Source organism: Paraburkholderia youngii (genome assembly GCF_013366925.1).
Lineage (GTDB): Bacteria > Pseudomonadota > Gammaproteobacteria > Burkholderiales > Burkholderiaceae > Paraburkholderia > Paraburkholderia youngii.
This window is the reverse complement of record NZ_JAALDK010000001.1, coordinates 6,643,131-6,823,646: the sequence shown is the minus strand read 5'-3', so window position 1 is coordinate 6,823,646 and position 180,516 is coordinate 6,643,131. Positions and strand designations below refer to the sequence as shown.

The window sequence follows — 180,516 nt, the reverse complement described above, 5'->3', positions numbered from 1 at the left end:
CGGGTTGGGCTCAACCCGGCGCCACAGCCAATCGGGAAGAAGCGTAAAGGATTCGTGTGTTTGGGGTTGTGTTGTTGCTGGCACAACACTGATCTCAAACTGCATGTCTTCATCCCCTTCGGGGATCGGACACCCGTAAGCGCTAAAGCGCTAACGGGTGTCGAGACACACCTGTTATAGGATCAAGCCTTACGGGCAATTAGTATCAGTTAGCTCAGTACATTACTGTACGTGCACACCTGACCTATCAACGTCCTGGTCTTGAACGACCCTTCAAGGGGCTCGAAGCCCCGGGGATATCTCATCTTAAGGCGAGTTTCCCGCTTAGATGCTTTCAGCGGTTATCTCTTCCGAACATAGCTACCCGGCGATGCCACTGGCGTGACAACCGGTACACCAGAGGTTCGTCCACTCCGGTCCTCTCGTACTAGGAGCAGCCCCCTTCAAATATCCAGCGCCCACGGCGAGATAGGGGACCAAACTGTCTCACGACGTTTTAAACCCAGCTCACGTACCTCTTTAAATGGCGAACAGCCATACCCTTGGGACCGGCTACAGCCCCGGGGATGAGATGAGCCGACATCGAGGTGCCAAACACCGCCGTCGATATGAACTCTTGGGCGGTATCAGCCTGTTATCCCCAGAGTACCTTTTATCCGTTGAGCGATGGCCCTTCCATACAGAACCACCGGATCACTATGACCTGCTTTCGCACCTGTTCGACTTGTCAGTCTCACAGTCAAGCACGCTTATGCCATTGCACTATCAGCACGATTTCCGACCGTACCTAGCGTACCTTCGTACTCCTCCGTTACACTTTGGGAGGAGACCGCCCCAGTCAAACTGCCTACCATGCACTGTCCCCGATCCGGATCACGGACCAAGGTTAGAACCTCAAACAGATCAGGGTGGTATTTCAAGGACGGCTCCACGCAAACTGGCGTTCACGCTTCACAGCCTCCCACCTATCCTACACAGACCGGTTCAAAGTCCAATGCAAAGCTACAGTAAAGGTTCATGGGGTCTTTCCGTCTAGCCGCGGGGAGATTGCATCATCACAAACACTTCAACTTCGCTGAGTCTCGGGAGGAGACAGTGTGGCCATCGTTACGCCATTCGTGCAGGTCGGAACTTACCCGACAAGGAATTTCGCTACCTTAGGACCGTTATAGTTACGGCCGCCGTTTACCGGGACTTCAATCAGGAGCTTGCACCCCATCATTTAATCTTCCGGCACCGGGCAGGGCGTCACACCCTATACGTCCACTTTCGTGTTTGCAGAGTGCTGTGTTTTTATTAAACAGTCGCAGCCACCAGTTTATTGCAACCCCTTCACCCTCCTGGCGCAGGCCAGTCAAGCTACCAGGGCGTACCTTATCCCGAAGTTACGGTACCAATTTGCCGAGTTCCTTCTCCCGAGTTCTCTCAAGCGCCTTAGAATACTCATCTCGCCCACCTGTGTCGGTTTGCGGTACGGTCACTGTGAAACTGAAGCTTAGAGGCTTTTCCTGGAACCCCTTCCAGTTGCTTCGCTTCCGAAGAAGCTCGCGCCACACCCTTGAGTCCTGTGCCCGGATTTGCCAAGGCACCCTCTCCAATGCAGCGACCGGGACTTCCAACACCCGGACAACCTTCCGCGATCCGTCCCCCCATCGCATTTCACAATGGTGCAGAAATATTAATCTGCTTCCCATCAGCTACGCATTTCTGCCTCGCCTTAGGGGGCCGACTCACCCTACGCCGATGAACGTTGCGTAGGAAACCTGGAGCTTACGGCGAGGGGGCCTTTCACCCCCTTTTATCGCTACTCATGTCAGCATTCGCACTTCCGATACCTCCAGCACACTTTCCAGTGCACCTTCGCAGGCTTACGGAACGCTCTCCTACCATGCACATAAATGTGCATCCGCAGCTTCGGTATATGGCTTAGCCCCGTTACATCTTCCGCGCAGGACGACTCGATCAGTGAGCTATTACGCTTTCTTTAAAGGGTGGCTGCTTCTAAGCCAACCTCCTGACTGTTTTAGCCTTCCCACTTCGTTTCCCACTTAGCCATATTTGGGGACCTTAGCTGGCGGTCTGGGTTGTTTCCCTCTTGACACCGGACGTTAGCACCCGATGTCTGTCTCCCGTGATTGCACTCTTCGGTATTCGGAGTTTGCTATGGCGTAGTAATCCGCAATGGACCCCACAACCATGACAGTGCTCTACCCCCGAAGGTGAGACACGAGGCACTACCTAAATAGTTTTCGGAGAGAACCAGCTATTTCCAGGTTTGTTTAGCCTTTCACCCCTATCCACAGCTCATCCCCTAACTTTTCAACGTTAGTGGGTTCGGTCCTCCAGCACGTGTTACCGTGCCTTCAACCTGGCCATGGATAGATCACCTGGTTTCGGGTCTACACCCAGCGACTGGACGCCCTGTTCGGACTCGCTTTCGCTACGCCTGCCCTAATCGGTTAAGCTCGCCACTGAATGTAAGTCGCTGACCCATTATACAAAAGGTACGCCGTCACCCCTTACGAGGCTCCGACTGTTTGTATGCATGCGGTTTCAGGATCTGTTTCACTCCCCCTCCCGGGGTTCTTTTCGCCTTTCCCTCACGGTACTGGTTCACTATCGGTCGATCACGAGTATTTAGCCTTGGAGGATGGTCCCCCCATCTTCAGACAGGATTTCACGTGTCCCGCCCTACTTCTCGTACACCCAGTTCTTTCCCGCTGTTTTCGTCTACAGGGCTATCACCTGCTATGGCCGCACTTTCCAGAGCGTTCGACTAACAATGAGAATAAAGAGTACAGGCTGATCCCATTTCGCTCGCCACTACTTTGGGAATCTCGGTTGATTTCTTTTCCTGCGGTTACTTAGATGTTTCAGTTCACCGCGTTCGCTTCACGTAGCCTATGGATTCAGCTACGGATACTCCATTAGGAGTGGGTTTCCCCATTCGGACATCTCCGGATCAAAGCTCGTTTGCCAGCTCCCCGGAGCTTTTCGCAGGCTACCGCGTCCTTCATCGCCTGTGATCGCCAAGGCATCCACCACATGCACTTGTTCGCTTGACCCTATAACGGGTGTGTCTCTCACCACCTTCACTGGGAAGGCAGCGTTTTTCACACACGCTACAGGTTGAGTATTCGTGTTGCGCCGTATTCCAAAGCGATCTCTCGATCACCTTTAAAATACATCGATACAATCACAACCCTGATTCACCTACTCACGCACCCATCTCCAGGTACGCTTTCGTGAATCTCTTTACTACTTCTTCCTGATTGTTAAAGAACGACAGCCGATATAAAGCCTGTGCCTCATACCGCGCTGACTGGCTCAATCGCCAATGCGCAACGCTCTGCCTTCATGCAGAACCCTGCGCATTGAGGATTGGTGGAGGATGACGGGATCGAACCGACGACCCCCTGCTTGCAAAGCAGGTGCTCTCCCAGCTGAGCTAATCCCCCGGTCATACCCTACTCAAGGGTGTCCCAGTCAGCACCACAGACAAAGATGGTGGGTCTGGATGGATTCGAACCATCGACCCCCGCCTTATCAAGACGGTGCTCTAACCGACTGAGCTACAGACCCCTGAGTCTGTCTGCGTTGCTTCTCTAAACCACAGCCGATAAGCGTGAGCGCTTGCGCAGCAATGCAAGCTCTGGAAAGGAGGTGATCCAGCCGCACCTTCCGATACGGCTACCTTGTTACGACTTCACCCCAGTCATGAATCCTACCGTGGTGACCGTCCTCCTTGCGGTTAGACTAGCCACTTCTGGTAAAACCCACTCCCATGGTGTGACGGGCGGTGTGTACAAGACCCGGGAACGTATTCACCGCGGCATGCTGATCCGCGATTACTAGCGATTCCAGCTTCACGCACTCGAGTTGCAGAGTGCGATCCGGACTACGATCGGTTTTCTGGGATTGGCTCCACCTCGCGGCTTGGCAACCCTCTGTTCCGACCATTGTATGACGTGTGAAGCCCTACCCATAAGGGCCATGAGGACTTGACGTCATCCCCACCTTCCTCCGGTTTGTCACCGGCAGTCTCCCTGGAGTGCTCTTGCGTAGCAACTAGGGACAAGGGTTGCGCTCGTTGCGGGACTTAACCCAACATCTCACGACACGAGCTGACGACAGCCATGCAGCACCTGTGTGATGGCTCCCTTTCGGGCACTCCCGCCTCTCAGCAGGATTCCATCCATGTCAAGGGTAGGTAAGGTTTTTCGCGTTGCATCGAATTAATCCACATCATCCACCGCTTGTGCGGGTCCCCGTCAATTCCTTTGAGTTTTAATCTTGCGACCGTACTCCCGAGGCGGTCAACTTCACGCGTTAGCTACGTTACCAAGCCAATGAAGGCCCGACAACCAGTTGACATCGTTTAGGGCGTGGACTACCGAGGTATCTAATCCTGTTTGCTCCCCACGCTTTCGTGCATGAGCGTCAGTATTGGCCCAGGGGGCTGCCTTCGCCATCGGTGTTCCTCCACATCTCTACGCATTTCACTGCTACACGTGGAATTCCACCCCCCTCTGCCATACTCCAGCGCTGCAGTCACCAATGCAGTTCCCAGGTTAAGCCCGGGGATTTCACATCGGTCTTACAGCACCGCCTGCGCACGCTTTACGCCCAGTAATTCCGATTAACGCTCGCACCCTACGTATTACCGCGGCTGCTGGCACGTAGTTAGCCGGTGCTTATTCTTCCGGTACCGTCATCCCTCACGGATATTAGCCACGAGGTTTTTCTTTCCGGACAAAAAGTGCTTTACAACCCGAAGGCCTTCTTCACACACGCGGCATTGCTGGATCAGGCTTGCGCCCATTGTCCAAAAATTCCCCACTGCTGCCTCCCGTAGGAGTCTGGGCCGTGTCTCAGTCCCAGTGTGGCTGGTCGTCCTCTCAGACCAGCTACAGATCGTCGGCTTGGTAGGCCTTTACCCCACCAACTACCTAATCTGCCATCGGCCGCCCCTTGAGCGCGAGGTCTTGCGATCCCCCGCTTTCCTCCACAGAGCGTATGCGGTATTAATCCGGCTTTCGCCGGGCTATCCCCCACTCCAGGACACGTTCCGATGTATTACTCACCCGTTCGCCACTCGCCACCAGACCGAAGTCCGTGCTGCCGTTCGACTTGCATGTGTAAGGCATGCCGCCAGCGTTCAATCTGAGCCAGGATCAAACTCTTCAGTTCAAACCTGTTACTGTTTTCGGTTCCGCAGTTTCCTGCTTATGAACCGGTCGCTCACTCAACGTACTGACGATGATCAATCCGTCTTTCGACGGATAAACCTTCCTCTAATACTGTGTGAGGCTTCTGATACTTTTGCCTTGCAGCAGATCCATACGGATCCGCCGCCGCATTCCGCATCAAGCGCCCACACTTATCGGCTGTTAGTTTTTAAAGATCGATCCGCCCAACCCGCAGCGCCTGAACTACCACCACCCGGCACTGCTTCGTTTGCGTCGCTGCGTCTGCAGCAGAGAAACGAGATTATGGAGAACTTTCACCGGATCGTCAACAGGTTTTTATCACTTGCTTAACCTGCCCACGCCGCTGAAGCCCTCGCCAACAAAGGCTTCCCGCCTCTCCGCGCCCCGGCGTCCGGAGCACGAAAGAGCGGAATTCTAGTCGCCGCCATCGCGACTTGCAAGCGATATTTTGACAAATGTATTAACGATGTTTGAAAACCGGTTTGCGCTTTTCTACGAACGCGGCCATGCCCTCCTTCTGGTCTTCGGTAGCGAAGAGCGAATGGAACAGGCGGCGCTCGAAATGCACGCCCTCCGCGAGCGTCGTTTCATAGGCTCGATTGACCGATTCCTTGACCATCAGCACCGCCGGCAGGGGGAATTCCGCAATGGTGGCAGCCGCGCCAACCGCTTCGTCAAGCAACGATGCAGCCGGGATCACGCGCGAAACGAGTCCGGCGCGCTCCGCTTCGGCGGCATCCATGAAACGGGCGGTCAAACAAAGGTCCATCGCCTTTGATTTTGACACCGCCCGCGGCAAGCGCTGCGTGCCGCCCGCGCCCGGCATGATCCCGAGCTTGATTTCCGGCTGACCGAACTTCGCCGTGTCGGCGGCGAAAATGATGTCGCACATCATCGCCAGTTCGCAGCCGCCGCCGAGCGCGAAGCCCGCCACCGCGGCAATGATCGGCTTACGAATCGAGCGAACCGTTTCCCAGTTGCGAGTAATGTAGTCACCCTTGTAGACATCCATATAGGTGTAAGACGCCATCATGCCGATATCCGCACCGGCCGCGAACGCCTTCTCGCTGCCCGTTACGACGATTGCGCCAATCGACTCGTCGCCGTCGAATTCGCGCAACGCAGCGCCCAGTTCGTCCATCAGCGCGTCGTTCAGTGCATTTAGAGCCTTCGGACGATTGAGAGTAACCAGTCCGACCCGCCCTCGCGTCTCAACCAGAATGTTTTCGTAAGCCATGCCACCTCCATAAGGGTTAATCGCACGCGAAAAACGCTTCGCGCATAGTTCGTAGTGATGCTACCATTCCCCAACCAACCGGTCGGTCAATTATTTGACAGGTTTTCCCCCAACGTACAGCCGAGCCCCTTTGCCATGACACATCCGCTATTCACCAAGCACGAAGACACGCTGCACAAAGCGCTCGCCGCGCTCGAAACGCGCGGCTACTGGAGCCCGTTCGCCGAGATGCCCAGTCCGAAAGTGTACGGGGAAACAGCCAACGCGGACGGCGAAGCCGCGTTCAAGGCGCATCTAGACAAGACGTTCGACCTGGACCAACCGTCGACCGGAGAGACCGTCGGCGCGGAAGTTTCGCCGTTCGGGTTCCCGCTCGGCGTGCGTTACCCGAAAGCCGATCCGAACGCGCTTATCGCCGCATCCACGGCGGCGCAACGCGAGTGGCGCGCGGCCGGCCCGCAGACATGGATCGGCGTGAGCCTGGAAATCCTCGCCCGTCTGAATCGAGCCAGCTTCGAACTCGGCTACAGCGTGATGCACACGACCGGCCAGGCGTTCATGATGGCCTTCCAGGCGGGCGGTCCGCACGCACAGGATCGCGCGCTCGAAGCGGTCGCGTATGCCTGGGATCAACTGCGCCGGATTCCCGCCGACGCGCATTGGGAAAAACCGCAAGGCAAAAACCCTCCGCTCGCGATGCACAAGCGCTACACCGTCGTGCCGCGCGGCATCGGCCTCGTGCTCGGCTGCTGCACATTCCCGACGTGGAACGGCTATCCGGGCCTGTTCGCCGATCTGGCCACCGGCAACACGGTAATCGTCAAGCCGCATCCGGGCGCAATCCTGCCGCTCGCGCTGACCGTGCGCATCGCGCGTGACGTGCTGCGCGAAGCGGGCTTCGATTCGAACGTCGTCACGCTGCTGGCTACCGAGCCGAACGACGGCGCCCTCGTTCAGCAACTGGCACAGCGCCCGGAGATCAAGCTGATCGACTTCACGGGCAGCACCCAGAACGGCACCTGGCTCGAGCGCAATGCGCACCAGGCGCAGGTCTACACCGAGAAAGCCGGAGTCAACCAGATCGTTATCGACTCGGTCGACGACATCAAGGCGGCCGCCCGCAACATCGCGTTCTCGCTGGCGCTGTACTCGGGCCAGATGTGCACCGCGCCGCAAAATATCTATGTGCCGCGCGGCGGCGTTCGCACCGCAGATGGCACGCTCAGCTTTGACGAGGTCGCCCAGGCGCTTGCCGGTGCGGTGCAAAAGCTCGTCGCCGATCCGGCCCGCGCAGTCGAATTGCTCGGCGCGATCCAGAACGAAGGTGTCATGCAGCGCATCGACGAAGCCGCCAAACTTGGCCGCGTTCTCGTCGCGAGCCAAACGCTCGAGCATCCGGCGTTTGCGGGCGCTCGCGTGCGCACTCCGCTCGTACTGCAACTCGACGCCGCGACCGATCATGCCCAGTTCACGAAAGAATGGTTCGGGCCGATCTCGTTCGTCATCGCGACGGACGCGACCGCGCAGTCGCTCGACCTCGCTGGCGAGATTGCCGCCGAGCACGGCGCGCTGACGCTGGCGGTCTACAGCACGGACGACGCGGTGCTCGAAGCCGCGCACGAAGCGTCGATTCGCGGCGGTGTTGCGCTGTCGATCAACCTGACCGGCGGTGTGTTCGTCAACCAGTCCGCGGCTTTTTCGGACTTCCACGGCACCGGCGCCAACCCGGCCGCCAATGCCGCGCTGGCCGATGCCGCTTTCGTCGCGAACCGCTTCCGTGTCGTTCAAAGCCGCGTTCATGTTGAACCGAAAACGCCGCCGGCGGTAGCTGGCTGAACGGCATAAGACACGGCTTCAACGCTACGCACGACTTCGTCCTATGCCGTTCGGCGGATGGACTGGGTCGTGCGCTCCGACTAGCATCAGACATCGGGTCGGCATCACGCGCCGACGCTAGCCGAGCCACCGTGCCCATCGGCCAAAGAGAGTTTGAGGAGACACCCCATGTCATATGAAGCGATCCGGCTGGACATCGACTCATCGAGCCACGTCGCCACCATCACGCTGAACCGCCCGGACAAGCTCAACAGCTTCACGCGTGTGATGCATCAGGAACTCGGCGCGGCGCTCGACCAGGTCGAAAGCTCCGGTGCCCGTGCGCTCGTGTTCACCGGCGCAGGCCGCGGCTTCTGCGCCGGCCAGGATCTCGCCGACCTCGATTTCACGCCCGGCGCGATGACCGACCTCGGCGCCGTGATCGATGAATTCTTCAATCCGCTGATCCGCCGTCTGCAGGCGCTGCCGTTTCCGGTGATCGCGGCGGTCAACGGCACGGCCGCCGGCGCGGGCGCCAATCTGGCGTTCGCGTGCGACCTGGTGCTCGCGGCTCGCTCCGCGAGTTTCATCCAGGCATTCGTGAAGATCGGCCTCGTGCCGGATTCGGGCGGCACGTGGTTCCTGCCGCAGCGCGTTGGCATGGCCCGCGCGCTCGGCCTCGCAATCACCGGCGACAAGCTCAGCGCCGAAAAAGCCGAAAGCTGGGGCTTGATCTGGCAAGTGCTCGACGACGCAGAACTGGCGCCGGCAGCGACAAAACTCGCGGCCCAGCTCGCCCAGCAACCGACGCGCGCGATCGCCGCGATCAAGCAGGCGATGCGTGCCGGCACGACGCAAACGCTCGACCAGCAACTCAATCTCGAGCGCGATCTGCAGCGCGAACTAGGCGCCTCGCATGATTATGCGGAAGGCGTGCAGGCATTTATCGAAAAACGCGCGCCGCGCTTCGAGGGACGTTGAGATGCCCACACAAACCACCTCGCCCGACCAAATGACGGCAGACGAACTCGCCCGCGCGACAGCCGCCGCGATGTACGAAAACGACGCCTGCAGTCGCGCGCTCGGGCTCGAGATTCTCGAAGTGCGCCCCGGCTATGCGCGGCTGCGCATGGCGGTGCGCGACGACTTCCTGAACGGGCATCAGATCTGCCACGGCGGCCTGATCTTCACACTCGCCGATTCGACCTTCGCGTTCGCCTGTAACACCTACAACATCAACACAGTCGCCGCCGGCTGCTCGATAGAGTATCTGCGGCCGGTCCACGGCGGCGACGTGCTGAGCGCCGAAGCGGTCGAACAGACATTGAGCGGGCGCACTGGAATCTACGATATTCGCGTGACAAATCGCGCCGGCGAGACTGTCGCAATGTTTCGCGGCAAGTCGGCGCAAATCAAGGGTAACCTGATTCCCACCGGCGACTAACGATTGGCGGCGGCCAGCCAGAAGCGCCCACGCGGGCAATTGTCCACGTGGCGCTCTGGCGCCGATGCGTCACATATCGGACCCAGATACTGAGGCAGCAAGGAGACATTCGATGAGCACCGCTCTTCCGCTCGATCCGATCGAGACCGCCAGCCGCGACGAGCTCGCCGCGCTCCAACTTGAACGGCTCAAATGGTCGCTCACCCATGCGTATGAAAATTCGTCGGTGTATCGGCGCAAGTTCGACGAAGCCGGCGTTCATCCGGGCGACGTTAGGTCGCTCGCGGACATCGCTCGGTTTCCGTTCACGACGAAAAAGGATTTGCGCGACAACTACCCGTTCGGAATGTTCGCAGTGCCCCAAGAGCAGATTTCGCGAATCCATGCGTCGTCTGGAACGACCGGCAAACCGACTGTCGTCGGCTATACGGCGCGCGACATCGACACGTGGGCGAATCTCGTCGCCCGTTCGGTACGCGCCGCCGGCGCGAAGCGCGGCGACAAGGTGCACGTGAGCTACGGCTACGGCCTCTTCACGGGCGGCCTCGGCGCGCATTACGGCGCCGAGCGCGCGGGGCTCACCGTGATTCCGTTCGGCGGTGGCCAGACCGAAAAGCAGGTGCAGCTGATCCAGGATTTCCGGCCGGACATCATCATGGTGACGCCGAGCTACATGCTGTCGATCGCCGACGAATTCGAACGCCAGGGTATCGACCCGGCCAGATGCTCATTGCGCATCGGCATCTTCGGCGCTGAGCCGTGGACCAACGACATGCGCGAGGCGATCGAAAAACGTATGGGCATCGACGCGGTCGACATCTACGGTCTTTCCGAAGTGATGGGCCCGGGCGTCGCCTCGGAGTGCGTCGAAACCAAAGACGGTCCGACGATCTGGGAGGACCATTTCTATCCCGAGATCATCGACCCCGAAACGGGCGAGGTGCTGCCCGATGGCGAGCTCGGCGAGCTCGTGTTCACGTCGCTGACGAAAGAAGCGCTGCCGATCATCCGCTACCGCACGCGCGATCTCACGCGCCTGCTGCCGGGCACCGCCCGCACGATGCGGCGTATGGAAAAGATCACGGGCCGCTCGGACGACATGATGATCGTGCGCGGTGTCAACGTGTTCCCGACCCAGATCGAAGAACTATTGCTCAAGCAGCGCGCGCTGGCGCCGCACTATCAGATCGTGCTGACGAAGGAAGGGCCACTCGATGTGTTGACGCTGAACGTCGAACCGTGCCCCGAAAGCGCGCCGGATACCGCGGCGCTAACCGCCGCGAAAAACGCGCTGGCTTACGACATCAAGGCGCTGATTGGCGTGAGCGCGGTGGTGAACGTGCTGCCGGTGAATGGAATCGAGCGCTCGGTGGGCAAGGCGCGGCGCGTGATAGACAAGCGCAAGTCGGGCCTGTAAGTCGGGCAAGATGCAACGGGCAACGACGCGGAGCGTACGAGCCCAACGAAAAACGGCGTCACGCACGGATTCTGATCCACACGTGACGCCGATTTCAACGACATCTATTTGAGGCTTCGCGGTAGCCTCAAACCCGCCTTGCGAAAACTGCTGCTACTCAAACGGCAGTCACGCATCCGTCTCCGCCCCCCGCCTCACGAATTTGGCAGCAGCAACCACATCCGGCCGCCCTGCTTCATCTTGCCAGCCAGATCACCGGCATCGTCGCCGAGGCCCCAGAAGTAGTCGGCGCGCACGCCGCCTTTGATCGCGGTACCAGTATCCTGCGCGAACACGAGACGGTTCATTGGCGAATTCGTCAGCGGCCGCGTGGTCTGCAGGAACACCGGCGTGCCGAGCGGAATCGCGCTCGGATCGACCGCAATCGAGCGCTCCGGCGTCAACGGCACGCCGAGCGCGCCGATCGGACCGTCTGCGCCGCCGCTCGGCACACTTTCGGCCGACGGCATCTCGCGGAAAAACACGAAGCGCGGATTGGTGTCGAGCAGGCCATCGACGCGCGTCGGATTCGCGCGGGCCCATGCCTTGATGCCCTGCATCGTCGCCTGCGCCGGCGTGATCTCGCCATGATCGAGGAGCCAGCGCCCGATCGACTTGTACGGCTGATTGTTGGTCCCGCCAAAGCCGACGCGCATCACGCTGCTGTCTTCCATCACGATGCGCCCGGAGCCTTGCACCTGCAGAAAGAACGCTTCGATCGGATCGTCGACCCACACGAGTTCGTTGCCGCTGAGCGCGCCCGAGCGTTCGAGCTGGGCGCGAGCCGGCAACGGCGCCCCCGCGCGATAGCCGGCGGGCCAGCGGTACAGCGCGGTCTGATACACGCCGTGCCGCGTGCGCGAGCCCCGCAGCAGGGGCTCGTAATAACCGGTGACCAGACCGTCGAGCGTGCCGTCGCTATTCGCGAGTTGGAACGGCGTGAAGTAGGCTTCGAAGAAGGCGCGCGCGCTGGTGACGTCGAGATCGTCGATTTGCGCGGCCGCCGCGCACGCACGCGACCAGTTCGGCTGACGCGCGAGCCTCGTGCAGTTTTGCCGCAATGCGGCGGTCGCGCCGATCAGCGAGTCGTCCTGCCAGCCCGGCACCTGTTGCCATGCAACCGCGGTCAGGCGCGCCGACGCGATCTGGCCGGGGATGATCGCCGCACCGCTCGGCGGTGAAGGCCGGATCGCGCCGCCGCCACCGCAGGAGGCAAGCAACACTGCAACCGACAACGCTCCGAGCCACGCGCCGGCCCTGCGGACAAAACACATACAATGTTCGTTCTTGATGGAAACCGCCATGTCTGATCTGTTCGACGAATACCCGATGCTCATCTTCGCGCTGGAATCGCTGGTCGCGCTATTCCTGCTCGTCTTTATCGTTGTGTGGACGTCGTCCGGCAAGAAAAAAGCGCGACGTGCCAACTCGGCGGAACGGTCCGAACAGCAAAAGCCGCATTGACCTTGACCTGCGGGCTGCACGCAGAACCGCGCAACCCCTCGTGCATCGAGTGCTCGCCCGAGCGCTCATCCAACCTGCCACTCAACTGCCCGCTGCTCCGCGCGCCCACACGAACTCATTAATGACCGCGCAGGACCGCGCCGGTTCAATGCAACGTTCGCGGCATGCGCAATACGAACTCCGGCACCGGCGCCTCGAAGCGCTCGCCATCCTCCGCCACGCAGAAATAATCGCCGCGCATCGTGCCGACCGGCGTCGCGATCACTGCCCAACTCGTGTATTCGAAATGCTCGCCCGGTTTGAGCAGCGGCTGATGACCGACCACGCCCAGGCCTTTGACTTCCTGCACGGTGTTTTCGCTGTCGGTGATGATCCAGTGACGCGCGATCAACTGTGCAGGCACCTGGCCGGTGTTACGGATGGTCAACGTGTAGGCAAAGGCGTACTGGCGACGCTCCGGGTCCGATTCTTCGGGCAGGTATTGCACCTGCGCCGACACGCTGAATTCGTACTGGCTCATCCTGATTCCGATCTGATCAAACTGGCTGTGAAAAATCGTGGGAGGCCCCGAACGCCAATGGTCTGCCGGTGCAGCGGCGATGCGGCGCTCATGGAGTGGCATTCTGCTTGATGCGCGGCATGGCCGCAACCAGACACGTCTTCCGACCAGGAGTGTCTAAGACGTTGGGAAAGGATGCTGGCCGCGCCGCCTTTCGATGCCATTGTTGCGCCGGCACTTTGCGACGTTTCATCGCGCGATTCCGCCACGCCAACCACGGCCAGCGCGCCGGTCCGCACGCGCAAAAACGGTAAAATGGCGCTTTCCCGCTTGCATCCGCCTCCCGTCATGACGCAATTTCGCATCGCCCCCAGCATTCTCTCCGCCGATTTCGCCCGTCTGGGTGAAGAGGTCCGCAACGTCGTCGCGGCCGGCGCCGACTGGATCCACTTCGACGTGATGGACAACCACTACGTGCCGAACCTGACCATCGGCCCGCTCGTTTGCGAAGCGATCCGCCCCCACGTCGACGTGCCGATCGACGTGCACCTGATGGTGCGCCCGGTCGACCGCATCGTGCCGGACTTCGCGAAAGCCGGCGCGAACCTGATCAGTTTTCACCCGGAAGCGTCGGATCACATCGACCGCACGCTGTCGCTGATCCGCGATCACGGCTGCAAGGCCGGCCTCGTGTTCAATCCGGCGACGTCGCTGAACTATCTCGATCATGTGATGGACAAGGTCGACCTCGTGCTGATCATGTCGGTGAATCCGGGCTTTGGCGGCCAGTCGTTCATCCCCGAGGCGCTCAACAAGCTGCGCGAAGCGCGCAAGCGCATCGACGCGTACAGCGAGCGCACCGGCCGAGAGATCCATCTCGAAGTGGACGGCGGCGTGAAGGTCGACAACATCGCGGAAATCGCGGCGGCCGGCGCGGACACGTTCGTGGCCGGCTCGGCGATCTTCGGCCAGCCCGATCACAAGGTCGTGATCGACAAGATGCGCGCCGCCCTCGCCACCGTCCAGTGCTGACCCGACGATGACTGCTCCGTACCCCGCCCCGTCCTTCGCCGGCCCGCGCCTCGAAGCCGCGATCATCGACCTCGACGGCACGATGATCGACACCGCCGACGACTTCACCGCCGGCCTGAACGGCATGCTCGCTCAGCTCGACGCGGAGGAAACGACGCGCGAGGAAGTGGTCGGCTATGTCGGCAAGGGTTCGGAGCATCTGATCCGCAGCGTGCTCGCCCCGCGCTTCGAAACCGAACACGCGCAAGAGCGCTTCGACGAAGCGCTCGCGATCTATCAGGCCGAGTACGCGAAGATCAACGGCGTGCACACGCGGCTTTATCCGGACGTTGAAGCCGGTCTGCGCGCGCTGCGCGACGCGGGCCTGAAGCTCGCCTGCGTGACCAACAAGCCGCACCGCTTCGCGCTCGAGTTGCTGCAGCAATACGGACTCGCGCAGTATTTCAGTGTCGTGCTCGGCGGCGACAGTCTCGCGAAAAAGAAACCGGACCCGCTGCCGATGCTGACCGCCGCCGCTCAACTCGGCGTCGAACCGAGCGCCACGGTCGCAATCGGCGACTCGGAAAACGACGCACTGGCGGGCCGCGCGGCCGGTATGGCGACGCTGACCGTGCCCTACGGCTACAACCACGGCCAAGCTATACAAACAATAAAATCCGATGGTATAGTTGCCTCGCTGCTCGACGCCGCCAGGGCGATCGCAGCGCACCAATCCACGACTTAACAGTCCTTCATCTTCATGTTTCTGAATAAAAAACGGAGTCTGATTAGCATCGACCGGGGAGCCTGGCCCTGGCGTCGCTGGTCGCGCTAACCTCGCCTGAGGTACGCTGAAGCTTGTCTTCGGCAACCGTTTTTTACTTCGTTGCGCTTACGCGCCATTTCCATCGTTTTGCATTTGCGCTGCTGCATCGGCTGATTGGGCCTGCGCGTACCCGCAAGGTACGGTCGCTCACCCGCACCGCTCGCACGCGCCGATGGAAGACCCGCGCCGGTCGGTATCATCGTGTCGAGAACGTCGACCCACGCCCTGACCGGAGGCGCTTCGCCCCGCTTTGCCCGACGCTTGCTGCCGCCGGACCACCGTACAGGATCGGAACATGACCGAACTCGAATTCCAGTCCCTCGCCAACGAGGGTTTCAACCGCATCCCGCTGATCGCCGAAGCGCTCGCCGACCTCGAAACGCCGCTGTCGCTGTACCTGAAGCTCGCGCAGACCGAGCGCAACGGCGCAAACTCGTTCCTGCTGGAATCGGTGGTCGGCGGCGAACGCTTCGGGCGTTATTCGTTCATCGGGCTGCCGGCGCGCACTCTCGTGCGCACGCGCAACGGCGTGTCGGAAGTGGTGCGCGACGGCAAGGTCGTCGAAACGCACGACGGCGATCCGCTCGCCTTCATCCAGCAGTTCCAGGCGCGCTTCAAGGTCGCGCAACGCCCGGGGCTGCCGCGCTTCACGGGCGGTCTCGCCGGCTACTTCGGCTATGACGCGGTGCGCTACATCGAGAAGAAGCTCGCGCACAGCGCGCCGAAAGACGATCTGAACCTGCCCGACATTCAGTTGCTGCTGACCGAGGAAGTCGCCGTCATCGACAACCTCGCGGGCAAGCTCTATCTGGTGGTCTACGCGGACCCGACCCAGGCCGAGGCCTATACGAAAGCGAAGCACCGTCTGCGCGAACTGCGCCAGCGGCTGCGCGTCACCGTCGAGCCGCCCGTCGTGTCGGCTAGTGTGCGCACCGAGATCTACCGCGAGTTCGCGAAAGACGATTACCTGGCCGCCGTGCGCAAGGCCAAGGAATACATCGCCGCCGGCGAACTGATGCAGGTGCAGGTCGGCCAGCGCCTGACCAAGCCGTACCGCGACAATCCACTGTCGCTGTATCGCGCGCTGCGCTCGCTGAATCCGTCGCCGTATATGTATTACTACAACTTCGGCGACTTCCACGTGGTCGGCGCGTCGCCGGAAATCCTGGTGCGCCAGGAAAAGCGCGGCGAGGACCGTATCGTCACGATCCGCCCGCTCGCTGGCACGCGTCCGCGCGGCAACACGCCCGAGCGCGACGCCGCGCTCGCGACCGAACTGCTGAACGATCCGAAGGAAATCGCCGAGCACGTGATGCTGATCGATCTCGCGCGCAACGACGTCGGCCGCATCGCGCAGATCGGCTCGGTCGTCGTGACCGACAAGATGGTGATCGAAAAATACTCGCACGTGCAGCACATCGTCAGCTCGGTCGAAGGCAAGCTCAAGAGCGACATGACCAATTTCGACGTGCTGCGCGCCACCTTCCCGGCCGGCACGCTGTCGGGCGCGCCGAAGGTCCGCGCGATGGAGCTGATCGACGAGCTCGAACCCATCAAGCGCGGCGTCTACGGCGGGGCGGTCGGTTATCTGTCGTTCACCGGCGAGATGGATCTGGCCATCACGATCCGCACCGGCGTGATCGCGAACGGCAATCTGTATGTGCAGGCGGCCGCGGGCGTGGTCGCCGATTCAGTGCCGGAATCCGAATGGCAAGAGACCGAGAACAAGGCGCGTGCGGTGCTGCGCGCTGCCGAGCAGGTCCAGGACGGCCTCGATAGCGACTTCTGACCGGAGACACACCATGCTGCTCATGATCGACAACTACGACTCGTTCACCTACAACCTGGTGCAGTACTTCGGCGAACTCGGCGAAGACGTGCGCACCTACCGCAACGACGAAATCACACTCGATGAAATCGCCAGGCTGAATCCCGAGCGCATCTGCCTGTCGCCGGGTCCGAGCAATCCGCAACACGCGGGCATCACGCTCGACGTGCTGCGCGAATTCTCCGGCAAGACGCCGATTCTCGGCGTGTGCCTCGGCCACCAGGCGATCGGCGAGGCATTCGGCGGCCGCGTCGTGCGCGCGCAAACCATCATGCACGGCAAGGTCAGTACGATCGAAACCGACTGCAAGGGCGTGTTCGCGGACCTGCCGAAGCATTTCACGGTGACGCGCTATCACTCGCTCGCGATCGAACGCGAATCGCTGCCCGACTGCCTCGAAGTATCGGCATGGACCGAAGACGGCGAAATCATGGGCGTGCGCCACAAGGAACTCGCCGTGGAAGGCGTGCAGTTCCACCCGGAATCGATCCTCTCCGAACACGGCCACGCGCTGCTCGAAAACTTCGTCAAGCAATCAAAGCTCGCCGTCGGCGGCAAGGCTGCGCATCATCCGGCTTCCCGCAATGCCTGACCAGAAGAGAGACGAGATCATGTCCATTACGCCCCAGGAAGCCCTGCAGCGGACCATCGAGCACCGCGAGATTTTCCACGACGAAATGCTGCACCTGATGCGCCTGATCATGCGCGGTGAGCTGTCACCGGTGATGTCGGCGGCGATCATCACCGGTCTGCGCGTCAAAAAAGAGACCATCGGCGAAATCACCGCGGCCGCCACGGTGATGCGTGAATTTGCGCGGCACGTCGACGTGCAGGACAACTCGAACTTCGTCGACATCGTCGGCACCGGCGGCGACGGCGCGCACACGTTCAACATTTCCACCGCGACGATGTTCGTATCGGCCGCGGCCGGCGCGAAGGTCGCGAAGCACGGCAATCGCGGCGTATCGAGCAAGTCGGGCAGCGCGGACGTGCTCGAGGCGCTCGGCGTCAATATCGATCTGCAGCCGGAGCAGGTCGCCGAATCGATTGCGGAAACGGGCATGGGCTTCATGTTCGCGCCGAACCATCATCCGGCGATGAAAAACGTCGCGCCGGTACGCCGCGAGCTCGGCATCCGCACGATCTTCAATATCCTCGGGCCGCTCACCAATCCAGCCGGCGCGCCGAATCAGCTGATGGGCGTGTTCCACCCCGACCTCGTCGGCATTCAGGTACGCGTGATGCAGCGCCTCGGCGCCAGGCACGTGCTCGTCGTGTACGGGATGGACGGCATGGACGAAGTGTCGCTCGGCGGCGCCACGCTGGTCGGCGAGTTGCGCGACGGCGAAATCCGCGAGTACGAAATCCATCCGGAAGACTTCGGCATGCAGATGGTGTCGAATCGCACGCTGAAGGTGGCCGACGCGAACGAGTCGAAGGTCATGCTGCTCGACGCGCTCGACAACAAGCCCGGCGTCGCGCGCGAGATCGTCACGCTGAACGCCGGCACAGCGCTCTATTCGGCGAACGTCGCGGCCACGATCGCGGACGGCATCGTGCTCGCGCGCGAAGCGATCGCGAGCGGCAAGGCTCGCGCGAAGGTCGACGAACTGGTGCGCTTCACCCAGCAATTCAAGCAGTAATCACGTAGCGAGACATTTATGAGCGACATCCTCGACCGCATCATCGCGGTCAAACGCGAAGAAATCCGGGCGGCCGAACAAAGCGTGCCGCTCGAAGAACTGCGGCTCGAAGCGTCGTCGCGCGACCTGCGCGACTTCGTCGGCGCAATCCGCGCCAAGCACACGGCGGGTCTCGCCGCGGTGATCTCCGAAGTGAAGAAGGCAAGCCCGTCGAAGGGCGTGCTGCGCGAGCACTTCGTGCCGGCCGACATCGCGCGTTCGTATGAAAAGCACGGCGCGGCGTGTCTGTCCGTGCTGACCGACGTGCAGTTCTTTCAGGGCAGCGTCGCCTATCTGCAGCAAGCGCGCGCCGCGTGCCAGTTGCCGGTGATCCGCAAGGACTTCATCGTCGATCCGTACCAGGTCGTCGAAGCGCGCGCGATGGGCGCCGACGCGATCCTGCTGATCGCCGCCGCGCTCGAAACCGCCGAGATGCAGGACCTCGAGGCGCTCGCGCATTCGCTCGGTCTCGCGGTGCTCGTCGAAGTGCACGACAGCGATGAACTCAAAGAAGCGCTGACGCTGAAGACGCCGCTGATCGGCATCAACAACCGCAATCTGCGCACCTTCGAGACCTCGCTCGACACGACGCTCGGCATGCTCGACGCGATTCCCGACGACCGCATCGTCGTGACCGAATCGGGCATCCTGTCGCGCGATGACGTCGAGCGCATGCGCGCGCGCAACGTGCATACGTTCCTCGTCGGCGAGGCGTTCATGCGCGCGGACGAGCCGGGCGTGGAGCTTGCGCGGATGTTTTTCTGAGCACGGCGCTCGCGTAAGCAAGGACACGCATCATGAGCATGGAACGCGAAATCAAGCTGGCACTGCCGGCTTCGCAGGTGCAGGCGGCGACGCAGTGGTTCGCCGCTCGCGCCGGCAGGAAAGGACGCGCGATCAAGCTCGTGAACATTTACTTCGACACGCCGCAGTTGACGCTCGCGTCATCGAAGAGCGCGCTGCGTCTGCGTCAGACGCCGGACGGCTGGCTGCAGACCTTCAAGACGGTCGGCACGGCGACCAACGGCCTCCATAGCCGGCACGAATGGGAAATGCCGGTCGCCGGCGCGAAACTCGAAATCGATTCGTTGCTGAACGCTTGCGACGAACCCGCCGCCGCGGACGCTCTGAGACAGGCCGCGCCTGCGCTGATCGAGCTGTTCCACACCAATTTCACCCGCACGCTCTGGCTGCTCGACACCGACGGCGCTCAGATCGAGGCAGCGATCGATCAGGGCGACGTGCTCGCCGAAGTCGACGATCAAGCGCGCCGCGCGCCGATCTCGGAGATCGAACTCGAACTGAAGTCGGGCGACGAAGCGGCGCTTCACACGCTCGCCGCCGAACTCGGCAAACGGATTGCCGGCCTCGCGCCGGATGACATCAGCAAGGCGCAGCGCGGCTATCGGTTGCGCGCGGGGTAAGCGCGGGATGGGCGCGGAATCGCCGCGGGTTGACGAAACCCGCGGCGCCTCATGCGCTCGCTTGCCGCAACTTGAGCTAGCCAGCGTTTGCTGCGACACTTCCCCGCCATGACCTCCGCTACCCGTACCCGCTCCAGTTCGCCGCAGGCATCGTTGTTCGACGATGCCGCGCCAGCTCCCGCCGCAGCGTCGGCCGACCCCACCACCGCCGCCCCGCCCACGCTCGAAGCCCAATTCGCCGCGCTGCCGGCGGCTTGGCGTGCGCATTTGAAACCCTTCATCGACAGCGACACCTACGCGCCGCTGTGCCGCTTCGTCGACGGCGAGCGTGCCGCCGGCAAAACCATCTATCCGGCCGACGTGTTCCGCGCGCTGCGCCTGACGAGTCCCGACGAAGTGAAAGTCGTGATCCTCGGCCAGGACCCGTACCACGGCGAAGACCGCGGCACACCGCAGGCGCACGGTCTCGCGTTTTCGGTCGCGCCGCACGTGCGGCCGCCGCCGTCGTTGCGCAACATCTTCAAGGAAATCGGCGCGAGTCTCGGTCATGCAACGCCGCAGCACGGGTGCCTCGACAGCTGGGCCAGACAGGGCGTGTTGCTGCTGAACACGGTGCTGACCGTCGAGCGCGACAGCGCCGCGAGCCACGCGAAACGCGGCTGGGAAAAATGCACGGACACGCTGATCCACGAACTGGCTACGCGGCATCAGAATCTCGTGTTCATGCTGTGGGGCGCGCATGCGCAGGCCAAGCGCGCGCTGCTCGGCGGCAAGTCGCACTATGTGCTGGAGGCGCCGCATCCGTCGCCGTTGTCCGCGCATCGCGGCTTTCTCGGTTGCGGTCATTTCGCGAAGGCGAACGAATATCTAATGCAGCACGGCCGCGAGCCGATCGACTGGCGTCTGCCGGACGACGCGCAAATGCTTGCGTGACGGCGTCGCCGTCGGAAGATGTCGATACCAAGCGAAAACGCCACGGAGGGTGAACCCATCCGTGGCGTTTTTTATTTCACCGCTTGCGCCGCATCGAAGCGGCGCAATGCGGCACGACGAAGCCGCTTAAACCGCGGCGATCGCTTCGCGTGCCGAGCTCAGCGCGGCGGTCGCGGCGTCCGGGCCCATGTTCAGGCCTTCGGCGTAGATGAAGTTCACGTCGGTCATGCCGAGGAAGCCGAGGAAGCTCTTCAGATACGGCGTCTGGCTATCGTTCGGCGTGCCGAGATACTTGCCGCCGCGTGCCGACACGACGTACACCTTCTTGCCCTTCACGAGGCCCTCCGGGCCGTTCGCGGTGTATTGGAACGTGATGCCCGCCCGCGCGATGAAGTCGAAGTACGTCTTCAGTTGCGACGAGATGCCAAAGTTGTACATCGGCGCGCCGATCACGATGACGTCGGCGGCTTGCAGTTCGGCGATCAGCGCTTCGCTGCGCGCGGCGATGGCGGCTTGTTCCGGCGTGCGCTGCTCGGCCGGCGTGAAAAACGCGCCGAGCACGGCGTCGTCGAGGTGCGGCAGCGGTTCGGCTTGCAAGTTACGGACGACGACTTGCGCGCCCGGATTCGACTGTTGCAGCTTTTCGGTCAGTTCGTTGACGAGAAGCGTCGAGTTCGCGCCTTGCGAACGGGCTGCCGAGTTGATTTGCAGGATCGTGGTCATGGTTGACTCCAGTAGGGGCGCGCAGTGTTGCGCGAGTGGAGCCATTGTGTTTTTTTATCGAGCGGCGAAAAAGCCGTCCGGCGGCGACGGATTGTTGCATGGGTAGAACAATCCACCGCCCTCCTCCGCCGATTGGCGACGAGACGAGCGACGATCGATGGACCACCCGGTGCGGCCCATCGCCACGCCGTTCACTTCGTCAGCCAGCGCTCGAGGGCTTTGCGCGCGGCGGGACGGTGATCGCTGACCGTGAGCTTGTAGCGCGCCACTTCGGGACCGTCGAGCTTCACCTGCGTAACCCGCAGCTCATCGCGGCGGAACGCGTGCACCTCGACTTTCGCGCCCGGCTGGTAGCGCGCCAGCAGCGCATCGATATTCCCGCCGGTCACGCGCAGGCCATCGAGCGCGATCAGCACGTCGCCAGCGGAAAGGCCGGCTTTCTGCGCGGCACTGCCCTCGTGCACCGTCGCGAGCGCGCAGTCCGCGCCGCCGCGCAGCCGCACGCCGAGCGACGGCTTGCCGTTCTTGTCGACGTCCGGCGCGAGCGTCACGCCGAACGGCGCGAGCAACGCGTCGAGCGGCAGATCGCGCGTGCCGCGCACGCCCTCGGCGAACAGTTCGGCTAGTTCCGCGCCGCTCGCTTCCGCAAAAATCGCCTCGATCTCGCTTTCGTCGACGCCGACCGGCTTGCCGCGATAAAAATCACGGCCAAAGCGCTTCCAGAGCAGACGCATCACGTCGTCGAGCGATTTCTGATTGCCGGTTTGCGCGCGGATCGTCAGATCGAACGCGAGCGCGATCAGCGAGCCCTTCGTGTAATAGCTGACGATCGCGTTCGGCGCGTTCTCGTCCTGCCGGTAGTACTTGACCCATGCGTCGAACGAGCTTTCGGCGACGCTCTGCTTCAGGCGCCCGCTGCCGCGCTGCACGCCGCCGATCACCTTGCCGAGAAGGCCGAAATAGTCGTCCTGCGAGATCACGCCGCTGCGCACGAGAATCAGGTCGTCGTAATACGACGTGAAGCCCTCGAACAGCCACAGCAGCGACGTGTAGTTTTCGACGCCGAGGTCATACGGCGCGAACACGGCCGGCTTGATCCGCTTCACGTTCCACGTGTGGAAATACTCGTGGCTGCACAGACCGAGATAAGTCCGGTAGCCCTCGCTCATCGCATCGCGGCCCTGCACCGGCAGATCGGTGCGATTGCAGATCAGCGCGGTCGATGCGCGATGCTCGAGACCGCCGTAACCGTCGGTGACGGCCTGCGTCATGAACACGTAGCGCTCGACCGGCGCCTTCTTCGATTTCGGTTCGAACAGTGCAATCTGCGCCTCGCAGATGCGCTTCAGGTCGCGGCACAACCGCTCCATGTCGAGCCCGATCACTCGGCCGCCGATCACGACGTCGTGCGGTACGCCGTGCGACTTGAACGTGGCGAGCGCGAACTCGCCGAGCGTCACCGGATGGTCGACCAGTTCGTCGTAGTTCTGCGCGCGGTACTCGCCGAAGCCGTAGCGCCGGGTGCCGCGCGCTTCCGGCAGCGCGGTCGCGACGCGCCAGTCGCGATACGCGGCGCCCTGCGGCTTCTGGATATCGACCACGCACTGCGCGTCTTCATGGCCGAGCGGCGACAGGAACACGCTCGTGCCGTTGAAAAAGCCGATGGTGTCGTCCAGATGCGCGGCGCGCACCGACATGTCCCATGCGTACACCTCGTAGCGCAGCGTCAACGCTCCCTTGACCGGCGCGGCCTGCCACGTGTGCTTATCGACCTTCTCGACGCGCACCTTGCGGCCCGCGTCGTTGACCGCGCGCAGCGTCACGATGTTGCGCGCGAACTCGCGCACCATGTAGCTGCCCGGAATCCACACCGGCAGCATGAAACGCTGGCCGGCCGGATCGGGATCGGCGACGGTCACGGTGACTTCGAACAGGTGGGCGGCGGGGCTACTCGGAACGATGGTGTAGCGGATCGGCTTCATCGGCGGCGTTTGGGAATGTCAGGAGAGTGAGGCGAAGAAGTTCGGGGCTTGATGCGAAAGGAGGCGCTGCGTGCGCCTCCTTTCGTTTGAACGTTGCATCCTGTTGCGCGCCTGAGGCGTGCGGGGTGCTGCGTGCAGCGCGCGGCTCAGTGCACCGCCGACAGTTCCTTGTCGAGCCGGTCGGCGGGCACGGCGCCCGGCAGTCGGCGGCCATCGGCGAGGAACACCGTCGGCGTGCCCTCGACGTTCATCGAACGGCCGAGCGCGAGGTTCTTGTCGATCGCGGCGGTGTCGCAGGTGGCGGCGGCGGTCGGCGCCTGACGGTCCTGCATCCACGATTCCCACGCCTTCGCGCGATCGGCCGAGCACCAGATCGACTTCGACTTGGCCGTCGAATCCGGCGACAGCACCGGGTACAGAAAGGTGTAGACCGTCACGTTGTCGATCGACTGCAGCGTTTTTTCGAGCTGCTTGCAGTACGGGCAGTTCGGATCGGAGAACACCGCGATCTTGCGCGCGCCGTTGCCGCGCACGACCTTCACCGCGTCGCCGAACGGCAGGGTCGCGAAGTCGATGCGGTTGGTTTCCGACAGGCGTGCCTCGGTCAGATTCTTGCGCGTCTTCGAGTCCACCATGTCGCCGAGCATCAGGTAGTCGCCGCTCGCATCGCTGTAAATGATCTGCGTGCCGAGGTTCACTTCGTACAGGCCCGCGATCGGCGTCTTCGACACGCCCTTGATCGTCACGTCGGACAGACGGTTTTGCAGGGTGGCTTTGAGCTTGTCGGTGGTCTGGTCGGCCTGCGCCGAGCAGCCGAGCGTGACGGCAGCGATCGCGAGGGCGGCGGCGGCGATGCGGAAAGTCTTTTTCATGCTGGAGTCCTGGGGGTCATTCGCGCACCTGCGCGTTCGTTACGTTCCGGCCGCGCGCTTTGGCCGCCTATCGGTTCGATCAGGCTCGATCAGGTTCGATCGGGTTCGGATAAGGGCCGGATAGGGGCGGATCGCAGCGCGTCGATCCGGTCATGATACCTGTCCCGGGCGCCCGTGACCGGCCATCGGCTATCCGCGCGACGCTTCGTTGCGGTTTACCCCAGCGCGGCCGACACGAGCCAGCGCTTGATGAATGGCTGCGCGCCGACGAACGCCATGCCGGTATTGCGCACGGCGCGCGCGAGCGGACCGGGCACCGAAAACAGTTTCTGCAGGCCGTCGGTGGCGATCATCAGCGTGCGGATGTCTTCGCGGCGCGCGCGTTCGTAGCGACGCAGCAGCACCATGTCGCCGAGATCGCGAAACGACTCCTTGCCGCCGATCGTGTTCGCGAGCGCGGCGACGTCGCGCAAGCCGAGGTTCATGCCCTGCCCTGCCAGCGGGTGGATCAGATGCGCGGCATCACCGACCAGCGCGACACGCGGCGCGACCAGCCGGTCGACGGTTTGCAGCGCGAGCGGGAAGCCCTGCGCGGGCGTGACACACTCGAGCGCGCCGAACTGTTCACCGCTCACGTGCTCGACTTCGGCGGCGAGCCGCTCGGGATCGAGCGCGAGCAATTGCTCGGCGTGTTCGGTGCGGGCCGACCAGACCAGCGACAGGTGGCCGTCCGGCATCGGCAGCAACGCGATGATCTCGCCGTCGCGGAACCACTGATACGCGGTTTCGCCGTGCGGTTTCGCTGCCTTGAAATTGGCGACCACGCCGATCTGCCGGTAGTCGCGGCGTACCATCCTCGAGCCGATCTGCGCGCGCACCCACGAGTGCGCGCCGTCCGCGCCGACTACCAGGTCCGCTTCGAGCACGTTGCCGTTCGCGAGGCCGATGCTCGCGCTGTCGACGGAGAAATCGAGTGCCTGCGCGCGCGTGTCGATCCATGTGAGGTTCGGCTGGAAGCGCAGCGCGGCATCGAGCGCGCGCTCGATCACCGACGACTCGACGATCCACGCAAGCTGCGGCACCGATGCCTGAAACGCGGAGAAATGCAGTTCGGCGTGCGCGTCGCCGTAGACGCGCATGTCGTAGACGGGACCGAGCCGTGAGTGATCGAGCGCCTGCCAGACCCGCAGCCGTTCGAGCAAGTCCTGCGAACTCGACGACAACGCATAGACGCGCGAGTCGAAGGCAGCACCCGCCGGCAGCGCCGCGCAAGGCTGCGCGAGCAGTGCGACGCGCAGTCCGGCTTGCGTGAGCGCGAGCGCCGCGGTCTTGCCGACGAGCCCGCCGCCGATCACGGCGGCATCAAAGGTCTGGTGGTGTGCGTTCATGCGCGCATTATAGCCGCGGGGGGTGCGGGGGACGGATCGACGGGCGCGGGCATTTGGGCTCCATGCGCGGGCCCCTGATGGGTCGTGCTAACGCGTCGCGGCGCTCGCGGCGAGCGCCGCGTTCGCCTCGCGCATGCGCATGAAATCGCGATCGGACGAGAGGTTGCGCCATGCGGCCGCCTCGAGCTCGGCCTTGCGATCGCGCTGATCGCTGCGCACCGCGCAGTCGGGGAACAGGCGGTCGAACACGCTCCACAACGAGTCGTAGTCGTTCTTGTCAGCGAACCGTGCGATGTCGGCGCGATCTGCGTGCGACAGGTGGGTCGACAAACAGTCGATCGTCTGACGGTCCGTGGTTGCCTGGGCTTCGTCGAAATCCGGCGCGACCCATGCCGCGACCACGCCCACCACGATCGCGGCGGCGACGCCAATTCCGACCCATCTCATCATTCGCACGCTGGTCCTCCGGAAATGGAGCTCTGCCGGCTTTGAACTGACGATTCTACCGTGGCGATGCGCGAATGCGCCGCCCGGTCCGCGCGGGCGAACGGGTTACAATTGCGCTTTCCGTGAAAACTCGCACTCAATCGTCGAGCCAACGCCCCGATTCGGTGACTTGTCCGCTCCGCTGAGCCTGCCGCGCCCCTTCTAACGCGAAGGCTTTCCGAATTCGCGCGCAGCGTCGAGCGCATCACGCAACCTACTGATTCACTGAAGGATTTCCATGAGCCTCCAATGCGGCATCGTCGGCCTGCCTAACGTCGGCAAGTCCACCCTGTTCAACGCACTCACGAAGGCGGGCATCTCCGCTGAGAACTATCCGTTCTGCACGATCGAGCCGAACGTCGGCATCGTCGAGGTGCCGGACACCCGTCTGAAGGCGCTTGCCGAAATCGTCAAGCCGGAACGCATCCTGCCGGCGGTGGTCGAGTTCGTCGACATCGCGGGTCTGGTGGCCGGCGCGAGCAAGGGCGAAGGCCTCGGCAACCAGTTCCTCGCGAACATCCGCGAAACCGATGCGATCACACACGTCGTGCGCTGCTTCGAGGACGACAACGTGATTCACGTCGCGAACAAGGTCGATCCGCTGTCGGACATCGAGGTGATCAACACCGAACTCGCGCTTGCCGACCTCGGCACCGTCGAAAAGGCGCTCGCGCGCTACTCCAAGGCGGCCAAGTCCGGCAACGACAAGGAAGCCGTGAAGAACGCGGCGGTGCTGGAGAAGGTCCGCGCCCAACTCAACCAGGCGAAGCCGGTCCGCGCGCTCGATCTGAGCGACGAAGAAAAGGCCACGCTCAAGCCTTTCTGCCTGATCACCGCGAAGCCGACCATGTATGTCGCCAACGTGAAGGAAAACGGCTTCGAGAACAATCCGCACCTCGACGCGGTCACGAAGTTCGCGGCCGCGGAAGGCTCGCCGGTCGTGGCCGTGTGCGCGGCGGTCGAAGCGGACATCGCCGACCTCGACGAAGCCGACATGGAAGTATTCCTCGCCGACATGGGCATGGAAGAGCCGGGCCTGAACCGCGTGATCCGGGCGGGCTACAAACTGCTCGGCCTGCACACCTACTTCACGGCCGGCGTGAAGGAAGTGCGCGCGTGGACGATCCACATCGGCGATACGGCGCCGAAGGCGGCCGGCGCGATCCACACGGACTTCGAGCGCGGCTTCATCCGCGCGCAGACGATCAGCTTCGCCGACTACATCACCTACAAGGGTGAACAAGGCGCGAAGGAAGCCGGCAAGATGCGCGCGGAAGGCAAGGAGTACGTCGTGCACGATGGCGACGTGATGAACTTCCTGTTCAACGTGTAAGAGCGAAGCGGCGCACACTGCGCTGCCCGAGTAAGGCCCGCGACCCCTCAGGGGTTGCGGGCTTTTTTGTTTGCGCGCTACGACTTGCGCAACGCGTCAAATATCAAACATGGTAATGGTCGCGGAACACACTATCCGGCACCTCGCCATGCTCTGCATGGCCCGCGATCTTCCCGAACCACCGCCCATTTGTTTCCTTTCCATAACAGCCGATGCTAAATTTCGGCTTCCGGCGCGCCGTCATGCACGGTCCGCGCCACCCGGCATCCGACGCCGGAATGTCATCGAACACAAATAGAATCGCGCGATTCGCGTCCGCGCCCTTATGAACAGGAGATAAATCGATGAATTACAAGCCGCTGTTCCGCTCACTTTCCGTCGCCGCTGTATTGAGCATAGGCGTCAGCCAGGCGGCTCACGCCGCGACCGAAATCCAGTTCTGGCATGCCATGGAAGCCGCACTGGGTGAACGTCTGAACGACATCGCGAACGACTTCAACAAATCGCAGAGCGACTACAAGATCGTGCCCGTGTTCAAGGGCACCTACGACCAGACCCTCGCCGCCGGCATCGCCGCCTATCGCAGCGGCAACGCGCCGGCGATCCTGCAGGTCTACGAAGTCGGCACCGCAACGATGATGCAGGCGAAGAAAGCCATCGTCCCGGTCACGCAGGTCTTCAAGGACGCGGGCGTGCCGCTCGATCAGAAGGCCTTCGTGCCGACCATCGCCAGCTATTACAGCGACTCGAAAACCGGTGAGCTGATCTCGATGCCGTTCAACAGCTCGACGCCGGTGCTGTACTACAACAAGGATGCGTTCAGGAAGGCCGGCCTCGATCCGAACCAGCCGCCGAAGACCTGGGCCGAGTTGCACGCCGATGCGCAGAAGCTGAAGGCCTCGGGCATGTCGTGCGGCTATTCGTCGGGCTGGCAGAGCTGGATTCAGCTCGAGAACTACAGCGCGTGGCATGCGGCGCCGTTTGCGTCGCGTAACAACGGCTTCGACGGCATGGACGCGCAGGTCGAATTCAACAAGCCGCTTCAGGTCGCGCACATCCAGTTCCTGCAGGGCATGGCGAAGGACGGCACGTTCACCTACGTCGGCCGCAAGGACGAGGCGATGTCGAAGTTCTATAGCGGCGACTGCGGCATCATCACGAACTCGTCGGGCTCGCTCGCGACGATCAAGAAATACGCGAAGTTCAGCTTCGCCACCGGCATGATGCCGTACGACGACAGCGTGAAGGGCGCGCCGCAGAACGCGATCATCGGCGGAGCGAGCCTGTGGGTGCTGTCGGGCAAGGACCCGGCCGTCTACAAGGGCGTCGCAAAGTTCCTCGCGTATCTGGCCACGCCGCCGGTCGCCGCGAAGTGGCATCAGGACACCGGCTATCTGCCGATCACGACCGCCGCATATGATCTGACGCGCCAGCAGGGGTTCTACGACAAGAACCCGGGCAGCGACACCGCGATCCGCCAGATGCTGAACAAGCCGCCGCTGCCGTACACGAAGGGTCTGCGTCTGGGCAACATGCCACAGATTCGCACCGTGATCGACGAAGAACTCGAGCAGGTGTGGGCGGAAAAGAAGACGCCGCAACAGGCGCTCGATTCGTCCGTCTCGCGCGGCGACGAACTGCTGCGCCGCTTCGAAAAGGCCGGTAGCTAAGCATCGCCCTCTGGCAGGGTTCCGGCGCTCTTGCGCCGGACCCCGAAGTCGTTGCAACACATCTCTAGAATCCCGATGGATAAGCGCTCTTACTTCGGCACCAGCGCGCTGCCCTACCTGCTCGTCGCGCCGCAGCTGATCATCACGCTGGTGTTCTTCCTGTGGCCGGCCGGCGTCGCGCTCTGGCAATCGACGCAAACTCAGGACGCGTTCGGCACGTCGAGCGAGTTCGTCGGACTCGCGAACTTCAAGCAGCTGTTCGCCGATCCTTTATATCTCGCGTCGTTCAACACGACGATCGTGTTCTGCACGCTCGTCACCGTGTCGGGCCTCGTGATCTCGCTGTTGCTGGCGGTCTGTGCGGACCGCGTGACGCGCGGCGCGAAGGCCTATCAAACGTTGCTGATCTGGCCGTACGCGGTCGCGCCCGCGATCGCCGCGGTGCTGTGGTCGTTCCTGTTCAACCCGAGCATCGGCCTCGTCACGTACGCGCTCGCGAAATACGGCGTCGTGTGGAATCACGCGCTGAACCCCGGTCAGGCGATGTTCCTCGTCGTGCTCGCGTCGGTCTGGCAGCAGATCAGCTATAACTTCCTGTTTTTCTACGCGGGGCTGCAGGCGATTCCGCGCTCGCTGATCGAGGCGGCCGCGATCGACGGCGCCGGTCCGGCGCGGCGCTTCTTCGGCATCGCGCTGCCGCTGCTGTCGCCTACCACGTTCTTTCTGCTGGTGATCAACATCACCTACGCGTTCTTCGACACCTTCCCGGTGATCGACGCGGCGACCGGCGGCGGACCGGGCCAGGCAACCCGCACGCTGATCTACAAGATCTTCGCCGAAGGCTTCCAGGGGCTCGACATCGGCAGCTCCGGCGCGCAGTCGGTCGTGCTGATGATCATCGTCGTCGCGCTGACCGTCGTGCAATTCCGCTTCATCGAACGCAGGGTTCAATACTCATGATCGAGAACCGACGCGGTTTCGACCTGTTCTGTCACGCGGTGCTGATCATCGGCGTCGCGCTGGTGGTGTTTCCGGTGTACGTCGCGTTCTGCGCGGCGACGATGAGCGATCACGAGGTGTTCACAGTGCCGCTGTCGCTCGTGCCCAGCACGCACCTGTTCGAAAACATCGTCACGATCTGGACGCAGGGCACCGGCAACGCGGCGGCGCCGTTCAACCGCATGCTGCTCAACAGCCTCGTGATGGCGCTCGTGATCGCGGTGGGCAAGATCGCCGTGTCGATGATCTCCGCGTACGCGATCGTCTACTTCCGCTTTCCGTTTCGCACGGCCGCGTTCTGGCTCATTTTCATCACGCTGATGCTGCCGGTCGAAGTGCGGATTTTTCCGACCGTGCAGGTGGTGTCGTCGATGCATCTGAGCAATACGTACACCGGTTTGACGCTGCCGCTGATCGCGTCGGCGACCGCGACGTTCCTGTTCCGCCAGTTCTTCAAGACGCTGCCCGACGAGCTGATGGAAGCCGCGCGCATCGACGGCGCGGGCGCGCTGCGCTTTTTCTGGGACGTCGTGCTGCCGCTGTCCCGGACCACGATGGCCGCCCTCTTCGTAATCACGTTCATCTACGGCTGGAACCAGTATCTGTGGCCGATCCTGATCACGAGCCAGCAGTCGCTGACCACCGCGGTGATCGGCATCAGGGGAATGATCGCCTCGGGCGATACCGCGACCGAATGGCATCTGGTGATGACGGCCACGCTGCTCGCGATGCTGCCGCCGCTCGCCGTGGTGCTGACGATGCAGCGCTGGTTCGTGCGCGGCCTCGTGGACTCGGAAAAGTGATCCGGTATGGCGGACTGCGACAAGCACTCAAAATCAAAGGCTAGAACCGCATGGCTGCACTGACTCTGCAAAGCGTTAAGAAAACCTACGACGGCAAACAGTTCGTATTGCACGGCATCGACGTCGACATCGCCGCCGGCGAATTCGTCGTGATGGTCGGCCCGTCCGGCTGCGGCAAATCGACGTTGCTGCGGATGGTCGCCGGCCTCGAGCGCATCTCCGACGGCAGCATCTCGATCGCCGGCAAGGTCGTCAACGACTTGGAGCCGAAGGATCGCAACATCGCGATGGTGTTCCAGAACTACGCGCTGTATCCGCATATGAGCGTGGCCGAGAACATGGGTTACGCGCTGAAGATCGCGGGCGTCGATCGCGCGCAGATCGCGAAACGCGTCGAAGCCGCCGCGCAGATTCTCGAACTCGGCGCGCTGCTGCAGCGCAAGCCGCGCGAACTGTCGGGCGGACAGCGCCAGCGCGTCGCGATGGGCCGCGCGATCGTGCGCGAACCGGCGGTGTTTCTGTTCGACGAACCGCTGTCGAATCTCGACGCGCGTCTGCGCGTGCAGATGCGCCTCGAAATCCAGCGCCTGCATGCGCGCCTGAAGACCACGAGCCTGTACGTTACGCACGACCAGATCGAAGCGATGACGCTGGCGCAACGCGTGATCGTGATGAACAAGGGCCACGCCGAGCAGATCGGCGCGCCGACCGAAGTCTACGAGCGGCCGGCGACGGTGTTCGTCGCGAGCTTCATCGGCTCGCCGGGGATGAACCTGCTCGAAGGCCGGATTTCGGACGACGGCTCGACCTTCGACGTCGCCGGCAACGGCCCGAAGCTGCCGCTCGCGGGCGTGCCGTCGATCGGCCGCGAAGTCGCGACGGGCCGCGAATGGACGCTCGGCATTCGCCCCGAGCATCTGAGCCCCGGCACGGCCGATGCGACGCTCACCGTCGATTCCTGCGAGATTCTCGGCGCGGACAATCTCGCCCACGGCCGCTGGGGCAAGCACGACGTGACCGCGCGACTGCCGCACGCTCATCGTCCGGCGGCGGGCGAGACGCTGCAACTCGCGCTGCCCGCACGACATCTGCACTTCTTCGATCCGGTGACGGGACGGCGCGCGAACTGACACCGCGGCTGAACGCCGCCGCCTGCTCCGGCACGGCGGCGTCGCGCAACGGCTCCGAAGATCGGCGACACGGTGCGCGCAAATAGCGCACCACCCGGTGCGTGAAGCGGCCCGCCAGCGGTCCGCCCTGCCGCCCGGCCCCCGCCGGGCGAAGTACAATGCCACCTGAACCACATGCCGCGCGTGGCAGCGTCGTCGAATCCGACGCCGCGCCGGCCGGCGCCGGGTGTTCCGCCCGGCCCTCACACCGATTACCCATTCAACCCCGACTGCCCGCCCGCACGCGGCCGGCATCGTCAACGTCTACTGCAAGCAAATGGCCCAATACGTTTTCACCATGAACCGGGTCGGCAAAATCGTGCCGCCCAAGCGCCAGATCCTCAAAGACATTTCGCTATCGTTCTTCCCCGGCGCGAAGATCGGCCTGCTCGGTCTGAACGGCTCGGGCAAGTCGACGCTGATTCGCATCATGGCCGGTGTGGACACGGAGATCGAAGGCGAAGCCACGCCGATGCCGAATCTGAACATCGGCTATCTGCCGCAGGAGCCGCAACTGGATCCGCAGAAAACCGTGCGTGAAGCGGTCGAGGAAGGCCTCGGCGACGTGTTCAACGCCCAGAAGAAGCTCGACGAGATCTACGCGGCCTACGCGGAGCCGGACGCCGACTTCGACGCTCTCGCGGCCGAGCAGGCGAAGTACGAAGCGATCCTCGCGACGACCGACGGTAGCGCCGAGCAGCAGATCGAAATCGCCGCCGACGCACTGCGCCTGCCGGCGTGGGACGCGAAGATCGAGCATCTGTCGGGTGGCGAAAAGCGCCGCGTCGCGCTGTGCAAGCTGCTGCTGCAAAAGCCCGACATGCTGCTGCTCGACGAGCCGACCAACCACCTCGACGCGGAATCGGTCGAATGGCTCGAGCAGTTCCTGACGCGCTTCCCGGGTACCGTGGTCGCCGTCACGCACGATCGCTACTTCCTCGACAACGCCGCCGAGTGGATTCTCGAACTCGACCGCGGTCACGGCATTCCGTGGAAGGGCAACTACAGCAGCTGGCTCGATCAGAAGGAAGAGCGCCTGAAGCAGGAAGAAGCGTCGGAGTCGGCGCGCCAAAAGGCGATCAAGAAGGAGCTCGAGTGGGTGCGCCAGAACCCGAAGGGCCGTCAGGCGAAGTCGAAGGCGCGTATCGCGCGCTTCGAGGAACTGAACAGCCAGGACTACCAGAAGCGCAACGAAACGCAGGAAATCTTCATTCCGGTCGGCGACCGCCTCGGCAATGAAGTGATCGAGTTCAAGAACGTCAGCAAGTCGTACGGCGATCGTCTGCTGCTCGATAACGTCAGCTTCAAGATTCCGGCCGGCGCGATCGTCGGCATCATCGGTCCGAACGGCGCCGGCAAGTCGACGCTGTTCCGGATGCTGACCGGCCGCGAACAACCGGATTCGGGCGAGATCGTGCAGGGCCCGACCGTCAAGCTCGCTTACGTGGACCAGAGCCGCGAAGCGCTCGCAGCCAACAAGACGGTGTTCGAGGAAATCTCGGGCGGCGCCGACGTGCTGACTGTCGGCAAGTACGAAACGCCGTCGCGCGCGTATATCGGCCGCTTCAACTTCAAGGGCGGCGACCAGCAGAAGATCGTCGGCAATCTGTCCGGCGGCGAGCGCGGTCGTCTGCATCTGGCGAAGACGCTGATCGCGGGCGGCAACGTGCTTCTGCTCGACGAACCGTCGAACGACCTCGACGTCGAAACGCTGCGCGCGCTCGAAGACGCGCTGCTCGAATTCGCGGGTTCGGTGCTCGTGATCTCGCACGATCGCTGGTTCCTCGACCGTATCGCGACGCATATTCTCGCGTTCGAAGGCGACTCGCAAGTCACGTTCTTCGACGGCAACTACCAGGAATACGAAGCGGACAAGCGCGCGCGTCTCGGCGAGGAAGGCGCGCGCCCGAAGCGTCTGCGCTACAAGCCGATCTCGCGTTAACAGGCGGGGCGCACCGGCCCGTCTGGCGCAATGCCGGACGGGCCCCGGGGCATGCGCGTTGCTATGCGTCACTTGATGGAGGCGCGCGTGACAGTCCCGCGCACACGACAGACGGTCAACACGGCGCCGCGCGACGCGCAGCGCGTTGACGAGGAGACACAGGCATGGCGATGTCGAAGGGCAGGCGCTGGATCGTCGTCGTGGGCGGAACGCTATTGGCGTTGATTCTGATCTTGATCGGCGCGATGCAATTCGCGCAACAGGAAGTCAAGAATCGCGTCAGCGCGGCGCTCGGCCCGCTCGGCAGCGCCGACAGTATCGACGTCGGCCTCACTTCGGTACACCTGACCCACGTCGTGCTGAAAGCGCCGCCAGGCTGGCCGGCGGGCGAACCGCTACGCGCCGACGAAATCACGATCACCCCCGACGTGCGCGATCTGATCGCGCGGCGCATGCATATCCGCGAGGTCGTCGTGCGCGGCTTCGACATGGCCGTGTTACGCACGAAGGACGGCTCGCTGAATCTGCTGCCGAACCTGCGCGAATCGCTGAACCGAGGCGATCATCCGGGCGGCGCCGGCACGGCGGCGTCGATCCCACGCGAAAAACTGGTCGACCATATCCGCTTCGAACACGGCAACTTCCACTTCTACGACATGAGCGTCGGGCCGCCGCCGTTCAAGGTCACGGTCAGCAACGCGAACGCGAGCGTCGACAATCTGCATCTGCCGTCGCTTGCCGAGCCGACCAATGTCAGCGTTCGCGGCTCGCTGAAGGGTCAGGCGCATACCGGCACCGTGACTTTCGACGGTTGGATCAAGATCGCCAGCCGCGATTCGCAGACGACGACCACGCTGCATGGTGTCGACGTCGCGATGCTCGATCCCTATCTGCTGAAGAAGGCCGGCACGCGCGCGCAGGTGACGGGCGGTACGGTCGATCTGTCGATCGAATCGACAGTACGCAACTATCATCTGCACGCACCCGGAACGGTGACGGTCCACAATCTGCAACTCGCCGAAACCGACAATCCGCTCGAGACGTTCATGTCGATTCCGACCCGCGCCGCCGTCGCCGCGCTCAAGACGCATGACGGCAACATCACACTGCATTTCGTGCTCGACGGCGATCTGCGCGATCCGAAGTTCTCGGTACGCGAAGGGATCCTCAAGCGCATCGGCGAGGGGTTTGCAAAGGCGCTGGGGGTCAGCGTCGAAGGTGTCGCGAAGGGTGCGGGGGAGACCGTCAAAGGCCTCGGCAATGCGTTGAAGAATCTGCTGGGACAGTAGCGGTAGCGCTCAGCTCAAACCGGCAAGCCCAACTCGCGCAGCTTCGCTTCCGTTTGCGCGGCGCTCGTGTGATGCACGCCGTGCCAGCCGAGCGCCGTAGCAGTTTCGGCGTTTTTCGCGTTGTCGTCGATGAAGACGAGCTCGGCCGGCTCGACGCCGGGCATCTGCAGCTCGATGCGCCGACGCATCTCGGCGAAGATCGCCGGATCGGGCTTCACGAGCTTCACGCGCCCCGACACGACGATGTCGCGAAAGCGCCGCAGCACCGGATAGTGCTCCCACGCATACGGGAAGGTCTCGGCCGACCAGTTGGTGAGCCCGAAGAGCGGCACCTCGGCCACTTCGAGCTTCTCCATCAGCGCGATGCCGTCGTCGAGCACGCCCGCGACCATTTGATGCCAGCGCTCGTAGAACGCGCGGATCAGCGGTTCGTGATCGGGAAACTGCGCGATCAGCTCGTCGGTGGCTTCGACGATCGGCTGCCCGCCGTCCTGGCGGATCACCCAGTCCATCGAGCAGACGTGCGTGAGGAACCAGCGGCGCTCCGATTCGTCGGGAATCAGCTCGCGGTACAGGTACTCGGGACTCCAGTCGATCAGCACGCCGCCGAAATCGAACACTACTGCCTTGATCGCCATGCACCACGCTCCGTTTGCAAGGTCGCCGCTACGCTCAGATCGGTTGCGTGCGCAGTTCGAGCCACGCCTTGGCGTCGCCCGATACATGCGGCGTGAGGCGCGCGCGCACCGTCTCGTGATACGCGTTGAGCCACGCGCGTTCATCGTCGCGCAGCAGCGCGAGCTCGATGCAGCGCGTGTCGATCGGGCACAGCGTCAGGGTTTCGAATTTCAGGAAGTCGCCGAATTCGGTTTTTTCCGCGGCCACGTTCAGCACAAGGTTTTCGATGCGCACGCCCCACTTCCCCGGCCGATACAGCCCCGGCTCGTTCGACGTGATCATGCCCTCTTCCATCGCGGTCCACGGTTCGGCCGGCGCGTAGTGCGAAATCACCTGCGGGCCTTCGTGCACATTCAGGAAGTAGCCAACCCCGTGACCGGTGCCGTGGCCATAGTCCGCGCCGGCCTGCCAGATCGGCGCGCGCGCGATCGCGTCGAGCATCGGTGAGCGGATACCGCGTGGGAATTGCGCGCGTGACAGCGCGATCATGCCCTTCAGCACGACCGTGAAATCGCGGCGCTGTTCGTTGCTCGGCATGCCGATCGGAACGACGCGCGTGATGTCGGTCGTGCCGCTCAGGTACTGGCCGCCCGAATCGATCAGCAGCAGGCCGTTGCCTTCGATAACCGCATGCGACTCCTCGGTCGCGCGATAGTGCGGCATCGCGCCGTTCGCATTGAAGCCCGCGATCGTCGCGAAGCTCAGCGACACGAAGCCGGGACGGCGCGCGCGGGCGGTCGTCAGACGTTCGTCGATCGTCAGCTCGGTGATGCGCTCGCGACCCAGCGCGCTTTCGAACCAGGCGAAGAATTCGGCGAGGGCCGCGCCGTCCTGCTCCATCGTGTCGCGCACGTGCGCGGCATCGGCGGCGGTTTTGCACGACTTGAGGAACGTGGACGGATTGACCGCCTCGACCACCTTGACCGACGACGGCACCGCCTTCAGCGAACCGTACGTGATGCGGCGCGGGTCGATCAGCAGCGTGCTGCCGGCTGGTAGCGCGGCGAGCGCGTCGGCGGCTTTCGCGTATGGCTCGACGCTGATGCCGTCGCGCGCGAGCACGTCGGCGAGCGCCGGCGACACTTTGCCGTCGGCGATAAAGAGGGACACGCGATCCACGCCGATCAGCGCGTGCGCGACGAACACCGGGTTGTAACTGACGTCGGCGCCGCGCAGGTTCAGCAGCCAGGCGAGGTCGTCGAGCGTCGAGATGAAGTGCCACTGCGCGCCTTTGTCGGCCATCGCGCGACGCACCTGCGCGAGCTTCTCCGCGCGCGCGACGCCCGCTTGCGGCGCAGCGTGCTCGAAGACGGCGTCGGCAGGCAGCGCCGGGCGCTGCGCCCAGATCGCCTCGAACAGGTCGATGTCGGTGCGCAGTTGCACGCCGCGCGCGTTCAGCGCCGCGCCCAACGCACGCGCAGCCGCGACGCCGAGCACCGCGCCATCCACCCCGACCGTGCCGCCGCTCACGACATTCTGCGCGAGCCATTCGAAATGCGGCGTCGTGAGCTGGCCGCCGGTCATCTTCATCAGCTCGACACCGGTGCCGGCGAGCTGCGCGGTTGCCTGCTCCCAGTAGCGACTGTCGGTCCAGACGCCGGCGAAATCGGCGGTGACGATCAGCGTGCCGGCCGAGCCGGTGAAGCCCGACAACCACTGGCGGCCTTGCCAGCGCCCTGGCAGATACTCGGACAGATGCGGATCGGCCGACGGCACGAGGTAAGCGGCGATGCCTTCGCGCGCCATCGCGGCGCGCAGGCTCGCGAGGCGCTCGGGAATGGAGGAGGATTCGGGGAGTCGGGCGTTCATGGAGTTACCTGCAAGGATTCATCGACGGATTGACCGGCGCGAAAAGAGACCGACCGTCACGGCGACGGCGATCAGCGCGACGGCGGTGCATACCGGCCATTCGAGCATGTCGCCGTCATGGAAAAGACCCGTCACGTTGCCGGCCATGCGCGCGACGCTCGCGCCGAGCACGCCGGCCAACAGCGCGGCCCACCAGCGCGCGCGGCTCACCCTGCGCAGCGGGTGCAACCACCAGCCCGCAAGGCCGATCACGGCGCCGAGAACAAGAATGCCTGGCCACCCCATCAGGCGTGGGCTCCGGATTCGGTCCCGAAACAAGGTAAGTTCAATTTCGGATTCGTCTCATAGGACGACGGAGCCGCCAAGGCTAGCATTTTGGCCTCTTTAACTATAGAAGTTCAGCACGGCGCTTTCCGCATAGCGGTTGAGTTTAGGGGTCGGGGTGTACTTAGGCAAGTTATAAGCCTGATGAAAACACCTCACGCTCCGCTCGTTGCCAGGCTGACGCAGCGCCATGCGTATCGCACTTATCGAACCCGACCTGCAACACGCCAAGCTGGTCGACCGGCTCATTTTCGCGGGCGGCCATGTGTGCCTTCACTTCACCACCAGCGCCACCTTCCTGCAGCACGCCACTGATGAATTTTTCGATCTGCTGATCACCGAAAGCTGGGCCGGCGACCATTGCGCCGAAGACGTGATCCCGCGCGCGCGCTCAATTCTGCCAGGTCTGCCCATCATGATGCTGATTGCGGCACCGAGCGAATGCCGGATCGTCGCCGCGCTGCACGCGGGCGCCGACGACTGCCTCAGCAAACCGGTGCGCGGCCCCGAAACGCTTGCGCGAGTCGAGGCGCTGCAACGCCGCGCGGGCCTGCGGCGGCCACCCAAACGTCGGCGCGACGTGATCGGCGGCTATACCTTCGACGCGGCGAATTGCGCCGTGACCTTCCGTGAGATGACCGTCATCCTGACGCCAAAGGAATTCCGCCTCGCGCTGCTGCTGTTCAACAATCTGGCGCGACCGGTGTCGCGCGCGCATATTCTCGAAACCGTTTGGTCGCGCCGGCGCGACGTAAAGTCGCGCACCATCGACACTCACGCGTCGCGCGTGCGCGGCAAGCTGCAACTGCGTCCGGAACTTGGCTACGCGCTGACGCCGGTCTATGGTTACGGTTACCAGCTCGACGCGATTCCGCCGGAGACTCAGACAGGCGAGAGCTGAGGCATGCTGGGTATTCGGCGTGCAAGATGTGAGAATCGTGAAAACGCTATAATATAAGGCTGAACGATAGCTCCCCCAAATGCAGCTTCTAACGATCGGAATCAACCATCACACTGCGCCTGTCGCCTTGCGCGAACGCGTGGCGTTTCCGCTCGAACAGATCAAGCCCGCTCTGGATACGTTCAAAGGCATCTGGCTGGGCCGCATGGCCCCCAACGCGCCCGAAGCGGCAATTCTTTCCACCTGCAACCGCACTGAACTCTACTGCGCGACCGACGACCTCGCAGTACGCGAAGCCTCGGTCCAGTGGCTGTCGAAGTACCACAATCTCCCCATCGATGAACTCGCGCCGCACGTCTACGCGCTGCCGCAGTCCGAAGCCGTGCGGCATGCGTTCCGCGTCGCGTCGGGGCTCGATTCGATGGTGCTCGGCGAGACGCAGATCGTCGGGCAAATGAAGGACGCGGTCCGCACCGCCTCCGAAGCCGGCGCACTCGGCACCTACCTGAATCAGTTATTCCAGCGCACCTTCGCCGTCGCAAAGGAAGTGCGCAGCACTACTGAAATCGGCGCGCAGTCGGTATCGATGGCCGCCGCCGCAGTACGCCTCGCCCAACGCATTTTCGACAAGATCGCGAACCAGCGCGTGCTGTTCATCGGTGCCGGAGAAATGATCGAGCTCTGCGCGACGCATTTCGCCGCACAGCATCCGCGTGAACTCGTCGTCGCGAACCGCACGGCTGAGCGCGGCATGCGGCTCGCCGAGCGCTTCAACGGCCGCGCCATTCCGCTCTCCGAGCTGCCCTCCCGGATGCACGAGTTCGACATCATCGTGTCGTGCACGGCGTCCACGCTGCCGATCATCGGTCTCGGCGCGGTCGAGCGCGCGGTCAAGGCGCGCCGTCATCGGCCGATTTTCATGGTCGACCTCGCGGTGCCGCGCGACATCGAACCCGAAGCCGGCCAGCTCGAAGACGTGTTCCTGTACACCGTCGACGACCTCGGCGCGATCGTCCGCGAAGGCAATGCGTCGCGCCAGGCCGCGGTCGCGCAGGCCGAAGCGATCATCGAAACGCGCGTGCAGAACTTCATGCAGTGGCTCGACGCGCGCAGCATCGTGCCCGTGATCCGCCACATGCACACGCAGGCCGACACGCTGCGCCGCGCGGAAGTCGAACGCGCACAGAAAATGCTCGCGCGCGGCGACGACCCGGCTGCAGTGCTCGAAGCACTGTCGCAGTCGCTCACCAACAAGCTGATCCATGGTCCTACTCACGCGTTGAACCGCGCGAGCAGCGACAACCGTGACAAGCTGATCGAGCTGATGAGCGGATTCTACAAACACCCCGGCTCTTCCGAGCGTTAGCGGCGCAGTGCTCGCCGCACCCCGCGCGCCACCGCCGTGGCTCGCGAAGTGCTTCCGCCCCGGGCATTCGCCCGTTCCTCTCGCCGCATCCTTTCCGGAGTCCGCTCCGCTACCCGCCCGATGAAAACGAGCATGCAACGCAAGCTCGACCAGCTCACCACCCGGCTGGCCGAACTGAACGACCTGTTGAGCCGCGAGGACATCACCGCCAACCTCGACCAATACCGCAAGCTCACGCGCGAACACGCGGAGCTCGGCCCGGTCGTCGAGCATTACGGGCTGTGGCGCCAGGCGCAGAACGACGCAGCCACCGCGCAGGAATTGCTCGCCGACGTGTCGATGCGCGATTTCGCCGAAGAGGAAATCCGCGCGGCGCGCGATCGTATGGAAACGCTCGGCGTCGAACTGCAGAAAATGCTGCTGCCGAAGGACCCGAACGACGAGCGCAACATCTTCCTCGAAATCCGAGCCGGCACCGGCGGCGACGAATCCGCGCTGTTCGCGGGCGATCTGCTGCGCATGTATCTGCGCTATGCCGAGCGCAATCGTTGGCAGGTCGAGATGATGTCGGCGAGCGAATCGGATCTCGGCGGCTATCGCGAAGTCATCGTGCGAATTGCCGGCGATGCCGCGTATTCGAAGCTGAAATTCGAGTCCGGCGGGCATCGCGTGCAGCGCGTGCCGGCCACCGAAACGCAAGGCCGCATCCATACTTCGGCCTGCACGGTCGCGGTGATGCCGGAAGCGGACGAGATCGGCGAGGTCGAGATCAATCCGGCCGATCTGCGTATCGACACGTTCCGCGCGTCGGGCGCGGGCGGCCAGCACATCAACAAGACCGACTCGGCAGTGCGCGTCACGCACTTGCCGACGGGCATCGTCGTCGAATGTCAGGACGACCGTTCGCAGCACAAGAACAAGGACCGCGCGCTGAAAGTGCTCGCAGCGCGCATCAAGGATAAGCAAACGCACGAGCAGCAGACGAAGGAGGCGGCGACGCGTAAGAACCTGATCGGCTCGGGCGACCGCTCGGAGCGCATCCGCACCTACAACTTCCCGCAGGGGCGCCTCACCGATCACCGCATCAACCTGACGCTGTATCGCCTCGACGCGATCATGGACGGCGATCTCGAAGAACTGATCGCGGCGCTCGTCAGCGAGCATCAGGCCGAGCTGTTGGCCTCGCTCGGCGACGCGGACTGACGCCCCGCCAATGACCGACGCTTCCCCAATCCCGCTAGACCCCGCCGCTCTGCCCGCGACGGCCGACGCGCTATTGCGCGCATCGCCATTGCCGCCGCTCGAAGCGCGGATTCTGCTCACCCATGTGCTCGGCTGGCGGCGCACGCAGCTGATCACTCGCGGCGAGGAGCCGCTCGAGCGGGCGAGCGTCGAGCGTTATCGCGCGCTGGAGGCGCGGCGCATGGCCGGCGAGCCGGTCGCGCAACTCGTCGGCGCGCGCGAGTTCTTCGGGCTCGAATTTGAAGTCACGCCGTACGTGCTGATTCCGCGTCCCGAAACCGAGCTGCTGGTGGAGACCGCGCTCGCGGCGATCGAAACCCGGCCGCGCCCACGTGTGCTCGATCTCGGTACCGGAACCGGCGCAATCGCGGTGGCGATCGCGTCGATGCGGCCTGACGCCCAGGTCTGGGCACTCGACCGCTCGGCCGACGCGCTCGTCGTCGCCGCGCGCAACGGCGCGCGCCTGCTCGACGCGAAGCGCCCCGGCGGCGCCGTGACGTTCCTGCACAGCGACTGGTACGCCTCGCTCGACGCCGCGCCGCGCTTCGACGCGATCGTCAGCAATCCGCCGTATATCGCGAGCGGCGACCCGCATCTGGCCGAAGGCGATCTGCGCTTCGAGCCGCGCGGCGCGCTCACCGACGAGGCCGACGGCCTCAGCGCGATCCGCGCGATCGTCGCCGGTGCCCCCGAGCGTCTCGCCGCCGATGGCGCGCTTTGGATCGAACATGGCTACGACCAGGCTGAAGCCGTGCGAGCGTTGCTGAGCACGGGCGGTTTTGCCGAGGTCCGCTCGGAGCGCGATCTCGCCGGTATCGAGCGCATCAGCGGGGGCGTGTTGCGCGCCGCGGCGGCCTGAGGGCGGTCGCCGAGGCTAAAACCCCAAGCGCGACGCGGCTGCGGCCGCCCGTAGCGAAATCCGCTATCATTTCAGCCTATTCCCATCCTTTATCGGAACCGCAAGGTCAGTCATGGATACGCAACAACGCATCAAGCAAATCGTCGACGGCAACAACGTCGTTCTCTTCATGAAGGGCACGGCCCAGTTCCCGATGTGCGGTTTTTCCGGCCGTGCCATCCAGATCCTGAAAGCGTGCGGCGTCGGTGAAATCAAGACCGTCAACGTGCTCGAAGACGACGAAATCCGTCAGGGCATCAAGGTGTTCTCGAACTGGCCGACCATTCCGCAGTTGTACGTGAAGGGCGAATTCATCGGCGGCTCGGACATCATGATGGAGATGTACGAATCGGGCGAACTGCAGCAGCTGTTCGCCGCGGCCTGAGCGCTCTGCGCTTCGTTCGCTTTATCAGGCGCCGCAAGCCATGCAGCAAGCACGCACCGCGGCGCCCCGCCGGCTGATCGTCGCAATTACCGGCGCCACCGGCGCCATCTACGGCATCCGGCTGCTCGAGACGCTGCGGCGGCTCGGCGGCGTCGAGAGCCACCTGCTGATTTCGAGCGCGGGTTGGCTCAACATCCAGCATGAACTCCAGTTGGGCAAAGAAGACGTGCATCCTCTCGCGGATGTCGTCCATTCGGTGCGCGACGTCGGCGCGAGCATCGCGTCCGGCTCGTTCGCGACTGACGGCATGATCGTCGCGCCCTGCTCGATGAAAACGCTCGCGAGCATCGCGCACGGTTTCGCCGACAATCTGATCACCCGCGCCGCCGATGTGACACTGAAGGAGCGTCGCCGCCTCGTGCTGCTGGTGCGCGAAACGCCGTTGAACCTCGCGCATCTGCGCAATATGACTGCCGTCACCGAGATGGGCGGCGTGATCTTCCCACCTCTGCCCGCGTTCTATAACCAGCCTGCTTCGATCGACGAGATGGTCGACCATACGGTCGCACGCGTGCTCGATCTGTTTGCGCTGGGACCGGCGTTGTCGCCGGCATGGCAAGGACTGCGGGACGCGCAGGATTAGCTGCGGCAACGCGAATTAACAACGTTCGCGACACAATCAATTCCCCGCGAGCCCATTTATCAAGCTGGCGTGCGGACCTATATTGGTAGCAACCCAATTTCTCAGTGCCGTGCTGTCACGGCCGCGTTGCTGTCATGAACCGCTTACCTTCGCTTTTCCTGTCCCACGGCTCGCCCACGTTGCCGATCGATCCTTCGATGCCGTCCGCCGAGTTCGGCGCGCTCGGCACCCAATTGCCGCGTCCCGAGGCGATTCTGATGTTGTCGGCGCACTGGGGCACCGCCCAGCCACTCGCCAGCATCGCGACGGCGCCTGAAACCATCCACGATTTTTATGGCTTTCCGCGTCAGCTCTACGAAATCCAATACCCGGCACCGGGCGCACCCGATGTCGCGCGCAGCGCCGCCGCGCTGCTCGGCGCGAGCGGCATCATCGCGGACCTGCAGCCGCACGGGCTCGACCACGGCGCATGGGTGCCGATGCTGCTGATGTTCCCGCAGGCGGACGTGCCGGTCGCGCAACTGTCGATCCAGCCGCACAAGGACGCCGCGCATCATTTCCGCGTCGGCCGAGCGCTGCGCGCGCTGAAAGACGAAGGCGTGATGGTGGTCGGCTCCGGTCAGATCACCCATAACTTGCGCGCCGCCGATTTCTCCGCTCGCCCGGAAGACGCCGATCCGCGCGTGAGCGAATTCACCGACTGGTTCGAAGACAAGCTCGTCGCGCGCGATATCGACGCGCTGCTCGACTATCGCCGCCAGGCGCCGCACGCGGTGCTGATGCATCCGACCGACGAGCATCTGTTGCCGGTGTTCGCCGCTCTCGGCGCCGCCGACGACGACTATTCGCTTGCGATCCAGTCGCTCGGCACCTACCAGCGTTCGCTCGCAATGACCAACTACGTGTTCGGCACCGCCACCGCCTGATCCGCCGCGGAACCAGCCAGCCGCAACGACCAACGAAAAAGCCCGCCTGATCATCGATCAGGCGGGCTTTTTTTCTACCGCGAAGGACCCGCTTCGAGCGACCCCTTCGGTTGCGGCGAACGCTCAGTGCGCGCCGATACCTTCGAGCACTTCGTCGTGCACGAGCCGCTCGTCCAGATACTCCGAACGGTAGCCGCTGTTCACGCCCCAGAAGTAGAACACCAACGAGAAGGCGATCACGACAAGCATGTCCCAGCCGTACGGCAGGATCCCGAAGCCGCCGAACTCCTTGCTGCCGATCAGCGACAGGATCGCCATGATCGGAAGATACGCGACCAGCCACCAGGCTGCCTTCAGGTCACGCCCCCAGCCCTCGAAGCCCTGCTTGGCCTGGAAATAAAAGTACACCGGCAGCGCGACGACCATCAGCAGAATGATTTCGCCGGTCAGCGGCCACTTCGCCCAGTACAGGATCAGCGACGCGCAGACGAACGCGAACGGCGCAATCACCTTCATGCCGGCGATGTGCAGCGGACGCTCGAGATCGGTTGCCGCGCGGCGCAGCGCCATCAGGCTGATCGGGCCGGTCAGGTACGAGATCACGGTCGCGACCGAGATCACCGCCGCGAGCGAGCTCCAGCCGCGGAAGAAGAACAGGAAAATGAACGACACGAACAGGTTGAACCACATCGCCTGACGCGGCACGCCGTAGAACGGATGCACCTGGCCGAAAATTTTCGGCATCGTGTTGTTGCGCTCCATCGCGTAGATCATCCGCGTCGTGGTCGCCATATAGGTCGTACCGGTGCCGCTCGGGCTCACGAACGCGTCGACGTACAGCAGGAACGCCAGCCAGTTCAGGTTCAGCGCAATCGCCAGTTCCGCGAACGGCGAAGCGAAGTTGAAGTGGCTCCAGCCCTTCACCACGTCGGCCGGATTCACAGCGCCGATGTACGCGATCTGCAGCAGCACGTAGATCACGAGCGCGAGCAGGATCGAGCCGATCACCGCGAACGGCACGCTCCTGGCCGGATTGCGCGCTTCACCGGCCAGGTTGACCGGGCTCTGGAAACCGTTGAACGCGAACACGATCCCGCTCGTCGCGACCGCAGTCAGCACCGCCGACCAGCCGTACGGCGCGAACGTGCCCGTCTGGCCGAAGTTCTCGGTGTGGACGCCGGTCATCATCAGACCGACGATCGTCGCGCCCGGAATCAGGAACTTGAAGATCGTGATCGCCGAATTGGCGCGCGCGAACAGCTTGACGCCCCAGTAGTTGAGCAGGAAGTAGATGATCACGAGGCCGGCGGACAACAACAGACCGTTGGTGGTCAATGATCCGTCGACGAAGAGCGCATGCGCCCAAGGATAGGGCCACGTACTCATGTATTGGATCGATGCTTCGGCTTCGATCGGGATCACCGACACGATCGCGATCCAGTTGGCCCACGCGCTGATGAAACCGACCAGCGCGCCGTGCGAGTAGCGCGCATAGCGCACCATCCCGCCAGATTCCGGAAACATCGCGCCGAGTTCCGCGTAGGTCAGTGCAATCGCGAGAATCACGACCGCGCCGATGATCCATGCGCAAATTGCAGCGGGACCGGCAATCTTTGCAGCCTTCCACGCGCCGAACAGCCAGCCGGACCCGATGATCGAACCGAGACCGGTCAGCATCAGCGCGAATGGCCCGATGTTCCGTTGTATAGAACTTTTCACCTCTTCTCCTAAATCAGAACCATGTCGGCACCGCGTGACATCGCTTGTGGCGGTGGCAACGGGGTGACGCGCATGCAAGCGCGTCCAGATGCGGAACAGGTGCAACCGACGCGCGGCGCGTAGTTTAACGGTTGCACCGGGTTGCTGCAGGGAAACCGCCGGCCGACTAAGGGTTCTCCCTAGCAAAAAACCAGCCCGAGGCGCAAGCTTTGTAAGACATCTTTGCAATAATCCAGCAAAGTTTCGTGCAGACTGTTGACCTTGGTCCCAATTCGCCGTATAACGTTCCAGCAGGATTTCAAGTGGCGAGTGAAGTGGTTCTTTCGTAGTTCGCCCATCAACGGTACTCCGGTTGGTCCCATTACCCCCTTCCTTGATTTTCATGCACCCCGGGCTTCGGCCTTATTCACCATTTTTAGGAAAAAGTAATATGGAAACCGGTACCGTCAAGTGGTTCAACGACGCTAAGGGCTTTGGCTTCATCACTCCGGACGGCGGCGGTGAAGATCTGTTCGCGCATTTCTCGGAAATTCGCGTCGATGGCTTCAAGACGCTGCAAGAAAACCAGAAGGTCACGTTTGAAGTGAAGACGGGCCCGAAGGGCAAGCAAGCAGCTAACATCAAGCCGGTGTAAGCTTCTAGCTTCCTTCTGGACGCAAAAAACCCCGCCTTGGCGGGGTTTTTTTATTTATCGGCGGCAAATCCGAATCAATGGATTAAATTTGCCGCATTCGCAATTCGCGGCGGATTATTTTCCGATTATTCGCGATTATCCGAACACGCGTCGGGCATGAATACCGAGGCCGGTCGCCACGCTCGCGAGACGATCGCCGAACACCGCTTTCGCATCCGGAAACGCCGCCGCCAGCGCGCCCGACAGAAACGCGAGGCCGGTCGAGCCGCCGGTGAAATAAATCGCGTCGAGATCGCGCGGTGCGACACCCGCCGCCTGCACCGTATCGCGCGCAGCCTGCACGATGCGTCGCGTTTCATCCTCGCCGGCTTTGACGAGTTGTGCTTCGTCGAAGGCAAGGCGCAGATCCTCTTCCACTTGCTCGAGATCGATCACGGTCTCGCCGCCCGCTGCCACGCCGATCTTCGCCTCTTCCGCGTGCGCCGCGAGCGCGTGCCCAAAACGCTGCTCGACCACGCGCATCAGCCGGTCGTGGTGCTTCGTCTCGGTGAAAAGGTGCCGCATCAGCGCGAGTTCGCTGACGCGCTTCGGCGTGTAGACGGTGTTGATCAGATGCCAGGTCGCGAGATCGAAATAAATCCGGTTCGGGATTTCGCGCCCTTGCGGATCGAGCGATTGGTAACCGAGCTCGCGCAGGATCGTCACGAGTTCGACCCGGCGGTCGAAGTCCGTACCCGCGACGTGCACACCGTGATGCGCGAGCACGTCGTCCTTGCGCTCGACGCGTTTCATCCGCTCCGGCCCCACTCGCACGAGCGAAAAGTCCGACGTACCGCCGCCGATGTCCGCCACAAGCACGAGTCCTTCGGCGCTCAGGTGCGATTCATAATCGAACGCAGCCGCGATCGGTTCATACTGAAAGTGGATGTCGCGCAAGCCGACCGTGCGCGCAGCGGCTTCGAGCTGTTGCTGCGCCATCTGGTCGGCGCGCGGATCGTCGTCGACGAAGAACACCGGGCGGCCCAGCACCGCGCGGTCGATCGCGCCGCCGGCGCTCGCTTCGGCCGCGCGCTTCAGATGGGTCAGAAACGTCGCGATCACGTCGGTGTACTTGATCGCACTGCCATCGCCGAGATCGGTCGTATTTTCGGCGAGTGGCGAGCCGAGAATGCTTTTCATCGAGCGCATCAGCCGGCCGTCGAAACCGTCGATGTAGGCGGCAAGCGCCGCGCGCCCGAATTCGGTGGTGTTTTCGTCGGTATTGAAGAAGACCGCGGTGGGTAGCGTCGTGTACGCGCCTTCGACCGGCGCCAGCTTTAGCTGCGGGCCGCTCGGAATCGCCACGGCCGAATTGGAAGTACCGAAGTCAATCGCGCAATAGTTCATGGCAGGAATGGCCGCTCACGGCTGGCGCGCACAGAAAGGGGAGCGGCTTTGTATCACGAAAACTCCGGCAGCATCAACTGAAGCTGACGGGACCGCGGCAAGATCGCGTGAAATCGTGGCGCGGAACGAATCTTGCTGCGTCCGACCGAATACGCCGCCCCATTTCGCCATCGAGGAGACTTCGCGTCATGAGCGTGCCGCCCACCGCCGCCGTCGATGACTACCACGCCATGCTGATCGAAACCGACCTGCCGTCGCGGCTAGACCGCCTGCCGTGGGGCCGCTTTCACACGCTGATCGTAGTCGCGCTCGGCGTGACGTGGTTGCTCGACGGGCTCGAAGTGACGCTTGCCGGCGCGGTCGCGAGCGCGCTGAAAACCAGCCCGGCGCTGCGCTTTTCGAATGCCGACGTCGGCCTCGCCGGCAGCGCGTACATTGCAGGCGCGGTGCTCGGCGCGCTCGCTTTCGGCTGGCTGACCGACCGACTCGGCCGCCGCAAGCTCTTTTTCATCACGCTGACGCTTTATCTGGCCGCGACCGCGGCAACCGCGCTGTCGTGGAATCTGATGAGCTTCATGCTGTTCCGTTTCCTGACCGGTGCGGGTATCGGCGGCGAATATACGGCGATCAACTCGACGATCCAGGAATTCACGCCGGCACGCGTGCGCGGCTGGACCGACCTCGGTATCAACGGCACTTTCTGGGTTGGCGCGGGGCTCGGCGCCGCGGGCTCGCTGGTGCTGCTCGACCCGCATCTGCTGCCTTCCGACTGGGGCTGGCGCGCGTGCTTTTTCATCGGCGCGGTGCTCGCGCTCGGGATTCTGCCGATGCGCATCTGGATACCCGAAAGCCCCCGCTGGCTGCTCACGCACGGTGACGAGCGCGATGCACGGACGATCGTCGAGGGCATCGAAACGCGTTTTCGCGACGACGGCCACACGCTCGCCGACGACGCCCTCACGCGGCTGCGCCTGCGCGCTCGCGACCATACGCCGTTGCGCGAGGTGTTCCATACGCTGTTCAACTTGCACCGGCGCCGCTCGCTGGTCGGTCTCACGTTGATGACCGCGCAGGCATTCTTTTACAACGCGATCTTTTTCACCTACGCGCTGGTCCTCACCGACTTCTATCACGTGCCGGGCGGCGACATCGGCTGGTATCTGCTGCCTTTCGCGCTCGGCAATTTCCTGGGGCCGCTCGTGCTCGGGCGGCTATTCGACGTGATCGGCCGACGCAAGATGATCGCCGCGACGTACGCGATGTCGGCGATCCTGCTGACGCTGTCGGGTTATCTGTTCGAGCAGCAACTGCTGACCGTCGTCACGCAGACGGTCGCCTGGATGGTGATTTTCTTCTTCGCGTCGGCGGCCGCGAGTTCCGCGTATCTGACCGTCAGCGAATCGTTTCCGCTCGAAATCCGCGCGCTCGCGATTGCCGTTTTCTATGCGTTCGGCACCGCGCTCGGCGGCATCATCGGGCCGGCGTTTTTCGGTCGGCTGATCGACACGCATCAGCGCAGCGAAGTGTTTTCGGGCTACCTGGTGGGCTCGGGGTTGATGCTCGCGGCGGCGCTCGTCGCGGCGATCTGGGGTGTCGACGCGGAGCGCAAGTCGCTCGAGCATGTGGCGGCGCCGCTGTCGAGCGTGACGGATGAAGAGTACGGCGTGCACCGCGCCGATGAAAAACGCGCGGACCGTGCCGCGCGTACCTGACTGCCTGGCGAAGTCACGCGGCAAGCGCCGCGAGTCCGTTGCTCAGAACGCCTTCTTCCAGCCGCCGCCGTACGCGATTTCCGCGAGCGCCACGCGCTGACGCGGCGCCTTCTCGCGTTCGCGCAGGACCGGGTCCAGTTTGTCGACGTCGCCGTAATGGCCAAGCGAGATCATCGCGATCGGCTCGACGTCTTGCGGCAATTCGAAGGTGGTTCGGAACGCGTTCACGTCGAAGCCGCTCATCTGGTGCGCGGCAAGGCCGAGCGCGTGCGCCTGCAGCACCAGCGACATCGCCGCCGCGCCCGCGTCATAGAGCGCGCAGCGATTGACGTCGCCCTTGTTGGTCAAGGTGTGCGCGGTCACCGCAATCAGCACCGGCGCGGACGCATTCCAGCCCTGGTTGAACGGCACCAGCGTGGCGAAAGCCTTCTTGAACGCGACTTCATCGGCGCTGCGATCGAATACGACAAAACGCCAGGGCTGCGCGTTATACGAGGACGGCGCCCAGCGCGCCGCTTCGAGGACGGCGCGCAATTGATCGCGGCTCACCGGCTCGCTCGAATACGCGCGCGGGCTCCAGCGGCCTGCAATCAGCTCGTGAATGGCAACTTCGGTTGAGGCAGGTTTCTTGGCCATGCGCTTCTCTCGGTAGAAATTCATGATCGTCGGGCGGTTGCCCGAGGCCACATAGCATAACGGGCTTTCGATGCGCGCTCCAACTTGCAGCACGGCGCTATGCGCGCTGGCTGAAAAAGCGCGCACGGCCCGTGATGGGGCCGGGCGTCGTTGCATTACTGACGGCGAATCTGCGCGGTCCGCGAAGGCGATTCAGATTGCCTGCGGCGCCGGCACTTTGACCGGACGGTTGATGCGCAGCACGATCACCGCGGCGATCAGGCACAAGCCGCCGGAAATCATCGAGGCGACCGTATAAGTGCCGAGGCTCGCGCGCAGCATGCCCGCGCCGAGCGCCGCGAACGCCGCGCCGAGCTGGTGGCCGGCGACCACCCAGCCGAACACGATCGGCGCCGATTCCTTGCCGTAGACGTCGGTGGCGAGCCGCACGGTCGGCGGCACCGTGGCGATCCAGTCGAGACCGTAGAACACCGCGAACAGCGGCAACCCGAAAAAGTCGATGCCGAACGCGTGCGGCAGATACATCAGCGACAGGCCGCGCAGCCCGTAATACCAGAACAGCAGCACGCGGCTATTGAAGCGATCCGACAGCCAGCCCGACAGCGTGGTGCCGAACAGGTCGAACACGCCCATCGCCGCGAGCAGCGATGCGCCCTGCACTTCGGTCATGCCATAGTCGCCGCACATCGCGATCAGATGGGTGCCGACATAGCCATTGGTGCTCGCGCCGCAAATGAAGAAGCTGAAGAACAGCAGCCAGAAATCGCGCGTTTTGCTCGCCGACGCGAGCGTGCCGAACGCGATCGCAAGCGGGTTCTGCCTGGTGATGCTCGTGGTAATCGGCGCGTCGTGCGCTTCGCCGTATGGGCGCAGCCGCATGTCGGCCGGATGCTCGGGCAGCAGGAACGCGACGAGCGGAATCACGATGGCCGCCGCGAGCGCGACGACCCACACGACCTGGCGCCAGCCGTAATGCTCGGCGACGGCCGCGAGCAGCGGCAGGAACACCAATTGGCCGGTCGCCGAACTGGCGGTCAGGATACCCATCACTAGACCACGGCGCGTAGTGAACCAGCGCGTGACGACGGTCGCCGACAGCGACAGCGCCGCGACCCCGGTCGATCCGCCGACCATCACACCCCAGATCAGCACCATCTGCCACGGATGCGTCATCAGCGACGACAGCGCGACGCCCGCGGCCATCGTGCCGAGCGCGCTCAGCAGCGTCGGACGCACACCGAAGCGCTGCATCGCGGCGGCCGCGAATGGCCCCATCAACCCGTACAGCGCGATGTTCACGGAGATCGCGAGCGAAATCGTCGCGCGGCTCCAGCCGAATTGGTGCTCGAGCGGCACCATCATCACGCTTGGCGTCGCGCGCGTACCGGCCGCCGCGAGCAACACCAGGAACACCACGGCGACGGTCAACCAGCCATAGTGGAAACGTCCGCCTATCAGTCGCGCAGCCCAGTTCATCGGTTCTCCAATCGACGCGGCCGGAGTGGCGGCATCGTTCGTATTGTTACGGCTTCGGTAAATGACTTGTGACAGATCAGTCACAATGGTGTTGCGATGTTAGTTACTGGTCGGTAACATGTCAAGGCGTCAATTTCATTCGGGTGACTTGCCATGTCCAACAGCGAAACTCTCAAGCCCGCCGCTACTCGCTCGCGGCGTGCGCGCGGCGCACAGACCGCGGGGCCGCAGGCGCAACAGCATCTGCTGCGCGCGGCTAGCGAGTTGTTCTATCGCGAGGGCGTGCGCACGGTCGGCGTCGATGCGGTGGTCGAGCGCGCGGGTGTGAACAAAATGAGCCTGTACCGGCAGTTTTCGTCGAAGGACGAGCTGGTGATGGCGTATCTGGAACAGAAGGACGAGCAGTTCTTCGGCTACGTCGAGAAGAGTTTCGCCAAACATCCGGGCGAGCCGGCGAAGCAGCTTCAGCAGTACTTCGACGACCTCGCGGTGCGCGCCTCGGTCGACCATTACCGCGGCTGCCCCTTCGTGAACGTGTCGGTGGAGTTTTCGGATACCGCGCATCCGGCGCGGCAGTTCGTGTTCCGCAACAAGCAGCGCTTGATGGCGCGCCTCGTCGAACTCTCGACGGCGGCCGGCGCCGACGATCCGCAAGCGCTCGCCGATGGGCTCGGCCTGCTGATCGAGGGCGTGTACGCGGCGAGCCAGACTTACGGGCCGGGCTGCGGGCCGATCCTCGCCGCGCCGCGAGTCGCCGCGGAGTTGATTGCGGCCGCTTGCGCAATGAAGCAGGCTCGCTGAGTCAGTCCGTCGGCCGGGTCCTTTAGAATTGCGCGTTTCCCCGTCTCATCCTTCCGCCATGCCGTTGCCCGCCGAATCCCACGATGCCGTTATCGCCACGACCCGTCACTGGCTGACCGAGGCCGTGATCGGCTTGAACCTGTGTCCGTTCGCAAAGGCCGTGCATGTGAAGGAGCAGATTCGCTATGCGGTCAGCGAAGCGGACACGCTCGAAGCGGTACTCACCGACCTGGAAGCCGAACTGCAGACGCTCGTCGCCGCCGACCCCGCCGCCATCGACACGACGCTGCTGATCCTGCCACGTGCGTTCGGCGACTTTCTCGACTTCAACGACTGCCTGTTCTTCGCCGACCGCCTGATCCAGCAACTGGGGCTCGAAGGCGTGATTCAGATCGCGAGCTTTCATCCGCACTACCAGTTCGAAGGCAGCGAGCCCGACGACATCGAAAACTACACGAACCGGGCGCCGTATCCGATCCTGCATCTGCTGCGTGAAGACAGCATCGAGCGAGCCGTGCAGGCCTTTCCCGACGCGGAAGAGATTTACGAGCGCAATCAGGAAACGCTGCGGCGCATTGGCCTCAAAGGCTGGGATGCGTTGATGAAGCGCTAGGTGAAGCGCCCGGCTGCGCCTCAGGCCGGCACGAAAAAACGCGCCTTAAGCGCATCGAGGCCGAGCGTGTCCAGCACTTCGCCGAGCCGCTCAGCCGGCCGGCGCCGCGGCAGATCCTTGTACTGCGCGATGATCAGCTCGTTTTTCATCGAGTGTTCCCAGCCGACCAGCTCGGTCACACTCACCTGATAGCCATGCGCTTCGAGCTGCAGGCAGCGCAGCACGTTCGTGATCTGACTGCCGAATTCGCGCGTGTGCAGCGGATGCCGCCAGATTTCCGTGAGCGCGTTCTTCAGAGCCTTGCCTTTGTTCTGCCGCAGCACGCCGGCCACCTCGGCCTGGCAGCACGGCACGACGACGATGTACTTCGCGTGCTTTTCGAGCGCGAAACGGATTGCGTCGTCGGTCGCGGTATTGCACGCGTGCAGCGCGGTCACGATGTCGATTTCGGCGGGCAACCGCGTCGAGGTAATCGACTCCGCCACCGACAAATTCAAAAACGACATCCCCTTGAAGCCGAGCCGCGCCGCCAGCTCTTCGGACTTCGTCACCAGTTCCTCGCGCGTTTCGATGCCATAAATGTGCGAAGCCCCACCAGCGGCGTCCTGAAACTCCTTGAAAAACAGGTCGTACAGGATAAAACCGAGGTATGACTTGCCCGCGCCGTGATCGACGAGCGTCAGCGAACCCTGCTGGTCCTTCAGGTCCTTGAGCAGCGGCTCGATGAACTGGAACAGGTGGTAGACCTGCTTCAGCTTGCGACGGCTGTCCTGATTCATCTTGCCGTCGCGCGTGAGGATGTGGAGTTCTTTGAGCAGTTCGACGGACTGGTTGGGACGGATTTCGTGGGTTTTGCCGGACATCGTGTGGGTCGCCATCAATTGCAGCGCGAACGTGCGACAGATGACGGAAAAAGAGAAAAGTTACTGCCAGTTTACCCAAACTGCGGCATTCCCAGCGAGCACGCCGCGCGGACCACGCGACATAGGTGCTCTGCTGGGAACACTTCCTGCTCGACAGGCGCCGCGCGGAAGTGTCTCGAGAATGGCTGAAAACAGCTTGCGCGCCGGCTGAGCCCGCGGGTGCAAGCCGTGTCGCCGAAAACAGGAGGCTGTCCGGCCGTGCGACCGGACACGCGGACCGGATGCATGTGGGGAGAGCGGTCCCGCAACGCGGGCCGAACGTTACGTAACCAGCAGCGGCCGGCTTTGCTACCGGTCGCGCGCTCGGAAGATCACCGAAGAGGCGGCAATGGATACGGTACCCAACGGAAATGTCGAACAGAAGTTTCAGGAAATGCTTGCGAAGCTCACCACCGCGCCGGCATGGTCGGAGAAACAGCAACTCGAACTGGAGATGGCTCGCGATATCTCCACGGAAATGCTGCGGCTCGCCGAGGTCATGCGCGACGGCAATGTCGACCTCGAAACTTGCCTGACGATGCTCAAGTACGCCAAGGTGCTCGACTTCGTGATGACGACGCTCGCGTCGCGACGCGACATCAAGCCGCAGACGTTGCGGGTGATCTTCAAGCTCGCCGGGCTCAAGGTCGATGAGGCGTATCCGGGTTAGCGCGTCGGCATGTTGGTTAGGATGGCTTGGTATCGCGTTTCGCGTGTGACCAAAAGACTGCTGCAACACGACCGCGCGCGGGCGGCTAGATGCCGCTCGCGACGCGGGCTTCCACACTCCCCTTGCACGGATATCTCAAGCGCGCGGCGCCTCGGCGGGCGGCGTTCCCTCATGAAATAGCGTCTTCAGCTGCGCGCGCAGCTCCGGCGAATCCGCGTGCTTGTGAACGGTGACGGCATGCTGGACCGCGGCTTCGAGCAGTTCGCTGTCGCTGTCGGCGGACATCGCGACGGTGCAGTTCATTTCGCTCGGAAATTCGCGGCAGTCGATGTATTTGCGGGTCATGACAATCTCCTTGAACCAGACGATCGAGGAAGATGTGTGAAAAGTATAGGTCGCGGGCGGCGCGAGCCAAGCGGTGAACGCAGTTCGACCGCGTTCGACGGCGTTTGCCGCGCGCCGCGCGCGGTGTGACAATAACGCCCTTCGCGCCGCCCGTCCGTTCGATCGCTGGCGGCGCAGCGCCCTTTTCCCCCGCAGATCTGCCGAACCGCATGCCCTCCTCGCTCGATTCCGCCCGCGTCGCCGTAATCGGCGGCGGCCCCGCCGGCCTGATGGCCGCCGAGACGCTTGCCCGGCGCGGCGTGCAAGTCCACGTACATGACGCGATGCCGTCGGTCGGCCGCAAATTCCTGATGGCGGGCAAAGGCGGCATGAACATCACGCATTCGGAAGCGCTGGAGCCGTTTCTCGACCGCTACGGCGCGCGCCGCGACCACATCGCGCCGCTACTCGACGCGTTCGGTCCCGACGCGCTGCGCGCCTGGTTGCGCGAATTGGGTGTCGAGACGTTCGTCGGCAGTTCGGGGCGCGTGTTTCCGTCTGACATGAAGGCCGCGCCAATGCTGCGCGCGTGGCTGCATCGACTGCGCGAAGCGGGCGTGCAGTTCCACATGCGTCACAAGTGGAACGGCTGGGTCTCAGTGTCCGAAGACAACGCTGCGCACGCGCTGCGCTTCGCCACGCCCGACGGTGAGCAGACGGTGAGCTACGACGCGGTCGTGTTCGCGCTCGGCGGCGGCAGTTGGCCGCGGCTCGGCTCCGACGCCGCGTGGGTGCCGCTGATGATGTCGCGCGGCGTGCCGGTGATGCCGTTGCGCCCCGCGAACTGCGGCTTCGACGCGGACTGGAGTCCGTATCTGCGCGAGCGTTTCGCTGGTCAGCCGATCAAGACGATCGCGATTTCCTTCACCGATGTAGACGGAAAAGTCCACAATCGACAAGGTGAAACACTTCTGACCGAATCAGGCCTCGAAGGGAGTCTGATTTATGCGCTGTCGGCGCCGATCCGCGAGCGGATCCTGGCCGACGGCGAGCTCACCATCGCGCTGGATCTCGCGCCAGGCTTGCCGCTCGAGCGGGTCATCGAGGAAGTGACGCGGCCGCGCGGCTCACGCTCGATTGCGAGTCATCTGCATGGGCGGATTGGCATCGGCGGGGTCAAGCTGGCGCTGTTGCACGAGATTCTGTCGAAAGAAGTATTCGCCGATGCGCGCGGTCTCGCCCACGCGATCAAGGCGCTGCCGTTGCGACTGCTGCGCGCGCGACCGATCGACGAAGCGATCAGCACGGCGGGCGGCATCCCGTTCGAGGCGCTGGACGCACATTTGATGATCGACCGGATGCCCGGCGCATTCTGCGCGGGCGAAATGCTCGACTGGGAAGCACCGACCGGCGGTTATCTGCTGACGGCCTGTTTTGCCAGCGGGCTCGTGGCCGGCCGGGGCGCATGCGCGTATCTCGAAGCGCGCCGCGCATCGGCGTGATGCACGCACTCGCCGTCACCGCACCTTGAGCCGCCACAACGACGTGATCTCGGCCGCTCGCGCAACATACAGCGGATCGTTCTGATCACTGGCCTTCGGATGCCGTGGACGAATGTCCTCGCGTCCCACCACACTGAGCCCCGCGTGCTCGATCGCCGCCAGCAGCCATGCGCGCGTGCGCAACCCGAGATGCTCAGCGAAATCCGAAATGATGAGCCAGCCTTCGCCGCCCGGCGTCAGATGATCGGCGAGGCCGTTCAGGAAGCCAAGCAGCATGCGGCTGTCAGGATCATAGACCGCGTATTCGAGCGGCGACGCGGGCCGCGCCGGCACCCACGGCGGATTGCAGACGACGAGCGGCGCCCGACCGTCCGGAAACAGATCGCCCTGCACGATCTCGACCTGCCGGGCGTAGCCCAGGCGTGCGAGATTTTCACGCGCACACGCCAGCGCGCGCTCATCCTGATCCGTGGCGACGATCTTGCGCACGCCGCGTTTGGCCAGCAGCGCGGCCAGCACGCCAGTGCCGGTGCCGATATCGAACGCGAGATCCAGCGACGGCAGCGCGGCGCGCGCGACCAGATCGACGTACTCGCCACGCACCGGTGAGAACACGCCGTAGTGCGGATGAATGCGCTCGCCGAGCGCCGCGATCTCGACACCCTTCTTGCGCCATTCGTGCGCGCCGATCAAACCGAGCAACTCGCGCAACGACACCACCGACGCCTCGCCGGTCGCCGGTCCGTACGCTTCGGTGCAGGCCTGCCGCACGTCGGGCGCGCGGCGCAGGGAAATGCCGTAGTCGGCATCGAGCGGAATCAGAATCATGCCGAGCGTGCGGGCGCGCTGCGACTGCGCCTGCCGATGCAGGTTGAACGCGTCGAGCGGTGTCGCTCCCTGCTTGCGCGCCTTGCGTTCGAGTCGGCGCGTGACCGCCTGCAACAGTTGGCGCGCGTTCTGGAAGTCGCCGTGCCACAACAGCGCGGTGCCTTCGCAGGCGAGGCGGTAGGCCGAATCGGCGGTAGTGCGGTCGTCGGCGACGACGACGCGCTTCGGCGGCGGCACGGCCGCTTCGGAGCGCCAGCGTGCGGTGCGCGGGCCGTCGGCTTCGGGCCAGGTGAGAGTTGCGGGGTTGGTCATGGTGCAATGGAGTCGATGTGACGTCGCCGGCGACGTGGACCGCGGCAGCGGACCGGAACGTCTGTCGGCTGCCCGCCATCCCGGGCGACGCCCGAATAGTACCGTACCGCCGCCGTGCGGCTTCGCGACTCCGCATGGATGGGTGACGATGATCAGGTAAGTTTAGACGCGCCAAATGTAGACAATTAAGTCCATGATCGACAAGGTGAAAGAGTTATCGTGATTTTTGGGCCGTCAGGCGGCGCACCTCAAGGCATGGGCGCACTTCAGCGGGTCAATTGCAGACCCAAAAGTCTACAATCGACAAGGTGAAAGAAATATTGTGATTTTTTGAGCCATTCAGTGACTCACCTCAAACGGGGGCCGCCGAAGTTCGGCGACAAAATACTAAAAAGTCCACGATCGACAAGGTGAACAAGATAGCGTGATGTTTGAGCCATCGAACGCCGCACCTTGGCCCGCGCTGCATTTAGGCCCGCCGATTACAGATTAAAAAGTCTACTATGGACAAGGTGAAAGAGATATCGTGATTTCTGAGCTACCCAGCGGCTCACCTCACACCGCGTCCAACGTCTTTCCGGTATGGGCTAGAGACGAAAAAAGCACCGTCGAAATCCGACCGCGCTCGTGGTGACCCGTGTTGGCTACAGCAAAAAGCGCCGACGCCGGCACGAATGGAACCAACGTTCCGTCGGCGCCGTCGCCCGATCACACGGTCAGCACCGAGTTGTAAGTGATACCCGCGACCTACCGCGTCGTTCAGCGTAATGTCGTTCGTGTTGACCACGAACATCGGTCCCGGCACGATGTGCCGCCTGGCTGGACGCGTCGCCAGCCAATCGCGAAGCGTTGAGCACACTGCTCGCATACGAGACGACCGTGTGGCAATACACGCATGGCGTGCCGGACACGGCATCGGTCCTGCCGGACGGCTACTCGCTCGACGACTTCTGCCTGCGCCCCCCCGGCGAGCACGAGGTCCAGCTCGATCTGTTCCGCGACCATCGCCACAATGTCGCTCTGTACCCGGCGTTTCAGGAGTACTTCCGCACTTACCGACCGCCTCTGCTGGCGGTGCGGGGCAAGACCGACCCGTACTCGTCATCGATCTTGACCTGTCTGAGGCGGATGCCGCTACGGGCATCTCACGCTATGGCACACCCGAGGAAATCGCGGAGCCGATGGCTTTCGTCAAATCGCCGGCAGCACGCAGCACGCTGGACAGGCTCGACGCTGCGGATGGACGGCGGCGAGGTCAAATCGGTCTAGCTCGGCGACTCGACTGCCGAAAAAAGAAAACCCCGCCGAAGCGTGTGCTTCGACGGGGTTTTCAAGCATTTCCAGTTACTGCTGATAAAGCAATCTGGTGCCGGCTGCAGGACTCGAACCCGCCACCTCATGATTACAAGTCAAGCGCTCTACCTGATGAGCTAAGCCGGCATGAGGCCGTGATTCTACTTCATTTCACGATCTTAAGGCGAGCCCTTCCGCCACCTTTCGAGCCATCGTCGTCGGGTTGCGGCTTGTCGTCGGCGTCGCTGGCCTCGGCCGGGTCGACCGGCGCCGTTTCGACGGCGCGCGGCGCCGCCGGCGTGTCCGCTTCGTCCGCGGCATCCGCGCCCGAATCCTGAGCCTCGCCGCCCGCCGATTCGACCGGGAACGCCATACCTTGGCCGTTCTCGCGCGCGTAGATCGCCAGAATATTGGCGACCGGCACTTCGATCTTGTGCGACTTGCCGGAAAAGCGCGCGTTGAACTCGATCCACTCGTTGCCCATCTGCAACTGGCTGGTCGCCTCGAAGCTGATGTTCAACACGATCTCGTTGTCTCGCACGAACTGACGCGGCACGCGCGTCTGATTGTCGACGCGGACCGCGATGTGCGGTGTGTAGCCGTTATCCGTGCACCACTCATAAAGCGCGCGCAGCAGATAAGGCTTCGTGGAAATCTCTTGCATCAACAGTCCTCTTGCGGGCACGGGCGCGCATCGAAGCGATGCGGCGCCCGCACACCAAAGCCAAACTCAACGACGCATCACCTTTTCCGACGGCGTCAGCGCTTCGATATAAGCCGGGCGGCTGAAAATGCGCTCGGCGTACTTCATCAGCGGCGCGGCGTTCTTCGACAGCTCGATACCGTAGTGGTCGAGGCGCCACAAGAGCGGTGCGATCGCGACGTCGAGCATCGAGAACTCTTCGCCGAGCATGTACTTGTTCTTCAGGAAGATCGGCGCGAGTTGCGTCAGGCGATCGCGGATCGCGAGGCGCGCCTTCTCGTGATTCTTCTCCGCTGCCTTGCCCTTCTCGTTTTCGAGCGTGCCGACGTGGACGAACAGCTCTTTCTCGAAGTTGAGCAGGAACAGGCGGGCACGCGCGCGCTGCACCGGATCGGCCGGCATCAGCTGCGGGTGCGGGAAGCGCTCGTCGATGTACTCGTTGATGATGTTCGATTCGTACAGAATCAGGTCCCGTTCGACGAGAATCGGCACCTGACCATACGGATTCATCACGGCGATGTCTTCCGGCTTGTTGAACAGGTCGACGTCGCGGATCTCGAAGTCCATGCCCTTTTCGAACAACACCAGCCGGCAACGCTGGGAGAACGGGCAAGTAGTGCCGGAATACAGAACCATCATGTTTACGTTTCCTCAAAAAGCTGAAGGGCCAGCGCACGGAAAAACCGTTCAGCAGGTCTTTCCTGGCGCCGGCCCCACGCCGTGTAGCGGCGTGATTATTTGATATGTTTCCAGTACGCGGCGTTCAGTCGCCAGGCGAAAAAGCTCAGGATACCGAGGAACAACACCACCCACACGCCAAGTTGCTTGCGGGTTTGCTGCGTCGGTTCGGACATCCATGACAGGTACGACACGAGGTCGGCCACAGCAGAATCATAATCTACCGGCGACATCGTCCCCGGAGTGAGTTGCTGGAAACCGCGGAATTTGTGTACCTTTTCGCCGGTTTTTTCGTCGGTTTCATCGCCGAATTTCGCCGCCCGCTGCCCCTGAAGCTGCCACAGCACGTGAGGCATGCTCACGTTTTCGTACACCAGATTGTTCCAGCCAGTCGGCCGCGTATCGTCGCGGTAAAAACTACGCAGATACGTGTACAGCCAGTCCGTGCCGCGCGCCCGCGCCTCCACCGACAAATCCGGCGGCGTCGCCCCGAACCACGATTTCGCGTCGTCCGGGCGCATCGCCACGGTCATCGTGTTGCCGACCTTGTCGGTGGTGAACAGCAGATTCGCCTGGACTTCGTTCGGCGTGATGCCGAGATCGGTCAGGCGGTTGTAGCGCATCAGGTTCGCGCTGTGGCAATTCAGGCAGTAGTTTACAAACAATTGCGCGCCGCGCTGCAAAGAAGCGAAATTGTTCGTGTTGTCCGGCGCACGATTGAGCGGGAAATTCTCGTCCGCGTGGACCGGAGCGGCCAACATCGCAAGCACGGTCGCGCCGACCAGCGCGCACATCGAAAGCATTTTTTTCATCTTCGTGTTCTCCTGGCTCGCGATTAGTGAGGCTTGAACCGCACCCGTTCCGGCGGCTGCTTGAACTTGCCAAGCCGCGTCCAGAAGGGCATGCCGAGGAAAAACGCGAAGTACACCAGCGCGCAGATCTGGGCGATCAGCGTTGCGGCGGGCGATGGCGGCCGCGTGCCGAGGAAGCCGAGCGTCAGGAACGCGATCACGAAGATCCCGAAGAAAAGCTTGTGGAAGAACGGCCGGTAGCGAATCGACCTGACCGGCGAGCGGTCCAGCCACGGCAGGAAGAACAGCGAAATCACCGCGCTGCCCATCACGACGACGCCCCAGAATTTCGATTCGGTGAACACCATCGCGACGATCACCAGCACCGCGAGCACTGGCAACCCGATCTTCCACCTGCCGCGCGCGCGCACGAGCGCGAGCAGCCCCAGTAGCGCAATGACGATCATCAGGACGATCTTGAATGGATCGGTGGTGGCGCGCAGCATCGCATAAAAAGCGGTAAAGTACCAAACTGGCGCAATTTCCGGCGGGGTCTGCAGCGGATTCGCCGGAACGAAGTTGTTGGCTTCAAGGAAGTACCCGCCCATTTCCGGCCCGAAGAAGATGATGGCCGCGAAAATCAGCAGGAAGATCGCCACGCCCATGAAGTCGTGCACCGAGTAGTACGGGTGGAACGGAATGCCGTCGAGGGGCACGCCATCCGGCCCCTTCTTCGCCTTGATTTCGATGCCGTCCGGGTTGTTCGAGCCGACTTCGTGCAGCGCGACGAGGTGCGCGATCACGAGGCCGACGAGGACCAGCGGAATCGCGATCACGTGGAACGCGAAGAAGCGGTTCAGCGTGACGTCGGACACGACATAGTCGCCGCGAATCCACAACGACAGATCCGGCCCGATGAACGGAATCGCCGAGAACAGGTTCACGATCACCTGCGCGCCCCAGAACGACATCTGGCCCCACGGCAGCAGGTAGCCGAAGAACGCTTCGGCCATCAGGCTCAGGAAGATCAGGCAGCCGAAAATCCACACGAGCTCGCGCGGCTTGCGGTAGGAGCCATACAAAAGCCCGCGAAACATGTGCAAATACACGACGACGAAGAACATCGACGCACCCGTCGAGTGCATGTAGCGGATCAGCCAACCCCACGGCACCTCGCGCATGATGTACTCGACCGACGCGAACGCCATCGTCGCATCGGGCTTGTAGTTCATCGTCAGCCAAATGCCGGTGACGATCTGGTTGACCAGCACCAGCAATGCAAGCGAACCGAAGAAGTACCAGAAGTTGAAGTTCTTCGGCGCGTAGTACTCGGAAACGTGCTTCTTCCACGTGGCAGTCATCGGGAAGCGCTGGTCGATCCAACCAGCCAGCCCGGTCGTCTCTACTTCGTGTTCGCTCGCCATTACGCTTCTCCTTTTTCGTCCTTCCCTATCACAAGGGCCGTCGCCGACGTGAACATGAAGCGTGGGATGTCGAGGTTCTGCGGGGCGGGTTTGTTCTTGAAGACGCGGCCGGCCATGTCGTAGGTCGAGCCGTGGCACGGGCACAGGAAGCCGCCGGGCCAGTCGTCGGGCAGATTGGGCTGCGGGCCTTCCTGGAAGCGCGGCGTCGGCGTGCAGCCCAGATGCGTGCAAACGGCGACGGCAACCAGCAGGTGCTTGTTCTCGGCGCGTGAACGGAATTCGTTGTTGCAGTAGTCCGGCAGCGGCATCGAGAAGGGATTCTGCGTGTGAGGGTCCGCTACCTGGCTATCGGCTTTTTGAACATCGGCGAGCATGCGGTCCGTGCGGTTGATGATCCACACCGGCTTGCCACGCCAGGCGACCGTCATCATGTCGCCGGGCTTCAGACCACTGATATCGACTTCGACCGGGGCACCTGCAGCCTTGGCCTTTTCGGATGGTGCAAACGAACTAACAAAGGGTACGACAACGGCAACACCTCCTATGCCGCCTGCTACGGTCGTCGCTACCAGCCAGTTACGGCGGCTGCCATCGACGCGTTCCTCTTCTTTGTCTCGCATCACACGCCCCACTTCTGAGTTGGATTTTTCCTTCACGTCGCTTCTACCGCCGCTAGTTTGCTCGAATGGAGTCGCCATTTACAAGGGCCGATTGCCAAAAACCGTGCGAAGCCCTTGATAACTCAGGGTTTGTCCGTACCGATCGCAAACTTTTTTGTACCTCCTTTTAAGCGCCTTCTACGGTATTCGCGCCTTTTTCTTCGTTAATGCAATTCGCAATTCAAACGGGATTCGGAATGTCGATAAACAGGTGTTCGATATCGAACGATTCGGACAGATGCTTGCCCACCGCCTGCACGCCGAAACGTTCTGTCGCGTGGTGGCCGGCCGCAAGGAAGGCGACGCCGCTTTCCGCCGCCGTATGCATCACCGACTCCGATACTTCGCCGGTCACGTAGACGTCGACGCCCGCGTTGATCGCCGCGTCGAACATCCCTTGCGCGGCGCCCGTGCACCAGCCGACGCGGCGCAGCTGCATATCGGGATCGCCGAACACGAGCGGCGTGCGGCCCAGCGTTTGCTCGATTTCCGCGGTCAGGTGCGAAAGCGAGATCGGCATTGGCAACGTGGCGAGCCAGCCGAGGTCGTTGTCGCCGAAACGCGCGTCGCTGATCCAGCCCATCTTCTCGCCGATCTGCGCGTTGTTGCCGAATTCGGGATGATCGTCGAGTGGCAGGTGGTAGGCGAACAGGTTCAGGTCGTTGGCGAGCAACAGCTTCAGTCGAGCGTGCTTGCGGCCGGTGATCTGCGGCGCCTCGTTGCGCCAGAAGTAGCCGTGATGGACCAGCACGGCGTCCGCGCCCCAGTCGAGCGCGGCCTCCAGGAAGGCCACCGACGCGGTCACACCGGTCGCGAGTTTGTTGATCCGGCGGCGCCCTTCGACCTGCAGTCCGTTCGGGCAATAGTCCTTGAAGCGCGCGGTTTCAAGGAGATTGTTCAAGTACAATTCAAGTTCAATCCGATCCATATAGACCTCTTGTCTTCAGATGCTTAGACGCTTTTGGCTGTTATTTGCCCAAGCGGTGACGGTGCTGTTGGCGCTGATGTTCATCATTGCGACCCTCAAACCGCAGTGGCTGCAGCGTCAAGGACAATTCGGCAGACAACTCGCCGAACCGATCGTGGCGCTGCGGGAAGTGGCGCCGGGCATCAGCAAAGGCCATGCCGAAACGTCCTATGCCGAAGCGGCGCAAAAGGCCATGCCCGCGGTCGTCAACGTGTTCTCCAGCAAGGATGGCTCGCTGCCGCCCGACCCGCGCGCCAAAGATCCGCTGTTCCGCTACTTCTTCGGCGACAGGAACAATCGCAAGCAGCAGGAGCAGCCTGCCTCGAATCTCGGCTCAGGCGTGATAGTGAGTTCGGAAGGTTACATTCTAACGAACCAGCACGTCGTAGACGGCGCCGATCAGATCGAAGTCGCGCTCGCCGACGGCCGCACCGCCAGCGCGAAGGTCATCGGCATCGACCCCGAGACCGATCTGGCGGTGCTCAAGGTCAACATGAGCAATCTGCCCACCATCACGCTCGGCCGGATGGACCAGACCCGCGTCGGCGACGTCGTGCTCGCGATCGGCAATCCGTTCGGCGTCGGGCAGACCGTGACGATGGGCATCGTCAGCGCACTGGGACGCAACCACCTTGGCATCAATACGTTCGAAAACTTCATCCAGACCGACGCCCCGATCAACCCCGGCAACTCGGGCGGTGCGCTCGTCGACGTGAACGGCAATCTGCTCGGCATCAACACCGCGATCTACTCGCGCTCGGGCGGCTCGCTCGGCATCGGCTTCGCGATTCCGGTGTCGACCGCGCGCAGCGTGCTCGAGAGCATCATCACGACCGGTACAGTCACGCGCGGTTGGATCGGTGTCGAACCGCAGGACGTGACGCCGGAAATCGCCGAGTCGTTCGGGCTCGATCAGAAGTCAGGCGCGATCGTCGCCGGGGTGCTGAAGAGCGGACCGGCCGACCGCGCGGGCATCAAGCCCGGCGACATCCTGACGAGCGTGAACGGCCAGGTGATCACCGATACCACGCGCCTGTTGAACGTGATCGCGCAGATTAAGCCGGGCACGGCGGCAAAAGTGCATCTGGTACGCAAAGGCCATCAGATCGATCTCGACGTGATGATCGGCAAACGCCCGCCGCCGCCGAAACAGCCGGAAGACGAAAACGGCGGCGATCAGCCAGACGACGAAGGTGGTTGAAGTCAAGGCCGCGACTAACGCAACGAAAAAGGGCAGTCCGTGATGGACTGCCCTTTTCATCTGACGCCTGGCACCGACTCACGGCACCTCAATTAGACGGCGGCGGACTCGCATCCTCGACGACCACCGGCTGCTTGCCGACGATCAACCGCGCCGCGACGATGCCGGCTTCGTACAGCAGAATCAGCGGAACCGCGAGGATCAGCTGCGAAAACACGTCCGGCGGCGTCACGACGGCCGACACCACGAACGCGCCGACGATCACATACGGCCGGATCTCCTTCAGCTTCTTCAGGGTCACAACGTTCATCCGCACCAACAGGACGACGACGATCGGCACCTCGAACGTGACACCGAACGCGATGAACATCGTGAGCACGAAGCTCAGGTAATTGTCGATATCGGTTGTCATTTCCGCGCCGAGCGGCGCGTTGTAGTGCGCCATCACGCGGAAGATGGTTGGAAACACGACGAAATACGCGAACGCCATGCCGCACAGGAACAGCGTATAGCTGCTCGCCACGAGCGGCGCCACCAGCTTCTTCTCGTGCTGATAGAGTCCCGGCGCGACGAACGCCCAGATCTGGTACAGCACGACCGGCAGCGCGATCACGAAAGCGACCAGCATCGTCACCTTCATCGGCACGAAGAACGAGCCGGTGACGTCGGTGACGATCATCTTGCCGTCCTTCGGCAGATTCATCATCAGCGGCCGCGCGAGCAGTTTGAAGATGTCCGGCGCCCAGTACACGAGCCCGATAAACACGACGATGACGGCGAGCCCCGCACGGATGATGCGGTCACGTAGTTCGACGAGGTGGGAAATGAAGGTCTCTTCAGTGCCTTCGTTCTGGGATTGCTGGGGGTCGCTCACACCGGCCCTCGGTTAGGGATTGTCGATCTGAACATCAGAAAAACCGCGTCGGACGACGCAGGTTGGCAGGTGTGTGCCGCGCAACGCGCGCGGCGCCCGACTGCACGCGCGTGCGGCGCAGGCTCGCTCGCTTGTACCAGGTGGGGGTGGCGCTTTGCTGGACGCGCCAGTTCTTGCGTTTGGGCGCGGCGGCCGGTGTACTGACCGGCCACGAGGTAACACCGGTGCTGCCGCTGACGCCGCTGCCGGCGTCTTCGAGCGCGCCGCCGGCGATACTCGGCGACACCGACGTACCGCTCTTCCATGCCTCGTTCAGTTCATTCTCGTGCTTGCGCAGATTGTCCTGAACCGCCGTTTCGACGTTGCTCGCGGCCTTCTCGAAATCGGTCTTCATGCGCCGCAGTTCGTCGAGCTCGATTTCGCGCGTGACTTCGGCCTTCACGTCGTTGACGTACCGCTGTGCGCGGCCGAATAGCGCGCCGGCCGTGCGGGCGACACGCGGCAGGCGCTCAGGCCCGAGGACGACCAGCGCGACGACGCCGATCAGCGCCATCTTGGTTAGACCGAGGTCCAGCATGAAGTGAAATGTCCGTCAGAAACGCGGGAACGGCGCAAACGCCGCGGCTTAGCGGTAATCGCCCGATTGCTGCGTCTTTTCTTTCGCTTCGACGTCCACCGCGCCGTTGCGCGGCAACTCGCGCTGCTGCTGTTGCGCGTCGGCCGACGGCGATTCGGCTTCCTTCATGCCTTCCTTGAAGCCCTTCACCGCGCCGCCCAGATCGCTGCCGATGTTGCGCAGCTTCTTCGTGCCGAACACGAGCGCGACGATCAACAGAACGATCAACCAATGCCAAATACTCAACGAACCCATGACTACTCTCCTTAACCCCGACGCCGCATCTCGATGCGGCAAATTTGCCTAATCTGAAGCGCACGCGCTTCGTTTGCCTCTATCTCTACGTTACCGCAGGTCGCACCACCTCGCTCGCAAAGTGCGCCGCAATCTGAACCGCCGTCATTGTGGTCAGGCGATCGCGTCGACGGTATTACACAGCGGTAAAAATAACGGCGGCGCTATTGTCCTCGACCAAAACTCGCGGCGGTGTGCTCTCGCCACGCGGCGCGCATGACCCATGCGCCCGCTCAGCCCATGCGATGCCAGGGGCGCGGTCCCGCGAGAATGTGCGCGTGCAGGTGATACACCTCCTGACCACCGCCCGGACCGGTATTGATTACCGTGCGAAAGCCCGTTTCGCCGCCGCTATACGCGACCCCCAATTGCTCCGCCAGTCGAGCGGCCAACACAAGCATTCTACCAAGCAGAGGCGCGTCGCTTTCCGTGCAGTTCGACAGCGTTGCAATGTGCTTGCGAGGAATCACCAGCACATGCGTTTCGGCCGCCGGACGGATGTCGCGGAAGGCGACGAACTCGTCGTCTTCGTGGACTCTGGTCGAGGGGATTTCGCCAGCGGCGATCTTGCAGAAAAGACAGTTCGGATCGTGACTCATCGTATTCCTGACGCGGTATGACTTAGGCGAGCGAAGCCGCACGCGACGAGGTTCGACCCGAATGCCGGTCCGCGCGTGCGGACGGCCTAGCGTTCAGACCCAGCCGGCCGGATTCGCGAATGGCTTGTTATCGTACAGATACAGCCAGCCTTTGATAATACGGTACAACATCCATATGCTGACCGCCCACAGCACCGGGATGCCGATCACGACGACCAACAGCAATGCGCCGATCGCATAACCGACGAGGCCCATCCAGAACGTGCGAATCTGCCATCCGAAATGCGCTTCGTACGGCGTGCCGGCCACGTCGGCCCGTTTCACGTAGTTGATGATGATCGCGACCAGAACGGTGAGCCCACCGGTCAGCCAATGAACCGCATACAGCGCGTACAGCACGTGCGTGAGCGTGCGCAGGCTGCGCTCCCGCTCAGGTTCCATCGCGTGGCGGTAGACCGGCGGCGGATAGCTTCCTTGCGGCTGTTCCATGCTTGCGTCCTCACGAAGGTGCGGTTACCGCTATATAGGTGCCAGCGCGCGCGACTTCAAGCGGAAATGCCAGATTTCCGCTCCGGCTGCTCAGTCGCCGTTTTCCTCACGCTCGCGGCTCTTGCGCAGCGCCTTTTCCTCGATGCCCGACAGGCCTTCGCGACGCTCGAGTTCGGCGATCACGTCGGCGGGGCTCAGATTGAAATGCGACAACATCACGAGGCAGTGGAACCACAGGTCCGCGACCTCGCCGACCAGCGCCTTCGGCACGCCGCCGTGGCGCGCGTCCTTTGCGGCCAGCACGACTTCGGTGGCTTCTTCGCCGATCTTCTTCAGAATCGCGTCGTCGCCCTTGTGGAACAGACGCGAGACGTACGAGGTGTCTGGATCGCCGCCCTTGCGGCCATCGATCACCGCCGCGAGGCGCAACAGCGTGTCGAGCGTGGAAGCCTCAGCGGGCGACGGGTTTTGCGTGGATTGCGTCATTTGTAGATGTGTTCGGGGTCTTTCAGCACGGGATCGACGGCCTGCCAGTCGCCGTCGTCCACCGAGCCTTCGAATTTCTGGAAAAAGCACGAGTGGCGGCCGGTGTGGCATGCGATGCCCGACACCTGCTCGACTTTCAGCAGCACGACGTCTTCGTCGCAATCGAGCCGCACTTCGTGCACATGCTGCACGTGCCCCGACTCTTCGCCCTTGAACCACAGGCGCTGGCGCGAGCGCGAGAAATATACCGCGCGGCCGGTCTCGACTGTCTTCGCGAGAGCCTCGCGGTTCATCCACGCGAACATCAGCACGTCGTTCGTCGACGCTTCCTGCGCGATCACCGGCACGAGGCCGTTCGCGTCCCACTTGACCTTGTCGAGCCAGTTCACTGCCGAAGGATTCGTCACGTCACAACCTCACCGAAATGCCCTGGTCGGCCATGAAGCGCTTGGCCTCGCCGACCGTGTGTTCGCCATAGTGGAAGATGCTCGCGGCCAGCACCGCGTCCGCGTGACCGCTTTTGATGCCGTCGGCGAGATGCTGCAGATTGCCGACGCCGCCCGAGGCGATCACAGAAACCGGCACCGCGTCCGACACCGCGCGCGTCAGCGCAAGGTCGAAGCCGCTCTTGGTGCCGTCGCGATCCATGCTGGTCAGCAGGATTTCGCCCGCGCCGAGCTCGGCCATCTTGCGCGCCCATTCCACCGCGTCGAGACCGGTGGACTTGCGTCCGCCGTGCGTGAACACTTCCCAGCGCGGCGTTTCGCCGTCGGCAGACACGCGCTTCGCGTCGATCGCGACAACGATGCATTGCGAGCCGTATTTGTCGGTCGCGTCCTTCACGAGCTGCGGATTCGCGACCGCCGACGAGTTCATGCTGATCTTGTCCGCGCCCGCGTTCAGCAGGCGCCGCACGTCTTCGACCGCGCGCACGCCGCCGCCGACCGTCAGCGGAATGAACACCTGCGAGGCGACTGCCTCGATGATCGGCAGGATCAGGTCGCGCTGATCCGAGGTCGCGGTGATATCGAGGAACGTCAGTTCGTCGGCGCCCTGATCGTCGTAACGGCGCGCGATTTCGACCGGGTCGCCCGCGTCGCGCAGTTCGACGAAGTTGACGCCCTTGACCACGCGGCCCGCGGTGACGTCGAGACAAGGGATGATGCGTTTAGCTAGAGCCATGATCGTGCAATTCTGCCAATACCGCTGATGAGGCCGCTCGCTTGCGGGCAAGCGGCACGGTGCCGGCGCGAGCGGTTGCGTCGCGCCGCGAGTGAAGTGCTGGCCGCAGGTCGCCGAGGTTCCGGTTGCGTGATCGTGCGAAGCGCGCTACCCGGCAAGCCGTCGGTCGAGCGAGTGCCGCAAGCCGAGGTGAGTGCCACGCCGGCACACGGCGCAAGCTTCCCGGCAAGCGCGGCCGACGCCGCGCTTAAGCGTCGTCCGCTTCGCGCAGCTTGTCCGCGAGCGTCTGCGCGGCCGCGAAGTCGAGGTCGCCCGAATAGATCGCGCGGCCGCAGATCACGCCTTCGATGCCCTCGCCTTCGACTTCGCACAGCGATTCGATGTCCGCGAGGTTCGACAGACCGCCGCTCGCGATCACCGGAATCTTGACCGCGCGCGCAAGGCGCACCGTCGCTTCGATGTTGATGCCTTGCAGCATGCCGTCGCGGCCGATGTCGGTGTAGATGATCGACTCGCAGCCGTAGTCCTCGAACTTGCGCGCGAGGTCGGCCACTTCGTGACCGGTCAGCTTGCTCCAGCCGTCGGTGGCGACCTTGCCGTCTTTCGCGTCGAGACCGACGATGATGTGGCCGCCGAACGCGGTGCACGCGTCCTGCAGGAAGCCGGGGTTCTTCACCGCCGCGGTGCCGATGATCACGTAGGACAAACCGTCGTCCAGATAGCGCTCGATCGTGTTCAGGTCGCGGATGCCACCGCCGAGCTGAACCGGAATTTCACCGCCCACTTCGTCGATGATCGCCCGGATTGCATCGCCGTTCTTGGGCTTGCCGGCGAACGCGCCATTCAGATCGACGAGATGCAGACGACGCGCGCCGCGGTCGACCCAATGTCGGGCCATTGCCGCCGGTTCCTCGGAGAAAATCGTCGCCTGGTCCATATCGCCCTGTTTGAGGCGTACACACTGACCATCTTTCAGGTCGATGGCGGGAATCAGCAGCATAGCAATCGGGTGTTATCTGGGAGTGGATTGAAGGTCGGCGGCAGCGGCTGGCGGATCAGCCCGCCGCAATACCGTCTCGCTAGTTTAGTACAACTCTTTCGGCGCTCCAGTGGGGCGCCGGTCGGATGCGGGACCGCGGCACCGCGCGACGCACGCGCGGCAACGGGATAAAGAAAGGCGTTCACGGGTTCCAGTGCACGAAGTTGCGGTACACGCGCAAACCCGCCTCGGCGCTCTTTTCGGGGTGAAACTGGGTGGCGAAAATGTTATCCCGCGCTACAGCCGAGGTAAAGGGCACGCCGTAGACCGTCTCGCCCGACGTGTGCGTCGGGTTGTCCGGCACCACGTAGTAGCTGTGCACGAAGTAGAAGAATGCGTTGTCGGCGACGCCGTCCCACAGCGGATGCGGCTGCGCCTGACGCACGCGGTTCCAGCCCATCTGCGGGACCTTGAAGCGCGAGCCGTCGTCCTGCAGGCGGCCTTCGAGCTCGAAGCGCACCACCTTGCCGGGCAACAGACCCAGCCCCGGCGTGTCGCCCTCTGCGCTCCAGTCGAACAGCATCTGCTCGCCGACGCACACGCCCATCAGCGGCTTGCTGCGCGACGCCTCGACGACCGCTTCCTGCAAACCGGACGCGCCGAGACTGCGCATGCAGTCGGGCATCGCGCCCTGGCCGGGCAGCACCACGCGGTCGGCCGCACGGATCGCTTCCGGACGATCGACGATCGCCACGTCCGCTTCCGGCGCCGCTTTGCGCAGTGCCTGGGCAACCGAGCGCAGGTTGCCCATTCCGTAATCCACAATCGCTATCGAAGTTTTCATTTCAAGTTGGGCCGCTCTGCCCTCGATCCATCGATGCCGCCGCGCGGCGTCGAACGACGTGCCGGCAAATGCGGTCCTGCCCGATGAGTCGCGTGAAGGTGAGTGGCCTGAATACGTTGGGGGCGGTGAAACCCTGTGTTAAAGCCTGCTACGGCCGTTCGGTCAGAGACTGCCCTTGGTCGACGGAATCTGTCCGGCCGCACGCTCGTCGAGTTCGACGGCCATGCGCAGCGCGCGCCCGAACGCCTTGAACACCGTTTCGAGCTGGTGGTGAGCGTTGATGCCGCGCAGATTGTCGACATGCAGCGTCACGCCGGCATGGTTCACGAAGCCGCGGAAGAATTCGATCGACAGGTCGACGTCGAACGTGCCGATGCGCGCGCGCGTGAACGGCACGTGGAATTCGAGGCCCGGACGGCCGGAAAAATCGATCACGACGCGCGACAGCGCTTCGTCGAGCGGCACATAGGAATGACCGTAGCGGCGGATGCCCTTGCGATCGCCGATCGCCTTCGCGACGGCCTGGCCGAGCGTGATACCGGTGTCTTCGACCGTGTGGTGGTCGTCGATATGCAGGTCGCCATGCGCTTCGATCTCGAGGTCGAACAGCCCGTGGCGGGCGATCTGGTCGAGCATGTGGTCCAGGAACGGCACACCGGTGGCCAGCTTCTGCTGGCCGGTGCCGTCCAGGTTGATCTTCACACGGATCTGCGTTTCGCTGGTGTTGCGAACGACTTCCGCAAGGCGCATGGCAATTCCTCGAATCTGGCTTAAAAGCGCTAGTAATGTGGGGTGGACTAATGGCGGGCTGCTCAGTGCAGCCGTTAAATGCAGCGGCTCGGTGCCGCCGCTCGATGCGGCGGATTACCGCAACACGAGTTTCAGGCCGGCGAGCAACTGCGCGTTCTCGTTCGGCGAACCGACGGTCAAACGCACGCAGTTGACCAGCAATGGGTGCATTTTACTCACGTTTTTGATCAGAATACGCGCCGTTAGCAGGGTTTCGAACAATACCGACGCATCGGGCACCCGCACGAGCAGGAAGTTGCCCGCGCTGGCGAACACCTGGGCGTCCGGCAGCGCGGCCACCGCCTGCGCGAGCTTCTCGCGTTCGTCGCGCAATTGCGCGGCCTGCGCGTCGAGCACGCCGATGTGGTCGAGCAGGAAATCGGCGGCGGCCTGCGTCAGCACGTTGGTGTTGTACGGCGGGCGCACCTTGTCGAATTCGGTGAGCCACGCGGGCTTGCCGACCAGATAACCGAGGCGGATCCCGGCGAGGCCCAGCTTCGACACCGTGCGCATCACGACGACGTTGTCGAACTGGTCGGCGCGCGGCAGCCAGCTCTTCTGCGCGAACGGCTGATACGCCTCGTCGATCACGACGAGGCTCTTGCCCGCCGCGGCGATGATGCGCTCGATTGCGGCGTCATCGAACAGCGTGCCGGTCGGGTTGTTCGGATACGCGAGATAGATCAGCGCCGGTTCGTGCTCGGCGATCGCCGCGAGCATCGCGTCGGTATCGAGCGTGAAATCGGCTTTCAGCGGCACGCCGACGAATTCGAGATGCGCCAGCTTGGCCGACATCTGATACATGACGAAGCCCGGCACCGGCGCGAGCACCTTCGCGCCCGGCTTCGCGCACGCGACCGACATAATGCTGATGATTTCATCCGAGCCATTGCCAAGCAGCACGTCGCAGCCCGCCGGCACGCCCATCACGTGACGGATGCGCTCGATCAGTTGCTCGGGACGCGGCGCCGGATACCGGTTCAACGCGACGCCGGCCAGACGCTCGCCGAGATGGGCGGCAAGTTCCGGCGGCAGCGGGAACGGGTTTTCCATCGCGTCGAGCTTGATGAAACCGGTGGCGTCCGGAACCGGATAGCTCGTCATTGCGAGCACGTCGCTGCGGATGATGTCTTGAGGTGTCGTCATAGCTTCGGGGCCGGGCCAGGCGAAGACTGCCATGTCGGCGTCGTCGGTGCAGGGCGTTCGGGTTGGTCTCTGTCGTCGTTATTGAACGGGGCGGGTGCTCGATGCGTCGCTTGCGCGGCAGTCTCCGCCCTCGCCGCTTCCGTCTCAGCCGCGTTCGTTGTTGTTCTGCCGCATCCGGAATTCGGCGCTGCGTGCGTGCGCTTGCAGACCTTCGCCATATGCAAGTTCGGCGGCGATTTCGCCGAGCGTCTGCGCGCCCTCCGCGCTGACCTCGATCAGGCTCGAGCGCTTGAAGAAATCATAAACGCCGAGTGGCGACGAGAACCGTGCGGTACGCGACGTCGGCAGCACGTGGTTCGGGCCCGCGCAGTAGTCGCCGAGGCTCTCGCTGGTGTAGCGGCCAAGGAAGATCGCACCCGCGTGGCGGATTTGCTGCGCCCACTGATGCGGCTCCAGCGCCGAAATTTCGAGGTGCTCCGGCGCAATGTCGTTGGCGATCGCGCAGGCCTCGGCCATGTCGCGCACCTTGATCAGCGCGCCGCGGTTTTCGAGCGACGTGCGGATTACCTCGTGGCGCGGCATCGTGGGCAGCAGTTCGTCGATCGCTTCCTGCACACGCGCGATGAACGCGTCGTCCGGGCACAGCAGGATCGACTGCGCGAGCTCGTCGTGCTCGGCCTGCGAGAACAGGTCCATCGCGACCCAGCGCGGATCGGTCGTGCCGTCGCACAGCACGAGAATTTCCGACGGCCCGGCGATCATGTCGATGCCGACCGTGCCGAACACGCGACGCTTCGCCGACGCGACATACGCGTTGCCGGGGCCGCAGATCTTGTCGACCGCGGGCACGGATTGCGTGCCGTACGCGAGCGCGCCCACCGCCTGCGCGCCGCCGATCGTGAACACGCGATCGACGCCGCCCAGCAGTGCCGCCGCGAGCACGAGCGGATTCTTCACACCGTCCGGCGTCGGCACGACCATCACGATTTCGCGCACGCCGGCCACCCGCGCCGGAATCGCGTTCATCAGCACCGACGACGGATACGCCGCCTTGCCGCCCGGCACGTAGATGCCCGCGCGATCGAGCGGCGTGACCTTCTGGCCGAGCACGGTGCCGTCGGCTTCGGTGTATTGCCAGCTATGGCTGCCGCACTCGATCTTCTGCTTCTCGTGGTAGCCGCGCACGCGCGCCGCCGCCGCTTCCAGCGACGCACGCTGCTTCGGCTCGAGACTTTCGAGCGCCGCTTCGAGCTCCGCCATCGGCAGTTCGAGCCCGGCCACGCTTTTCGCATCGATGCGATCGAAGCGCTTCGTGTACTCGAGCACTGCGTCGTCGCCGCGCGCCTTCACGTCGTTCAGAATCTGCGCGACCGAGCGCTCGATGGCCTCGTCTTCGCTCGCCTCGAACGCGAGCACCGCATGCAGCGACTTGTTGAAGTCGCGAGCGGTGGAATCGAGTTTGCGAATCTTGGTAGACATACAGGTATCCGTTTCGGTAAGGCGCTCAGTCGCAGCGTGATCAGAGTGCCATCGTCAGTCAGGCCGCCGGGGCGCCGGCTTGCGACGACGCATTGGCAAACGCGTCGAGAATCGGCCGCAACGCCGCGCGTTTCAGCTTCAGCGCTGCCTGGTTCACCACGAGGCGCGACGAAATCTGCATGATCTCCTCCACCTCCACGAGATTGTTCGCGCGCAGCGTATTGCCCGAGCTGACCAAGTCGACGATCGCGTCGGCGAGGCCGACCAGCGGCGCCAGTTCCATTGAACCGTACAACTTGATCAGATCGACGTGAACGCCCTTGGCGGCAAAATGCTCACGTGCGGTTTCAACGTACTTGGTCGCGACACGCAGACGCGCGCCCTGGCGCACCGCGTTCGCATAATCGAAACCCGCCGCGACCGCGACCGACATCCGGCAACGCGCGATGTCCAGGTCGACCGGCTGATACAGGCCGCTGCCGCCATGCTCGAGCAGCACGTCCTTGCCGGCCACGCCGAAGTCGGCCGCGCCGTACTCGACATAGGTCGGCACGTCGGTCGCTCGCACGATGATCACGCGCAGGTTCGCGTCGGTGGTCGGCAGGATCAGCTTGCGCGAACTCTCGGGATCTTCGGCGACTTCGATGCCGGCCGCCGCGAGCAGCGGCAGCGTTTCCTCGAAGATACGCCCTTTCGACAACGCGAGCGTGAGCGGCGCGCTCACCGCCGGCGACGACGACGTTTGCGGCATCGAACTCATGCCTGGCTCCCGGATACGCGGCGCACCTTCGCACCGATCGCGTTGAGCTTCGCTTCCATGCGGTCGTAGCCGCGATCGAGGTGATAGATACGGTCGATCAGCGTCTCGCCCTCGGCGCGCAGCGCGGCGATCACGAGACTCGCGGACGCGCGCAGATCGGTGGCCATCACCTTCGCGCCGGACAGTTTCTCGACGCCGGTCACGAGCGCTGTGTTGCCGTCGATTGTGATGCTCGCACCGAGGCGGTTCAGCTCCTGCACGTGCATGAAGCGATTTTCGAAGATCGTCTCGACGACCTGCGACGTACCGTCGGCGATCGTGTTGAGCGCCATGAACTGCGCCTGCATGTCGGTCGGGAATGCCGGGTATTCGGAGGTGCGGAACGTGACCGCGCTCGGGCGCTTGTCCATGCGCACGCGCATCCAGTCGTCGCCTTCCTCGACCGTCACGCCCGCTTCGCGCAGCTTTTCGGTGACGGCTTCGAGCAGCAGCGGACGCATCTTGCGCAGCGTGACGTCGCCGCCTGCCGCCGCGACCGCGCACAGGAAGGTGCCCGCTTCGATGCGGTCCGGAATGACCGTGTGCTTCGCACCGTGCAGCTTGTCGACGCCCTGGATCACGAGCCGATCCGTGCCGATGCCTTCGATCTTCGCGCCCATCGCGACGAGCAGATGCGCGAGGTCGACCACTTCGGGTTCACGCGCGGTGTTCTCGATGATCGTTTCGCCTTCCGCGAGCACCGCCGCCATCAACAGGTTCTCGGTACCGGTCACGGTGATCATGTCGGTGACGATGCGCGCGCCCTTCAGACGCTTCGCTCGCGCTTCGATGAAGCCGTGCTCGATCGTGATCTCGGCGCCCATCGCCTGCAAACCCTTGATGTGCTGATCGACCGGACGCGCGCCGATCGCGCAGCCGCCGGGCAGCGACACGCGCGCATGACCGAAGCGCGCGACGAGCGGACCGAGCACGAGGATCGACGCGCGCATCGTCTTCACCATCTCGTACGGCGCGACGAGGTTGTCGACCTTCGACGCGTCGAGCGCGACGCGCCCTTCGCCCGCCTCGATACGCACGCCCATCTGGCCGAGCAGCTTGAGCATCGTGCGCACGTCCTGCAGATCGGGCACGTTCTCCAGATGCACCGGATCGGCGGTCAACAGACCCGCGCACAGGATCGGCAATGCCGCGTTCTTCGCACCCGAGACGACAACTTCACCGGAGAGCGGGTAGCCACCTTCAATGATGAGTTTATCCATGCCTGTCGGTTCCTGATCGGCCCGGTTCGCGCCCGGACCTGCTTTGTCTGTGTTCGGCGCGCCGCTAGCTGCGTCGCGCCCTTCGTGAGTAACTCGCACTAAATTTCCAGATTACGCGTTCTGCCATTCGGCGGGCGTCAGCGTCTTCATGCTGAGCGCGTGGATTTCTTCGCGCATGCGCTCGCCGAGCGCCGCATACACGAGTTGGTGACGTTGGATCAGGCGCTTGCCTTCGAAGCTCGGCGAGACGATCGTCGCAAAGAAATGCTGACCGTCGCCTTCGACTTCGAGATGCTCGCACGCGAGTCCAGCTGCAATGTACTGTTTGACCTGTTCGGGAGTCGGCAACATGAGAGAAGCTCCTCGTCAGTGGCGCAGCTTGTAGCCGGTGGCGAGCATGCGCATCGCCACGACAGCCAGCACCACGAAGAAACCGGCGACGATCGCGAGGCTCGCGAGCGGGTCGATATCCGACACGCCGAAAAAGCCATAGCGAAAGCCGTCGATCATGTAGAAAAACGGATTGAGCCGCGATACTTCGCGCCACCCGGGGGGCAGCGTATGCGTCGAGTAGAACACGCCCGACAGAAAAGTGAGCGGCATGATCAGAAAGTTCTGGAACGCGGCGAGCTGGTCGAATTTTTCGGCCCAGATGCCGGCGATCAGACCCAGCGTGCCGAGGATCGCCGCGCCGAACATCGCGAACACGATGATGTAGAGCGGCGCGGTGAACGCGAGCGGCACGAACCAGATTGTCACGATGAACACACCGAAGCCGACGCACAGCCCGCGCGCCACGGCCGCGAGCACGTAGGCCGCGAACATCTCGTAGTGCGACAGCGGCGGCAGCAGCACGAACACGAGGTTGCCGGTGATCTTCGATTGGATCAGCGACGAAGAACTGTTCGCGAACGCGTTCTGCAGCACGCTCATCATCACGAGACCCGGAATCAGGAAGCTCGTGTATTCGACGCCCGGATAGACCTCGACATGGCCGCGCAGCGCGTGGCCGAAGATGGTCAGATAAAGGAGCGCGGTGATGACCGGCGCGAGCACGGTCTGGAACGATACCTTCCAGAAACGCAACAGTTCTTTATAAAACAGCGTGCTGAATCCACTGTAGCCGCTCATGCGAGCCCCTCGATCACTTCTGGACCGTTCATCACCTGAACGAATACGTCTTCGAGGTCGGCCTTGCGGACCTCGATTTCTTCGAATGTACAACCGGCCCCGCGGCATTGCGCGAGGATGCGCTCGACGTCGTCGTAGCTCGTCAGGCGCAGCAGGTGCTGGCGACCATTGCCGTTGCCCGCGCCGCTTTCCGCCTCGAGCGGACGCAGATCGGCGGGCAGCACGCCCTGCGCGAAGCGCACGAACAGCTGCATGCCGGCGAAGCGCTGCAGCAGCGTGCTGGTGCGATCGAGCGCAACGACCTCGCCTCGGCGCAGCATCGCGATGCGGTCGCACAGCGATTCGGCTTCTTCCAGGTAGTGCGTGGTCAGCACGATCGTGTGGCCTTCGTGATTCAGGCGCGAGATGAACTTCCACAGCGTCTGGCGCAGTTCGACGTCGACGCCCGCGGTCGGCTCGTCGAGCACGATCACCGGCGGACGGTGCACGAGCGCCTGCGCGACCAGCACGCGGCGCTTCATGCCGCCCGACAGCGCGCGCATGTTGGCATCGGCTTTTTCGGTGAGATCGAGATTGGCCATGATCTCGTCGATCCACGCGTCGTTATTGCGCAGACCGTAGTAGCCCGACTGGATGCGCAAGGTTTCGCGCACTGTGAAGAACGGATCGAACACGAGTTCCTGCGGCACCACGCCGAGCGCGCGGCGCGCATTGCGGAAATCGTCGACCACGTCGTGACCGCGCACCGCGATGCTGCCCTCGTCGGCGCGGGCGAGACCCGCGAGTATGCTGATGAGCGTCGTCTTGCCCGCGCCGTTCGGACCGAGCAGTCCGAAGAACTCGCCTTCTTCGACCGTGAGGCTGACGCCCTTGAGCGCCTGCAAGTCCTTGTAGCGCTTCTTGACGTTACGAATTTCTATGGCTGACATGACTATGGGCCGCGTGCGTCGCGGCGCCTGAAGTAGCCCCGATGGAGCCTGGGGACGTGCAAATGCTGGAAGAAACGGAACCGGGGCCGATTAGGGGGCCAGTTCAACGCCCCAAAAAAACGTTTGATTATAGGGCAAAAACTGACACCCCCGGCCTGGCCGGAAGGGGGGAGACGACGCTAGAGGAGCGTCAATGTCGCGCTGACGCAACCATGCTGGAGGCGACAGGAGAGAGAAGCGTATCGACGCCGTAGGCCTGCGCGAGACTGGCGAGACCGGCCGGCAGATTGATGATTTCGAACTTGCCGCCGCGCGCCGCCGCGGCCCGCACCCACGCGAGCAGGACCGCGAGCGCCGACGAATCGAATTGCGTGAGCGGCCCGCAATCGACGCCGCGCGCGCCCGCCGCAATACGTTGCAGACCCGCCGCGAGCGCGGCCTTCGCGCTCTCGTGGGTCAGCGTCGCGCCGCTGTCGAAGCGGTTCGCGACCTGGTTCAGCACGTCGCTCACGACTGCTTGCCCGCGGCGAGTTGCTGATTGCGCTGCGTGAGGAACTGGATCAGTCCGTCCACGCCCTTCTGCTGGATCTGCTCGTTGAACTGCTGCTGATACGCCTGGATCAGCCACGCGCCGAGCACGTTGAGGTCATACACGCGCCAGCCTTGCGCCGTCTTGTACAGGCGATAGTCGAGTTCGATCGGCTGGCCATTGTTCATCACGACCGAGCGCACCACCGTGTCAGTGTCGTCCGGGTTCATGCGGAACGGCTTGAACTGGATCTGCTGGTCGCGCACCTGCGCGAGCGCGCCCGAGTACGTGCGGATCAGCAGCATCTTGAACTGCTCGACCACCTGGTTCTGCTGCTCGGGCGTCGCGGTGCGCCAGTTGCGGCCCATTGCGAGCTGGGTGGTGCGGCGGAAGTCCGTGTACGGCAGGATCTTTTCGTTGACGAGCGCCGTGATGTGGGTGATGTCGCCCTGCTGGATCGACTTGTCGCCGCGAATTGCGTCCATCACCTGCTGGGTGACGGTTTTGATCAGCGCCTCGGGGGAGTTGGTGTCGACGGTTTGCGCCGATGCGCCCGCGCTGATGAATGAAAACAACACGGCAAACAACGGAATCAGGAAGAATTTTTTCATATCGAGCTTTGCCTCAAAAATAGTGCAACGGTGTGAGCGACCTTATCACGCGAGTTTGACGGCAATCCATGCGCAAACTGCGAGAGTCGTATCGATCTGTTACGGCTGCACGTTCAATGCAATCTGAACGACGGGAAGTTGAAGCGCGTGGGCGGCACCAGCTGACCGGCCGGAATCTGCGTTTCAGGGCCGCCTTTCAGGTCGAGCGGCGGGGTTTCGGTGCCCGACGCGGCCTCCGGCGCCGACGCGCCCGGCGGTGCCGACGCGCCTTGCGGTGCCGACGCGCCTTGCGGTGCCGACGCGCCTTGCGGTGTTGCCACGGCCGCGCCGGATGCGGGAGCCGCCTTTGCCGCAGCACCCTGCGTGCCCGCGGCGGCGCCCGCCGCGCCGGTTGCAGCGCCGGCCGGCGCACCTGCCGCCCCTGCGGCCGCGCCCGTCTCGCCTTCGTCGTACTTCGGCAGCGGCGCTTCCTCTTCATAGCTCGGCAGGTCCTGCGGACGCCGGCGGTTATCCGACAGCAGATACTGGCGGCGCTGCAGATACGCATTGCGCACGAACGAGTATTTGTCGAGCGCCGCGCCTTCCAGCAGGTTGCTCGCGCCGAGCAGGTTCGCGCGCGTATTGACGATGTTCAGGCCCCACAGGGCCCAGCTCAGGCCCGGCGGATCGATGTAGCTGATCGGGTTCACGTAGTAGTTGCCGAGCGAGCCGAACGCGTCTCGCACCGTGCTCGGCCCGAACAGCGGCAGCACGAGGTAAGGGCCCGCCGGCACGCCGTAGTGGCCGAGCGTCAGACCGAGGTCGTTGTCGTGCTTGGGCAGCTTCGCGAGCGTCGCGACGTCGAACAGGCCGCCGACGCCGAACAACGTGTTGATCACGATCCGCATGATGTCCGACACGCCGTCCGCGATACGCAACTGCAGCAGATTGTTCGCCGCGATATAGATGTCGCCGATGTTCGAGAAGAAGTTCGTCACGCTGTCGCGCACCGGCTGCGGCGTGACAAACACGTAGCCCTGCGCGACCGGCTTGATCGCGTACTGGTCGACCTTGTCGTTGATGGTGAAGATCGTGCGGTTCAGCCCTTCGAACGGGTCGCCCTTGGTCGGCGTCTGCACGGTCGTGCAACCGGCGAGCAGCGCAGCCGCCACGGCGACCTTGCCGAACTGTAGGACGCGCGCGCCGCTGCGCGGGGTCTGCAGTTTCGTCTGCATCGTTGTTCTCCTTATTGGCCTGACTGGCCGGCAGCGCCGGAGGCCGGCGCGCCCGGCGCCGGTGCGGGGGCGGATGCAGCGGGCTTCGCTGCGCCGGAGTCCGCGGCCTTGCTATACAGGAACTGGCCGATCAGGTTTTCCAGCACGATCGCCGATTGCGTCATCGCGATGGTATCGCCCGCCTTCAGCATTTCCGAGTCGCCGCCCGGCTCGAGCCCGATGTACTGCTCGCCGAGCAGACCCGAGGTCAGGATCTTCGCCGAAGTGTCTCTCGGAAACTCGAATTGCTTGTCGATATCGATCGTGACGAGCGCCTGGTAGGTGTTGCTATCGAAGCCGATCGACGCGACCCGGCCGACCGTCACGCCGGCGCTCTTTACAGGCGCGCGCGGCTTCAGCCCGCCGATGTTGTCGAACTTGAGCTTGACCGGGTAGGTTGCCTGGAACGACAGCGAGCTCATATTGCCGGCCTTCAGCGCAAGAAACAGCAACGCCACGAAACCCAGCACCACGAACAGGCCGACCCAGAAGTCGAGAACATTCTTTTTCATCGTCATCCCAAAGTGAATCCGCCGCGCCGCCGCCGCTTCCCGCCGTGCGCGGCGCATCGTACGCCGCTGGCAGCCGGCACGCTGCGCGGCCTTAGCTGAACATCAGTGCGGTCAACAGGAAGTCGAGCCCGAGCACCGCGAGCGACGCGTACACGACCGTGCGGGTCGTCGCGCGCGACACGCCTTCCGGCGTCGGCTTTGCCTCGTAGCCCTGAAACAGCGCGACGAAGGTCACCGCGAGACCGAACACCACGCTCTTGACGACCCCGGCGCCGACATCGCGCCACACGTCGACGCCACTTTGCATCTGCGACCAGAACGCGCCGGCATCGACGCCGATCAGCAGCACGCCCACCACGTAACCGCCCAGCACACCGACCGCGCTGAAGATCGCCGCGAGGATTGGCATCGAGATAATGCCGGCCCACAGGCGCGGCGCGATCACGACTTTGACCGGATCGACGGCCATCATTTCCATCGCGGTGAGCTGCTCGCCGGCCTTCATCAGGCCAATTTCGGCGGTCAGCGACGTGCCCGCGCGCCCGGCGAACAGCAGCGCGGTCACGACCGGCCCGAGCTCGCGCACCAGCGACAGCGCGACCAGTAACCCGAGCGCCTGCTCGGAGCCATAACGGTTCAGCGTGTAATAGCCCTGCAGCCCGAGCACGAAGCCGACGAACAGTCCCGACACCGCGATGATCACGAGCGAATAATTACCGACGAAGTGGATCTGCTTCGTGACAAGACGCGGACGGCGCAGCAGCGGGAAAATTTCGAGCACGAGCCGCAGGAAGAAGCGCGTCGCGTAGCCGGCGGTGCCGAGCCCGGTGATGACCGAGCGACCGATCGTACTGATCATGACTGGCCTCCGCCGATGCCGAAGTCCGCCGCGAGCGGCGTCTGCGCCGGATAGTGGAATCTGAACGGGCCGTCCGGCGCGCCGTCGATGAACTGCCGCACGGTCGGGTCGGTCGACGCGCGCAGCTCGTCCGGCGTACCTTCGGCGAGCACCCCGCCGCTGGACAGGAAGTACACGTAATCGGCGATCGCGAACGATTCCGGCACATCGTGCGTGACGAGAATCGACGTCGCGCCGAGCGCCTGGTTCAGCGTGCGGATCAGATTTGCGGTGATGCCGAGCGAGATCGGGTCGAGGCCGGCGAACGGTTCGTCGTACATCATCAGTTCGGGATCGAGTGCGATCGCGCGCGCGAGCGCCACGCGCCGCGCCATGCCGCCCGAAATCTCCGACGGCAGCAAATCGCGAGCGCCGCGCAGGCCGACCGCGTTGAGCTTCATCAGCACGAGGTCGCGCAGCAGTTCTTCGGGCAGATCGGTGTGCTCGCGTAGCGAAAAGGCGACGTTCTCGAACACCGACATGTCGGTGAACAGCGCGCCGAACTGGAACAGCATGCCCATCTTGCGGCGCAGCGCGTAAAGGCCTTCGCGCGTCTGCCCGCCAATGTCCTGGCCATGGAACAGCACCTGGCCGCGTTGCGCGCGCACGAGGCCGCCGATCAACCGCAGCACCGTGGTCTTGCCGCAACCCGAGCCGCCCATGACCGCGACGACCTGACCGCGGCGAAAGCGCAGATTCAGATTCGACAGGACGAGCCGGTCGCCGTAACCGAAGTCGACGTCGCGCAGCTCGAGTATGGTCTCGGGGGAGGAAGGCACCAAACTGACAATCCTTTTACACGGAAGGCCGAATTATAGGGCCATCATGCAAAAGCTGCCTTGAGGTGCCCCGTTCCTTGACTATGCCTGACGATTATTGCGTAAACGTGTGTTGCAGCGCAGAAACTGCGGCGGCTGGGTCGGCCGCTTCGGTGACCGCGCGCACCACCGCCGCGCAGCCGACGCCGGTCGCGAGCACCTCCGGCAGCACCTGCAGATCGATCCCGCCGATCGCGACGAGCGGCACCACACCGTCGAGCAGCCGCACATAGCGTGCGAGGCGCCGCAAGCCCTGCGGCGCGGTCGGCATGACCTTGGTCGTGGTCGGGAACACCGCGCCCAATGCAATGTAACTCGGACGAAAATGCAGCGCCTTCAGCATCTCGTAGAAGCCGTGCGTGGACAGGCCCAGACGGATGCCCGCGTCGGCCAGCGCGGACAGATCCGCTGTATGAACGTCTTCCTGGCCGAGGTGCACGCCGTACGCGCCCGCCTCGAGCGCCGCCTGCCAGTGATCGTTGATGAACACCTGCGCGTCGTGCGCGTGGCCGGCGGCCACACAGCGGGCGATCTCGCGCTTCAGTTCGTCGGCGGGTTCGGCCGACTTGCGGCGCAACTGCACCGTCTTCACGCCGTAGCCGACCACCCGTTCGACCCAGTCCGCGGTCGGCAGTACCGGATACAGGCCGAGCTTGTCGGGGCAGCGCGGGAACGCCTTGGCGGGTGCCAGCGGCAGATCGGCAAGGCGCGGAAAGCGGCCGAGGTCGGACGGGAAAGCGTCGTCGGCGCGGGTCTCGTCGCCGTCGCGCCACGCGAGCGCGAGCACCAGCGCGTCGTGCGGATCGAAACCGCAGTCGAGGAACGCGGCCAGCGCGGGAATCCAGTCTTCCGCCAGATGGCCTTCGAGGCCGTATTTCTCACCGCCCAGATGCAGCGTCGCACGGTTTTCCGCAGCGACGATCACGCCCGCGCCCCGCGTCAGCCAGCGCGCGATCTGCTCGCCGTGCTGCTGCGCGTCGGCGATCACGATCAGGTCGCCACCGTTCGGTTCGTCCGGCGCGGTCAGGCAGATGCGCCACGGCGCGTGGGTCGGCGGCCAGTCGCCAAGCCGCGCGCGGATGCGCTCGGCGGCTTCGATGAGTTCGTCGGCCGTCGGCCAGAACAGATCGCGGTCCTTCAGCGTCAACGACTGCGTCATGCCGCACCTCCATCCTGATGCCAGAACGGCATGCCGACCACCGGCGTGCTCGCGTGCGCACTCTCGCGCTCGGCCATCGGGCCCGCGAGATACGCCTGCCGGCCCGCCTCGACGCCCAGCGCGAACGCGCGCGCCATCGCGTCGGGGTGCGTCGCCTGCGACACCGCCGTATTCAGCAGCACGCCGTCGAAGCCCCACTCCATCACCTGGGCCGCATGCGACGGCACGCCGAGCCCGGCATCGACGATCAGCGGCACGTCCGGCAGCCGCTCGCGCAATACGCGCAGCCCGTACGGATTGATCACGCCCTTGCCGGTGCCGATCGGCGCGCCCCACGGCATCAGCGCCTCGCAGCCGGCGTCGAGCAGACGGCGGCCGATCACCAGATCTTCGGTGCAGTACGGCAGCACCTTGAAGCCATCCTTGACGAGCCGCGCGGCGGCTTCGATCAGGCCGACCGGGTCGGGCTGCAGCGTGTAGTCGTCGCCGATCAGTTCGAGCTTGATCCACTCGGTCTCGAAGATTTCGCGCGCCATATGCGCGGTCGTCACCGCTTCACCGACGCTCAGGCAGCCCGCCGTATTCGGCAGCAGCGGCACGCCGTGGCGCTTGAGCAGATCGAAGAAGCCGGCTTCCGCGTTGCCCTCGTTCATCTGACGGCGCAGCGCGACGGTGACCATGCCGGGGCGCGCGGCGTCGATCGAATCGGACAGCGATTGCAGCGACGGGTAGCGCGACGTGCCGAGCAGCACGCGGCTTGCGAAAGTTTGACCGTATAGGGTCAGCGCGTCGGCGCTCTCGTGAGAAGTCATTTGCATCATCCTGGTTTGCCGTCGCGGCTAGAACCGACCGCGTGACGGCAATGGGTTTTCGGCGACGGTTGTTGCATTCGGTAAGCAGCAGGCTGGCGCGAGCGCGCTCAGCCGCCCGCGACCGGCTGCACGACGTCGAGCCGATCGCCCGTTTGCAGCGCGCGCGCCGCATGCTGCGCACGCGCGACGAAATCGCCGTTGAGCGCGACCGCGAACGGCGGACGCGCGCCAAAGGCGGCAAGCGCATCGGCGACAGTCGCGCCCTCGGGCAGCGACAACGGCTTCTGATTGATATGAATGTCCATGGTGTTCGAATACGGTTCAATCGATGGCGCAAGCGGCATCGCGTGCGGCACGTTTGCCGCTACGCTCAGGCCGGCTCATGCGCGAAATGCTGTTGGAACAGCTCGCTCCAGCGTGCGTCGCGCCGCCAGCCGGCGAATGCGTCGGCGTCCCGGACGCGGCCGTCGAGCAGCGCGCTCGCGAAGCGCACGGCTTCGTCGGCGACTTCCGGCGCGATCATAAAGCCGTGCCGATACAGGCCGTTCACGCGCAACGTACGCGCGCCGTCCCAAAGCAGCGCGGGACGGTGATCGGGCAAGGTCGGCCGGCACTGCGAATTCAGCTCGAGGATGCGCGCCTCGCCGAAGCCCGGATGCACCGAGAACGCCGCGCTCAACAACTCGAGCGCCGAACGCACGCTGACGGGCGACATGTCCTCGCCCTCGACCTCGGTCGCGCCGATCACGTAGAGGCCGTTCTGCTTCGGCGCGATATACAGCGGGTAGCGCGGATGCAGCAGCCGCACCGGGCGAGTCAGCTGCAGGTGAGGTGCATGCACCCGCGCAACTTCACCGCGGATGCCGCGCAGCGTCGGCAGCACAGGCTTTGCGCCGAGCCCGCGGCAATCGATCGTGATACCGGCGTCGGGCAGCGACGCGTCGTCAATCGGCGTGTTCCAGTGCGTGTCGACGCCGCGCTCGGCAAGCCCCGCGGCGAGCGCGGACAGCACCTGGCGGTTGTCGAGCTGGCCCTCGCGCGGCAGTAGCCAGCCCTGACTGAAGCGGCCGGCCAACGCGGGTTCGGCGGCGCCGAGCTGCGCGCCCGAAAGCGCGACGAAGCCGCCGTCGAGCAACTCGGCCGGCGCGTTCGCGCGCACGCGGCGCTCGAACAGCGGCGCCTCCGTGCGATCCGCGTGATGCCAGACGACGAGCGTGCCGTTGCGCTGGAAAAACACCGGCTCCGGCAGTTCGGCGAGCACGCGCGGCCAATTTTCGAGCGAACTCGCACCGAGCCGCGTGATCAGCAGCTCGGCGCTGGCGGCTTCTGCCAGCGGCGCGAGCATCGCCGCGGCGACCCACGCGGCAGCTTGCGAGCCGGCGGCATCGCCGCGCTCATAGAGCGCCACGCGATGTCCGTCGCCCGCGAGGCGCCACGCGACCAGCCGGCCGCACAAACCGCCGCCGAGCACGGCGAAATCAGGTCGAGCGGAATGGCTCATCGCGCCCGCTCCGTTTGACAGCGGCGGGCGAAACCAAAGCGGCACGGCACGCCGGAGCCGGCGTGACGAAGAGAAAGATGCATGTCTGAAGAATAGGCGGTCATCGAGTCCTTTCCGTACGGCCAAAAACCGCACGTACCCAGGACGAAACCGGCGGGTGAAGCCGGCCGGTCACGGCGTGTGCATGTGAGCTGCGCTCGCCGCCCGGCGGGGAATGGAAGACGGTTGCTTCCGGAAACTTCCCGCGCCGGTATTACCCGGATCGGGTGCAAAGGGTCTCTCTCAGCCTCGCCGCCCCGGCATGAAAATCATGCCGCCTGTGGGCGAAGCACCCCTGTTTCGTCGCAGGTCATTAGACCATAAAAGGCGCGGCGCCCGCAAACCAGCGGTCCGCCGTCGCTGCCGCGATTTTGATCTGGCACCGTCTAGCGAGATGGCGATGCGAAGCGGCCCGGCGCTCTGGCACAATGCCGTGACCGGTGCCGAAAAAACGCGGCGCGCGCGGCACTCGTGGCCGCATGCGTGGCGGCGGCATCCCGGCGGACGCCGGCCCCGAAAAATTAATTTTCGCTTAAGGGCGTCACGCCAGAATCGGGCGCCCGTCCGGACTCGCGTTCATCGAGCGCGAGGGCGCGATGCCCGGCCAGGTATCGCAGACCCGCCTCAGCCACGGCCTCGCAAAGGGCCGGCTGTCAGCGGGATCGCCCGACATGGGTCAACCAGATCGGACCCGTACGCCGCCGGAATGCACTTCGGGTCAGCACTTCATCAGGACGCTCATGACACCACATACTTCCGCCAGCCCCGCGCTGCCGTCCGACGAAAAGGTCTCCGCCTGGAGCCTGATCAAGCCTTACTGGGTTTCCGAGGAACGAGGCATCGCATGGGCGCTGCTCGTCGCGATCATCGTGATGAACCTGATCGTCGTCTGGATCAACGTGCGCTTGAACCGCTGGAGCGCAGACTTCTACAACGCGCTGCAGCAGAAGAACGTCCACGACTTCCCGCATCTGCTGATGATTTTTACCGGACTCGCGTTCGGCTTCATCATCCTCGCCGTGTATGGACGCTATCTGCGTCAGATGCTCGGCTTCCGCTGGCGCCAATGGCTGACCACCCGCTACCTGAACGAGTGGCTCAACGACAGCGCGTTCTACCGCATCGAGCGCGACCGCCTCGCCGACAACCCCGACCAGCGGATCAGCGACGACCTGCAGTCGTTCGCGACCACCACGCTGTCGCTGACGCTCGATCTGCTGTCGACCGTCGTCACGCTGGTGTCGTTCATCACGATCCTGTGGACGCTCGCGGGCGCGCTGAGTATTTCGCTCGGCGGCATGCCGCTGCATATCCCCGGCTATATGGTTTGGGCCGCCGCGCTGTATGCGGTGGTCGGTTCGCTCGTTATGCAGAAGGTCGGCCATCCGCTCGTGTCGATCAACTATCAGGCGCAGAAAGTCGAGGCGGATTTCCGTTTCGGTCTGATCCGGCTGCGTGAGAACGCCGAGCAGATCGCGTTCTACAACGGCATGGAAACCGAGAAGACGAACGCGCGCACGTTGTTCGGCCGCATCCGCGACAACTGGTGGCAGGTGATGAAGTACACGAAGCGCCTGACCTTCGTGCTGAGCTTCTACGGCCAGATCGCGATCATTTTCCCGATCGTCGTCGCCGCGCCGCGCTACTTCGCGGGCGCGTTCACATTCGGCGTGCTGATGCAGATTTCGAGCGCGTTCGGCACCGTCAGCGATTCGTTCTCGTGGTTCATCAACAGTTATACGAGCCTCGTCGAATGGCGCGCGACCGTGAACCGGTTGCGCGAATTCAAGCGCGTCGTGCATTCGCCGCGTCTGAAGGAATCGGTGTCGCCGGCCACGGAACACGGCGGCATCAATCTGCATTTCGTCGACAGCAACTCCCTTACCACCGACGGCCTCACGCTCGCGCTGCCCAATGGCAACCCGCTGTCGCGCATCCGCGATATCGCGATCCGGCCGGGCTCGCGCTGGCTCGTGCGCGGTCCGTCGGGCGCCGGCAAGAGCACGCTGATGCGCGCGCTCGCGGGCCTGTGGCCGTTCGGAGACGGCTCGATCGACGCGCCGGTCAATGCGCGCATGATGTTCATTCCGCAGGTCAGCTACATGCCGATCGGCACGCTGAAGGCCGCGCTCGCGTATCCGTCGGCGGCGGACACCTATGGCGACGACGAATGCCGCGACGCGCTCATCACCTGCCATCTGTCGGAATACGCAGACCGTCTGCAGGAAACGGGGCATTGGACCCGCGTGCTGTCGCCGGGTGAGCAGCAGCGCTTCGCCGCCGCGCGCGTGCTGCTGCACAAGCCGGACTACCTGTTCCTCGACGAAGCGACCAGCGCGCTCGACGCGGAAAACGAGGCGCGGCTCTATCGACTGTTCACCGAGAGGCTGCCGAAGGCGGCGATCGTCAGCGTCGCGCATCGCGAATCGCTTGCTGCGTTCCATGACGAAACGCTCGACGTCGAGCGTTCGGCCGAAGCGATAGCGGCGTGAGCGACGCGCACAGCGCTCACTTCAATTAAGCGCACGACGCCGCCCCCGCGCGTCGTGCGCAACATCCGGAAAGACACGAGAAGAGTTCGGAAGCATTTGCGAAGCGCGCAAGTTGTTCCGCGCTTTGAAAATGCTCGCGAGCAGCGACGATAGTCGTACGGGCCGCGCCATGCGTCGGCCTTCGTTGACGTTAGTCACGTCTTTGATCGCAACCGCTCTCCGGACTTCTCGCCCATGTCATTCGCTCGCCGTATTTCACCTCTGCTCCCGACTTTGCTCCCGCGCCTCGCGCTCGCCTGCGGCGCGGCGCTGCTCTTCACGAACACCGTCGACGCCGCACAAACGGCCGAACCGAACCAGCCCGCGGATATCTGCGCGGCGCTCATGCACATCGTCGATGCGAGCGATTTCCGGCAACTGCCGAACGAGACCGCCGCGCAACTGCCGGGCGTCTCCCATTCCGACGATTGCCTCGCTACCGCGCACGCGTACGACTGCCACTGGCGCGCGCACTGGCAAGCCGACGGCGTCATCAACGATCCGCTCGAAGAACTCGGCGCCGACATCGCCGCCTGCTTTCCGCGCGTCGTGCACGACGTCAACACACCGGTGCGCCAGCATTTCGTCGTGACCACCGACGCGCGCCGCGTGAACGTCACCGCGAGCGTGCAAGGCCAGAACGAACTGCGACTGCGCGTGACGCGCTGAGCGCGCGGCCGTCGCTGCTTTCGATGACCCAGCGAATCTTGTGACCGGGATCGGGCGCTGGCTCATGACCTCGCCGCCGACCGTGCGCGCGCCAGCCGCAACCAAGCCTTCGCGTCCGGGTCGGGTTGCCTCGCTGATAGCGCGGCGTCGCTGCGCCCTCGCCGCCTTCGCCGCGACGCTGACGCTCACGCTCGACGGCTGCGCATGGACGCTGATCCAGGCCGCCGACGCCACCGGCTCCGTGATCCAGGCCGGCTACGCGATCGCGTCGAACTACTCGTCGCCGACCTTCGTCAACGGCCGGCCCGCCGATGTGCAGCACGTGTGCATCGAAGTGAATCCGACGGTGTCGGTCGGCGATTTCGTGCCGGCGCTGCAGCTCGCGCTCGAGCGGCGCGGCATTCGTTCGGACGTCTACAATCCGGGAACCTCGCCGGCCGGCTGCGAAGCGCGGCTCGTCTACAACGCCGCGATCGACTATGGGCGCCGCTCGTTCAGCGACGAATCCATCCAGTACCTGTCGATCATCGATCTGACACTGATCCAGAGCGGCCGCATTCTCGTCACCGCGCGCTATCAGACCGGCGGCCTGAACACCGACCGCTTCTCGTCTGCCTCGGTGAAGCTCGGCGGGTTGATCGAGCGGATGGTCGTCGATCGGACCGATTTCGCGCGTCAGGAGCAGCAACAGCAGACCCTGCAAACCTCGCAGGCCTTCCCGCCGACCCGCTGAAGACCCGCGGCTGTGCGTTCGCTTGCAGCGCCTTACACGGGAAAGGATTGGAAAGCGGTATGCGCTTTGCGCGGCCCGTGCGCATCACTAAGATGACCTGAATGAACCAGACCATCCTGATCGTCGATGACGATCCCGTCGTACGCGAGCTCGTCAGCGAATATCTGCACGGGCGCGGCTTCAACGTCTCCACCCTCGAAAATGGCTTGGCGTTGCAGCGCAGATTGCAGCAGGAGCGTCCCGCGCTCGTCGTGCTCGACATCATGATGCCGGAGCTCGATGGCATCAGCGCGCTGCGCGCGTTGCGCGTCGCCGGCGACGACATTCCCGTGATTCTGCTGACCGCGCGCGCCGATCCGATCGATCGCGTGATCGGCCTCGAACTCGGCGCCGACGACTATCTCGGCAAGCCGTTCGAACCGAGCGAGCTCGTCGCGCGGATTCGCACGGTGCTGCGGCGTCGCGGCTCGATCGCGCCGGGCGCGCCGGAGCAACGCGCGCCCTATCATTTCGGCCGCTTCGAAGTGAACTTCCCCGCGCGCGAACTGCGCCGCGACGGCGAACGCATCACGCTGCGTTCGAGCGAATTCGCGATGCTGAAGGTGTTCGTCACGCACGCGATGACCGTGCTCACACGTGCGCAGCTGCTCGAGAAACTGCACGGCAATAGCGAAGCGCATCGCAATCGCAGTCTCGACGTATCGATCTGGCGCTTGCGTCGGCTGATCGAAGTGGACCCATCGGAACCGCGCTACGTGCAGACGGTGTGGGGACGCGGCTACGTGTTCGTGCCGGATGGCGAAATCGGCGCCGCCGAACGCGGGCTCGCGCCGCCGCCCGGCTAGCGGCGCGAGTCGATCTGATCGGAGCCAGTCGATGCGATCTGCGCGTCGCGCACTACGCGCAGCGCGCTGACGCGGCTGACGCGGCTGACGGTCAAAACGTCAGCACACTCAGAAACATCCGCTGCAGCCAGCCCATCGTCGTCGCGTCGTTGACCATGCCGAGGCCCGCCTGTTCGATGCGCGCGTTCGCGACCTTGCTCGACGCAACGTAATTGCCTGCTTCGATATCCTTGGGATTGACGATGCCCGACAACCGAAGACGGTCGCGGGTACCGCTCATCGCGATCACCTTCTCGCCCGACACGACGAGATTGCCGCCCGACACGGTGCCGATCACGGTCACGGCGAGCGTGCCCGTCATATCGCTGATGTCGCGCAGATTGCCTTGCCCCTTGTAGTCGGTGCTGGCCGAGCCGATGTTGAACAGTTTCGCGAGCCGCGCGGCGGCGTTCGTCGATTGGTCCGCGGCGGTCGCGGTGATGCTGCTCGCGCGGTTCGCCGATGCGCTCGCGCTGTTGTTGCCGCTATACGATTCGGACAGCCGGATCGTCAGCACGTCGCCGATATGCTGCGCGCGCGGCGTCTCATACAGCAGCAGCGGCGCACCGGCCTGATAGATCGCGCCTTGCGTGTTGACGTTCAGCGGCGCGGACGCGAGCGGCGGCGCCATCGGCGTTTCGACGATCGACCTGGTCTGCGTGCTCGAACAGGCCGCGAGACAGCTCGCGGCGCCGAGCACGAGGGTCAGACGTAGCGTGGTCATGCTGGCTCCGTGGCGAAAGGATGAAATGGAGTTAAAGCGTGGCGGCGCGAGCCAGACGCCATCCGCTTTCGGCGTTGGGTTCGCACCGATAATCAGGCTTGCCAGGCAATCATCAGCCCGCGTCGGCGCCGCTCGCCTGCCACTGCCGCACGACCGCTTTCATCCACGTATCCGAGCCCTTCAGCAGATACGTGAGCGTACCGTTGCGGCTGCCCGGCAGAAAGCACAGCGTGATCGAACTGACCGCGTTCTCCCATACGTACATCGGCATCGCGCCCGGCGCCGCCGCGTTGCGCGTCGCGAGACGCGGCGGCCCATAACGATCCTCGAGCGCGTCGCGCAGATCCTCCGCGGTCAGCTCGTCGATCACGAACGACATCTCGTAGAGACGCAATGCGCCTTGCCCGTCGATGCGCGTGAAGCGCATCACGTGTTCGAGTGCCGGCGCGCCATCGACCACCGCCTGCGAGACCGCCCAGCGCTGATCATCGCGATGCGCCCAGCGGCACGCGACGCTCAGGCTATCGTGCGATTTCAGCCGCATGCCGAGCGCACCTGCCTGCACGTCGGTCTCGCAGATCGGCACGCTGCCGACCGGCGTCGCGCGCACGGCCGAGCCCGCGCGGAATTCGTCGATCGTGATGCCGAGCGCGACGCCGCGAAACGAAAACGGCGCATCCGGCGAGCGCCGCCGCGTGTCGGTGACGACGCTATTCGATGCCGCGCTGGCCGCCTTCGGACTGCGCGCGACAGGCTGCGCATGCGCGGCGCACGACAGCACACCGCCGAGCAGCATCAATGCACCAACCATCCTGGTGAGCATCATGATTCAATCGATCGCGGAAGCACACATGTCGAAAGGCGTCGCCGCCGCATGGCCGACGACCGGCAGCACTTTCAAGGTCGCCGCCGTGACCCGGCATGGCAGCGCCGCGGCGCCGCAGCCGCCGAGCGGCAACAGCAGCGCGCCGGCAACGAGCCACGCCACGATGCGACGCCGATGCTCAGTAGTTCTGGATAACGGCACGCGGACCTCGCCGGTTCACGCGGTCGTGTTGACCAGGTGGCCGATGAGCCCCGTCCCCGGCGCAGGCAGTGCAGGCTGCGCGAGCGCGCTGCTTTGCTGCGATTTCGCCGCTGCACCGGTGGGGCTCGAACTGGTGGACTTCTCCGTGGCTGACGTCTTCGCCAGCGTGGAGAACGGCGTGGAACTGAGGGTGTTGTGGATCGTCATGATGGACCTCGCGAAGGCGCGCATTGCGCGGGTGTCGGTTGAACGCCGCGAGCCGTCATCCGAGGCAGCTGGCCTCGTTCGGCGTGCGGCGCGACTTGCTGCGGAACGAATCATCGCGCCGCGCAGGCGCCGATGATGGGCGAAGCAAAGCATGCTTTCGCGCGGTTGTTACGACCCGTTCCGTGGGCTTGCGAGGGCTTTCGAGTGCTTGCCAGGTGTTGTCATCGCGTGGCGGTCGTGCGGAGAGCAGGATCAGGCAGTGCTAAAGTAGGCGCGGAACCTTCGCTGATCCGCCCCGGCGCAAGCCCGCCAGCGCCACGTGGCGCACAGTAAGCGTTGGTAAGGAAATGCGCGGTCGCGCGTCGGGCGCGCCCGTCTAGAATTTCGCCATGAATCCACAGGTCCTTATCGTCGACGACGATCCGGTCGTACGCGATCTGCTTTGCAAGTTTCTGCAGTCGAACGGCTTCGATGCGTCCGTGCTGCATGACGGCACTCATTTGCAGCGTCGTCTCGAGCGCGAGCGGCCGTCAGTCGTCGTACTCGACATCATGATGCCGAACACCGACGGCCTGCGCGCGCTCACCGCGTTGCGCGCCGCCGGCGACGACATCCCGGTGATCTTCGTGACCGCGCGCGGCACGGTGGCCGATCGCATCGTCGGTCTCTCGCTCGGCGCGGACGACTATCTGACCAAGCCATTCGATCCGCGCGAACTGCTGGTGCGCATCCAGACCGTGCTGCGCCGGCGCGGGCCATCCACCACGAGCGCGCCGGAAGCACGCAAGCGCTATCGCTTCGGTCCGTTCGAACTGGACTTCGCGACGCGCTCGCTGACCCGCGACGACGCCAAGCTGCCGCTGCGCGACAGCGAATTCGCGCTGCTGAAGATCTTCGTCAACAACCCGTACAAGGTGCTGTCGCGCGTGCTGATTCACGATCTCGTGCATCGCGACAACCTCGCGTTCCGCGACCGCAGCCTCGACGTGCCGATCTGGCGCCTGCGCCGCGTGATCGAGGACGACCCGTCGAACCCGTGCTATGTGCAAACGGTGCGCGGCAAGGGCTATGTGTTCGTGCCCGACGCCAATGGCACCCCCTTCGAGGACGGGGCCGCCCCGAGCGCATGAGAAATCCGCTGAACACGCTGTTCGGCAGAATGGCGTTGCTGTCGGCGGCGGTGCTGTTCGCGATTCAGGCGAGCTGGTTCGTGCTGGTGACGAGGCAGCCGCCGCGCCATGAGATCGACGGCTTCGCGCGCGGCATTCTGCTGGTGCTGCAGGCGATCAACGGCGAGCCGATCAAGGGCACCGCGCTCGCGCCGGCGATGCGCGTGCATCTGGTACCCACCTGGAACATGCCGACCAGCGTGCATCTGCGCGAGCCGCACGAGCATATGCTGGTCGAGTTGAGCCGGCATCTGCGCGAGAACCTGCCGGCCGGCACGCAGATCGCCGTCGACGATCTGCGTCCGCCGCAACTGTGGGTGCTGTTTCCGGGCAAGTCGAACTGGGTCGTCGTGCCGGTCGATGTCCCGCCGCCGCCGCGCTTTCTGATCGAATCGGTCTCGATGCTGGCCGCCGGGTTGATCCTGTCGTTGTTCGCGGTTTGGCAGATGCAACGGCCGTTGCTGCGCGTCGCCGATGCGTCGCGCGCATTCGGCTCGGGCGGCCGGCCTGACCCCGTGCCGGTGCAGGGCCCGCGCGAACTGCGCGATCTGATCGGCTCGTTCAACGACATGATGCGGCGCCTGAACGAAGCCGGCGACGACCAGGCGGTGATGCTCGCCGGCGTCGCGCATGATCTGAAGGCGCCGCTCACGCGCCTGAAGCTGCGCGCGAGCGTGCTGGTCGACGAAAACGAGCGTGCCGGCCTGATCCGCGACGTCGATTCGCTGACCAACATCGTCCAGCAGTTCCTCGAATTCGCGGGCCAATCGGCGGACGCCGGACCGTCGGTCGAAGTCGACGAGTTCTTGCGCGAGCAGTTTTCCTCGGGCGATTACGCGGAGGCCGCTGAACCCGCCGAAGCGGCGGACCCCGCCGAAACCCAGCTTTTCGCACTCGACTTGCGCGCTGGCCCCTCGTTCACGCTGCCGCGCACGCTGCTTGACCGGCTCGTGACGAACCTGGTCGACAACGCGCTCGAACACGGCATGCCGCCGGTGGAAATCTCAACCGCGTGCAACGACGGTCATTGGATCATCAGCGTGCGCGACCACGGCCCCGGCATTCCCGACGACCGCATCGCCGCGGCGATGAAGCCGTTCGTGCGGCTCGACGCCGCGCGCGGCGGCGAAGGCCATTGCGGGCTCGGTCTCGCGATCGTCGCGCGGCTTGCGCACCATCGCGGCGGACGCTGCCTCGTGCGCAATCATGCGCAGGGCGGGCTCGACGTTCGGATCGAACTGCCGGTGGACCCGGCGCTGACGTGAGGATGCTCGCAGGTAAGGGGACGCGGACCGGGGCACTTACCTGCCCTTACCGCATCGACTGTCGCGCGGGTCGCGGCCTTATAGTCGCCCGCGGCAACCTCGATGCCGCCCTTCTCCGTCCGCCCGCTCCTCTGGGGCGGACTTTTTTTTTTCGCTATCGGACGGCCGAAGCGCGTCAATGCACGAGCCGATTGCGCAGCGCGTCGACCGTCGCGGTGGAAAGACCGAGGCCTTGCGTTAAATAGTTCGCCATCGTGCCGTAGCTCGCCTGGACCTGGTCGAAGCCCGCCTGCAGATAATTCTCGTCGACGTCGAACAACGGCGCTCTCGCCGCGGCGATGGCCGCGCCTGCCTGCGCGCGCAGCGTGGTAGTTTGCGCAGCGATCGATGGCGCGAGATAGACGTTGCTCAGCAGGTAGTCCTGCATGATCACGTCGAGCGGAACGTTGGCGATGCTGAGCAGCAGCGCCGCGACCCAGCCCGCGCGGTCCTTGCCCGCACTCGAGTGGAATAGCTGCGCGCCCGTGCCGTTGGCGAGCGCGCCGAGCAACGCGCCATAGGCGGCTCGCTGCGGGCCGCCCGTCACATACGCGCGCGCCTGAGCCTGCATGAACGCGACGGCGTCGACGGGCGAATCGACCGGGGGTGTAACGAAGTCGTTCGTGCCGAGCACATTCAGGGCGGAGGATGTCGCGCCGCCCGGCAGCACGTCGGCGGTGCGCGCGATTTCGGCGGGTGTGCGCAGGTCGTAGACCGACACGATGCCTAGCTTGTCGAGCGTCGCCGCGTCCGTGCCGCTCAGCGTCAGCGCATTCGCGCGAAAGAACACGCCGCGCCGCATCTGCTTGCCGTCGACGGTCAGATAGCCGGCACCCGCGCCGCCGACATCGCGGAAATTGCTGACCGACACGAGTCGCGGCGTAGCCGGCTGCTCGGCTTCGAGACTGCCGCCGCACGCGGATAGCAGCGTGCTGCCGAAACCCGCGGCCAGCATCGCACCGGCCGAGCCCCTCAGAAAGCGTCGCCGCGCCGCCGACGTTTCGCCCAGCATGCCGCGCTCCACGGGCACGGTCGTGCTCGTAAGGGCGCGGAAAGGCGAACGGTTTTTCGCGGTGACGGGCATCGGAGGCGACGGATTATAGGAGGATCGAGTGGGCAGCCGGGCTGCAGACGCAGTTTAACGTTGACCAATAAGTTTTGCGTTACATCGTAGCGGTTTGTAAGAGAAAAAGAGGGCCGGGTGCGCGCCAATAAATGCCGCGTGACGCTCGCGCGCTGTCGCAAATGACGCCGACATGACGCACTGCGACGAGGCAAAAGAAAACCGGGCTCCCCCTTTCAGGCGAGCCCGGTTTCTTTCTTACTGCATCGCTTTACCGCTACAGGTGTCCTTCATGGGGCACCTTGTCGTCTCCACGTCTTCCTGCAAATTGAAGACGCTTAACGCGGCAGTTCCGAATGACCCATCAGGAACGCATCGACCGAACGTGCGCACTGACGGCCTTCGCGGATCGCCCATACCACGAGCGACTGGCCGCGACGCATGTCGCCCGCCGTGAACACCTTGTTCACCGACGTGTAATACGCCTTGTCGCCCTCGGTCGTGGCGCGCACATTGCCGCGCGCATCCTTGTCGACGCCGAATGCTTCGAGCACCGGGGAGACCGGCTGCGTAAAGCCCATCGCGAGCAGCACGAGGTCGGCCTTCATTTCGAATTCGGAGTTCGGCACTTCGACCATCTTGCCGTCCTTCCATTCGACGCGCGCGGCGATCAGCTTCTCGACCTTGCCGTTCTTACCTTCGAGGCGCTTGGTCGCAACCGCCCAATCGCGCTCGCAGCCTTCCTCGTGCGACGACGACGTGCGCAGCTTGATCGGCCAGTACGGCCACACGAGCGGCTTGTTCTCTTCTTCCGGCGGCTGCGGCAGGAGTTCGAACTGCGTGACGCTCTTCGCGCCATGACGGTTCGACGTACCCACGCAGTCCGAACCGGTATCGCCACCGCCGATCACGACGACGTGCTTGCCCTTCGCGATCAGCTGGTTCGGCACCTTGTCACCGGCGTTGACCTTGTTCTGCTGCGGCAGGAATTCCATCGCGTAGTACACGCCTTCGAGCTCGCGGCCCGGCACCGGCAGATCGCGCGGCGTTTCCGAACCACCGGCGATCACGACCGCGTCGAACTGCTCATTCAGCTCGGCCGGCGTGATGGTTTCCTTCGCGGTGTTGCCGATGTGCGCCGGCAACGAGTCCGGTTTGCCGATGAACACGTTGGTGCGGAATGTCACGCCTTCGGCTTCCATCTGGCGCATGCGGCGATCGATCTGCCACTTCTCCAGCTTGAAGTCGGGGATGCCATAACGCAGCAGGCCGCCGATGCGGTCGTTCTTCTCGAACACGGTCACGTCATGACCGGCGCGCGCGAGCTGCTGCGCAGCCGCGAGACCCGCGGGGCCCGAGCCGACCACGGCGACCTTCTTGCCGGTCTTGTGCTTCGGCGTTTGCGGCGCGACCCAGCCTTCGGCCCAGGCCTTGTCGATGATCGCGTGCTCGATCGACTTGATGCCGACCGGGTCGTCGTTGATGCCGAGCGTGCACGCCGCTTCGCACGGCGCCGGGCAGATGCGGCCCGTGAACTCGGGGAAGTTGTTGGTCGAATGCAGCACTTCGATCGCGTTCTTCCAGTCCTGACGGAACACCAGGTCGTTGAAGTCCGGGATGATGTTGTTGACCGGGCAGCCGTTGTTGCAGAACGGAATGCCGCAGTCCATGCAACGCGCGCCTTGAATCTTCGCTTCGTCGTCGGTCAGTGCCGCGACGAATTCCTTGTAGTGCTTCACACGCGTGAGCGGAGCCTCGTACGTCTCGTGGCGACGTTCGAACTCGAGAAAACCGGTTGCCTTGCCCATGTGGTTCTCTTCTCTATCTGTATCTAGGGGTAATCTGGACCCGCCGCGCGTCGATCGATCGGAACGCGGCGGGTACGTCTAAATGTGACTTCCGACGGCAGCTCAGGCGGCGAGCACTTCGCTGTTCGCCTTCTTCGCGGCGAGTTCGCCGAGAGCGCGCTTGTATTCGGTCGGGAACACCTTCACGAACTGACGGCGTGCCGCGTCCCAGTTTTCGAGCAGCGCCTTCGCGCGCGGGGAGCCCGTGAACTGGAAGTGACGCTCGATGAGCCCCTTGAGCAGCGCTTCGTCGGTCGTGTCGCGGTGCCATACGCCCTTGTCGACCGTGCGCTCCTGTTCGGCCTGTTGCAGCACCGGGTCGAGCGAAACCATCGACTTGTTGCACTTGCTCGCGAACGTGCCGTCCGGATCGAACACGTACGCGATACCGCCCGACATGCCGGCCGCGAAGTTACGGCCCGTCTCGCCGAGCACGACCACCGTGCCGCCCGTCATGTATTCGCAGCCGTGATCGCCCGTGCCTTCGACGACCGCCGTCGCGCCCGAATTACGCACGCAGAAACGCTCGCCCGCGACACCGCGGAAGAAGGCTTCACCTTCGATCGCGCCGTACATCACCGTGTTACCGCAGATGATGTTCTCTTCCGACTTGCCGCGGAAATCGTTGGTTGGACGGATGATGATGCGGCCGCCCGACAGGCCCTTGCCGACGTAGTCGTTGCCGTCGCCGACCAGATCCAGCGTGATGCCCTTTGCGAGGAACGCGCCGAAGCTCTGACCCGCGGTGCCTTTCAGCTGGATGTGGATCGCGTCGTCCGCGAGACCTTCGTGGCCATACTTCTTCGCGATCGTGCCCGACAGCATCGCGCCGACCGTGCGGTTCACGTTGCGCACCGGCTGGATGAACGACACGTGCTCGCCCTTCTCGATCGCGGCCTTCGCCTTCTCGATCAGCGTGTGGTCGAGTGCGCGGTCGAGGCCGTGATCCTGCACGTCGACGTGCTTGCGCGCGACTTCCGCCGGCACTTGCGGCTGATAGAACACGCGCGAGAAGTCGAGACCCTTCGCCTTCCAGTGCTCGATGCCCTTCTTCGTGTCGAGCAGTTCCGCGCGGCCGATCAGGTCGTCGAACTTGCGGATACCGAGTTGCGCCATGATTTCGCGCGCTTCTTCCGCAACGAAGAAGAAGAAGTTCACGACGTGTTCCGGCTGGCCCTGGAACTTCGCACGCAGTACCGGATCTTGCGTCGCGACGCCGACCGGGCACGTGTTCAGATGGCACTTGCGCATCATGATGCAGCCTTCGACGACGAGCGGCGCCGTCGCGAAGCCGAATTCGTCCGCGCCGAGCAACGCGCCGATCACGACGTCGCGGCCAGTCTTCATCTGACCGTCGGCCTGCACGCGGATACGGCCGCGCAGCCGGTTCAGCACCAGCGTCTGCTGCGTTTCGGCAAGGCCTAGTTCCCACGGCGTGCCCGCATGCTTGATCGACGACAGCGGCGACGCACCCGTGCCACCGTCATGACCGGCGATCACGACGTGATCGGCCTTCGCCTTGGCGACACCGGCGGCAACCGTACCGACACCCGACTCCGACACGAGCTTCACCGAGATGCTCGACGACGCGTTGACGTTCTTCAGATCGTGAATCAGCTGTGCCAGGTCTTCGATCGAGTAGATGTCGTGGTGCGGCGGCGGCGAAATGAGGCCGACGCCCGGCACCGAGTAACGCAGCTTGCCGATGTAGTCCGACACCTTGTGGCCCGGCAGCTGACCGCCTTCGCCCGGCTTCGCACCCTGCGCCATCTTGATCTGGATCTGGTCGGCCGACGCGAGGTACTCCGCCGTGACGCCGAAACGGCCCGACGCGACCTGCTTGATGCGCGAGCGCAGCGAATCGCCTTCCTTGAGCGGGATGTCGACGACCACTTCGTCGCCGATCACGGACTTCATCGAGTCGCCGTTCCTGATCGGAATGCCGCGCAGCTCGTTGCGATAACGGTTCGCGTCTTCACCGCCTTCACCAGTGTTCGACTTGCCGCCGATGCGGTTCATCGCGACGGCGAGCGTAGCGTGCGCTTCGGTGCTGATCGAGCCCATCGACATTGCGCCGGTCGCGAAACGCTTGACGATTTCCTTCGCCGGTTCGACTTCGTCGAGGGGGATCGCCTTGGTCGGATCGAACTTGAACTCGAACAGGCCGCGGAAGGTCATGTGACGCTTGGTCTGATCGTTGATCAGATGCGCGTATTCCTTGTACGTCTGGTACGAGTTGCTGCGCGCCGAATGCTGCAGCTTGGCGATCGCATCCGGCGTCCACATGTGTTCCTCGCCGCGCACGCGGTATGCGTACTCGCCGCCCGCGTCGAGCATGTTCGCGAGAACCGGGTTGTCGCCGAAGGCTTCGCGATGCAGACGGATCGCTTCTTCCGCGACGTCGAACAGACCAATGCCGCCGACCTTCGACGACGTGCCGTGGAAGTACTTCGCCACCAGATCCGACGCAAGACCGACCGCTTCGAAAATCTGCGCGCCGGTGTACGACATATAGGTCGAAATGCCCATCTTCGACATGACCTTCTGCAGGCCCTTGCCGACCGCCTTCGTGAAGTTGTAGACCGCCTTCTCCGCCGACAGGTCGCCCTTCAGGCCGGCCGCGAGCTGGCTCAGCGTTTCCATCGCGAGGTACGGGTGCACGGCTTCCGCGCCATAGCCCGCGAGCAGCGCGAAGTGGTGCGTTTCACGCGCCGAACCGGTTTCGACGACGAGACCCGTGCTCGTGCGCAGACCTTGCTGCACGAGGTGCGTGTGGATCGCGGCGGTGGCGAGCAGCGCCGGAATCGCGACGTTGTCGCGGTCGGTCTTGCGGTCCGACACGATCAGCATGTTGTAGCCGGACTTGACCGCATCGACTGCTTCCGCGCACAGCGAGGCGAGACGCGCTTCGATGCCTTCCTTGCCCCAGGCGACCGGATAGCAGATGTTCAGTTCATAGGAGCTGAACTTGCCGCCGGTGTACTGATCGATCGCGCGGATCTTCGCGATGTCCTTGAAGTCGAGCACCGGCTGCGACACTTCGAGACGCATCGGCGGGTTGATGTTGTTCGTGTCGAGCAGGTTCGGCTTCGGGCCGATGAACGACACGAGCGACATCACCATGTTTTCACGGATCGGGTCGATCGGCGGGTTCGTGACCTGCGCGAACAGCTGCTTGAAGTAGTGGTAGAGCGTCTTGTTCTTGTTGGACATGACCGCCAGCGGCGAGTCGTTGCCCATCGAGCCGACGGCTTCCTCACCCGCTTGCGCCATCGGCGCCATCAGGAACTTCAGGTCTTCCTGGGTGTAGCCGAACGCCTGCTGGCGATCCAGCAGCGCAGCAGCTTCGCGGCGTTCCGTGACGACGTCTTCCGCCTTCGCCTCGATTTCGTCGAGCTTGATGCGCACGGCGTCGATCCAGCTCTTGTACGGCTTGGCGTTGGCGAGGTTGTCCTTCAGTTCCTTGTCGTCGATGATGCGGCCGTGCTCCATGTCGATCAGGAACATCTTGCCCGGCTGCAGACGCCACTTCTTGACGATCTTCGATTCGGGAATAGGCAGCGTGCCGGCTTCCGACGCCATGATGACGAGGTCGTCGTCGGTGACGATGTAGCGCGCCGGACGCAGACCGTTACGGTCGAGCGTCGCGCCGATCTGGCGGCCGTCGGTGAACGCGATCGCGGCGGGGCCGTCCCACGGCTCCATCATCGCGGCGTGGTATTCGTAGAACGCCTTGCGGTTTTCGTCCATCAGCGTGTGCTGTTCCCAGGCTTCCGGGATCATCATCATCATCGCGTGGACGAGCGGATAGCCGGCCATCACCAGCAGTTCGAGACAGTTGTCGAACGATGCGGTGTCCGATTGGCCCGGATAGATCAGCGGCCAGAGCTTCGGCAGATCGTCGCCGAGCACGTGCGAGGCGATCGCGCCGGTGCGCGCGTTCAGCCAGTTGACGTTGCCCTTCACCGTGTTGATTTCGCCGTTGTGGGCGATCATGCGGTACGGGTGTGCCAGTTCCCACGCCGGGAACGTGTTGGTCGAGAAGCGCTGGTGCACAAGGGCGAGCGCCGACACGACACGCTCGTCCTGCAGGTCGCGGTAGTAGACGCCGACCTGACCCGCGAGCAGCAGACCCTTGTAGACGACCGTGCGCGCCGAGCACGAAGGCACGAAGTATTCCTTGCCGTGCTTGAGCTTCAGCGCCTGGATGCGGTGGCTCGCGGTCTTGCGGATGATGTACAGCTTCCGCTCAAGCGCGTCGGTCACCATGATGTCCTTGCCGCGACCGATGAAGATCTGGCGGATCAGCGGCTCGCTCGCCTTCACTGTCGGCGAGATCGGCATCGCGTGGTCGACCGGCACGTCGCGCCAGCCGAGCACGACCTGACCTTCGGCCTTCACCGTGCGCTCGAGCTCCTGTTCGCAGGCGATGCGCGACGCATGCTCCTTCGGCAGGAAGATCATGCCGACGCCGTATTCGCCAGCCGGCGGCAGCGTCACGCCCTGGCGGGCCATCTCTTCGCGATAGAAGCCGTCCGGAATCTGGATCAGGATGCCCGCGCCGTCGCCCATCAGTGGATCGGCGCCGACGGCGCCCCGGTGGTCGAGGTTCTCGAGAATCTTCAAGCCCTGCTGGATGATTTCGTGACTCTTGTGGCCCTTGATATGGGCGACGAAGCCGACGCCGCAAGCGTCGTGCTCGTTTTGCGGGTCGTACAGACCTTGGGCGGCGGGAACCGGGTGAATCGGTTGCTGGTGGTCGTTCATGGGGACACCGTCTGTGAGGAGGCCGGACAGGCCGTTAAACCATTGTTTTTTTGCCGCAGTGCGCTTCGCAACCACGACGGCGCTCTTCTCGCAGCCAGACTGCGCGGGACGAAAAGCGTCGGAAATCGGAATATACGCGACGAATCAAGGAAATAGCAAATAAAACATAGTGATCCGCCCCCGATTACCAAAATGGTGCGTTGCGGCTATTTTTTATTGGTGTCACATCAATTCGGCGCAAAAGAAAACGGCATACGAAATGCCGTCTTCATGCACTCCTTTGATGCAAAAACGCTTTATTCGAATTTAAAACCACTCTATCGGCGGTGCTGGGGTAGCGGGTGTCGCCGCGTCACTGCGTATGCGGCGTCTCGCGCACCTTGCGTGGCCGGCCACGCGGTAGCGGGGACACACGTCGGTTCGCGGCGCGCGCCGCCCATTCCCGGTAAGTGTCGCTGCCGAGTACCCAACCCTTCAACGTGGCTTGCTGGAGCTGACTTGCTTCGCGCTCGTCGAGCGGCTGCTCGCACAGTTCGCGATAAGCACGCTGTCGCTCGAACGGCGTATTGCCGAGAGACCAGTAGAGAGGGTGATCCGTGATCAGGCTGTCGAGGGTAAGGCCGATGTGATGACGATAGCTCGACCAACGATAATCCTCCGCCGCGTTGACCAGCTGCAAGCGCACCGGACACATCTCGACCACCCTGCTCGCCAGCAGGAAGTAACGCTCGCCTTCGATCACCGTGGCCCGGTAACGGCCCTCCCACAAGGTGCCGCGACGGGCATAGCGCCGGTTGAAGTGCGCGACGTAGCGCCGCCCGACAGCCTGCATCGCCTTGGGCAGACTCGACTCCTCGGTGGGCGTGACGAGCAGTTGCACGGCGCCCGGCATCAAGGCATAAGCGTGGATGGAAAGGTGATGGTCCCGGGAAGCCGCCTTCAGACAGTCGATGAAAAGCTCGTAGTCCTGGTCGTCGACGAAGGCGGGCTGCTGATCGAGCCCGCGGAGGATGACGTGCTGCGGCTGGTCGGGGACATAAAGACGTGCAAGCCGTGCCATGCTGGAGTGTCCAATAGTCGCGTTGGTATATACCCGAAGGTCCGAAGATCCGCATGCGCGCAAGGTTCGGCGCCATGCGGCCAAGCCAGAAACCATACGGTGCTTAGGGAGAAAACTCTAACCGCCGCGTATGGTTTGTTTCAAACGTTGTAGTCATAATGAGCGGGCCTTTTTTGGAGGAGCACATATGAAATTAAAACAGGCCGTAACGGGGATGGCAGTGCTTGCCTGCATGAGCACGGCGGCGCACGCACAATCGGCCGGCAGCTTTTACGTCACGACGGGCTGGTTCCATCTGGCGCCCCAATCGAGCAGCGACCCGCTGACCGTAACCAGCATTGGCGGTAGCCCAACCAACATTACCGAAGCCAACACCGGCGCTTCGCTGGGTTCGGCCGACACCATCGGCTTCACCGCCGGATACTTCGTCACTGACCACATCGCCACCGAATTCGTCATTGGCGTCCCGCCTACTTTCGACCTGTCAGGCACGGGTAGCCTCGCGCAGTTCGGCAAGATCGGGCAGGCCAAACAGTGGAGCCCGACTCTGCTGTTCAAGTACTACTTCAACGCGCCGACCGCTGCTTTCCGGCCGTATCTCGGTGTCGGTGTGAGCCGCATCTGGTTCACCGACGAGCACATCACCAACAGCTCATTCCAAGCCAACGTTCTGCATGGTCCGACCAGTGTCTCGACGGATAGTTCGTGGGAACCCGTGTTTAATGCGGGCTTCCATTACTCCTTCAATCAGCACTGGTTCGCCGGCGTGTCGATCTCGTACCTGCCGCTCAGCACGACCGCGAAGCTCAATTCGGCGGCCACCACGCCGGTCGGCACGCTGACCGTGCAATCGCAGACCAAGATCAAGCTGAACCCGATCGTCACCTACGTCAACATCGGTTACCGTTTCTAACGCATCGCGACAGCAGGTGGCTTGAATTAGGGTAGTCGAATTTTCGCGCCCTGGGGAACGCCGTCATCGAGCAGATGACGGCGTTTTTGTTTGGCGTCCCCGTCGCATCGGCATGGCAGTGTCGTCCGGCATCGGCGTTTGTAAATTTGACGCGAATGCGGCGCAACTGCGTGCAATATCTGGCAACGTTACGGCCACACGAAGCGTGTCGCGAGCCGCGCGCTATCACGTTACGGGCGATGCGACGCTTGGCATCGAAGTTGCGTTAGATGGCGTTTCCTAGGCTGCAACGTGATACTGCGTCTGCGCATAGCGTGTCCGCGCGACGATGCGCGGGGCCTTTCAACTCATCGACGGAGCGACCATGACAGCACTTCCAAATACGCGAGACGCCCTCGGCGAATCCTGGACCAGCGCGAGTCGCCGTGCGCGGCGCATCGCTCGCCATAGCCGCCATGCGGCCGAAGATATCGCGGTCGAGTTGCGCACCCTGCTGTCGGAACTCGAATCGACCTTGGCCGACGGCACGCAGGCCGACGCCGTGGCCTTGCGCGGCAAGCTGCGCAAACAGCTGGACGCCGCGCGCGAGCGGCTGAACGACACGCGCGATGCGATGCGCGACCGCGCGGGCGTCGCGATCTCGGACGCCGATCACTATGTGCATGAAAATCCGTGGCAGACGATTGCGATCGTCGGCGGGCTTGCACTGGTGGCGGGAGCGCTGTTCGCGTCGCGTTCGCGATGACGCTGGCTTGCGCGGCTTGAGGGTGCTGGCAAGGAGACGCGACGGCCGCTTCGATGCGGCAAGGTCGAACGTTGCCCTCTTGCCGCGCCTAGCCGCTAACGACTAGTTATCGTCGATCACGAACAGCCGCCGATACTCCTTCAGCGCGTAGCGATCGGTCATCCCCGCGATGTAATGCGCGATCAGACGCGGCTGGCGCGTCGCATCGCTCGATTGATAGTCCGGCGGCAGCAGCCGCGGATCGTCGGTGAACGCGTCGAACAGGCCGACCACGACGCGGCGTGCCTTGTTGGCCATGCGCATCACACGATAGTGGCGGTACATGTTTCTGAACAGAAAGCGTTTGAGCGCCGCGGCCTGCGCGGCGATTGCATCACTGTGCGCGACGAGCGGGGGCGCCGCACGCACGTCGTCGAGTGACGCCGGTGCGTAGCGGGCGAGATTGGCCCGCGTGGTCTCGATCAGATCGACGATCAGCGTATTGATCACGCGCCGCACCGTCTCGTGAATCAGCCGACGTCCTTCGATCTGCGGGTAGTCGCCGCGCGCCGCCTCACAATGCGTCTGCCAGAGCTCCACTTCGGCGAGCTGCTCGAGCGACAGCAGACCGGAGCGCAAACCGTCGTCGACGTCGTGATTGTTGTACGCGATTTCATCGGCGACGTTGGCGATCTGCGCTTCGAGCGACGGTTGACGTCCTTCGAGAAAGCGCTCGCCCAATTCGCCGAGCCGGCGCGCGTTGTCGCGCGAGCAATGCTTGAGGATGCCCTCGCGCGTCTCAAAGCACAGGTTCAGACCGTTGAATGCTCCGTAGTGCTCCTCAAGTTCGTCGACGACCGCGAGACTCTGCAGGTTGTGCTCGAAGCCGCCGTGCTCGCGCATGCATTCGTTCAATGCGTCCTGGCCGGCATGGCCGAACGGTGTATGGCCGAGATCGTGCGCCAGCGAAATCGCTTCGACCAGATCTTCATTGACGCGCAAATTCCGCGCAACCGAGCGCGCGATCTGCGCAACTTCGAGGCTATGGGTGAGGCGCGTGCGAAACAGGTCGCCCTCGTGATTGACGAAGACCTGAGTCTTGTACTCGAGCCGCCGGAACGCGGTGGAGTGGACGATGCGGTCGCGGTCGCGCTGAAATTCGGTGCGCGCGCTCGGCGCGGTTTCCGCATAGCGCCGCCCGCGCGAATGGCTCGAATGCGCCGCGTACGGCGCGAGATGCGCTTCGAGCGCCTGCTGGGTCGGCGCGGGGACGGCGGGTGCGGCGATCGCGGCAGCGGCATCCGCAGCGATGGCCGTGGCGCCGATCGCGCCGTTCCCGGCGCCTGCGCGCGCACTTGTCGAGTCATGCTGGATATCGTCGCTGCGCCTGTCAGTCACCGGGTTCTCCGAAACATGGGCGGCGCCTCGTGACGCGAGTGCGCGAAGCGTGGCTGCAGGGCCGTGCTGAATCTAGACGGCGGCGGCCAGCGTCGCATGCACTTCGGCGTCGGGCGCGCGGGTAATCAGCGTCTCACCGAAACGCTTCAGCAGAATGAACTTGATCGCGCCGCCTTCCGCTTTCTTGTCGATCTGCATCAGCTCGACGTAGCGATCCGTGCCGAGAGCGGGGGCACGCGTGGGCAGATGCGCGGCAAGCACCACGTCGACGAGTCGTTTGCGCGACGCTTCGTCCAGATGGCCGAGGCGCACGGACAGATCGGCCGCCATCACCATTCCGCAGCCGACCGCCTCGCCGTGCAGCCACTCGCCATAACCGAGCCCGGCTTCGATCGCGTGGCCGAACGTATGGCCGAAGTTCAGGATCGCGCGCAGACCGCCTTCGCGCTCGTCCTGCGCCACCACCGACGCCTTGATCTCGCAGGAACGTTTGACCGCCTCGGTCAACGCCGCCGGTTCGCAGCGGTTCAAAGCCTCGATATTGGCCTCGATCCAGGTGAAGAAACCGGCATCGGCGATCGCGCCGGTCTTGATGACTTCGGCGATGCCCGCCGCGAGTTCGCGCTCGGGCAGCGACCGCAATACCCCGATGTCGGCGATCACCGCCTGCGGCTGGTAGAACGCGCCGATCATGTTCTTGCCGAGCGGATGATTGATGCCGGTCTTGCCGCCGACCGACGAATCCACCTGCGACAGCAACGTGGTCGGCACCTGGATGAACGGCACGCCGCGCATGTAGCAGGCGGCGGCAAACCCGGTCATGTCGCCGATCACACCGCCGCCGAGCGCGATCAGCGTGGTCTTGCGGTCCGCGCGCGAGCCGAGCAGCGCGTCGAAGATCAGGTTCAGCGTCTGCAGATTCTTGTGCGCTTCGCCGTCCGGCAGAACGACCGTGGACACCTGCTTGTTCAGCGGCGCGAGCGCCGCGCGCAGCTTGTCGCCGTAAAGCGGATCGACGGTGCTGTTGGTGACGATCGTGACCGAGTTGCCGGCGATATGCGGCTTGAACAGCTCGGTCTGGCCGATCAGGTCGGCACCGATATGAATGGGGTAGGCGCGCTCGCCCAGTTCGACGTTGACGGTAATCATACGGTCCATTATGACGCAGGATGTTTGGCGACGCCGGCCATCTCGAGCTGCATCAGAACCATGTTGACGAGTCCGTTGACCGAAGGCCGGCCGGTTTCGATCACGAAGTGTGCGCATTCGCGGTACAGCGGGTCGCGCACTTCATAGAGCGCTTCGAGGCGAGCCTTGGGGTCTTCCGTTTGCAGCAGCGGACGATTCTTGTCGCGCCGCGTGCGCAGCCACAGGTCATGCGGATTGGCGCGCAGATAGATCACGAGGCCGCGGCTTTTCAGCGCTTCGCGGTTTTCCGGCCGCAGCACCGCGCCGCCGCCGGTCGCGAGCACGATATTGTCGCGCGCGGTCAGCTCCGAGATCACGCTGGCTTCGCGATCGCGAAAGCCCGCTTCGCCCTCGAGCTCGAAGATCACGGGAATGCGCGCGCCCGTGCGCGCCTCGATTTCATGGTCGGAATCGAAGAACGGGCGCTCGAGACGGCGCGCAACCGCCCGACCCACAGTGGTCTTTCCTGCCCCCATGAGCCCTACGAAAAAAACATTGGCGTGTGCGTCCCGCGCTTGCAACGGTGTCCTCTGGCTAATCCGGTGTAGTTCGTGCCGCAGCTTACTGGCAAAGCGGCTGCCTTGTCGAGCCTGCGCGCCGCCGACGGACGGCGGCGCAAGCGTGCCCTATATGCCCTAATTTTCCCGCACCACGCGCGGCGTGATGAAAACCGCCAGTTCACTGCGCGTGTCGCGATGAGTCCGATGGCGGAACAACGCGCCCAGAACCGGTATTTTGCCAAGGATGGGCACCCGCTCGACGTCGTCGCGGTCGTCAGTCTCGTAAATTCCGCCGATCGACACCGTACCACCATCCTCGACCTCGACGCGCGTTTGCACGTGCTTGGTGTTGATCGCGGGCCCGGCGTCGGTCTGCTCGCCGACGCTGTCCTTCGCGACGTCTAGATCCAGCACCACGCGGCCATCCGGCATGATCTGCGGCTCGACCTCCAGTTTGAGCGTCGCGCGGCGAAACTGCACGCCAGATACGCCCTGGCCGACCTTCGCCTGATATGGCAGCTCGGTGCCCTGCTCGACGATCGCCTTCATTCGGTCCGCCGTCACGACCCGCGGGCTCGACACGATTTTCCCATGTCCCTCTGATTCGAGCGCCGAGAGTTCGATATTGAGCAGCCGTGTAGCGTGCGCCGCGAATAGCGTGAGGCCGGCGGTCGCGGCATCGAATCCGGAAATCGGACGGGCCGACAGATCGTACACGGTGCCGTCCGTTCCTCCCGTCAGCCCCCTCGACGTACCATCCGCGCTCGTGCCGGCCAGCGACAGCCGCACCCCGAGATTGCGCGAAAAGCCCTGGTCGCCTTCGACGATCTGCGCCTCGATCAGCACCTGGCGAGTCGGCCGGTCGACGGAGGCGATCAGCGCCGCGATCTGTTCGAGCCGCCCAGCGAGATCGGTGACGAACAGCAGGTTGGTGCGCGGATCGGCAGTGACGGCGCCGCGTTTGGACAGCACGCGCTGGGTGCCGGAACCGGTCAGCAGGCGCCGCACGTCCTCGGCGTGCGCGTAGTGCAGCTCGAAGGTGCGGCTCGCGAGCGGTTCGAGGTCCGCGGCGCGCGCGTGAGCTTCGAAGCGCTGACGTTCGCGCGCGGCGAGTTCGGCGGCGGGCGCGACCCAGATGACGTTGCCGTGGCGCTCCATCGCCAGATTGTTGACGTCGAGCAGCGTGTCGAACGCGGTGCGCCACGGCACCTGATCGAGCCGTATCGACACCGCGCCGCGCACTTTGTCGCTGGCGACGAGGTTCAGGCCGGTGAACTCGGCGAACGCTTTCAGGACTGCGCCGAGTTGCGCTTGCTGGAAGTTCAGCGAAATCGGCTTGTTGCCCGCGGGAAGGCCCGAGTCGGCACCGGCCGCTGCGTCGGCGAGGCGCGGCCGCGGCGGCAGCGGAACCGGCGGGCCCTCGAGACTGGGCGTGCCGGCGCCGTCGTCGCGGGCGGTAACGGCGGGTTGTTTTGGCGACGGTGGCAGGATCTGGCCGTTGGCGGCGTCGTCCGGGGAAGCGTCGGCCGCTATCGCGGCACGCGGGGCAGGCTCGACGGTGTCCGGGTCCGGGGCCGCGCCTGGCGCAGAAACATAGGCGAACGGATTCGCCGCCTGGCCGATGCCGCCGCTCGGCAGCGGCGCTGTCTCGAGGGCGGTATTGGCCGATACGGCTGGATCGTCGAGCGCGGCGTAAGTCGGCAACGGCGGTAGCAACGGTGGCGTCGCTGCCTGTGCGACCCCACCGCCCAGCGTCGCAGCGAAGTAGAGCCCGAAACACAGCCCGCAGACGACACGGACCTCGCGTTCGCCCCGCAACATCGCCACTCTCAATCGCTTGAGTGTGCGCATCATGACGCCTCCGTCTGCATCAGCGTCAGCGTGCGCGTCGCGCCGCCGTTCGCGAGCGTAATGCCTAGCGCGTCGAGCTGCGTGACCCGCTCGACGCCCAGTTGCTGGCCGGCCGCGACAGTCGTCGTGCCGTCTGGCGTGTCGAGCAGGGCGAGCCCGCGGGTACGATCGCGCAGCAAGCCGATAAGCCGCAACTCGGAAACATCGCCCGGCTCGCCGCTCGCGGAGATCTGCGGCTTCGCGAACGGATCGAAAAATACGAGGCCTTCGTCGTCGGCGGCGGCCTCGTCGGCGTCAGCGCTTACGCCGGCGCTCGCAGCCGGGGTCGCGGACGCCGGCCGCAGCGCGTCGTACACCTGCAGCGTCGCGGCCACCGCGAGACCTTTGCCGTCCTGCTTGACGGTCACATCGACGGGAACGATCAGCACCGGCAGTTGCGCTAACCCGTGGAAAAACGCCATCAGGTGGACGAAGTCCGTGCGCGCGGTGAGCTGCAGTTCGCGCTTGCGCTCGACGCCCTCGCCGCTCGCCGCGCCCGGTTCGACCGCGAGCAACAGGACGCCGCTCTGCGTGGCCAGCTCGGAGACGATGCGCACGTCGTCGGCGGAATTCCACTGCACGGCGCTCGACACCGTGGCCGGCATCGCCGCGGCTGCACGGCGCAGCGACGGCAGCTGCGCTAGCGCGTGGCGCGCCTGCGCGAGACGCTGCGTGCCGAGCGCGAGCGCCGCGCGGCTCGCTTCCAGTCCGGCGAGATCGGCCGTGTTCCAGCCGTACGCGCCGAAGGCGAACACCAGCGCGGCGATTGCCGTCGCGACAAGCCAGCGACGGTGCGAGCTCCAAGCCTCGAGCGGCATACGCGCCCGCTTGACCCAGCGTGAAACGAACGCGGCGCCGTACGGTGCACCGCCCGGCTCGAAAAATGTCGTGCTCATCGTGCACCTCCCTTTCGTGCGGCCCGCGACGCGTGCGTCGCTTGGAGCGGCGGTTCGCCCCAGCGCAGGCGCGCATCGAATTCCACTGGTCCGCCAATCGCTGGTTCCGCCGATGCGCCGCCCTTCCCAGTCGGCCGACGTAAATCGCGCATCTCCGCGCCCTGCACGCCGTGAATCGCGCCGAGCCGCTTGAGCCACTCGGCCGACGCGATATGGCCGCTCGAAGTCGCCAGCAATTCGGTCTCGTACTCGCGCTGTCGAAACTGCCGCAACACGATGCGCTCGCCGGGCTCGAAGCTCAGCGCGTCGAGCAGATCGCGCAGATGCGCGAGCGGCCTCGCGAGACTCGCGGCGCGCCCCGCGGCTTCGCGTTGCGCCTGTTCGGCCCGCGACAACTTCGCGTGCTCCGCGAGCGGCGCGGCGAGCGGGGTCAGCGCCTGCTCGACGGCTGCGCGCCGCGCATCCAACCGCGCCGCGGCAAAGCTCTGCCAAGCGGCGACGAGCAGTACGCCCGCGGCACCGACGCACGCCGCCACGGCCCAGTCGCGCATGCAGCGGCGCCGTGCGAGTCGCGCGTTGCGTTGGCGGTACGGCAGCAGATTGAAGCCGCCTAGCCACGGCACAGCGGCACGCTGGTCACACCGATTGGGACTCGCGGCCACGCCAGATGAAAACGACAGAGCGCCCCTCATTCCAGCACCCCACGCAACGCGAGCCCAAACGCGACCGCGCCAGCCGGCTCGTGCAGCAACGCGTCGTCGAGCGGCCGTGCGTGGCTGACGAGCAGCGCGCACTCGAACGGCAGCGCCGAGCAGCCGAGCACGTCGCCAATCTCGGCGAGCGAAAAGCCGACGCCGTCGAGCAGTTCGATTTCGCCGCCGATCAGCGCACAGTCGAACTCCGGCCCCTGCGTGAGATCGCGCAACGCGTCGGCGAGATCGGCATGCTCGGGCGCCGGATAGCGCATCTCGCCGACGTTCGCGCCATCGACGACACTCCAGCCGTACACGCCGTCCGTACCGACCCACACCGCCGCGTACGGTTCGCTCGGGTCGAGTTCGCGACTCGCCGCATGGCGCAGTGCGCGCAATGCGGCGTGCGGTTCGCCATCGATAGCGGACAGCGAAATGCCCGCGGTCGCCGCGCATTCGATCCGCGCTTCCAGATGCTGACGCGAGGTCGCGGCGATCTTCACCGAGCGCTGCGGAGACGGCGTCTCGTCGACGTACCAGTCGACCGCGAGTGCATGACGCTCGAGCCCGGCGATGCGCTCGGCTTCGCCCATCACCGCGGGCGCGAGTCCGGCGAGCGCGACGCCGCCGTCCTCCGCCTCGCAGTCGCTCTGCGCGGCGAGCCGCGCGAGCGGCACTGTCGTCGTGAGCGTGGCCGACGCAGGCACCGCCATCGCGCAGCGCAGCGCGTGCGTCGCGCATACGCGCGGCAAGCCGGCGAACGCATCGCGCAATGCCCGCGAAACGGCCTGCCGATCGACGATCTCGGCGCCCGCCATCACGCCGGCCGCGAGCGGCACCGTGCTGATATGTTCGAGATGCAGCGCACCCCGTGCGCGTTGACTCACCACCACGAGACGCACGTTTTGCGAGCCGACGTCGATGCCGGCGGCGAAACGCTGCCGGCCCTCCCTCACCGCCTGAAGCCATGAATTTCTATAAGCCATACCGCCCTCCCTCTGAACGCGAATAACGAGGGATCATTGTCGGCAGACGCGCGTCCTAACGACATTCAGCCGAATGGCTAACGCGGCTGCGAAGCCGCCCCGAGCGGCATCAAAGCGACTACAGTTGGGACTACAGCGAAGTCGTTCCCGCGCCGCCTGGCATGTGCCGATTGCACGCCATTCGTAAGCCTTCCGAAAGCAGAAAAACCCTGGCGGCTATAATCGCGGGACTGTTTTTCCGGTACTCCTATGCAAGCCACGTCTCCTACGTCTCCGCCGCCCGCGCCGAAAAAGCGCAAACGTCCGTTATGGCTGAAGCTGATCCTCGGCTTTGTCGGCTTGATCGTGGCGGGCATCGTGTCCGTGGCGCTGGTGCTCGGCTATGCGCTCGTCGTCGCGACACCGAACCTGCCGTCACTCGATGCGCTGACCGACTATCAACCCAAGGTGCCGCTGCGAATCTATACGGCCGACCACGTGCTGATCGGCGAATTCGGCGAGGAGCGGCGCGACATCGTGCACATCCAGGACGTGCCCGACAGCCTGAAGAAAGCGATCCTCGCGATCGAGGACGCGCGCTTCTACGAACACGGCGGCGTCGACCTGACCGGCATCGCGCGAGCCGGCATCGTCGCGCTGACCAACGGCCATGCGACTCAAGGCGCGAGCACGATCACGATGCAGGTCGCGCGCAACTTCTTTCTGTCCAGCGAGAAAACCTACACGCGCAAGATCTACGAGATGCTGCTCGCGTACAAGATCGAGTCGAAGCTGAGCAAGGATCAGATTCTCGAGGTGTACATGAATCAGATCTATCTCGGTCAGCGCGCGTACGGATTCGCGAGTGCGGCGCGCGTGTACTTCGGCAAGGACCTAAAGGACCTGACGCTCGCCGAATCGGCGATGCTCGCCGGTCTGCCGAAGGCGCCGTCCGCGTATAACCCGGTCGTCAATCCGAAGCGCGCGAAGGTGCGCCAGGAATACATCCTGCAGCGCATGTACGAACTGCATTACATCACCCCGGAACAGTACGACGAGGCGAGCCGCCAGCGGCTCGTCGTGAAGGGCATGGGCAAGGAGTACAGCGTGCACGCGGAATACGTCGCGGAAATGGTGCGGCAGATGATGTACGCGCAGTACCGCGAGGAAGCCTACACCCGCGGCCTGAACGTCGTGACCACGATCGACTCGGCCGATCAGGACGTCGCCTATCACGCGGTGCGCAAAGGCTTGATGGACTACGAGCGCCGTCACGGCTATCGCGGCCCGGAGGCGTTCATCGATCTGCCGGCCGACGCCGACGAGCGCGAGCAGGCCATCGACGATGCGCTGCTCGAGCATCCCGACAACGGCGAAATCATCGCCGCCGTCGTCACGGCGGCGAGCCCGAAGGAGGTGCAGGCGGCCTTCATCGACGGCAACGTCGCGACGATTCAGGGCGACGGCCTGCGCTATGCGCAGTTCGCGCTCGGCCCGCGCGCGCAGCCGAATCAGCGCATCCGGCCCGGCGCGATCGTGCGGCTCGTGAAGAACGACGAGGGCGACTGGTCGATCACGCAATTGCCGCAGGTGGAAGGCGCGTTCATCTCGGTGGTGCCGCAGGACGGGGCGATCCGTTCGCTGGTCGGCGGCTTCGACTTCAACAAGAACAAGTTCAATCACGTGACGCAGGCGTGGCGTCAGCCGGGCTCGAGCTTCAAGCCGTTCATCTATTCGGCGTCGCTCGAAAAAGGCCTCGGGCCTGCGACGATCATCAACGACGCGCCGCTCTTTTTCAGCGCCGCCGAAACCGGCGGCCAGGCGTGGGAGCCGAAGAACTACGGCGGCGGCTTCGACGGTCCGATGACGATGCGCACCGCGCTGCAGAAGTCGAAGAATCTCGTGTCGATCCGCATCCTGAACCAGATCGGCCCGAAGTACGCGCAGCAATACATCACGCGCTTCGGCTTCGACGCGGATCGCCATCCCGCCTATCTGCCGATGGCGCTCGGCGCGGGCCTCGTGACGCCCCTGCAGATGGCGGGCGCGTTCTCGGTGTTCGCCAACGGCGGCTACCGGATCAATCCTTACCTGATCGCGGAAGTCACCGATCAGCGCGGCGGCGTCGTCGCACAAGCGCAGCCGCTCGTGGCCGGCCGAAACGCGCCGTATGCAATCCAACCGCGCAACGCCTATGTGATGAACAGCCTGCTGCAAAGCGTCGCGCAGCACGGCACCGGCGCGAAGAGCAACGTGCTCAAGCGCACCGATCTCGCCGGCAAGACCGGCACGACCAACGATTCACGCGACGCGTGGTTCGCCGGCTATCAGCACACGCTCACCGCGATCGCGTGGATCGGCTACGACAATCCGCGCAGCCTCGGCGACAAGGAAACCGGCGGCGGCCTCGCGCTGCCGGTGTGGATCGAGTACATGGGTCGCGCGCTGAAGGGTGTGCCAGAGTACAAGATGGCACGCCCCGACGACGTCAGCGAAATCGGCTCGGAGCTTTATTTCGACGATTTCACCCCGGGCCACGGGTTCATCGCAACGGTCGGCGTCAGTCAGGCGACGCTCGACGCCCAGGCGAGCGCCGCGGCCGCCGCGCCGGAACAGGTCGGCGAGCAGGAGAAGCAGGACATCATGAATCTGTTCCGCGGGCACTGAGGCCGCGTCGACGTACTGTTAGAAAGAAAAAACCGCCGCGTTCGTTACGCGGCGGTTTAGCTTTGAGAGCGTCTCGTGCTTCGCGCTCATTGCGCCACGCTCATTGCGCGGCGAACTGCACCGGCTCGCCAGCCTGCTCGGTCGCATACTGCGACAGCGCCGCGAAAAACTCCGAGCCGCTGCGCGTGTCGCGCCATTCGCCGTCGACGAAACGGAAGTGAAAACCACCGGCCTTCGCCGCGATCCAGATCTCGCTCATCGGCGGCTGAAGATTGACGATGATCTTGGTGCGGTTCTCGAATTCGAGCGTCAGAACGTTGCCGCTGCGCTCGAGCTCGATGTCGGCGTCGATGTCGTCGAGCGCGCTCTCGATGGCGGCCAGCACGGCTTCCGCACGGGTCAGGTAATCACTATCGGACATGCTAAACTCCATCGATTATTCATTCAGGGACAGTCATGCGAGTCGTAACTCGGATGCGCGCGGCAGCGCCCGGCCGCGCGATTGTAGCGGTTTTAGCCATTCTCGCAGGTTGTGCGCTCACCGGCTGCGGCCAACGCGGCTCGCTCTATCTGCCAACCGTACCGCCGCTGCCCGCCCCGCCGGCTCACCGCACGCAAACACCGTCGACCGATCAAACGCAACCGGCTAACGGCGCGGCCAACGCGGACTCGATCCCGGACACCTCGGGTACGCCGCTCACGCTCGCCCCCGAAGACCAACTCAAGACGCCGCCCGCTTCGGCGGCATCGGCTCCCGCAGTGCCGCTGCCCGCCTCTGCCGCCCCTTCCGCTCAATAAGACTTTCGCATGACTCGATCCGCATTTGACTACGTCGACGGCGTATTGCACGCCGAAGGCGTGTCCGCCGTTTCCCTCGCCGAGCAGTTCGGCACGCCGCTGTACGTCTATTCGCGCGCCGCGCTCACCGCGGCGTGGAACGCCTATGCGGGCGCCTGCGCCGGGCGTCGCGCGAGCGTGCACGTGGCCGTCAAGGCCAATAGCAATCTGGCGGTGCTGAACGTATTCGCGCGCCTCGGCGCGGGCTTCGACATCGTGTCGGGCGGCGAACTCGCGCGCGTGCTCGCGGCCGGCGGCAAAGCGGAAAACACCGTGTTTTCGGGCGTCGGCAAGCAGGCGAGCGAAATGCGCGACGCGCTCGCGGCGGGCGTCAAATGCTTCAACGTCGAATCGATTCCCGAGCTCGATCGACTCAACGCGGTGGCGGGCGAGATGGGCAAGAAGGCGCCGGTGTCGCTGCGCGTGAATCCCGACGTCGACGCGAAAACGCATCCGTACATTTCCACCGGCCTGAAGACGAACAAGTTCGGCGTCGCGTTCGAGGATGCACGTGCCACTTATCAGGCGGCCGCGGCGATGGCGAATCTCGAGGTGGTCGGCATCGACTGCCATATCGGCTCGCAAATCACCGAAGTCGCGCCTTACCTCGACGCAATCGACAAAGTGCTGGAGCTCGTGGAGCAAATCGAGCAGGACGGCGTGACGATTCGCCATATCGACGTCGGCGGCGGCCTCGGCATCACATACGACGACGAAACGCCGCCGGAAATCGGCGAGTTCGTGCGCACGGTGCTCGATCGCATCGAAGCGCGCGGCCACGGTCACCGCGAAGTCTATTTCGAACCTGGCCGCTCGCTGGTCGGCAACGCGGGCGTGCTGCTCACGCGCCTCGAGTTTCTGAAGCCGGGCGAGGACAAGAACTTCGCGATCGTCGACGCGGCGATGACCGATCTCGCACGCCCCGCGATGTACGACGCGTATCACGCAATCGAGCCGGTCGTGAAGCGCGACGTCCCTGCGCACGTCTATGACGTGGTCGGCCCGGTCTGCGAAAGCGGCGACTGGCTCGGCCGCGAACGGCTGCTCGCGGTCGAGCCCGGCGATCTGCTCGCGATCCGTTCGGCCGGCGCGTATGGCTTCGTGATGAGCTCGAACTACAACACCCGTGCGCGCGCCGCCGAAGTGATGGTGGATGGTACACAAGCGCACGTAGTTCGGGCGCGCGAAGAGATCAGCCAGCTGTTTGCGGGCGAAACGATTCTGCCGGCGTAAACGTCGGGGCTGGCTGCAGAGCCAACGGTAAATGAAGCGCAGCAACAAAAAATGGCGATGCCTCCTCGGCATCGCCATTTTTCTTTGCAGCAACGTGCGTGACGCGAAAGGTTCGCGCAATCACCGTCGGCGCGTTGTCATCCTTCGCTCACGTATCCACACCACCAGCCGCCATCCCAGCAGCGCGATCATCACCGCGCCGTAAATCTTCGGCAGCAGCAGATCGTGCTTGCCCGCCTTCATCCACCAGAAATGCAGGATAGCGAGCGCGCCGATCACGTAGATCGCACGATGCAGCGTCTGCCAGCGACGTCCGAGCTTGCGCACCATCGCGCGCGGCGACGTGACCGCAAGCGCGATCAGCAGCACGAACGCGGCGAAGCCCACCGTGATGAAGGGCCGCTTGCCGATGTCCTTCAGTATCTCCGCCACATCGAACCACTTGTCGAACCACAGGTACGTGGTGAAATGCAGCGTCGCATAGAAGAATGTATAGAGTCCGAGCATCCGACGGAAACGCACGAGCGCGGCGACGCCGGTCAGACGGCGCAGCGGCGTCACCGCTAGCGTGATGCACAGGAACACGAGCGTCCACAGGCCCGTCGAGCGGGTGATGAATTCGATCGGATTCGAACCGAGCCGGTCGGTCAGGCCAAACAGCACGAGGCGTGCGAGCGGATAGAGCGCCGCGACGAAGACCGCGACTTTCGCCGATACGACCCAGCGCGCGCCGCCCGCGGCCCGCGGCTTGGCCGCCGAGATCGGCGCCGTGCGCCGTGTCGCAGGCTCGCTGCGGGTGACAGTTTGCGTGTCGGTTGCCATCGCGCTCGCCTTAGAAGTTCTTCTTCAGGTCCATGCCTTGATAGAGCGATGCGACCTGATCGCCGTAACCGTTGAACATCAGTGTCTTGCGCTTCGGCGTAAAAAAGCCGTCTTCGCCGATACGCCGTTCCGTAGCCTGGCTCCAGCGCGGATGATCGACATTCGGATTCACATTCGAATAAAACCCATATTCGTTCGATGCGTACGTGTTCCAGCTGGTCGGCGGCTGCTTCTCGACGAAACGGATTTTCACGAGCGACTTCGCGCTCTTGAAGCCGTACTTCCACGGCACCACCACGCGCACCGGCGCGCCGTTCTGATTCGGCAGCACCTGGCCGTAGAGGCCCATCGTCAGCAGCGTCAGTGGATGCATCGCTTCGTCCATCCGCAGGCCTTCCGAGTACGGCCACTCGAGTATGGCCTGCGACAACCCGGGCATCTGCGACGGATCGGCGAGCGTGATGAATTGCACGTACTTCGCATTGCCGGTCGGCTCGACGCGTTTAATTAACTCAGAAAGCGAGACGCCGATCCACGGCACCACGATCGACCAGCCTTCGACGCAGCGATGCCGGTACACACGTTCCTCGAGCGGCGCGAGCTTCAGCAGGTCGTCGATGTCATAGACCTTCGGATTCTTGATCTCACCCTCTACGCTCACCTTCCACGGATGCGGCCGCAACGTGCCCGCGCGCTGCGAGGGGTCGGATTTATCGGTGCCGAACTCGTAGAAATTGTTGTAGGTGGTGATGTCCTTGTACGGCGTGATCTTGTCGAGCGCGACGAACCTGGTGTTGGTTTTCGCCGCGAGCTTCTGCGCCTTCGGATCGGGCGACGAGTATGTCGCGAGCGCCTCGCCGCTCACGCCGATCAGGCTGCCGAACGCCATCGCGCCCGCTGCCTGCAGGATGCGTCGGCGGTTCTCGAACACGTGCCGCGGCGCGATTTCGCTGCGCGCGATGTCATCGCCGGTAAGTTGAATCCTATCGCTTCGCTTGATCCACATCGTGCTGCTCCTTGCCGGCCCGCCGCGTCATGCGCGTTGCGGTGCCATATTGATGATCGCCCGTTTGGGGGCGCCTGTCATCCACGGGTACCTGCTCAGCTGCTTGATTGGTGAACACCGGGGCGCGACGAATATTCCGTCCACCATGAAAAAACCGCCGGTGCAAAAGCACACGGCGGTTCTTAGTCGGTTCAGCGCGGCGGATCTTACAGCTTGCCGTAGCTATGCAAGCCCGACAGGAACATGTTCACGCCGAGGAACGCGAAGCTCGTGACCAGCAGGCCCGTCAGCGCCCACCATGCGGCGATAGCGCCGCGCAAGCCCTTCATCAGACGCATGTGCAGCCAGGCCGCGTAGTTCAGCCAGACGATCAGCGCCCACGTCTCCTTCGGGTCCCAGCTCCAGTAGCCGCCCCACGCTTCGGCGGCCCACAGCGCGCCGAGAATCGTCGCGATCGTGAAGAACGCGAAGCCGACCGCGATCGACTTGTACATCACGTCGTCGAGCACGTCGAGCGCCGGCAGACGATCCGCAAGGACGCCGCGTTCCTTCGCCAGATAGGCGACGCCGACCATCGCCGACAGCGCGAAGCTGCCATAGCCGATGAAGTTCGCCGGCACGTGAATCTTCATCCACCAGCTTTGCAGCGCCGGCACGAGCGGCTGGATCTGCTGCGCATCGCGCGAGACCGAGTACCACATCAGGAAGCCGACGGCCGCGCTGATCACGAGCAGCACAAACGCGCCGAGCGCGCGCGTGTTGTAGTGCTGCTCGTAGTACAGATAGAAAAGCGCGGTGATCAGGCTGAACAGCACGAACACTTCATACAGATTCGAAATCGGAATATGGCCGACGTCCGAGCCGATCAGGTACGACTCGTACCAGCGCACCATCATGCCGACGAAACCCATCAGCACCGCCACCCACGTCATCTTCGAGCCGATCGCGGCGCCTGTCGGCGAGCGTGACAGCAGCGCGATCCAGTAGAACACGGTTGCGAAGACGAACAGCGCGCTCATCCACAGGATCGCGGACTGGCTGGAGAGGAAATACTTGAGGAAGAACGCGTTGTCGGCACGGCTCAGATCGCCTTGGTAGATCTGGATCGCAAGCAGCGAAAGAGCGGCGATTGCCACCATCAGCGGACGCACCGGCTTCCAGCGCCAGCCGAGCACCACGAAAACCGGCACTGAGCACACCAGCACCAGTTTGTCGTAGTAGTTCATGAACGGGTAGTAGCGCGACAGCGCAAAGCCGGCGCCCCCGACCAGCGCCAGCGCGAACAGCCAGTCAAAGATACCCTGGCGTTTCAGGAACGGCCGTTCGTCGAATTGCTGGAGTTCGGGCGTGCTGCTCGCAAACGCCTTGTCGGCGCGTGAAGCAGAAGAAGAGGAGGAAACCTGAGTCAAGTCCATGATCTTACCGGGTCGAATCCTGTGAACTTGCCGACGAGGCGGCGGCCTGAGCGGCCGGACGGGCATCGGCTGCTTCGATGAGTTTCGCGCCCAGTGCGGCGCTCACGGCGTCGCGCGTCCGGACGAACTCCTTCTCGAAGTCTAGCGTCTTACGCGCGCTCGACATCGCCATCACGACGTTCGTGCCGTGGTCCGTATCCTTGAGCCAGAACCACAGACGCCGTTCGCGGACGTAGAACATCGAGAAGATGCCCAATACGAGAAGCAGGCTGCCAAGATACACGACTTTTTTGCCGGGCGCGCGCGTCAACTGAAATACCGAAGCTTGCACCTGCTTGAATGAGTCAAGCTGCAAATAGACCGGTGATCCATACAGAAAGCTGTCGGATATCGCATTAAGCGAGCTCTGAATGAAGCGGCTCGTGTCCGCATTGGCCGGCGCGGCGGGCTCGCCGAGCCGCTGGCGCGACAGTTGCCACAAGTCCCACGCGACGCCTTCGAGCATCCGAAGCAGCAGGCCCGCGGCCTTTTCCTGCTCGCCTTTCGGTACCGAGCGGTCGATAAACCCAGCGACTGCCTGGAAGCCGCCGAGCGTTTCGCCGTTCGGCATCTTCATGCTGGCGTCGGCGCCCGCAAAAAGGGTCAGCACGCGCAACGCGCTTTCCTCCAGATGTTGCTGCAGCTCCGCATTCGGGCCCGGCACCGAGCGCTGCGCAAACTGATGAGCGGCGATGGCGCGTTGGCTCGGGTCTTCGAGCGTGGCGCGCAGGTTCATCCATTCCTTGAGCGTGCCGCCGCTGTCGGCGGGAATGCGCAGGTAGCGGAACGGATCGTCGGGATTCAGGCGCATGCCGGCGAGGAACATCTTCTCGCCGTTCACGTCGACGGGCAGCATGTAGTTGTTGTACTCGCGCGCCTGTCCATCCTTGCCGCGAATCTTGTACTGCACCGACGGGCCGACGTTGTGCAGGTCGAACGGCTTCGAGGATTTCGCGCCGGAGCCGAGACGCTCGTCGAACGCTTCCTTCAGCGAGTGCTGCGCAGCGACCCCGCGCGCATCGTTCTGGCCATTGGCGTTGGAGATGTTTTCGACGTTGATCGCGCGGAAGTCGGTGAATTCGACGGTCTGGCCGTCGGCGAGCGGCGTGGCCGAGCTCAACGGCGCGCTGCCGCCGATCGTGCCGCCAAACGGCGCCGGCTTCGCGCTCGGGCCGGACATCGGGAAGGCGGTCATTAGCATCTGCGAGCCGCCGTCCTGGAAACTCGACTGATAAATCGACACGCCGTCGTATTCGAACGGCTTGTTGACCTCGACGCGCGCTGGCACGCGCGCGCCGGTCCTGTGATCGACCACGACGATGTCGCTCGCGAACAGCTTCGGCATGCCGGTCGTGTAGTAATCGACGATGAACTTGTTCAGTTCGATCGAAAACGGCAGGTCCTGAATCAGTGAACCGTTGGGCTGATTCAGGATCGCGGTCGACACGTGCTGCCCCTCGGGCACCCACGCGTAGCCGCGGAACGTCGGGTTCGACTGCGACAGCCGATGCTCGGGCGAAATCTCGCTGATAACGGTGTTCGAGTTGATCGGCGACTTGTCGAACAGCCACATTTGCAGCTTGATCGGCAGATTGCTGTCGAGCAGGCCGCCGAGGCAGATCACGACGATCGCGAGGTGCGCGGAGATGTAGCCGAACTTCGTCAGCGCGCCACGCTTTGCGGCGATCAGCGTCGCGCCGTCCGACTCACGCGTGACGAACTTGTAGCCGAGCTTCGCCGACAGTTTCGCGAGCACTGCCGCGGTCTGCGCGCGCGTGCCGTGCACGGCGAACTCGCCCTTGTGATGGAACGCACGCAGGCTGCCTTCGCGAACCTTGTCCTTCCAGCTCTTCGCATCGGCGAGCATCTTCGGCGCATTGCGGATCACGCAGAGCGACACCGACACCATCAGGAAGCCGAGAATCAGCATGAACCACCACGAGCTGTACACCGTGTAGAGGCTCAGCGCGCGGAAGATGTCCGCCCAGAACGGACCGAACTGGTTGACGTAGTTGGGATACGGATCGTCCTGCGTGAGGACGGTACCGATGATGCTGGCGATCGACAGAATCACGAGCAGCGCAATGGCGAAACGCATCGAGCTCAGGAGCTCGATGGTGCTGCGCATGACGCGATTGCCCGACTTCGACTGCAGACCCGACGTGGTGACGCTCATTCAAACTCCGACTGAACAGCAAAAAAGGGTGAAGGGCTGTCGTAACTACGACACCCTCACCCTTTTCTTGTTTTTCACCGGCCTCGCCGGGCCGGTTGGATTCGCGCGGGCGAACCGCTTAATGCAGACCCGCGATGTAGTCGGCAACCGCCTTGATCTCGTTGTCCGACAAACGCGATGCTATCGCATGCATCGCGTCGCTGTTATTACGAGCGCCCGGACCTTGCGTGAACGCGGTCAGCTGCGTCACCGAGTACTCGGCCCACTGTCCCGACAGGCGCGGATACTGGATCGGAATGCCCTGTCCCGTGGGGCCGTGGCAGGCCGCGCAGGCGGGCACGCCCCGGTCGGCAATCCCACCGCGATAGATCTGCTGCCCCACCGCGACCGTGTTCTTATTGTGCGCATAGCCCGGCTTGGGCGTCTGCGTCGAGAAGTAAGCCGCAACGTTGATCATGTCCTGATCGGAGAGCGCGGCGGCCATGCCTGCCATGATCGCATTATTGCGCGCGGCCTGTTTGGCGCCCGGTTGCGTCTTGAAATCTCGGAGCTGCTTGACGAGATACTCAGGATGCTGGCCCGCCAGCTTCGGATATGCACCGCCGGCACTGTTGCCGTCTGCCCCGTGACAAGACGCGCACACTTGTACCGCGATTGCCTGCCCCCGATTGATGTCCGGCTTTGCCGGATCTGCTGCTCGTGCCTGAATTGCCAAACCTGAAAGACCTGCCGTTACATGAAGCACCATCAGAGTCTTGCACAGTCGATTCATTCGCACACCCTGTCTCGTCTTGTGGGATTTTAGAGGTTCTGCAAAGTACGACGACGGCGACCGAGTGACCGCCAGGAGCTGCCAAGGCACGTGGGGCGGGCTCCCAAGGTTTTCAGTAAACCATCATATTGTACAATAACTCGCTAATCGCTTAGACGCCAGTCGGGCTTGACCCCGTTCCCGCTGCGGGCTCCGCGGCGTCTCCAATCTGGCTTCCACCATGCCCTTCCTGCTCCACGAATCCCGCTTCTATACCACCGTCAATCATCTGCGTGACCTGCCGGCCACCGCGCAGCCCGAGATCGCTTTCGCAGGACGCTCGAACGCAGGCAAGTCGACGGCGATCAACGTGCTCTGCAATCAGAAGCGACTTGCGTTCGCGAGTAAGACGCCTGGCCGCACGCAGCACATCAATTATTTTTCGGTTGGCAAGGCAGATGAACCGGCCGGCTATCTGGTCGACCTGCCGGGCTACGGTTATGCGGAGGTGCCGGGAGCGGCGAAGGCTCACTGGGAAGCGTTGCTGTCCACGTACCTGCAATCGCGCTCGCAACTGCGCGGCATGATCCTGATGATGGATTCGCGGCGCCCACTGACGGAGCTCGATCGACGCATGATCGAGTGGTTCGCGCCGACCGGCAAGCCGATCCACACGCTGCTCACCAAATGCGACAAATTGACGCGTCAGGAAAGCACGAACGCGTTGCGCACCGCGCAGAAGGGATTGGCCGAATATCGAGCCGCCGGCTATCGCGGCGAGTTGACCGCACAACTCTTTTCGGCGCTCAAGCGAACGGGCCTCGACGAAGCGCATGAGCTGATCGAGAGCTGGCTGATCCCCGGCGCGGTGGACGAAGCAGGTGAAAAGCCGGCTGGGGGCTGACTCACTATCGATGCCGGAATCCCTCAGCCCGTGTGACGCGTGATATGCCTTGAATACCCGTATGAGAGCGCATTTCCCGCCACCCATAAAAAAACCCGCCGCTTGAACGGCGGGTCAAACAGCCTAATCGAAAAAACGACAGGCACCCGCTCAGGGAGGAGAAGCGGGGAGGTCAGCGCTAGGCGCCTTGCTCGATCGGTATGATATACCATTGTCTCGAAAAGTTTCCGGGAGCGGAGCCAGGTGCCATTTGTCCACTCCACCTATCCACGATCTTCGATTCGATATGAGCTTCTACCCGCACTACCGTCCGCGCCGCATGCGCCGTGACGACTTCTCGCGCCGCATGATGCGCGAAAACATCCTCACCACGAACGACCTGATTTACCCGGTATTTATCGTCGAGGGCACCAACGTTCGACAAGCGGTGCCGTCGATGCCGGGCGTCGAGCGCGTGTCGGTCGATCTGCTGATGGGCGTCGCGGAGCAGTGCGTCGAACTGGGCGTGCCGGTGCTGTCGCTGTTTCCCGCGATCGAGCCCTCGCTGAAGACGCCCGAAGGCCGCGAAGCGGCCAACCCAGCGGGTCTGATCCCGCGCGCGGTGCGTGAATTGAAGAAGAATTTTCCGGAGCTCGGCGTGCTCACCGATGTCGCGCTCGATCCGTACACGAGCCACGGTCAGGACGGCGTGCTCGACGAAGCCGGCTACGTGATGAACGACGAGACCGTCGAAATCCTCGTCGAGCAGGCGCGTGCGCAGGCGGAAGCCGGCGTCGACATCGTCGCGCCGTCAGACATGATGGACGGCCGCATCGGCGCGATCCGCGAAATGCTCGAGAGCGAGGACCACATCCACACCCGCATCATGGCGTACGCGGCGAAGTACGCTTCGGCGTTCTACGGCCCGTTCCGCGATGCCGTCGGTTCCGCGACGAACCTCGGCAAGAGCAACAAGATGACCTACCAGATGGACCCGGCCAATTCGGACGAGGCGCTGCGCGAAGTGCAGGCCGACATCAACGAAGGCGCGGACATGGTGATGGTCAAGCCGGGCATGCCGTATCTGGACATCGTGCGTCGCGTGAAGGACGAGTTCCAGTTTCCTACCTACGTGTACCAGGTGAGCGGCGAATACGCGATGCTGAAGGCCGCCGCGCAGAACGGCTGGCTCGATCACGACAAGGTCATGATGGAATCGCTGCTGGCATTCAAGCGTGCCGGCGCGGACGGCGTGCTGACGTATTTCGCGCTGGATGCCGCGAAGATCCTGCGATCGCAAAAGTAAATCAACGCGCGGTTTAGCACGCGACTATCGAGACAACAAAAAAGGAGACGAACCTTGGGTTCGCCTCCTTTTTTTGCTGCTCGTTTGCGCCGGAGCGGCCTTTCAACACCCCGCGGCGTTCGATTACACCCCCGACGCACTCGCCCGATCGAGTGTGCGCAGGAATTTATCCGCCGATTCGTAGCCGACCACCCGCAGCACTTCCTTGCCCTCCTGATCGAAGAAAATAATCCCCGGCGGCCCGAACAGGTTGAAGCGCTTGAGCAGCGCCTGATCGTCGGTATTGTTCGCAGTGACGTCGGCGCGCAGCAGATTCATCTGCTTCAGCTTCGCCTGAACGCGCGGGTCGCTGAAGGTGAATTTCTCCATTTCCCTGCAGCTCACGCACCAGTCCGCGTAAAAATCGAGCATGGCAGGCTGTGCGGCCGTTTTGACGGCCTGGTCAAGCTGCTCCGATGAACGAACCGGTGCGAACGTCAAATCGCTTTGCGACGCCGTTGCGACCGCGCTGGAGCCATCTTTCGCGATGCCCGCCTGATTGCCGGCGCGAGCCGCGAGCACCGCCAGCGGGCGCAGCGGGTCCGACGATCCCGCGGCGAGGCCAATTAGAAGCGCGGCCGCCCAGACGGCCATCACGACTCCGACCGCCCGCCCGAATCGGTGCCATATCGAGCCGCCCGCGACCGACCTGGAAAACAGGCCGAGGGCGACCGCCGCGATCAGCAGCCAGAGCGCACTCAACAGCATCGTCGCCGGGCCGCCGAGCACCGGCCAAACGATCCACAGCGCCGCGGCGAGCAGAACCACGCCGAAAAACACTTTTACGCTGTCCATCCACTTGCCCGCGCGCGGCAGCAGCGTGCCCGCGCCGAGGCCAATAATTAGCAGCGGCAGCCCGAGCCCGATACCCATCGAGAAGAGCGCCGCGCCACCGAGCACGGCGTTGCCGGTGTGCGCGATGAACGCGAGCACCGCAAAAAGCGGTGCGGTCATGCACGCGCCGACAACCAGCGCCGACAGCGCGCCCATCACGGCGACCGCGGTAAATTTGCCGCCCGAGCGTCCCGCTGACACGCTCGACATGCGATCGCGCCAGCGCGGCGGCAGTTCGAGATCCACACCGGCGATCAGCAACAGCGCGAAAATCGTCAGAAGGCCGCCGAACGCGCCCAGCACCCACGGATTCTGCAGCCATGCGCCGAGACTCTGCCCGACGAGTGCCGCCGCGACGCCCAGCACCGTGTAGACGAGCGCCATCCCGATTACATACGCGACCGACAGCGCGAAACCACGCCCACGCGTGACGCGCGCCCCCTCACCGATGATGATCGCAGACAGGATCGGAATCATCGGATACGAGCACGGCAGCAGGCTCAGAATTGCGCCCGCAACAAAATAAAGCCCTACGATCGCAAAGAAACCGCCTCGCTGTAGCAGCGTCTGCGCGTAGTCGGCGCTGGTCGCGCGTTCGTACCACGGTTCGTCATCAGTGGCCGCGAATTGGTGCGCGGTTGGACCCGCTGCTGCGCGGCCAGCCGGCTGCAGCGCCTCGCCGCTCACGTGATAAACGCGCTCCATCGGCGGGTAGCAGATGCCAGCGTCGGCGCAGCCCTGCGACGTCACCGCGAGATCGAGCGGTCCGGCGGCCCGCTTCACCGGAATATGAATCGTCACCTCGTTGCGATACGTCTCGACATTCTTGTTGAATGTCTGATCGAACTTCACGTGACCGTCGGGCAGTTGAGGCTCCCCAAGCGTCGCTGTGCCGTTGCGGGTCGCGAAAGCGAAGCGCTCGCGGTACATGTAGTAACCATCCGCAATCTTGTAGGTGACGACGACTTGCCCGGGCTGCTCGGTCGCACTGAACCGGAACGCGACCGACGGGTCGAGGAAGTCGTCCGCGGCGCGCGCGAGGGTGGCGAGTTGCGCGAGGAACACGCAGCCGAGCAGAAAGAATGCGGTGCGCAGCGTAGCGAACGCGCGCCGGTCGAGACCGTTAAACATGAAGAGGGCGTTGGGTTTCAGCAGTGATCCACTGGCCGTAGGCGGCCGAGGCCGTCGCTTGCCATGAGAGGATTTCCGGCGTGTCGTAGGGATGGTGAGCCTGAATGTATTGTTCAAGTTCGAGCGCGCGAGCGGCGCTGGTCTTGAACAACAGCTGGATTTCCTGCGCGGTTTCGATCGCGCCCTGCCAGTGATAGCTCGAATGCACGCTGCCTAACTGCGTGACGCATGCACAAAGGCGCACGGCGAGCGCGCTGGCGGCGAGTTTTTCAGCGACGGCCGCATCCGGCACCGTCGTCAGTACCAAGGTCACTTTCACACTCACACCAGGCTCCGGCGACGCAGGATTTCGATGCCGTTATCCTATCACCTGGCCATGTCGCCTCGCAGAGCGCCCTGCAGCGCGGCCGCGGCATTTGGTCACTGCGACACGGCTTGCCGCATCGATGAAAAATTTGCCGCCAAATCGGCATCGGGGACGGCCATGAGGCCGTACCCCTGCCACACCACCCGGCGTGCGGGTCCGCACCGGGCGGTTCGGGAAGTCGAGGTTATGAGAGGCGTGGCACACCCAGCCGATCGAAGTATCCGAGAGTCAGCTCGCTATTCCGCTATTCAGGAGCTTGTCGCTGTTACGCCACCAGCGGCGACTGTTCGCCGCCACCTGTTGCACCACAGCGGGCGGTGCCCCCAGCGCACGCAGTTCCCCGGTAGATGGTCGGGCCGCGGCGCCATTGCTTAAGCTGGATGACACGCAACCGGTGACGCATCCACTTGTCCAGACCCAGCCAGACTCGTGGCGTTTGCGCCAACCGGAAGTACGCCTTCCAGCCCAGCACATAGGGCCATAACCGTTCCACCACGTCCTTCATGCTGCGCCCGCCGTTACGGCCGGTCAGTTCACGAATGCGGCGTTTGAACGCCAGCAGCGGTTTGGTCGCCACCTTGCGCTTGATGACACCGCTGGACGCTACCCACAGGCTGTAGCCCAGGAACTTGCGACCGAACACACTGGCCACCGCGCTTTTGGTCTCGTTGACCCTCAACCGCAGTCGCCCATACAGACGACGCAGCAGCGCCATTACCCGCTCGCCTGCATGGCGGCTGCGAACGTAGACATTCTCATCGTCGGCATAGCGCGCGAAGCAGTGGCCTTGCCGCTCCAGTTCCTTGTCCACCTCATCGAGCAGCACGTTGACCAGCAATGGCGATAGCGGCCCGCCATGCGGCGTGCCCTGTTCGCGCTGCTGAACCACGCCGCCATCCATGATGCCGCTGTTCAGATACGCCCGGATCAGCCGGATCACCCCGGCGTCCCCGATACGTTTCTGTAGACGGCCAATCAGGATGTCGTGGTTGACCCGGTCGAAGAACTTCTCCAGATCAACGTCCACCACGATTCGCCGGCCCGACTGCACATGCGACTGCGCGGCCAACACCGCGTCGTGCGCACGTCGCCCAGGCCGGAAGCCATTGCTGTGCTCGCTGAAGGTGGAGTCCAGAACCGCTTGCAGCACCTGCAGCAGCGCCTGCTGGATCAGCCGGTCCGTGACCGTCGTGATGCCAGGCTCGCGCTCGCCTCCGTCCGGTTTCGGGATCGTCACCCGCCGTAGCGGACCGGGCCGGTACGTCCCCTTCAGCAACTGTTCACGGATCGCGGGCCACGCCGTCACCAGATGGCGCGACGCCTGGTCATGTCCAGACCGTCCACGCCAGCGGCTCCCCTGTTGGCCCGTACCCGTTTGAACGCCTGCTTCAGGTTCGCTCTCGTCAGCGCCGCCATCAGCAGCGATGACCCTGTCTCCCTGGATTCATGGCGCGGGCAAGAGGCTTCGTCGCTCACGGGCATGGACGCAGCTTCACCGCGTGTGCCTCCCGCTCGCCCCGCTTGCGCGGGCATCTGACGCAATTCCTGTCGCATCGACATGTCACTGGACACTTCTTCCCGTTCGGCCCTTCGTCACCAGCTTCGGTCTCTTCGACCTGTCCTGCGACTACTACGGTCTCTGCTGCCTTCTCGCTCCGGCTCGACGCCGTCGCCCTTTCAGGCATGAGGCGAGATCTCCCCAGGTAACAACGCACTCCTTCATCGCACAACCGCCGTATCTACGCCGCTTCGCCTTGGTCACGAGAGCTTTGTGGTTGTTTGCCCACTCGCCCTGCTTCACAGCGCCTTCTATACGGTTCTTGTTCATCGGCTCGCGATTTACGCTCCTCGCTTCCTCCCCACACCCGGTCGCCTTCATGCAGTTGCGCTTCACTTCATTCGCTGTGACCAGCTTATGGCGGGACTTACACGCGGAGGAGTGCGCCCATGCTGGGCGCACAAACAAAAAAGCCAGGCGATGCGCCTGGCTTTTCGTTCAAACCAAAAAGCTTACTCAGCTTCTTGCACTTCCGTTTCTTCAACTTCCGGACGGTCGAGGAGTTCGACCAGTGCCATCGGCGCGTTATCGCCAACGCGGAAGCCGAACTTCAGCACGCGCAGGTAGCCGCCCGGACGGTTTGCGTAGCGCGGGCCGAGCACGTCGAACAGCTTCGTGACCGAGTCACGGTCGCGCAGGCGGTTGAACGCCAGACGACGGTTTGCCAGCGACGGCTTCTTGCCGAGCGTGATCAGCGGCTCGACGACTTTACGGAGTTCCTTCGCCTTCGGCAGCGTGGTCTTGATGACTTCGTGCTCGATCAGCGAGTTGGACATGTTACGGAGCATTGCCAAACGGTGGCTGCTCGTGCGGTTCAGTTTCCGCAGACCATGACGGTGACGCATGTTAATTCCTTCAGTTCAAAGTTTTGGTCCAGCTCTTCTATCGCACTCGTTCTGCAGCATCGGCAGCAAACAGTGAGCGCACGGGCCGGTAGTTAAAAAAGACAAGACGCGGATTTTAAAGGAAAATCCGCGTCCTTGCCAGTCTAGTGCAGCAGTGCAATCGCGGCTTACCCCCGAGCGAGTTGTCCGCTTACTTGTCGAGACCAGCCGGCGGCCAGTTCTCGAGCTTCATGCCGAGCGTCAGACCGCGCGATGCCAGAACTTCCTTGATCTCGTTCAGCGACTTGCGACCGAGATTCGGAGTCTTGAGCAGCTCGTTCTCGGTACGTTGGATCAGGTCGCCGATGTAGTAGATGTTTTCGGCCTTCAGGCAGTTCGCGGAACGAACCGTCAGCTCGAGATCGTCGACCGGGCGCAGCAGGATCGGATCGATCTGCGGTGCGCGCGACGGCGCTTCCGCCGCTGCTTCGGTACCTTCCAGCGCCGCGAACACCGACAGCTGATCGACCAGAATGCGCGCCGATTGGCGGATCGCTTCTTCCGGCGAAATCACACCGTTGGTTTCGATGTTCATCACGAGCTTGTCGAGGTCGGTGCGCTGCTCGACGCGCGCGCTTTCGACCGCGTAGCTCACGCGACGAACCGGCGAAAACGACGCGTCCAGCACGATTCGGCCGATGATCTTGGCCGACTCTTCACCGTAACGACGCACATTGCCCGGCACATAGCCGCGGCCCTTTTCCACCTTGATCTGCACGTCGAGCTTGCCACCCTTCGACAGATGCGCAATCACGTGATCCGGATTGATGACTTCGCAGTCATGTGCGAGTTCGATATCGCCCGCTGTGACCACGCCTTCGCCTTCCTTGCGCAGCGTAACCGTCACTTCGTCACGGTTATGCAGCTTGAAGACGACGCCCTTCAGGTTCAACAACAGGTTGACCACATCCTCTTGCACACCGTCGAGCGTCGAATACTCATGCACGACGCCTGCAATCGTCACCTCGGTCGGGGCATAGCCGACCATCGACGACAACAGCACGCGCCGAAGCGCGTTACCCAAGGTGTGGCCGTAACCGCGTTCAAACGGTTCCATGACCACTTTCGCGTGGCTCTCGCCAAGCGATTCAACTGCAATGATCTTGGGCTTCAACAAACTGGTTTGCATAGGTTTTCCTTTTCAATACCCTCGGCTCGTTACACCGATAAGGCTGACCGGTAACAACCTGAAAATAAACAGCCGAGACGCCCCCTTGCGCAACGCAATCAGGACGCCCCGGCCGTCAATCCGATTACCGCGAATACAATTCGACGATCAGGCTTTCGTTGATGTCGCCAGCGATGTCGCTGCGTTCCGGCTTCTGCTTGAACGTACCTTCGAACTTCTTCGCGTCGACCGCGACCCAGCTCGGCATGCCGCCTTGTTCAGCGAGCGACAACGCCTCGATGATGCGAGCCTGCTTGCGCTTCTGTTCGCGCACGGCGACGACGTCGCCAGCCTTCACTTGCATCGACGGGATGTTCGTCACGACGCCGTTCACCGTGATCGCCTTGTGGCCAACCAGCTGACGTGCTTCAGCACGCGTCGAGCCGAAGCCCATCCGATACACGACGTTGTCCAGACGCGATTCGAGCAGTTGCAGCAGGTTTTCACCCGTGTTGCCCTTCAGGCGGTCTGCTTCAGCGAAGTAGCGACGGAATTGGCGCTCGAGGACACCGTAGATACGCTTTACTTTTTGCTTCTCGCGCAACTGCGTGCCATAGTCGGACGTACGCGCGCCCGAAGTACGGCCGTGCTGGCCGGGCTTGCTGTCCAGCTTGCACTTGTCAGCGAGCGAGCGGCGCGCGCTCTTCAGGAAGAGGTCAGTGCCTTCACGGCGGGACAGCTTGGCCTTGGGGCCGATATAACGTGCCACGTTGATTCCTTCTGTGATTAATCACGCGAATGCTTCCACTCGCGCTAGTCCGAACCCTTTGGGTCGAACGGTGGGCTTAGTTTATTCAATAACGCGCGCAGCCCGCCGCCGCGCAAGGCGGCAACAGGCGCTCGCAAAACCAGCGTCTTAGATACGACGACGCTTCGGCGGACGGCAGCCGTTATGCGGGACCGGCGTCACGTCGGAGATCGCGGTAATCTTGATGCCAAGACCATGCAACGCGCGCACCGCCGATTCGCGGCCAGGACCGGGGCCCTTGATCCGCACTTCGAGGTTCTTCACGCCGTATTCCATCGCCACTCGGCCAGCCGATTCAGCTGCGACCTGAGCTGCAAACGGGGTCGACTTACGCGAACCCTTGAAGCCCTGACCACCCGACGTTGCCCAGGCAAGCGCGTTGCCTTGACGGTCGGTGATCGTGATGATGGTGTTGTTGAACGACGCGTGAACGTGAACCACGCCCTCGGCGACGTTCTTCTTGACCTTCTTGCGAACGCGTTGCGCCGCGGAGTTGTTCGAAGCCTTAGCCATTACGTTTTCCTGTAACTGTCAGTTCCGCTTACTTCTTCAGCGACTGCGCTGCACGACGCGGACCCTTGCGCGTACGGGCATTCGTACGCGTACGCTGGCCGCGCAGGGGCAGACCCTTACGATGCCGCACGCCACGATAGCAGCCGAGATCCATCAGGCGCTTAATGTTCATCGTCGTTTCACGGCGCAAATCGCCTTCAACGATGAACTTGCCGACTTCTTCACGCAGCTTTTCGAGGTCTGCGTCAGTCAGGTCTTTGACCTTCTTCGAAAATGCCACACCAGCAGCGACGCAAATGTCGCGCGAGCGCGTGCGACCGATACCGTAAATAGCCGTCAGGCCGATTTCAGTATGCTGGTGATTCGGGATGTTAACCCCTGCGATACGAGCCATTGTTTTTCCTCAAACAAAAAGCGCAAGCAAAAGCGCGGCGTTCAGCCTTGACGCTGTTTGTGGCGCGGATCAGAGCTGCAAATCACGCGCACAACGCCTTTGCGCTTGATGATCTTGCAATTGCGGCAAATGCGCTTAACCGATGCCATCACTTTCATGATATTACCCTTTTTTCAAATCACTTCGCCCGGAACACGATCCGCGCACGCGACAGATCGTAAGGCGTCAATTCAACCGTCACCTTGTCGCCCGGCAAGATTCGGATGTAGTGCATCCGCATCTTGCCGGATATGTGTCCCAACACGACATGGCCGTTTTCCAGCTTCACCCTGAAGGTAGCGTTAGGCAGGTTTTCAATTACTTCGCCCTGCATCTGGATCACATCGTCTTTGGCCATAAGTCCTTTCAACGCATCGGGACGCCGCCGCCTTTGAAATTAGCTTTCTTCAGCAGCGATTCATACTGTTGCGACATAACGTACGACTGCACCTGCGCCATGAAATCCATTGTGACGACGACAATGATCAGCAGCGACGTTCCACCAAAATAAAACGGCACGTTCCAGCGCAGCACCAGAAATTCGGGCAGCAGGCAAACGAACACGATGTAGATCGCACCGGCCAGCGTCAGACGCGTAAGGATGCGGTCGATATATCGCGCCGTCTGATCGCCCGGGCGGATGCCAGGGACGAAAGCGCCACTCTTTTTCAGGTTGTCGGCCGTTTCCCTGCTGTTGAACACCAGTGCGGTGTAGAAGAAGCAGAAGAAAACGATCGCCAACGCGTACAGCAACACGTACACGGGTTGACCGGGCTTCAGGGCTTCGGCCACATTGTGCAACGTGTCTGCGAACCAGCTGGTACGCGAACCCGAACTGAACCAGTTCAGGATAGTTGCCGGGAAGAGAATGATCGACGATGCGAAGATCGGCGGAATCACGCCCGACATGTTCAGCTTCAGCGGCAAATGCGAAGACTGGCCGCCGTAAATCTTGTTGCCTACCTGCCGCTTTGCGTAATTCACAAGGATCTTGCGCTGGCCGCGTTCGATGAACACCACCAGATACGTCACAGCAGCAATCAGCGCGACGACGATAATCGCCGAGATGATACTCATCGAGCCGGTTCGCACCAGTTCAAAGAGACCACCGATTGCGTTCGGGAAGCCCGCCGCAATACCGCCGAAAATGATGATCGAGATACCATTGCCGAGCCCGCGCTCCGTGATTTGCTCCCCCAGCCACATCAGGAACATCGTGCCGGTCACAAGCGTCACGACCGTCGTCAACCGGAAAACCATCCCCGGATCGATCACGAGGCCAGGCTGATTTTCCAGCGCCACGGCAATGCCGAACGCCTGAAATGTCGCCAGCACGACCGTAAAGATCCGCGTGTACTGCGTAATCTTCCGCTGACCTGCCTGCCCTTCCTTTTTCAGCGCTTCGAGTTGCGGCGAGACAATCGCCAGTAACTGCATGATGATCGACGCCGAAATGTACGGCATGATCCCCAACGCGAAAATGGTGAACCGCGAAAGTGCGCCACCCGAGAACATGTTAAACATGCCAAGGATGCCGCCCGACTGGCTTTGGAACAACTTCGCCAGTTGGTCCGGGTCGATACCCGGCACCGGAATATGCGCGCCGATGCGGTAGACGACCAGCGCCAGCAGCAGGAATACTGCTCGCCGACGCAGATCGCCAAACTTCGCCGCGCTGCGACCGGGTTTTGCGAGACTCGGGCTGTTAGCCAAGTACCTTCTCCGATGCAAATGCTAGTGACGGCAAATAACTTGCGCGTTACTCGGCAAACGAGCCACCAGCTGCTTCGATAGCAGCACGTGCGCTCTTCGTCGCACCCAGACCCTTCACAACGACCTTGCGCTTGAGCTCGCCGGTCGCGATGATCTTGGCGCTACGGATCAGCTCGCCGACCAGGCCGGCTTGTTTGAGAGCCAGCAGATCGATTTCGTCAACCGGCAGCTTCTCGAGATCCGAGAGACGCACTTCACCGACGAATTCCTTCGTCAGCGAGGTGAAGCCACGCTTCGGCAGGCGACGTTGCAGCGGCATTTGACCGCCTTCGAAGCCAACCTTGTGAAAGCCGCCCGAACGCGACTTCTGACCCTTGTGACCACGGCCAGCGGTCTTGCCGAGGCCGGAGCCGATGCCGCGACCAACGCGACGCTTTGCGTGCTTCGCGCCTTCAGCCGGCTTCAGGTTATTCAATTCCATTATCAACTCCTTGAGTCCTGGTCAGGCGCTTAGCTGATGACCTTAACGAGGTACGAAACCTTGTTGATCATGCCGCGCACAGCCGGCGTATCCTGCAACTCGCTAACCGAGTTGAGTCGGCGCAGGCCCAAGCCACGCACCGTTGCGCGGTGCGATTCACGGGTGCCGATCAGGCTCTTGACGAGCTGGACCTTGACAGTTTTATCAGACATGGTGTCCACCTTTAGCCCAGAATTTCTTCGACGGACTTACCGCGCTTCGCAGCGATGTCGGCCGGCGTGGACTGCTTGCGCAGGCCGTCGAGCGTCGCACGAACGAGGTTATACGGGTTCGTCGAACCGTGGCTCTTGGCCACGACGTTCTGCACGCCCATCACGTCGAACACTGCGCGCATCGGACCGCCAGCGATCACGCCGGTACCGTCCTTCGCCGGAGCGAGGAGAACCGTTGATGCGCCGTGCTTACCATGCACTTCGTGTTGCAGGGTACCGTTCTTCAGCGGCACCTTGAACATGTTGCGGCGAGCCTGTTCCATCGCCTTCTGGACAGCGACCGGCACTTCCTTCGCCTTGCCCTTGCCCATACCGACGCGGCCATCACCGTCGCCAACCACGGTCAGTGCGGCGAAGCCGAGAATACGGCCACCCTTCACGACCTTGGTCACGCGGTTGACCGAGATCATCTTTTCACGAAGGCCGTCGTCGCGTTCGTCAGCCTGAACTTTAGCTTGCATCTTTGCCATGACGAATTCTTCCCTTAGAACTTGAGTCCGGCTTCGCGCGCCGCATCAGCCAGCGCTTTCACGCGGCCGTGGTAACGGAAACCCGAACGGTCGAAGGCGACGGATTCGATGCCGGCAGCCTTAGCCTTTTCTGCAATGCGCTTGCCGATCAGGGTTGCAGCAGCAACGTTGCCGCCCTTGCCCGATTGATCGGCCAGTTGCGCACGCACTTCGGCTTCGAGCGTCGACGCGCTGGCGAGCACCTTGGTGCCGCACGGCGAGAACACTTGCGCATAGATGTGCGTGTTCGTGCGATGCACGGCGAGACGCGCGACCTGCAGCTCAGCGATCTTGATACGCGTCTGACGAGCGCGGCGCAGGCGAGATTGAGTCTTATCCATGATTGCGCACCCTTACTTCTTCTTCGTTTCTTTGAGGATCACAACCTCATCGGCGTAACGCACGCCCTTGCCCTTATAGGGCTCCGGCGGACGGTAGCCGCGCACTTCTGCAGCGACTTGACCGACTTGTTGCTTGTTGATCCCCTTGATCACGATTTCGGTTTGCGACGGGGTTTCTGCCTTGACGCCAGCCGGCATCTGGTGCACCACCGGGTGCGAGAAACCCAACGACAAGTTCAGCTTGTCGCCTTGCGCCTGTGCGCGATAACCGACGCCAACCAGCGTCAGCTTGCGCTCGAAACCCTTCGTCACGCCGTACACCATATTCGCAACCAGTGCGCGCATGGTGCCCGACATCGCATTCGCTTCGCGGCTTCCGTCGACCGGCTCGAACTTCAGCGTGCCGTTGTCGTTAACCACCTTCACGAGACTGTTGGCAGCCTGCGAAATCGTACCCAGCGGACCCTTGACAGTAATGCTGTCGGCGCTCAGGGCCACTTCCGCGCCTTGCAGCGCGATCGGGCTCTTACCTACTCGAGACATGTTTCTCTCCTTTCGGCCTTAAGCGACGTAGCAGATGACTTCGCCGCCAACGCCCGTTGCACGTGCCTTGCGATCCGTCATCACGCCCTTGGGCGTCGACACGATTGCCACGCCGAGGCCATTCATGACCACGGGGATGTCGTTACGGCCGCGGTACACACGCAGACCAGGCTTCGAGACGCGTTCGATGCGCTCGATGACCGGGCGGCCAGCGTAATACTTCAACACGATGTTCAATTCCGACTTCGCACCTTCGGACTTCACTGCGAAATCATCGATATAACCTTCGTCCTTCAGGACCTGCGCAATCGCAACCTTGACTTTCGACGAGGGCATAGTCACCGAAACCTTCTCGACCATCTGCGCATTGCGGATGCGAGTCAGCATATCGGCGATAGGATCACTCATGCTCATTTATGTTTCTCCTATTACCAGCTCGCCTTGGTCAGGCCAGGGATCTCGCCGCGGAACGCGATTTCACGAATCTTGTTACGCGCCAGGCCGAATTTACGGAACGTCCCGCGCGGACGACCGGTAATTGCGCAACGGTTGCGCTTACGGGTCGGGTTAGAGTTGCGCGGCAGTTGCTGCAGTTCCAGACGTGCTGCGTAATGCTCTTCTTCCGACTTGCTCGTGTCGCCAATGATTGCCTTCAGTGCAGCACGCTTGGGAGCGTACTTGGCGGCGAGGCGAGCACGCTTCTTTTCACGTTCGATCAGTGCCAGTTTAGCCACGGTAACCTCAGTTTCTGAACGGGAACTTGAAGCCGGCGAGCAGAGCCTTTGCTTCGTCGTCAGTCTTCGCAGTCGTCGTGATGCTGATGTTCAGCCCACGCAGTGCGTCGATCTTGTCGTAATCGATTTCGGGGAAAATGATCTGCTCTTTCACACCGATGTTGTAGTTGCCGCGACCATCAAACGCCTTACCCGACACGCCACGGAAGTCGCGCACACGGGGGAGCGCAACCGTCACGAAACGGTCGAGGAATTCGTACATTGCCTGGCCACGCAGCGTGACCATGGCGCCGATCGGATAGCCCTGACGGATCTTGAAGCCAGCAATTGCCTTGCGCGCCTTCGTGATCACCGGCTTCTGACCTGCGATCTTCGTCAGATCGCCAACCGCGTTTTCGATGATCTTCTTGTCAGCGACGGCTTCGCCAAGACCCATATTCAGGGTGATCTTGGTGATGCGCGGCACTTCCATCACGGACTTGTAACCGAACTTCTCGATGAGGCCGGGTACAACCTTTTCTTTGTAAAACTCTTGCAAACGAGCCATTTTTTACTCCGCAGCGTCAGGCGCTCAGCACGGCACCGGTCGTCTTCAGGAAACGGACCTTCTTGTCTCCTTCGACCTTGATGCCTACACGCGATGGCTTGCCATTCGCGTCGACCAATGCGACGTTCGAAATTTGCAGCGGCATCGTCTTGGCTTCCACGCCGCCCGTCGTACCCTTCATCGGGTTCGGCTTGACGTGCTTCTTGACGAGATTGATGCCCTCGACGGTCACGGTCTCGCCGTGAACGGCCAGCACAACGCCACGCTTGCCCTTATCTTTGCCGGTGATGACGATAACTTCGTCACCCTTGCGAATCTTGTTCATCGCGACTCCTTACAGCACTTCAGGCGCCAGCGAAACGATCTTCATGAATCGTTCGCTACGCAACTCGCGCGTGACTGGCCCGAAAATACGGGTGCCGATCGGTTCGAGCTTGGTGTTGAGCAACACAGCCGCGTTGCCGTCGAACTTGATCAGCGAGCCGTCCTGGCGGCGCACGCCCTTGGCGGTGCGAACCACCACGGCGTTGTAGATTTCGCCTTTCTTCACGCGCCCGCGCGGCGTTGCCTCTTTGACGGTCACCTTGATGATGTCGCCAATGCTGGCATAACGACGCTTCGAGCCGCCGAGCACCTTGATGCACATGACTTCACGTGCACCCGTGTTGTCGGCCACTTCAAGCCGAGTTTCGGTCTGGATCATGGTTTATCTTTCCCAACTTAATCCGGTCACACCACCATGGTGCTTCCCGGTCAGTCTTGGTCCCGTCAGCCGATCGGCTGCTTGGGTTAGAACAGCAGCGACGGCAAACGAAACCCGCCATCGCAATCCGGTGAATCCTTCGGCACAGGCTGGCGCCCGGACCGCTTCCCCCACCAACTTCGCCCGCGACGGGGCTCCCATAAAGAGGGAAGACCGAGATTATATCAAATAATCCCGGTCTTGCAAGCGAAACTTACTGCGATTTCAACTACTTCTACTGCTTTGCGACATCAGATGACGCGAGCAGCCTCGACCAGGCGAGCCACAACCCAAGCCTTCGTCTTCGAAATCGGACGAGTTTCCTGGATTTCAACGAGGTCGCCCTCGTTGTACGTGTTCGCGTCGTCATGCGCGTGGTACTTCTTCGAACGCACGACGTACTTGCCGTAGATCGGGTGCTTCACGCGGTGCTCGACCAGCACGGTAACCGTCTTGTCCATCTTGTTGCTGACGACCTTGCCGACCAGCGTCCGCTTGAGCGAGGTTTTTACGCTATCGTTCATTTCTGGTTCGCCTTCTCAGTCAGGACGGTCCGCACACGTGCGATGTCGCGACGAACCTTCTTCAGCTGGCTCGTGTTCGTGAGCTGCTGGGTCGCGAGTTGCATGCGCAGGCCGAATTGCGCCTTCAACAGGTCCGACAGCTCCTTGTTGAGCGCGGCCTGATCTTTCTGGTGAAGTTCGGAAGCCTTCATCATTTGCTCCTTAGGCGCCGAGCTGACGCACGATAAACGTCGTCTTCAGCGGCAGCTTCGCTGCAGCCAGACGGAACGCTTCGCGCGCCAGTTCTTCGGTTACGCCGTCCATTTCGTACAGCATCTTGCCCGGTTGAATCTCAGCGACGTAGTACTCTGGGTTACCCTTACCGTTACCCATACGAACTTCCGCCGGCTTGGTCGAGATCGGCTTGTCCGGGAAGATCCGGATCCAGATGCGGCCACCGCGCTTGATGTGACGCGTCATTGCACGACGCGCCGCTTCAATCTGGCGCGCGGTCAGACGGCCACGACCGACAGCCTTCAGGCCGAACTCACCGAACGACACCGCGTTGCCGCGGGTAGCAACGCCGGTGTTACGACCTTTCTGCTCTTTGCGATACTTTCTGCGTTTCGGTTGCAGCATCGTTATTCTCCAGTCTTCCCGTCGCCGCCGGTACCGCCAGCACGACGAGGAGCGCCACGGCGTGCACCTGCCGGGCCACCACCTTCACCATCACGACGCGGACGGCGATCGCCACCCGGACGTGCGTTGCGGCGCGGACGTTTTTCTTCGGCGACTTCTTCGACCACCGGTGCGTCATTGCGGCCGAGCGTATCGCCCTTATAGACCCACACCTTCACGCCGATGATGCCGTACGTCGTCTTTGCTTCCGACGTTGCGTAGTCGATATCTGCACGCAGCGTGTGAAGCGGCACGCGACCTTCGCGGTACCATTCCGTGCGAGCGATTTCGATACCGTTCAGACGGCCTGCGCTCATGATCTTGATGCCTTGAGCACCCAGACGCATCGCGTTCTGCATCGCACGCTTCATCGCGCGACGGAACATGATCCGACGCTCGAGCTGCTGCGTGATCGAATCAGCGATCAGTTGCGCGTCGGTTTCCGGCTTGCGAATTTCTTCGATGTTGACGTGAACCGGAACGCCCATGCGCTTTTGCAGCTCGGACTTCAGCAGTTCGATGTCTTCACCCTTCTTACCGATCACGACACCCGGACGCGAGCTGAAAATCGTGATACGCGCGTTCTTTGCAGGACGCTCGATCACAACGCGGCCGACGGACGCGTTTTTCAGCTTCTTCTTCAGGTACTCACGAACACCGATGTCTTCCTGCAACATCGCCGCGAAATTGTTGTTGTTCGCGTACCAACGCGAAGCCCAATTGCGGCTGACGGCCAAACGGAAGCCAGTCGGATGAATTTTCTGTCCCATCGTATGACCCCTTAATTCCCGACCGTCACAGTGATGTGACAGGATTGCTTCTCGATGCGGTTACCACGGCCCTTGGCGCGCGCGGTAAAACGCTTCAGCGATGCTGCCTTGTCGACGTAGATGCTCGTGATCTTGAGCTCGTCGATATCGGCACCTTCGTTGTGCTCCGCATTCGCGATCGCCGACAGCACGACCTTCTTCACGATTCCCGCAGCCTTCTTCGGCGAGAACGTCAGAACGTTCAGCGCCTTGTCGACCGGCAAACCGCGGATCTGGTCAGCCACAAGGCGCGTTTTTTGCGCCGAGATGCGGGCACCGCGATGAATTGCTTTCACTTCCATCTTGATTGCCCCTTATTTCTTGGCCTTCTTGTCGGCCGCGTGACCCTTGAACGTACGGGTCAGTGCGAACTCGCCAAGCTTGTGGCCGACCATGTTTTCCGTGACATACACCGGAACGTGTTGACGGCCGTTGTGAACGGCGATCGTCAGACCGATGAAGTCCGGCAGGATCGTCGAGCGACGCGACCAGGTCTTGATCGGTTTCTTGTCACGCGATGCTGCAGCCGCCTCAACCTTCTTCAGCAAATGGGCGTCGCAGAACGGACCTTTCTTAATAGAACGTGCCATTGCCTACTCCTTAACGCTTGTGACGGCGCTGGACGATCATGCTCGTCGTGCGCTTGTTGCTGCGGGTGCGATAGCCCTTCGTCGGCGTGCCCCACGGGCTCACCGGATCGCGGCCTGCCGCAGTCTTGCCTTCGCCACCACCGTGCGGGTGGTCGACCGGGTTCATTGCAACGCCACGCACCGTCGGGCGAATGCCGCGCCAGCGGTTCGCGCCCGCCTTACCGATTTGACGGAGGCTGTGCTCTTCGTTGCCCACTTCTCCGATCGTCGCGCGACATTCAACGTGCACGCGGCGGATTTCGCCCGAACGCAGACGAACCTGCGCGTAGACGCCTTCGCGAGCAAGCAGCATCGCCGACGTGCCAGCCGAACGCGCCATTTGCGCGCCCTTGCCCGGCAGCATTTCGATGCAGTGAATCGTCGTACCGACCGGAATGTTGCGGATCGGCAACGTGTTACCTGCGCGGATCGGCGCTTCCGAACCCGACATCAGTTGCTGACCGACGGTGACACCCTTCGGAGCGATGATGTAGCGGCGCTCGCCGTCTGCGTACAGAACCAGCGCGATGTTCGCGCTACGGTTCGGGTCGTACTCAAGACGTTCGACCTTTGCCGGAATACCATCCTTCGTGCGACGGAAGTCGACGACACGATAGTGATGCTTGTGACCACCGCCCTTGTGACGCGTAGTGATGTGACCGTTGTTGTTACGGCCGGCGGTCGACGACTGTGTGTCGAGCAGTGCCGCAAACGGCTTGCCCTTGTGCAGTTCTTTGTTGACCACCTTGACCATCGCGCGGCGGCCCGGCGAAGTCGGCTTAACTTTCACGATTGCCATGATTACTTGGCCTCCGCTTCAAAGTTGATTTCCTGGCCGGGCTTCAGGCAGACGTACGCCTTCTTCACGTCTTTGCGCTTGCCCATGAAGCGGCCAAAGCGCTTGGCTTTGCCCTTCGCGACCAGCACGTTGACGGAGTCGACTTCCACCTTGAACAGCAGCTCGACTGCAGCTTTCACTTCCTGCTTCGTAGCATCCGGCGCGACTTCGAACACAACCTGCTCGTTCTTGTCGGCAACCAGCGTCGCCTTTTCGGAGACCACCGGCGCGAGCAGGACCTGCATCAAACGATGATCGTTCTTGCGAATCTCGCTCATGACAGCAACTCCTCGATCTGGGCGACCGCAGCCTTCGTGATCAGGACTTTCTTGAAGTAGATCAGCGACAGCGGGTCGGCGTAACGCGGCTCGACAACCGCCACGTGGGCGAGATTGCGCGACGCGAGGTACAGGTTTTCGTCAACCGTGTCGGTAATCACCAGCACGGAGTCGAGACCCATCGCCTTGAATTTTTCGGCCAGCAGCTTCGTCTTCGGCGCCTCGAGCGTCAGCTCGTCGACCACCGAGATGCGGCCTTCGCGGGCCAGCTGCGAGAAGATCGAGCAGAGACCTGCGCGATGCATCTTCTTGTTGACCTTGTGCGAAAAGTTTTCTTCCGGCGAATTCGGGAAGATGCGGCCACCGCCGCGCCACAGCGGGCTCGACGACATACCGGCGCGGGCGCGGCCTGTACCCTTCTGGCGCCACGGCTTCTTGGTCGTGTGCTTGACCTGCTCACGATCCTTCTGCGCGCGGTTGCCGCTACGAGCGTTCGCCTGGTACGCAACCACCACCTGGTGAATCAGGGCTTCGTTATAATCGCGGCCGAACACGACGTCCGACGCGCTAACGCCTGCACCTTCCTGACCATTGGCATTCAGGAGCTTAAGTTCCATTATTTCGCTCCTTTCACGGCACGCGTCTTCACGGCCGGCGTAACGAATACCTTGCCACCCTTCGCACCCGGAACGGCGCCCTTGACCAACAGCAGCTTGCGGTCAGCGTCGATACGAGCGATTTCGAGGTTTTGCACCGTTACCTTCTCGTCACCCATGTGACCAGTCATGCGCTTACCCGGGAAAACACGACCCGGATCCTGCGCCATACCGATCGAGCCCGGCACGTTGTGCGAGCGCGAGTTACCGTGCGAGGCACGGCCCGACGAGAAGTTGTAACGCTTGATGGTACCGGCGTAGCCCTTACCGATCGACACGCCTTGCACGTCGACCTTCTGGCCCACTTCGAACAGCTCGGGACCAACCACGGTGCCGTTCGACAACTCGGCGGCCTTGGCGGGGTCGATCTGAAATTCTTTGAGGATTTCACCGGCTTGAACGCCGGCTTTGGCGAGATGACCTGCCAACGGCTTCGTCACGCGCGATGCGCGGCGCGTACCGAAGGTAACCTGCACGGCCGTGTAGCCGTCGGTTTCAACAGTCTTGATCTGCGTCACGCGGTTGTCGGACACGTCCAGCACGGTGACGGGAATCGAATCCCCCTCAGCCGTGAAGATACGGGTCATGCCAACCTTGCGACCTACGAGTCCAAGGCTCATCGTTTTCTCCATTCCCGACTGCGATTGGTCAGGGCTAATTTACAAAATGTCGGCGCCGTTTCGGGCATGAGACCATGCTGCAGCACACCGACTTTTTACGCAAATGCGCGAAAAGCTCACTAGTATAGCGAGCCTTTTCGTTTTCCGCAAGCAATCAAAGACTTAGCGCTGCCCGGATCGCCGGACAAGGGCTGAAGCCTTATTGCAGCTTGATTTCAACGTCGACGCCAGCCGGCAAATCGAGCTTCATAAGCGCATCAACGGTCTTGTCCGTCGGGTCGACGATGTCCATCAGACGCTGGTGCGTGCGGATTTCGAGCTGATCGCGCGACGTCTTGTTGACGTGCGGCGAACGCAAAATGTCGAAGCGTTGAATGCGGGTCGGCAGGGGCACCGGGCCACGAACGATTGCGCCAGTCCGCTTTGCCGTGTCGACGATTTCAGCTGCCGATTGATCGATCAGGCGATAGTCGAAAGCCTTCAGGCGGATGCGGATTTTCTGGTTCTGCATGACAAATTCCTTGGAAAGAGCGAGGCGATATTGCACCGCCGAGTAGAAAAAGAACGTAGGCTCGGGCGCTTGCGGAGAGCGAGCGCCCGAGCCGGGGCGCTACATACTGCTACAGCAATCGGCGATTTTACTCGATGATCTTTGCGACGACACCAGCGCCGACCGTACGGCCACCTTCGCGGATTGCGAAGCGGAGGCCTTCTTCCATCGCGATCGGGTTGATCAGCTTCACCGTAATCGACACGTTGTCGCCCGGCATCACCATTTCCTTGTCCTTCGGCAGCTCGATCGAGCCCGTCACGTCCGTCGTACGGAAGTAGAACTGCGGACGGTAGTTGTTGAAGAACGGCGTGTGACGGCCGCCTTCGTCCTTGCTCAGCACGTACACTTCAGCCGTGAAGTGCGTGTGCGGGTTGATCGAACCCGGCTTGGCCAGAACCTGGCCACGCTCCACGTCTTCACGCTTCGTGCCGCGCAGCAGGATACCAACGTTGTCGCCAGCCTGACCCTGATCGAGCAGCTTGCGGAACATTTCCACGCCCGTGCAGGTCGTCTTGGCCGTTGCACGGATACCGACGATCTCGATTTCCTCGCCGACCTTGATCACGCCACGCTCGACGCGGCCCGTCACCACCGTGCCACGACCCGAGATCGAGAACACGTCTTCCACCGGCATCAGGAACGAACCGTCAACCGCGCGCTCCGGCGTCGGGATGTACGTGTCCAGCGCGTCGGCCAGGTTCATGATCGCCACTTCGCCCAGCTCGCCCTTGTCGCCTTCCAGCGCGAGCTTGGCCGAACCCTTGATGATCGGCGTGTCGTCGCCCGGGAAGTCGTACTTCGACAGAAGTTCGCGAACTTCCATCTCGACGAGCTCCAGCAGCTCAGCGTCGTCCACCATGTCGCACTTGTTCAGGAACACGATGATGTACGGAACGCCAACCTGACGCGCCAGCAGGATGTGCTCACGCGTTTGCGGCATCGGGCCGTCAGCAGCCGAGCACACCAGGATCGCGCCGTCCATCTGCGCCGCACCCGTGATCATGTTCTTCACGTAGTCAGCATGGCCCGGGCAGTCAACGTGTGCGTAGTGGCGGTTAGCCGTTTCGTACTCGACGTGCGCGGTGTTGATGGTAATGCCGCGCGCCTTTTCTTCCGGCGCCGCGTCGATCTGGTCGTACGCCTTCGCTTCGCCGCCAAACTTCTGCGTCAGAACCGTCGTGATCGCTGCCGTCAGCGTGGTCTTGCCGTGGTCAACGTGACCGATCGTGCCCACGTTCACGTGCGGCTTGGTCCGTTCGAATTTACCTTTAGCCATGTTTCTCTTCTTTCAGTAAGTTAATCGTTGAATGACTTTGCCGCGCGATTACTTCGACTTCGCGTTGATGATCGCTTCCGACACGTTGCGCGGAGCTTCAGCGTAGTGCTTGAACTCCATCGTGTACGTTGCACGACCCTGCGTCAGCGAACGCAGCGACGTCGAGTAGCCGAACATTTCCGACAGCGGTACTTCGGCGCGAACGATCTTGCCGCCACCAACCATGTCTTCCATGCCCTGGACGATACCGCGACGGCCCGACAGGTCGCCCATCACGTTGCCCATGTAATCTTCCGGCGTTTCGACTTCCACAGCCATCATCGGTTCGAGGATGACCGGGCTTGCCTTACGCATTGCTTCCTTGAACGCCATCGAACCGGCCATGCGGAACGCATTTTCGTTCGAGTCAACGTCGTGGTACGAACCGAACGTCAGGTGAACCTTCACGTCAACGACCGGGAAGCCCGCCAGCACACCAGCCTTCAGCGTTTCCTGGATACCCTTGTCGACTGCCGGAATGTATTCACGCGGAATCACGCCGCCCTTGATCTCGTCGAGGAACTCGTAACCCTTGCCTTGTTCGTTCGGCTCGAGCGTGATGACTGCGTGACCGTACTGACCGCGGCCGCCCGACTGCTTGACGAACTTGCCGTCAACGTCAGCCGCCGTGCTGCGGATCGTTTCGCGGTAAGCCACCTGCGGCTTGCCGACGGTCGCTTCCACGCCGAATTCACGCTTCATCCGGTCGACCAGAATTTCGAGGTGCAGTTCGCCCATACCCGAAATGATCGTTTGACCCGATTCTTCGTCCGTCTGAACGCGGAACGACGGATCTTCCTGGGCCAGGCGGTTCAGTGCCAGACCCATCTTTTCCTGGTCAGCCTTGGTCTTCGGCTCGACAGCCTGCGAAATTACCGGCTCCGGGAAAATCATGCGTTCGAGCACGATCGGGTTCTGCGGATCGCACAGCGTGTCGCCCGTGGTCGCCTCTTTCAGGCCGACCGCGGCAGCGATGTCGCCGGCGCGCACTTCCTTGATTTCTTCGCGCTGATTCGCGTGCATCTGCAGAATACGACCCAGACGTTCCTTCTTGTCCTTTGTCGCGTTCAGCACCGTGTCGCCCGAATTGACGACACCCGAGTACACACGGAAGAAGATCAGTTGGCCGACGAACGGGTCGGTCATGATCTTGAATGCCAGTGCCGAGAACTTTTCGTCGTCGGCCGCGCGGCGCTCAGCCTTTTCACCGTTTTCCAGTTCGCCGGTAACCGGCGGAATGTCGATCGGCGACGGCAGGAAGTCGAGCACGGCGTCCAGCATGCGCTGCACACCCTTGTTCTTGAATGCGGTGCCGCACAGCATCGGCTGGATTTCGCAAGCGATCGTACGGTCGCGCAGACCCTTGATGATTTCCTCTTCGGTCAGCTCGCCCGACTCGAGGTACTTGTTCATCATGTCTTCGTTCGCTTCAGCCGCGGCCTCGACCATCTTTTCACGCCATTCGTTGCACGTGTCGACGAGTTCTGCCGGGATGTCTTCGTACGAGAACTTGGTGCCTTGGGACGCGTCGTCCCAAATGATCGCCTTCATCTTCATCAGATCGACGACGCCCGTGAAGTTCTCTTCCGCGCCAATAGGCACGACGACCGGAACCGGGTTCGCCTTAAGACGCAGCTTGAGCTGGTCGTAGACCTTGAAGAAGTTCGCGCCGGTACGGTCCATCTTGTTGATGAACGCAAGACGGGGAACCTTGTACTTGTTAGCTTGACGCCACACGGTTTCCGACTGGGGCTGCACACCGCCCACAGCGCAGTACACCATGCACGCGCCATCGAGCACGCGCATCGAGCGCTCGACTTCGATCGTGAAGTCGACGTGACCCGGGGTGTCGATGATGTTGATGCGGTGCTCGGCGCGGTCGCCCGCCATGCCCTTCCAGAATGCCGTGGTAGCAGCGGAAGTAATCGTGATGCCGCGTTCCTGTTCCTGCTCCATCCAGTCCATGGTTGCAGCGCCGTCGTGAACTTCACCAATCTTGTGGTTCACGCCCGTGTAGAACAGAATGCGCTCGGTCGTCGTCGTTTTGCCGGCGTCGATGTGAGCGCTAATACCGATGTTACGGTAGCGCTCGATAGGAGTCTTGCGAGCCACTTTGATCCTCTATTGGGATGGCGCGATGCGAGAGATACCCATCGCGCTGTAACACAAACGGGCGAGGCGCCCTTGAAGCGCACCCGCCCGGAATTTCTTTCCGTTTTTCCACTAAACCCGGGGTCGGGAAAGCTTAGAAACGGAAGTGCGAGAACGCCTTGTTGGCTTCTGCCATCCGGTGAACTTCGTCGCGCTTCTTCATCGCGCCGCCACGGCCTTCGGCCGCTTCGGAGAGTTCACCTGCCAGACGCAGGGCCATCGACTTCTCGCTGCGCTTCTTCGCGGCTTCACGCAGCCAACGCATCGCCAATGCCATACGACGCGACGGGCGCACTTCGACCGGAACCTGATAGTTCGCACCACCAACGCGGCGGCTCTTCACTTCGACCACCGGCTTGACGTTGTTGAGCGCCACCGTGAACACCTCCAGCGGGTCCTTGCCACCCTTGGTCTGGATCTGTTCGAAAGCGCCGTACACGATACGCTCGGCAACCGACTTCTTGCCGGAGAGCATCAGGACGTTCATGAATTTTGCTACATCAACGTTGCCGAACTTCGGATCCGGCAACACTTCCCGCTTGGGGACTTCGCGACGACGCGGCATGTTTCTTCCTTTACCTTTTCAGTTGGAGCTGATTGCAGCCCCGCGGCCACCAACTAACCCGATTCATCCGTAAGACTAACCAGCCTGGTCGGGTGACCACTTACTCGATAGCACCGGCGATTCCGGCACCATCGCTATTACCGCCTTTGCAGGCGACCTGAAACTACGATTGACCGACTAATTACTTGCCAGCCTTGGCACGCTTCGCACCGTACTTCGAGCGAGCCTGCTTACGATCCTTGACGCCCTGGGTATCCAACGAGCCGCGAACCATGTGGTAACGCACACCCGGCAAGTCCTTCACACGGCCGCCGCGAATCAGCACGACCGAGTGTTCCTGCAGGTTGTGGCCTTCACCACCGATATACGAAATGACTTCGAAGCCATTCGTCAGGCGAACTTTGGCGACCTTACGGAGTGCAGAGTTCGGCTTCTTCGGCGTCGTGGTGTACACACGGGTGCACACGCCGCGACGCTGGGGGCAGTCCTGCAAGGCCGGGCTCTTGCTCTTCGTCGTTTCCGACGTGCGGCCTTTGCGAACCAGTTGATTGATGGTTGGCATTGTTTATTCCTGAAATTGAACAAAATCGACGCATCTGTTTCCAGGCAAAGCGGAAACGCCTGCGCATCGAACTTCCGGTTGGCCGACCTACGCACGAACTGAAGCCGCGCGCACGCATCCCAAGAACCGGAACCTAGCATAATATTCCGAAAATACTAAGGGAGTCAACAGGTTGCGATGTTTCGCATCCCTGTCAATCCGGCGAAACAGCCAGATGAGGTCAGTCGGCCGCTACGACGTTTAGCAATTCGTAACCGAAACGGTCAAGTTTACGGGCGCCCATGCCAGGAATCCCACGCAGATCCTCGATCGAATCCGGGCCGAGACGGGCGATTTCCGCAAGCGTCGCGTCGTGGAAAATCACATAAGCCGGCACGCCGTCGCTCTTCGCGGTTTCGGTGCGCCACATGCGTAGACGCTCCCAGCGGGCGCGCTCGCGAGGGCCCATGCCGATGGTCGGATCGGCGCGTTCGCTCGTACGCCCCGCCGATTGACGCGTGCGTGTGGGCTTGACGTAGCGCCGCATCGTCACCTTCTGCTCGCCCTTTAGCACCGGCTTGCTCGCCTCCGTGAGCACGAGCGAACCGAAGCCCTCGTGGTCGACCGTCAGGTAGCCGAATGCGACTAGCTGACGGAAGATCGCGCGCCACTCCGGCTCACCGAGCGCTGCGCCAATACCAAACGTGGTCAGCTTCTCGTGCCCGCGCTGCAGGATTTTCTCGCTGCGGTTGCCGCGCAAAATATCGATCAGGTGTCCGGCGCCAAAATGAAAGCCGCTCGCGCGCTGCGCGCGAAACACGCATGACAGGGCCATCTGAGCCTCGCGCGTCGCATCCCATGTCGGGGGCGGCTCGAGGCAGTTGTCGCAGTTGCCGCACGGTTGGCTCGTTTCGCCGAAGTACGCGAGCAGGCGCACCCGTCGGCAGGTCGCGGTTTCGCACAAACCGAGCAGCGCATCGAGCTTGCCGGTCTGGACGCGCTTGTGGGCGTCATCGGCTTCGGATTCGTCGATCATCTTGCGCTGCTGCACGACGTCGCCGAGCCCGTAGGCCATCCACGCGTTCGACGGCAGCCCGTCCCGGCCCGCGCGGCCGGTCTCCTGGTAGTACCCTTCGACGCTCTTTGGCAAATCCAGATGGGCGACGAACCGCACGTCGGGTTTGTCGATGCCCATGCCGAACGCGATCGTCGCGCACATCACGATGCCTTCCTCGCGCTGGAACATTTCCTGATGCTTCTGGCGCACTTCGAATTCCATGCCGGCGTGGTATGGCAGCGCGCGCATGCCCTTTTCCTTCAGCCACTCGGCGGTCTCCTCGACCTTGCGGCGCGACAGGCAATAGACGACGCCCGCGTCGGTCGTACCGTCGGCCTTCGTATGCTCGGCGCGGATGAAGTCGAGCAGTTGCGTGCGTGCGTTGTCTTTTTCGGCAATGCGATAGCGAATGTTCGGCCGATCGAAACTCGACACGAACACGCGCGCATCCTCGAGCGCGAGACGGTGGATGATTTCGTCGCGCGTGATCGCGTCGGCGGTCGCCGTCAGCGCAATGCGCGGCACATTCGGAAAGCGCTCGTGCAGCACCGACAGCTGGATATATTCGGGCCGGAAATCGTGTCCCCATTGCGACACACAGTGCGCTTCGTCGATCGCGAAAAGACCGATGCGCGTGCGCTCGAGCAGTTCCTGGAAGCGCGACGTCATCAGCCGCTCCGGTGCGACGTAGAGCAGATCGATGTCGCCGTCGCGAAGCGCCCGCTCGGTGGCCATCGCCTCCGCGCTCGACAGCGTCGAGTTCAGGTACGCGGCCCGCACGCCGACTTCGGTCAACGCGGCCACCTGATCCTGCATCAACGCAATCAGCGGGGACACCACGATGCCGGTGCCAAAGCCGTGTTCGCGCCGCACCAGCGACGGAATCTGATAGCACAGCGATTTGCCGCCGCCCGTCGGCATCAGCACGAGGCAATCGCCGCCATCGGCGACATGCTCGACAATTTCGCCCTGCTGCCCTCTGAACGCGGGATAACCAAAGACTTCGTTGAGGATTTCGAGCGGACGGGACATGTATTTGACAGAGACGGCGAAGGGAACGGCACGCAGGCGGTGAGACGAATTTTACCAACGCATTCGCGCCGCGCCCGCGCTTTGCGACAACCTTGGCCATCCGGCCTAGGGATGCGCCGGCGCATGGCACCGATGCACGTGCAAAAAATGAGCAAAAAAAAGCCGCTCAGTCGAAACTGAGCGGCTTTCGTGGCTCGTCAGGCAAGGCGGCTTGCGCCGCCAGCGCTTACTCGCCCGAGTGCTGCTGTTCGGCAGCCGGGGCTTCCGGCGTACCGAATTCGAACGACTCTTCCGCTGCGATCTGATCGAAACGCTCGCGGTCGGCCAGTTCCTTGCTCTTGCGCGCCTTGTGGAACGCGAGACCGGTACCGGCCGGAATCAGACGGCCGACGATCACGTTTTCCTTCAGGCCACGCAGGTCGTCGCGCTTGCCCATGATCGCCGCTTCGGTCAGCACGCGGGTCGTTTCCTGGAACGACGCCGCGGAGATGAACGAATCGGTCGACAGCGACGCCTTCGTGATACCGAGCAGCACGTTTTCGTACGTTGCCGGACGCTTGTCTTCCGCGATCATACGGTCGTTCTCGTCGAGCATGTCCGACCGCTCGACCTGTTCGCCCGGGATGAAACGCGTATCGCCGTTGTCCGTGATCTGCACGCGGCGCAGCATCTGACGCACGATCACTTCGATGTGCTTGTCGTTGATCTTCACGCCTTGCAGACGGTACACGTCCTGCACTTCGTCCACGATGTAACGCGACAGCGCCTCGACGCCCTGCAGACGCAGGATGTCGTGCGGATCCGCCGGTCCGTCGACGATCATTTCGCCCTTGTTGACGACCTGACCATCGTGCACCAGAACCTGCTTTTCCTTCGCGATCAGGAACTCGTGCTGGTTGCCCTCGAGGTCCGTGATAACGAGACGCTGCTTGCCCTTCGTGTCCTTACCGAACGACGTCGTACCCGTGACTTCCGCCAGGATACCTGCATCCTTCGGCGAACGTGCTTCGAACAGTTCCGCCACACGCGGCAGACCACCGGTAATGTCGCGCGTCTTCTGCGATTCGGTCGGGATACGTGCAAGCACTTCACCAACCTGCACCTGCTGACCGTCCTTCACGGTGATCAGCGCGCCGACCTGGAAGCCGATCTGCACCGAGTGCTCGGTGTTCGGGATCTTCACTTCCTCGCCGTTCGCATCAAGCAGCTTGACCTGCGGACGCACCGTCTTGGACGCCTGCGAACCACGACGCTTCACGTCGATCACGACGAGCGTGGACAGCCCCGTCACATCGTCGATCTGCTTCGCGACCGTCACGCCTTCCTCGACGTTCTCGAACTTCACCGTACCACCGTACTCGGTGATGATCGGACGCGTCATCGGATCCCACGTGGCCAGTTGCGTGCCGGCCTTGATCTGCGCGCCGTCGAGCTGCAGCAGCGTGGCGCCGTACGGCACCTTGTGACGCTCGCGCTCGCGGCCGTGATCGTCGGTGATCATCGCTTCGCCCGAACGCGAGATGACGATCTGCTCGCCCTTCGCATTCGTAACGTAGCGCATCGTCGACGTGAAACGCACCGTACCGTTCGACTTCGCTTCGACCGACGAAGCCACCGCCGCACGCGACGCCGCGCCACCGATGTGGAACGTACGCATCGTGAGCTGCGTGCCCGGTTCACCGATCGACTGCGCTGCGATCACGCCGACCGCTTCGCCGACGTTCACCAGCGAGCCGCGGCCGAGGTCGCGCCCGTAGCAGGCCGCGCACAGACCATAACGGGTTTCGCAGGTGAGCGGCGTGCGCACGCGCACTTCGTCGATGCCGAGGCGTTCGATATCTTCGACCGCGTCTTCGTCGAGCAGCGTGCCCGCTTCGAACAGCGTTTCCTGCGATTCCGGGTTGACGATGTCAGCCACCGCCACGCGACCCAGAATACGGTCACGCAGTGCTTCGACCACTTCACCGCCTTCCACGAGCGCCTTCATCGCCACGCCGTTCGACGTGCCGCAATCTTCCTCGACGACGACCAGATCCTGCGTCACGTCGACCAGACGACGCGTCAGGTAACCCGAGTTAGCGGTCTTCAGTGCCGTATCAGCCAGACCCTTACGTGCGCCGTGGGTCGAGATGAAGTACTGCAACACGTTCAGACCTTCGCGGAAGTTCGCCGTAATCGGCGTCTCGATGATCGAGCCGTCCGGCTTCGCCATCAGGCCGCGCATACCAGCCAGCTGACGGATCTGAACCGCGGAACCACGAGCGCCCGAGTCCGCCATCATGTAGATGGAGTTGAACGACTCCTGACGCGTCTGGTTGCCGTCACGGTCCGTGACCGGTTCCGTCGACAGCTGCTCCATCATCGCCTTGCCGACCGCTTCCGACGTCGCCGACCAGATGTCGACCACGTTGTTGTAGCGTTCCTGCGCGGTGACGAGACCCGACATGTACTGACGGTCGTATTCCTTCACCTTCTTCGCGGCGTCGCCGACGATGGTTTCCTTCTGCGGCGGCACGAGCATGTCGTCGACGCAGATCGAAATACCAGCGCGCGTTGCCAGGCGGAAGCCCGACTGCATCAGCTGGTCGGCGAAAATCACCGTCTCACGCAGACCGCACTTGCGGAACGCGGTGTTGATCAGACGCGAGATTTCCTTCTTCTTCAGCGGCTTGTTCAGCACCGAGAACGGCAGACCCGGCGGCAGAATTTCCGACAGGATCGAACGGCCGACCGTGGTTGCGTACAGCGTGATCTTCGGCACGAACGCCGGCGCGCCTTCCGACTTGTCTTCGTTGTGGACCATTTCGGTGATCCGCACGTTGACGCGCGAGGCCAGCTCGACTTCCTTGTTCTCGTACGCGCGCAGCACTTCCGACACGCCCGTGAACGTCAGGCCTTCGCCCTTGCCGTTCACCGCTTCGCGCGTCGCGTAGTACAGGCCGAGCACGATGTCCTGCGACGGCACGATCGACGGATCGCCGTTGGCCGGGAATAGCACGTTGTTCGACGCGAGCATCAGCGTGCGCGCTTCCATCTGCGCTTCGAGCGACAGCGGCACGTGAACGGCCATCTGGTCACCGTCGAAGTCGGCGTTGAACGCCGCGCAGACGAGCGGGTGCAGCTGGATTGCCTTACCTTCGATCAGCACCGGCTCGAAAGCCTGGATGCCGAGACGGTGCAGCGTCGGCGCGCGGTTCAGCATGACCGGATGTTCGCGGATCACCTCTTCGAGGATGTCCCACACCACCGGCGTCTGGTTCTCGACTTCCTTCTTCGCAGCCTTGATGGTGGTAGCGACACCCATCACTTCGAGCTTGTTGAAGATGAACGGCTTGAACAGTTCGAGCGCCATCAGCTTCGGCAGACCGCACTGATGCAGCTTCAGCGTCGGGCCGACCACGATCACCGAACGGCCCGAGTAGTCGACGCGCTTACCGAGCAGGTTTTGACGGAAGCGACCGCCCTTACCCTTGATCATGTCTGCGAGCGACTTCAGCGGACGCTTGTTCGCGCCGGTCATCGCCTTGCCGCGACGGCCGTTGTCGAGCAGCGAGTCGACGGCTTCCTGCAGCATCCGCTTTTCGTTGCGGACGATGATCTCAGGCGCCTTCAGCTCGAGCAGACGCTTCAACCGGTTGTTACGGTTGATCACGCGGCGATACAGGTCATTCAGGTCCGACGTCGCGAAACGGCCGCCGTCGAGCGGCACCAGCGGACGCAGTTCCGGCGGCAGCACCGGCAGCACTTCGAGGACCATCCAGTCCGGCTTGATGCCCGAACGCTGGAATGCCTCGAGCACCTTCAGGCGCTTCGCGTACTTCTTGATCTTCGCTTCCGAGCCGGTGTTGCGCAGCTCCGTGCGCAGCATTTCGACCTGCTCGTCGATGTTGATCGCGCGCAGCAGCTCGCGAATACCTTCCGCGCCCATTTCGGCACGGAATTCGTCGCCGTATTCCTCGACCTTGTTGTAGTAATCCTCTTCGGTCATGATCTGCCGCGCTTTGAGCGGCGTCATGCCCGGATCGATCACCACGTATGCTTCGAAGTACAGCACGCGCTCGATGTCGCGCAGCGTCATGTCGAGCACCATGCCCAGACGCGACGGCAGCGACTTCAGAAACCAGATGTGCGCAACCGGCGAGGCCAGTTCAATGTGGCCCATGCGCTCGCGACGCACCTTCGCAAGCGTCACTTCGACGCCGCACTTCTCGCAGATCACGCCGCGGTGCTTCAGGCGCTTGTACTTGCCGCAAAGGCATTCGTAGTCCTTGATCGGACCGAAAATCTTCGCGCAGAACAGACCATCGCGCTCCGGCTTGAACGTGCGGTAGTTGATGGTTTCCGGCTTTTTGACTTCACCGAACGACCACGAACGGATCTTGTCCGGCGAGGCCAGACCGATCTTGATCGCGTCAAAAACTTCAGGTTGTTGGACTTGCTTGAATAGATCGAGCAAAGCTTTCATCGCTTCTCTCCAGTAGTCCGATTAGTTCCGGTCCAGGTCGATGTCGATACCCAGCGACCGGATTTCCTTCACCAACACGTTGAACGACTCAGGCATGCCGGCATCGATCACGTGATCGCCCTTGACCAGGTTCTCGTAAACCTTGGTCCGGCCCGTCACGTCGTCCGACTTCACCGTCAGCATTTCCTGCAGCACGTACGATGCGCCGTACGCTTCGAGCGCCCACACTTCCATTTCACCGAAACGCTGGCCACCGAACTGCGCCTTACCGCCCAACGGCTGCTGCGTCACGAGCGAGTACGGACCCGTGGAACGCGCGTGCATCTTGTCGTCGACCAGGTGGTGCAGCTTCAGGTAGTGCATGTAGCCGACCGTCACCGTACGTTCGAACATCTCGCCCGTGCGGCCGTCAAACAGACGCACCTGGTTCTTCGACGGCGTCATGCCGAGGTTCTCAGCGATCTCGTCCGGGAACGCCAGATCCAACGCGCGCGACATTTCTTCTTCCGTCGCACCGTCGAACACCGGCGTTGCAAACGGCACACCTTCGCGCAAATTCTTCGCCAGTTCGAGGATTTCGTCGTCGCTAAAGCTGTCCAGCTCTTCGGCGCGGCCCGATTCGTTGTAGATCTTGATCAGGAATTCGCGCAGTTCAGCGATCTTCGCCTGACGCTGCAGCATTTCGCCGATACGCCAGCCGAGACCCTTCGCGGCCCAACCCAGATGCACTTCGAGAACCTGACCCACGTTCATCCGCGACGGCACGCCGAGCGGGTTCAGAACGACGTCAGCCGGACGGCCGTCGGCCATGTACGGCATGTCTTCGATCGGCACGATCTTCGACACGACACCCTTGTTACCGTGACGGCCTGCCATCTTGTCGCCAGGTTGCAGACGGCGCTTCACTGCCAGATACACCTTGACCATCTTCAGCACGCCCGGCGGCAGTTCGTCGCCCTGGGTGAGCTTCTTGCGCTTTTCTTCGAACGCGAGGTCGAACTGGTGACGCTTCTCTTCGATCGAGTTCTTGATCGCTTCGAGCTGGGCCGCTGCTTCTTCATCCGCGAGGCGGATGTCGAACCAGTGGTAGTGGTCCAGATCTTCGAGGTAAGCGCGCTCGATCTTCGTGCCCTTCGCGAGCTTCTTCGGACCGCCGTTCGCAACCTTGCCTTCGAGCATTCGCGCGAGACGCTGGAACGCATCGCCTTCCACGATACGCAGCTGGTCGTTCAGGTCGAGGCGATAGCGCTTCAGTTCATCGTCGATGATCTGTTGGGCGCGCTTGTCGCGCTGGATGCCTTCACGGGTGAACACTTGAACGTCGATCACGGTACCGCTCATGCCCGACGGCACACGCAGCGACGTGTCCTTCACGTCAGATGCCTTCTCACCGAAGATCGCGCGCAGCAGCTTTTCTTCCGGCGTCAGCTGGGTTTCGCCCTTCGGCGTGACCTTGCCGACCAGCACGTCGCCCGCTTCGACTTCCGCGCCGATGTACACGATGCCCGACTCGTCGAGACGGCCAAGCTGCACTTCCGCGAGGTTCGAGATGTCGCGCGTGATTTCTTCCGGTCCGAGCTTCGTGTCGCGAGCAACGACATTCAGTTCTTCGATGTGGATCGACGTGTAACGATCGTCCGCAACCACCTTCTCCGAGATCAGGATCGAGTCTTCGAAGTTGTAGCCGTTCCACGGCATGAACGCGATCAGCATGTTCTGGCCGAGCGCGAGCTCGCCCAGATCGGTTGATGCGCCGTCAGCCAGCACGTCACCTCGCGCAACCTTGTCGCCCATCTTCACGATCGGACGCTGGTTGATGTTCGTGTTCTGGTTCGAACGCGTGTACTTGATCAGGTTGTAAATGTCGACACCGACTTCACCTGCGACCGCTTCGTCGTCGTTCACGCGAATCACGATACGGCCCGCGTCGACGTAATCGACCACACCGCCACGCAGTGCCTGAACCGTCGTGCCCGAGTCGACCGCCACGGTGCGCTCGATGCCCGTACCAACGACCGGCTTTTCCGGACGCAGACACGGCACAGCCTGACGCTGCATGTTCGAGCCCATCAATGCGCGGTTCGCGTCGTCGTGCTCGAGGAACGGAATCAGCGAAGCTGCGACCGACACGATCTGCGACGGTGCCACGTCCATGTACTGGATCCGGTCCGGCGTGACCATCAGCGTTTCGCCAGCTTCACGCGACGACACGAGCTCGTCGGTCAGCGTGCCGTCGTCAGCCACCGCCGCGTTCGCCTGAGCAATCACGTAACGGCCTTCTTCGATCGCAGACAGGTAGTCGATCTGGTCGGTCACCTTGCCGTCCGCAACCTTGCGATACGGCGTTTCGAGGAAGCCGTATTCGTTCAGGTGCGCGTACAGAGCGAGCGAGTTGATCAGACCGATGTTCGGACCTTCCGGCGTTTCGATCGGGCACACGCGGCCGTAGTGGGTCGGATGCACGTCGCGGACTTCGAAGCCGGCGCGCTCACGCGTCAGACCGCCCGGGCCCAGCGCGGAAACACGACGCTTGTGCGTGATTTCCGACAGCGGGTTGGTCTGGTCCATGAACTGCGACAGCTGCGACGAACCGAAGAACTCGCGGATTGCCGACGAAATCGGCTTCGAGTTGATCAGGTCGTGCGGCATCAGGTTTTCGCTTTCGGCCTGGCCGAGGCGTTCCTTCACGGCACGTTCGACACGGACGAGACCCGCGCGGAACTGGTTCTCCGCGAGTTCGCCGACGCAACGCACACGACGGTTGCCGAGGTGGTCGATGTCGTCGACTTCACCCTTGCCGTTGCGCAGCTCGACAAGGATCTTGATCGTCGCGAGGATGTCGTCGTCCTGCAGCGTCATCGGACCGACGATTTCGTCGCGGCCGACCCGGCGATTGAACTTCATACGACCCACCTTCGACAGGTCGTATGCTTCTTCGCTGTAGAACAGACGGTTGAACAGTGCCTCGACCGCTTCTTCGGTCGGCGGCTCGCCCGGGCGCATCATGCGGTAGATCGCAATGCGCGCGGCCATCTTGTCGGCCGTTTCGTCGATACGCAGCGTCGACGAGATATACGGACCCTGGTCCAGATCGTTCGTGTAGAGCGTCTGGATGTCCTTGATCTTCGCCTCACGCAGCTTCTCGAGCACGGACTCGGTGATTTCGTCGTTCGCGTTCGAGATGACTTCGCCGGTATCGCCGTCGATCACGTTCTTCGCGAGCACACGGCCGAGCAGATAGTCTTCCGGCACCGAGATGAACTTGGTCTTCGCGTTATCGAGGTCGCGAATGTGCTTCGCGTTGATCCGCTTGTCCTTCTGGACGATCACGTTGCCGTCGCGGTCCGTGATATCGAAGCGCGCGACTTCACCACGCAGACGCTCCGGCACGAATTCCATCTGCGCGCCTTCCGGCATCAGCGTGAAATTGTCGAACACGAAGAAATTTGCGAGGATCTGTTCGGGCGTCAGGCCGATTGCCTTCAGCAGGATCGTGACCGGCATCTTGCGACGACGGTCGACGCGGAAGTAGAGCACGTCCTTCGGGTCGAATTCGAAGTCGAGCCACGAGCCGCGGTAAGGAATGATACGTGCCGAGAACAGCAGCTTGCCCGAGCTATGCGTCTTGCCTTTGTCGTGTTCGAAGAACACGCCCGGCGAACGGTGCAACTGCGAAACGATTACACGTTCCGTGCCATTGATGACGAACGAACCGGTCGGCGTCATGAGCGGGATTTCGCCCATGTATACTTCCTGTTCCTTCACTTCCTTGACGACCGGCTTGCTCGGCGATTCCTTGTCGAGCAGCACCAGACGCACCTTAGCGCGCAGCGCCGAGCAGTACGTCAGACCGCGCTGCTGGCATTCCTTGATGTTGAATGCCGGCGGCGACAGCATGTAGCTGACGAACTCGAGACGCGCGAAGCCGTTATGCGAAACGATCGGAAAAACGGAAGTAAACGCTGCCTGCAGGCCTTCCGGCTTGCGTTGCGTAGACGACGTATCTGCTTGCAGAAACGTGCTGAATGATTCAAGCTGGGTAGCCAGCAGGAAAGGTACTTGGTGAACGATGGGGCGCTTCGCAAAACTCTTGCGAATGCGCTTCTTCTCGGTGAAGGAATATTGCATACGATCTCCGAATCACGGCGGGCATAGTTGTCGAGGCAGGATACCTTGATGAGACAACCCGAGTGTTCACCGACTGAGACCCGATGGCCGTCCGATGGCTTGAACGAGCCTAGAAGCTTGGTGGTTGGCCGCTACCAACCGCTGGCTGACGGCAGCGGATGCCTGTGTTGCCCGCTGCCCGACCAAACTTGCCTTCTGCAGTCGCTTCAGAAGACAAAGAGAAGCGCCGGTCAATGTTACCGATTGGCGATTTTCTTTGGCTTCTGGGGATTACGCCCTTGCCGGCATACACCTGCAAAAACGCAGCCCCCACAAAGCACAAAAAGGCCGGCGGTGAAAAACCGCCAGCCTTCGCACAGCGCGTTGAAACTTACTTGATTTCAACCTTCGCGCCGGCTTCTTCCAGCTTCTTCTTGGCTTCTTCAGCTGCAGCCTTGGGCACCGCTTCCTTAACGGGCTTCGGTGCGCCGTCGACGAGATCCTTCGCTTCCTTCAGGCCGAGACCCGTCAGTTCGCGAACAGCCTTAATGACGGAAACCTTGTTTGCACCGGTTTCAGCCAGAATGACCGTGAATTCGGTCTGCTCTTCAGCAGCAGCAGCGCCGCCGCCTGCGCCTGCCGGGCCTGCCACTGCAACAGCAGCTGCCGACACGCCAAACTTTTCTTCGAACGCCTTAACCAGCTCGTTCAGTTCCAGAACCGACATCGAGCCTACGGCTTCGAGGATGTCTTCTTTTGCGATTGCCATTTGAAATACTCCTAAATTGAATTCGGATACAGCCAGCGATCAATTACGCTCGACTGAAGTGCATTACGCAGCGGTTTCTTCGCCTTGTTTCTTTTCTGCCAGCGCGGCCAGAGCACGCGCAAAGCCCGAAACAGGTGCCTGCATAACGAACAACAGCTTGGAGAGCAGTTCCTCGCGGCTCGGGATGTTTGCCAGCGCTTGCACGCCAGCCTTGTCCATCACCTTGCCTTCGTAGGAACCAGCCTTGATGACCAACTTGTCATTGCCCTTGCTGAAGTCATTGACGACCTTAGCAGCAGCAATTGCATCTTCCGAGATGCCGTAGATCAGAGGGCCAGTCATCTGCTCTGCCAGCGGAGCAAACGGGGTACCCTCGACGGCGCGACGCGCCAGCGTGTTCTTCAACACGCGAAGGTAAACCTGTTGCTCGCGCGCTTTCGCGCGCAGCTTGGTCAGATCGCCAACCGCGATTCCACGATACTCAGCCAGAACCACGGTCTGAGCTTTCGCGACTTGCGCGGCAACCTCAGCGACGACGGCCTGCTTGCTTTCTTTGTTGAGTGGCACGGTTAACCTCCAGATTCGATACACGCAGCGTGCGCCTTGTGTACCGCGTTCAATAACGGCGTCCGACCAGTCAGGAGTATTTCGACCGTCCTAAGCCCGCATTCCTACGGACATCGGACGGCTTCATCACTACAAAACCTTTTCGGGTTCGCCATCTGCGTTGGCCTTACATTAAGGACTCGCCCGCCTGCTGCGTGCCCGCCAACGGTCTTTGACAACCGGTTGCGCAATGCAGACTGCCACCTCGCAACCGCCCAAAGCCCTTAAAAACCGCCCCGATTCGCACCAGAGCGGCCAAATTCATTACTGTGCAGTGATCGACGTCTGGTCGACGCGAACGCCCACGCCCATCGTGCTCGACAGCGCGACCTTGCGGAGGTACACGCCCTTGCTCGTTGCCGGCTTCGCCTTTTGCAGCGCTTCGATCAGCGCGTTCAGGTTGTTGCGCAGGGCTGCCGGTTCGAACGAAGCACGGCCGATCGTTGCGTGGATGATACCGGCCTTGTCGACACGGAATTGCACCTGACCCGCCTTGGCGTTCTTGACCGCAGTCGCGACGTCCGGGGTTACCGTGCCAACCTTCGGGTTCGGCATCAGGCCGCGCGGCCCCAGGATCTGACCGAGCGTACCGACAATACGCATCGTGTCCGGCGAAGCGATTACGATGTCGAAGTTCAGGTTGCCGGCCTTGACCTGTTCAGCCAGGTCTTCCATACCGACGACGTCAGCACCAGCGGCACGAGCCTGCTCAGCCTTGTCCCCCTGCGCGAACACAGCGACGCGCACCGACTTACCCGTGCCAGCCGGCAACACGACCGACCCACGAACCACTTGATCCGACTTCTTTGCGTCGATGCCGAGTTGCACGGCGACGTCGATCGACTCGTCAAACTTCGCGCTTGCACATTCCTTCACGAGCGACAGAGCATCCTCAATCGGATACAGCTTCTGACGATCCACTTTGGCTGCAAATGCTTGCAGACGCTTCGAAAGCTTAGCCATTTACACGCCCTCCACGGTGATGCCCATCGAGCGGGCGCTACCAGCGATTGTACGAACCGCTGCATCCAGATCAGCAGCCGTCAGATCGGGCATCTTGGTCTTGGCGATATCTTCGGCTTGAGCGCGGGTGATCTTGCCGACCTTGTCGGTGTGCGGCTTGCTCGAACCCTTGTCGAGCTTCGCTGCCTTCTTAATCAGAACCGTTGCCGGCGGCGTCTTCAGAACGAACGTGAAGCTCTTGTCTGCGAATGCCGTGATCACGACAGGAATCGGCAGACCCGGCTCCATTGCTTGAGTCTGCGCGTTGAACGCCTTGCAGAACTCCATGATGTTCAGGCCGCGCTGACCCAGTGCCGGACCAACCGGCGGCGACGGGTTGGCTTTACCTGCAGGAATCTGCAGCTTGATAAAGCCGATAATTTTCTTTGCCATTTCGAGAACCTCTTTGGACCGCCGACCTACTTGCGGACGCTCAGTGAGTAGTAGCGCGTGTTCGCCGACAGTTGGCTAATTACGCTCCTCAACGGCCATTACGCGGACCGTAAGCGCGAAAGACGGAACGCACCCAGCGATGCGCTCCGTAAAACTTGGACTACAACTTTTCGACCTGACCGAATTCCAACTCGACCGGCGTTGCCCGGCCGAAGATCGTAACGGAAACACGGACTCGCGACTTTTCGTAGTTCACTTCTTCGACGCTGCCGTTGAAATCTGTGAACGGGCCTTCTTTTACCCGCACCATCTCGCCTACTTCGAACAGGGTCTTCGGACGCGGCTTCTCCACGCCCTCCTGCATCTGCGACATGATTTTTTCAACTTCCCGAGGGGAAATCGGACTCGGGCGGTTGCGCGCCCCGCCTACAAAACCGGTCACCTTCGCCGTGTTCTTCACGAGGTGCCACGTTTCATCTGTCATTTCCATCTCGACTAAAACGTAGCCGGGGAAAAAACGACGTTCCGTCACTGATTTGTGACCACCCTTTACCTCAACAACTTCTTCTGTGGGAACGAGGATCTGCCCGAACTGATCCTGCATGCCAGCCCGCTCGATGCGCTCCTGGAGCGCTCGCTGCACACTCTTCTCCATACCTGAGTATGCGTGCACCACGTACCAACGCTTGCCACTCGGGGATGCCGGAGTATCACTCATATCATTTCCAACCCAGAATCGCCGAGAAAATCGCCCACTCGATGGATTTATCACAAACCCAGAGAAAGATGGCCATCACGACTACGAAGCCGAACACTACAAGCGTCGTTTGCGTGGCTTCTTTGCGAGTCGGCCAAACGACCTTACGGACTTCTTTATACGAGTCTTTGGCGAAAGCGATGAAACCCTTGCCCGGCGCCGAGAGAAGCCCGACTGCGACACCCGCGATCGCACCAATGGCCAAGGCAGCTCCGCGGATGTACCATTCCTGGCCACTAAGCCAGAAGAACCCCACGAACCCGGCCAAGACCAGCAACACACCGGCGATCAACATCATCTTGTCGCCGGATGTATTTACAGTTTCGACGGAAGGATTCGCCATAACACCTTAACGAAGCGCCACTACGACGCGATAGTTGGCAGGGGCAGAGGGAATCGAACCCCCAACCTTCGGTTTTGGAGACCGACGCTCTGCCAGTTGAGCTATACCCCTAAACCATTTGGGGTTGACGACGCCGCCAACCCCGATACAACCGATTATCGAGAACTGTCTGGCGTTACTCGATGATCTTTGCGACGACACCAGCGCCGACCGTACGGCCACCTTCGCGGATTGCGAAGCGGAGGCCTTCTTCCATCGCGATCGGGTTGATCAGCTTCACCGTAATCGACACGTTGTCGCCCGGCATCACCATTTCCTTGTCCTTCGGCAGCTCGATCGAGCCCGTCACGTCCGTCGTACGGAAGTAGAACTGCGGACGGTAGTTGTTGAAGAACGGCGTGTGACGGCCGCCTTCGTCCTTGCTCAGCACGTACACTTCAGCCGTGAAGTGCGTGTGCGGGTTGATCGAACCCGGCTTGGCCAGAACCTGGCCACGCTCCACGTCTTCACGCTTCGTGCCGCGCAGCAGGATACCAACGTTGTCGCCAGCCTGACCCTGATCGAGCAGCTTGCGGAACATTTCCACGCCCGTGCAGGTCGTCTTGGCCGTTGCACGGATACCGACGATCTCGATTTCCTCGCCGACCTTGATCACGCCACGCTCGACGCGGCCCGTCACCACCGTGCCACGACCCGAGATCGAGAACACGTCTTCCACCGGCATCAGGAACGAACCGTCAACCGCGCGCTCCGGCGTCGGGATGTACGTGTCCAGCGCGTCGGCCAGGTTCATGATCGCCACTTCGCCCAGCTCGCCCTTGTCGCCTTCCAGCGCGAGCTTGGCCGAACCCTTGATGATCGGCGTGTCGTCGCCCGGGAAGTCGTACTTCGACAGAAGTTCGCGAACTTCCATCTCGACGAGCTCCAGCAGCTCAGCGTCGTCCACCATGTCGCACTTGTTCAGGAACACGATGATGTACGGAACGCCAACCTGACGCGCCAGCAGGATGTGCTCACGCGTTTGCGGCATCGGGCCGTCAGCAGCCGAGCACACCAGGATCGCGCCGTCCATCTGCGCCGCACCCGTGATCATGTTCTTCACGTAGTCAGCATGGCCCGGGCAGTCAACGTGTGCGTAGTGGCGGTTAGCCGTTTCGTACTCGACGTGCGCGGTGTTGATGGTAATGCCGCGCGCCTTTTCTTCCGGCGCCGCGTCGATCTGGTCGTACGCCTTCGCTTCGCCGCCAAACTTCTGCGTCAGAACCGTCGTGATCGCTGCCGTCAGCGTGGTCTTGCCGTGGTCAACGTGACCGATCGTGCCCACGTTCACGTGCGGCTTGGTCCGCTCAAACTTACCCTTGGCCATTTTCGACTCCTAAGAGGATTTTCCGTACGTTGCGCCGGGCGCAAACAATCACCGATTACTTCTGGTGCCCATGGGCAGGATCGAACTGCCGACCTCTCCCTTACCAAGGGAGTGCTCTACCACTGAGCCACATGGGCGCTACATCTGTGCTGCTGGAGCGGGTGAAGGGAATCGAACCCTCGTCGTAAGCTTGGAAGGCTTCTGCTCTACCATTGAGCTACACCCGCAAGGATCATGGATTCCCAACAACTGCTGCAACTTGCATTCTGGTGGAGGAGGTTGGATTCGAACCAACGTAGGCGTAAGCCAACAGATTTACAGTCTGCCCCCTTTAGCCACTCGGGCACCCCTCCGCAGAGAACTAATGATTATGGTGGAACAGCATCCTTTTGTCAAGACCTGCTTGACCGTTCCGATCCCAACGCTCTCACTTATATAGTGATCGGCTGTTAGCTTTCCGTAAACGCAAAAACCCCACCGCTGCGGGTGGGGTTTCTGGCTTTGGGGGAGCCTGACGATTACCTACTTTCACACGGGCAATCCGCACTATCATCGGCGTGGAGTCGTTTCACGGTCCTGTTCGGGATGGGAAGGGGTGGGACCGACTCGCTATGGTCATCAGGCATGACGGGTTGCTGCGTCGCTGTCGGGTTGGGCTCAACCCGGCGCCACAGCCAATCGGGAAGAAGCGTAAAGGATTCGTGTGTTTGGGGTTGTGTTGTTGCTGGCACAACACTGATCTCAAACTGCATGTCTTCATCCCCTTCGGGGATCGGACACCCGTAAGCGCTAAAGCGCTAACGGGTGTCGAGACACACCTGTTATAGGATCAAGCCTTACGGGCAATTAGTATCAGTTAGCTCAGTACATTACTGTACGTGCACACCTGACCTATCAACGTCCTGGTCTTGAACGACCCTTCAAGGGGCTCGAAGCCCCGGGGATATCTCATCTTAAGGCGAGTTTCCCGCTTAGATGCTTTCAGCGGTTATCTCTTCCGAACATAGCTACCCGGCGATGCCACTGGCGTGACAACCGGTACACCAGAGGTTCGTCCACTCCGGTCCTCTCGTACTAGGAGCAGCCCCCTTCAAATATCCAGCGCCCACGGCGAGATAGGGGACCAAACTGTCTCACGACGTTTTAAACCCAGCTCACGTACCTCTTTAAATGGCGAACAGCCATACCCTTGGGACCGGCTACAGCCCCGGGATGAGATGAGCCGACATCGAGGTGCCAAACACCGCCGTCGATATGAACTCTTGGGCGGTATCAGCCTGTTATCCCCAGAGTACCTTTTTATCCGTTGAGCGATGGCCCTTCCATACAGAACCACCGGATCACTATGACCTGCTTTCGCACCTGTTCGACTTGTCAGTCTCACAGTCAAGCACGCTTATGCCATTGCACTATCAGCACGATTTCCGACCGTACCTAGCGTACCTTCGTACTCCTCCGTTACACTTTGGGAGGAGACCGCCCCAGTCAAACTGCCTACCATGCACTGTCCCCGATCCGGATCACGGACCAAGGTTAGAACCTCAAACAGATCAGGGTGGTATTTCAAGGACGGCTCCACGCAAACTGGCGTTCACGCTTCACAGCCTCCCACCTATCCTACACAGACCGGTTCAAAGTCCAATGCAAAGCTACAGTAAAGGTTCATGGGGTCTTTCCGTCTAGCCGCGGGGAGATTGCATCATCACAAACACTTCAACTTCGCTGAGTCTCGGGAGGAGACAGTGTGGCCATCGTTACGCCATTCGTGCAGGTCGGAACTTACCCGACAAGGAATTTCGCTACCTTAGGACCGTTATAGTTACGGCCGCCGTTTACCGGGACTTCAATCAGGAGCTTGCACCCCATCATTTAATCTTCCGGCACCGGGCAGGCGTCACACCCTATACGTCCACTTTCGTGTTTGCAGAGTGCTGTGTTTTTATTAAACAGTCGCAGCCACCAGTTTATTGCAACCCCTTCACCCTCCTGGCGCAGGCCAGTCAAGCTACCGGGGCGTACCTTATCCCGAAGTTACGGTACCAATTTGCCGAGTTCCTTCTCCCGAGTTCTCTCAAGCGCCTTAGAATACTCATCTCGCCCACCTGTGTCGGTTTGCGGTACGGTCACTGTGAAACTGAAGCTTAGAGGCTTTTCCCCGGAACCCCTTCCAGTTGCTTCGCTTCCGAAGAAGCTCGCGCCACACCCTTGAGTCCTGTGCCCGGATTTGCCAAGGCACCCTCTCCAATGCAGCGACCGGGACTTCCAACACCCGGACAACCTTCCGCGATCCGTCCCCCCCATCGCATTTCACAATGGTGCAGAAATATTAATCTGCTTCCCATCAGCTACGCATTTCTGCCTCGCCTTAGGGGCCGACTCACCCTACGCCGATGAACGTTGCGTAGGAAACCTTGGAGCTTACGGCGAGGGGGCCTTTCACCCCCTTTATCGCTACTCATGTCAGCATTCGCACTTCCGATACCTCCAGCACACTTTCCAGTGCACCTTCGCAGGCTTACGGAACGCTCTCCTACCATGCACATAAATGTGCATCCGCAGCTTCGGTATATGGCTTAGCCCCGTTACATCTTCCGCGCAGGACGACTCGATCAGTGAGCTATTACGCTTTCTTTAAAGGGTGGCTGCTTCTAAGCCAACCTCCTGACTGTTTTAGCCTTCCCACTTCGTTTCCCACTTAGCCATATTTGGGGACCTTAGCTGGCGGTCTGGGTTGTTTCCCTCTTGACACCGGACGTTAGCACCCGATGTCTGTCTCCCGTGATTGCACTCTTCGGTATTCGGAGTTTGCTATGGCGTAGTAATCCGCAATGGACCCCACAACCATGACAGTGCTCTACCCCCGAAGGTGAGACACGAGGCACTACCTAAATAGTTTTCGGAGAGAACCAGCTATTTCGGGTTTGTTTAGCCTTTCACCCCTATCCACAGCTCATCCCCTAACTTTTCAACGTTAGTGGGTTCGGTCCTCCAGCACGTGTTACCGTGCCTTCAACCCGCCATGGATAGATCACCCGGTTTCGGGTCTACACCCAGCGACTGGACGCCCTGTTCGGACTCGCTTTCGCTACGCCTGCCCTAATCGGTTAAGCTCGCCACTGAATGTAAGTCGCTGACCCATTATACAAAAGGTACGCCGTCACCCCTTACGAGGCTCCGACTGTTTGTATGCATGCGGTTTCAGGATCTGTTTCACTCCCCTCCCGGGGTTCTTTTCGCCTTTCCCTCACGGTACTGGTTCACTATCGGTCGATCACGAGTATTTAGCCTTGGAGGATGGTCCCCCCATCTTCAGACAGGATTTCACGTGTCCCGCCCTACTTCTCGTACACCCAGTTCTTTCCCGCTGTTTTCGTCTACAGGGCTATCACCTGCTATGGCCGCACTTTCCAGAGCGTTCGACTAACAATGAGAATAAAGAGTACAGGCTGATCCCATTTCGCTCGCCACTACTTTGGGAATCTCGGTTGATTTCTTTTTCCTGCGGTTACTTAGATGTTTCAGTTCACCGCGTTCGCTTCACGTAGCCTATGGATTCAGCTACGGATACTCCATTAGGAGTGGGTTTCCCCATTCGGACATCTCCGGATCAAAGCTCGTTTGCCAGCTCCCCGGAGCTTTTCGCAGGCTACCGCGTCCTTCATCGCCTGTGATCGCCAAGGCATCCACCACATGCACTTGTTCGCTTGACCCTATAACGGGTGTGTCTCTCACCACCTTCACTGGGAAGGCAGCGTTTTTCACACACGCTACAGGTTGAGTATTCGTGTTGCGCCGTATTCCAAAGCGATCTCTCGATCACCTTTAAAATACATCGATACAATCACAACCCTGATTCACCTACTCACGCACCCATCTCCAGGTACGCTTTCGTGAATCTCTTTACTACTTCTTCCTGATTGTTAAAGAACGACAGCCGATATAAAGCCTGTGCCTCATACCGCGCTGACTGGCTCAATCGCCAATGCGCAACGCTCTGCCTTCATGCAGAACCCTGCGCATTGAGGATTGGTGGAGGATGACGGGATCGAACCGACGACCCCCTGCTTGCAAAGCAGGTGCTCTCCCAGCTGAGCTAATCCCCCGGTCATACCCTACTCAAGGGTGTCCCAGTCAGCACCACAGACAAAGATGGTGGGTCTGGATGGATTCGAACCATCGACCCCCCCGCCTTATCAAGACGGTGCTCTAACCGACTGAGCTACAGACCCCTGAGTCTGTCTGCGTTGCTTCTCTAAACCACAGCCGATAAGCGTGAGCGCTTGCGCAGCAATGCAAGCTCTGGAAAGGAGGTGATCCAGCCGCACCTTCCGATACGGCTACCTTGTTACGACTTCACCCCAGTCATGAATCCTACCGTGGTGACCGTCCTCCTTGCGGTTAGACTAGCCACTTCTGGTAAAAACCCACTCCCATGGTGTGACGGGCGGTGTGTACAAGACCCGGGAACGTATTCACCGCGGCATGCTGATCCGCGATTACTAGCGATTCCAGCTTCACGCACTCGAGTTGCAGAGTGCGATCCGGACTACGATCGGTTTTCTGGGATTGGCTCCACCTCGCGGCTTGGCAACCCTCTGTTCCGACCATTGTATGACGTGTGAAGCCCTACCCATAAGGGCCATGAGGACTTGACGTCATCCCCACCTTCCTCCGGTTTGTCACCGGCAGTCTCCCTGGAGTGCTCTTGCGTAGCAACTAGGGACAAGGGTTGCGCTCGTTGCGGGACTTAACCCAACATCTCACGACACGAGCTGACGACAGCCATGCAGCACCTGTGTGATGGCTCCCTTTCGGGCACTCCCGCCTCTCAGCAGGATTCCATCCATGTCAAGGGTAGGTAAGGTTTTTCGCGTTGCATCGAATTAATCCACATCATCCACCGCTTGTGCGGGTCCCCGTCAATTCCTTTGAGTTTTAATCTTGCGACCGTACTCCCCAGGCGGTCAACTTCACGCGTTAGCTACGTTACCAAGCCAATGAAGGCCCGACAACCAGTTGACATCGTTTAGGGCGTGGACTACCAGGGTATCTAATCCTGTTTGCTCCCCACGCTTTCGTGCATGAGCGTCAGTATTGGCCCAGGGGGCTGCCTTCGCCATCGGTGTTCCTCCACATCTCTACGCATTTCACTGCTACACGTGGAATTCCACCCCCCCTCTGCCATACTCCAGCGCTGCAGTCACCAATGCAGTTCCCAGGTTAAGCCCGGGGATTTCACATCGGTCTTACAGCACCGCCTGCGCACGCTTTACGCCCAGTAATTCCGATTAACGCTCGCACCCTACGTATTACCGCGGCTGCTGGCACGTAGTTAGCCGGTGCTTATTCTTCCGGTACCGTCATCCCTCACGGATATTAGCCACGAGGTTTTCTTTCCGGACAAAAAGTGCTTTACAACCCGAAGGCCTTCTTCACACACGCGGCATTGCTGGATCAGGCTTGCGCCCATTGTCCAAAATTCCCCACTGCTGCCTCCCGTAGGAGTCTGGGCCGTGTCTCAGTCCCAGTGTGGCTGGTCGTCCTCTCAGACCAGCTACAGATCGTCGGCTTGGTAGGCCTTTACCCCACCAACTACCTAATCTGCCATCGGCCGCCCCTTGAGCGCGAGGTCTTGCGATCCCCCGCTTTCCTCCACAGAGCGTATGCGGTATTAATCCGGCTTTCGCCGGGCTATCCCCCACTCCAGGACACGTTCCGATGTATTACTCACCCGTTCGCCACTCGCCACCAGACCGAAGTCCGTGCTGCCGTTCGACTTGCATGTGTAAGGCATGCCGCCAGCGTTCAATCTGAGCCAGGATCAAACTCTTCAGTTCAAACCTGTTACTGTTTTCGGTTCCGCAGTTTCCTGCTTATGAACCGGTCGCTCACTCAACGTACTGACGATGATCAATCCGTCTTTCGACGGATAAACCTTCCTCTAATACTGTGTGAGGCTTCTGATACTTTTGCCTTGCAGCAGATCCATACGGATCCGCCGCCGCATTCCGCATCAAGCGCCCACACTTATCGGCTGTTAGTTTTTAAAGATCGATCCGCCCAACCCGCAGCGCCTGAACTACCACCACCCGGCACTGCTTCGTTTGCGTCGCTGCGTCTGCAGCAGAGAAACGAGATTATGGAGACTCTTTCTCGTCTCGTCAATACCCGATTTCGCTTTTGCTTAAAAAAAAGTTGTGACTCACTTCCGGGCCGCGCTCACCACTGCCTCAACAGGAACAGCGTCGGCCATGGCCGCGTAGCCCGCGTCGCTCGGATGGATGTGATCGCCGCTATCGAAAGCGCGCTGCAGACGCGCCGGCTGCGCTCTGTCGCGCAACGCCGCGTCGAAATCGACGACGCCATCGAAAGCGCGACTAGTCCGGATCCACTGATTAACTGCGAGTCGGATGTTTTCCCGCTCCTGCGGCAGCGACGCCGGCGTCAGCGTCGCGCCGAACACCTTAACACCGTTGCGCCGCGCGGCCGCGATCACTCGCTGGTAACCGTCGATCAGATCGGCAGCCGTGACCGACGTATGAGGAAAATCGCAGTCGAGCCCGCCATGAGGCGGCATTGCCGCAAAGTTAATGTCGTTGATGCCAATCAGCACAACCGCCGCCTTGACGCCCGGACGTTGCAAAACATCGCGCTCAAAGCGGCTCGCAAGCGCGTCGCCATAACAAGGTGAGTCGCTAAGAAGCCGGTTGCCGCTGATGCCGAGATTCACGATCGCGGTCGACTGCGCGCCGCTCGCCGCCAGTCGCCGAGCCAGCGCATCCGGCCAGCGACGGTTCTGGTTCAGGCTGGACCGCATGCCGTCGGTGATCGAGTCGCCAATCGCAGCCACGGCAACTGACGGCGCCACCGCCTCCACCGACAAGCCCGTGACCCACACATATTGGGTGAAGCGGCCGCGAAACGCGGCGGCGGACGTGTCGGCGGTGTGATTGCCCGGCCCCGACACATAATTCACCTGATTCGACACGCGGTGCCACGCGACGATCCGCTGCTCCGGTCCCATAAACGCACTGATCGCATACGGCGCGCCCTCGACGACGTCGATCCCAATCGGATCGCTGTCCAACTCGCCGCCGGGCGGAACGCTGACCGCGCCCTTGCCAGCAAACGTCACTCGACTGCCATCCCTCGCTACCGCCGCCGCGCCGCCGGCCGAGCGCGCGATGCGCAGTTCGTCGATGACCAGAGGTGTCTTGCCATACGCATTGCTCAGATGAATTCGCGCCGTCTTTCCCGACAAAGTCGGATACACGATCTGCCGGACGGTGCGCCCGGCGACTTCCGGCGCGCGATACAGCGGTGGCAAGTCGGCCCGCTGTGGAAGCGGTTGCAGCGCGGTCGCCCACACGGCGACCCAATGCTCGGGCGCTTCGGCAGCGAACGCATTCGAGGAAACGACAAACGGAGCAAATTGGGCAAGCAGCGCCGCGCCGCATGCGGCAGCCAGGGTGCGAATGGTCATTCGGACGATCGGTTCGAGACGAAACGCGCATTGTGCCCGAACGACGCGGCAATCGCCGGTGCCCGGAGGCTGTGCCCGTTTGGACTCATGCCGTTTGCTGACTCATGATCTTCAGAGCGACGGCTTCGGCGACTTCGATTCCGTCGATCGCCGCCGAGTAGATCCCGCCCGCGTATCCCGCACCTTCGCCGGCGGGATACAGCCCTTTGATGTTGACGCTCTGGTAGTCGTCCCCGCGACGAACGCGTACCGGCGACGACGTTCGGGTTTCAACGCCGGTCAGCACCGCGTCATGCATCGCGAAACCGGCGATTTTCTTTTCCATCTGCGGCAGCGCTTCGCGAATCGCCTCGATCGCGTAGTCGGGCAGTGCCGTGCTGAGATCGGTAGGCCGCACGCCGGGCTTATACGACGGCACGACGGAGCCGAGCGACGCGGACGGACGCCCGGCAATGAAGTCGCCGACCAACTGCCCCGGAGCCATATAGTTGCCGCCACCGAGTTCGAACGCCCGCTCCTCCCACTTGCGCTGGAACGCGATACCCGCAAGCGGGCCGCCCGGGTAGTCGTCTGGCGTAATTCCGACCACGATGCCCGCATTCGCGTTGCGCTCCGCGCGCGAGTACTGGCTCATGCCGTTCGTGACGACCCGCCCCGGCTCCGACGTGGCCGCCACCACGGTGCCGCCGGGACACATGCAAAAGCTATACACCGCGCGCCCATTGCTGCAGTGGTGCACCACCTTATAGTCGGCTGCACCGAGCTGCTTGTGACCGGCAAATTTGCCGAAACGGCTGCGATCGATCACCCCTTGCGGATGCTCGATCCGGAAACCGAGCGAAAACGGCTTCGCCTCGACGTGAACGCCGCGGTCGTACAGCATCTGGAAGGTGTCGCGTGCGCTATGGCCGACCGCCAGCACCACGTGGTCGCAGCGCAGCGTTTCGCCGGTCGACAGCTTCAGCCCCCGCACCTGGCCGTTGTCGATATCGATGTCCTCGACACGCGTCTCGAAGCGCACTTCGCCGCCCAGCTCATGGATGCCCGCACGCATCTTCTCGACCATGCTGACGAGGCGAAACGTGCCGATATGCGGCCGGCTCAGGTACAGGATGTCCTCGGGCGCACCGGCCCGCACGAATTCGTCGAGCACTTTGCGGCCGTAATGTTTCGGGTCCTTGATCTGGCTGTAGAGCTTGCCGTCCGAAAAAGTGCCCGCGCCACCTTCGCCGAACTGCACGTTCGACTCGGGATTCAGCACCGATTTGCGCCACAGGCCAAACGTGTCCTTGGTGCGCTCGCGCACGGCCTTGCCGCGCTCGAGGATGATCGGCCGGAAGCCCATCTGCGCGAGGATCAGTCCTGCGAACAGACCACACGGTCCCATGCCGATCACGACCGGACGCGGCGTGCTCAGTTGGGCGGGTGCTTTGGCGACGAACTTGTAGCTCATGTCGGGGGTCACGCCGCAATGCGGCACGTCGGCGAGCCGTTTCAGCGCGGCCGCTTCATCCTTGACCTCGACATCGACGATGTAGGTGAGCTTGATGTCGGCGCGCTTGCGCGCGTCGTGCGCGCGGCGAAACACGGTGTATCGGATGAGCCCGTCCCGCGCCACGCCGAGGTCCGCGAGGCGCGCACGGATGGCGGCTTCGAGGGCGCTGTCGGGATGATCGAGCGGGAGTTTGATTTCGCTTAGACGTAACATGAGTACCGGAGATGCAAGTGGGCCGCAGATCGCGGCCAATTCGCAATTTTACCGGTAAGTGTCGGGGTGGGGTGACGTGCTTCAACACCCCTGAATGACGCTATCAAGCCCAATCCCCGTCCTCAAAAAATTATTAACCGACCGGTCGGTTGGTTTATACTACGCCGACACAGACCACTCCTCCAGAGAGCGTCCCCCATGTACACCCAATCCCTCGATATCCCCGGCCACGTCGCCCCGCTGGACGGGGACGCGAATTCGCCCGAACAGGCGCGCTTCGACGCGGTCATGGCCGCCGACGGCAAGATCGAGCCGCAGGACTGGATGCCCGACGCGTACCGCAAGACGCTGGTGCGGCAGATCTCGCAGCACGCGCACTCGGAGATCGTCGGCATGCTGCCCGAGGGCAACTGGATCACGCGCGCGCCGAGCCTGAAGCGCAAGGCGATCCTGATCGCCAAGGTGCAGGACGAGGCCGGCCACGGGCTCTATCTGTATAGCGCCGCCGAAACGCTCGGCGTGTCGCGCGAGCAGCTGATCGACGCGCTGCACGCGGGCAAGGCCAAGTATTCGAGCATCTTCAACTACCCGACGCCCACCTGGGCCGACGTCGGCGTGATCGGCTGGCTGGTCGACGGCGCGGCGATCATGAACCAGATCCCGCTGTGCCGCTGCACCTACGGGCCGTACGCCCGCGCGATGATCCGCATCTGCAAGGAAGAGTCGTTCCACCAGCGCCAGGGGTTCGATGCGCTGCTCGCGATGATGGCCGGCACCGCCGCGCAGCGCGAGCTCGTGCAGCAGGCGGTGAACCGCTGGTGGTGGCCGGTGCTGATGATGTTCGGCCCGAGCGACAGGGACTCGGTGCACAGCAACCAGTCGGCGCAATGGGGCATCAAGCGCATCACCAACGACGACCTGCGCCAGAAATTCGTCGACGCGACCGTCGAGCAGGCGAAGGTGCTCGGCGTCACGCTGCCCGATGCGGAACTCAAATGGAACGCGGCGCGCGGCCACTACGACTACGGCGACATCGACTGGGAAGAGTTCTGGCGCGTCGTCAATGGCGACGGCCCGTGCAACCGCGAGCGCCTCGCCACGCGCGTGAAGGCCCATGAAGACGGCGCCTGGGTGCGCGAAGCCGCGCTCGCCCATGCCGAAAAACAGCGCCAGCGCGCGCAACAGCACGCCGCCTGAGTGGCACGGCGAAAGATCAGCGAGAGTCAGGAATCAGGAGATCAGCAATGAACAGGGAATGGCCGATTTGGGAAGTGTTCGTGCGCAGCAAGCAGGGACTCGACCACAAGCACTGCGGCAGTCTGCACGCGGCCGACGCGCCGATGGCGCTGCGCATGGCGCGCGACGTCTACACGCGCCGCCAGGAAGGCGTGAGCATCTGGGTGGTGCCGTCCGCGGCGATCACCGCCTCGGCGCCCGACGAGAAGGCCGAGCTGTTCGAACCGGCGGGCGACAAGATCTATCGTCACCCGACGTTCTACACGCTGCCCGACGAAGTCAACCACATGTAAGCGCGCCATGACCACTCTGTCCATCACGCCCGAACATCTGCAGTACGTGCTGCGCCTCGCCGATACCGCGCTGATCCTCGGTCAGCGCAACAGCGAGTGGTGCGGCCACGGCCCGATCCTCGAAGAGGACATCGCGCTGTCGAACATGAGCCTCGACCTGATCGGCCAGGCGCGCCTGCTGTACACGCACGCGGCCACGCTCGAGCAGCAGCTCACCGGCCGTCAGCGCAGCGAGGACGACTACGCGTACTTCCGCGCCGAGCGCGAATTCGCGAACTACACGCTCGCCGAGCTGCCGCACTACGGGCCGCTCGCCGGCACCGCGCAGGCGCAGAAGGACTACGCGGTGACGATCGTGCGCAACTTCCTGTACGCGACGCTGATGATGCGTCTGTGGGGCGCGCTGACGGGCTCCGCCGACGAACAGCTCGCCGCGATCGCCGCGAAGTCGGTCAAGGAAACGCAGTACCACGTGCATCACGCGGGCGAGTGGCTGATCCGTTTCGGCGACGGCACCGACGAATCGCACCGTCGCGCGCAGGCCGCGCTCGACTATCTGATGCCGTACACGTACGAGTTCTTCAGCGCGGACGCGGTGGAAGACGCGATCGCCGCGGCGGGCGTCGGCCCGCGCACCTCGACGCTGGAAGCCGCATGGCTCGACGACGTGCGCGCCACGCTCGACGCGGCCACGCTGACGCTGCCCCCGGCGCTGCGGCACGTGAGCACCGGCAAGCACGGCGAGCATTCGGAGCACATGGGTTTCGTGCTCGCGGAAATGCAGAGCCTCGCACGCCAGCATCCGGGCGCGAGCTGGTGAGCCCGGGATGACGACCTCGACCGCCACCACCGCCGCGACCGATCCCGCGCTCACCCGCGCGTGGAGCGTGCTCGAAGCGGTACCCGACCCGGAGATCCCGGTGGTCTCGATCCGCGAGCTCGGCATCCTGCGCGAGGTGCGCCGCGCCGCGGACGGCGCGCTCGAAGTCGTGATCACGCCGACCTACTCGGGCTGCCCGGCGATGTCGCAGATTGCCGAAGACATCGGCAGTGCGCTCGAGGCCGCGCAGCTCACGCCCTACCGCGTCGCCACCGTGCTCGCGCCGGCGTGGACCACCGACTGGATCACCGCCGAGGCGCGCGAAAAACTGCGCGTCTACGGCATCGCGCCGCCCACGGGCAACTGCGGTTCGGCCGCGCATGCGAGCGCCGCGCCGCAGGAGAAAGTGCTGCGCTTCGTGCCGCGCGCGCTGCCGGCACCGTCCTGCCCGCGCTGCGGCTCCGCACACACCGAGCGGCTCGCGCAGTTCGGCTCGACCGCCTGCAAGGCCCTGTATCGCTGCCTCGACTGCCGCGAACCCTTCGACTACTTCAAACCGTACTGATATGGCCACCCCGCAATTCCATCCGCTGCGTATCCGCGAAGTACGTCCCGAAACCGCCGATGCGGTGTCGGTCGCCTTCGAAGTCCCGCCCGAACTGCGCGACCAGTACCGCTTCACGCAGGGCCAGTTCGTCACGCTGAAGACGCATATCGACGGTGAGGAAACGCGCCGCTCGTATTCGATCTGCGTGGGCGTCACCGACTACGACCGCGACGGCGAGTTGCGCATCGGCATCAAGCGCGTGCGCGGCGGGCGTTTCTCGAACTTCGCGTTCGACACGCTCCAGCCCGGCCACACGATCGACGTGATGACGCCGGACGGCCGCTTCTTCACGCACCTGAACGCCGAACAGGGCCAGCAGTACCTCGCGTTCTCGGGCGGCTCGGGCATCACGCCGGTGCTCGCGATCATCAAGACGACGCTCGAAATCGAGCCGCGCAGCACGTTCACGCTGGTGTACGGCAACCGCAGCGTCGACCAGATCATGTTCGCCGAGGAACTGGAGGATCTGAAGAACCGCTTCATGAACCGCTTCGTGCTGTATCACGTGCTGTCGGACGACCTGCAGGACGTCGAGCTGTTCAACGGCGTGCTCGACCAGGAAAAATGCGCAGCGTTCCTCGACCAGCTGCTGCCGGCCGACGCGATCGACGAGGCGT

At 62.7% G+C, this 180,516-nt stretch carries 172 protein-coding genes, 9 tRNA genes, 5 rRNA genes, 2 pseudogenes and 1 riboswitch (1 of these 189 cut by a window edge); of the genes and pseudogenes, 54 read left to right on the top strand and 134 right to left on the bottom strand.

Annotated features, from left to right (window positions below):
- Positions 1-178: 178 nt before the first annotated feature.
- From G5S42_RS31215 to G5S42_RS31195, 5 genes are all read right to left on the bottom strand, one after another.
- Positions 179-3,065: ribosomal RNA gene (locus G5S42_RS31215) — 23S ribosomal RNA — on the bottom strand.
- A 317-nt stretch (positions 3,066-3,382) separates the two neighbouring features.
- Positions 3,383-3,458: transfer RNA gene (locus G5S42_RS31210), tRNA-Ala, on the bottom strand.
- Between the two features lie 47 nt (positions 3,459-3,505).
- Positions 3,506-3,582 (bottom strand) — tRNA-Ile (locus G5S42_RS31205).
- Between the two features lie 74 nt (positions 3,583-3,656).
- Positions 3,657-5,190: ribosomal RNA gene (locus tag G5S42_RS31200) — 16S ribosomal RNA — on the bottom strand.
- Together the 16S and 23S rRNA genes with 2 tRNA genes alongside form the textbook arrangement of a ribosomal RNA operon.
- A gap of 480 nt (positions 5,191-5,670) precedes the next feature.
- The gene (locus G5S42_RS31195; protein WP_176110242.1) at positions 5,671-6,447 is read right to left on the bottom strand and encodes an enoyl-CoA hydratase; all 777 of its coding nucleotides are present in this window, start codon (positions 6,445-6,447) and stop codon (positions 5,671-5,673) included.
- A 135-nt stretch (positions 6,448-6,582) separates the two neighbouring features.
- Between G5S42_RS31195 and paaN the strand changes: the two genes are divergently transcribed.
- The 4 genes from paaN to paaK all read left to right on the top strand — a co-directional run bounded on the left by paaN (position 6,583) and on the right by paaK (position 11,123).
- Positions 6,583-8,283 (top strand): phenylacetic acid degradation protein PaaN, encoded by a 1,701-nt coding sequence (gene paaN / locus G5S42_RS31190; RefSeq protein ID WP_176110241.1) that lies wholly within the window; start codon positions 6,583-6,585, stop codon positions 8,281-8,283.
- 168 nt (positions 8,284-8,451) lie between these two features.
- A complete protein-coding gene (paaG, locus tag G5S42_RS31185; RefSeq protein ID WP_176110239.1) occupies positions 8,452-9,243 on the top strand; it encodes a 2-(1,2-epoxy-1,2-dihydrophenyl)acetyl-CoA isomerase PaaG in 792 nt (263 codons plus the stop codon).
- 1 nt (position 9,244) lies between these two features.
- Positions 9,245-9,706, top strand: coding sequence for a hydroxyphenylacetyl-CoA thioesterase PaaI (gene paaI, locus G5S42_RS31180; protein ID WP_176110237.1), 462 nt, complete (start codon positions 9,245-9,247; stop codon positions 9,704-9,706).
- A gap of 112 nt (positions 9,707-9,818) precedes the next feature.
- Complete coding sequence (gene paaK / locus G5S42_RS31175; RefSeq protein WP_176110235.1) at positions 9,819-11,123, top strand: phenylacetate--CoA ligase PaaK; 1,305 nt, start codon at positions 9,819-9,821, stop codon at positions 11,121-11,123.
- A 194-nt stretch (positions 11,124-11,317) separates the two neighbouring features.
- Here the strand turns inward: paaK and mltA are convergent, their stop codons facing one another.
- Positions 11,318-12,436: a murein transglycosylase A gene (gene mltA, locus G5S42_RS31170; protein WP_217709972.1), complete on the bottom strand. Its 1,119-nt coding sequence runs from the start codon at positions 12,434-12,436 to the stop codon at positions 11,318-11,320.
- Positions 12,437-12,452: 16 nt separating this feature from the next.
- Here mltA and G5S42_RS43865 point away from each other — a divergent pair, with 16 nt between their 5' ends.
- Entirely contained in the window at positions 12,453-12,626 is a 174-nt protein-coding gene (locus G5S42_RS43865) for a hypothetical protein (protein ID WP_217710224.1), read from the top strand.
- A 145-nt stretch (positions 12,627-12,771) separates the two neighbouring features.
- Here G5S42_RS43865 and apaG read toward each other — a convergent pair whose 3' ends face one another.
- On the bottom strand, positions 12,772-13,146 hold the full coding sequence (apaG, locus tag G5S42_RS31165) for a Co2+/Mg2+ efflux facilitator ApaG/CorD (protein ID WP_176110233.1): 375 nt from the start codon (positions 13,144-13,146) through the stop codon (positions 12,772-12,774).
- A gap of 327 nt (positions 13,147-13,473) precedes the next feature.
- Here apaG and rpe point away from each other — a divergent pair, with 327 nt between their 5' ends.
- The 8 genes from rpe to G5S42_RS31125 all read left to right on the top strand — a co-directional run bounded on the left by rpe (position 13,474) and on the right by G5S42_RS31125 (position 20,829).
- Positions 13,474-14,157 (top strand): ribulose-phosphate 3-epimerase, encoded by a 684-nt coding sequence (gene rpe, locus G5S42_RS31160; RefSeq protein WP_176110230.1) that lies wholly within the window; start codon positions 13,474-13,476, stop codon positions 14,155-14,157.
- Positions 14,158-14,164: 7 nt separating this feature from the next.
- On the top strand, positions 14,165-14,881 hold the full coding sequence (locus G5S42_RS31155; RefSeq protein ID WP_176110228.1) for a phosphoglycolate phosphatase: 717 nt from the start codon (positions 14,165-14,167) through the stop codon (positions 14,879-14,881).
- A 376-nt stretch (positions 14,882-15,257) separates the two neighbouring features.
- Positions 15,258-16,751 carry an anthranilate synthase component I gene (gene trpE / locus G5S42_RS31150; protein ID WP_176110226.1) on the top strand — a complete coding sequence of 498 codons (1,494 nt, stop codon included), beginning with the start codon at positions 15,258-15,260 and terminating at the stop codon, positions 16,749-16,751.
- A gap of 13 nt (positions 16,752-16,764) precedes the next feature.
- Complete coding sequence (locus G5S42_RS31145) at positions 16,765-17,382, top strand: aminodeoxychorismate/anthranilate synthase component II (RefSeq protein WP_176110225.1); 618 nt, start codon at positions 16,765-16,767, stop codon at positions 17,380-17,382.
- 19 nt (positions 17,383-17,401) lie between these two features.
- Entirely contained in the window at positions 17,402-18,433 is a 1,032-nt protein-coding gene (gene trpD, locus G5S42_RS31140) for an anthranilate phosphoribosyltransferase (protein WP_176110223.1), read from the top strand.
- An 18-nt stretch (positions 18,434-18,451) separates the two neighbouring features.
- On the top strand, positions 18,452-19,237 hold the full coding sequence (trpC, locus tag G5S42_RS31135; protein ID WP_176110221.1) for an indole-3-glycerol phosphate synthase TrpC: 786 nt from the start codon (positions 18,452-18,454) through the stop codon (positions 19,235-19,237).
- Between the two features lie 32 nt (positions 19,238-19,269).
- Positions 19,270-19,896: a CYTH domain-containing protein gene (locus G5S42_RS31130; RefSeq protein ID WP_176110220.1), complete on the top strand. Its 627-nt coding sequence runs from the start codon at positions 19,270-19,272 to the stop codon at positions 19,894-19,896.
- Positions 19,897-20,004: 108 nt separating this feature from the next.
- Entirely contained in the window at positions 20,005-20,829 is an 825-nt protein-coding gene (locus tag G5S42_RS31125; protein WP_176110218.1) for a uracil-DNA glycosylase, read from the top strand.
- 126 nt (positions 20,830-20,955) lie between these two features.
- Here G5S42_RS31125 and G5S42_RS31120 read toward each other — a convergent pair whose 3' ends face one another.
- From G5S42_RS31120 to G5S42_RS31100, 5 genes are all read right to left on the bottom strand, one after another.
- Positions 20,956-21,552, bottom strand: a complete 597-nt coding sequence (locus tag G5S42_RS31120; RefSeq protein ID WP_176110216.1) for an FMN-dependent NADH-azoreductase — start codon at positions 21,550-21,552, stop codon at positions 20,956-20,958.
- Positions 21,553-21,743: 191 nt separating this feature from the next.
- The gene (locus tag G5S42_RS31115) at positions 21,744-23,534 is read right to left on the bottom strand and encodes a M61 family metallopeptidase (protein WP_176110214.1); all 1,791 of its coding nucleotides are present in this window, start codon (positions 23,532-23,534) and stop codon (positions 21,744-21,746) included.
- A gap of 146 nt (positions 23,535-23,680) precedes the next feature.
- The gene (locus G5S42_RS31110) at positions 23,681-24,406 is read right to left on the bottom strand and encodes a DsbC family protein (protein WP_176110212.1); all 726 of its coding nucleotides are present in this window, start codon (positions 24,404-24,406) and stop codon (positions 23,681-23,683) included.
- Between the two features lie 215 nt (positions 24,407-24,621).
- A complete protein-coding gene (locus tag G5S42_RS31105) occupies positions 24,622-25,794 on the bottom strand; it encodes a UbiH/UbiF family hydroxylase (protein ID WP_176110210.1) in 1,173 nt (390 codons plus the stop codon).
- Positions 25,795-25,881: 87 nt separating this feature from the next.
- Positions 25,882-26,244, bottom strand: a complete 363-nt coding sequence (locus G5S42_RS31100; RefSeq protein WP_246392223.1) for a hypothetical protein — start codon at positions 26,242-26,244, stop codon at positions 25,882-25,884.
- Positions 26,245-26,518: 274 nt separating this feature from the next.
- Between G5S42_RS31100 and ychF the strand changes: the two genes are divergently transcribed.
- From ychF to G5S42_RS31065, 7 genes are all read left to right on the top strand, one after another.
- Positions 26,519-27,613, top strand: a complete 1,095-nt coding sequence (gene ychF / locus G5S42_RS31095) for a redox-regulated ATPase YchF (protein ID WP_176110208.1) — start codon at positions 26,519-26,521, stop codon at positions 27,611-27,613.
- A gap of 344 nt (positions 27,614-27,957) precedes the next feature.
- Positions 27,958-29,283 (top strand): sn-glycerol-3-phosphate ABC transporter substrate-binding protein UgpB, encoded by a 1,326-nt coding sequence (gene ugpB / locus G5S42_RS31090; protein ID WP_176110206.1) that lies wholly within the window; start codon positions 27,958-27,960, stop codon positions 29,281-29,283.
- Positions 29,284-29,358: 75 nt separating this feature from the next.
- Positions 29,359-30,243, top strand: a complete 885-nt coding sequence (ugpA, locus tag G5S42_RS31085) for a sn-glycerol-3-phosphate ABC transporter permease UgpA (RefSeq protein WP_176110204.1) — start codon at positions 29,359-29,361, stop codon at positions 30,241-30,243.
- Positions 30,240-31,085 (top strand): sn-glycerol-3-phosphate ABC transporter permease UgpE, encoded by an 846-nt coding sequence (gene ugpE, locus G5S42_RS31080; RefSeq protein WP_176110202.1) that lies wholly within the window; start codon positions 30,240-30,242, stop codon positions 31,083-31,085. The genes ugpA and ugpE overlap by 4 nt, the downstream gene beginning before the upstream one ends.
- A gap of 50 nt (positions 31,086-31,135) precedes the next feature.
- Entirely contained in the window at positions 31,136-32,215 is a 1,080-nt protein-coding gene (locus G5S42_RS31075) for a sn-glycerol-3-phosphate import ATP-binding protein UgpC (protein WP_176110200.1), read from the top strand.
- Positions 32,216-32,531: 316 nt separating this feature from the next.
- On the top strand, positions 32,532-34,196 hold the full coding sequence (gene ettA, locus G5S42_RS31070) for an energy-dependent translational throttle protein EttA (protein ID WP_152853645.1): 1,665 nt from the start codon (positions 32,532-32,534) through the stop codon (positions 34,194-34,196).
- Between the two features lie 164 nt (positions 34,197-34,360).
- On the top strand, positions 34,361-35,485 hold the full coding sequence (locus G5S42_RS31065) for a DUF748 domain-containing protein (RefSeq protein WP_176110199.1): 1,125 nt from the start codon (positions 34,361-34,363) through the stop codon (positions 35,483-35,485).
- 14 nt (positions 35,486-35,499) lie between these two features.
- On the opposite strand, the gene G5S42_RS31060 is transcribed toward G5S42_RS31065, so the two are convergent.
- The 3 genes from G5S42_RS31060 to G5S42_RS31050 are packed head-to-tail and all read right to left on the bottom strand — an operon-like array spanning position 35,500 to position 38,257.
- Entirely contained in the window at positions 35,500-36,123 is a 624-nt protein-coding gene (locus tag G5S42_RS31060; RefSeq protein WP_176110197.1) for an HAD family hydrolase, read from the bottom strand.
- A gap of 34 nt (positions 36,124-36,157) precedes the next feature.
- Positions 36,158-37,972, bottom strand: a complete 1,815-nt coding sequence (locus tag G5S42_RS31055) for an aminopeptidase P family protein (RefSeq protein WP_176110195.1) — start codon at positions 37,970-37,972, stop codon at positions 36,158-36,160.
- 18 nt (positions 37,973-37,990) lie between these two features.
- The gene (locus G5S42_RS31050) at positions 37,991-38,257 is read right to left on the bottom strand and encodes a hypothetical protein (RefSeq protein ID WP_176110193.1); all 267 of its coding nucleotides are present in this window, start codon (positions 38,255-38,257) and stop codon (positions 37,991-37,993) included.
- 229 nt (positions 38,258-38,486) lie between these two features.
- Between G5S42_RS31050 and G5S42_RS31045 the strand changes: the two genes are divergently transcribed.
- From G5S42_RS31045 to G5S42_RS31015, 7 genes are all read left to right on the top strand, one after another.
- Positions 38,487-39,197 (top strand): response regulator transcription factor, encoded by a 711-nt coding sequence (locus G5S42_RS31045; protein WP_176110191.1) that lies wholly within the window; start codon positions 38,487-38,489, stop codon positions 39,195-39,197.
- Positions 39,198-39,276: 79 nt separating this feature from the next.
- The gene (gene hemA / locus G5S42_RS31040) at positions 39,277-40,563 is read left to right on the top strand and encodes a glutamyl-tRNA reductase (protein WP_176110189.1); all 1,287 of its coding nucleotides are present in this window, start codon (positions 39,277-39,279) and stop codon (positions 40,561-40,563) included.
- A 120-nt stretch (positions 40,564-40,683) separates the two neighbouring features.
- Complete coding sequence (gene prfA / locus G5S42_RS31035) at positions 40,684-41,766, top strand: peptide chain release factor 1 (protein WP_176110186.1); 1,083 nt, start codon at positions 40,684-40,686, stop codon at positions 41,764-41,766.
- Between the two features lie 10 nt (positions 41,767-41,776).
- Positions 41,777-42,664, top strand: a complete 888-nt coding sequence (gene prmC / locus G5S42_RS31030; RefSeq protein ID WP_176110184.1) for a peptide chain release factor N(5)-glutamine methyltransferase — start codon at positions 41,777-41,779, stop codon at positions 42,662-42,664.
- Between the two features lie 112 nt (positions 42,665-42,776).
- Positions 42,777-43,088 (top strand): Grx4 family monothiol glutaredoxin, encoded by a 312-nt coding sequence (gene grxD, locus G5S42_RS31025; protein WP_008918687.1) that lies wholly within the window; start codon positions 42,777-42,779, stop codon positions 43,086-43,088.
- A gap of 40 nt (positions 43,089-43,128) precedes the next feature.
- A complete protein-coding gene (locus tag G5S42_RS31020) occupies positions 43,129-43,731 on the top strand; it encodes a UbiX family flavin prenyltransferase (protein ID WP_176110182.1) in 603 nt (200 codons plus the stop codon).
- Between the two features lie 134 nt (positions 43,732-43,865).
- The gene (locus tag G5S42_RS31015) at positions 43,866-44,657 is read left to right on the top strand and encodes a DODA-type extradiol aromatic ring-opening family dioxygenase (RefSeq protein ID WP_176110180.1); all 792 of its coding nucleotides are present in this window, start codon (positions 43,866-43,868) and stop codon (positions 44,655-44,657) included.
- A gap of 123 nt (positions 44,658-44,780) precedes the next feature.
- Here G5S42_RS31015 and G5S42_RS31010 read toward each other — a convergent pair whose 3' ends face one another.
- Entirely contained in the window at positions 44,781-46,376 is a 1,596-nt protein-coding gene (locus G5S42_RS31010; protein WP_176110178.1) for an APC family permease, read from the bottom strand.
- 430 nt (positions 46,377-46,806) lie between these two features.
- On the opposite strand from G5S42_RS31010, the gene G5S42_RS31005 reads away from it, so the two are divergent.
- The gene (locus G5S42_RS31005) at positions 46,807-47,010 is read left to right on the top strand and encodes a cold-shock protein (RefSeq protein WP_013090665.1); all 204 of its coding nucleotides are present in this window, start codon (positions 46,807-46,809) and stop codon (positions 47,008-47,010) included.
- Positions 47,011-47,145: 135 nt separating this feature from the next.
- Here G5S42_RS31005 and G5S42_RS31000 read toward each other — a convergent pair whose 3' ends face one another.
- Positions 47,146-48,396: an Hsp70 family protein gene (locus tag G5S42_RS31000; RefSeq protein WP_176110176.1), complete on the bottom strand. Its 1,251-nt coding sequence runs from the start codon at positions 48,394-48,396 to the stop codon at positions 47,146-47,148.
- Positions 48,397-48,584: 188 nt separating this feature from the next.
- Between G5S42_RS31000 and G5S42_RS30995 the strand changes: the two genes are divergently transcribed.
- Entirely contained in the window at positions 48,585-50,108 is a 1,524-nt protein-coding gene (locus G5S42_RS30995; protein WP_176110174.1) for an MFS transporter, read from the top strand.
- Between the two features lie 42 nt (positions 50,109-50,150).
- Here the strand turns inward: G5S42_RS30995 and G5S42_RS30990 are convergent, their stop codons facing one another.
- Positions 50,151-50,744, bottom strand: a complete 594-nt coding sequence (locus tag G5S42_RS30990) for a nitroreductase family protein (RefSeq protein ID WP_176110172.1) — start codon at positions 50,742-50,744, stop codon at positions 50,151-50,153.
- Between the two features lie 192 nt (positions 50,745-50,936).
- The gene (locus G5S42_RS30985) at positions 50,937-52,220 is read right to left on the bottom strand and encodes an MFS transporter (RefSeq protein WP_176110170.1); all 1,284 of its coding nucleotides are present in this window, start codon (positions 52,218-52,220) and stop codon (positions 50,937-50,939) included.
- A gap of 153 nt (positions 52,221-52,373) precedes the next feature.
- Here G5S42_RS30985 and G5S42_RS30980 point away from each other — a divergent pair, with 153 nt between their 5' ends.
- Together G5S42_RS30980 and G5S42_RS30975 are read left to right on the top strand one after the other, a co-directional pair.
- Complete coding sequence (locus G5S42_RS30980; RefSeq protein WP_176110168.1) at positions 52,374-53,021, top strand: TetR/AcrR family transcriptional regulator; 648 nt, start codon at positions 52,374-52,376, stop codon at positions 53,019-53,021.
- Between the two features lie 58 nt (positions 53,022-53,079).
- A complete protein-coding gene (locus tag G5S42_RS30975; RefSeq protein WP_176110166.1) occupies positions 53,080-53,634 on the top strand; it encodes a DUF1415 domain-containing protein in 555 nt (184 codons plus the stop codon).
- Between the two features lie 20 nt (positions 53,635-53,654).
- Here the strand turns inward: G5S42_RS30975 and G5S42_RS30970 are convergent, their stop codons facing one another.
- Positions 53,655-54,497, bottom strand: coding sequence for a class I SAM-dependent methyltransferase (locus G5S42_RS30970; RefSeq protein WP_176110164.1), 843 nt, complete (start codon positions 54,495-54,497; stop codon positions 53,655-53,657).
- Positions 54,498-54,885: 388 nt separating this feature from the next.
- Between G5S42_RS30970 and G5S42_RS30965 the strand changes: the two genes are divergently transcribed.
- Entirely contained in the window at positions 54,886-55,206 is a 321-nt protein-coding gene (locus tag G5S42_RS30965) for a type II toxin-antitoxin system HicA family toxin (protein ID WP_013090673.1), read from the top strand.
- 135 nt (positions 55,207-55,341) lie between these two features.
- Here the strand turns inward: G5S42_RS30965 and G5S42_RS30960 are convergent, their stop codons facing one another.
- Positions 55,342-55,551 carry a DUF1059 domain-containing protein gene (locus G5S42_RS30960; RefSeq protein WP_176110162.1) on the bottom strand — a complete coding sequence of 70 codons (210 nt, stop codon included), beginning with the start codon at positions 55,549-55,551 and terminating at the stop codon, positions 55,342-55,344.
- A gap of 209 nt (positions 55,552-55,760) precedes the next feature.
- Between G5S42_RS30960 and G5S42_RS30955 the strand changes: the two genes are divergently transcribed.
- Entirely contained in the window at positions 55,761-57,032 is a 1,272-nt protein-coding gene (locus G5S42_RS30955) for a TIGR03862 family flavoprotein (protein ID WP_176110161.1), read from the top strand.
- Between the two features lie 15 nt (positions 57,033-57,047).
- Here the strand turns inward: G5S42_RS30955 and G5S42_RS30950 are convergent, their stop codons facing one another.
- Positions 57,048-58,172, bottom strand: coding sequence for a methyltransferase (locus G5S42_RS30950; RefSeq protein ID WP_176110159.1), 1,125 nt, complete (start codon positions 58,170-58,172; stop codon positions 57,048-57,050).
- A gap of 810 nt (positions 58,173-58,982) precedes the next feature.
- On the opposite strand from G5S42_RS30950, the pseudogene G5S42_RS30945 reads away from it, so the two are divergent.
- Positions 58,983-59,270: pseudogene (locus G5S42_RS30945) on the top strand (alpha/beta hydrolase); the annotation flags it as partial.
- A gap of 266 nt (positions 59,271-59,536) precedes the next feature.
- Here the strand turns inward: G5S42_RS30945 and G5S42_RS30935 are convergent.
- The 7 genes from G5S42_RS30935 to G5S42_RS30905 form a co-directional block, all read right to left on the bottom strand.
- Positions 59,537-59,612: transfer RNA gene (locus G5S42_RS30935), tRNA-Thr, on the bottom strand.
- Between the two features lie 19 nt (positions 59,613-59,631).
- On the bottom strand, positions 59,632-60,129 hold the full coding sequence (locus tag G5S42_RS30930; protein ID WP_176110157.1) for a ClpXP protease specificity-enhancing factor: 498 nt from the start codon (positions 60,127-60,129) through the stop codon (positions 59,632-59,634).
- Positions 60,130-60,195: 66 nt separating this feature from the next.
- Positions 60,196-60,807, bottom strand: coding sequence for a glutathione S-transferase N-terminal domain-containing protein (locus G5S42_RS30925; RefSeq protein WP_006052302.1), 612 nt, complete (start codon positions 60,805-60,807; stop codon positions 60,196-60,198).
- Between the two features lie 95 nt (positions 60,808-60,902).
- Positions 60,903-61,658: a cytochrome c1 gene (locus G5S42_RS30920; protein WP_176110155.1), complete on the bottom strand. Its 756-nt coding sequence runs from the start codon at positions 61,656-61,658 to the stop codon at positions 60,903-60,905.
- Positions 61,659-61,681: 23 nt separating this feature from the next.
- Positions 61,682-63,061, bottom strand: coding sequence for a cytochrome b (locus G5S42_RS30915; RefSeq protein ID WP_176110154.1), 1,380 nt, complete (start codon positions 63,059-63,061; stop codon positions 61,682-61,684).
- Positions 63,061-63,681, bottom strand: a complete 621-nt coding sequence (gene petA / locus G5S42_RS30910; RefSeq protein ID WP_026228357.1) for a ubiquinol-cytochrome c reductase iron-sulfur subunit — start codon at positions 63,679-63,681, stop codon at positions 63,061-63,063. Before petA ends, G5S42_RS30915 begins: the two co-directional genes overlap by 1 nt.
- Before the next feature lie 220 nt (positions 63,682-63,901).
- Positions 63,902-64,648 carry a Nif3-like dinuclear metal center hexameric protein gene (locus G5S42_RS30905; RefSeq protein ID WP_176110152.1) on the bottom strand — a complete coding sequence of 249 codons (747 nt, stop codon included), beginning with the start codon at positions 64,646-64,648 and terminating at the stop codon, positions 63,902-63,904.
- Between the two features lie 19 nt (positions 64,649-64,667).
- Here G5S42_RS30905 and G5S42_RS30900 point away from each other — a divergent pair, with 19 nt between their 5' ends.
- Positions 64,668-65,888, top strand: a complete 1,221-nt coding sequence (locus G5S42_RS30900) for a Do family serine endopeptidase (protein WP_176110151.1) — start codon at positions 64,668-64,670, stop codon at positions 65,886-65,888.
- Between the two features lie 88 nt (positions 65,889-65,976).
- Here the strand turns inward: G5S42_RS30900 and tatC are convergent, their stop codons facing one another.
- The 28 genes from tatC to G5S42_RS30760 all read right to left on the bottom strand — a co-directional run bounded on the left by tatC (position 65,977) and on the right by G5S42_RS30760 (position 87,837).
- Positions 65,977-66,762 (bottom strand): twin-arginine translocase subunit TatC, encoded by a 786-nt coding sequence (gene tatC / locus G5S42_RS30895; protein ID WP_176110150.1) that lies wholly within the window; start codon positions 66,760-66,762, stop codon positions 65,977-65,979.
- 34 nt (positions 66,763-66,796) lie between these two features.
- Positions 66,797-67,339 (bottom strand): Sec-independent protein translocase protein TatB, encoded by a 543-nt coding sequence (gene tatB, locus G5S42_RS30890; protein ID WP_176110149.1) that lies wholly within the window; start codon positions 67,337-67,339, stop codon positions 66,797-66,799.
- 48 nt (positions 67,340-67,387) lie between these two features.
- Positions 67,388-67,633 carry a Sec-independent protein translocase subunit TatA gene (gene tatA / locus G5S42_RS30885; RefSeq protein ID WP_176110148.1) on the bottom strand — a complete coding sequence of 82 codons (246 nt, stop codon included), beginning with the start codon at positions 67,631-67,633 and terminating at the stop codon, positions 67,388-67,390.
- 272 nt (positions 67,634-67,905) lie between these two features.
- Positions 67,906-68,271 (bottom strand): histidine triad nucleotide-binding protein, encoded by a 366-nt coding sequence (locus G5S42_RS30880; protein WP_013090689.1) that lies wholly within the window; start codon positions 68,269-68,271, stop codon positions 67,906-67,908.
- 93 nt (positions 68,272-68,364) lie between these two features.
- Positions 68,365-68,760, bottom strand: coding sequence for a DUF4870 family protein (locus G5S42_RS30875; RefSeq protein WP_176110147.1), 396 nt, complete (start codon positions 68,758-68,760; stop codon positions 68,365-68,367).
- A gap of 90 nt (positions 68,761-68,850) precedes the next feature.
- A complete protein-coding gene (locus tag G5S42_RS30870) occupies positions 68,851-69,246 on the bottom strand; it encodes a phosphoribosyl-ATP diphosphatase (RefSeq protein ID WP_176110146.1) in 396 nt (131 codons plus the stop codon).
- Positions 69,243-69,653 (bottom strand): phosphoribosyl-AMP cyclohydrolase, encoded by a 411-nt coding sequence (gene hisI / locus G5S42_RS30865; RefSeq protein WP_090802086.1) that lies wholly within the window; start codon positions 69,651-69,653, stop codon positions 69,243-69,245. The genes G5S42_RS30870 and hisI overlap by 4 nt, the downstream gene beginning before the upstream one ends.
- Before the next feature lies 1 nt (position 69,654).
- Positions 69,655-70,428: an imidazole glycerol phosphate synthase subunit HisF gene (gene hisF, locus G5S42_RS30860; protein WP_176110145.1), complete on the bottom strand. Its 774-nt coding sequence runs from the start codon at positions 70,426-70,428 to the stop codon at positions 69,655-69,657.
- Between the two features lie 247 nt (positions 70,429-70,675).
- Positions 70,676-71,428, bottom strand: a complete 753-nt coding sequence (hisA, locus tag G5S42_RS30855; RefSeq protein WP_169500003.1) for a 1-(5-phosphoribosyl)-5-[(5-phosphoribosylamino)methylideneamino]imidazole-4-carboxamide isomerase — start codon at positions 71,426-71,428, stop codon at positions 70,676-70,678.
- 181 nt (positions 71,429-71,609) lie between these two features.
- Positions 71,610-72,251 carry an imidazole glycerol phosphate synthase subunit HisH gene (gene hisH / locus G5S42_RS30850; protein ID WP_176110144.1) on the bottom strand — a complete coding sequence of 214 codons (642 nt, stop codon included), beginning with the start codon at positions 72,249-72,251 and terminating at the stop codon, positions 71,610-71,612.
- A 162-nt stretch (positions 72,252-72,413) separates the two neighbouring features.
- Complete coding sequence (gene hisB, locus G5S42_RS30845; RefSeq protein ID WP_176110143.1) at positions 72,414-73,001, bottom strand: imidazoleglycerol-phosphate dehydratase HisB; 588 nt, start codon at positions 72,999-73,001, stop codon at positions 72,414-72,416.
- Between the two features lie 114 nt (positions 73,002-73,115).
- A complete protein-coding gene (gene hisC, locus G5S42_RS30840; RefSeq protein WP_176110683.1) occupies positions 73,116-74,186 on the bottom strand; it encodes a histidinol-phosphate transaminase in 1,071 nt (356 codons plus the stop codon).
- A 144-nt stretch (positions 74,187-74,330) separates the two neighbouring features.
- Positions 74,331-75,665, bottom strand: a complete 1,335-nt coding sequence (gene hisD / locus G5S42_RS30835) for a histidinol dehydrogenase (RefSeq protein ID WP_176110142.1) — start codon at positions 75,663-75,665, stop codon at positions 74,331-74,333.
- 58 nt (positions 75,666-75,723) lie between these two features.
- A complete protein-coding gene (hisG, locus tag G5S42_RS30830) occupies positions 75,724-76,425 on the bottom strand; it encodes an ATP phosphoribosyltransferase (protein WP_176110141.1) in 702 nt (233 codons plus the stop codon).
- Positions 76,422-77,684 carry a UDP-N-acetylglucosamine 1-carboxyvinyltransferase gene (murA, locus tag G5S42_RS30825; RefSeq protein ID WP_176110140.1) on the bottom strand — a complete coding sequence of 421 codons (1,263 nt, stop codon included), beginning with the start codon at positions 77,682-77,684 and terminating at the stop codon, positions 76,422-76,424. The genes hisG and murA overlap by 4 nt, the downstream gene beginning before the upstream one ends.
- A 111-nt stretch (positions 77,685-77,795) precedes the next feature.
- Complete coding sequence (locus tag G5S42_RS30820; protein WP_013090701.1) at positions 77,796-78,035, bottom strand: BolA family protein; 240 nt, start codon at positions 78,033-78,035, stop codon at positions 77,796-77,798.
- A gap of 15 nt (positions 78,036-78,050) precedes the next feature.
- Positions 78,051-78,815 (bottom strand): ABC transporter permease, encoded by a 765-nt coding sequence (locus G5S42_RS30815; RefSeq protein ID WP_176110139.1) that lies wholly within the window; start codon positions 78,813-78,815, stop codon positions 78,051-78,053.
- Entirely contained in the window at positions 78,812-79,744 is a 933-nt protein-coding gene (locus G5S42_RS30810; protein WP_176110138.1) for an ABC transporter ATP-binding protein, read from the bottom strand. Before G5S42_RS30810 ends, G5S42_RS30815 begins: the two co-directional genes overlap by 4 nt.
- A 190-nt stretch (positions 79,745-79,934) precedes the next feature.
- Positions 79,935-80,255, bottom strand: a complete 321-nt coding sequence (locus G5S42_RS30805; RefSeq protein WP_176110137.1) for an STAS domain-containing protein — start codon at positions 80,253-80,255, stop codon at positions 79,935-79,937.
- Positions 80,252-80,884 (bottom strand): MlaC/ttg2D family ABC transporter substrate-binding protein, encoded by a 633-nt coding sequence (locus G5S42_RS30800; protein WP_176110136.1) that lies wholly within the window; start codon positions 80,882-80,884, stop codon positions 80,252-80,254. The genes G5S42_RS30805 and G5S42_RS30800 overlap by 4 nt, the downstream gene beginning before the upstream one ends.
- Positions 80,885-80,997: 113 nt before the next feature.
- Positions 80,998-82,098 (bottom strand): MlaA family lipoprotein, encoded by a 1,101-nt coding sequence (locus G5S42_RS30795; RefSeq protein WP_176110135.1) that lies wholly within the window; start codon positions 82,096-82,098, stop codon positions 80,998-81,000.
- Positions 82,099-82,109: 11 nt separating this feature from the next.
- Positions 82,110-82,649 (bottom strand): outer membrane lipid asymmetry maintenance protein MlaD, encoded by a 540-nt coding sequence (gene mlaD, locus G5S42_RS30790; RefSeq protein WP_176110134.1) that lies wholly within the window; start codon positions 82,647-82,649, stop codon positions 82,110-82,112.
- 91 nt (positions 82,650-82,740) lie between these two features.
- Positions 82,741-83,508, bottom strand: coding sequence for a lipid asymmetry maintenance ABC transporter permease subunit MlaE (gene mlaE / locus G5S42_RS30785; protein WP_013090708.1), 768 nt, complete (start codon positions 83,506-83,508; stop codon positions 82,741-82,743).
- A complete protein-coding gene (locus G5S42_RS30780) occupies positions 83,505-84,326 on the bottom strand; it encodes an ABC transporter ATP-binding protein (RefSeq protein ID WP_176110133.1) in 822 nt (273 codons plus the stop codon). The genes mlaE and G5S42_RS30780 overlap by 4 nt, the downstream gene beginning before the upstream one ends.
- A 94-nt stretch (positions 84,327-84,420) precedes the next feature.
- Positions 84,421-85,524, bottom strand: coding sequence for a thiamine phosphate synthase (thiE, locus tag G5S42_RS30775; RefSeq protein WP_176110132.1), 1,104 nt, complete (start codon positions 85,522-85,524; stop codon positions 84,421-84,423).
- Positions 85,521-86,336 (bottom strand): thiazole synthase, encoded by an 816-nt coding sequence (locus tag G5S42_RS30770; protein ID WP_176110131.1) that lies wholly within the window; start codon positions 86,334-86,336, stop codon positions 85,521-85,523. The genes thiE and G5S42_RS30770 overlap by 4 nt, the downstream gene beginning before the upstream one ends.
- Before the next feature lie 107 nt (positions 86,337-86,443).
- Positions 86,444-86,641, bottom strand: a complete 198-nt coding sequence (thiS, locus tag G5S42_RS30765; protein ID WP_026225709.1) for a sulfur carrier protein ThiS — start codon at positions 86,639-86,641, stop codon at positions 86,444-86,446.
- A gap of 65 nt (positions 86,642-86,706) precedes the next feature.
- On the bottom strand, positions 86,707-87,837 hold the full coding sequence (locus G5S42_RS30760; protein ID WP_176110130.1) for an FAD-dependent oxidoreductase: 1,131 nt from the start codon (positions 87,835-87,837) through the stop codon (positions 86,707-86,709).
- A 222-nt stretch (positions 87,838-88,059) separates the two neighbouring features.
- Positions 88,060-88,183, bottom strand: a riboswitch (TPP riboswitch).
- Positions 88,184-88,616: 433 nt separating this feature from the next.
- Between G5S42_RS30760 and G5S42_RS30755 the strand changes: the two genes are divergently transcribed.
- From G5S42_RS30755 to G5S42_RS30740, 4 genes are all read left to right on the top strand, one after another.
- On the top strand, positions 88,617-90,368 hold the full coding sequence (locus G5S42_RS30755) for an ABC transporter ATP-binding protein/permease (RefSeq protein ID WP_176110129.1): 1,752 nt from the start codon (positions 88,617-88,619) through the stop codon (positions 90,366-90,368).
- 234 nt (positions 90,369-90,602) lie between these two features.
- Positions 90,603-91,076, top strand: a complete 474-nt coding sequence (locus G5S42_RS30750; protein WP_176110128.1) for a hypothetical protein — start codon at positions 90,603-90,605, stop codon at positions 91,074-91,076.
- Between the two features lie 64 nt (positions 91,077-91,140).
- Positions 91,141-91,809, top strand: coding sequence for a hypothetical protein (locus tag G5S42_RS30745; protein ID WP_176110127.1), 669 nt, complete (start codon positions 91,141-91,143; stop codon positions 91,807-91,809).
- A gap of 101 nt (positions 91,810-91,910) precedes the next feature.
- A complete protein-coding gene (locus G5S42_RS30740; RefSeq protein WP_176110126.1) occupies positions 91,911-92,654 on the top strand; it encodes a response regulator in 744 nt (247 codons plus the stop codon).
- Between the two features lie 91 nt (positions 92,655-92,745).
- On the opposite strand, the gene G5S42_RS30735 is transcribed toward G5S42_RS30740, so the two are convergent.
- From G5S42_RS30735 to G5S42_RS30725, 3 genes are all read right to left on the bottom strand, one after another.
- Positions 92,746-93,417 (bottom strand): flagellar basal body L-ring protein FlgH, encoded by a 672-nt coding sequence (locus G5S42_RS30735; RefSeq protein ID WP_176110125.1) that lies wholly within the window; start codon positions 93,415-93,417, stop codon positions 92,746-92,748.
- Between the two features lie 112 nt (positions 93,418-93,529).
- On the bottom strand, positions 93,530-94,243 hold the full coding sequence (locus G5S42_RS30730) for a hypothetical protein (RefSeq protein ID WP_176110124.1): 714 nt from the start codon (positions 94,241-94,243) through the stop codon (positions 93,530-93,532).
- Positions 94,244-94,246: 3 nt separating this feature from the next.
- A complete protein-coding gene (locus tag G5S42_RS30725) occupies positions 94,247-94,405 on the bottom strand; it encodes a DUF6726 family protein (protein WP_041734448.1) in 159 nt (52 codons plus the stop codon).
- Between the two features lie 82 nt (positions 94,406-94,487).
- Here G5S42_RS30725 and G5S42_RS30720 point away from each other — a divergent pair, with 82 nt between their 5' ends.
- From G5S42_RS30720 to G5S42_RS30710, 3 genes are all read left to right on the top strand, one after another.
- The gene (locus tag G5S42_RS30720) at positions 94,488-94,787 is read left to right on the top strand and encodes a hypothetical protein (RefSeq protein ID WP_176110123.1); all 300 of its coding nucleotides are present in this window, start codon (positions 94,488-94,490) and stop codon (positions 94,785-94,787) included.
- A gap of 253 nt (positions 94,788-95,040) precedes the next feature.
- Positions 95,041-95,781 (top strand): response regulator, encoded by a 741-nt coding sequence (locus G5S42_RS30715; protein ID WP_176110122.1) that lies wholly within the window; start codon positions 95,041-95,043, stop codon positions 95,779-95,781.
- Positions 95,778-97,085, top strand: a complete 1,308-nt coding sequence (locus G5S42_RS30710; RefSeq protein ID WP_176110121.1) for an ATP-binding protein — start codon at positions 95,778-95,780, stop codon at positions 97,083-97,085. Before G5S42_RS30715 ends, G5S42_RS30710 begins: the two co-directional genes overlap by 4 nt.
- 175 nt (positions 97,086-97,260) lie before the next feature.
- Here the strand turns inward: G5S42_RS30710 and G5S42_RS30705 are convergent, their stop codons facing one another.
- The 4 genes from G5S42_RS30705 to G5S42_RS30690 form a co-directional block, all read right to left on the bottom strand.
- Positions 97,261-98,136, bottom strand: coding sequence for a tyrosine-protein phosphatase (locus G5S42_RS30705; RefSeq protein ID WP_176110120.1), 876 nt, complete (start codon positions 98,134-98,136; stop codon positions 97,261-97,263).
- Between the two features lie 389 nt (positions 98,137-98,525).
- Complete coding sequence (locus G5S42_RS30700; protein ID WP_176110119.1) at positions 98,526-99,995, bottom strand: glutamate synthase subunit beta; 1,470 nt, start codon at positions 99,993-99,995, stop codon at positions 98,526-98,528.
- Between the two features lie 102 nt (positions 99,996-100,097).
- Entirely contained in the window at positions 100,098-104,801 is a 4,704-nt protein-coding gene (locus G5S42_RS30695) for a glutamate synthase-related protein (protein ID WP_176110118.1), read from the bottom strand.
- Positions 104,802-105,153: 352 nt separating this feature from the next.
- Positions 105,154-105,861: a transposase gene (locus tag G5S42_RS30690; protein ID WP_013090727.1), complete on the bottom strand. Its 708-nt coding sequence runs from the start codon at positions 105,859-105,861 to the stop codon at positions 105,154-105,156.
- 187 nt (positions 105,862-106,048) lie between these two features.
- On the opposite strand from G5S42_RS30690, the gene G5S42_RS30685 reads away from it, so the two are divergent.
- Positions 106,049-106,774 (top strand): OmpW/AlkL family protein, encoded by a 726-nt coding sequence (locus G5S42_RS30685; protein WP_013090728.1) that lies wholly within the window; start codon positions 106,049-106,051, stop codon positions 106,772-106,774.
- Between the two features lie 364 nt (positions 106,775-107,138).
- Complete coding sequence (locus G5S42_RS30680) at positions 107,139-107,519, top strand: ElaB/YgaM/YqjD family protein (protein ID WP_176110117.1); 381 nt, start codon at positions 107,139-107,141, stop codon at positions 107,517-107,519.
- 102 nt (positions 107,520-107,621) lie between these two features.
- On the opposite strand, the gene G5S42_RS30675 is transcribed toward G5S42_RS30680, so the two are convergent.
- The 7 genes from G5S42_RS30675 to pilM all read right to left on the bottom strand — a co-directional run bounded on the left by G5S42_RS30675 (position 107,622) and on the right by pilM (position 115,048).
- Complete coding sequence (locus tag G5S42_RS30675) at positions 107,622-108,809, bottom strand: deoxyguanosinetriphosphate triphosphohydrolase (protein ID WP_312883647.1); 1,188 nt, start codon at positions 108,807-108,809, stop codon at positions 107,622-107,624.
- A gap of 159 nt (positions 108,810-108,968) precedes the next feature.
- Positions 108,969-110,054 carry a 3-dehydroquinate synthase gene (gene aroB, locus G5S42_RS30670; RefSeq protein ID WP_176110116.1) on the bottom strand — a complete coding sequence of 362 codons (1,086 nt, stop codon included), beginning with the start codon at positions 110,052-110,054 and terminating at the stop codon, positions 108,969-108,971.
- Positions 110,054-110,605, bottom strand: a complete 552-nt coding sequence (locus G5S42_RS30665) for a shikimate kinase (protein WP_026228368.1) — start codon at positions 110,603-110,605, stop codon at positions 110,054-110,056. The genes aroB and G5S42_RS30665 overlap by 1 nt, the downstream gene beginning before the upstream one ends.
- Before the next feature lie 114 nt (positions 110,606-110,719).
- Positions 110,720-112,438, bottom strand: coding sequence for a type IV pilus secretin PilQ (locus G5S42_RS30660; protein ID WP_176110115.1), 1,719 nt, complete (start codon positions 112,436-112,438; stop codon positions 110,720-110,722).
- A complete protein-coding gene (locus G5S42_RS30655) occupies positions 112,435-113,370 on the bottom strand; it encodes a hypothetical protein (protein ID WP_176110114.1) in 936 nt (311 codons plus the stop codon). The genes G5S42_RS30660 and G5S42_RS30655 overlap by 4 nt, the downstream gene beginning before the upstream one ends.
- Positions 113,367-114,062 carry a fimbrial assembly protein gene (locus G5S42_RS30650; protein ID WP_176110113.1) on the bottom strand — a complete coding sequence of 232 codons (696 nt, stop codon included), beginning with the start codon at positions 114,060-114,062 and terminating at the stop codon, positions 113,367-113,369. Before G5S42_RS30650 ends, G5S42_RS30655 begins: the two co-directional genes overlap by 4 nt.
- The gene (pilM, locus tag G5S42_RS30645) at positions 114,059-115,048 is read right to left on the bottom strand and encodes a pilus assembly protein PilM (RefSeq protein WP_176110112.1); all 990 of its coding nucleotides are present in this window, start codon (positions 115,046-115,048) and stop codon (positions 114,059-114,061) included. The genes G5S42_RS30650 and pilM overlap by 4 nt, the downstream gene beginning before the upstream one ends.
- 249 nt (positions 115,049-115,297) lie before the next feature.
- On the opposite strand from pilM, the gene G5S42_RS30640 reads away from it, so the two are divergent.
- Entirely contained in the window at positions 115,298-117,694 is a 2,397-nt protein-coding gene (locus tag G5S42_RS30640) for a penicillin-binding protein 1A (protein WP_176110111.1), read from the top strand.
- A gap of 100 nt (positions 117,695-117,794) precedes the next feature.
- On the opposite strand, the gene cyaY is transcribed toward G5S42_RS30640, so the two are convergent.
- Positions 117,795-118,115 carry an iron donor protein CyaY gene (gene cyaY, locus G5S42_RS30635; protein WP_176110110.1) on the bottom strand — a complete coding sequence of 107 codons (321 nt, stop codon included), beginning with the start codon at positions 118,113-118,115 and terminating at the stop codon, positions 117,795-117,797.
- A gap of 35 nt (positions 118,116-118,150) precedes the next feature.
- Here cyaY and lptM point away from each other — a divergent pair, with 35 nt between their 5' ends.
- Together lptM and lysA are read left to right on the top strand one after the other, a co-directional pair.
- Positions 118,151-118,492: an LPS translocon maturation chaperone LptM gene (lptM, locus tag G5S42_RS30630; protein WP_176110109.1), complete on the top strand. Its 342-nt coding sequence runs from the start codon at positions 118,151-118,153 to the stop codon at positions 118,490-118,492.
- A 9-nt stretch (positions 118,493-118,501) separates the two neighbouring features.
- Positions 118,502-119,764, top strand: coding sequence for a diaminopimelate decarboxylase (gene lysA / locus G5S42_RS30625; RefSeq protein ID WP_176110108.1), 1,263 nt, complete (start codon positions 118,502-118,504; stop codon positions 119,762-119,764).
- A 120-nt stretch (positions 119,765-119,884) separates the two neighbouring features.
- On the opposite strand, the gene msrQ is transcribed toward lysA, so the two are convergent.
- The 5 genes from msrQ to G5S42_RS30600 form a co-directional block, all read right to left on the bottom strand.
- Positions 119,885-120,586: a protein-methionine-sulfoxide reductase heme-binding subunit MsrQ gene (msrQ, locus tag G5S42_RS30620; protein WP_176110107.1), complete on the bottom strand. Its 702-nt coding sequence runs from the start codon at positions 120,584-120,586 to the stop codon at positions 119,885-119,887.
- A 10-nt stretch (positions 120,587-120,596) separates the two neighbouring features.
- Entirely contained in the window at positions 120,597-121,592 is a 996-nt protein-coding gene (gene msrP, locus G5S42_RS30615; RefSeq protein ID WP_176110106.1) for a protein-methionine-sulfoxide reductase catalytic subunit MsrP, read from the bottom strand.
- A gap of 206 nt (positions 121,593-121,798) precedes the next feature.
- Positions 121,799-123,007, bottom strand: coding sequence for a c-type cytochrome biogenesis protein CcsB (gene ccsB / locus G5S42_RS30610; protein WP_176110105.1), 1,209 nt, complete (start codon positions 123,005-123,007; stop codon positions 121,799-121,801).
- A 4-nt stretch (positions 123,008-123,011) separates the two neighbouring features.
- Complete coding sequence (locus G5S42_RS30605; protein ID WP_176110104.1) at positions 123,012-125,222, bottom strand: cytochrome c biogenesis protein ResB; 2,211 nt, start codon at positions 125,220-125,222, stop codon at positions 123,012-123,014.
- Between the two features lie 118 nt (positions 125,223-125,340).
- Positions 125,341-125,994, bottom strand: a complete 654-nt coding sequence (locus G5S42_RS30600; protein WP_026228372.1) for a c-type cytochrome — start codon at positions 125,992-125,994, stop codon at positions 125,341-125,343.
- A 220-nt stretch (positions 125,995-126,214) separates the two neighbouring features.
- Here G5S42_RS30600 and yihA point away from each other — a divergent pair, with 220 nt between their 5' ends.
- Together yihA and hemB are read left to right on the top strand one after the other, a co-directional pair.
- A complete protein-coding gene (yihA, locus tag G5S42_RS30595) occupies positions 126,215-126,877 on the top strand; it encodes a ribosome biogenesis GTP-binding protein YihA/YsxC (protein ID WP_176110103.1) in 663 nt (220 codons plus the stop codon).
- Positions 126,878-127,163: 286 nt separating this feature from the next.
- Complete coding sequence (gene hemB, locus G5S42_RS30590; RefSeq protein ID WP_176110102.1) at positions 127,164-128,162, top strand: porphobilinogen synthase; 999 nt, start codon at positions 127,164-127,166, stop codon at positions 128,160-128,162.
- Between the two features lie 123 nt (positions 128,163-128,285).
- Here the strand turns inward: hemB and dsbD are convergent, their stop codons facing one another.
- The 57 genes and pseudogenes from dsbD to G5S42_RS30305 form a co-directional block, all read right to left on the bottom strand.
- On the bottom strand, positions 128,286-130,166 hold the full coding sequence (gene dsbD / locus G5S42_RS30585) for a protein-disulfide reductase DsbD (RefSeq protein ID WP_176110101.1): 1,881 nt from the start codon (positions 130,164-130,166) through the stop codon (positions 128,286-128,288).
- Positions 130,159-130,491, bottom strand: coding sequence for a divalent-cation tolerance protein CutA (cutA, locus tag G5S42_RS30580; protein ID WP_376776924.1), 333 nt, complete (start codon positions 130,489-130,491; stop codon positions 130,159-130,161). The genes dsbD and cutA overlap by 8 nt, the downstream gene beginning before the upstream one ends.
- 226 nt (positions 130,492-130,717) lie before the next feature.
- Positions 130,718-132,093: pseudogene (ltrA, locus tag G5S42_RS30575) on the bottom strand (group II intron reverse transcriptase/maturase).
- Positions 132,094-132,543: 450 nt separating this feature from the next.
- On the bottom strand, positions 132,544-132,936 hold the full coding sequence (gene rplQ / locus G5S42_RS30570; protein ID WP_013090750.1) for a 50S ribosomal protein L17: 393 nt from the start codon (positions 132,934-132,936) through the stop codon (positions 132,544-132,546).
- A gap of 190 nt (positions 132,937-133,126) precedes the next feature.
- On the bottom strand, positions 133,127-134,104 hold the full coding sequence (locus G5S42_RS30565) for a DNA-directed RNA polymerase subunit alpha (RefSeq protein WP_007730697.1): 978 nt from the start codon (positions 134,102-134,104) through the stop codon (positions 133,127-133,129).
- A gap of 124 nt (positions 134,105-134,228) precedes the next feature.
- Positions 134,229-134,852: a 30S ribosomal protein S4 gene (gene rpsD, locus G5S42_RS30560; RefSeq protein WP_013090752.1), complete on the bottom strand. Its 624-nt coding sequence runs from the start codon at positions 134,850-134,852 to the stop codon at positions 134,229-134,231.
- Between the two features lie 147 nt (positions 134,853-134,999).
- A complete protein-coding gene (rpsK, locus tag G5S42_RS30555) occupies positions 135,000-135,404 on the bottom strand; it encodes a 30S ribosomal protein S11 (protein WP_006052224.1) in 405 nt (134 codons plus the stop codon).
- Positions 135,405-135,432: 28 nt separating this feature from the next.
- Positions 135,433-135,798 carry a 30S ribosomal protein S13 gene (gene rpsM / locus G5S42_RS30550; protein ID WP_008923332.1) on the bottom strand — a complete coding sequence of 122 codons (366 nt, stop codon included), beginning with the start codon at positions 135,796-135,798 and terminating at the stop codon, positions 135,433-135,435.
- A gap of 41 nt (positions 135,799-135,839) precedes the next feature.
- Positions 135,840-135,956 (bottom strand): 50S ribosomal protein L36, encoded by a 117-nt coding sequence (gene rpmJ, locus G5S42_RS30545; RefSeq protein WP_004199844.1) that lies wholly within the window; start codon positions 135,954-135,956, stop codon positions 135,840-135,842.
- Between the two features lie 20 nt (positions 135,957-135,976).
- Positions 135,977-136,195 (bottom strand): translation initiation factor IF-1, encoded by a 219-nt coding sequence (gene infA, locus G5S42_RS30540; RefSeq protein WP_004521905.1) that lies wholly within the window; start codon positions 136,193-136,195, stop codon positions 135,977-135,979.
- A gap of 8 nt (positions 136,196-136,203) precedes the next feature.
- Positions 136,204-137,550: a preprotein translocase subunit SecY gene (gene secY, locus G5S42_RS30535; RefSeq protein WP_013090753.1), complete on the bottom strand. Its 1,347-nt coding sequence runs from the start codon at positions 137,548-137,550 to the stop codon at positions 136,204-136,206.
- Between the two features lie 46 nt (positions 137,551-137,596).
- Complete coding sequence (gene rplO / locus G5S42_RS30530) at positions 137,597-138,031, bottom strand: 50S ribosomal protein L15 (RefSeq protein WP_018420156.1); 435 nt, start codon at positions 138,029-138,031, stop codon at positions 137,597-137,599.
- A 29-nt stretch (positions 138,032-138,060) separates the two neighbouring features.
- The gene (rpmD, locus tag G5S42_RS30525; protein WP_008923335.1) at positions 138,061-138,243 is read right to left on the bottom strand and encodes a 50S ribosomal protein L30; all 183 of its coding nucleotides are present in this window, start codon (positions 138,241-138,243) and stop codon (positions 138,061-138,063) included.
- An 11-nt stretch (positions 138,244-138,254) separates the two neighbouring features.
- On the bottom strand, positions 138,255-138,773 hold the full coding sequence (gene rpsE, locus G5S42_RS30520) for a 30S ribosomal protein S5 (protein WP_004197945.1): 519 nt from the start codon (positions 138,771-138,773) through the stop codon (positions 138,255-138,257).
- A 14-nt stretch (positions 138,774-138,787) separates the two neighbouring features.
- Entirely contained in the window at positions 138,788-139,153 is a 366-nt protein-coding gene (rplR, locus tag G5S42_RS30515) for a 50S ribosomal protein L18 (protein ID WP_008923336.1), read from the bottom strand.
- A gap of 12 nt (positions 139,154-139,165) precedes the next feature.
- The gene (rplF, locus tag G5S42_RS30510) at positions 139,166-139,696 is read right to left on the bottom strand and encodes a 50S ribosomal protein L6 (RefSeq protein ID WP_176110100.1); all 531 of its coding nucleotides are present in this window, start codon (positions 139,694-139,696) and stop codon (positions 139,166-139,168) included.
- 18 nt (positions 139,697-139,714) lie between these two features.
- On the bottom strand, positions 139,715-140,110 hold the full coding sequence (gene rpsH, locus G5S42_RS30505) for a 30S ribosomal protein S8 (RefSeq protein ID WP_006052216.1): 396 nt from the start codon (positions 140,108-140,110) through the stop codon (positions 139,715-139,717).
- A gap of 14 nt (positions 140,111-140,124) precedes the next feature.
- Positions 140,125-140,430: a 30S ribosomal protein S14 gene (gene rpsN, locus G5S42_RS30500; protein WP_090802162.1), complete on the bottom strand. Its 306-nt coding sequence runs from the start codon at positions 140,428-140,430 to the stop codon at positions 140,125-140,127.
- 7 nt (positions 140,431-140,437) lie between these two features.
- A complete protein-coding gene (rplE, locus tag G5S42_RS30495) occupies positions 140,438-140,977 on the bottom strand; it encodes a 50S ribosomal protein L5 (RefSeq protein ID WP_176110099.1) in 540 nt (179 codons plus the stop codon).
- 16 nt (positions 140,978-140,993) lie between these two features.
- A complete protein-coding gene (rplX, locus tag G5S42_RS30490) occupies positions 140,994-141,302 on the bottom strand; it encodes a 50S ribosomal protein L24 (RefSeq protein WP_008923340.1) in 309 nt (102 codons plus the stop codon).
- Between the two features lie 9 nt (positions 141,303-141,311).
- On the bottom strand, positions 141,312-141,680 hold the full coding sequence (rplN, locus tag G5S42_RS30485) for a 50S ribosomal protein L14 (protein WP_006998478.1): 369 nt from the start codon (positions 141,678-141,680) through the stop codon (positions 141,312-141,314).
- Positions 141,681-141,970: 290 nt separating this feature from the next.
- Positions 141,971-142,243 (bottom strand): 30S ribosomal protein S17, encoded by a 273-nt coding sequence (rpsQ, locus tag G5S42_RS30480; protein ID WP_007180129.1) that lies wholly within the window; start codon positions 142,241-142,243, stop codon positions 141,971-141,973.
- The gene (rpmC, locus tag G5S42_RS30475; protein WP_007180130.1) at positions 142,240-142,434 is read right to left on the bottom strand and encodes a 50S ribosomal protein L29; all 195 of its coding nucleotides are present in this window, start codon (positions 142,432-142,434) and stop codon (positions 142,240-142,242) included. The genes rpsQ and rpmC overlap by 4 nt, the downstream gene beginning before the upstream one ends.
- A 10-nt stretch (positions 142,435-142,444) precedes the next feature.
- On the bottom strand, positions 142,445-142,861 hold the full coding sequence (rplP, locus tag G5S42_RS30470; protein WP_008923342.1) for a 50S ribosomal protein L16: 417 nt from the start codon (positions 142,859-142,861) through the stop codon (positions 142,445-142,447).
- 2 nt (positions 142,862-142,863) lie between these two features.
- A complete protein-coding gene (rpsC, locus tag G5S42_RS30465; protein WP_176110098.1) occupies positions 142,864-143,670 on the bottom strand; it encodes a 30S ribosomal protein S3 in 807 nt (268 codons plus the stop codon).
- Positions 143,671-143,681: 11 nt separating this feature from the next.
- A complete protein-coding gene (gene rplV / locus G5S42_RS30460; RefSeq protein ID WP_007730533.1) occupies positions 143,682-144,011 on the bottom strand; it encodes a 50S ribosomal protein L22 in 330 nt (109 codons plus the stop codon).
- Positions 144,012-144,023: 12 nt separating this feature from the next.
- Complete coding sequence (gene rpsS / locus G5S42_RS30455) at positions 144,024-144,299, bottom strand: 30S ribosomal protein S19 (protein WP_006998484.1); 276 nt, start codon at positions 144,297-144,299, stop codon at positions 144,024-144,026.
- 10 nt (positions 144,300-144,309) lie between these two features.
- Positions 144,310-145,137 (bottom strand): 50S ribosomal protein L2, encoded by an 828-nt coding sequence (rplB, locus tag G5S42_RS30450; RefSeq protein WP_008923344.1) that lies wholly within the window; start codon positions 145,135-145,137, stop codon positions 144,310-144,312.
- Between the two features lie 2 nt (positions 145,138-145,139).
- Positions 145,140-145,454, bottom strand: a complete 315-nt coding sequence (rplW, locus tag G5S42_RS30445) for a 50S ribosomal protein L23 (protein ID WP_008923345.1) — start codon at positions 145,452-145,454, stop codon at positions 145,140-145,142.
- A complete protein-coding gene (gene rplD / locus G5S42_RS30440; RefSeq protein WP_008923346.1) occupies positions 145,451-146,071 on the bottom strand; it encodes a 50S ribosomal protein L4 in 621 nt (206 codons plus the stop codon). Before rplD ends, rplW begins: the two co-directional genes overlap by 4 nt.
- Positions 146,071-146,730 carry a 50S ribosomal protein L3 gene (rplC, locus tag G5S42_RS30435; protein ID WP_176110097.1) on the bottom strand — a complete coding sequence of 220 codons (660 nt, stop codon included), beginning with the start codon at positions 146,728-146,730 and terminating at the stop codon, positions 146,071-146,073. The genes rplD and rplC overlap by 1 nt, the downstream gene beginning before the upstream one ends.
- A 199-nt stretch (positions 146,731-146,929) precedes the next feature.
- Positions 146,930-147,241, bottom strand: coding sequence for a 30S ribosomal protein S10 (rpsJ, locus tag G5S42_RS30430; RefSeq protein ID WP_006998489.1), 312 nt, complete (start codon positions 147,239-147,241; stop codon positions 146,930-146,932).
- A gap of 127 nt (positions 147,242-147,368) precedes the next feature.
- Positions 147,369-148,559 carry an elongation factor Tu gene (tuf, locus tag G5S42_RS30425; protein WP_013090760.1) on the bottom strand — a complete coding sequence of 397 codons (1,191 nt, stop codon included), beginning with the start codon at positions 148,557-148,559 and terminating at the stop codon, positions 147,369-147,371.
- Between the two features lie 48 nt (positions 148,560-148,607).
- Complete coding sequence (gene fusA, locus G5S42_RS30420; protein ID WP_013090761.1) at positions 148,608-150,710, bottom strand: elongation factor G; 2,103 nt, start codon at positions 150,708-150,710, stop codon at positions 148,608-148,610.
- Between the two features lie 133 nt (positions 150,711-150,843).
- Positions 150,844-151,314 (bottom strand): 30S ribosomal protein S7, encoded by a 471-nt coding sequence (gene rpsG / locus G5S42_RS30415; RefSeq protein WP_006053291.1) that lies wholly within the window; start codon positions 151,312-151,314, stop codon positions 150,844-150,846.
- Between the two features lie 181 nt (positions 151,315-151,495).
- Positions 151,496-151,876, bottom strand: a complete 381-nt coding sequence (gene rpsL / locus G5S42_RS30410) for a 30S ribosomal protein S12 (protein WP_006053290.1) — start codon at positions 151,874-151,876, stop codon at positions 151,496-151,498.
- Positions 151,877-152,096: 220 nt separating this feature from the next.
- Positions 152,097-153,944 carry a DNA helicase RecQ gene (gene recQ, locus G5S42_RS30405; RefSeq protein WP_176110096.1) on the bottom strand — a complete coding sequence of 616 codons (1,848 nt, stop codon included), beginning with the start codon at positions 153,942-153,944 and terminating at the stop codon, positions 152,097-152,099.
- 226 nt (positions 153,945-154,170) lie between these two features.
- Positions 154,171-158,409: a DNA-directed RNA polymerase subunit beta' gene (rpoC, locus tag G5S42_RS30400; protein WP_176110095.1), complete on the bottom strand. Its 4,239-nt coding sequence runs from the start codon at positions 158,407-158,409 to the stop codon at positions 154,171-154,173.
- A 21-nt stretch (positions 158,410-158,430) separates the two neighbouring features.
- A complete protein-coding gene (gene rpoB / locus G5S42_RS30395) occupies positions 158,431-162,537 on the bottom strand; it encodes a DNA-directed RNA polymerase subunit beta (RefSeq protein ID WP_176110094.1) in 4,107 nt (1,368 codons plus the stop codon).
- 370 nt (positions 162,538-162,907) lie between these two features.
- Positions 162,908-163,285 carry a 50S ribosomal protein L7/L12 gene (rplL, locus tag G5S42_RS30390; protein ID WP_167045402.1) on the bottom strand — a complete coding sequence of 126 codons (378 nt, stop codon included), beginning with the start codon at positions 163,283-163,285 and terminating at the stop codon, positions 162,908-162,910.
- A 63-nt stretch (positions 163,286-163,348) separates the two neighbouring features.
- Positions 163,349-163,852, bottom strand: a complete 504-nt coding sequence (rplJ, locus tag G5S42_RS30385) for a 50S ribosomal protein L10 (RefSeq protein WP_176110093.1) — start codon at positions 163,850-163,852, stop codon at positions 163,349-163,351.
- A gap of 303 nt (positions 163,853-164,155) precedes the next feature.
- Complete coding sequence (gene rplA, locus G5S42_RS30380) at positions 164,156-164,854, bottom strand: 50S ribosomal protein L1 (protein ID WP_176110092.1); 699 nt, start codon at positions 164,852-164,854, stop codon at positions 164,156-164,158.
- On the bottom strand, positions 164,855-165,286 hold the full coding sequence (rplK, locus tag G5S42_RS30375) for a 50S ribosomal protein L11 (protein WP_008922976.1): 432 nt from the start codon (positions 165,284-165,286) through the stop codon (positions 164,855-164,857).
- 160 nt (positions 165,287-165,446) lie between these two features.
- Entirely contained in the window at positions 165,447-166,004 is a 558-nt protein-coding gene (nusG, locus tag G5S42_RS30370) for a transcription termination/antitermination protein NusG (RefSeq protein WP_075303275.1), read from the bottom strand.
- 1 nt (position 166,005) lies between these two features.
- Positions 166,006-166,386: a preprotein translocase subunit SecE gene (gene secE / locus G5S42_RS30365; RefSeq protein ID WP_176110091.1), complete on the bottom strand. Its 381-nt coding sequence runs from the start codon at positions 166,384-166,386 to the stop codon at positions 166,006-166,008.
- Between the two features lie 35 nt (positions 166,387-166,421).
- Positions 166,422-166,497: transfer RNA gene (locus G5S42_RS30360), tRNA-Trp, on the bottom strand.
- 64 nt (positions 166,498-166,561) lie between these two features.
- On the bottom strand, positions 166,562-167,752 hold the full coding sequence (gene tuf / locus G5S42_RS30355) for an elongation factor Tu (RefSeq protein ID WP_013090760.1): 1,191 nt from the start codon (positions 167,750-167,752) through the stop codon (positions 166,562-166,564).
- Positions 167,753-167,814: 62 nt separating this feature from the next.
- Positions 167,815-167,889: transfer RNA gene (locus G5S42_RS30350), tRNA-Thr, on the bottom strand.
- A 16-nt stretch (positions 167,890-167,905) separates the two neighbouring features.
- Positions 167,906-167,979 (bottom strand) — tRNA-Gly (locus G5S42_RS30345).
- 40 nt (positions 167,980-168,019) lie between these two features.
- A tRNA-Tyr gene (locus G5S42_RS30340) sits at positions 168,020-168,105 on the bottom strand.
- A 156-nt stretch (positions 168,106-168,261) separates the two neighbouring features.
- A 5S ribosomal RNA gene (rrf, locus tag G5S42_RS30335) occupies positions 168,262-168,375 on the bottom strand.
- Between the two features lie 202 nt (positions 168,376-168,577).
- Positions 168,578-171,462, bottom strand: a 23S ribosomal RNA gene (locus tag G5S42_RS30330).
- 317 nt (positions 171,463-171,779) lie between these two features.
- Positions 171,780-171,855: transfer RNA gene (locus G5S42_RS30325), tRNA-Ala, on the bottom strand.
- A gap of 47 nt (positions 171,856-171,902) precedes the next feature.
- Positions 171,903-171,981, bottom strand: a tRNA-Ile gene (locus G5S42_RS30320).
- A 74-nt stretch (positions 171,982-172,055) separates the two neighbouring features.
- Positions 172,056-173,589: ribosomal RNA gene (locus G5S42_RS30315) — 16S ribosomal RNA — on the bottom strand.
- 365 nt (positions 173,590-173,954) lie between these two features.
- A complete protein-coding gene (locus tag G5S42_RS30310) occupies positions 173,955-175,235 on the bottom strand; it encodes an SGNH/GDSL hydrolase family protein (protein WP_176110090.1) in 1,281 nt (426 codons plus the stop codon).
- Positions 175,236-175,320: 85 nt separating this feature from the next.
- Positions 175,321-176,943: an NAD(P)/FAD-dependent oxidoreductase gene (locus tag G5S42_RS30305; protein WP_176110089.1), complete on the bottom strand. Its 1,623-nt coding sequence runs from the start codon at positions 176,941-176,943 to the stop codon at positions 175,321-175,323.
- A 198-nt stretch (positions 176,944-177,141) separates the two neighbouring features.
- On the opposite strand from G5S42_RS30305, the gene paaA reads away from it, so the two are divergent.
- The 5 genes in view from paaA to paaE are tightly spaced (at most 47 nt apart) and all read left to right on the top strand, a layout consistent with a single transcriptional unit that may run on beyond the window.
- Positions 177,142-178,140: a 1,2-phenylacetyl-CoA epoxidase subunit PaaA gene (gene paaA, locus G5S42_RS30300; RefSeq protein WP_176110088.1), complete on the top strand. Its 999-nt coding sequence runs from the start codon at positions 177,142-177,144 to the stop codon at positions 178,138-178,140.
- A gap of 47 nt (positions 178,141-178,187) precedes the next feature.
- Positions 178,188-178,472 (top strand): 1,2-phenylacetyl-CoA epoxidase subunit PaaB, encoded by a 285-nt coding sequence (gene paaB / locus G5S42_RS30295; protein WP_008924350.1) that lies wholly within the window; start codon positions 178,188-178,190, stop codon positions 178,470-178,472.
- A 16-nt stretch (positions 178,473-178,488) separates the two neighbouring features.
- Positions 178,489-179,292, top strand: a complete 804-nt coding sequence (paaC, locus tag G5S42_RS30290; protein ID WP_176110680.1) for a 1,2-phenylacetyl-CoA epoxidase subunit PaaC — start codon at positions 178,489-178,491, stop codon at positions 179,290-179,292.
- Between the two features lie 7 nt (positions 179,293-179,299).
- Complete coding sequence (gene paaD, locus G5S42_RS30285) at positions 179,300-179,857, top strand: 1,2-phenylacetyl-CoA epoxidase subunit PaaD (RefSeq protein WP_176110087.1); 558 nt, start codon at positions 179,300-179,302, stop codon at positions 179,855-179,857.
- Position 179,858: 1 nt separating this feature from the next.
- Positions 179,859-180,516: the 5' portion of a 1,2-phenylacetyl-CoA epoxidase subunit PaaE gene (paaE, locus tag G5S42_RS30280; protein WP_176110086.1), read on the top strand. 431 nt of this gene lie beyond the right edge of the window; the window shows 658 of its 1,089 coding nt (coding positions 1-658); it begins with the start codon at positions 179,859-179,861; the stop codon falls past the right edge of the window.

Excerpts from the sequence above, each read along its gene's own strand:
- G5S42_RS31195 (WP_176110242.1), bottom strand. The coding sequence starts at position 6,447 with ATGGCTTACGAAAACATTCTGGTTGAGACGCGAGGGCGGGTCGGACTG.
- paaN (WP_176110241.1), top strand. The coding sequence starts at position 6,583 with ATGACACATCCGCTATTCACCAAGCACGAAGACACGCTGCACAAAGCG.
- paaG (WP_176110239.1), top strand. The coding sequence starts at position 8,452 with ATGTCATATGAAGCGATCCGGCTGGACATCGACTCATCGAGCCACGTC.
- paaI (WP_176110237.1), top strand. The coding sequence starts at position 9,245 with ATGCCCACACAAACCACCTCGCCCGACCAAATGACGGCAGACGAACTC.
- paaK (WP_176110235.1), top strand. The coding sequence starts at position 9,819 with ATGAGCACCGCTCTTCCGCTCGATCCGATCGAGACCGCCAGCCGCGAC.
- mltA (WP_217709972.1), bottom strand. The coding sequence starts at position 12,436 with ATGTGTTTTGTCCGCAGGGCCGGCGCGTGGCTCGGAGCGTTGTCGGTT.
- G5S42_RS43865 (WP_217710224.1), top strand. The coding sequence starts at position 12,453 with ATGGAAACCGCCATGTCTGATCTGTTCGACGAATACCCGATGCTCATC.
- apaG (WP_176110233.1), bottom strand. The coding sequence starts at position 13,146 with ATGAGCCAGTACGAATTCAGCGTGTCGGCGCAGGTGCAATACCTGCCC.
- rpe (WP_176110230.1), top strand. The coding sequence starts at position 13,474 with ATGACGCAATTTCGCATCGCCCCCAGCATTCTCTCCGCCGATTTCGCC.
- G5S42_RS31155 (WP_176110228.1), top strand. The coding sequence starts at position 14,165 with ATGACTGCTCCGTACCCCGCCCCGTCCTTCGCCGGCCCGCGCCTCGAA.
- trpE (WP_176110226.1), top strand. The coding sequence starts at position 15,258 with ATGACCGAACTCGAATTCCAGTCCCTCGCCAACGAGGGTTTCAACCGC.
- G5S42_RS31145 (WP_176110225.1), top strand. The coding sequence starts at position 16,765 with ATGCTGCTCATGATCGACAACTACGACTCGTTCACCTACAACCTGGTG.
- trpD (WP_176110223.1), top strand. The coding sequence starts at position 17,402 with ATGTCCATTACGCCCCAGGAAGCCCTGCAGCGGACCATCGAGCACCGC.
- trpC (WP_176110221.1), top strand. The coding sequence starts at position 18,452 with ATGAGCGACATCCTCGACCGCATCATCGCGGTCAAACGCGAAGAAATC.
- G5S42_RS31130 (WP_176110220.1), top strand. The coding sequence starts at position 19,270 with ATGAGCATGGAACGCGAAATCAAGCTGGCACTGCCGGCTTCGCAGGTG.
- G5S42_RS31125 (WP_176110218.1), top strand. The coding sequence starts at position 20,005 with ATGACCTCCGCTACCCGTACCCGCTCCAGTTCGCCGCAGGCATCGTTG.
- G5S42_RS31120 (WP_176110216.1), bottom strand. The coding sequence starts at position 21,552 with ATGACCACGATCCTGCAAATCAACTCGGCAGCCCGTTCGCAAGGCGCG.
- G5S42_RS31115 (WP_176110214.1), bottom strand. The coding sequence starts at position 23,534 with ATGAAGCCGATCCGCTACACCATCGTTCCGAGTAGCCCCGCCGCCCAC.
- G5S42_RS31110 (WP_176110212.1), bottom strand. The coding sequence starts at position 24,406 with ATGAAAAAGACTTTCCGCATCGCCGCCGCCGCCCTCGCGATCGCTGCC.
- G5S42_RS31105 (WP_176110210.1), bottom strand. The coding sequence starts at position 25,794 with ATGAACGCACACCACCAGACCTTTGATGCCGCCGTGATCGGCGGCGGG.
- G5S42_RS31100 (WP_246392223.1), bottom strand. The coding sequence starts at position 26,244 with ATGATGAGATGGGTCGGAATTGGCGTCGCCGCCGCGATCGTGGTGGGC.
- ychF (WP_176110208.1), top strand. The coding sequence starts at position 26,519 with ATGAGCCTCCAATGCGGCATCGTCGGCCTGCCTAACGTCGGCAAGTCC.
- ugpB (WP_176110206.1), top strand. The coding sequence starts at position 27,958 with ATGAATTACAAGCCGCTGTTCCGCTCACTTTCCGTCGCCGCTGTATTG.
- ugpA (WP_176110204.1), top strand. The coding sequence starts at position 29,359 with ATGGATAAGCGCTCTTACTTCGGCACCAGCGCGCTGCCCTACCTGCTC.
- ugpE (WP_176110202.1), top strand. The coding sequence starts at position 30,240 with ATGATCGAGAACCGACGCGGTTTCGACCTGTTCTGTCACGCGGTGCTG.
- G5S42_RS31075 (WP_176110200.1), top strand. The coding sequence starts at position 31,136 with ATGGCTGCACTGACTCTGCAAAGCGTTAAGAAAACCTACGACGGCAAA.
- ettA (WP_152853645.1), top strand. The coding sequence starts at position 32,532 with ATGGCCCAATACGTTTTCACCATGAACCGGGTCGGCAAAATCGTGCCG.
- G5S42_RS31065 (WP_176110199.1), top strand. The coding sequence starts at position 34,361 with ATGGCGATGTCGAAGGGCAGGCGCTGGATCGTCGTCGTGGGCGGAACG.
- G5S42_RS31060 (WP_176110197.1), bottom strand. The coding sequence starts at position 36,123 with ATGGCGATCAAGGCAGTAGTGTTCGATTTCGGCGGCGTGCTGATCGAC.
- G5S42_RS31055 (WP_176110195.1), bottom strand. The coding sequence starts at position 37,972 with ATGAACGCCCGACTCCCCGAATCCTCCTCCATTCCCGAGCGCCTCGCG.
- G5S42_RS31050 (WP_176110193.1), bottom strand. The coding sequence starts at position 38,257 with ATGGGGTGGCCAGGCATTCTTGTTCTCGGCGCCGTGATCGGCCTTGCG.
- G5S42_RS31045 (WP_176110191.1), top strand. The coding sequence starts at position 38,487 with ATGCGTATCGCACTTATCGAACCCGACCTGCAACACGCCAAGCTGGTC.
- hemA (WP_176110189.1), top strand. The coding sequence starts at position 39,277 with ATGCAGCTTCTAACGATCGGAATCAACCATCACACTGCGCCTGTCGCC.
- prfA (WP_176110186.1), top strand. The coding sequence starts at position 40,684 with ATGAAAACGAGCATGCAACGCAAGCTCGACCAGCTCACCACCCGGCTG.
- prmC (WP_176110184.1), top strand. The coding sequence starts at position 41,777 with ATGACCGACGCTTCCCCAATCCCGCTAGACCCCGCCGCTCTGCCCGCG.
- grxD (WP_008918687.1), top strand. The coding sequence starts at position 42,777 with ATGGATACGCAACAACGCATCAAGCAAATCGTCGACGGCAACAACGTC.
- G5S42_RS31020 (WP_176110182.1), top strand. The coding sequence starts at position 43,129 with ATGCAGCAAGCACGCACCGCGGCGCCCCGCCGGCTGATCGTCGCAATT.
- G5S42_RS31015 (WP_176110180.1), top strand. The coding sequence starts at position 43,866 with ATGAACCGCTTACCTTCGCTTTTCCTGTCCCACGGCTCGCCCACGTTG.
- G5S42_RS31005 (WP_013090665.1), top strand. The coding sequence starts at position 46,807 with ATGGAAACCGGTACCGTCAAGTGGTTCAACGACGCTAAGGGCTTTGGC.
- G5S42_RS31000 (WP_176110176.1), bottom strand. The coding sequence starts at position 48,396 with ATGAACTATTGCGCGATTGACTTCGGTACTTCCAATTCGGCCGTGGCG.
- G5S42_RS30995 (WP_176110174.1), top strand. The coding sequence starts at position 48,585 with ATGAGCGTGCCGCCCACCGCCGCCGTCGATGACTACCACGCCATGCTG.
- G5S42_RS30990 (WP_176110172.1), bottom strand. The coding sequence starts at position 50,744 with ATGGCCAAGAAACCTGCCTCAACCGAAGTTGCCATTCACGAGCTGATT.
- G5S42_RS30985 (WP_176110170.1), bottom strand. The coding sequence starts at position 52,220 with ATGAACTGGGCTGCGCGACTGATAGGCGGACGTTTCCACTATGGCTGG.
- G5S42_RS30980 (WP_176110168.1), top strand. The coding sequence starts at position 52,374 with ATGTCCAACAGCGAAACTCTCAAGCCCGCCGCTACTCGCTCGCGGCGT.
- G5S42_RS30975 (WP_176110166.1), top strand. The coding sequence starts at position 53,080 with ATGCCGTTGCCCGCCGAATCCCACGATGCCGTTATCGCCACGACCCGT.
- G5S42_RS30970 (WP_176110164.1), bottom strand. The coding sequence starts at position 54,497 with ATGTCCGGCAAAACCCACGAAATCCGTCCCAACCAGTCCGTCGAACTG.
- G5S42_RS30965 (WP_013090673.1), top strand. The coding sequence starts at position 54,886 with ATGGATACGGTACCCAACGGAAATGTCGAACAGAAGTTTCAGGAAATG.
- G5S42_RS30960 (WP_176110162.1), bottom strand. The coding sequence starts at position 55,551 with ATGACCCGCAAATACATCGACTGCCGCGAATTTCCGAGCGAAATGAAC.
- G5S42_RS30955 (WP_176110161.1), top strand. The coding sequence starts at position 55,761 with ATGCCCTCCTCGCTCGATTCCGCCCGCGTCGCCGTAATCGGCGGCGGC.
- G5S42_RS30950 (WP_176110159.1), bottom strand. The coding sequence starts at position 58,172 with ATGACCAACCCCGCAACTCTCACCTGGCCCGAAGCCGACGGCCCGCGC.
- G5S42_RS30930 (WP_176110157.1), bottom strand. The coding sequence starts at position 60,129 with ATGCAAGAGATTTCCACGAAGCCTTATCTGCTGCGCGCGCTTTATGAG.
- G5S42_RS30925 (WP_006052302.1), bottom strand. The coding sequence starts at position 60,807 with ATGATGGTTCTGTATTCCGGCACTACTTGCCCGTTCTCCCAGCGTTGC.
- G5S42_RS30920 (WP_176110155.1), bottom strand. The coding sequence starts at position 61,658 with ATGAAAAAAATGCTTTCGATGTGCGCGCTGGTCGGCGCGACCGTGCTT.
- G5S42_RS30915 (WP_176110154.1), bottom strand. The coding sequence starts at position 63,061 with ATGGCGAGCGAACACGAAGTAGAGACGACCGGGCTGGCTGGTTGGATC.
- petA (WP_026228357.1), bottom strand. The coding sequence starts at position 63,681 with ATGCGAGACAAAGAAGAGGAACGCGTCGATGGCAGCCGCCGTAACTGG.
- G5S42_RS30905 (WP_176110152.1), bottom strand. The coding sequence starts at position 64,648 with ATGGATCGGATTGAACTTGAATTGTACTTGAACAATCTCCTTGAAACC.
- G5S42_RS30900 (WP_176110151.1), top strand. The coding sequence starts at position 64,668 with ATGCTTAGACGCTTTTGGCTGTTATTTGCCCAAGCGGTGACGGTGCTG.
- tatB (WP_176110149.1), bottom strand. The coding sequence starts at position 67,339 with ATGCTGGACCTCGGTCTAACCAAGATGGCGCTGATCGGCGTCGTCGCG.
- tatA (WP_176110148.1), bottom strand. The coding sequence starts at position 67,633 with ATGGGTTCGTTGAGTATTTGGCATTGGTTGATCGTTCTGTTGATCGTC.
- G5S42_RS30880 (WP_013090689.1), bottom strand. The coding sequence starts at position 68,271 with ATGAGTCACGATCCGAACTGTCTTTTCTGCAAGATCGCCGCTGGCGAA.
- G5S42_RS30875 (WP_176110147.1), bottom strand. The coding sequence starts at position 68,760 with ATGGAACAGCCGCAAGGAAGCTATCCGCCGCCGGTCTACCGCCACGCG.
- G5S42_RS30870 (WP_176110146.1), bottom strand. The coding sequence starts at position 69,246 with ATGACGCAATCCACGCAAAACCCGTCGCCCGCTGAGGCTTCCACGCTC.
- hisF (WP_176110145.1), bottom strand. The coding sequence starts at position 70,428 with ATGGCTCTAGCTAAACGCATCATCCCTTGTCTCGACGTCACCGCGGGC.
- hisA (WP_169500003.1), bottom strand. The coding sequence starts at position 71,428 with ATGCTGCTGATTCCCGCCATCGACCTGAAAGATGGTCAGTGTGTACGC.
- hisH (WP_176110144.1), bottom strand. The coding sequence starts at position 72,251 with ATGAAAACTTCGATAGCGATTGTGGATTACGGAATGGGCAACCTGCGC.
- hisB (WP_176110143.1), bottom strand. The coding sequence starts at position 73,001 with ATGCGCCTTGCGGAAGTCGTTCGCAACACCAGCGAAACGCAGATCCGT.
- hisC (WP_176110683.1), bottom strand. The coding sequence starts at position 74,186 with ATGACGACACCTCAAGACATCATCCGCAGCGACGTGCTCGCAATGACG.
- hisD (WP_176110142.1), bottom strand. The coding sequence starts at position 75,665 with ATGTCTACCAAGATTCGCAAACTCGATTCCACCGCTCGCGACTTCAAC.
- hisG (WP_176110141.1), bottom strand. The coding sequence starts at position 76,425 with ATGAGTTCGATGCCGCAAACGTCGTCGTCGCCGGCGGTGAGCGCGCCG.
- murA (WP_176110140.1), bottom strand. The coding sequence starts at position 77,684 with ATGGATAAACTCATCATTGAAGGTGGCTACCCGCTCTCCGGTGAAGTT.
- G5S42_RS30820 (WP_013090701.1), bottom strand. The coding sequence starts at position 78,035 with ATGTTGCCGACTCCCGAACAGGTCAAACAGTACATTGCAGCTGGACTC.
- G5S42_RS30815 (WP_176110139.1), bottom strand. The coding sequence starts at position 78,815 with ATGAGCGGCTACAGTGGATTCAGCACGCTGTTTTATAAAGAACTGTTG.
- G5S42_RS30810 (WP_176110138.1), bottom strand. The coding sequence starts at position 79,744 with ATGTCAGCCATAGAAATTCGTAACGTCAAGAAGCGCTACAAGGACTTG.
- G5S42_RS30800 (WP_176110136.1), bottom strand. The coding sequence starts at position 80,884 with ATGAAAAAATTCTTCCTGATTCCGTTGTTTGCCGTGTTGTTTTCATTC.
- G5S42_RS30795 (WP_176110135.1), bottom strand. The coding sequence starts at position 82,098 with ATGCAGACGAAACTGCAGACCCCGCGCAGCGGCGCGCGCGTCCTACAG.
- mlaD (WP_176110134.1), bottom strand. The coding sequence starts at position 82,649 with ATGAAAAAGAATGTTCTCGACTTCTGGGTCGGCCTGTTCGTGGTGCTG.
- mlaE (WP_013090708.1), bottom strand. The coding sequence starts at position 83,508 with ATGATCAGTACGATCGGTCGCTCGGTCATCACCGGGCTCGGCACCGCC.
- thiE (WP_176110132.1), bottom strand. The coding sequence starts at position 85,524 with ATGACGCAGTCGTTGACGCTGAAGGACCGCGATCTGTTCTGGCCGACG.
- G5S42_RS30770 (WP_176110131.1), bottom strand. The coding sequence starts at position 86,336 with ATGACTTCTCACGAGAGCGCCGACGCGCTGACCCTATACGGTCAAACT.
- thiS (WP_026225709.1), bottom strand. The coding sequence starts at position 86,641 with ATGGACATTCATATCAATCAGAAGCCGTTGTCGCTGCCCGAGGGCGCG.
- G5S42_RS30760 (WP_176110130.1), bottom strand. The coding sequence starts at position 87,837 with ATGAGCCATTCCGCTCGACCTGATTTCGCCGTGCTCGGCGGCGGTTTG.
- G5S42_RS30755 (WP_176110129.1), top strand. The coding sequence starts at position 88,617 with ATGACACCACATACTTCCGCCAGCCCCGCGCTGCCGTCCGACGAAAAG.
- G5S42_RS30750 (WP_176110128.1), top strand. The coding sequence starts at position 90,603 with ATGTCATTCGCTCGCCGTATTTCACCTCTGCTCCCGACTTTGCTCCCG.
- G5S42_RS30745 (WP_176110127.1), top strand. The coding sequence starts at position 91,141 with ATGACCTCGCCGCCGACCGTGCGCGCGCCAGCCGCAACCAAGCCTTCG.
- G5S42_RS30740 (WP_176110126.1), top strand. The coding sequence starts at position 91,911 with ATGAACCAGACCATCCTGATCGTCGATGACGATCCCGTCGTACGCGAG.
- G5S42_RS30735 (WP_176110125.1), bottom strand. The coding sequence starts at position 93,417 with ATGACCACGCTACGTCTGACCCTCGTGCTCGGCGCCGCGAGCTGTCTC.
- G5S42_RS30730 (WP_176110124.1), bottom strand. The coding sequence starts at position 94,243 with ATGATGCTCACCAGGATGGTTGGTGCATTGATGCTGCTCGGCGGTGTG.
- G5S42_RS30720 (WP_176110123.1), top strand. The coding sequence starts at position 94,488 with ATGAGCCCCGTCCCCGGCGCAGGCAGTGCAGGCTGCGCGAGCGCGCTG.
- G5S42_RS30715 (WP_176110122.1), top strand. The coding sequence starts at position 95,041 with ATGAATCCACAGGTCCTTATCGTCGACGACGATCCGGTCGTACGCGAT.
- G5S42_RS30710 (WP_176110121.1), top strand. The coding sequence starts at position 95,778 with ATGAGAAATCCGCTGAACACGCTGTTCGGCAGAATGGCGTTGCTGTCG.
- G5S42_RS30705 (WP_176110120.1), bottom strand. The coding sequence starts at position 98,136 with ATGCTGGGCGAAACGTCGGCGGCGCGGCGACGCTTTCTGAGGGGCTCG.
- G5S42_RS30700 (WP_176110119.1), bottom strand. The coding sequence starts at position 99,995 with ATGGGCAAGGCAACCGGTTTTCTCGAGTTCGAACGTCGCCACGAGACG.
- G5S42_RS30695 (WP_176110118.1), bottom strand. The coding sequence starts at position 104,801 with ATGAACGACCACCAGCAACCGATTCACCCGGTTCCCGCCGCCCAAGGT.
- G5S42_RS30690 (WP_013090727.1), bottom strand. The coding sequence starts at position 105,861 with ATGGCACGGCTTGCACGTCTTTATGTCCCCGACCAGCCGCAGCACGTC.
- G5S42_RS30685 (WP_013090728.1), top strand. The coding sequence starts at position 106,049 with ATGAAATTAAAACAGGCCGTAACGGGGATGGCAGTGCTTGCCTGCATG.
- G5S42_RS30680 (WP_176110117.1), top strand. The coding sequence starts at position 107,139 with ATGACAGCACTTCCAAATACGCGAGACGCCCTCGGCGAATCCTGGACC.
- aroB (WP_176110116.1), bottom strand. The coding sequence starts at position 110,054 with ATGGACCGTATGATTACCGTCAACGTCGAACTGGGCGAGCGCGCCTAC.
- G5S42_RS30660 (WP_176110115.1), bottom strand. The coding sequence starts at position 112,438 with ATGATGCGCACACTCAAGCGATTGAGAGTGGCGATGTTGCGGGGCGAA.
- G5S42_RS30655 (WP_176110114.1), bottom strand. The coding sequence starts at position 113,370 with ATGAGCACGACATTTTTCGAGCCGGGCGGTGCACCGTACGGCGCCGCG.
- G5S42_RS30650 (WP_176110113.1), bottom strand. The coding sequence starts at position 114,062 with ATGAGGGGCGCTCTGTCGTTTTCATCTGGCGTGGCCGCGAGTCCCAAT.
- pilM (WP_176110112.1), bottom strand. The coding sequence starts at position 115,048 with ATGGCTTATAGAAATTCATGGCTTCAGGCGGTGAGGGAGGGCCGGCAG.
- G5S42_RS30640 (WP_176110111.1), top strand. The coding sequence starts at position 115,298 with ATGCAAGCCACGTCTCCTACGTCTCCGCCGCCCGCGCCGAAAAAGCGC.
- cyaY (WP_176110110.1), bottom strand. The coding sequence starts at position 118,115 with ATGTCCGATAGTGATTACCTGACCCGTGCGGAAGCCGTGCTGGCCGCC.
- lptM (WP_176110109.1), top strand. The coding sequence starts at position 118,151 with ATGCGAGTCGTAACTCGGATGCGCGCGGCAGCGCCCGGCCGCGCGATT.
- lysA (WP_176110108.1), top strand. The coding sequence starts at position 118,502 with ATGACTCGATCCGCATTTGACTACGTCGACGGCGTATTGCACGCCGAA.
- msrQ (WP_176110107.1), bottom strand. The coding sequence starts at position 120,586 with ATGGCAACCGACACGCAAACTGTCACCCGCAGCGAGCCTGCGACACGG.
- msrP (WP_176110106.1), bottom strand. The coding sequence starts at position 121,592 with ATGTGGATCAAGCGAAGCGATAGGATTCAACTTACCGGCGATGACATC.
- ccsB (WP_176110105.1), bottom strand. The coding sequence starts at position 123,007 with ATGGACTTGACTCAGGTTTCCTCCTCTTCTTCTGCTTCACGCGCCGAC.
- G5S42_RS30605 (WP_176110104.1), bottom strand. The coding sequence starts at position 125,222 with ATGAGCGTCACCACGTCGGGTCTGCAGTCGAAGTCGGGCAATCGCGTC.
- G5S42_RS30600 (WP_026228372.1), bottom strand. The coding sequence starts at position 125,994 with ATGAATCGACTGTGCAAGACTCTGATGGTGCTTCATGTAACGGCAGGT.
- yihA (WP_176110103.1), top strand. The coding sequence starts at position 126,215 with ATGCCCTTCCTGCTCCACGAATCCCGCTTCTATACCACCGTCAATCAT.
- hemB (WP_176110102.1), top strand. The coding sequence starts at position 127,164 with ATGAGCTTCTACCCGCACTACCGTCCGCGCCGCATGCGCCGTGACGAC.
- dsbD (WP_176110101.1), bottom strand. The coding sequence starts at position 130,166 with ATGTTTAACGGTCTCGACCGGCGCGCGTTCGCTACGCTGCGCACCGCA.
- rplQ (WP_013090750.1), bottom strand. The coding sequence starts at position 132,936 with ATGCGTCACCGTCATGGTCTGCGGAAACTGAACCGCACGAGCAGCCAC.
- G5S42_RS30565 (WP_007730697.1), bottom strand. The coding sequence starts at position 134,104 with ATGCAAACCAGTTTGTTGAAGCCCAAGATCATTGCAGTTGAATCGCTT.
- rpsK (WP_006052224.1), bottom strand. The coding sequence starts at position 135,404 with ATGGCTAAGGCTTCGAACAACTCCGCGGCGCAACGCGTTCGCAAGAAG.
- rpsM (WP_008923332.1), bottom strand. The coding sequence starts at position 135,798 with ATGGCTCGTATCGCAGGGGTTAACATCCCGAATCACCAGCATACTGAA.
- rpmJ (WP_004199844.1), bottom strand. The coding sequence starts at position 135,956 with ATGAAAGTGATGGCATCGGTTAAGCGCATTTGCCGCAATTGCAAGATC.
- infA (WP_004521905.1), bottom strand. The coding sequence starts at position 136,195 with ATGGCCAAAGACGATGTGATCCAGATGCAGGGCGAAGTAATTGAAAAC.
- rplO (WP_018420156.1), bottom strand. The coding sequence starts at position 138,031 with ATGGAATTGAATAACCTGAAGCCGGCTGAAGGCGCGAAGCACGCAAAG.
- rpmD (WP_008923335.1), bottom strand. The coding sequence starts at position 138,243 with ATGTCTGATAAAACTGTCAAGGTCCAGCTCGTCAAGAGCCTGATCGGC.
- rpsE (WP_004197945.1), bottom strand. The coding sequence starts at position 138,773 with ATGGCAAAGATGCAAGCTAAAGTTCAGGCTGACGAACGCGACGACGGC.
- rplR (WP_008923336.1), bottom strand. The coding sequence starts at position 139,153 with ATGGATAAGACTCAATCTCGCCTGCGCCGCGCTCGTCAGACGCGTATC.
- rplF (WP_176110100.1), bottom strand. The coding sequence starts at position 139,696 with ATGTCTCGAGTAGGTAAGAGCCCGATCGCGCTGCAAGGCGCGGAAGTG.
- rpsH (WP_006052216.1), bottom strand. The coding sequence starts at position 140,110 with ATGAGCATGAGTGATCCTATCGCCGATATGCTGACTCGCATCCGCAAT.
- rplE (WP_176110099.1), bottom strand. The coding sequence starts at position 140,977 with ATGGCTCGTTTGCAAGAGTTTTACAAAGAAAAGGTTGTACCCGGCCTC.
- rplX (WP_008923340.1), bottom strand. The coding sequence starts at position 141,302 with ATGAACAAGATTCGCAAGGGTGACGAAGTTATCGTCATCACCGGCAAA.
- rplN (WP_006998478.1), bottom strand. The coding sequence starts at position 141,680 with ATGATCCAGACCGAAACTCGGCTTGAAGTGGCCGACAACACGGGTGCA.
- rpsQ (WP_007180129.1), bottom strand. The coding sequence starts at position 142,243 with ATGAACGATAGCGTAAAAACCTCGCTCAAGCGGACGCTGGTCGGCAAG.
- rpmC (WP_007180130.1), bottom strand. The coding sequence starts at position 142,434 with ATGAAGGCTTCCGAACTTCACCAGAAAGATCAGGCCGCGCTCAACAAG.
- rplP (WP_008923342.1), bottom strand. The coding sequence starts at position 142,861 with ATGCTGCAACCGAAACGCAGAAAGTATCGCAAAGAGCAGAAAGGTCGT.
- rpsC (WP_176110098.1), bottom strand. The coding sequence starts at position 143,670 with ATGGGACAGAAAATTCATCCGACTGGCTTCCGTTTGGCCGTCAGCCGC.
- rplV (WP_007730533.1), bottom strand. The coding sequence starts at position 144,011 with ATGGAAGTGAAAGCAATTCATCGCGGTGCCCGCATCTCGGCGCAAAAA.
- rpsS (WP_006998484.1), bottom strand. The coding sequence starts at position 144,299 with ATGGCACGTTCTATTAAGAAAGGTCCGTTCTGCGACGCCCATTTGCTG.
- rplB (WP_008923344.1), bottom strand. The coding sequence starts at position 145,137 with ATGGCAATCGTGAAAGTTAAGCCGACTTCGCCGGGCCGCCGCGCGATG.
- rplW (WP_008923345.1), bottom strand. The coding sequence starts at position 145,454 with ATGAGCGAGATTCGCAAGAACGATCATCGTTTGATGCAGGTCCTGCTC.
- rplD (WP_008923346.1), bottom strand. The coding sequence starts at position 146,071 with ATGGAACTTAAGCTCCTGAATGCCAATGGTCAGGAAGGTGCAGGCGTT.
- rplC (WP_176110097.1), bottom strand. The coding sequence starts at position 146,730 with ATGAGCCTTGGACTCGTAGGTCGCAAGGTTGGCATGACCCGTATCTTC.
- rpsJ (WP_006998489.1), bottom strand. The coding sequence starts at position 147,241 with ATGCAGAACCAGAAAATCCGCATCCGCCTGAAGGCTTTCGACTATCGC.
- tuf (WP_013090760.1), bottom strand. The coding sequence starts at position 148,559 with ATGGCTAAAGGTAAATTCGAACGGACCAAGCCGCACGTGAACGTGGGC.
- rpsG (WP_006053291.1), bottom strand. The coding sequence starts at position 151,314 with ATGCCGCGTCGTCGCGAAGTCCCCAAGCGGGAAGTGTTGCCGGATCCG.
- rpsL (WP_006053290.1), bottom strand. The coding sequence starts at position 151,876 with ATGCCAACCATCAATCAACTGGTTCGCAAAGGCCGCACGTCGGAAACG.
- recQ (WP_176110096.1), bottom strand. The coding sequence starts at position 153,944 with ATGTCCCGTCCGCTCGAAATCCTCAACGAAGTCTTTGGTTATCCCGCG.
- rpoC (WP_176110095.1), bottom strand. The coding sequence starts at position 158,409 with ATGAAAGCTTTGCTCGATCTATTCAAGCAAGTCCAACAACCTGAAGTT.
- rpoB (WP_176110094.1), bottom strand. The coding sequence starts at position 162,537 with ATGCAATATTCCTTCACCGAGAAGAAGCGCATTCGCAAGAGTTTTGCG.
- rplL (WP_167045402.1), bottom strand. The coding sequence starts at position 163,285 with ATGGCAATCGCAAAAGAAGACATCCTCGAAGCCGTAGGCTCGATGTCG.
- rplA (WP_176110092.1), bottom strand. The coding sequence starts at position 164,854 with ATGGCTAAGCTTTCGAAGCGTCTGCAAGCATTTGCAGCCAAAGTGGAT.
- rplK (WP_008922976.1), bottom strand. The coding sequence starts at position 165,286 with ATGGCAAAGAAAATTATCGGCTTTATCAAGCTGCAGATTCCTGCAGGT.
- nusG (WP_075303275.1), bottom strand. The coding sequence starts at position 166,004 with ATGAGTGATACTCCGGCATCCCCGAGTGGCAAGCGTTGGTACGTGGTG.
- secE (WP_176110091.1), bottom strand. The coding sequence starts at position 166,386 with ATGGCGAATCCTTCCGTCGAAACTGTAAATACATCCGGCGACAAGATG.
- tuf (WP_013090760.1), bottom strand. The coding sequence starts at position 167,752 with ATGGCCAAGGGTAAGTTTGAGCGGACCAAGCCGCACGTGAACGTGGGC.
- G5S42_RS30310 (WP_176110090.1), bottom strand. The coding sequence starts at position 175,235 with ATGACCATTCGCACCCTGGCTGCCGCATGCGGCGCGGCGCTGCTTGCC.
- G5S42_RS30305 (WP_176110089.1), bottom strand. The coding sequence starts at position 176,943 with ATGTTACGTCTAAGCGAAATCAAACTCCCGCTCGATCATCCCGACAGC.
- paaA (WP_176110088.1), top strand. The coding sequence starts at position 177,142 with ATGTACACCCAATCCCTCGATATCCCCGGCCACGTCGCCCCGCTGGAC.
- paaB (WP_008924350.1), top strand. The coding sequence starts at position 178,188 with ATGAACAGGGAATGGCCGATTTGGGAAGTGTTCGTGCGCAGCAAGCAG.
- paaD (WP_176110087.1), top strand. The coding sequence starts at position 179,300 with ATGACGACCTCGACCGCCACCACCGCCGCGACCGATCCCGCGCTCACC.